At 40.7% G+C, this 230686-nt stretch carries 237 protein-coding genes, 1 tRNA gene, 3 CRISPR repeat arrays, 1 riboswitch and 1 other annotated feature (1 of these 243 cut by a window edge); of the genes, 204 read left to right on the forward strand and 34 right to left on the reverse strand.

The annotated features are described in order from the left end of the window. From dnaA to IGI44_RS00070, 14 genes are all read left to right on the forward strand, one after another. A partial coding sequence (gene dnaA / locus IGI44_RS00005) for a chromosomal replication initiator protein DnaA (RefSeq protein WP_438785725.1) occupies positions 1–1326 on the forward strand: 1326 nt, incomplete at its 5' end. Positions 1327–1573: 247 nt separating this feature from the next. Beyond that, the gene (gene dnaN / locus IGI44_RS00010) at positions 1574–2704 is read left to right on the forward strand and encodes a DNA polymerase III subunit beta (protein ID WP_438785726.1); all 1131 of its coding nucleotides are present in this window, start codon (positions 1574–1576) and stop codon (positions 2702–2704) included. Between the two features lie 235 nt (positions 2705–2939). Next, positions 2940–3182, forward strand: coding sequence for a S4 domain-containing protein YaaA (gene yaaA / locus IGI44_RS00015; RefSeq protein WP_010747417.1), 243 nt, complete (start codon positions 2940–2942; stop codon positions 3180–3182). Then, the gene (recF, locus tag IGI44_RS00020; RefSeq protein ID WP_438785727.1) at positions 3169–4287 is read left to right on the forward strand and encodes a DNA replication/repair protein RecF; all 1119 of its coding nucleotides are present in this window, start codon (positions 3169–3171) and stop codon (positions 4285–4287) included. Before yaaA ends, recF begins: the two co-directional genes overlap by 14 nt. Further along, positions 4288–6237: a DNA topoisomerase (ATP-hydrolyzing) subunit B gene (gene gyrB / locus IGI44_RS00025; RefSeq protein ID WP_438785728.1), complete on the forward strand. Its 1950-nt coding sequence runs from the start codon at positions 4288–4290 to the stop codon at positions 6235–6237. 14 nt (positions 6238–6251) lie between these two features. After that, positions 6252–8756, forward strand: coding sequence for a DNA gyrase subunit A (gyrA, locus tag IGI44_RS00030; RefSeq protein WP_438785729.1), 2505 nt, complete (start codon positions 6252–6254; stop codon positions 8754–8756). Positions 8757–8937: 181 nt separating this feature from the next. Next, positions 8938–9240, forward strand: a complete 303-nt coding sequence (rpsF, locus tag IGI44_RS00035) for a 30S ribosomal protein S6 (RefSeq protein ID WP_010742561.1) — start codon at positions 8938–8940, stop codon at positions 9238–9240. A gap of 44 nt (positions 9241–9284) precedes the next feature. Then, complete coding sequence (gene ssb / locus IGI44_RS00040) at positions 9285–9797, forward strand: single-stranded DNA-binding protein (protein ID WP_438785730.1); 513 nt, start codon at positions 9285–9287, stop codon at positions 9795–9797. 23 nt (positions 9798–9820) lie between these two features. Continuing rightward, positions 9821–10054 carry a 30S ribosomal protein S18 gene (gene rpsR / locus IGI44_RS00045; RefSeq protein ID WP_010742563.1) on the forward strand — a complete coding sequence of 78 codons (234 nt, stop codon included), beginning with the start codon at positions 9821–9823 and terminating at the stop codon, positions 10052–10054. 182 nt (positions 10055–10236) lie between these two features. Then, positions 10237–12201 carry a DHH family phosphoesterase gene (locus IGI44_RS00050; protein WP_438785731.1) on the forward strand — a complete coding sequence of 655 codons (1965 nt, stop codon included), beginning with the start codon at positions 10237–10239 and terminating at the stop codon, positions 12199–12201. After that, positions 12198–12650, forward strand: a complete 453-nt coding sequence (gene rplI, locus IGI44_RS00055) for a 50S ribosomal protein L9 (protein ID WP_438785732.1) — start codon at positions 12198–12200, stop codon at positions 12648–12650. Before IGI44_RS00050 ends, rplI begins: the two co-directional genes overlap by 4 nt. A 127-nt stretch (positions 12651–12777) precedes the next feature. Further along, complete coding sequence (gene dnaB, locus IGI44_RS00060) at positions 12778–14139, forward strand: replicative DNA helicase (RefSeq protein WP_016179294.1); 1362 nt, start codon at positions 12778–12780, stop codon at positions 14137–14139. A 232-nt stretch (positions 14140–14371) separates the two neighbouring features. After that, a complete protein-coding gene (locus IGI44_RS00065; RefSeq protein WP_438785733.1) occupies positions 14372–15664 on the forward strand; it encodes an adenylosuccinate synthase in 1293 nt (430 codons plus the stop codon). A 74-nt stretch (positions 15665–15738) separates the two neighbouring features. Then, on the forward strand, positions 15739–16605 hold the full coding sequence (locus tag IGI44_RS00070) for a DegV family protein (protein ID WP_438785734.1): 867 nt from the start codon (positions 15739–15741) through the stop codon (positions 16603–16605). 194 nt (positions 16606–16799) lie between these two features. Here the strand turns inward: IGI44_RS00070 and IGI44_RS00075 are convergent, their stop codons facing one another. Continuing rightward, positions 16800–17693 (reverse strand): LysR family transcriptional regulator, encoded by an 894-nt coding sequence (locus tag IGI44_RS00075; RefSeq protein WP_438785735.1) that lies wholly within the window; start codon positions 17691–17693, stop codon positions 16800–16802. A gap of 123 nt (positions 17694–17816) precedes the next feature. Here IGI44_RS00075 and IGI44_RS00080 point away from each other — a divergent pair, with 123 nt between their 5' ends. Both IGI44_RS00080 and IGI44_RS00085 read left to right on the forward strand, forming a co-directional pair. Further along, on the forward strand, positions 17817–19457 hold the full coding sequence (locus IGI44_RS00080; RefSeq protein WP_438785736.1) for a malolactic enzyme: 1641 nt from the start codon (positions 17817–17819) through the stop codon (positions 19455–19457). A gap of 99 nt (positions 19458–19556) precedes the next feature. Continuing rightward, positions 19557–20522 (forward strand): AEC family transporter, encoded by a 966-nt coding sequence (locus tag IGI44_RS00085; protein ID WP_438785737.1) that lies wholly within the window; start codon positions 19557–19559, stop codon positions 20520–20522. 49 nt (positions 20523–20571) lie between these two features. On the opposite strand, the gene IGI44_RS00090 is transcribed toward IGI44_RS00085, so the two are convergent. Further along, positions 20572–22191, reverse strand: coding sequence for an ABC-F family ATP-binding cassette domain-containing protein (locus tag IGI44_RS00090; RefSeq protein ID WP_438785738.1), 1620 nt, complete (start codon positions 22189–22191; stop codon positions 20572–20574). Between the two features lie 139 nt (positions 22192–22330). Here IGI44_RS00090 and IGI44_RS00095 point away from each other — a divergent pair, with 139 nt between their 5' ends. Further along, a complete protein-coding gene (locus IGI44_RS00095; protein WP_438785739.1) occupies positions 22331–22708 on the forward strand; it encodes a PTS sugar transporter subunit IIA in 378 nt (125 codons plus the stop codon). Positions 22709–22748: 40 nt separating this feature from the next. On the opposite strand, the gene spxB is transcribed toward IGI44_RS00095, so the two are convergent. After that, on the reverse strand, positions 22749–24470 hold the full coding sequence (gene spxB / locus IGI44_RS00100) for a pyruvate oxidase (protein WP_438785740.1): 1722 nt from the start codon (positions 24468–24470) through the stop codon (positions 22749–22751). A gap of 274 nt (positions 24471–24744) precedes the next feature. Between spxB and IGI44_RS00105 the strand changes: the two genes are divergently transcribed. Further along, positions 24745–25563, forward strand: a complete 819-nt coding sequence (locus tag IGI44_RS00105) for a ZIP family metal transporter (protein ID WP_438785741.1) — start codon at positions 24745–24747, stop codon at positions 25561–25563. Between the two features lie 44 nt (positions 25564–25607). Here IGI44_RS00105 and IGI44_RS00110 read toward each other — a convergent pair whose 3' ends face one another. Further along, positions 25608–25805 carry a hypothetical protein gene (locus IGI44_RS00110; protein ID WP_438785742.1) on the reverse strand — a complete coding sequence of 66 codons (198 nt, stop codon included), beginning with the start codon at positions 25803–25805 and terminating at the stop codon, positions 25608–25610. 159 nt (positions 25806–25964) lie between these two features. Between IGI44_RS00110 and IGI44_RS00115 the strand changes: the two genes are divergently transcribed. The 25 genes from IGI44_RS00115 to IGI44_RS00235 all read left to right on the forward strand — a co-directional run bounded on the left by IGI44_RS00115 (position 25965) and on the right by IGI44_RS00235 (position 49999). After that, entirely contained in the window at positions 25965–26537 is a 573-nt protein-coding gene (locus IGI44_RS00115) for a TMEM175 family protein (protein WP_438785743.1), read from the forward strand. Positions 26538–26676: 139 nt separating this feature from the next. Beyond that, positions 26677–27354 carry an HAD family hydrolase gene (locus IGI44_RS00120; protein WP_438785744.1) on the forward strand — a complete coding sequence of 226 codons (678 nt, stop codon included), beginning with the start codon at positions 26677–26679 and terminating at the stop codon, positions 27352–27354. Then, positions 27347–27754, forward strand: coding sequence for a DUF4809 family protein (locus tag IGI44_RS00125; RefSeq protein WP_438785745.1), 408 nt, complete (start codon positions 27347–27349; stop codon positions 27752–27754). Before IGI44_RS00120 ends, IGI44_RS00125 begins: the two co-directional genes overlap by 8 nt. Before the next feature lie 246 nt (positions 27755–28000). After that, positions 28001–28369, forward strand: coding sequence for a hypothetical protein (locus tag IGI44_RS00130; protein ID WP_438785746.1), 369 nt, complete (start codon positions 28001–28003; stop codon positions 28367–28369). Between the two features lie 126 nt (positions 28370–28495). Beyond that, on the forward strand, positions 28496–29956 hold the full coding sequence (locus tag IGI44_RS00135; protein WP_438785747.1) for an aldehyde dehydrogenase family protein: 1461 nt from the start codon (positions 28496–28498) through the stop codon (positions 29954–29956). 396 nt (positions 29957–30352) lie between these two features. Next, on the forward strand, positions 30353–32428 hold the full coding sequence (locus IGI44_RS00140; RefSeq protein WP_438785748.1) for a BglG family transcription antiterminator: 2076 nt from the start codon (positions 30353–30355) through the stop codon (positions 32426–32428). Beyond that, on the forward strand, positions 32428–32901 hold the full coding sequence (locus IGI44_RS00145; protein ID WP_438785749.1) for a PTS sugar transporter subunit IIA: 474 nt from the start codon (positions 32428–32430) through the stop codon (positions 32899–32901). The genes IGI44_RS00140 and IGI44_RS00145 overlap by 1 nt, the downstream gene beginning before the upstream one ends. Positions 32902–32976: 75 nt before the next feature. Further along, a complete protein-coding gene (locus IGI44_RS00150) occupies positions 32977–33267 on the forward strand; it encodes a PTS sugar transporter subunit IIB (RefSeq protein ID WP_438785750.1) in 291 nt (96 codons plus the stop codon). 115 nt (positions 33268–33382) lie between these two features. Then, the gene (locus IGI44_RS00155; RefSeq protein WP_438785751.1) at positions 33383–34651 is read left to right on the forward strand and encodes a PTS galactitol transporter subunit IIC; all 1269 of its coding nucleotides are present in this window, start codon (positions 33383–33385) and stop codon (positions 34649–34651) included. 13 nt (positions 34652–34664) lie between these two features. Further along, positions 34665–35723, forward strand: coding sequence for a zinc-binding dehydrogenase (locus tag IGI44_RS00160; RefSeq protein ID WP_438785752.1), 1059 nt, complete (start codon positions 34665–34667; stop codon positions 35721–35723). Between the two features lie 394 nt (positions 35724–36117). After that, a complete protein-coding gene (locus IGI44_RS00165; RefSeq protein ID WP_438785753.1) occupies positions 36118–36918 on the forward strand; it encodes an SDR family oxidoreductase in 801 nt (266 codons plus the stop codon). A 19-nt stretch (positions 36919–36937) separates the two neighbouring features. Beyond that, positions 36938–38782: a BglG family transcription antiterminator gene (locus IGI44_RS00170; RefSeq protein ID WP_438785754.1), complete on the forward strand. Its 1845-nt coding sequence runs from the start codon at positions 36938–36940 to the stop codon at positions 38780–38782. A gap of 51 nt (positions 38783–38833) precedes the next feature. Then, positions 38834–39346, forward strand: a complete 513-nt coding sequence (locus tag IGI44_RS00175; RefSeq protein WP_438785755.1) for a transcriptional regulator GutM — start codon at positions 38834–38836, stop codon at positions 39344–39346. A 60-nt stretch (positions 39347–39406) separates the two neighbouring features. Further along, positions 39407–39967 (forward strand): PTS glucitol/sorbitol transporter subunit IIC, encoded by a 561-nt coding sequence (srlA, locus tag IGI44_RS00180; RefSeq protein WP_438785756.1) that lies wholly within the window; start codon positions 39407–39409, stop codon positions 39965–39967. Positions 39968–39987: 20 nt separating this feature from the next. After that, the gene (srlE, locus tag IGI44_RS00185) at positions 39988–40992 is read left to right on the forward strand and encodes a PTS glucitol/sorbitol transporter subunit IIB (RefSeq protein ID WP_438785757.1); all 1005 of its coding nucleotides are present in this window, start codon (positions 39988–39990) and stop codon (positions 40990–40992) included. A 21-nt stretch (positions 40993–41013) separates the two neighbouring features. After that, positions 41014–41367, forward strand: coding sequence for a PTS glucitol/sorbitol transporter subunit IIA (locus tag IGI44_RS00190; protein WP_438785758.1), 354 nt, complete (start codon positions 41014–41016; stop codon positions 41365–41367). A gap of 257 nt (positions 41368–41624) precedes the next feature. After that, entirely contained in the window at positions 41625–42851 is a 1227-nt protein-coding gene (gene mtnK, locus IGI44_RS00195) for an S-methyl-5-thioribose kinase (RefSeq protein WP_438788879.1), read from the forward strand. Position 42852: 1 nt separating this feature from the next. Then, entirely contained in the window at positions 42853–43908 is a 1056-nt protein-coding gene (locus IGI44_RS00200; RefSeq protein WP_438785759.1) for an S-methyl-5-thioribose-1-phosphate isomerase, read from the forward strand. Positions 43909–43945: 37 nt separating this feature from the next. Further along, positions 43946–44587 carry an L-fuculose-phosphate aldolase gene (locus IGI44_RS00205; RefSeq protein ID WP_438785760.1) on the forward strand — a complete coding sequence of 214 codons (642 nt, stop codon included), beginning with the start codon at positions 43946–43948 and terminating at the stop codon, positions 44585–44587. A gap of 525 nt (positions 44588–45112) precedes the next feature. Next, positions 45113–46363, forward strand: coding sequence for an NAD(P)H-dependent oxidoreductase (locus IGI44_RS00210; protein ID WP_438785761.1), 1251 nt, complete (start codon positions 45113–45115; stop codon positions 46361–46363). Positions 46364–46419: 56 nt separating this feature from the next. Beyond that, complete coding sequence (locus tag IGI44_RS00215; protein ID WP_438785762.1) at positions 46420–46797, forward strand: transcriptional regulator GutM; 378 nt, start codon at positions 46420–46422, stop codon at positions 46795–46797. Between the two features lie 18 nt (positions 46798–46815). Further along, on the forward strand, positions 46816–47349 hold the full coding sequence (gene srlA, locus IGI44_RS00220) for a PTS glucitol/sorbitol transporter subunit IIC (RefSeq protein WP_016179328.1): 534 nt from the start codon (positions 46816–46818) through the stop codon (positions 47347–47349). A 13-nt stretch (positions 47350–47362) separates the two neighbouring features. After that, on the forward strand, positions 47363–48427 hold the full coding sequence (gene srlE / locus IGI44_RS00225; RefSeq protein WP_438785763.1) for a PTS glucitol/sorbitol transporter subunit IIB: 1065 nt from the start codon (positions 47363–47365) through the stop codon (positions 48425–48427). 28 nt (positions 48428–48455) lie between these two features. Continuing rightward, positions 48456–48809 carry a PTS glucitol/sorbitol transporter subunit IIA gene (locus IGI44_RS00230; RefSeq protein ID WP_438785764.1) on the forward strand — a complete coding sequence of 118 codons (354 nt, stop codon included), beginning with the start codon at positions 48456–48458 and terminating at the stop codon, positions 48807–48809. Positions 48810–49033: 224 nt separating this feature from the next. After that, a complete protein-coding gene (locus IGI44_RS00235; RefSeq protein ID WP_438785765.1) occupies positions 49034–49999 on the forward strand; it encodes a sugar-binding transcriptional regulator in 966 nt (321 codons plus the stop codon). Between the two features lie 13 nt (positions 50000–50012). Here the strand turns inward: IGI44_RS00235 and IGI44_RS00240 are convergent, their stop codons facing one another. Continuing rightward, the gene (locus IGI44_RS00240) at positions 50013–50939 is read right to left on the reverse strand and encodes an alpha/beta hydrolase (RefSeq protein WP_438785766.1); all 927 of its coding nucleotides are present in this window, start codon (positions 50937–50939) and stop codon (positions 50013–50015) included. A gap of 271 nt (positions 50940–51210) precedes the next feature. On the opposite strand from IGI44_RS00240, the gene rbsR reads away from it, so the two are divergent. The 13 genes from rbsR to IGI44_RS00305 all read left to right on the forward strand — a co-directional run bounded on the left by rbsR (position 51211) and on the right by IGI44_RS00305 (position 61996). After that, the gene (gene rbsR, locus IGI44_RS00245; protein ID WP_438785767.1) at positions 51211–52203 is read left to right on the forward strand and encodes a ribose utilization transcriptional repressor RbsR; all 993 of its coding nucleotides are present in this window, start codon (positions 51211–51213) and stop codon (positions 52201–52203) included. Positions 52204–52311: 108 nt separating this feature from the next. Next, positions 52312–53217 (forward strand): ribokinase, encoded by a 906-nt coding sequence (gene rbsK, locus IGI44_RS00250; RefSeq protein ID WP_438785768.1) that lies wholly within the window; start codon positions 52312–52314, stop codon positions 53215–53217. A gap of 16 nt (positions 53218–53233) precedes the next feature. Beyond that, positions 53234–53629, forward strand: coding sequence for a D-ribose pyranase (gene rbsD, locus IGI44_RS00255; protein WP_216409358.1), 396 nt, complete (start codon positions 53234–53236; stop codon positions 53627–53629). 24 nt (positions 53630–53653) lie between these two features. Continuing rightward, positions 53654–54541, forward strand: a complete 888-nt coding sequence (rbsU, locus tag IGI44_RS00260) for a ribose/proton symporter RbsU (protein ID WP_438785769.1) — start codon at positions 53654–53656, stop codon at positions 54539–54541. A gap of 199 nt (positions 54542–54740) precedes the next feature. Continuing rightward, complete coding sequence (locus IGI44_RS00265; RefSeq protein WP_438785770.1) at positions 54741–55142, forward strand: hypothetical protein; 402 nt, start codon at positions 54741–54743, stop codon at positions 55140–55142. 60 nt (positions 55143–55202) lie between these two features. Beyond that, positions 55203–55505, forward strand: a complete 303-nt coding sequence (locus tag IGI44_RS00270) for a DUF5960 family protein (RefSeq protein ID WP_438785771.1) — start codon at positions 55203–55205, stop codon at positions 55503–55505. A 192-nt stretch (positions 55506–55697) separates the two neighbouring features. After that, positions 55698–56027 (forward strand): hypothetical protein, encoded by a 330-nt coding sequence (locus tag IGI44_RS00275; RefSeq protein WP_438785772.1) that lies wholly within the window; start codon positions 55698–55700, stop codon positions 56025–56027. 10 nt (positions 56028–56037) lie between these two features. Further along, complete coding sequence (locus IGI44_RS00280) at positions 56038–56352, forward strand: hypothetical protein (RefSeq protein ID WP_438785773.1); 315 nt, start codon at positions 56038–56040, stop codon at positions 56350–56352. A gap of 158 nt (positions 56353–56510) precedes the next feature. Continuing rightward, on the forward strand, positions 56511–56846 hold the full coding sequence (locus tag IGI44_RS00285) for a PTS lactose/cellobiose transporter subunit IIA (protein WP_438785774.1): 336 nt from the start codon (positions 56511–56513) through the stop codon (positions 56844–56846). Beyond that, a complete protein-coding gene (locus tag IGI44_RS00290; RefSeq protein WP_438785775.1) occupies positions 56839–58233 on the forward strand; it encodes a glycoside hydrolase family 1 protein in 1395 nt (464 codons plus the stop codon). The genes IGI44_RS00285 and IGI44_RS00290 overlap by 8 nt, the downstream gene beginning before the upstream one ends. Positions 58234–58444: 211 nt before the next feature. Next, positions 58445–58735, forward strand: coding sequence for a PTS sugar transporter subunit IIB (locus IGI44_RS00295; RefSeq protein ID WP_102872034.1), 291 nt, complete (start codon positions 58445–58447; stop codon positions 58733–58735). 6 nt (positions 58736–58741) lie between these two features. Beyond that, positions 58742–60046 carry a PTS sugar transporter subunit IIC gene (locus IGI44_RS00300; RefSeq protein WP_438785776.1) on the forward strand — a complete coding sequence of 435 codons (1305 nt, stop codon included), beginning with the start codon at positions 58742–58744 and terminating at the stop codon, positions 60044–60046. A gap of 93 nt (positions 60047–60139) precedes the next feature. Beyond that, positions 60140–61996, forward strand: a complete 1857-nt coding sequence (locus tag IGI44_RS00305; RefSeq protein ID WP_438785777.1) for a BglG family transcription antiterminator — start codon at positions 60140–60142, stop codon at positions 61994–61996. 52 nt (positions 61997–62048) lie between these two features. Here IGI44_RS00305 and IGI44_RS00310 read toward each other — a convergent pair whose 3' ends face one another. Beyond that, positions 62049–63212, reverse strand: coding sequence for a NupC/NupG family nucleoside CNT transporter (locus IGI44_RS00310; RefSeq protein ID WP_438788881.1), 1164 nt, complete (start codon positions 63210–63212; stop codon positions 62049–62051). Positions 63213–63436: 224 nt separating this feature from the next. Between IGI44_RS00310 and IGI44_RS00315 the strand changes: the two genes are divergently transcribed. The 9 genes from IGI44_RS00315 (at position 63437) to IGI44_RS00355 (ending at position 72700) form a co-directional block, all read left to right on the forward strand. Then, complete coding sequence (locus tag IGI44_RS00315) at positions 63437–64075, forward strand: GntR family transcriptional regulator (RefSeq protein WP_438785778.1); 639 nt, start codon at positions 63437–63439, stop codon at positions 64073–64075. A gap of 123 nt (positions 64076–64198) precedes the next feature. Beyond that, positions 64199–65398, forward strand: a complete 1200-nt coding sequence (locus tag IGI44_RS00320; protein WP_438785779.1) for a quaternary amine ABC transporter ATP-binding protein — start codon at positions 64199–64201, stop codon at positions 65396–65398. After that, complete coding sequence (locus IGI44_RS00325; protein ID WP_438785780.1) at positions 65391–67115, forward strand: ABC transporter permease/substrate binding protein; 1725 nt, start codon at positions 65391–65393, stop codon at positions 67113–67115. The genes IGI44_RS00320 and IGI44_RS00325 overlap by 8 nt, the downstream gene beginning before the upstream one ends. Before the next feature lie 275 nt (positions 67116–67390). Then, positions 67391–69334, forward strand: a complete 1944-nt coding sequence (locus tag IGI44_RS00330) for a BglG family transcription antiterminator (protein WP_438785781.1) — start codon at positions 67391–67393, stop codon at positions 69332–69334. Continuing rightward, complete coding sequence (locus tag IGI44_RS00335) at positions 69335–69808, forward strand: PTS sugar transporter subunit IIA (RefSeq protein ID WP_438785782.1); 474 nt, start codon at positions 69335–69337, stop codon at positions 69806–69808. Positions 69809–69821: 13 nt separating this feature from the next. Continuing rightward, a complete protein-coding gene (locus tag IGI44_RS00340; RefSeq protein ID WP_438785783.1) occupies positions 69822–70106 on the forward strand; it encodes a PTS sugar transporter subunit IIB in 285 nt (94 codons plus the stop codon). Positions 70107–70145: 39 nt separating this feature from the next. Beyond that, positions 70146–71519, forward strand: a complete 1374-nt coding sequence (locus IGI44_RS00345; RefSeq protein ID WP_216406355.1) for a PTS galactitol transporter subunit IIC — start codon at positions 70146–70148, stop codon at positions 71517–71519. Between the two features lie 27 nt (positions 71520–71546). Beyond that, complete coding sequence (locus tag IGI44_RS00350; protein ID WP_438785784.1) at positions 71547–72053, forward strand: hypothetical protein; 507 nt, start codon at positions 71547–71549, stop codon at positions 72051–72053. Beyond that, a complete protein-coding gene (locus IGI44_RS00355) occupies positions 72053–72700 on the forward strand; it encodes a class II aldolase/adducin family protein (RefSeq protein ID WP_438785785.1) in 648 nt (215 codons plus the stop codon). Before IGI44_RS00350 ends, IGI44_RS00355 begins: the two co-directional genes overlap by 1 nt. Before the next feature lie 151 nt (positions 72701–72851). Here IGI44_RS00355 and IGI44_RS00360 read toward each other — a convergent pair whose 3' ends face one another. Then, positions 72852–73883: a zinc-binding dehydrogenase gene (locus tag IGI44_RS00360; protein WP_438785786.1), complete on the reverse strand. Its 1032-nt coding sequence runs from the start codon at positions 73881–73883 to the stop codon at positions 72852–72854. 188 nt (positions 73884–74071) lie between these two features. Here IGI44_RS00360 and IGI44_RS00365 point away from each other — a divergent pair, with 188 nt between their 5' ends. The 11 genes from IGI44_RS00365 to lpdA all read left to right on the forward strand — a co-directional run bounded on the left by IGI44_RS00365 (position 74072) and on the right by lpdA (position 85584). Then, on the forward strand, positions 74072–76213 hold the full coding sequence (locus IGI44_RS00365) for a BglG family transcription antiterminator (protein WP_438785787.1): 2142 nt from the start codon (positions 74072–74074) through the stop codon (positions 76211–76213). Beyond that, a complete protein-coding gene (locus tag IGI44_RS00370) occupies positions 76206–76670 on the forward strand; it encodes a PTS sugar transporter subunit IIA (protein ID WP_438785788.1) in 465 nt (154 codons plus the stop codon). Before IGI44_RS00365 ends, IGI44_RS00370 begins: the two co-directional genes overlap by 8 nt. Before the next feature lie 21 nt (positions 76671–76691). Continuing rightward, positions 76692–78104, forward strand: a complete 1413-nt coding sequence (locus tag IGI44_RS00375) for a PTS galactitol transporter subunit IIC (protein WP_438785789.1) — start codon at positions 76692–76694, stop codon at positions 78102–78104. Beyond that, positions 78097–78375 (forward strand): PTS sugar transporter subunit IIB, encoded by a 279-nt coding sequence (locus IGI44_RS00380; RefSeq protein ID WP_016179363.1) that lies wholly within the window; start codon positions 78097–78099, stop codon positions 78373–78375. The genes IGI44_RS00375 and IGI44_RS00380 overlap by 8 nt, the downstream gene beginning before the upstream one ends. Positions 78376–78446: 71 nt before the next feature. Then, a complete protein-coding gene (locus IGI44_RS00385) occupies positions 78447–79184 on the forward strand; it encodes an SDR family NAD(P)-dependent oxidoreductase (protein ID WP_438785790.1) in 738 nt (245 codons plus the stop codon). 9 nt (positions 79185–79193) lie between these two features. Then, positions 79194–79466, forward strand: a complete 273-nt coding sequence (locus IGI44_RS00390) for a hypothetical protein (RefSeq protein WP_438785791.1) — start codon at positions 79194–79196, stop codon at positions 79464–79466. A gap of 510 nt (positions 79467–79976) precedes the next feature. Then, positions 79977–80933, forward strand: coding sequence for a sugar-binding transcriptional regulator (locus IGI44_RS00395; protein ID WP_438785792.1), 957 nt, complete (start codon positions 79977–79979; stop codon positions 80931–80933). Between the two features lie 17 nt (positions 80934–80950). Next, a complete protein-coding gene (locus tag IGI44_RS00400) occupies positions 80951–81955 on the forward strand; it encodes a thiamine pyrophosphate-dependent dehydrogenase E1 component subunit alpha (RefSeq protein WP_438785793.1) in 1005 nt (334 codons plus the stop codon). A 15-nt stretch (positions 81956–81970) separates the two neighbouring features. Beyond that, entirely contained in the window at positions 81971–82948 is a 978-nt protein-coding gene (locus IGI44_RS00405; protein WP_216406329.1) for an alpha-ketoacid dehydrogenase subunit beta, read from the forward strand. Between the two features lie 13 nt (positions 82949–82961). Continuing rightward, complete coding sequence (locus tag IGI44_RS00410) at positions 82962–84179, forward strand: dihydrolipoamide acetyltransferase family protein (protein WP_438785794.1); 1218 nt, start codon at positions 82962–82964, stop codon at positions 84177–84179. 13 nt (positions 84180–84192) lie between these two features. After that, on the forward strand, positions 84193–85584 hold the full coding sequence (gene lpdA, locus IGI44_RS00415; RefSeq protein ID WP_438785795.1) for a dihydrolipoyl dehydrogenase: 1392 nt from the start codon (positions 84193–84195) through the stop codon (positions 85582–85584). 42 nt (positions 85585–85626) lie between these two features. Here the strand turns inward: lpdA and proC are convergent, their stop codons facing one another. Then, entirely contained in the window at positions 85627–86439 is an 813-nt protein-coding gene (gene proC, locus IGI44_RS00420) for a pyrroline-5-carboxylate reductase (protein ID WP_438785796.1), read from the reverse strand. 196 nt (positions 86440–86635) lie between these two features. Between proC and IGI44_RS00425 the strand changes: the two genes are divergently transcribed. The 12 genes from IGI44_RS00425 (at position 86636) to IGI44_RS00480 (ending at position 96184) form a co-directional block, all read left to right on the forward strand. After that, a complete protein-coding gene (locus tag IGI44_RS00425; RefSeq protein ID WP_438785797.1) occupies positions 86636–87589 on the forward strand; it encodes a helix-turn-helix transcriptional regulator in 954 nt (317 codons plus the stop codon). After that, the gene (locus IGI44_RS00430; RefSeq protein WP_438785798.1) at positions 87589–87897 is read left to right on the forward strand and encodes a hypothetical protein; all 309 of its coding nucleotides are present in this window, start codon (positions 87589–87591) and stop codon (positions 87895–87897) included. The genes IGI44_RS00425 and IGI44_RS00430 overlap by 1 nt, the downstream gene beginning before the upstream one ends. Before the next feature lie 63 nt (positions 87898–87960). Further along, positions 87961–88311, forward strand: coding sequence for an iron chaperone (locus IGI44_RS00435; RefSeq protein ID WP_438785799.1), 351 nt, complete (start codon positions 87961–87963; stop codon positions 88309–88311). Next, a complete protein-coding gene (locus tag IGI44_RS00440) occupies positions 88304–88669 on the forward strand; it encodes a VOC family protein (RefSeq protein WP_438785800.1) in 366 nt (121 codons plus the stop codon). Before IGI44_RS00435 ends, IGI44_RS00440 begins: the two co-directional genes overlap by 8 nt. A gap of 190 nt (positions 88670–88859) precedes the next feature. Beyond that, the gene (locus IGI44_RS00445) at positions 88860–89750 is read left to right on the forward strand and encodes a sulfite exporter TauE/SafE family protein (RefSeq protein WP_438785801.1); all 891 of its coding nucleotides are present in this window, start codon (positions 88860–88862) and stop codon (positions 89748–89750) included. Between the two features lie 101 nt (positions 89751–89851). Further along, a complete protein-coding gene (locus IGI44_RS00450) occupies positions 89852–91408 on the forward strand; it encodes a hypothetical protein (protein WP_438785802.1) in 1557 nt (518 codons plus the stop codon). Positions 91409–91473: 65 nt separating this feature from the next. Next, positions 91474–91884 carry an NAD(+)--rifampin ADP-ribosyltransferase gene (gene arr, locus IGI44_RS00455; RefSeq protein WP_438785803.1) on the forward strand — a complete coding sequence of 137 codons (411 nt, stop codon included), beginning with the start codon at positions 91474–91476 and terminating at the stop codon, positions 91882–91884. A 125-nt stretch (positions 91885–92009) separates the two neighbouring features. Next, positions 92010–92660 (forward strand): HI_0552 family protein, encoded by a 651-nt coding sequence (locus IGI44_RS00460; protein ID WP_438785804.1) that lies wholly within the window; start codon positions 92010–92012, stop codon positions 92658–92660. A 119-nt stretch (positions 92661–92779) separates the two neighbouring features. Further along, entirely contained in the window at positions 92780–94690 is a 1911-nt protein-coding gene (locus IGI44_RS00465) for a heavy metal translocating P-type ATPase (protein WP_438785805.1), read from the forward strand. Between the two features lie 31 nt (positions 94691–94721). Further along, entirely contained in the window at positions 94722–94952 is a 231-nt protein-coding gene (locus IGI44_RS00470) for a heavy-metal-associated domain-containing protein (protein WP_438785806.1), read from the forward strand. 1 nt (position 94953) lies between these two features. Beyond that, positions 94954–95490, forward strand: coding sequence for a ferritin-like domain-containing protein (locus tag IGI44_RS00475; RefSeq protein ID WP_438785807.1), 537 nt, complete (start codon positions 94954–94956; stop codon positions 95488–95490). 34 nt (positions 95491–95524) lie between these two features. Further along, positions 95525–96184 (forward strand): Crp/Fnr family transcriptional regulator, encoded by a 660-nt coding sequence (locus IGI44_RS00480; protein WP_438785808.1) that lies wholly within the window; start codon positions 95525–95527, stop codon positions 96182–96184. A 389-nt stretch (positions 96185–96573) separates the two neighbouring features. Here the strand turns inward: IGI44_RS00480 and IGI44_RS00485 are convergent, their stop codons facing one another. The 5 genes from IGI44_RS00485 to IGI44_RS00505 all read right to left on the reverse strand — a co-directional run bounded on the left by IGI44_RS00485 (position 96574) and on the right by IGI44_RS00505 (position 100961). Next, positions 96574–97539 carry a siderophore ABC transporter substrate-binding protein gene (locus tag IGI44_RS00485; protein WP_438785809.1) on the reverse strand — a complete coding sequence of 322 codons (966 nt, stop codon included), beginning with the start codon at positions 97537–97539 and terminating at the stop codon, positions 96574–96576. A 52-nt stretch (positions 97540–97591) separates the two neighbouring features. Further along, on the reverse strand, positions 97592–98350 hold the full coding sequence (locus IGI44_RS00490) for an iron ABC transporter ATP-binding protein (protein WP_438785810.1): 759 nt from the start codon (positions 98348–98350) through the stop codon (positions 97592–97594). After that, positions 98347–99315 carry an iron chelate uptake ABC transporter family permease subunit gene (locus IGI44_RS00495; RefSeq protein WP_438785811.1) on the reverse strand — a complete coding sequence of 323 codons (969 nt, stop codon included), beginning with the start codon at positions 99313–99315 and terminating at the stop codon, positions 98347–98349. Before IGI44_RS00495 ends, IGI44_RS00490 begins: the two co-directional genes overlap by 4 nt. Continuing rightward, positions 99312–100259, reverse strand: coding sequence for an ABC transporter permease (locus IGI44_RS00500; RefSeq protein WP_438785812.1), 948 nt, complete (start codon positions 100257–100259; stop codon positions 99312–99314). Before IGI44_RS00500 ends, IGI44_RS00495 begins: the two co-directional genes overlap by 4 nt. Positions 100260–100595: 336 nt before the next feature. Next, positions 100596–100961, reverse strand: coding sequence for a MerR family transcriptional regulator (locus IGI44_RS00505; protein ID WP_438785813.1), 366 nt, complete (start codon positions 100959–100961; stop codon positions 100596–100598). Positions 100962–101163: 202 nt separating this feature from the next. Here IGI44_RS00505 and tnpB point away from each other — a divergent pair, with 202 nt between their 5' ends. The 4 genes from tnpB (at position 101164) to IGI44_RS00525 (ending at position 104956) form a co-directional block, all read left to right on the forward strand. Then, positions 101164–102303 (forward strand): IS200/IS605 family element RNA-guided endonuclease TnpB, encoded by a 1140-nt coding sequence (gene tnpB / locus IGI44_RS00510; protein ID WP_438785814.1) that lies wholly within the window; start codon positions 101164–101166, stop codon positions 102301–102303. 162 nt (positions 102304–102465) lie between these two features. Continuing rightward, positions 102466–102852: a carboxymuconolactone decarboxylase family protein gene (locus tag IGI44_RS00515; protein WP_438785815.1), complete on the forward strand. Its 387-nt coding sequence runs from the start codon at positions 102466–102468 to the stop codon at positions 102850–102852. A 102-nt stretch (positions 102853–102954) separates the two neighbouring features. After that, positions 102955–103722: an SDR family NAD(P)-dependent oxidoreductase gene (locus IGI44_RS00520; RefSeq protein WP_438785816.1), complete on the forward strand. Its 768-nt coding sequence runs from the start codon at positions 102955–102957 to the stop codon at positions 103720–103722. Positions 103723–103873: 151 nt separating this feature from the next. Further along, entirely contained in the window at positions 103874–104956 is a 1083-nt protein-coding gene (locus IGI44_RS00525; protein ID WP_438785817.1) for a zinc-ribbon domain-containing protein, read from the forward strand. 85 nt (positions 104957–105041) lie between these two features. Here the strand turns inward: IGI44_RS00525 and IGI44_RS00530 are convergent, their stop codons facing one another. Then, positions 105042–106046, reverse strand: a complete 1005-nt coding sequence (locus IGI44_RS00530) for a thermonuclease family protein (protein ID WP_438785818.1) — start codon at positions 106044–106046, stop codon at positions 105042–105044. A gap of 329 nt (positions 106047–106375) precedes the next feature. Between IGI44_RS00530 and IGI44_RS00535 the strand changes: the two genes are divergently transcribed. The 19 genes from IGI44_RS00535 (at position 106376) to IGI44_RS00625 (ending at position 129592) form a co-directional block, all read left to right on the forward strand. Further along, on the forward strand, positions 106376–106795 hold the full coding sequence (locus tag IGI44_RS00535) for a MarR family winged helix-turn-helix transcriptional regulator (protein ID WP_438785819.1): 420 nt from the start codon (positions 106376–106378) through the stop codon (positions 106793–106795). Positions 106796–106875: 80 nt separating this feature from the next. Next, positions 106876–108252 carry an MATE family efflux transporter gene (locus tag IGI44_RS00540; protein ID WP_438785820.1) on the forward strand — a complete coding sequence of 459 codons (1377 nt, stop codon included), beginning with the start codon at positions 106876–106878 and terminating at the stop codon, positions 108250–108252. 235 nt (positions 108253–108487) lie between these two features. Next, positions 108488–109564, forward strand: a complete 1077-nt coding sequence (locus IGI44_RS00545; protein WP_438785821.1) for a glycosyltransferase — start codon at positions 108488–108490, stop codon at positions 109562–109564. Positions 109565–109919: 355 nt separating this feature from the next. Further along, positions 109920–110665: a CRISPR direct-repeat array (repeat unit 29 nt; unit sequence ATCTGAATCTAAAAGAGTGGAATGTAAAT). Positions 110666–110854: 189 nt separating this feature from the next. Continuing rightward, complete coding sequence (locus IGI44_RS00550) at positions 110855–111988, forward strand: Fic family protein (protein ID WP_438785822.1); 1134 nt, start codon at positions 110855–110857, stop codon at positions 111986–111988. Between the two features lie 245 nt (positions 111989–112233). Next, positions 112234–112995 (forward strand): CRISPR-associated endoribonuclease Cas6, encoded by a 762-nt coding sequence (cas6, locus tag IGI44_RS00555; RefSeq protein ID WP_438785823.1) that lies wholly within the window; start codon positions 112234–112236, stop codon positions 112993–112995. Beyond that, on the forward strand, positions 112988–114673 hold the full coding sequence (gene cas8a1 / locus IGI44_RS00560; protein ID WP_438785824.1) for a type I-B CRISPR-associated protein Cas8b1/Cst1: 1686 nt from the start codon (positions 112988–112990) through the stop codon (positions 114671–114673). The genes cas6 and cas8a1 overlap by 8 nt, the downstream gene beginning before the upstream one ends. Continuing rightward, the gene (gene cas7i, locus IGI44_RS00565; RefSeq protein WP_438785825.1) at positions 114666–115553 is read left to right on the forward strand and encodes a type I-B CRISPR-associated protein Cas7/Cst2/DevR; all 888 of its coding nucleotides are present in this window, start codon (positions 114666–114668) and stop codon (positions 115551–115553) included. The genes cas8a1 and cas7i overlap by 8 nt, the downstream gene beginning before the upstream one ends. Next, positions 115540–116292: a CRISPR-associated protein Cas5 gene (gene cas5 / locus IGI44_RS00570; protein ID WP_438785826.1), complete on the forward strand. Its 753-nt coding sequence runs from the start codon at positions 115540–115542 to the stop codon at positions 116290–116292. Before cas7i ends, cas5 begins: the two co-directional genes overlap by 14 nt. A gap of 11 nt (positions 116293–116303) precedes the next feature. Further along, positions 116304–118583 carry a CRISPR-associated helicase Cas3' gene (cas3, locus tag IGI44_RS00575; protein WP_438785827.1) on the forward strand — a complete coding sequence of 760 codons (2280 nt, stop codon included), beginning with the start codon at positions 116304–116306 and terminating at the stop codon, positions 118581–118583. A 9-nt stretch (positions 118584–118592) separates the two neighbouring features. Further along, entirely contained in the window at positions 118593–119078 is a 486-nt protein-coding gene (gene cas4 / locus IGI44_RS00580; protein ID WP_438785828.1) for a CRISPR-associated protein Cas4, read from the forward strand. Between the two features lie 3 nt (positions 119079–119081). Further along, positions 119082–120080 carry a type I-B CRISPR-associated endonuclease Cas1b gene (gene cas1b, locus IGI44_RS00585; RefSeq protein WP_438785829.1) on the forward strand — a complete coding sequence of 333 codons (999 nt, stop codon included), beginning with the start codon at positions 119082–119084 and terminating at the stop codon, positions 120078–120080. A gap of 6 nt (positions 120081–120086) precedes the next feature. Continuing rightward, complete coding sequence (gene cas2, locus IGI44_RS00590) at positions 120087–120368, forward strand: CRISPR-associated endonuclease Cas2 (protein WP_438785830.1); 282 nt, start codon at positions 120087–120089, stop codon at positions 120366–120368. A gap of 186 nt (positions 120369–120554) precedes the next feature. Beyond that, positions 120555–123013: a CRISPR direct-repeat array (repeat unit 30 nt; unit sequence GTCTAAATCTAAAAATAGTGGAATGTAAAT). Between the two features lie 58 nt (positions 123014–123071). Next, on the forward strand, positions 123072–123551 hold the full coding sequence (locus tag IGI44_RS00595; protein WP_438785831.1) for a hypothetical protein: 480 nt from the start codon (positions 123072–123074) through the stop codon (positions 123549–123551). A gap of 10 nt (positions 123552–123561) precedes the next feature. Beyond that, on the forward strand, positions 123562–124386 hold the full coding sequence (locus IGI44_RS00600; protein ID WP_438785832.1) for an SWIM zinc finger family protein: 825 nt from the start codon (positions 123562–123564) through the stop codon (positions 124384–124386). 285 nt (positions 124387–124671) lie between these two features. Beyond that, positions 124672–125540: a CRISPR direct-repeat array (repeat unit 29 nt; unit sequence ATCAAAATCTAAAATAGTGGAATGTAAAT). A 252-nt stretch (positions 125541–125792) separates the two neighbouring features. After that, entirely contained in the window at positions 125793–126494 is a 702-nt protein-coding gene (locus IGI44_RS00605) for a response regulator transcription factor (protein WP_438785833.1), read from the forward strand. Positions 126495–126497: 3 nt separating this feature from the next. Further along, complete coding sequence (locus IGI44_RS00610; RefSeq protein ID WP_438785834.1) at positions 126498–127403, forward strand: ATP-binding protein; 906 nt, start codon at positions 126498–126500, stop codon at positions 127401–127403. Between the two features lie 78 nt (positions 127404–127481). Next, positions 127482–128402: an ABC transporter ATP-binding protein gene (locus IGI44_RS00615; protein ID WP_438785835.1), complete on the forward strand. Its 921-nt coding sequence runs from the start codon at positions 127482–127484 to the stop codon at positions 128400–128402. A gap of 1 nt (position 128403) precedes the next feature. Beyond that, the gene (locus IGI44_RS00620) at positions 128404–129120 is read left to right on the forward strand and encodes an ABC transporter permease (protein ID WP_438788883.1); all 717 of its coding nucleotides are present in this window, start codon (positions 128404–128406) and stop codon (positions 129118–129120) included. 88 nt (positions 129121–129208) lie between these two features. Further along, positions 129209–129592, forward strand: coding sequence for an MmcQ/YjbR family DNA-binding protein (locus tag IGI44_RS00625; protein ID WP_438785836.1), 384 nt, complete (start codon positions 129209–129211; stop codon positions 129590–129592). Positions 129593–129608: 16 nt separating this feature from the next. On the opposite strand, the gene IGI44_RS00630 is transcribed toward IGI44_RS00625, so the two are convergent. Then, positions 129609–129905, reverse strand: a complete 297-nt coding sequence (locus tag IGI44_RS00630; RefSeq protein WP_438785837.1) for a hypothetical protein — start codon at positions 129903–129905, stop codon at positions 129609–129611. Positions 129906–130086: 181 nt separating this feature from the next. On the opposite strand from IGI44_RS00630, the gene IGI44_RS00635 reads away from it, so the two are divergent. Both IGI44_RS00635 and IGI44_RS00640 read left to right on the forward strand, forming a co-directional pair. Further along, a complete protein-coding gene (locus tag IGI44_RS00635) occupies positions 130087–130926 on the forward strand; it encodes an aldo/keto reductase (protein ID WP_438785838.1) in 840 nt (279 codons plus the stop codon). 159 nt (positions 130927–131085) lie between these two features. Beyond that, entirely contained in the window at positions 131086–131400 is a 315-nt protein-coding gene (locus IGI44_RS00640; RefSeq protein ID WP_438785839.1) for a hypothetical protein, read from the forward strand. A 351-nt stretch (positions 131401–131751) separates the two neighbouring features. On the opposite strand, the gene IGI44_RS00645 is transcribed toward IGI44_RS00640, so the two are convergent. The 4 genes from IGI44_RS00645 to IGI44_RS00660 form a co-directional block, all read right to left on the reverse strand. Continuing rightward, positions 131752–132396, reverse strand: coding sequence for an ABC-2 transporter permease (locus IGI44_RS00645; protein ID WP_438785840.1), 645 nt, complete (start codon positions 132394–132396; stop codon positions 131752–131754). Then, complete coding sequence (locus IGI44_RS00650) at positions 132386–133135, reverse strand: ABC transporter ATP-binding protein (protein WP_438788885.1); 750 nt, start codon at positions 133133–133135, stop codon at positions 132386–132388. Before IGI44_RS00650 ends, IGI44_RS00645 begins: the two co-directional genes overlap by 11 nt. Continuing rightward, entirely contained in the window at positions 133132–133596 is a 465-nt protein-coding gene (locus tag IGI44_RS00655) for a helix-turn-helix domain-containing protein (RefSeq protein WP_438785841.1), read from the reverse strand. Before IGI44_RS00655 ends, IGI44_RS00650 begins: the two co-directional genes overlap by 4 nt. Positions 133597–133825: 229 nt before the next feature. Beyond that, positions 133826–134038: a zinc ribbon domain-containing protein gene (locus IGI44_RS00660; RefSeq protein ID WP_438785842.1), complete on the reverse strand. Its 213-nt coding sequence runs from the start codon at positions 134036–134038 to the stop codon at positions 133826–133828. Between the two features lie 268 nt (positions 134039–134306). On the opposite strand from IGI44_RS00660, the gene IGI44_RS00665 reads away from it, so the two are divergent. Together IGI44_RS00665 and IGI44_RS00670 are read left to right on the forward strand one after the other, a co-directional pair. Then, positions 134307–135602: a putative DNA modification/repair radical SAM protein gene (locus IGI44_RS00665; protein WP_438785843.1), complete on the forward strand. Its 1296-nt coding sequence runs from the start codon at positions 134307–134309 to the stop codon at positions 135600–135602. Positions 135603–135607: 5 nt separating this feature from the next. Continuing rightward, entirely contained in the window at positions 135608–136354 is a 747-nt protein-coding gene (locus IGI44_RS00670; protein ID WP_438785844.1) for a TIGR03915 family putative DNA repair protein, read from the forward strand. On the opposite strand, the gene IGI44_RS00675 is transcribed toward IGI44_RS00670, so the two are convergent. After that, positions 136344–136715 (reverse strand): TIGR02328 family protein, encoded by a 372-nt coding sequence (locus IGI44_RS00675; protein ID WP_438785845.1) that lies wholly within the window; start codon positions 136713–136715, stop codon positions 136344–136346. The genes IGI44_RS00670 and IGI44_RS00675 overlap by 11 nt on opposite strands. A 138-nt stretch (positions 136716–136853) precedes the next feature. Between IGI44_RS00675 and IGI44_RS00680 the strand changes: the two genes are divergently transcribed. From IGI44_RS00680 to IGI44_RS00740, 13 genes are all read left to right on the forward strand, one after another. Beyond that, positions 136854–137810: a cation diffusion facilitator family transporter gene (locus IGI44_RS00680; protein ID WP_438785846.1), complete on the forward strand. Its 957-nt coding sequence runs from the start codon at positions 136854–136856 to the stop codon at positions 137808–137810. Positions 137811–137988: 178 nt separating this feature from the next. Further along, complete coding sequence (locus IGI44_RS00685; protein ID WP_438785847.1) at positions 137989–139788, forward strand: glycerophosphoryl diester phosphodiesterase membrane domain-containing protein; 1800 nt, start codon at positions 137989–137991, stop codon at positions 139786–139788. Positions 139789–139897: 109 nt separating this feature from the next. Beyond that, on the forward strand, positions 139898–140404 hold the full coding sequence (locus tag IGI44_RS00690) for a dUTP diphosphatase (protein ID WP_438785848.1): 507 nt from the start codon (positions 139898–139900) through the stop codon (positions 140402–140404). 29 nt (positions 140405–140433) lie between these two features. Beyond that, positions 140434–141807, forward strand: a complete 1374-nt coding sequence (gene radA / locus IGI44_RS00695) for a DNA repair protein RadA (protein ID WP_438785849.1) — start codon at positions 140434–140436, stop codon at positions 141805–141807. 88 nt (positions 141808–141895) lie between these two features. Then, a complete protein-coding gene (locus IGI44_RS00700) occupies positions 141896–143050 on the forward strand; it encodes a PIN/TRAM domain-containing protein (protein ID WP_438785850.1) in 1155 nt (384 codons plus the stop codon). Between the two features lie 97 nt (positions 143051–143147). Continuing rightward, positions 143148–144605, forward strand: coding sequence for a glutamate--tRNA ligase (gene gltX, locus IGI44_RS00705; RefSeq protein ID WP_438785851.1), 1458 nt, complete (start codon positions 143148–143150; stop codon positions 144603–144605). Then, positions 144602–144803: a binding site (T-box leader), on the forward strand. Its footprint overlaps the gene before it by 4 nt. A gap of 238 nt (positions 144804–145041) precedes the next feature. After that, positions 145042–145575 carry a serine O-acetyltransferase EpsC gene (gene epsC / locus IGI44_RS00710; RefSeq protein WP_438785852.1) on the forward strand — a complete coding sequence of 178 codons (534 nt, stop codon included), beginning with the start codon at positions 145042–145044 and terminating at the stop codon, positions 145573–145575. Continuing rightward, on the forward strand, positions 145568–146977 hold the full coding sequence (gene cysS, locus IGI44_RS00715; protein ID WP_438785853.1) for a cysteine--tRNA ligase: 1410 nt from the start codon (positions 145568–145570) through the stop codon (positions 146975–146977). The genes epsC and cysS overlap by 8 nt, the downstream gene beginning before the upstream one ends. Beyond that, positions 146977–147375, forward strand: coding sequence for a Mini-ribonuclease 3 (locus IGI44_RS00720; protein ID WP_438785854.1), 399 nt, complete (start codon positions 146977–146979; stop codon positions 147373–147375). The genes cysS and IGI44_RS00720 overlap by 1 nt, the downstream gene beginning before the upstream one ends. Further along, positions 147365–148195, forward strand: a complete 831-nt coding sequence (gene rlmB, locus IGI44_RS00725) for a 23S rRNA (guanosine(2251)-2'-O)-methyltransferase RlmB (protein ID WP_438785855.1) — start codon at positions 147365–147367, stop codon at positions 148193–148195. The genes IGI44_RS00720 and rlmB overlap by 11 nt, the downstream gene beginning before the upstream one ends. Continuing rightward, positions 148195–148722 carry an NYN domain-containing protein gene (locus tag IGI44_RS00730; protein WP_438785856.1) on the forward strand — a complete coding sequence of 176 codons (528 nt, stop codon included), beginning with the start codon at positions 148195–148197 and terminating at the stop codon, positions 148720–148722. The genes rlmB and IGI44_RS00730 overlap by 1 nt, the downstream gene beginning before the upstream one ends. Before the next feature lie 70 nt (positions 148723–148792). Continuing rightward, the gene (locus IGI44_RS00735; protein WP_438785857.1) at positions 148793–149350 is read left to right on the forward strand and encodes a sigma-70 family RNA polymerase sigma factor; all 558 of its coding nucleotides are present in this window, start codon (positions 148793–148795) and stop codon (positions 149348–149350) included. A gap of 98 nt (positions 149351–149448) precedes the next feature. Then, positions 149449–149694 carry a Veg family protein gene (locus IGI44_RS00740; RefSeq protein WP_316405491.1) on the forward strand — a complete coding sequence of 82 codons (246 nt, stop codon included), beginning with the start codon at positions 149449–149451 and terminating at the stop codon, positions 149692–149694. Positions 149695–149722: 28 nt separating this feature from the next. Here IGI44_RS00740 and mscL read toward each other — a convergent pair whose 3' ends face one another. Then, the gene (mscL, locus tag IGI44_RS00745; protein WP_438785858.1) at positions 149723–150160 is read right to left on the reverse strand and encodes a large conductance mechanosensitive channel protein MscL; all 438 of its coding nucleotides are present in this window, start codon (positions 150158–150160) and stop codon (positions 149723–149725) included. Between the two features lie 369 nt (positions 150161–150529). On the opposite strand from mscL, the gene yfmF reads away from it, so the two are divergent. From yfmF to rny, 8 genes are all read left to right on the forward strand, one after another. Further along, positions 150530–151792, forward strand: coding sequence for an EF-P 5-aminopentanol modification-associated protein YfmF (yfmF, locus tag IGI44_RS00750; RefSeq protein WP_438785859.1), 1263 nt, complete (start codon positions 150530–150532; stop codon positions 151790–151792). After that, the gene (yfmH, locus tag IGI44_RS00755; RefSeq protein WP_438785860.1) at positions 151785–153077 is read left to right on the forward strand and encodes an EF-P 5-aminopentanol modification-associated protein YfmH; all 1293 of its coding nucleotides are present in this window, start codon (positions 151785–151787) and stop codon (positions 153075–153077) included. Before yfmF ends, yfmH begins: the two co-directional genes overlap by 8 nt. Positions 153078–153103: 26 nt before the next feature. Continuing rightward, complete coding sequence (gene ymfI / locus IGI44_RS00760) at positions 153104–153829, forward strand: elongation factor P 5-aminopentanone reductase (protein ID WP_438785861.1); 726 nt, start codon at positions 153104–153106, stop codon at positions 153827–153829. A gap of 139 nt (positions 153830–153968) precedes the next feature. Beyond that, positions 153969–154832, forward strand: coding sequence for a RodZ domain-containing protein (locus tag IGI44_RS00765; protein WP_438785862.1), 864 nt, complete (start codon positions 153969–153971; stop codon positions 154830–154832). 34 nt (positions 154833–154866) lie between these two features. Beyond that, positions 154867–155448: a CDP-diacylglycerol--glycerol-3-phosphate 3-phosphatidyltransferase gene (pgsA, locus tag IGI44_RS00770; protein ID WP_438785863.1), complete on the forward strand. Its 582-nt coding sequence runs from the start codon at positions 154867–154869 to the stop codon at positions 155446–155448. Positions 155449–155552: 104 nt separating this feature from the next. After that, positions 155553–156800: a competence/damage-inducible protein A gene (locus tag IGI44_RS00775; RefSeq protein ID WP_438785864.1), complete on the forward strand. Its 1248-nt coding sequence runs from the start codon at positions 155553–155555 to the stop codon at positions 156798–156800. A 125-nt stretch (positions 156801–156925) separates the two neighbouring features. Beyond that, the gene (recA, locus tag IGI44_RS00780) at positions 156926–157975 is read left to right on the forward strand and encodes a recombinase RecA (protein ID WP_438785865.1); all 1050 of its coding nucleotides are present in this window, start codon (positions 156926–156928) and stop codon (positions 157973–157975) included. A gap of 253 nt (positions 157976–158228) precedes the next feature. Next, the gene (gene rny / locus IGI44_RS00785; RefSeq protein ID WP_438785866.1) at positions 158229–159785 is read left to right on the forward strand and encodes a ribonuclease Y; all 1557 of its coding nucleotides are present in this window, start codon (positions 158229–158231) and stop codon (positions 159783–159785) included. 135 nt (positions 159786–159920) lie between these two features. Here rny and IGI44_RS00790 read toward each other — a convergent pair whose 3' ends face one another. Then, a complete protein-coding gene (locus tag IGI44_RS00790; protein ID WP_438785867.1) occupies positions 159921–160217 on the reverse strand; it encodes a bacteriocin immunity protein in 297 nt (98 codons plus the stop codon). Between the two features lie 372 nt (positions 160218–160589). Between IGI44_RS00790 and mprF the strand changes: the two genes are divergently transcribed. After that, on the forward strand, positions 160590–163151 hold the full coding sequence (mprF, locus tag IGI44_RS00795) for a bifunctional lysylphosphatidylglycerol flippase/synthetase MprF (protein ID WP_438785868.1): 2562 nt from the start codon (positions 160590–160592) through the stop codon (positions 163149–163151). A gap of 41 nt (positions 163152–163192) precedes the next feature. Here mprF and IGI44_RS00800 read toward each other — a convergent pair whose 3' ends face one another. Then, complete coding sequence (locus IGI44_RS00800; RefSeq protein WP_438785869.1) at positions 163193–163597, reverse strand: Hsp20/alpha crystallin family protein; 405 nt, start codon at positions 163595–163597, stop codon at positions 163193–163195. A 183-nt stretch (positions 163598–163780) separates the two neighbouring features. On the opposite strand from IGI44_RS00800, the gene ispE reads away from it, so the two are divergent. The 9 genes from ispE (at position 163781) to IGI44_RS00845 (ending at position 174587) form a co-directional block, all read left to right on the forward strand. After that, positions 163781–164632 (forward strand): 4-(cytidine 5'-diphospho)-2-C-methyl-D-erythritol kinase, encoded by an 852-nt coding sequence (ispE, locus tag IGI44_RS00805; RefSeq protein ID WP_438785870.1) that lies wholly within the window; start codon positions 163781–163783, stop codon positions 164630–164632. 344 nt (positions 164633–164976) lie between these two features. Beyond that, entirely contained in the window at positions 164977–165942 is a 966-nt protein-coding gene (locus IGI44_RS00810; RefSeq protein ID WP_438785871.1) for a metal ABC transporter substrate-binding protein, read from the forward strand. Positions 165943–165960: 18 nt separating this feature from the next. After that, positions 165961–166641, forward strand: coding sequence for a metal ABC transporter ATP-binding protein (locus IGI44_RS00815; RefSeq protein WP_438785872.1), 681 nt, complete (start codon positions 165961–165963; stop codon positions 166639–166641). Beyond that, positions 166614–167444: a metal ABC transporter permease gene (locus IGI44_RS00820; protein WP_438785873.1), complete on the forward strand. Its 831-nt coding sequence runs from the start codon at positions 166614–166616 to the stop codon at positions 167442–167444. The genes IGI44_RS00815 and IGI44_RS00820 overlap by 28 nt, the downstream gene beginning before the upstream one ends. A gap of 236 nt (positions 167445–167680) precedes the next feature. Further along, entirely contained in the window at positions 167681–168499 is an 819-nt protein-coding gene (gene purR / locus IGI44_RS00825) for a pur operon repressor (protein WP_438785874.1), read from the forward strand. Positions 168500–168860: 361 nt separating this feature from the next. Beyond that, on the forward strand, positions 168861–170228 hold the full coding sequence (glmU, locus tag IGI44_RS00830) for a bifunctional UDP-N-acetylglucosamine diphosphorylase/glucosamine-1-phosphate N-acetyltransferase GlmU (RefSeq protein WP_438785875.1): 1368 nt from the start codon (positions 168861–168863) through the stop codon (positions 170226–170228). A 96-nt stretch (positions 170229–170324) separates the two neighbouring features. Then, complete coding sequence (locus IGI44_RS00835) at positions 170325–171296, forward strand: ribose-phosphate diphosphokinase (RefSeq protein WP_010747250.1); 972 nt, start codon at positions 170325–170327, stop codon at positions 171294–171296. 140 nt (positions 171297–171436) lie between these two features. Further along, positions 171437–173863: a hypothetical protein gene (locus IGI44_RS00840; RefSeq protein ID WP_438785876.1), complete on the forward strand. Its 2427-nt coding sequence runs from the start codon at positions 171437–171439 to the stop codon at positions 173861–173863. A gap of 4 nt (positions 173864–173867) precedes the next feature. After that, positions 173868–174587 carry an ABC transporter ATP-binding protein gene (locus tag IGI44_RS00845; RefSeq protein WP_438785877.1) on the forward strand — a complete coding sequence of 240 codons (720 nt, stop codon included), beginning with the start codon at positions 173868–173870 and terminating at the stop codon, positions 174585–174587. A 1168-nt stretch (positions 174588–175755) separates the two neighbouring features. Here IGI44_RS00845 and IGI44_RS00850 read toward each other — a convergent pair. Further along, on the reverse strand, positions 175756–177258 hold the full coding sequence (locus IGI44_RS00850) for a helix-turn-helix domain-containing protein (RefSeq protein WP_438785878.1): 1503 nt from the start codon (positions 177256–177258) through the stop codon (positions 175756–175758). A 170-nt stretch (positions 177259–177428) separates the two neighbouring features. Here IGI44_RS00850 and IGI44_RS00855 point away from each other — a divergent pair, with 170 nt between their 5' ends. Then, complete coding sequence (locus IGI44_RS00855) at positions 177429–178034, forward strand: TMEM175 family protein (protein ID WP_438785879.1); 606 nt, start codon at positions 177429–177431, stop codon at positions 178032–178034. 17 nt (positions 178035–178051) lie between these two features. On the opposite strand, the gene IGI44_RS00860 is transcribed toward IGI44_RS00855, so the two are convergent. After that, positions 178052–178795, reverse strand: coding sequence for an amino acid ABC transporter ATP-binding protein (locus IGI44_RS00860; protein WP_438785880.1), 744 nt, complete (start codon positions 178793–178795; stop codon positions 178052–178054). Positions 178796–178812: 17 nt separating this feature from the next. After that, positions 178813–180411 (reverse strand): ABC transporter permease subunit, encoded by a 1599-nt coding sequence (locus IGI44_RS00865; protein ID WP_438785881.1) that lies wholly within the window; start codon positions 180409–180411, stop codon positions 178813–178815. Positions 180412–180535: 124 nt separating this feature from the next. Further along, positions 180536–180709: riboswitch (Lysine riboswitch) on the reverse strand. A gap of 334 nt (positions 180710–181043) precedes the next feature. Between IGI44_RS00865 and IGI44_RS00870 the strand changes: the two genes are divergently transcribed. The 3 genes from IGI44_RS00870 to IGI44_RS00880 are packed head-to-tail and all read left to right on the forward strand — an operon-like array spanning position 181044 to position 183160. After that, positions 181044–181742 (forward strand): NAD-dependent protein deacylase, encoded by a 699-nt coding sequence (locus tag IGI44_RS00870; protein ID WP_438785882.1) that lies wholly within the window; start codon positions 181044–181046, stop codon positions 181740–181742. 55 nt (positions 181743–181797) lie between these two features. Further along, positions 181798–182631, forward strand: coding sequence for a chorismate mutase (locus tag IGI44_RS00875; RefSeq protein ID WP_438785883.1), 834 nt, complete (start codon positions 181798–181800; stop codon positions 182629–182631). 1 nt (position 182632) lies between these two features. After that, a complete protein-coding gene (locus tag IGI44_RS00880) occupies positions 182633–183160 on the forward strand; it encodes a transcription repressor NadR (protein WP_438785884.1) in 528 nt (175 codons plus the stop codon). Between the two features lie 166 nt (positions 183161–183326). Here the strand turns inward: IGI44_RS00880 and def are convergent, their stop codons facing one another. Then, on the reverse strand, positions 183327–183890 hold the full coding sequence (def, locus tag IGI44_RS00885; protein ID WP_438785885.1) for a peptide deformylase: 564 nt from the start codon (positions 183888–183890) through the stop codon (positions 183327–183329). Positions 183891–184155: 265 nt separating this feature from the next. Here def and rpsO point away from each other — a divergent pair, with 265 nt between their 5' ends. The 4 genes from rpsO (at position 184156) to IGI44_RS00905 (ending at position 190012) form a co-directional block, all read left to right on the forward strand. Next, positions 184156–184425 carry a 30S ribosomal protein S15 gene (rpsO, locus tag IGI44_RS00890; RefSeq protein ID WP_088934178.1) on the forward strand — a complete coding sequence of 90 codons (270 nt, stop codon included), beginning with the start codon at positions 184156–184158 and terminating at the stop codon, positions 184423–184425. Positions 184426–184820: 395 nt separating this feature from the next. Beyond that, on the forward strand, positions 184821–186950 hold the full coding sequence (pnp, locus tag IGI44_RS00895; protein ID WP_438785886.1) for a polyribonucleotide nucleotidyltransferase: 2130 nt from the start codon (positions 184821–184823) through the stop codon (positions 186948–186950). 380 nt (positions 186951–187330) lie between these two features. Then, entirely contained in the window at positions 187331–189328 is a 1998-nt protein-coding gene (locus tag IGI44_RS00900; protein ID WP_438785887.1) for a KUP/HAK/KT family potassium transporter, read from the forward strand. Positions 189329–189478: 150 nt separating this feature from the next. After that, positions 189479–190012 carry a hypothetical protein gene (locus tag IGI44_RS00905; protein WP_438785888.1) on the forward strand — a complete coding sequence of 178 codons (534 nt, stop codon included), beginning with the start codon at positions 189479–189481 and terminating at the stop codon, positions 190010–190012. 3 nt (positions 190013–190015) lie between these two features. Here the strand turns inward: IGI44_RS00905 and IGI44_RS00910 are convergent, their stop codons facing one another. From IGI44_RS00910 to IGI44_RS00920, 3 genes are all read right to left on the reverse strand, one after another. After that, the gene (locus IGI44_RS00910) at positions 190016–191386 is read right to left on the reverse strand and encodes an MATE family efflux transporter (RefSeq protein WP_438785889.1); all 1371 of its coding nucleotides are present in this window, start codon (positions 191384–191386) and stop codon (positions 190016–190018) included. Between the two features lie 121 nt (positions 191387–191507). Continuing rightward, complete coding sequence (locus tag IGI44_RS00915) at positions 191508–191831, reverse strand: DUF960 domain-containing protein (protein ID WP_438785890.1); 324 nt, start codon at positions 191829–191831, stop codon at positions 191508–191510. Positions 191832–192035: 204 nt separating this feature from the next. Beyond that, positions 192036–192653, reverse strand: a complete 618-nt coding sequence (locus tag IGI44_RS00920; protein WP_438785891.1) for a 50S ribosomal protein L25/general stress protein Ctc — start codon at positions 192651–192653, stop codon at positions 192036–192038. A gap of 510 nt (positions 192654–193163) precedes the next feature. Here IGI44_RS00920 and IGI44_RS00925 point away from each other — a divergent pair. From IGI44_RS00925 to udk, 3 genes are all read left to right on the forward strand, one after another. Continuing rightward, positions 193164–193880: a 16S rRNA pseudouridine(516) synthase gene (locus IGI44_RS00925; RefSeq protein WP_438785892.1), complete on the forward strand. Its 717-nt coding sequence runs from the start codon at positions 193164–193166 to the stop codon at positions 193878–193880. Positions 193881–193891: 11 nt separating this feature from the next. Further along, entirely contained in the window at positions 193892–194578 is a 687-nt protein-coding gene (locus IGI44_RS00930) for a YjjG family noncanonical pyrimidine nucleotidase (protein WP_438785893.1), read from the forward strand. A 70-nt stretch (positions 194579–194648) separates the two neighbouring features. Then, positions 194649–195275 (forward strand): uridine kinase, encoded by a 627-nt coding sequence (gene udk / locus IGI44_RS00935; protein ID WP_438785894.1) that lies wholly within the window; start codon positions 194649–194651, stop codon positions 195273–195275. Between the two features lie 50 nt (positions 195276–195325). Here the strand turns inward: udk and IGI44_RS00940 are convergent. The 3 genes from IGI44_RS00940 to rpiA all read right to left on the reverse strand — a co-directional run bounded on the left by IGI44_RS00940 (position 195326) and on the right by rpiA (position 197009). Further along, a tRNA-Leu gene (locus IGI44_RS00940) sits at positions 195326–195409 on the reverse strand. A 105-nt stretch (positions 195410–195514) separates the two neighbouring features. After that, positions 195515–196201, reverse strand: a complete 687-nt coding sequence (locus IGI44_RS00945) for a 2,3-diphosphoglycerate-dependent phosphoglycerate mutase (RefSeq protein ID WP_438785895.1) — start codon at positions 196199–196201, stop codon at positions 195515–195517. Between the two features lie 127 nt (positions 196202–196328). Continuing rightward, entirely contained in the window at positions 196329–197009 is a 681-nt protein-coding gene (gene rpiA, locus IGI44_RS00950; RefSeq protein ID WP_438785896.1) for a ribose-5-phosphate isomerase RpiA, read from the reverse strand. A 412-nt stretch (positions 197010–197421) separates the two neighbouring features. Here rpiA and rpsL point away from each other — a divergent pair, with 412 nt between their 5' ends. From rpsL to truA, 41 genes are all read left to right on the forward strand, one after another. Further along, complete coding sequence (gene rpsL, locus IGI44_RS00955) at positions 197422–197835, forward strand: 30S ribosomal protein S12 (RefSeq protein WP_010742744.1); 414 nt, start codon at positions 197422–197424, stop codon at positions 197833–197835. Between the two features lie 44 nt (positions 197836–197879). Further along, entirely contained in the window at positions 197880–198350 is a 471-nt protein-coding gene (gene rpsG / locus IGI44_RS00960) for a 30S ribosomal protein S7 (protein WP_010782066.1), read from the forward strand. 79 nt (positions 198351–198429) lie between these two features. Next, positions 198430–200514, forward strand: a complete 2085-nt coding sequence (fusA, locus tag IGI44_RS00965; protein ID WP_438785897.1) for an elongation factor G — start codon at positions 198430–198432, stop codon at positions 200512–200514. A gap of 164 nt (positions 200515–200678) precedes the next feature. After that, positions 200679–201866 carry an elongation factor Tu gene (tuf, locus tag IGI44_RS00970; RefSeq protein WP_438785898.1) on the forward strand — a complete coding sequence of 396 codons (1188 nt, stop codon included), beginning with the start codon at positions 200679–200681 and terminating at the stop codon, positions 201864–201866. 168 nt (positions 201867–202034) lie between these two features. Then, positions 202035–203339: an IS91 family transposase gene (locus IGI44_RS00975; protein ID WP_438785899.1), complete on the forward strand. Its 1305-nt coding sequence runs from the start codon at positions 202035–202037 to the stop codon at positions 203337–203339. Between the two features lie 43 nt (positions 203340–203382). After that, complete coding sequence (locus IGI44_RS00980) at positions 203383–203517, forward strand: hypothetical protein (RefSeq protein ID WP_002302374.1); 135 nt, start codon at positions 203383–203385, stop codon at positions 203515–203517. Positions 203518–204142: 625 nt separating this feature from the next. Next, complete coding sequence (locus tag IGI44_RS00985) at positions 204143–204910, forward strand: type 1 glutamine amidotransferase domain-containing protein (RefSeq protein ID WP_438785900.1); 768 nt, start codon at positions 204143–204145, stop codon at positions 204908–204910. A 286-nt stretch (positions 204911–205196) separates the two neighbouring features. After that, positions 205197–205505, forward strand: coding sequence for a 30S ribosomal protein S10 (gene rpsJ, locus IGI44_RS00990; protein ID WP_010756438.1), 309 nt, complete (start codon positions 205197–205199; stop codon positions 205503–205505). A gap of 21 nt (positions 205506–205526) precedes the next feature. Continuing rightward, complete coding sequence (gene rplC / locus IGI44_RS00995) at positions 205527–206156, forward strand: 50S ribosomal protein L3 (protein ID WP_216406138.1); 630 nt, start codon at positions 205527–205529, stop codon at positions 206154–206156. Positions 206157–206184: 28 nt separating this feature from the next. Next, positions 206185–206808, forward strand: coding sequence for a 50S ribosomal protein L4 (rplD, locus tag IGI44_RS01000; protein ID WP_010782061.1), 624 nt, complete (start codon positions 206185–206187; stop codon positions 206806–206808). Further along, a complete protein-coding gene (locus IGI44_RS01005; RefSeq protein ID WP_048717840.1) occupies positions 206808–207095 on the forward strand; it encodes a 50S ribosomal protein L23 in 288 nt (95 codons plus the stop codon). Before rplD ends, IGI44_RS01005 begins: the two co-directional genes overlap by 1 nt. Before the next feature lie 39 nt (positions 207096–207134). Continuing rightward, positions 207135–207968: a 50S ribosomal protein L2 gene (gene rplB, locus IGI44_RS01010; RefSeq protein WP_438785901.1), complete on the forward strand. Its 834-nt coding sequence runs from the start codon at positions 207135–207137 to the stop codon at positions 207966–207968. Positions 207969–208010: 42 nt separating this feature from the next. Next, positions 208011–208289, forward strand: coding sequence for a 30S ribosomal protein S19 (gene rpsS / locus IGI44_RS01015; protein WP_016179475.1), 279 nt, complete (start codon positions 208011–208013; stop codon positions 208287–208289). A gap of 21 nt (positions 208290–208310) precedes the next feature. Then, the gene (gene rplV / locus IGI44_RS01020) at positions 208311–208658 is read left to right on the forward strand and encodes a 50S ribosomal protein L22 (RefSeq protein ID WP_010742755.1); all 348 of its coding nucleotides are present in this window, start codon (positions 208311–208313) and stop codon (positions 208656–208658) included. A gap of 13 nt (positions 208659–208671) precedes the next feature. After that, positions 208672–209328, forward strand: coding sequence for a 30S ribosomal protein S3 (gene rpsC / locus IGI44_RS01025; RefSeq protein ID WP_010747212.1), 657 nt, complete (start codon positions 208672–208674; stop codon positions 209326–209328). A 2-nt stretch (positions 209329–209330) separates the two neighbouring features. After that, on the forward strand, positions 209331–209765 hold the full coding sequence (gene rplP / locus IGI44_RS01030) for a 50S ribosomal protein L16 (RefSeq protein ID WP_010747211.1): 435 nt from the start codon (positions 209331–209333) through the stop codon (positions 209763–209765). Further along, the gene (gene rpmC, locus IGI44_RS01035) at positions 209755–209946 is read left to right on the forward strand and encodes a 50S ribosomal protein L29 (protein WP_010747210.1); all 192 of its coding nucleotides are present in this window, start codon (positions 209755–209757) and stop codon (positions 209944–209946) included. The genes rplP and rpmC overlap by 11 nt, the downstream gene beginning before the upstream one ends. A 21-nt stretch (positions 209947–209967) precedes the next feature. After that, positions 209968–210234, forward strand: coding sequence for a 30S ribosomal protein S17 (gene rpsQ / locus IGI44_RS01040; RefSeq protein ID WP_010742759.1), 267 nt, complete (start codon positions 209968–209970; stop codon positions 210232–210234). A gap of 55 nt (positions 210235–210289) precedes the next feature. Continuing rightward, positions 210290–210658: a 50S ribosomal protein L14 gene (gene rplN, locus IGI44_RS01045; protein WP_010742760.1), complete on the forward strand. Its 369-nt coding sequence runs from the start codon at positions 210290–210292 to the stop codon at positions 210656–210658. 35 nt (positions 210659–210693) lie between these two features. Further along, on the forward strand, positions 210694–211005 hold the full coding sequence (gene rplX, locus IGI44_RS01050) for a 50S ribosomal protein L24 (RefSeq protein WP_216406131.1): 312 nt from the start codon (positions 210694–210696) through the stop codon (positions 211003–211005). A 26-nt stretch (positions 211006–211031) separates the two neighbouring features. Next, positions 211032–211571, forward strand: coding sequence for a 50S ribosomal protein L5 (gene rplE, locus IGI44_RS01055; RefSeq protein ID WP_010742762.1), 540 nt, complete (start codon positions 211032–211034; stop codon positions 211569–211571). 17 nt (positions 211572–211588) lie between these two features. Continuing rightward, positions 211589–211774: a type Z 30S ribosomal protein S14 gene (locus IGI44_RS01060; RefSeq protein ID WP_028020384.1), complete on the forward strand. Its 186-nt coding sequence runs from the start codon at positions 211589–211591 to the stop codon at positions 211772–211774. A 32-nt stretch (positions 211775–211806) separates the two neighbouring features. Beyond that, a complete protein-coding gene (gene rpsH, locus IGI44_RS01065) occupies positions 211807–212205 on the forward strand; it encodes a 30S ribosomal protein S8 (RefSeq protein WP_010747206.1) in 399 nt (132 codons plus the stop codon). A 31-nt stretch (positions 212206–212236) separates the two neighbouring features. After that, positions 212237–212773, forward strand: a complete 537-nt coding sequence (gene rplF / locus IGI44_RS01070) for a 50S ribosomal protein L6 (protein ID WP_438785902.1) — start codon at positions 212237–212239, stop codon at positions 212771–212773. Between the two features lie 52 nt (positions 212774–212825). Next, a complete protein-coding gene (gene rplR, locus IGI44_RS01075; RefSeq protein WP_016179479.1) occupies positions 212826–213182 on the forward strand; it encodes a 50S ribosomal protein L18 in 357 nt (118 codons plus the stop codon). Positions 213183–213202: 20 nt separating this feature from the next. Beyond that, positions 213203–213703 (forward strand): 30S ribosomal protein S5, encoded by a 501-nt coding sequence (gene rpsE, locus IGI44_RS01080; protein WP_010747203.1) that lies wholly within the window; start codon positions 213203–213205, stop codon positions 213701–213703. Positions 213704–213717: 14 nt separating this feature from the next. After that, positions 213718–213897: a 50S ribosomal protein L30 gene (rpmD, locus tag IGI44_RS01085; RefSeq protein WP_010747202.1), complete on the forward strand. Its 180-nt coding sequence runs from the start codon at positions 213718–213720 to the stop codon at positions 213895–213897. Positions 213898–213941: 44 nt separating this feature from the next. Next, complete coding sequence (gene rplO / locus IGI44_RS01090; protein WP_010742768.1) at positions 213942–214382, forward strand: 50S ribosomal protein L15; 441 nt, start codon at positions 213942–213944, stop codon at positions 214380–214382. Continuing rightward, positions 214382–215683: a preprotein translocase subunit SecY gene (gene secY, locus IGI44_RS01095; RefSeq protein WP_438785903.1), complete on the forward strand. Its 1302-nt coding sequence runs from the start codon at positions 214382–214384 to the stop codon at positions 215681–215683. Before rplO ends, secY begins: the two co-directional genes overlap by 1 nt. 62 nt (positions 215684–215745) lie before the next feature. Next, a complete protein-coding gene (locus IGI44_RS01100; RefSeq protein ID WP_438785904.1) occupies positions 215746–216393 on the forward strand; it encodes an adenylate kinase in 648 nt (215 codons plus the stop codon). Between the two features lie 175 nt (positions 216394–216568). Continuing rightward, positions 216569–216787 carry a translation initiation factor IF-1 gene (gene infA / locus IGI44_RS01105; protein WP_010742771.1) on the forward strand — a complete coding sequence of 73 codons (219 nt, stop codon included), beginning with the start codon at positions 216569–216571 and terminating at the stop codon, positions 216785–216787. A 33-nt stretch (positions 216788–216820) separates the two neighbouring features. Continuing rightward, positions 216821–216937: a 50S ribosomal protein L36 gene (gene rpmJ, locus IGI44_RS01110; protein WP_010742772.1), complete on the forward strand. Its 117-nt coding sequence runs from the start codon at positions 216821–216823 to the stop codon at positions 216935–216937. Between the two features lie 18 nt (positions 216938–216955). After that, positions 216956–217321: a 30S ribosomal protein S13 gene (rpsM, locus tag IGI44_RS01115; RefSeq protein WP_438785905.1), complete on the forward strand. Its 366-nt coding sequence runs from the start codon at positions 216956–216958 to the stop codon at positions 217319–217321. Positions 217322–217345: 24 nt separating this feature from the next. After that, positions 217346–217735 carry a 30S ribosomal protein S11 gene (rpsK, locus tag IGI44_RS01120; RefSeq protein ID WP_016179483.1) on the forward strand — a complete coding sequence of 130 codons (390 nt, stop codon included), beginning with the start codon at positions 217346–217348 and terminating at the stop codon, positions 217733–217735. Between the two features lie 79 nt (positions 217736–217814). Then, on the forward strand, positions 217815–218753 hold the full coding sequence (locus IGI44_RS01125; RefSeq protein WP_010747196.1) for a DNA-directed RNA polymerase subunit alpha: 939 nt from the start codon (positions 217815–217817) through the stop codon (positions 218751–218753). A gap of 27 nt (positions 218754–218780) precedes the next feature. After that, complete coding sequence (gene rplQ / locus IGI44_RS01130; protein ID WP_010782044.1) at positions 218781–219161, forward strand: 50S ribosomal protein L17; 381 nt, start codon at positions 218781–218783, stop codon at positions 219159–219161. A 253-nt stretch (positions 219162–219414) separates the two neighbouring features. Beyond that, positions 219415–220251 (forward strand): energy-coupling factor ABC transporter ATP-binding protein, encoded by an 837-nt coding sequence (locus IGI44_RS01135; RefSeq protein WP_438785906.1) that lies wholly within the window; start codon positions 219415–219417, stop codon positions 220249–220251. Next, the gene (locus IGI44_RS01140; protein WP_438785907.1) at positions 220227–221096 is read left to right on the forward strand and encodes an energy-coupling factor ABC transporter ATP-binding protein; all 870 of its coding nucleotides are present in this window, start codon (positions 220227–220229) and stop codon (positions 221094–221096) included. The genes IGI44_RS01135 and IGI44_RS01140 overlap by 25 nt, the downstream gene beginning before the upstream one ends. After that, on the forward strand, positions 221086–221883 hold the full coding sequence (locus IGI44_RS01145; protein ID WP_438785908.1) for an energy-coupling factor transporter transmembrane component T family protein: 798 nt from the start codon (positions 221086–221088) through the stop codon (positions 221881–221883). The genes IGI44_RS01140 and IGI44_RS01145 overlap by 11 nt, the downstream gene beginning before the upstream one ends. Positions 221884–221985: 102 nt before the next feature. Continuing rightward, complete coding sequence (locus IGI44_RS01150) at positions 221986–222558, forward strand: DUF6434 domain-containing protein (protein WP_438785909.1); 573 nt, start codon at positions 221986–221988, stop codon at positions 222556–222558. Between the two features lie 97 nt (positions 222559–222655). Further along, the gene (truA, locus tag IGI44_RS01155; RefSeq protein ID WP_438785910.1) at positions 222656–223402 is read left to right on the forward strand and encodes a tRNA pseudouridine(38-40) synthase TruA; all 747 of its coding nucleotides are present in this window, start codon (positions 222656–222658) and stop codon (positions 223400–223402) included. 49 nt (positions 223403–223451) lie between these two features. Here the strand turns inward: truA and yeiL are convergent, their stop codons facing one another. Then, the gene (yeiL, locus tag IGI44_RS01160; protein WP_438785911.1) at positions 223452–224123 is read right to left on the reverse strand and encodes a transcriptional regulator YeiL; all 672 of its coding nucleotides are present in this window, start codon (positions 224121–224123) and stop codon (positions 223452–223454) included. A 101-nt stretch (positions 224124–224224) separates the two neighbouring features. On the opposite strand from yeiL, the gene rihB reads away from it, so the two are divergent. From rihB to IGI44_RS01190, 6 genes are all read left to right on the forward strand, one after another. Then, positions 224225–225178 carry a ribosylpyrimidine nucleosidase gene (rihB, locus tag IGI44_RS01165; protein ID WP_438785912.1) on the forward strand — a complete coding sequence of 318 codons (954 nt, stop codon included), beginning with the start codon at positions 224225–224227 and terminating at the stop codon, positions 225176–225178. Positions 225179–225300: 122 nt separating this feature from the next. Further along, positions 225301–226074, forward strand: a complete 774-nt coding sequence (locus IGI44_RS01170) for a ribokinase (protein WP_438785913.1) — start codon at positions 225301–225303, stop codon at positions 226072–226074. Between the two features lie 53 nt (positions 226075–226127). Then, the gene (locus IGI44_RS01175; RefSeq protein WP_438785914.1) at positions 226128–227210 is read left to right on the forward strand and encodes a BMP family lipoprotein; all 1083 of its coding nucleotides are present in this window, start codon (positions 226128–226130) and stop codon (positions 227208–227210) included. Between the two features lie 60 nt (positions 227211–227270). Further along, the gene (locus tag IGI44_RS01180) at positions 227271–228833 is read left to right on the forward strand and encodes an ABC transporter ATP-binding protein (protein ID WP_438785915.1); all 1563 of its coding nucleotides are present in this window, start codon (positions 227271–227273) and stop codon (positions 228831–228833) included. After that, positions 228826–229953, forward strand: coding sequence for an ABC transporter permease (locus IGI44_RS01185; RefSeq protein WP_438785916.1), 1128 nt, complete (start codon positions 228826–228828; stop codon positions 229951–229953). The genes IGI44_RS01180 and IGI44_RS01185 overlap by 8 nt, the downstream gene beginning before the upstream one ends. Continuing rightward, positions 229950–230686 carry the 5' portion of an ABC transporter permease gene (locus IGI44_RS01190; RefSeq protein ID WP_438785917.1) on the forward strand. Its footprint extends 217 nt past the window's final position, so only the first 737 of its 954 coding nucleotides appear in the window; the start codon lies at positions 229950–229952; its stop codon lies beyond the right edge, outside the window. Before IGI44_RS01185 ends, IGI44_RS01190 begins: the two co-directional genes overlap by 4 nt.

The raw sequence follows: 230686 nt of genomic DNA on the forward strand, positions 1-230686 counted from the left end.
TTGACCTCATTGGACAATTTCTGGCAGGAATTGAAGGACAGTTACAAAAATGACCTCAATCCTGCCAGTTATGATGCCTGGGTAGGCACAGCTAAACCCTTATCTTTAGCACATAATCAATTGACGATCGAAGTTACGAGTGATTTGCATAAGCGCTATTGGGAAAAACATTTAGCAGCAAAAATCGTTGAGATCGGTTTTAAAGTGACAGGGGATGAGATCATGCCGCTGTTTGTCACACCAGATGAAGCACCGCCCGTCAGTATTGTGGAAAAAGAAGAAACACCCAAAGTAGAGACAACAAAACGAGCAATGCTTAATCCCAAATATACATTTGATACCTTTGTAATCGGGAAAGGGAATCAGATGGCTCATGCGGCGGCTTTAGTTGTCGCTGAAGAACCTGGCTCAATCTATAATCCGCTTTTCTTTTATGGAGGAGTTGGTTTAGGTAAAACCCATTTGATGCACGCGATTGGCCATCAAATGCTAGCAATAAATCCGCAGGCGAAAGTTAAATATGTTTCTAGCGAGACATTCGCAAATGACTTTATCAATTCAATTAAGAACAAAACTTCGGAAGAATTTAGACAGGAATATCGTAAAGTGGATCTCTTATTAGTGGATGATATTCAGTTTTTTGCTGACAAAGAGGCTACTCAAGAAGAATTTTTCCATACCTTTGAGAACTTATATAATGATAATAAACAAATCGTTTTGACTAGCGATCGTCTACCAAATGAAATACCTAAGCTGCAAGAACGACTAGTTTCTCGCTTCGCTTGGGGTTTATCAGTTGATATTACACCGCCAGATCTAGAAACACGAACAGCTATTCTGCGAAAAAAAGCGCAAGCAGAAAATCTTGAAATTCCTGATGATACCTTAAGTTACATTGCTGGACAGATTGATTCTAATATCCGCGAACTAGAAGGTGCCTTGGTTCGGGTACAAGCTTTCGCCACAATGAACAGTGCTGATATCACAACGAGTATTGCCGCAGACGCTTTAAAAAGCCTGAAAGGAACCAGCAACTCGCAGCTTTCTATCAGCAAAATTCAAGATGAAGTCGCTAAGTTTTATCATATCCAAGTAAAAGACTTAAAAGGGAAGAAACGAGTTAAAACGATTGTTGTTCCGCGACAAATCGCTATGTATCTAGCTAGGGAAATGACTGAAAGTTCCTTACCAAAAATCGGTGCAGAATTTGGCGGGAAAGACCATACAACAGTCATTCATGCACACGAAAAAATCAGTCAATTAATGAAAAACGATAGCAGTATCCAACAAGAGATCGCAGAGATCAAAAATTTACTACTTGGTTAACTTGTGGAAAATAATAGAAAGTAACGCGTGTTTATCCACACCTTATCCACAAGTGGAAAACTTATTATTTCAAGCTTTAATCTACTTTTTCCACATGATCAACAGGGCCTACTACTTTTATTACTTAAATTATTAAATAAATAAATATCTTCAAGCTAATAAGTCTTTGATGCCGTAGCTAATTGAAAGCGATCATTAAGCATTATTACTTTCAATAAAACAATAAAAAGAAAAAAGGAGTTCCATTATGAAATTTACGATTAATCGTGCACGCTTTATTCAAGAATTACAAACTGTTCAACGGGCAATCTCTACTAAAACAACGATTCCGATCCTAACAGGGGTAAAGATTGAATTAAACAATGAGGGGCTAAATCTGACTGGTAGCAACGCAGATATCTCAATTGAAACTTTTTTGGCTGCTAATGATGAAAAAGCGGAGTTACAAATCATTGAAGCAGGTACAATTGTTTTACAGGCTCGCTTTTTCAGTGAAATTATTCGTCGTTTACCAGAAGTAACCTTTACACTGGAAGTTCAAGAAAATCATCAAGTATTGATTACCTCTGGAGCAGCTCACTTTACAGTTAATGGGTTAGATGCAGATAATTATCCTCATCTGCCAGTCGTCGAAGAACAAAATCAATTAAAACTACCTGTCCACCTGTTGACAAAATTAATTGGTGAGACTGTTTTCTCTGTATCTCAGCATGAAAGTCGTCCGATTTTAACAGGAGTTCACTTTACGATGTCTAACGGACAATTATTAGCAGTTGCGACAGACTCGCATCGTTTGAGTCAACGAATTGTGCCTGTGGAAAACGCAAATAAAGATTTTGATATCGTTATTCCAGGTAAAAGTTTAGTTGAATTATCTCGTTCATTGTCTGATGAAGAGGCTGAAGTTGAAATCAGTATTATGGAGAATCAAGTTTTATTCAAAACACCAACGATGTATTTCTACTCTCGTTTGTTGGAAGGAAACTATCCCGATACCAATCGTTTAATCCCAACAAGTTTCAACACTGAGATTACTTTTTCCGTTCCAACTTTTTTAGCAGCAATTGAACGTGCATCGTTACTTTCCCATGAAGGGCGTAACAATATTGTGCGTTTAGCAATTGCTGATAATTCAGTCATTCTTTACGGAAATTCACCAGAAATCGGTAAAGTAGAAGAAGAATTAGTTTACGAAAAAGTCAGTGGTGACCCACTTGAGATTTCGTTTAATCCTGATTACATGAAAGATGCTTTACGTGCTTTTGGTGATATGAGTATCAAGATTCAATTTATTTCAGCGATTCGTCCGTTTACTTTGGAACCTAGTGAAGGGGATGTCTCCTTTATTCAATTGATTACACCAGTACGAACAAACTAAAGAAAATTTATGGAGTTTCACAAATTTTTTGAAAAATATGAAAACATTTTGTAAAAGATAGAATTTCAGTAAAAGGTCTTAAAATCGATTTTAAGACCTTTTACTTTTTTTTGAGTGAATTAATTAAAACAGCTTAGAACTTCTTAAATCGAAAAATACAACGAGTTAATTTGTTTTATCTATAAAAAAAGGGTATAATAAAGAGGTGTTTCTAGCATGAAAATGAGGGATGAATGTGAAACAAAAAATTTTTTTAGAAACAGAGTTCATGACGCTTGGCCAGTTATTAAAAGAGATTAATTTAATCTCTAGTGGTGGACAAGCCAAGTGGTTTCTTGCAGAAGAAACAGTATTTGTAGATGGCGAGTTGGAAAACCGCCGCGGCCGAAAGCTCTATCCAGGAATGATGATCGAGATTCCTGAGGTAGGAACTTTTTTTATGGTCAAAAATAAGGAAGAACAAGATGCAGCTGAATAGGCTTGAGTTGAGAAATTACCGAAATTATCAAGAACTTGTCCTAGAATTTCCTAATCGATTGAATATTTTTTTAGGTGAAAATGCTCAAGGAAAGACGAATCTTCTAGAAAGTATCTATGTATTAGCTTTAACACGTAGTCATCGAACTAGTAGTGAGCAAGAACTAATTGGTTGGGAGGATGATTTCGCTCAAATAAAGGGTCGAATCCAACGCGGGACTAGTGAGTTGGAGTTAGAACTATTGCTGACAAAAAAAGGCCGTAAATCTAAAGTCAATCACATCGAACAAAAAAAATTGAGCAGCTACATCGGTCAATTGAATGTCATTTTGTTTGCGCCAGAGGATCTTTCTTTAGTAAAGGGAAGTCCTCAAACGAGACGGCGTTTTATCGATATGGAATTAGGGCAAATTAATCCGGTCTATCTCTATGATTTAGCACAATATCAGCAGACTTTAAAGCAGCGTAATCTCTATCTAAAACAATTATCTGAAAAGAAGCAAACAGATGAGATTTATCTCGATATTTTAACGGAACAGTTGGTAGATTTTGGTAGTAAGGTCTTAGCCAATCGTTTGCAGTTTGTTAAAAAGCTGGAGTATTGGTCTAATGATCTTCACGGTAAGATCACTAATCAAAAAGAAACCCTGGCGATCGAATATGATGCCAGTCTACCGCTAGAAAGTGAAGATGTTGAAAAAATTCGCAGTATTTTTCTGAAAGAACTACAGAAAAATCGCAAGCGGGAAATATTCAAAGGAAACACTTTTTTAGGTCCTCACCGGGATGATTTGATCTTTAAAGTTAATAAGCAAAATGTGCAGACTTATGGGTCACAGGGGCAACAACGAACGACTGCATTAAGTGTCAAATTAGCAGAGATTGATTTGATGAAGGAAGAAACAGGAGAATATCCGATTTTACTTTTAGACGATGTCATGAGCGAACTTGATGATAGCCGTCAGATTCATTTATTAGAGACGATTGAAAATAAGGTTCAGACGTTTTTGACGACAACGACGTTAAATCATGTTAAAGGTAAAATGACGGTCCATCCGGATATTTTTTATGTCCATCAAGGACAGATAGAAAGGAAAGAAACGTAGATGACAGAAGAGGAAAAGAGTTTACTAGAACGTGCTCAAGAGTACGATGCCAGTCAGATCCAGGTTTTAGAAGGGTTAGAAGCTGTTCGAAAACGTCCGGGAATGTATATTGGTTCAACTAGCACGGAAGGCTTGCACCACCTTGTTTGGGAAATCGTGGATAATTCCATTGATGAGGCTTTGGCAGGGTTTGCAACACATATCCATGTAGTGATCGAAGAAGATAATAGTATCACCGTTAGCGACGATGGACGCGGAATTCCTGTCGGGCTTCAAGCGAAAACAGGACGTCCAGCCGTTGAAACCGTCTTTACGATCCTGCATGCCGGCGGAAAGTTCGGCGGTGGCGGATACAAAGTATCTGGTGGACTTCACGGTGTAGGAGCTTCTGTTGTTAACGCTTTGTCTACAAGTTTAGATGTTCGTGTTTTCAAAGAAGGTAAAATTTATTTCCAGGATTATCGACGTGGTGCGGTAGTAGATGATCTAAAAGTAATTGGCGAGACAGAAAAGCATGGAACGACAGTTCATTTTATACCAGATCCTGAGATTTTTACTGAATCAACAACCTTCAATTTCGAAAAATTAGCAACACGTGTACGGGAATTGGCTTTCTTGAACCGTGGTCTGAAGCTATCAATTGAAGATAAAAGAGAAGAAAAACCAGTTCTACGAGAATATCATTACGAAGGCGGAATTAAAAGCTATGTCGAGCATTTAAACCACAATAAAGCAGTTATTTTTGATGAACCAGTCTTTGTAGAAGGCGAGCAACAGGATATTACTGTTGAGGTCGCTATGCAATATACAGATGGGTATCATACAAACATTTTGAGTTTTGCGAACAATATCCATACTTATGAAGGTGGGACCCATGAATTCGGGTTTAAGACAGCTTTGACTCGAGTGATCAATGACTACGCCCGCAAGCAAAAAATCATGAAAGACAACGATGAAAATCTTTCTGGCGAAGATGTCCGTGAAGGTTTAACTGCTGTTATCTCCATCAAACATCCAGAACCGCAGTTTGAAGGTCAAACTAAAACGAAATTAGGAAACTCTGAAGTACGTACGGTGACAGATCGTCTATTCTCAGAGAATTTTATGAAATTCTTGATGGAAAATCCTTCTGTGGGCCGTCGAATTGTAGAAAAAGGTATATTGGCTGCTAAGGCTCGCCTAGCTGCTAAGCGTGCACGTGAAGTCACGCGTCGCAAGGGTGCATTAGAAATCAGTAACTTGCCTGGTAAATTAGCCGATTGTTCAAGTAATGATCCTGAAAAATGCGAATTGTTCATCGTCGAAGGAGATTCGGCCGGTGGTTCAGCGAAACAAGGTCGAAATCGTGAGTTCCAAGCAATTTTGCCGATCCGCGGAAAAATTTTGAACGTGGAAAAAGCGTCAATGGATAAAATTTTAGCCAACGAAGAGATTCGTTCGCTATTTACCGCAATGGGGACAGGTTTTGGGGCTGATTTTGATGTAGCTAAAGCTCGATACCATAAATTAGTCATCATGACGGATGCCGACGTTGATGGCGCGCATATTCGGACGTTACTTTTGACTCTATTCTATAGATACATGCGCCCAATCGTAGAAGCTGGTTATGTGTATATTGCTCAACCACCATTGTATGGGATCAAGCAAGGAAAAAATATCACTTATATCCAGCCAGGTAAAAATGCGGAAGAAGAATTGGCTCAAAAAATGTCTGAATTACCAGCAACACCGAAACCAAATGTACAACGATATAAAGGGTTAGGTGAAATGGATGATCATCAATTGTGGGAAACTACAATGGATCCAGAAAATCGCTTAATGCTGCAGGTCAGTGTTGATGATGCGATTGAAGCCGATCAGGTCTTTGAAATGCTGATGGGGGATCGTGTAGAACCGCGTCGTGCGTTTATCGAAGAAAATGCGCATTATGTTAAAAACTTGGATATTTAGTGAGGAGGATCAATTTGGAAGATCGAAGAGAAAATATACAGGCCGTCAATCTAACCAGTGAAATGAAAGACTCCTTCATTGATTATGCGATGAGTGTTATTGTCGCACGGGCTTTACCAGATGTACGAGATGGGCTGAAACCAGTTCATCGTCGTATTCTATATGGAATGAACGAATTAGGAGTAACTCCAGATAAACCACATAAAAAATCGGCACGTATCGTTGGGGACGTAATGGGGAAATACCATCCTCACGGTGATAGTGCGATTTATGAATCAATGGTCCGGATGGCGCAAAGCTTCAGTTATCGCAATATGTTAGTAGATGGGCATGGAAACTTTGGTTCCGTTGATGGTGATGGTGCAGCGGCGATGCGTTACACCGAAGCCCGTCTAAGCAAAATTGCAATGGAAATGTTACGAGATATCAATAAAGACACTGTTGATTTCCAAGGAAACTATGATGACAGTGAACAAGAACCTGTAGTCTTACCAGCGCGCTTTCCAAACCTATTAGTCAATGGAGCAACAGGGATCGCCGTTGGAATGGCGACGAATATTCCGCCACATAATTTGAGAGAAGTAACCGCCGCAATTGAATTATTGATGGAAAACCCTGACGCTACGACACAAGAACTGATGGAGTGTGTACCAGGACCAGATTTCCCTACAGGTGGTTTGGTTATGGGAAAATCCGGTATTCGTCGTGCCTATGAGACTGGTAAGGGTTCAATTACTGTTCGAGCGAAGATTGAAATTGAGGAACAAAAGAACGGTAAGGAACGTGTCATTGTTACCGAGTTGCCGTACATGGTCAACAAAGCAAAATTAATTGAGCGAATTTCTGAATTGCACAGAGACAAACGAATCGAAGGGATCACTGATTTGCGAGATGAATCTTCTCGTGAAGGAATGCGGATTGTGATTGAAGTTCGTCGTGATGTCAGTGCTTCAGTCATTTTAAATAATTTATACAAGATGACGTCGTTGCAGACATCTTTCAGCTTCAATATGTTAGCTATTGAAAAAGGTGTTCCAAGAATTTTGAATTTGAAACAGATTTTGGAAAATTATATCGAGCATCAAAAAATTGTCATTACTCGTCGGACAATCTTTGATAAGAAAAAAGCGGAAGCACGTGCGCATATCTTAGAAGGTTTACGAATTGCATTGGATCATATCGATGAGATCATTGCTACGATTCGCAATTCTGCTTCAGATGATATTGCTAAAGCTACTTTGATTGAACGCTTTGAATTATCTGATCGACAAGCACAAGCGATCTTAGATATGCGTTTACGTCGTTTAACGGGCTTAGAACGCGAGAAAATTGAAAATGAGTATCAAGAGCTACTAAAAACAATTAGTGATTTAGAAGACATTCTAGCGCGTCCTGAGCGTGTGGAAGAAATTATCCGTACAGAATTAGCAGAGATCGCTACAAAATTTGGTGATGATCGTCGGACAGAATTACTAGTTGGTGAAGTTTTAAGTCTTGAAGATGAAGATTTGATCGAAGAAGAAGATGTTGTTATCACGCTGACAAATAATGGTTATATCAAGCGAGTAGCATCAACTGAATTCCGGGCACAGCGTCGTGGTGGACGAGGAGTACAAGGCATGGGTATTCACGATGATGATTTCGTGAAGACATTAATCTCTTGTTCAACTCATGATACATTACTGTTCTTCACAAACAGCGGTCGGGTCTATCGAGCGAAGGGCTACGAAGTTCCAGAATATGGACGGACAGCTAAGGGAATCCCGATTATTAATTTGCTGGGAATCGATTCAAGTGAAACGATCCAAGCTGTGATTTCTGTAAATGGACAGGCAGAAGACGGACATTTCTTATTCTTTGTTACGAAGCAGGGGACGGTCAAACGAACCACGGTTACTGCCTTTTCAAACATTCGTGCGAATGGCTTGATTGCGATTGGATTGCGTGAAGACGATGAGCTAGTGAACGTAATGTCGACTGAAGGCGACGAAACAATTATTATCGGGACTCATGATGGCTATTCTGTAACGTTTAAAGAAAAAGCAGTTCGTGATATGGGCAGAACAGCCAGCGGTGTACGTGGTATTCGCCTACGTGATGAAGACTACGTGATCGGTTCAGCAGTGCTGAAAGAAAATCAAGAAGTTCTAGTTCTCACTGAAAAAGGTTACGGTAAACGGACGAAGGCTTCTGAATATCCAATTAAAGGTCGCGGTGGTAAAGGGATCAAGACAGCAAATGTCAAAGAGAAAAATGGTCCTCTTGCCGGCTTGACTGTCGTGAACGGTGATGAAGACATTCTTTTGATCACTGACAAAGGTGTTATCATTCGCTTCAATGTCGGCAGTGTTTCACAAACAGGTCGCGCTACGTTAGGTGTACGTCTGATGAAAATGGAAGAAAATACGAAAGTCGTGACTATGGCAATCGTTGATAAAGAAGACGAAGAAGCGGAAGAGACTGAAACAAACGAAACAACAGAAACGTCTGAGGAAACACCAAAAGAAACAGAAGAATAAAATTTTTAAAGGCTGGGAGCAATCCCAGTCTTTTTTCGTAACTTAAAGTAAAGAAACATTTGATTTTTGCAGGATGATTATGTATAATGATTATTTGTGAGTAGTCTAGATAAAATTTAGATCGCTCTCCTTGCTCTTAATAAAATTAAGAGCCTTATAGTCCATAGGGAGGTGAAAATCAATGAGTCAAAACACGAAGTATGAAATCACATACATCATTCGTCCGAACATTGATGAAGAAGCAAAAACTGCTTTAGTAGAACGTTTCGATACAATCTTGAAAGATAATGGAGCAGAAATTATCGATTCAAAAGATTGGGAAAAACGCCGTTTCGCATACGAAATGAACGGATTCCGTGAAGGCATCTACCATATCGTCAATGCAACTGCACCAACAACAGCTAGTGCAGTTAACGAATTCGATCGTCTTGCAAAAATCAATGACGATATTATTCGTCACATGATCGTTAAGATTGAAGAATAATTGTTTCACGTGAAACAATTGACGAGAAGGGAGCTGGCTTTACTTTGATTAATAATGTTGTACTAGTTGGTCGTTTAACAAAGGATCCTGATTTACGCTATACAGCAAATGGGACAGGTGTTGCAACGTTTACCTTAGCGGTGAATCGTAATTTTACGAATCAAAGCGGGAATCGCGAAGCAGACTTTATCAATTGTGTAATCTGGCGGAAATCAGCAGAAACTTTAGCTAATTATGCGCGCAAAGGAACTCTTTTAGGTGTGACTGGCCGTATCCAAACAAGAAATTATGAAAATCAGCAAGGACAACGTGTCTATGTGACTGAAGTTGTTGCTGAAAATTTCCAATTACTGGAATCTCGTACTGCAAGTGAGCAACGTCAACAGAATCCAAGTTCTGGTGATGGTGATAACTTCCAAGGTGGGGGAAATAATTTTAACAACAATTATAATCAATCCTCTCAGTCAGCTAAGAACACTATGCCTGACTTCGATCGAGATTCAGATCCATTTAGTGGATCCTCAATCGACATTTCAGATGATGATTTACCATTCTAACAATTGAATAGGAGGGAAACGGAATGGCACAACAAAGAAGAGGTCGCAAACGTCGTAAAGTAGACTATATTGCTGCTAATCATATCGAGTACATCGATTATAAAGATATTGAATTACTTAAACGTTTCATCAGCGAACGTGGTAAAATTTTACCTCGTCGTGTAACTGGAACAAGCGCTAAAAACCAACGTAAATTAACGATCGCTATCAAACGCGCACGTATTATGGGCTTACTAGCATTTGTTTCTGAAGAATAAAATGTCATTTTAAAGAGACTTCACTTTTGAAGTCTCTTTTTTGTGTTTCACGTGAAACATTCAAGAGAGTCGCTTGCTAAGGAAGATTGTGATAAAATTACACTGTTAGACTGTTCATTTCTACTTGCTAGAATTTAGCATAAAAAGAGGATGGATAGGTAAAACGAATTAGGAGGTTCTAGATGAAAAGGAATTCTAGAATAAAATGGTCCTTTTTCTTACTCTGTTTACTACTGATTCAATTAGCTGCAATTTTCTTGTTGCCGTTCAACGTTTTAACAGCCATGATTGTTATATTAATTGATCTTTTGTTATGGTTTTATACAATTGCCTTGCGTAAACGGGTTGAAATTACAAATCAACAGAAAATCCAGGATGCGTCTCAACATGCTCAAGAGGCCTTAGCATATGTATCTGATGACATGCCAGTAGGAATCATTACTTGGGATAAAGACAATACCTTCACGTGGTCAAATCCGGCAATTACAGAGAAAATTCAGCAGTTAACAAAAGAAGATCAGCAAGATATGGTCAATGAATTGCTGCAGCGAGCTGAAAAGGGAAAGAGTATTTATAAGATAGGCAGTATTCTCTATCATTTTGATTTAAATCAAGAAAAACGAGTTGCTTATCTAATTGATATCACTAAGGAATACGCGCTAGAGAACAAAGAGAAACAGCAACAGGCTGTCGTTGGGATTCTTTCAGTAGATAATTATGACGATGTCATCGATCGTCGAGACGATAAGGAAATATCGAATCTAAATTCCTTCATTACAACGATCATTTCTGACTGGATGGATTCCTATCGGATTTTCTATAAACGAGTGAATGAAGAACGCTTCTTTCTTTTTGCTCGCTACGATGACTTAGAAAAAATGATTGAAAATAATTTTGACTTGTTAGAGCACATCCGTGTATCGGCTGAAAAACAGGATATGTTGATTACCGTCAGCATGGGAATTAGCTATGGGACAGAATCATTGGAGGTAATCGGTGATGAAGCCCAAAATAATTTGGATATTGCGTTGGTTCGCGGTGGCGATCAAGTAGTGGTTAAAAATGCTGCTGAGGGACATAAGCCGGTTTTTTATGGTGGAAATTCGGCTAGTGCAGCGAAGCGGACACGGGTACGCTCACGGGCAATGTCCACGGCTCTAAAGAATGTCTTCAATCAAACGGGGAATGTATTTGTGATGGGGCATCGGTTTCCAGACATGGATGCGATCGGATCTGCGTTTGGTGTTGCTTGTTTAGCTCGTTATCATGACAAGAAGGTCCGAATTGTCATCAATGAAGAGGAGACGATTCCGGATGTAGAACGTTGTTTGACAGAGATTCATAAAAATGGAGAGCTGGAGGACTTATTGATCTCACCAGATGCTGCTAAGAGACAACGCAAAGCTGGTGATCTGTTAGTTATGGTAGACTATCATCGTCCTTCTTTGTCAATTGATCAGGACCTGTATGAACAGTTTGAAAATATCGTGATCATTGATCATCATCGAAGAGGAGAAGAATTCCCTGAAAAATCTTTACTGACGTATATTGAATCTTCAGCCTCTTCCGCATCAGAATTGGTGACGGAACTCATTCAATTTGAGAGTAATGAACGACAAAGAATGAGCAAGATGGCAGCGACACTGTTGTTAGCTGGTATTACGGTGGATACAAAGAATTTTGCCGTTCGAACAACAGCCCGAACATTTGATGTCGCTAGTTATTTAAAGACTTGTGGAGCGGATGCTTCTTTAGTACAATATCTATTGAGTACCGATATCCAATCTTATTTGGAGATCAGTAAACTAGTAGGTGAAAGTGATTATGTCAGAGATGATATTGTTGTCGCTACTGGAACTGACGACCATGAGTATGATAGCGTAACGGCAGCCAAAACAGCCGATACCTTGTTATCAATGGTGGATATCAATGCTGCATTCGTAATTATCAAAAGAACTGATGGAGTGATTGCTATCAGTGCTAGAAGTTCCGGGACGGTTAATGTCCAAACGGTGATGGAAGCCTTAGGTGGCGGCGGGCATTTCACAAATGCTGCTACTCAATTACCGAATAGTACAATCGCTGAAGCGAAAGAGCAATTATTGGATGCCATTAATAAACAGTTAACGGAGGGGACAGAAGAATGAAAGTAATTTTTTTACAAGATGTTAAAGGTAAAGGAAAAAAGGGCGATATTAAGGAAGTCCCAACAGGTTACGCTCAAAACTATTTACTAAAGAATAAATTAGCGAAGGAAGCTACCAAAAGCAGTATCTCTGAATTAAGCGGACAAAAGAAAGCTCAAGATAAAAAGGCGGCAGAGGTTTTAGCTGAAGCCAAAAAATTAGCGGACTTTTTAGCAAAAGAAGAGACTGTCGTAGAGATCAAAGCTAAAGGCGGCGAAGACGGACGCTTGTTTGGTTCGATCCCTTCTAAGCAGATCGCTGAAGGCTTGAAGAAGCAATATGATCTGAAAATCGATAAACGAAAAATCGAATTGGAAAATCCAATTCGTACACTTGGCTACACGAAAGTTCCGGTAAAGCTTCATACAGAAGTTGAGGGTGTTATCAAAGTTCATGTAGTGGAAGAATAATCTATTTAAACGGAATAATTGCAAGAGAGTATGAGAGTTCTTGAAATTAAGAGAATCCTCATACTCTTTGTTGTATTTAGCAAGTAGATTTTGTAAAATAGATGGACGAAGAGGAGCGTAAACAGACATGAGCGAAATGTTACAAGATCGTGTGCCACCCCAAAGTATTGAAGCTGAACAAGCGACTTTAGGCTCTATTTTTTTGGAGACGGATGCTTTGATTACGGCCATGGAGTACATAGTTCCAGAGGACTTTTATCGTCGTGGACATCAATTGATTTTTCGTGCAATGATTCAACTTAACGATCGCAATGAAGCAATTGACGTGGTGACGGTCAAAGAGTTATTGGAGCAACAAAATCAGCTGGAAGATGCTGGTGGTTTAAGTTACTTATCTGAACTTGCTTTGAGCGTTCCGACAGCGGCTAACGTAGGCTATTATGCCAAAATCGTGGAAGAAAAGTCTTTATTGCGGAATCTGATTCAAACGGCTACGAACATTGTGACCGAGGGTTTTGAGCAAGGAGACGACGTACAGACGATTTTAGATGCTGCCGAGCGTAATATCATGGAAGTATCAGAACGACGCAATAAGAGCGGGTTTTTGACCATCAGTGAGGTCTTGAATACCGCGATTGAAAATATTGACCAGTTGGCTCGAAATGATGAAGAAATCACTGGGTTACCAACGGGCTATGCGGCACTGGATAAAATGACTGCTGGCCTGCAGGCGGAGGAACTAATTATCTTAGCAGCCCGTCCAGCGGTGGGGAAAACGGCTTTTGCGTTGAATATTGCCCAAAACGTGGGAACTAAGACCGATAAATCAGTTGCTATTTTTAGCTTGGAAATGGGTGCAGAATCCTTAGTAAATCGGATGCTATGTGCGGAAGGTTCGATCGAAGCGAGTCATCTAAGAACGGGTCAGTTGTCAGAAGAAGAATGGCAGAACTTGATCGTAGCAATGGGAAGTTTGTCGCGGGCCAATATTTTTATTGACGATACTCCCGGGATTAAAGTCTCTGAAATTCGAGCAAAGTGTCACAAATTGGCTAAGGAAAAAGGGAATCTTGGTTTAATCCTGATTGACTATCTGCAATTGATTGAAGGAACTGGACGAGAAAATCGGCAACAGGAAGTATCCGAAATTTCACGTCAATTGAAAAAGCTGGCAAAAGAATTAAAAGTACCAATCATAGCCTTGTCACAGCTTTCTCGTGGGGTTGAACAACGTCAGGATAAACGTCCGGTATTGAGTGATATCCGTGAATCAGGATCCATCGAACAAGATGCGGATATCGTTGCTTTCTTATATCGTGATGATTACTATGATCGTGAAGGTGAAGAAGAGGAAGAATCACTAGCCAACCGTAACGTGATCGAAGTAATTATTGAGAAAAACCGGAGCGGGGCACGAGGAACTGTAGAACTGCTCTTTATTAAGGAATACAATAAATTCTCTTCCTTATCACCAAGAGAAGACTTCTAGCGCAGACCCCAAACCTGCGCTTTTTTGTCAGTTTTTTTTCACGCTTTAGCGTGATTAGAAAAATGATATGCGTACGAATTTTAAATCGTTTTTTCTGATTATTCAAAATTAATGTTCGTGATTTACCTTGTTTTTATAATCTTTATATTTTAATATTCGAATTTTCATTGAAGTGCAGCGCTATTCTTGTTACAATGGTTCAGGATTAAATAAAATAAAATGAGGTGTTCAGATGTCATCTGTAGTAGTTGTAGGGACGCAGTGGGGCGATGAAGGTAAAGGAAAGATCACAGATTTTTTAAGTGAGAATGCGGAAGTCATTGCTCGTTACCAAGGTGGAGATAATGCAGGTCATACAATCAAATTTGACAATGAAACATATAAATTACACTTGATTCCTTCTGGGATTTTCTACAAAGAAAAAATCAGCGTTATTGGAAATGGTGTGGTCGTCAATCCGAAGTCATTGGTTACGGAGTTGGCGTACTTACATGAACGCGGCGTCACGACGGATAACTTACGTATCTCTGATCGCGCCCATGTCATCTTGCCATACCATATCAAGTTGGACCAATTGCAGGAAGATTCAAAGGGTGAAAATAAAATCGGTACGACCATCAAAGGGATCGGACCTGCTTACATGGATAAGGCAGCTCGTGTCGGTATTCGCGTGGCTGATTTATTGGATAAAGAAATTTTTGAAGAACGCTTGATGATCAACTTAGAAGAAAAGAATCGTCAATTCGTCAAAATGTTTGATGACGAGGCGATGAGCTTTGATGATATTTTTGAAGAGTATTATGAATATGGTCAACAAATTAAACAATACGTAACGGATACATCCGTGATCTTAAACGATGCGTTGGATCAAGGTAAACGTGTCCTGTTTGAAGGTGCGCAAGGTGTGATGCTGGATATTGATCAAGGGACTTATCCATTTGTTACCTCTTCTAATCCGGTTGCCGGCGGTGTCACGATCGGTAGCGGTGTTGGACCATCTAAGATCGATAAAGTCGTAGGAGTATGTAAAGCTTATACGTCACGCGTTGGTGATGGACCTTTCCCAACGGAACTATTTGATGAAGTAGGCGATCAGATCCGCGAAGTTGGTCGTGAATATGGAACAACAACTGGCCGTCCACGTCGGGTTGGCTGGTTTGACTCTGTGGTTATGCGTCACTCAAAACGTGTTTCAGGCATTACCAATCTTTCTTTGAACTCAATTGATGTTTTGAGCGGTTTGGAAACGGTCAAGATTTGTACAGCTTATGAGCTAGATGGAGAATTGATTTATCATTATCCAGCAAGCTTGAAGGAATTAAATCGCTGCAAACCAGTCTATGAAGAACTACCTGGTTGGAGTGAAGATATTACTGGTTGTCGGGATCTAGCAGACTTGCCAGAAAATGCTCGGAACTATGTTCGTCGTGTTTCAGAGTTGGTGGGTGTACGAATCTCTACTTTCTCTGTAGGACCAGACCGGACACAAACGAATATTATGGAAAGTGTTTGGGCGCAAATCTAACTTATTGTGAGACAAGCAACCAATTATCTAGTAAAATGGATTTACTATTAAGCGGGTGTTTGGAGGGTTTTAAAATGTATCAGATTCTGACAGATTCATGTTGCGATGTGCCTTATGAAATACTAGAAGAAAACAATGTGGATTTTATTTCAATGTATGTTTCGATAGATGGAACAGAGTTCGCTGATGACTTGGGCCGCAGTTTTAAAATCGCTGATTTTTATCAACGAATCAAAGATGGCGCAATGCCCACAACGTCACAGGTCAATGTTGGTCGTTATGTAGAATTTTTCCGCAGCTATGCGGAGAAAAATATTCCAATTTTATATATCTGCTTTTCTTCTGGAATGAGCGGTTCGTATCAAAGTGCGATGCAGGCTGTTGAGCTCTTAAAAGAAGACCTGCCAGATGCGGAAGTCTACGTAGTGGATTCTTTAGCGGCAAGTGGCGGTGAAGGTCTGATGGTCTATGAGGCTGCTCAGAAGCAACAAGCTGGAATGTCGCTAAAAGACTTGCATCAGTGGTTGGAAGAAAATAAGTTAACCTATCATCACTGGGTGACGGTTGATGATTTAAATCACTTACAACGTGGCGGACGCATCTCAAAAACCAGTGCTGCAATTGGTGGACTAATGAATATCAAGCCAATCATCACAGTGGATGTAGAAGGCAAGCTGCAAAATGTTGAAAAAATTCGTGGACGTAAAAAAGCGTTACAGCTAGTTGCGGATAAAATTAGTGCGGCAACGACAGATCCAGCGAATCAAACAATCTTTATTACAACCAGTGCTGACCAAGAAGGCGCAGAAGAAGTAAAACGGCATTTAGAAGAAAGTATTCAACCGAAAGAGGTTCGCATCTTTCCATTAGGGACAACAATCGCCAGTCATACGGGGCTTGGCTGTATCGCAGTCTTTACTCGCGGCGAAAAACGAACTTAAATTAATGAAAAACGAGGAAATCTATCAGATTTCCTCGTTTTTTTGCGTGTTATGCTTTTCCCAGTTTAATAAACATGAGTAGATAATCATTTCTTTTTGGGAATATAAAGGACAGGAAGTTTAGCAGAATCGTATGCGTACGAGACTCTCCAGAATTTTTACGTCAGAAAAATTGTCTCTTACTTGTGAGCTAGCTAATGTTCTCTTTGTTGACTGAAGTCACGGATTAATTCGATTAATTGCCCACGAATCGTCGAATCTAAAATTTGTTCCCGCTGAACCAATGAAATCATAAACGTTGGCTGTGGCTCATCAGTAATCGGGATCATCACTAAATGGTCGTCAGGAGAAACGGCTAGTTCAGCTAGAAAGCCGATACCAATCTGTTCGCGGATCATGCCTTTCAAGATATTTAAGTTGCTATTTTGATAGATGATTTGCGGTTCAAAATGCGCCTGCTGCGCCATCTTTTTAAAGGCAGTCGGATGGACATAATGCTCGTTCAATAGCACAAAAGGTTCGTCCTTCAGTTCAGAGAAAGCTATCTCTTTGCGTTTAGCTAAAGGGTGGTTCGGGCTGACAACGATCATAAATCTTTTTTCAATCAACAGTTCACTGGTCAATTCATCATCACGGATCGGCTGTATTGATCCTAATAAGGCAAGATCAATTTTCCCGCGGCGCAATAGTCCATAAAGATCCCGAGAACCGCCATCGACTAAGTGAATGTGCTGCATCAAATTATTTTTGAAAAGGTAGGAAGAGAGCTTTGGAAAATAAAAGTTTCCGATGATCGGTGGCAAGCCAAAATCTAAGGTTTCTTCCTTCAAGCGATCAATCTCGGTAACAGCGATCGTAATCTCTTTTAAAATATTTGAAATGTGACGAGATAAAATCAGCCCAGATTGGGTGATAATCAGTTGCTTGTGCGATTGGTCACGATAGACGAGTTCAGCTCCTAATTCATCTTCTAATCGTTTCACTGCGTAAGTAATGGTTGGTTGACTGACATGAAAGGCATTTGCAACCTTTGTGAAACTCTTTTCGCGCACTAAGCGTTGGAAATATTCTAGGTCTTTAAAGTTCATAATAATCTCCTCTTGTGAAATTAGACTATCATATAAATAAAATTTATCCTAAGCTTTTGTTTTGACTATAGTTCATCAAAGCGTGTATTGTCCTAACTGTAAACAACTAAGGGGGAAACACAAATGAGAGGAAACGAAATTTTAAATAACCCATTTTTAAATAAAGGAACGGCTTTTACAAAAGAAGAACGGAAACAATATGGCTTGACGGGTATGTTGCCATCTAAGGTTCAAACTTTGGAAGAACAAGCGGAACAAACGTACGGTCAATATCAAAGCAAAACCACAAATTTAGAAAAGCGTCTATTTTTGATGGAAATATTCAATACTAATCGGACTCTCTTCTATAAATTGATGGGTCAGCATGTTGTTGAGTTTATGCCGATCGTTTATGATCCAACCGTGGCTGATTCAATCGAACAATATAACGAATTGTTTGTTGAACCGCAAGATGCTGCTTTTTTATCAATTGATGATCCTGAAAGTATCAAGGATAGTTTGAAAAACGCTGCGAATGGTCGTGATATTCGCTTGATCGTAGTGACAGATGCAGAGGGAATCTTAGGAATTGGCGATTGGGGAGTGAACGGAGTAGATATCGCCATTGGCAAATTGATGGTCTACACTGCTGCGGCAGGGATCAATCCAGCCCAAGTGTTGCCTGTATCGATTGATGCGGGTACTAATAATCAAGAATTGTTAAGCGACCCAATGTATCTAGGGAACAAACATGAACGTGTTTATGGCGATAAATATTATGAAATGATTGATCAATTCGTAGAAGCGGTTGAAGAATTATTCCCTGAAGTATTGCTGCACTGGGAAGATTTTGGTCGTTCGAATGCCGCAACTATTTTGGAAAAATACCAAGATAAGATTACGACCTTCAATGATGATATTCAAGGGACAGGGATCGTTGTTTTAGCCGGTGTTTTAGGCGCTTTGAATATTTCGCAAGAGGAATTGACGAAACAAACAGTTATGACCTTTGGTGCTGGAACAGCTGGTGTTGGAATTGCCAACCAATTGTTAGATGAAATGAAACGTCAAGGGTTATCAGAAGAAGAAGCCCGTAAACATTTCTACATGGTAGACAAACAAGGGGTGCTATTTGAAGACACTGAGGACTTAACCTCTGGCCAAAAAGACTTTGTTCGTCAACGCAGCGAATTTTCAAATGCGGACGAATTAACGAATTTGACCGCAGCTGTTAAAGCCATTCATCCTACGATCATCATTGGGACTTCCACACAACCAGGAGCCTTTACTGAGGAAATCGTGCGAGAAATAGCAGCCAACACCGAACGGCCAATCATTTTTCCATTGTCTAATCCTACGAAATTAGCAGAAGCGACAGCTGAAGATCTAATTAAATGGACGGATGGTAAAGCGTTGATCGGGACAGGGATTCCAGCTGCTGACGTGAAGTACAACGGCGTGACGTATCAAATCGGTCAAGCAAATAATGCCTTGATGTATCCAGGTCTAGGTCTTGGTATCATTGCTTCTACCGCAACTCGCGTCAATGGCGAGATGTTGTCACAAGCGAGCCATGCTTTAGGTGGAATTGTTGATACAAGTAAACCAGGTGCAGCAGTATTGCCACCAGTTTCAAAATTAACGGAATTTTCTCAAACGATTGCTGAAGTTGTTGTGAAAAGTGTCGTAGATCAACAATTGAATAAAGAAGAAATTACAGATATCAAACAAGCAGTCGAAGAGATGAAATGGTACCCAGAATATCAACCGCTTGACATTGAATAAGTGAGTAATGAATAAGAGCTGTTCTGCGTGTTTCCCTTGAGTAGGAAATACGTGGGAGAGCAATAGATTGAATTTTAATAAGAGAAAGAAGGAAGAAAGATGATTTTCTTTCAATCGATCCAAAGTGTTTTAAGCATCATTATTATGATTGCATTAGGATATATATTGAAACGTCAAGGCTGGTTTGATGATAGTTTTGGCAAAAGTATTTCGTCATTGATTACGCGGGTGGCGTTGCCAGCGTCTATCTTTGTATCAGTATTAAAGAACTTAACTAAAGAAAGCTTGTTCCAACTATCCGGTAGTCTGATCTATCCTGTTGGAGCGGTCATTATTTCTTACATCTTAGCCTATGCGCTAGTTAAAATTTTGAAGATTCGGCCAGGGCGGCGCGGGATATTCATGAATGCTGTGGTGAATGCCAATACGATCTTCATTGGGTTGCCTTTGAATATCGCCTTGTTCGGTGAAAAGGCATTGCCATATTTCTTGGTATATTATGTGACGAACACCGTTTCAACTTGGGCCTTTGGGGTATTCTTGATCTCCAACGATGATCCAACCAAAGTCAAAGGTGAAAATAAAGCCAAATTGAACTGGAAGAAATTATTGCCACCGCCATTATTAGGCTTTATTGTAGCGATCGTCTTCCTACTGATAGGGATTCCTGTACCAAGCTTTATCAATGCAACGCTTGGCTATGTCGGCAGTATCGTTACTCCGCTGTCACTGCTGTACATCGGGATCGTTTTGTACGATGCTGGTTTGAAGAGTATCCGCTTTGATCGTGACACGGTCGTAGCATTACTGGGACGCTTTGTTTTAGCTCCTGCTGTATTAATCGGTTTGATCGCTCTCGGCTCAAATGTTTTTGGCGCCAGTCTAGCACCATTGTTGAAGCAAACCTTGATCGTGCAATCTGCAACACCAATGTTGGCAGTCTTGCCAATCTTAGCGAATGAAGCACACGGTGATGTTAAATATGCAACAAACCTAGTGACAACTAGTACCGTATTATTTGTGATCGTTGTTCCGATCCTGATGGAACTTGTTCAATTCATTTAATTTGCTTCCCCAATAGAAAAAGCATCCGCGATTTCGCGAATGCTTTTTTTTAATACAGGTGACTCAATTGTTTTTGTACTTCGGGATTTTCTAAGAATTCATCGTACGTTGTCTCTGCACGATCAACTACACCATTTTCGGAAATCGCAATAATGCGGTTCGCGATCGTTTGAATGAACTGATGGTCATGAGAGGCGAATAGAAGGGAACCTTTATACGCAATCAGACCTTCATTCAATGCTGAGATGGATTCTAAGTCTAGGTGATTGGTTGGATCATCCAAAACTAAAACGTTTGATTTTGACAGCATCAATTTCGATAGCATACAACGAACCTTTTCACCACCGGATAAGACATTGACAGGCTTCATCACTTCATCACCTGAGAATAGCATACGGCCTAGGAAGCTGCGTAAGAAGGTGTTATCGTCTTCTTCTTTGCTGGCGTATTGACGCAGCCAATCAAGGATCGGCATATTACTGTCGAATTCCTTCGTCGTATCTTTAGGTAAGTAAGCTTGGCTGGTTGTTACACCCCAACGAACCGTTCCTGTATCGGGTTCTAAGTCCCCCATGATCACTTTGAATAACGTTGTTGTGACTAAGTCGTTTTCAGCGATGAAGGCGACCTTATCGTCACGATTCAAGGTGAAAGAGATATTATCTAATATTTTTTTGCCATCGATTGTCACACTGACATTGTCGACTTGCAGCAAGTCATTGCCGATTTCCCGTTCTGGCTTGAACTGTACAAATGGGTAACGACGTGAAGAAGGCTGGATATCGTCTAAGGTGATCTTATCCAACATTTTCTTACGAGAAGTCGCTTGTTTTGATTTCGATGCGTTGGCGCTAAAACGAGCAATAAATTCTTGCAATTCTTTGATTTGTTCTTCTTTTTTCGCATTTTGTTGAGATTGTAATTTTGCGGCTAACTGGCTGGATTCTAGCCAGAAGTCGTAGTTTCCGACATACAATTTAATCTTCCCGAAATCTAGATCGGCCATATGAGTACACACTTTGTTCAAGAAGTGGCGGTCATGGGATACGACGATCACGGTATTATCAAAATTAATTAGAAATTCTTCTAACCAGTTGATTGATTGGATATCTAAGCCATTCGTTGGCTCATCTAGTAAAAGAACATCGGGTTTGCCGAAAAGTGATTGAGCTAATAGGACTTTGATTTTTTGTCCAGCCGTCAATTCGCTCATTTTTTGCTGATGCAATTCTTCTGGAATGTTTAGTCCTTGTAAGAGGACCGCGGCTTCGGGTTCGGCTTCCCAGCCATCTAGCTCAGCGAATTCGCCTTCAAGTTCTGCTGCACGAATACCGTCTTCGTCAGAAAAATCTTCCTTCATATAAACGGCGTCTTTTTCCTGCATGACTTGGTATAAACGTTCATGGCCCATAATAACTGTTTCAAGAACGGTATATTCTTCAAAATCAAAATGGTTCTGTTTTAATACAGCCATCCGTTCGTTCGGACCTAAAGTAACAGAGCCAGTAGAAGGCTGGATATCGCCTGCTAAAATCTTCAGAAAGGTTGATTTGCCGGCACCATTCGCGCCGATCAACCCGTAACAATTGCCGGGAGTGAATTTAATATTTACGTCATCAAAAAGTTTACGATCAGGAAACTGTAAACTAACGTCACTTACTGTAATCAATGATTTTCCTCGCTTTATCAGTATTGGCGCAAGGCCTCTTTGCATTATATCGGGGAACATCTGAAGTTTCAAGTCAACCGTTAAGAATTTACTTGGGATTTAAAATAGGATAGACTTGGCTGTGAAGGGATGTGTCAGTATGATCGGGATCATTATCGCGACCCACGACCATTTAGCGGACAGCCTGTTACAAACGGCTGAATCTATTTTGGGCGAACAGAGCTGTGTGGAAACATTAAATATTGAACCAGGAGCAACAGGACTACAAGAAAATATTGAAGAGTATGCCAAGGACTTATTGAAAAAAGTCGATGAACTGGTTTGGCTGGTAGATATGTTTGGGGGAACGCCATTTCGCTATGCCAGCTATTGTGTGATGGATGATTCGCGCCAGTCCTTAGTGACGGGAGTCAATTTGCCAATGGTTCTGCAGGCTTTAGTAAATCGAGAGTTGTCCGCAGCGGAATTGACAAAGCAATTAGAAATAGAAGCGAAACAAACGATTCGCAGAATGTAAAAAAAGGTAGTGCCCAAAATTTTGGGCACTACCTTTTTTACTATTTTAAGAGTTCACGTAGTGTTGGCATATTATGAACTTGATATTTTTCTTTAAAGGCATTGATTTGTTCGGCTGAGAATTTTTCTGGTTCTAATTCTAAGGCTTCCACTGGTAGTGGACGTTCGTCTTTGATTTTAACATCAATTACGACAGGTCGTTTGCTGGCTTTCGCAGCTGTAAAGGCTGGTTCTAATTGACTGTATTCAGTAATTGTGAAGCCGTCAGCACCAAGTGCTTCTCCAACTTTACCAAAATCTGCTCCTTCTAAGAAAACGCCGAATTTTTGTTGTTCAGTGTCTTCTTGTTCTGCTTCTATGAAACCAAAAGCATTATTTGAAAAGACCACGTTAATAATCGGTAAATTGTATTTTACTTGTGTGATGATATCTTGCATTTGCATGGCAAAGCCACCATCACCGCTGAAGGTAAAGACTTGTTTATCTGGATACGTCAATTGTGCAGCAATTCCGCCTGGAACCCCATTACCCATTGTGGCAAACCAACCAGAAGTCGTGAATTGTTGCTCCCCATTCATTTCCAAATGGCGAATCGCATTTAAGGTAACATTTCCGACATCAGCAACATAAACAGCATCTTTTTCAGCAATACGATTGACTTCTTTAAAAACCGGTTCTGCACGTAATGGTGTTGATTGATCATTATAGAAGCTCTTACGCCAAGCGTGCCAATTGCGGATATTTTCTTGATTGGCTTTCAACCACGCATCAGCAGGGCGGGCTGTTCCAAGTTCGACCCAACGGCGAAGTGCTGTTGCACCATCACCTAATACCGATTGGTCGACATTGTGGCGACGCCCAAATTTTGACGCGTCGATATCGACTTGGATAAATTTCGCAGCTGGATTGAAGAAATATCGGCCAAATGGGAAATCACTACCGACGAAAACAATTAAATCTGCATCAGCTAATGCTTCATTCGCTGGTTTGGTTGCGACACGAGCAGCAAAGCCTAGGAAGTTTTCGTATAAATCAGGAACGATTCCTTTGGCTAAGACAGCAGCAGCAACGGGCATTGAGAAATGCTCAGAGAAGGCTTTGATTGCATCAAAGCCGCCACGAACACCTTGACCAATATAAAGTACTGGTTGTTTTGCAGCCTCGATTAACGGTAGTGCTGCTTTCAAATCTGCTTCATCAGGTAAAACAACGCCTGTTTTATGATTTTTAGCGGTAGCAATCTCTACTTCTTCGATTTCTGCGAAGCCAAAATCAACGGGAATCGTCACAACGGCTACCCCTTTTTGTTGATACGCAGCCTTGATGGCTTCATCGATCACGTGAGGTAAGCTTTCCGGTGTCATAACTGTACGATTATAAACACTGACATCTGCGAACATTGGATTTTCATTTAATTCTTGGAAAGAATTGTAGTTCATAGCAGTAGAAGCTACTTGACCTAATAAAGCCAAAACAGGAACATGGTCCATTTGTGCGTCATAAAGACCGTTGATCAAATGACTAGCACCGGGACCGGCTGAACCAAAAACAGCACCTACTTTACCAGTCAATTTTGCATCGGCTGCCGCTGCTAGAGCACCAGCTTCTTCATGACGTACTTGGATATATTTTACAGTTTCGCGTTCATGATACAACGCATCCATTGTTGAGTTAAATGAACCGCCAGGAATCCCATAGATATGATCGATTCCCCAAGCTTCTAAAACGTTGACCATTGCCACACCGGCGTTAATTTTTGTCATCCTTTTTCACTCACTTTCTTTTTGTAAGTTTCCTACGTGAAAAGTATAACGCGTCTTAAAAAAACCAGCAAAGAAAGTGTCTTACGACAAGTTTACAGGGGCACCTAAAATATGATAGAGTGAATACGAATAAACGTTTTAAGGTTACCAGTTTGATTGGGTGATTTTATTGAGAATTAGTAATATTGAAATGAAACCGGGTACAGACAAATAGGAGATTAGGGTTTATTTTGTCTAAGGAGAGATAAATGAGTAAAAAAATAAGGAGGATCTTATGATCGAATGGCTATTGAGCCTAACAGCATGGCAGCAAGCTTTGGTTGGGACCCTGTTTACTTGGGGAATGACGGCATTAGGCGCCGCATTAGTTTTTTTCTTTAAAAATATCAATCGGAATGTTCTAAATTTAATGCTAGGCTTTGCATCTGGTGTAATGATTGCCGCCAGCTTTTGGTCATTACTAGATCCAGCAATCGCAGCAGCAGAAGAGAATGGTTCAATTCCATGGCTAGTGGTGAGTCTTGGATTTGGTCTTGGCGGATTGTTTCTTTACATCGCAGATAAAACGATTCCTCACATGCATTTTGGACCAAATAAAGAAAAAGAAGGTTTTCCCAGTCATTTGAAGCGAACAATTTTGTTGGTATTTTCTATTACTCTACATAATATTCCAGAAGGTTTAGCTGTCGGGGTCGCTTTTGGAGCAGCTAGTGAAGCAGCCAATCCAACTGCCGCAGTGTTAGCAGCGATATCTGTTTCGTTAGGGATAGGGATTCAGAATTTCCCAGAAGGAGCAGCTGTCTCGATTCCTTTACGACAAGAAGGCTTGAGTCGTACAAGATCATTTATTTATGGGCAAGCATCAGGCCTTGTTGAACCGATTGCCGCAGTAATTGGAGCACTTTTAGTAACCAGTGTCCAACCGTTGTTGCCGTATGCTCTTTCTTTTGCGGCCGGAGCTATGATCTATGTTGTAGTAGAAGAATTGATTCCTGAAGCCCAAGCAACAACAGATAGCAAACATCATTTCGGTGTCTTTGGTGCTATGCTAGGATTTATTATTATGATGATTTTAGACGTTGCCTTGGGATAAAATACAACCCCCTCGAAAGCTCAGCTTTCGAGGGGGTTGTAATCTTAATAGGTTCTACGTCCACGACGTTTGGTCAACCAAGTAACTAAGAAATAAGCAATCGCTAATGGAATGGCGATTCTAAAGAACAAGCCGATCAGGCCTGAAAGCAACGGACCAACAATACTTAAGATCAGACTAGCAACTAGGAAAAAGCCGACGACAGCTAAAATTCGTACAACCATAGGGTAATCTTTCATCATTTTAAATTCCTTCTTTCCATTTGTTTTAACTTAAACTTAGTTTAGCAAACTATTTTCTCACTTACGTCCAACTTAAGACGTATTTATTGGCAAACCAGTTGTTTTTTTGTTTAATAGGAGTCGAGCTAGCTATTTTAAGTTATGAATGGAGTTAAGAAAATGCCAAAGTCAAGAATTGAAGCATTTACGGATGCGGTTATCGCTATTATTATGACTCTCTTAGTATTGGAGCTGCATGAACCGGATGGACCTACTTGGTCAGCTTTTTTACATACGGAGCATAAATTCATCGTTTATCTAATCAGTTTTATCAGTTTGGCGATCTACTGGAACAATCATCATCATCTTTTTCAATTGGTTCGAAAAGTAGACGGATGGGTTTTATGGGCCAACAACTTTTTAATCTTGATGATGACTCTCTTTCCTTATGTGACAGCTTGGGTTGGAGATTACCCATTTTCTTGGGCACCGCAAGCATTGTATGGGTTAGTCACGCTAGGAACAGATTTTGCCTACTATTTATTGGTTAGAGCATTAGTAAGAGCGAATGGAAAAGATTCTAAAATTGGTCAATTATTTAGACACTATCCCAAGTTGTATCTATCGATTGCTTTAGCCATTATCGCATTAATTTTAGGAAAAGTGATTGCACCAATCGCAGTACTAGTAGTCAATGTTTTGATTTTATTGATGTGGTTCATCCCGGAAAAATCCATCGAAAAAACTTTGTAAAAGTGCAGCAGATGCTGTACTTTTTTCTTTATGGAAATTTGGCGACGAGCAAAAATGGTGGGATATTTTTTTCATAATTACTACACTCACTTCTCTATCTATGATAGAGTTTAAGCAAACGTTTTGATGGAGGATAAGGATGTTAGAAGCGATTATATTTGATATGGACGGTGTACTAGTAGATTCGGAATATACGTATTTCCAAAGTAAATCACAGATTTTAGAAGAAGCTGGACATCCAGTAGAAGAAAGCTATCATTTCCAGTTTATGGGCACTACTAGTGAATATATGTGGGAACAAATGAAGCAAGAATTTTCCCTGCCTTTATCAGTGCCGGAGTATGTTCAGGAAATGACCGCTTTACGACAAGCGATGATCAAACGAGATGGCGTTCGGGTGATCCCTCATGTCCAAGCTTTTGTGAAAAGACTTTCTGCAGCAGGGCTGAAGCTAGCGGTAGCATCTTCCTCGTCATTAACAGAAATCAAAGTAAATCTAGCGGAAATCGGACTATCTGAGTATTTTTCAGAAGTCGTCAGTACGGAAGAAGTGAAGCATTCAAAGCCTGCGCCAGATGTTTATTTGGCTGCGGCTGAGAGAATTGGTGTGGAGCCGGAAAATTGTTTAGGGATTGAGGATACTAAAAACGGTGCGGGTGCCGTTCATAATGCAGGAATGGTTTGTGTCGGTTTTGCGAATCCAGTGTTTCCGCCACAAGACCTAGCTGCTGCTGATAGAGTCGTATCTTCTTTTGCAGAACTAGATGGGGATTCACTAACTAAAATTTATCAGGAAGTGAGGGAATCGAATGCCTAGAGCAGCTATTTCCAGCAAAGCTTTTTTGATTGAAGGCGGCTGTAATGCTTGCGGAATGCAAAATACGGAGACGTTTACCATTCATTTTGAAGATCAACGATCTGCTGTGTTAGATCATTTTGATGTGCCTTCGCTCGTCCAAACGATTGCTCAAAAGAATGGTTGGCGCGAGACTGCGATTCCTGTTGGTATTGGTGAGGAAGAGATCGTCTTGAAGAGAGCAGATGCAGTTGTCAAACCAAGATTTCTTGGTGATCAAATTATCTATCAAGCAGGAGATCAGCGAATCCAAACAAAGCAACTGTTTGATGATAATAATGAATTATTTGAACAGGTAAACAATATTTTAGTCCAATTGTTTAAAATCGAACCTTATGAGATGAGAATAGCGGTTGATTAGATCCTAGAGAAATCTAGGATTTTTTTGACGCAAAGCTTTGTTATCATGAAGATAAGCTATAGGATAGTGAGGGAAAAAAATGAAACGAGGACTGATGATAGGACTAGGTTTGCTTTTGTTTGCAAGCTGTTCCGATCAAACAAAAGAAGAAATCAAGTAACAACAAATGATCCTGTGGAGGTCAGCAAGATTTTAAAAGAGGACCAGACAGAAAATTCACGAGAGAATTTTATTAACGAAACTTATTTGAAAGAATATTCAGTCAAAATCGATCCACAGCAGTCTTTGTCGACACTACTACTTAACTATTCTTGGTTCAATGGCTCTCAAATCTTAACCTTTGATCGCGAGCAGCAAATCACAGGCAGTCTATTTCAGGGTACCAAGGATAAGCGGATGGATAGTGATTACGCCATCTATGAGATTCTTGATGAAGCCACACTTAAGATTCATATCATTGGAAATTATGGTCCTAACGTTATCCAGGATTATACGTATACGGTTAATAGGAGTGAAAAAGCGCTCCAACTGGAGGACTCGACGATTAACCCGCCAGATCGTGAGACACTGCAACCAGTTAAAAAGTTGATCGAAGTGAACGAAACAAATGATTGATCATCAATCAAAATAGCGGATTTCCATCAGACGGATCGAAAAAAGGTCCGTCTTTTTTGAGCTGCATTTTTGCCTTTTCATGAAAACGTATTCTATGATGGAAGGATAATAAGAAAGGTGGATTATATGGAAAAACAGTTCGACAAACAATTTATTGGCGGAGAATGGAAACAAGGCAAGGACTCAGAGCATGTGAATGAGGATAAAAATCCCTACACGCAAGAGACGATCCTGAAGATCCAGGGGGCGAATACAGAGGATGTCGATGAAGCCTATCAAGCAGCTCAAAGAGCACAAAAAGAGTGGATAGATAAAACTCCTCAAGAACGAAGTGAGGTCGTGAAAAAAGCGGCTTTGCTAATGGAAGAGAAGCAAGCGGAGATTACAGAATGGCTGATCAAAGAAGGGGGAGCCACGAAAATCAAGGCTGGCCTCGAAGTCAGTTTGGCAAGAGGGATCACTGAAGAGGCGGCTAGTTTTCCGATGCGGCTAGAAGGCAAACTTTTACCTACGAATACCTCAGGAGAAGAAAGTTTTGTGACGCATAGACCTATTGGAGTAATTGGAATCATCAGTCCATGGAATTTTCCGTTTCACTTGACGATGCGTTCTCTAGCACCTGCCATTGCTGCAGGCAATGGCGTGGTGATTAAACCAGCCAGTGATAGTCCAGTAACCGGCGGACTCCTCCCAGCAAAGATTTTTGAAGAAGCTGGAGTTCCCAAGGGCTTGGTTAATGTAACCGTTGGCAGCGGTAGTGAAATCGGAGATTATTTTGTTGCTCATCCGATACCAGGGTTCATTTCCTTTACTGGCTCCACTCCTGTAGGGAAAAATATCGCGAGTCAAGCAATGAGCGGCAAAAAGATCAAACAGGTTGCATTAGAATTAGGGGGAAATTCCCCATTTATCGTACTTGATGATGCAGACATTGAAGAAGCCGCACACGCTTTGATCGTCAGCAAGTTCATGCATTCCGGACAAATCTGCATGGCAGCAAATCGGGCAATCGTGGTTGAGGCTGTATTTGATGAATTTGTTCATAAAGTAGTGGAACGAGTAAAAGAGTTGGTTTCCGGTGATCCATCTGATGAAAAGACGGTCGTAGGGCCAATCATCAATCAAAAACAGACGGATCAAATCCAAGAGATCATTCAGCAGGCGAAAGAAGCAGGAGCAACCTTCTTAGTGGAGGGTTCTATCAAAGGACAAGTCGTTGAGCCAGTTGTTTTAGTCTCCGAAGATCCTGCCTTAGAAATTTTCCATCAAGAAATCTTTGGACCAGTGCTGCCGATTCTGAAGGTGAAGGATACGGAAGCGGCAATCAATGCAGCGAATGATACAGAATATGGTTTGTCGAGCGCCTTATTTACCAAAGATTTAGACAAAGGGCGCGCGTTAGCAAATAGAATCGAAGCCGGAATGTGCCATATTAACGGACTGACTGTCGATGATCAGCCGAATGCTCCATTTGGCGGGGAGAAAAATTCTGGTATCGGACGTTTTAACGGTGAATGGGTATTAGAAGAATTTACTAGAGTTCAGTGGGTAACGACCAAAACAGGAAAAGGGCAGTTTCCATTTTAGACACTAAAGAAGAAAAATAATCAGCTAAAAGAGAAAGCACTGAAATGGAATTCATTCATTTCGGTGCTTTTTTTGCAATTAGTTAAACTACACGCGCTGTTTTATTAGCAAAATCAGTAAAGTCTAGCTTACATAAAAAACAGACAAATAATGAGACTCTTGATAAAATGAGAGATGAACAAGAGTACCAAGTTGCATAATAGGTAGTCAAAAACAGGAACGCAAGGATAGATTTTCGCTTTTGTATCAGCTTTTTCTATTTTTGCGGATCTTTTTTTGTGAAAAAAAGTATTTGTAAGCACCAAGTTGCATAAAGAACACCGAATTATTTGGGAACAAAGAAGATGGAAATGTAAGCGTTTTTCATTTAAATTGAAGATGTAAAGAGGGATGACAATGAATTTAGAAGAACGAACCAATCAGATTTTTGTTGAGTTAGTCAACAACCCGCAGATCACTAGTAAAGCATTGTGTGAGAAATTTGATTTAACACGTGGACAATTGAATTACGCGTTAAAGAAAATCAATGATTCTTTATTGGATGAAAAGCTGAGTGAGATTAAACGAACCAAAAATGGTCACTTTCTGATCGCAAATGAGATTCTTTCAAATTATAAGGGTGGTGATGAGCAGTTCGGGGAGTCGACAGAAAGCTACGTATTTTCAGGCAAAGAACGAGCAGCCATAATTGAATTGATGCTGTTAAGTAAAGAAGATTATCTTTCGTTGAATCATTTTATCGATGAGTTGAAAGTCAGCCGTAATACGGTGCTGCGAGATCTGAAGGAAGTTGATCATGAACTTCAACAACATGAACTGGCTTTGAAGTATACCCGTCAAAAGGGTTATTTCATTCAAGGAGACGAGTGGAATAAGCGGAATCTTCTATCAGATTTATTAAACAATTTAGCAGTTATGTATAACGGGATAAACGTCATCATGCAGTTTGCGAATCTCGATCCACAACAGATTGACGTGTTTCGTAAACGTGTAGAGCTAGTAGAAGAAGAATTGGAAGTTCAATTTACAGATGAACGATTAAAAACGTTGCCTTTACTGATTATCTTGATAATTCGACGCGCGCAAAAAGGCAAGTTGATTTCCTACAGTTTCAAAATTAATTATCGAGAGTTAGCAGATACGAAGGAATATTTAGCTGCAGATCGAGTCATTTGGGATGTTGACGGTCTAAGTGAAAATGAACGTGTCTATGTAACGATGCTGCTGTTAACCACAAATCTTTCGCGAGGCGATATTTTATCGGTGAAAGAGATCAACAAGATGAAGGCAGCTTTGGAGAAGGTTATTGCGAATTTTGAACGGATTGCCAGTGTTAGTTTAGAGGAAAAAGAAAAATTATTGGAGCGATTATTGGTCCATATGCGGCCAGCCTATTATCGAATCAAGTATCATTTGAACTTGCAGACTCGTTTTTATCAAGAAAATAAAGATGCAAATCTTTTTTCACTGTTTTACTTAGTCAAAGAAGCTAGCGGACCATTAGAAACGTACTTTGATCAACCTGTTCCAGATGCAGAATTGTTTTTCATCTCACTGTTTATTGGCAGCCACATCGTTGAAAGTTCAGAGATTGTTCATCCAGAAAATCGCAAACGAGCTATTATCGTGTGTCCAAATGGTATTTCGATTGCTGTGTTATTGGAAAATACATTAAAAAATTTGTTACCAGAAATTGATTTCATCACGTCGATGTCGGCGCGGGAATTTTATCGAACGGATTATGATGTGGACTTTATCTTTTCAGCAGTTCCATTAAAAACAGAGAAAAAAGTATTCGTTGTGAACAATTTCTTATCTGAGCAGGAAAAGCGGCAGTTAAGAGAGCGTGTCTTACGATCAACAGCGATCATCCAGACAGAGATCGTGACTCCTGAAAAAATCTTAGGGGTGGTAAAAAAACATGCAACGGTTTTGGATGAAGCCAGTTTATATGAAGAATTACTGAGTTTATTTGCACCAAAAGAGTCAAAAATATTGGAAAAGAAACGGCCGCATTTAATTGATCTACTTAAAGGAGAAACAATTCAGATATTCGAAGAGGAGATTAGTTGGTCTGAAGTGTTAGATGCTTTGGCAAGACCTTTGGAACAACAGCAGGTTATCACGCCAGCTTATATTCAGGCACTGAAGAAGGAGATGCCTATATTGCCAGCCTACACGGTTTTACGTCATAAGATCGCTTTGCCCCACACCGTAACAGAAGCAGGCGCGATTGGTGTTGGGATCAGCTTGGGGTTGGTAAAAAAAGGTATTTCCACGGAGGATGGCAGAACGATCCATACGGTCATTCTACTGGGCTCCAACGATAAAGAGGAGCACTTGGATCTGATTTTTGAAATGATGAGTTTGGCGGGTGCAGAGGAATTAACACAATTAGAAAAAGCAAAAACGAAGGATGAGATTCGAGAAGCGTTGATGCGTTTCAACGAGGAATATTGGAGGGCAAATTGATGGCAGAAACGACACTAAGTTCCTATGTGAAAGAACCATTAGTTTTCGCGCAAGAGAACTTTACGTCACAGGAGGAACTATTTGAACAGGTATATCAGAAAGCGTTCGATCTAGGCTGGGTACGAGAGGACTTTTTCGAACGGATCATGAAGCGGGAAAAGGAATTTCCAACGGGAATTCAATTAATGAGCTTTGGTGCGGCGATCCCGCATACAGATGCTGAATGTGTACGAGAGGAATTTGTTGCAGTGATTACGATGCAGGAGCCTGTTGCCTTTCATAGTATGGAAGACAATACTAAGCAGGTGAAAGCGCAAATTGTCTTTGTTTTAGGGTTGAATCAGCCTCATGCGCAGTTAGAAATGCTGCAATCGTTGATGGGGCTTTTACAAAATGAAACGGTTTTATCAGAACTATTGTTAGCCACTACTGAAAATGAGTTAGTGAGGACCATAAAAAAAAATCAGCTATAAAAAAAGAAGCTCGTTCTACCTTTTGCAGATAGGACAGGGCAAGTAGTCAAAAAACATTAAAAGGAGAAAATCATTATGAAAACAATTCGCGTATTAGTAGCATGTGGAGCAGGAATCGCAACATCAACGGTCGTTATGAAAAAAGTCGAGGATTTATTTGCCAGAAATAATCTGCCAGTGGAAATCACCCAAATCAAGATTGCGGAAGCGGCTGGAAAACAGGATGAAGCGGACATGCTGATCTCAACGACGATGCTTCCAACTCAATACAAAATTCCCGCGATTTCAGCTATGGCCTTTTTAACAGGGATCGGAACGGAAAAAGTTGAAAATCAAATTATCGAGGCAGCGAAAGAAATCCAATAACAGATCATTCATGTATATCCGTTCCGTGATTCACTGATTATTCGGCTTTAGAGGTTTCGCGGAATGATATATGTGTTGAGAAATAAGATCAAAACAAATTAGGAGGAATAAGTGAATGGATGGCTTAATGGATGTAGTACAGAGTATTTTAGGTGCGGGCCCGAGTGTCATGCTGCCGATCATTATTTTCATTGTTGGAATTATTTTTAGAGTTCCGGTAAAAAAAGCAATTATTTCAGGAATAACTGTGGGGATCGGAATGATCGGGATCAACTTGGTGATTACAGTATTGACTACAAACGTTGGTCCAGCAGCACAAGCGATGGTTGAACGGTTCGGTTTGAACCTGACGATCATTGATGCAGGCTGGCCAGCAGTCTCAGCCGGGACTTGGGCGCAACCAATCGCGGCTGTGATGATTCCAGTGATTTTGATCGTGAATTTAATTATGCTGGCATTAAATCGAACAAAAACGCTGAACATTGACATCTGGAACTACTGGCATGTTAGTTCTGTGGCAGCAACTGGTTATATTGTAACAAAAAGTTTTTTCTTTGGCATCCTGTGCGGAATTTTATTTACGATCATTATTCAAATTATCGCTGATAAGACTGCGCCGAAAGTTCAAGAATATTATGGTTTAGAGGGAATCAGCATCACAACGGGGTCAGCGCAAGGCTATGCGGTTTTGGCACTGCCGGTTGGCTGGTTAGTCGATAAGATTCCTGGTATCAATAAATTAGATGTTAAACCTGAAACGATCCAAAAACGTTTTGGTATTTTTGGCGAACCAATGATCATGGGGATCATCATCGGGATGTTCCTTGGTCTATTAGGAGGCTATGATTTCATCGGTATTCTGCAAATTGGAATGAACATGGGTGGTGTGATGTTCTTGATGCCGCGGATGGTAAAAATCCTGATGGAAGGCCTGATCCCGATTCAAGAGGGCGCGCAAAAATTATTGCAAAGCCGTTATGGTGACCGCGAAATTTATCTAGGAATGGACGCAGCGTTAGCGACAGGCTCACCGGCTGCTTTGTCTACTGGTCTTTTGATGGTACCGATCACCTTGTTCTTAGCGGTCATTTTACCAGGAAATCGTGTACTGCCGTTTGGTGACTTAGCGACAATCCCATTCTTCGCAGCCTTAGTAGTTCCTAGTCGTAAAGGGAACATTTTACACTCAGTGATTTCACTGACAGTTGTAATGGCGGCAGCGTTATTGATGGCAACGAACTTTGCACCAGTCATTACCGAAATGGCGCAAGGAATCGTGAAATTCCCTGAAGGTGCAGCAGAGATCACTAATCTGGATACTGGCGGAAACTTCTTAAAATGGATCTTCTTGAAATTCTCAGAATTAGTAGCAACAGTGATGTAGGAGGCTTATATAAATGAGTAAAACAATGAAGGGTGTTTCCAAACAAGCACCCGGTTATGACCAAATGGCATTTATCGATTTACCTGTACCAGAAGCAACAGATGACAAGGTCTTGATTAAAGTCGCTTATACAGGTATTTGTGGATCAGATATCCATACGTTTAAAGGTGAATACAAGAATCCCACTACCCCCGTCGTCCTAGGGCATGAGTTTTCTGGGCAGGTGGTTGAAGTCGGAGCCAATGTAACAAAAGTCAAAGTGGGCGATCGGGTAACCAGTGAGACGACCTTTTATGTCTGCGGCGAATGCGATTATTGCAAGGAAAAGCAGTATAATTTGTGTCCCCATCGAAAAGGAATTGGCACGCAGCAAAATGGTTCCATGGCGAATTATGTATTGGCAAGAGAAGAAAGTATTCATTTATTGCCGGATCAGCTAAGTTACGAAGGTGCGGCGATGAGCGAACCGCTAGCTTGTTGTGTCCACGCGATGTATCAAAAGAGTCACTTGGAATTAAAAGATACGATCATTATCATGGGCCCTGGACCAATCGGACTGTATCTTTTGCAGATTGCCAAGGAAATCGGCGCGTTTGTTATTATGACGGGGATCACAAAAGATGCTCATCGTTTAGCATTAGCAAAGAAACTTGGTGCGGATGTTATCGTTGATACGATGAAGGAAGATCTAGCGAAAGTCGTCAACGAAATCACGGATGGCTATGGCGTGGATAAGGTGTATGATGCCTCAGGAGCAGTTCCTGCTGTTAATGCCAGTCTGCCATTGATCCGCAAACAAGGACAATTTATCCAAGTCGGCTTGTTCGCCAATAAAATGGTGGATTTAGACACAGAATCAATCATCCAACGCGAGATCGAATACATCGGCAGCCGCTCACAAAATCCATACGATTGGCCGATCGCGATCCATTTACTAGCGAAAGGCGCAATCAATATCGACGAGATGATCACAAAAAAATATCCGTTGACAGAATGGCGCGAAGCCTTTGATAAGGTGATGGAAGGTAATGAGATTAAGGTGATGATCGAGTCGAATCCAGGCGAGTTTTAAATTTATTTTTAATAGAAATTAATCCTCAAAATTTTAAGTGAATAAAAAAGTAAGTCGAACAACTCTGATCTATCTTCATTGGTAGAAACAGAGTTGTTCGGCTTTTTAGCAAGTTGAAATTTTTATTTTACTTTTTGTAGAACTCATTAGGTAAGACACTTTTTGTTAGTTGATCGTCTAGATAGATTAAAGAAATAGGAATTATCAAAAGGATAAAAATGTTTCACATGAAACTTAAAAGAATTTATTTATATCCAAACTAAGACGGTCAGGCTTCTTTTTCACTTTTCACAAATTAGTGCAGCTTTTTTTCTTTTGCTAAAAAAAAGAGCGTATTAATCAATTGCGCAAAGCGTTCTATACTTGGCGTGTAATTAAGAGGAGGGAATACAGCATGTCAGATTGGTTAGACGTCGCAGGTAAGAAAGTGGTTGTAACGGGAGGATCTTCGGGGATTGGTGCAAGCATTATTGATGAGTTGCTGGAGCAGGGAGTAATCATCGCAAACTTTGATCTTCAGCCCGGAAAGGTCGTTCATGAGAATCTTCATTATTTTCAGACAGATATTTCAGATCGGCAGCAGGTCGAGGAAAATGTTGAGAAGGTTATTGAAGAACTTGGGCAAATAGATGGTTTAGTCAATAACGCCGGAATCAATGTCCCACGCTTATTAGTGGATCAGGAAAATCCCCATGGTCAGTTTGAATTGTCGGATGACGTCTTTGATAAAATGCTGGCGATTAATCAAAAAGGGTTGTTTTTAATGACGCAAGCAGTCGCTCGAACGATGCTGGAAAGACATGAGGGAGTAATCATCAACATGTCATCAGAATGCGGCTTGGAAGGCTCAGAAGGACAGAGCCCATATGCTGCGACAAAAGCCGCTGTCAACAGCTTTACTCGATCATGGTCCAAGGAGTTGGGCAAGCAAGGAATTCGGGTGGTAGGAATCGCACCAGGAATCATGGAAGAGACAGGATTGCGCACGGAGGCTTATGACACAGCGTTAGCCTACACTCGAGGGATCACAGTTGAAGAGCTTCGTAAAAATTATGATAAAACCACGACGATCCCTTTAGGACGGAGTGGGAAGCTCAGTGAAGTTGCTGATTTAGTGTGCTATTATTTATCTGATCGGTCTAGCTATATTACTGGCGTTACAACCAACGTTGCTGGAGGAAAGACCCGAGGATAAAAGAAGGTGGGGTGATAAGATGGCATTAATCAATCGCTGGTATCAATTATTGCAGCATTTTATTACTCATGATCGTCTGAGTTTGAATGAACTGAAAAAAATAACTGATACAAGTGCACAAACCACCAAAAAAGCGATTCAACTATTGAATGACCAAATGGAACGAATCGCCTTGATTGAAGAGAAGGAAAATATTTACACCTTAAAAGTGATGGATGCTCAACAGTTCTCGGAGATTATGAATGGCAGTTTAAAACAACAAACGGACTTCAACTCTAGCACGAAACGAATGGCTGTTTTGATTGATTGCTTTATGAAGCAAGACGATTATGTGGTCATTGATGATTTGTCAGAGGTTTTAGGGGTCAGTCGTTCAACTGTCAATAAGGATTTGCGAAATCTAAAGCAGCTGATGGCCAGGTATCAAATTGCATTGATTGGTACACCTAATAAGGGCTTACGTATTTCTGGGGCTGAGTCCCAGCTGCGATTACTGTACCTACATCATGCCTATGATTACTTGGAGCAACCCACGTTAAGTACGGATTTGCTGCAGCGAATTGATGAAATCGCACTGAATAAGAGATTGGATTTCCGTACATTGGGATTATTGCAAAAGACGATTATCTTAACGATTCAACGTATTCAAGCAGGAAAGCCATTAACGCAAGCCGTTCCCTATTATGTTAATTATTTTTCAGACGATCAATTACTGGAAGAATTATTTGTTAGTTTGGCGACGGATTACAGCTTGACGCTTAGTAAATTTGATTTTGATTTTCTCTGTTTCCCATTAAATATTTTCAATAATAATTTGGTTTCTGAGGAGCAGGCGGACAATCAAGCGGTTAAGACCTTGTTTGGATATATGATGGATCAAATCAATGCAGCTGTGATTATCAATCTAGATCAGGAAGAATTATTCCGAAGCCTTCGGGCGCACTTCATGTTTTTGATTAATCGAATTATTTTTCAAGTCGAGACCTACGATATTTTTCGCGAAGAATTCAAGCAAAAGCATGCCTTTGCCCATGAATTAGCCGAAATAGGTATTGCAGCTTTAGCTGATTTTTTACAAAAACCAACTCAGCAAGCTGAACGTTCTTATTTAGCTATCTATTTTGAGTTAGCGTTAAAATCAGATACTCAGCCGAAGATGAAGGAGATTGCGGTGGTCTGCAATACTGGAAAAGGGACCGCCTTAATGATCAAGCGCCAGCTGACGACGGTTTTAGGACCGAATATTCGGATTGCTCATTATTCAGAGGAAGAGTATGAAACAAAGGATTTGGATCGCTATTTTGCGGTGTTCACAACCGTTCCCTTGAAGCAAACAAAAACAACGACAACCGTAATCAAGCTAACGGATTTATTCAACGAGAATTGGCTGTTAAGTGAATGGAAGCGGATCGTGGCTTCAAAAGCTGCAACCTTCGAGCATATCCGCTTTTTTTTCGAAGGCTTGAATCAACAGTCGGCTTATGAGGAGAATCTGGCAGGAATGTTGGAGAGACTACAACAGAAGCAATTGATCGATGATACCTTTAAAAACTACATTATGACGAAAGCGCAGGAAGAATCTGCCGTAATTGATAATGGAATCGCTTTCCCGCATGGGATCAATCGACGAAGCAAGGAAATTCTGGTGACTATTGGGAATTACCCAGAAGGGCGGTCACTCGAAGACATCGAACTGATTTTTTTAGTGGCAATTCCAGAAAACTTGACATTAGAAATGGAAGATGAGCTGCTGAGTTTTTACGACACGATTTTTGTCATTTCTTCCAACAAGCTGTTGCGCGAGAAAGTCAAACAAATAAATAGTAAAGAAGAATATCGGCAGTTACTGGTGAATGGTTACTAGTGAGTTTGGGGTGTGAAGAATACTTTCGCATCAGAAAGGAGCAGGTGTTTTATGAATATCTTTGTATTAGGGGCTATTGCAATTATTGCTTATATTCTTCAAATTTTCTTGGGGATGAGGCAGATCAAAAATTTCAACTCTGTGTATATTCGCATGAAACGAAAAGGAAAAGTCGCCATCGGCCGCCGTCCAGGAAGAATCGCTTCGGGAACGATTCTGCTATTGGGGGTTGATGAGACAGGAATGATTCAAGAAGCGGAAATGATGCAAGGGACTTCGATCTTGGCGCGCTTTAAACCGCGGCCGCAATTTACAGGTATTGATATTCATCAATTAACGGAGGCCTCCATTCTGCTAAAGGAAAATAAATTGACTCGTCAAGCGGCGGCGAACGCGCAGAAAATCTATTTAGAAGTTGAAAAAGGCAATCATCGAGAGGAAGCCCCAGTGTCACCGATCTTCAATATCGGGAATCAACTATCGTTAATGAAACATTCGATTAAAAATAAATTTACAACAAAGGAAGATCGGACTTCTTTTCGTAATTTTACTCAAGAAAAATAAGACAGTACAAAGCTTCAAAAAACGAATCAATCCAACAATATGAAAAAGGAGCGTTTACGAATGGATTATATTACAAAATTTGCGGAAGGCTTTATGAGTCTCTTCCAAACCGGTGCTGAAACCTTTATTAGCTGGATGACGGGAATTGTCCCAGTCGTTTTGATGCTGATGGTGGCAATGAACACCTTGATCGCCTTTTTAGGAGAAGAACGAGTGACGAAAGTTGCCAAAGTATCTTCTAGAAATCCGGTGACTCGCTATCTAGTTTTGCCTTTTGTCTCTGCTTTTATGCTAGGAAATCCGATGTCCTTTACCATGGCGCGCTTTTTACCAGAGTTTTATAAGCCAAGCTACTATGCCTCAAATGCGCAATTCTGTCATACCAGCAACGGTGTCTTCCCACATATTAATCCAGGCGAATTGTTTGTATGGATGGGGATTGCACAAGGAATTACGCAATTAGGACTGAACTCGATGGAGCTAGCGATCCGCTACATGTTCGTTGGATTAGTCATGAACTTTATTGGCGGCTGGACGACCGATTTTACTACCGCGCTTGTTTGTAAACAGCAGGGGATTCAATTAAGTAAAACCGTCGATGATGTCGCAGTGACAGAATAACGTTGAGGAGGAAATGAAAAATGGCTTATAATAGTATCAAAATTGTAAAAGGTTCAGGCGGTTACGGCGGACCTCTAGTGATCACCCCCACCGATGAAAAGCATAAATTTGTTTATGTGACTGGTGGCGGAGATAAACCGAGTATTGTTGATAAGATCGAAGAATTATCCGGAATGGAATCAGTTAATGGCTTCAAGACCTCGATACCGGACAATGAAATCGCTTTAGCGATCATTGATTGCGGTGGAACATTGCGCTGTGGGATTTATCCCAAAAAGAATATCCCTACAGTGAACATTGTACCGACTGGGAAAAGCGGGCCATTAGCCCAGTACATCCATGAGGAAATTTACGTGTCGGCTGTTGGTGACAATCAAATCATGTTGGCAGATGATGCTGAGGCGGCGAATAAACCGGCGTTTATCACTGAAGAAAAGCCGGAGCGTGAGTTTAAGTACTCTACGGATAAGAAAATTACGGAGCAAAAGGCCGAGCAAAAAAGTTTTATTGCTAGAATTGGTATGGGAGCTGGTAAAGTCGTGGCGACCTTTAACCAGTCGGCTCGTGAAGGCGTACAGACGATGATTAATACGGTTATTCCCTTCATGGCCTTTGTATCACTATTAATTGGGATCATTCAGGGGTCTGGTGTGGGAACTGTTTTTGCCAATTTGATGAAACCTTTGGCTGGAAATGTTATCGGCTTGATCATCATCGGTTTTATCTGTTCCTTGCCGTTTCTGTCACCCTTGTTAGGACCTGGAGCAGTAATCAGTCAAATCCTGGGGACCTTGATCGGTGTGGAAATCGGCAAAGGGAATATTCCGCCGCAGCTTGCTTTGCCCGCACTATTTGCGATCAATACACAAAATGCCTGCGATTTTATTCCCGTCGGTTTAGGTCTGGAGGAAGCTGAAGCGGAAACCGTTGAAGTAGGGGTACCGTCAGTCTTGTATTCACGCTTCTTAAATGGCGTTCCGCGAGTGGTTGTTGCGTGGTTAGCTAGTTTTGGATTATACAGTTAAAAATGTTTGGAGAGATGAAAGATGATTTTTGAGACGCAAGTAACCAATATTGGGCCGGAAGCAGAGATGTTCCAGCAGGAAAAAATGCTGATTTTTTTCGGGGATGATGCGCCGGAAACTTTAGCGGACTATTGTTATAACATCCAATTGACACCATCGACTGCTGAGATAACGGCAGGAATGACGTTTTCCTTCGATGATCAAGCATACAAGATTACGGCAGTCGGGGACGTGGTGAAGAAGAATCTAGATGATTTAGGGCATATCACCCTGCGTTTCGATGGATCAGAAACAGCGGAGCTTCCGGGGACGCTGTATGTGGAGGCCAAAGCCATGCCAACGATCACTGTTGGCACAAAGATTGCGATTAATTAAGAAATACCCATCTAAGAGTTGCATTTAACTAGTTTAAATGTACACTTTTAGATGGGTGTTTTTGTCAGTTTTTCTTCCTGCTTTAGCAGGTTAGAAAAATGATATGCGTACGAAAGTAAAATCATTTTTCACGTTTTCCGAAAAATGAATGCATCAACAATGAGCTAGCTGTCAGTTTTTCTTCCTGCTTTAGCAGGAAGAAAAAAGAATATAGCAATATGGAGTTAGCTGGGAAAATGAATGAACGAGGCGATAATATGAAGCTTACACCGAAGGAATCGGCAGTGTATCAAGAGCATTTTTTAATGGATAGCGAAACGGTCAAACGCTATGTCGTGGAAAGGTTGGGCGCTTTTCCCGCAGAGGCGCCAATCGAGGTAACGGAGATTGGCGACGGCAATATCAACTATGTTTTTCGAGTGGTGAATCAGACAACCAATGAAAGTTTGGTTATCAAGCAGGCGGATGTCCTGCTACGTTCTTCTGGTCGACCACTGGATATTGAACGGAATCGGATCGAAGCAGAGATTTTGCGACTACAAAATGAATTGGCACCGCAATTTGTGCCGCAGGTGTATTATTATGATCAGAAAATGTATGCTTTGACGATGGAGGATGTCTCGGCGTATCAAAATATGCGCTATGAATTGATCGAGAAGCATATTTTTCCTGCTTTTAGCGAAGAAATTGCGGAATATTTGGCCCGTACGCTACTGTTGACGAGTGATTTAGTCTTAGCCCGTGATGTGAAAAAGCAGCGAGTCAAAGCGTTTATCAATCCTGAGATGTGCGATATTAGCGAAGATTTGGTGTTTACTGAACCTTATAATGATTACAAGAAACGGAATATCGTGACAGCGGGCAACGAACGCTTCGTGGCAGAAAATCTATATGAAAATGAACCGTTGCAGGTAGAAGTCGCATTGCTGCGCAATAATTTTATGAATAATGCACAAGCATTATTACATGGCGACCTGCATACAGGATCGATTTTTATCAATCAAACAGGTTTGAAAGTGATCGACCCCGAGTTTGCCTTTTATGGACCAGCAGGATATGATATCGGCAATGTCTTGGCGCATCTTTATTTTCCAATGATCAAAAATTTGCTTGATCCGACGAGTGATCGAGAATTTCATCAGTGGAGTAAACAGATGATTAGAGAAGTGTATGATAAAGTTCAAGTAAAATTGGCTGAATATTATGATGAAGCGGTGACTTTTTCGTTATATCGCAATCATACTTTTAAAGATACGATGCTGCAAGGAATCATGGCAGATGCGGCAGGTTATGCTGGAACGGAAATTATTCGCCGTGTGGTAGGGGATTCGAAGGTCAAAGAATTGTCCTTAGTTTCAGCGGAGAAAAAAATCGCTGCTGAACGAATGTTACTAAAACTGGGCATCCAATTAATTATCAATCGTAAACACATTACCTGCGGCAATCAGTTGATTGACGGAATTACTGAACTAGAGGGTGAATAAATTGGAAAGACAAGATTATACGATGCCAACATTGCTGCAATATGAAAATGTTGCATGGTACGAGAATGGGAAAGTGCGTATTTTGGATCGGCGAATCTATCCGACGCGAGTAGAATTTGTGACGTGCGAGACGCATCAAGCAGTGGCGCAGGCAATCACGGATATGGTTACGCAAAGTGCTGGCCCATACACTGCGGCAGGCATGGGCATGGCATTAGCAGCTGAGGAAAGTAAGACGATGGAGCCAGAGGATCAAGTCGCTTATCTAAAAAAAGCTTCCCATACGATCGCCAATGCGCGTCCAACAACTGCGAACCGGATGACGCTGATCACAGAAAAATGTGTGAAGGTGGCAGAGCAGGCGTTGGAAAAAGGGGAAGATCCGACCGAAGCGATCAAGCAAAATACGATTGATTCTTTGAATCGCCGATATTACACGATGGATCAGGTGGCAAAATACTTGATTGAAAAAATTCCGGATAACGGGACTGTTTTGACTCAGTGCTTCGGCGAAACGATTATTGGCATGCTGCTGCGAGAAGCGATTGAACAGGGCAAAACACTGCGCTTCTATTGCGCAGAGACGCGTCCATATTTACAAGGTGCGCGACTGACAGCCAGTTGCTGTGCTGAAATGGGCTTTGACACCACCGTTGTTTCTGATAATATGATCGCCTATTTAATGGAACATGAAAAAATTGATCTATTTACTTCGGCGGCAGATACGATCGCTCAAGATGGATATATTGCTAATAAAGTCGGAACGTATCAAATTGCGATCTTGGCACAACGGTTTGGTATTCCTTACTTTGTTACGGGTATTCCAGATACGGATAAAGAAAGTCACGATAGCATCAAAATCGAGATGCGAAATCCTGAACAGGTGATGGAGTTGAATGGGATCAAGCATACTTTAGATGGCGTCAAAGCTATTTATCCATCCTTTGATATCACCCCGCCGGAATTAATCGGCGCAGTCGTGACAGATCGCGGAATTTTTTCTCCCTATGATCTGAAACGCTATTGCAAAGAACAGCCGGGAAATAATTTCTATTGATTGGATGTCAGTCCGAAATATGAATTAGGAGCAGAAAATGAAGCATTTAAAAGAACGCGAACAAATCGTTGAATACGGAAAAAAGCTTATCACTGAAAAATTGACTACTGGAACGGGTGGGAATATCAGCATTTATTTACCTGAAGAAAACGCAATGCTGATCAGTCCAAGCGGTATTCCTTATTTTGAAACAGAACCGGAAGACATTGTATTAATGGATCTTCACGGTAATGTATTGGAAGGCGATCGTAAACCATCAAGCGAGTATGATCTTCATAGTATTTTTTACGCGAATCGTTCAGACGTGCGCGCAGTCGTCCATACCCATTCAGAATACGCAACGACGTTTGCTTGCCTGCAGCAGGAAATTGAACCGTTGCATTATATTATTGGTTCTGTTGGTGAGAAAATTCGTTGCTGCGAATATAAAACCTTCGGCACGCGTGAATTAGCCGAAGAAGCCTTCAACTTTATTCATGAAGATAACGGTATTTTGTTAGGTAATCATGGTGTTTTGACCATTGGTTCTGATTTATCCAGCGCGTTTGGTGTCGCAAAAGATATTGAGTTCCTTGCGAAGCTCGATTATCGTGCTCGCTGTATTGGAACACCGAAACTACTAAATCAAGAACAAATGAAAGAAGTCCTAGAGAAGTTCGAAACCTATGGACAACAATAAGCAAACCGCTACTTTGACACGAGTCAGAGTAGCGGTTTTTGTTTTTCACATCAATAAATTAGAGGAAGATTAAATGCAAAAATTATTGTTTGATTATTCACAATTAAAACAGTCTGTGAAAAACTTTAATTGGTCTAATCTTTTTAAATAGCTGAGCTACTAGTCTACTTACTCCTTTATTTCTTAAATAGATTGTGAATAAACCTTCATGAATATACCTTTTTTTATTATATTTCTAAACTAGAAAAATTCATTCCATTCTTACATTAGTTATTTTAAGAATGTGTAATAATTACCGACTTATTTTTAAAATTATTTCAACATAATAGGAGGAAATTTTATGATACTGATATATCACGTTTTTTACGGTTGTTTTTACTTTTGTAACATATGTTCCAATTGATGGAAAATGATAGTTTGTGAAAAGAAAGCGTTGACATAGATTGCGCTGGTGTTATACTAAAAGTGATTTAAGGCATATGTCAAAAGCTTTGTCATATGTCAAAAAAGTATGGAGGGGTAACAATGACACTTTATGGGAAGCTTTTGGAAAGAGAAAGAAATGGCGCACCGATCAAAGTTGGGGTAATTGGTGCAGGTCAAATGGGTTTTGGGATGATTGCTCAGATTTCAACGATTCCAGGAATGGCAGTGACCGGGATCAGTGATATCAATAAGGAGGCCGCGCAACGTGCAGCGGATGCTTATAATGCAAGTGCAGAGAAAAAAGTGGATATCTTAGTCAGCTCAGATTTTAAAGAAATCATTCATTCAGACAAGGTAGAAGTTATTGTTGATGCGACAGGCGTCCCAGAAGTTGGTGCCCAAATTTCGCTGGAAACCTTATTAGCGAAAAAACACATTGTTCTGCTAAATGTGGAAGTGGATATCACGATCGGACCATTGATGAAGAAAATGTACGACGCAGCAGACCTAGTATACACAGGTTCTGATGGGGATGAGCCAGCTGCAACGACAGAATTGTTTGAATTCGCGAAAAGCATGGGAATGGAAGTTTTAGTTGCTGGTAAAGGGAAGAACAACAAGTTGAAGGTCGGTGCAAATCCAGATACTGCTCAAGCAGAGGCGGATTCTAAACAAATGTCTAGCCACATGTTGGCGGCTTTCCAAGATGGTACGAAGACGATGGCTGAAATGAACCTATTATCTAATGCGATCGGCTTTATTCCTGACAAAGTCGGAATGCATGGGATCAGCGGAGATGTCGATTCTGTCGTTAAGGATTTAGATTTGAAGGAAAACGGCGGTATCTTAGATAAATATGGTGTTGTTGAATATGTTGACGGCTTGGCGCCAGGCGTGTTCGTAATCGTTAAAGGTCAAAATGACGGTGCGCGTCATGAATTAAGCTATTTGATGAAGAAGGGCGATCGTGACCATCACATTCTCTACCGTCCATACCATTTAGCTAGTTTAGAAACACCGATCACGATTGCAAAAGCGGTCTTGAATCACGACCATGCCATTGTCCCGTTAGGCGCTCCGATTTCAGAAACTGTTGCGGTAGCGAAGAAAGATATCAAAGCGGGTGAAAAAATCGATGGCATCGGCGGTTATTGCGTACGCGGTGTGTTAGAAACTCACGCGGATCTGGTGAAAAACAACAATGTACCAATCGGTTTAGTTGGCGGCTCTTCTGTTGCGAAGCGCGACATTAAAGATGGAACGTTCCTAACCTATGATGATATTGAGATTGATGAATCAACGACGGTTTATCGTTTACGGAAACTTCAAGATTCAACGTTTGGTGATTAAGGCAAATTTAAAGCAGATGAGGATACCCTTGTCTGCTTTTGGAGAGGATGTAGCTTATGAGTGGCTTAGTAATTGTTTTGATCGTTTTGATGCTTAGTCAAAGCCTGTTAAGCATTGTTCAGGTGAAATATTATCAGCGGTTTATTAAGAAGATCACGACAGAACAAGCAGGCACGGAGTATGAGTTTTATACCGAGGTAGTGAAGGGAAAACTTTTACGAGCGATCGTTGCGGTAGTCGTGGATGCTGACGGAAAAGTTATTCAATGTTATGTCTGTAAAGGATTGACAATCTTTGCCCGTTTTAAAGAAGAGCATTCCTATAGGGGAACACAATTAGTTAATTACTGTAACGTCGCAAAAGAAAAGGGAGCTTCACAAACAGAGAAAGCATTATCGCAAATTTATACACGGAAATTGGAAGCGGTTACCTAAAAAGAGGAGGATTTTATAATGAAATATATCGAATGGGCAGGGAAAAACTTTATTGGTATGTTTGAAGCCGGCGGTGAACAGTTCATGGGTTACATGACTGGAATCGTCCCACTTTTGATTGTACTTTTAACATTTACTTATTCTGTTATTGCATTTATTGGTGAAGAACGTGTAGATAGAGCGATCCGCTATTGTTCGAAATACATGATTCTGCGTTATTCTTTAATGCCGATTTTGGCTGTTTTGATGTTAACGAATCCGATGGCCTATACCTTTGGGAAGTTTGTTAAAGAAGAAGAAAAACCAGCGTTCTACGATGCAGCTGTTTCTTTTGTCCATCCAGTTACCGGGTTGTTTCCGTATGCGAATGCCGGAGAGCTTTTTGTTTACTTAGGAATCGCCAATGGTGTAACGAAGGCCGGATTCAGTCAATCGAGTTTAGCTGTGCGTTACTTCCTAGTAGGGATCGTGGTTATTCTGATTCGCGGGATCGTAACAGAAAGACTAACGAAATTCATGATGGCTAGAGAAGCGAAGAAAGCGACTGCGTAAAGGAGGAATCGTAATGTACAAAACAGTATTTGTAAAACCTGGAAATAAAGGCTGGGGTGTTGGTCTGACATTAGTTCCATCGGAGCAAAAAAATAAAGTTGTTTCTGTTACAGGCGGCGGGATTCATCCGGTTGCGCAACAAATCGCTGATTTAACTGGTTGTGTGGCATGTGATGGGTTTAAAAATCAAATACCAGAAGATGAAACCTTATGTGCCGTGATTGACTGCGGCGGGACGGCTCGAATCGGTGTGTATCCGATGAAGCGGATTCCAACAGTCGATGTATTGCCATCATCACCATCAGGGCCACTGTCTAAACATATAACTGAAGATATTTTTGTTTCAGGAGTTCGCCCAGAAGATGTGTCTATTTTAGAAGAGGCAAATCTTGAAGATCGTCAAATGGCTGCGGTAAATCATGCCCATGCGCAGGATGCAGAATCGGCAGCAACTACTGAAAAAATCGTTACTGAAGGACGTGAGTCTGAAGAAGAGTTCAGAGAAAGATATTCAAAAATTAAAGAAGAGCATAAAGAAGAACAAGCGAAAAAAGACAGTTTCTTAGTTCGTTTCTCTCGTGGGATTGGCGGAGTTATGAGTACTTTCTATCAATCTGGTCGGGATGCGCTAGATATGTTACTGAAAAATATTATCCCATTCATGGCCTTTATTAGTATGATCGTCGGAATTATTAACTACACCGGTGTCGGCGATTGGTTGGCGAAAGTTCTTTCACCACTTGCAGGGTCCTTACCAGGAATGATTGCGTTGGCTTTAATCTGTAGTATTCCGATCTTGTCACCAATCTTAGGTCCAGGAGCGGTAATCTCACAGGTTATCGGGGTATTGATTGGTACGCAAATCGCTAATGGCTCAATTCCTGTCCAATACGCTTTACCGGCATTGTTCGCGATCAATGCACACGTAGGTTGTGACTTTATACCGGTAGGGTTATCATTAGGAGAAGCAAAACCGGAAACGGTAGCAATCGGGGTTCCCGCGATTTTATATGGTCGGATGTTGACTGGTTTTACTGCCGTGATCTTGGCATGGTTGGCTAGTTTCGGAATGTATTAAAAATTGTTTGAATGGAGCGAATGGATTAATGGTAAAAACCAAAATTATTGAAATTGGCAGTATGGTGCCAGCATTTGAGGAAGAACGCTTAGTTATTTTGTTTGGTCCTTCTGCAACCGCAGAATTAAGAGATATTTGTGTCATTCATGAATTTGAGGGCACACCCAAGGATGCATTAAAAGTCGGTGGAAAAATCAAATTTGGCGATCAAGAGTTTACGATCGAAGAAGTAGGGTCACAAGCGAATACAAATTTTGAAGAATTAGGACATATTTCAATTTATTTTCGTAATGCGATCGGAGAAATTCTGCCAGGAGCAATCATTGTTAGTCCAGGCGTTTTTCCAAGTTTTGAAGTCGGTGGCGTAATCGAGATTATTTAAACATAAGGTCGAGGGTGTGCCAAAACAGGTCAGCCTCGACCTTTTGAGTGTTTCATAAAAGGGCCGGACTTGGGAAAATGGTTCCTATGAAACGCCCGAAAGTTTTTAATGTGCGAGTCAAGTTTGATTCAAAGTATTTCTGTTAGGATTTTTGGACTTGCAGGGGGGTAAGATCAACCGTATAGTGGATAAGAGCAAAAGTTGTTCAGAGGATGTGATCGGAAATGGCTATAAAACAAAAACATAATCGTGACATCGTTAAAGTGGCCACAATGTATTACAAGAAGAATTTGAAGCAGTCAGAGATCGCGAAACATTTAGGAATCTCGCGTTCGTTAGTTTCAAAGTATTTGAATGATGCGAAAAATGAAGGTATCGTCGATATTTTTATTAAAAGTGAAAGTGCCTATTCCATCGAACTAGAACTGGCTTTAGAAGAAACTTTTGGGCTGAAAAATGCCGCAGTTTTGGATACCAGCAGCCTGCGGAAGGATGAGATCGAACGTTTATTAGTCCAAACAGCGATCACTGCTTTTAAAAAAGAAATTGCAAAAGCGCAAACGATTGGACTTTCCTGGGGGAAAATGCTGCGGGGGATCGTGGATGAGTATCCTTACGAGAACCATGCGGATGCGACAATTATTCCGTTGATCGGCGGATTGGGCTCAGAGCTGGTGGATGTTCATTCTAATCAACTGGCCTATGATTTGTCGAAAAAACTGCGGGCAAAATGTAAGTATTTGTATGCACCAGCGTTAGTCGATAATGCATTTATCAAAAAGAGTTTGATCGAAAATGAAGGCATCCGTGATGTCTTGGAAGCCGGGAAAAATGTTGATTTTGCAATTGTCGGGATCGCTAGTCCGTTTTCTAAAAACAATACGATGACGGAAATCGGTTATGTTGATCAGCAGGATATTGATGAGCTGGAAAAACTAGCGGTAATCGGAGATGTCAATTCGAAATTTATTGATCAAAATGGACAGGAAGTTGCCTGTGAGATCAATGAAAATGTCATCGGTCTCAGTGTTGACGATGTTCGTAAAATTTCGAATGTGGCCGTTGCCTGCTATGAGGAAAGTAAAAAGGAAGTGCTGTATGTGGGGACGAAAACAAAGATTTTTACCCATATTACAGTAACGGATAGCTTAGCGGAATACTTATTAGAGCGAGCAAAAAACGAGACTTGAACGTCTCGTTTTTTTATGGGACATATTTTTTCAGAAACGCGGTGACCTTTTGCTGATACATGGCTGGATCGCTGCTTAATGCCTCTGCATGCTTCGCTCCATGAACAACATATTTTTCTTTTGGTCCTTTCGTCGCTTGATAAACTTCGTCCAACATCGAATAAGGAACAAAATCGTCCTTGTCTCCGTGAATGAAGAGCATTGGGCGCGTATTCTTGTTCAACTGCTTGATAGTATCTGCCTCGCCGAAGAAGTAGCCAGCACGGATCTTTGTTACCATACTTGTAACTGGGATCAGTGGGAATGGCGGCAAATTAAACATCTGTTTCAATTGATAGCTTAATTCTCCATTGACGGAGCTGTAGCCACAATCTTCCACGATAGCTTTGACATTGTCTGGTAATTTTTCACCGCTAGTCATCATAACAGTGGCAGCTCCCATACTGACGCCATGAAGGACAACTTCTGAATGAGGATCTTGCTTGACGATACGATTGATCCATTGTAGATAGTCCTTTCGTTCCGGCCAGCCAAAACCGATATAATCGCCTTCGCTTCTGCCGTGACCGCGAGCATCCGGCATCAATACATTGTATCCGAGGTCATGATAGATTTTAGCATACTGCGGCATATCGGAAGCTTGCCCCATATAGCCATGGGCAATGATAACTGTTTTGTGCTGCTCTTTTTCAGCCGGTAGATAATAAGCAGACAGTTTCAACCCATCCGTTGAAGTCAGTTGCCAGTCTGTGCGATTATTTTTATTGTTAAACCAGTCCTCAGCGGCAATCAATTCCGCCGACTTTTTATCTGAACCCTCAGCTAAGAAATCTTTTTTTGCTGGAACTACCGCATAGGAATAAAAATAATTTCCAGCTGCGATCAGTACAATCACTAAGATTAGGACGATGCCTAAAATGATTTTCGTTAATTTGTTCATTTTTTTCCTCCTACCAATGCATCATAAGAAGTATAAGAAAATTTTCGACTCATAGCAAGTTCACAAACTGCCGTATTTACAGTGGGGAACATTCATGAGAAAATGTAGCAGAGTTTAGAGCAGGATGTCAGTTCTGCTTTTCCCAGCTAAAAAAGTACGAGCGATATACCTGAATTATTAAGCTTGAGCAGTTTAGCAGAATGATATACGGAGCGAAAAAAAAGTGATTTTTGAAAAGAATATCACCTTATTATGAGCGAGGAGTAATCAAATGAAAAACAAGAAAGTCACGATTAAAGACGTTGCGAAGCAATCTGGTGTCTCAATCGCAACGGTTTCCCAGATTTTAAATGGCAACGATCAAAAATTCAGTCCTAAAACGGTCGAAAAAGTACAGGCAGCTAAAACAGCACTGAATTATGAACCTGATTATTTTGCTCGCCGTATGATCATGAAAAAAAGTAAAACAATCGGTGTCTTGGTTCCTGATATCACTAATCCCTTTTTTAGCACCTTGGTGCGGGGCATCGAAGGTGTTTTATACCGTGAGAATTTTGTGACCATGTTGTGTAATGCGGATTTGGATACAAAAAAAGAAACGGATTATCTGGAAGAGCTGAGCCGTCGTGGAGTCGATGGTTATATCATCGCCAGCTCCGCGATTTCCAATCAAGCCATCAATGATTCCCTGCGGAAAAAGAATCTGCCTTATATCGTTTTGGATCAAAAGAAAGCGGAGGGCTTTAGTGATGCGGTCTTAACCGATGATTTTTACGGCGGAAAACTCGCAGGTGAACATCTAAGTCAGTTAGGTCATCGAAGAGTAGCGGTTGTCTTGCCGGAAGGTGCAACAGAAAACATCCAGACGCGGTTGACAGGCTTTCGCGAAATTTATCCGGATACTATCCTGATCCATGGCGAGTTGTCTAAAAATGGCGGACGCCAAGCGGCCAAAGAAATCATTAAGACAGAAGCAACTGCAATTTTTGCGATCAATGATGAATTGGCTTTTGGTCTTTATTTAGGTCTGGCTGATCTGGGGAAGAAAATTCCAGAAGATTACAGTGTCATCGGATACGATAATATCGATATGTGCGAATATGTGACGCCGCAGCTGACGACGATCGCGCAGCCAATCTATGAGTTAGGTCAAACAACGGCAGAATTGTTACTGGAAAGAATCGAAAAGCCTGAGAAGCATTGGGAAGAAAAGACCTTGCCGGTTCAACTAATTGAACGTTTTTCAGCAGCACACTTGAAATAGCTTTCAAGCTGTGCTATATTTTTGGTGTCGAATTAAAACGTTTTAATAAAACGTTTTAATTTCAAAACAAATGAATGAGTCTAACAAATAAGAAGTGGAGTGAATAAAATGAATACGATTACAGTTATTGGGAGTATCAATCTTGACCGTACAATTCGTGTAAAACAAATGCCAAAGCCTGGTGAAACGATGCATACGAAGGAAATTTTTTCTGCTGGCGGAGGCAAGGGCGCCAATCAAGCCGTTGCAGCAAAACGTTCTGAAGCAGTTACGAATTTTATCGGAGCAATCGGCAACGATGAAGCTGGCGAAATGATGCGGGAGCTTTTATCAGAAGAGGGCATCGAATTAGCTGGCGTACAAACCTTGGAAAAGCAAGCAACCGGGCAAGCGTACATCATCGTGGATGATCAGGGTGAAAACAGCATCATGATCCATTCGGGTGCCAATAATGCTTTCACACCAAAACAAGTTCAAGCGCATGCGGATCTAATCAAAGCCAGTGATTTTGTTGTTGCACAATTTGAAAGCACTTTAGAAAGCACGATCGAAGCCTTTACGATTGCTCGGGAGGCTGGGGTAAAAACGATTCTAAATCCGGCTCCAGCTTTAGAAAATGTTCCTGAGGAATTATTGAAGGTTACCGACATGATTATTCCAAATGAAACGGAAACTGAAATTTTAACGGGAATCAAAGTGACGGATGAAGCCAGCTTAAAAGCCGCAGCCGATCATTTGCATCAGCTAGGGATTGAAGCGGTGATCATTACTATCGGCAGCAAAGGCGCCTTTTATGATGTGCAAGATCGCAACGGCATCGTACCCGCATTCAAAGTCAATGCAGTGGATACAACAGCGGCCGGCGATACCTTCATTGGTGCGATGAGCAGTGTTTTAAAGAAGGATTTCAGCAACTTGGAGCAAGCGATCGAATACGGCAATCAAGCTTCTTCGCTAACCGTTCAACGCTTCGGTGCACAACCATCGATTCCCTACAAAAATGAATTAAAGTAATGAAAGGATCTTTAGCATGAAAAAAAGTAAAGTTATTAACTCAGATATTTCACGTGTGATCGCACAAATGGGTCACTTTGATCAATTAAGTATTGGCGATGCCGGTATGCCGGTTCCCATGACAACTGAAAAAATCGATTTAGCAGTCGATAACGGCATTCCAAGCTTTATGGATGTCTTGAACAATGTACTGGAAGAATTGGAAGTTCAACGTATTTATTTAGCCGAGGAAATCAAAACGGAAAATCCTGACATGTTGAAAAAAATTCAAGAACGTTTACCTGAAACCCCTGTGACATTTATTCCTCATAGTGAGATGAAGGCAGCGCTGCATGATAGCCATGCGTTTATTCGGACTGGTGAAATGACTCCTTATGCGAATATTTTATTGGAGAGCGGCGTCGTATTTTAAAAATTGTCACAAGGAGGAATAATCATGAATACAACAGCAATCTTAATCGGACTAGGACCGTTGCTTGGTTGGGGGCTTTACCCAACCATCGCATCAAAAATCGGCGGCCGTCCAGTGAATCAAATATTGGGCTCAACTTTAGGAACGTTGATTTTTGCCTTCGTTTTTGCATTCGTTAACGGAATAAGCTTTCCAACTGGAATGGATCTAGTCTTTTCGATCCTTTCAGGTGTTGGTTGGGCGATTGCTCAAATCATTACCTTTCAGTCCTTTACACTGATCGGCTCTTCACGGGCGATGCCGATCACAACGGCCTTTCAACTCTTAGGAGCATCATTATGGGGTGTTTTTGCATTAGGTGATTGGCCAGGAATGAACGCCAAATTATTAGGCGGTTTTGCTTTGATCCTGATTATCTTAGGTGCATGGATGACGGTTTGGACAGAAGAAAAAACACAGGAAAAAGCCAACGTCTTAAAGAAAGCAGTTCTCTTATTAGCCGTCGGTGAGATCGGCTACTGGGCTTATTCCGCTGCTCCGCAAGCAACGAATATTGATGGGATGCATGCATTTCTACCACAAGCGATCGGAATGCTTCTAGTTGCGCTTGTTTATTCAGTGATGTTAAGTGTGAAGGACAAAGAAAAATCAGCACTTACAGAAGCAGTATCCTATAAGCACATTTTTTCCGGTTTCTTTTTCGCCTTTGCGGCATTGACCTATTTGATCTCTGCACAACCGAATATGAATGGGTTAGCAACAGGGTTCATCTTGTCTCAAACGTCCGTTGTTTTAGCAACGTTGACGGGGATCTGGTTCTTAGGTCAAAAGAAAACCAAAAAAGAATTGACCGTTACGATCATTGGATTGGTACTGATCTTAGCTGCCGCTGCGATGACGGTAATGATTTAAAAAAATTTTTCAAATGGTGTAAAAAGTAGGTTGCAAGCTATGAAATTTTAGCTTACAGCCTATTTTTTTGCTAAATCTGGGTTCAAAAATATCTCACGAGATAAATAAAATAAGAAATTCTTATGCGAATGCTATAATCAAAAATGGAAGAAAGCACATCGATTCGTAAAAGATATGTGCGGCAGAAAGAAGGAAGAATATGAAGCTGACAGTCTCGTTAGATCTTTTAGAAAAAGAATTCTATTATGTTTCGCCGGTCAAGCCTGTATCGACTGTTCCGTTGATTTATGCGACTTTTTTAGCAGAAAAAGCTCAAGTGGCTTATACAACGGAGAATGAGGCGAAATTCGCGCGCAAGGTCGAACGTTCATTCAAAGCGGCTTTCCATGAGATTGTGGATGTAAATCGGGAGTATTCTGATGCGTTGGATCAGGATCGGCTATTAGCACCACAGGAGCATTTGACGAATCAAGCAAAATTGATTGATTCAGTAATTGCAGCAACCCAAAAATATCCAGAACTCCAGCTGATTCGCGTCGAGCTTGCAGGCAGTTGGCCGGTCTATCAAACAGAAGCCGGTCAATTAGATTTAGCAGAGTAAGCGTGTAACTTTAGCAAAGCAGCTAGAGATGTTACAGTTTAAATTGAAAGGGTGAAGAAAATGGAACTCACATATTTTGAAGGACAAGCAGTATTTTTAGAGGATTATCAGAAAGTTGCTAAGGCAGCAACGATTGATCAGCAACAAGTAATCGATGAGGTAATGGAACAATTGAACAAGCCAACACCGGATGATCAGCTTTATTACATTTTACCTGGTGATAAAACGGCTAATGGGCAAGCAGTCCGATTTCCCTTCCGGAAAGAATTGATCGCAATGGATGAAGATGCAACAGTTTCAACACAATTTTTCTATGAAGGATCACCATATGAATACGAAGTTTTAGAAGAAGAACAACGCTAATACGCAAGGCTTTCAAGTTTAAACGCTTGAAGGTCTTTTTTTGACTTGCTTTAAAAGTAGAAGCTGGTATGATAGATACAATATGGTTTGTTATTTTTTAGCAAGAATGGGAGGTGATGGTCTTGCATGATCGATTAGCAGCAGGGCTATTTCCTGCAAGCAATGAATTAAAACTGAAAGGGAGTTAATGAATTGTTTATTCTTGAAAAGAAAGCGGAACCAGCGCAACAAATATGGACACACATCAAACGTCACTATCAGGGGGAGAAAGTAGCGGTTGTTGGAGTGAAGAAGCAATTGCCACAGACCTTCTTACGAAACAAGCAGGTTATTTTTTATGAAAGTTTGACTGGATGCTCTTTGTTAGAAGAAGGAAAACGATTTTTAGAAAAATTTTCAAAAGATTATTCTGCTTTTGTTTTTTACTTAGATTGTCCAAAAGAAGTAGCAGAAAAGTTTATTGAAGCAGGGCGTTCTTTAGGTGTTAGAGTAACGGTTACAATGGAAGAAAAGGTAGCTTAAAAAGTCGCTTATGTGGAAAAAGGTCATTCGACAAGAGACAGTTCAACATACGATTTTACGAAGTGGCTTGCGACTTATGCATCAGCAGTCTTGGTATCAAAATAAGGAAAGAAAAGTATTGCTAGAATTATCTGAGCAACTGCAGCATGTGATGCAGTTACATTTAGAGACCGAAAATTTAGTCATAGGTGTCCCCGGCTTTGGAAAAGAAGTCACACTATTAGAAGTGGATGAATCAACATTTGTTCCGCATCATAAAATAGAACAAGTCGTTGAATCTGCCGAAGGATACTTCATTAAGTTAAAAGTAATAAAAACCATCTAAAAGTAGTCGCACAGCTGTGCGGCTCTTTTTTTAATGGAAATTATGCTAGTACGGATTTTGAAGAAAAGGAATTTCCACTTCAATGTGGAAAATAAAAAATTTAACTCGTTTAGAAAACGCTTTATAGTTGGATTATAGAAAACGAGGAGGGAGTTTACTTGGAAGAAGCACGAATGGGAACAGAAATGGATTCGATGGCCATCATTTTACATGCAGGCAATGCAAAAAGTGATTCCTACGAAGCGTTGCAGTCAGTAAAACAAGGAGATTTTAAAACTTTTGAAGAAAAATATCAATCAGCTAAAAGTGAAATTCGAATGGCACATAAGGCACATGCAGAGATGCTTCGCAGACTTTCAGCTGAAGAGCGCATGGATGAAGTAGATCTTTTACTAGTACACGCAGAAGGGCATTTAACATCAACGGATATCGCAGTGGACATGATTGGTGAATTTGGCGAGTTATATAAGTGGAAGGAGACTATTAATGGATAAAAATTTTTTGTGGGGCGGCGCAACAGCTTCTTATCAGTGTGAGGGTGCATGGGATGTAGATGGAAAGGTCGAATCAATGTGGGATCGCTATTTACATGAGAACGATTTGGAAAATGGCGATGTTGCCAGTGACCATTATCATCGTTTTGAAGAGGATATTCGGATGATGAAAGAAGGCGGACAGAATTCTTATCGCTTTTCACTTTCATGGCCACGTATCATTAAAAACAAAGAAGGTGAGATCAACGAAAAGGGCATCGCTTTCTATCAACGTTTACTAGATGCTTGTCATAAATACGATATCGAACCATTCGTGACGATCTATCATTGGGATCTTCCTCAGTATTGGGAAGAAGAAGGTGGCTGGCTGAATAATAAAGTGGCTTACGCTTTTGAGCATCTTGCAAAGGTTTGCTTCGAGCATTTTGGGGATAAGGTACGCAACTGGACAACCTTTAATGAACCGAAATGGTTTATTGCCAACGGCTATTTCATTGGAAATTATCCACCAGGTTTGCAGGATGTACAAAAGACAATGGTTGGAGCGTACAATGTGATGTTGGCTAGTGCGCTAGGCGTTAGGGCTTTTAAAGCAGGAAATTATCCTGGTCAGGTGGGGATCGTTCATAGCTATACACCAGTTAATGGGGTTGATGATACGATCGAAACAAGGGTCGCGATGCGCTATGCAGATAATTATTGCAATAACTGGATTTTAGACACGGCGGCTTTAGGTGAGTTCCCAATTGATCTAGTAGCTAAGCTGGCGGAAGATTACGATATCAGCTTCATGAAAACCGAAGAACTAAGGATCATCAAAGAAAATACCGTCGATTTTATCGGACTAAATTATTATGCACGCACATTAGTGAAACCTTATACCGGAGGCGAAACACAGTTGGTGTTCAATCATTCCGGGAAAAAAGGTGAGAGTAAGGTTGTTATTAAAGGTTGGTTTGAACAGGTGAAGGACCCTAACAGTGAATTTACTGCATGGGATACTGAAATCTATCCAAAAGGCTTACAGGATGGCTTGCTTGAAGCGTGGGATCGCTATCACTTGCCGATCTATGTGACTGAAAATGGTGTTGGCGTTAGAGAAGATGTGACCGTCGATCAAGTAAACGATGATTACCGAATTTCATTTATGAATGATCACATTAACGCTATTATGAATGCGATGGATCAAGGTGTGGATATTCGTGGCTACTATGCATGGGCATCGTTTGACTTATACTCATGGAAAAATGGTGTGGAGAAACGCTATGGCTTAGTTGCAGTTGATTTTGAAAAGGAACAAATCAGAAAACCAAAAGCTTCCTATTATTGGTTCAAGGACATCATTGAAAGCAATGGCGAGAAAATCCAAAGAAGAGCATTTGAATAGAATACGACTCTGGTAGAAAAAATAAATCCATTAATCTGAAAAAGGATGCCAGTCCAACTTTTCCCAGTCTGTTTAGCTAGTGATAAAAAATAGCATTAAAATCAACAAAAAGCTTGGAACAACATAGTTGGATGGTATACGGCATGAAAATCAGACTTATTTTTCTGGAAGAAAAATAAATCCATTAATCTGAATAAGGAGAGACGAGAAAATGAAAAAAATCATGTTGGTTTGTAACGCGGGAATGTCAACCGGGATGTTAGCGAAAAAAATTGAGGCAGCGTCAGATCATACTTTAGAGGTTAGTGCCTATAGTGAATCTGAATATCAAGATTTTCTAGAGGGTGTGGATCTTGTATTGATCGGTCCGCAAATTCGCTTCTTAAAACCGCAGATCGAAGCGGCGGTTGATGTGCCGGTTGAGGCGATCTCACCAATGAAATACGGAATCATGGATGGTAAAGGCGTGTATGAGGATATCAAGAAATTGATTGGAGGATAAGTAGTCATGGGATTTAGTACATTTAGCGATACGATGGATAAATACATCTCACCATTAGCAAATAAATTGAGTCAGCAACGCCATTTAAAGGCTACCCGAGATGCCTTTATGTCTATGCTGCCGATCACCTTGTTTGGATCGATTCCGATTATTTTGAATGCACCGCCAGTGACTGAAGATACGAAAAATGGTTTCCTGCTGGCTTGGGCAAGCTTTGCTGAGAAAAACGGCTTAGTTTTGAACTGGATCAGCGGTGTGACCTTGAGTGCCATGGCCTTGTTTATCTGTGTTGGGGTGACCTATTTCTTGTGTCGCCATTATAAAGAAGATGTGTTACGACCAATGATGTTTGCTCTAGTTGGTTTCCTAATGCTAGTATTGACGCCATTGAAAATGGGCTGGGACGGCAAAGAAGTTGAAATCAGCTTTTTGGATGGCCGAGGAATCTTGCTGTCACTCTTTGTGGCAATCGTTACAGTAGAAGGCTATCATTGGATGCGCAAAAGAAATATCGGACGGATCAAGATGCCAGATAGTGTTCCTGCGTCCCTTTCAGAGACGTTCGCTGCTTTGGTTCCTGGGCTGGTTTTAATGACGTTCTTTTCAGTGATCTTCATCATTTTCCATGCCTTCGATACGACAGCCGTTCAATTCTTGTATAATATTATGGCGCCGAGCTTCAAGGCTGCCGACAGCTTACCGTTTACGATCATCAGTGTCTTTTTGATTCATTTGTTCTGGTTCTTTGGTATTCACGATGCGGCCTTGGCCGGAATTTTAGGACCAATCCGCGATGGCAATCTATCGATTAATGCGGCGGAAAAAATGGCGGGTGCTGATCTAAGCAATATTTTCACGACACCTTTTTGGACTTATTTCGTCATTATCGGCGGTTCAGGTTCTGTGTTAGCCTTAGCCTTTTTAATGATGCGTTCGAAGTCTAAGCAGTTGAGTACGGTTGGAAAAATTGGTTTGATTCCTTCCTTCTTTGGTATTTCAGAACCAATGATTTTTGGGACGCCGTTAATGCTAAACCCGATTTTCTTCTTCCCGTTCATCTTTACTTCGGTCTTTAATGCGGTGGTTACCTATCTATGTATGTCGTGGGGGATCGTCGGAAAAACCTTCGCTGTCTTCTCTTGGCAGATGCCGTCACCAATCGGGGCATTTTTATCTACGATGGATTGGCGAGCAGTTGTTTTAGTATTGATTTTAATTGTTCTTGATGGGATCATGTACTATCCATTCTTGAAAGTCTACGAAAAAAATCTTGTTCAATTAGAAAAAGAGAGCGAGTCAGAATCAGCATGATGTTATAATAAAGCGTAGAGGGTTGAGCCCTCTATGCTTTTATTGGGGTATTTAATAAAGCAAAAGCCACTTATTTTACAGGAGGGATCCCTAGTGAATATTTCTCACAGGCAAGAAAAAATTCTAGAGAAATTGTCCCTAAATCAACAACCTTCTACTGCGGGTCAGCTGTCAAAAGAGCTGGGTGTTTCTTCAAAGACGATACGGAATGATATTCAACAACTAAACCAACTTTCGGAGCTGCCGCTTGTTCTTTCAAAGGCGGGATCGGGGTTCTTTTTAAATCCAGAGAACACCTTGTTTCAACAAGTAAAATTGGAAAAACAACCAGCGAATATTTCTTTTGAGTTGCTGGCACGTTTATTAGATCAAAAATCTTGTGATTTTTACGAATTAGCCGACGAGTTTTTTATCAGTGAGTCCACCCTTGATCGAATGGTTAGAGAATTGAATGGATTAATTGCCAAGAATGACCAGCGGCTTTTGATTAAGCGAAAGCAAAATCAATTATTTATCGAAGGCGATGAAGCTGCTAAACGTCGAATTTTTACGTTATTTTTAAATCAGGAAATTGAGACCAATAAATTGAGTTTAGACAATTATTCAGATTACTTTGAAGAAATTGATTTAGCGAAATTATCTAAAACGGTTGTTCAAGTCCATCAAGAAGAGGGCTTTGCCATCAATGATTTCTCGACGATTTCATTTATTTTGCATCTCGCGGTATTGTTAGAGCGAGTGAGCAAAAAAAGCTATTTGAATGCTTCTCAGAGCGTATTGGAAAAGAACCAGAGCTGGCTGTTGACGCTGGCGATGGTTAAACGCTTAGAGGAGAGCTTTGATGTTGAGATCCCAGAAAAAGAATATGCCTATATTTATCGTCTCTATTCTGGCTCGCTTGTTTCTGACGAGGATTTAGCTGATAAGGAGTTAAAAAAGGTTATTGAAAGCTTACTAGCCAGTATTGATTCGATTTTTTTGATTGATTTTACTCAAGACGAGAAAATCAATGACTACCTATTGACGCATGTTTCGGCTTTATACAAGCGTTCTGCCCATCAGCAATATTTAGTGAACCCATTATTGGATGAAATCAAAAGCAAGTTTCCTTTTGTGTATAACGTAAGTGTTTATGCGTCGGGATTTCTTCAAGAGAAGCTAGACATTCAATTTCCAGAAGACGAAGTGGCTTATCTTTCCTTGCACTTTCTTTCAGCTTTGGAAAATATTCGTGCCCATAAGAAAAAGCGGATTTTACTAGTCTCACCTTATGGTGTGGGAAATCAACGAGTTGTAAGGAATCAGTTGAATAAGATCCAAGACTTCGATATCGAGCTGTCTGTTGCCGAATCGATTTTTGCTGTGACAAGTGAAATAACAGAAGACAAGTCGATGATTTTAACAACGGAGCCTTTGGAGCTGAAAACAACCATTCCGATCTATCGTTATGAAGCCTTTTTGACAGAGGCTGATTTGGGAAAGATCCAGCAGATCTTGATCGCAGAAAATCAAACGCCCTCTGTTTTAGCGACATTTCTCAAGGAAGAGTTATTTTTCCCGCAAAAAGAGTTCACCAACAGAGAAGAAGTGATTCAATTTCTTTGTCAGGAATTATACCAAAAAGATTACTGTGAGAAGGATTATGTGGAAAAGGTCTTAAAGCGCGAGGCATTATCAAGTACGGCGTTTGGCGATTTTTACGCGCTGCCTCATGCCATCAAACGTGAAGCAAAGAAAAATGCGGTAGCGATCTGCTCATTGGCAAAACCGGTGCAGTGGAAGGAAAAGAAGGTTAAGCTGGTTTTGCTGTTAGCGCTTAAGGAGGAACGGGATAATTCCTTTGAACAGCTGTTTGAAGAGCTCGTACAGATGTTAAGCGATGCTTCTCAGGTGAAAAAACTGGCGAAGCAAACCACATTTCGAGATTTTATGGAGCTTTGCTCAAATTGACAAAAAACAACCGTCAAGCCCCATTTATGCTGGATCTTGACGGTTGTTTTAGTTAAAAGATCAAACCTGTAATAATAGCGCTCAGGAAACTGACCAGACTGGCACTTAGTAAGATTTTCAACCCATGTTTAGCAACTAAATTGCCTTTTTCTTCATTCAAGCCCTTCATGGCACCGGAAATGATTCCGATGGAGGAGAAGTTGGCGAAGGAAACTAAGAAAACAGAAATGATCGCTGTCGTACGAGGGGAGAAGTTCCAACTTCCTTTGGCTAATTCTGTCATGGCAACAAACTCATTTGTCACCAGTTTCGTGGCCATCAAACTCCCTGCATCGACTGCTTCATTCCAAGGAATCCCCGTAATGAACGCTAATGGAGCGAAGACATAACCTAAAATTTCTTGGAAGGTTAGACCAGTGATTTTGGCGAAGATGAAATTGATCATGGCGATCAACGCCACAAAACCGATCAGCATCGCTGCCACAGTGATCGCTACATGGAAGCCGTCCAAGATATATTCCCCCAACATTTGGAAAAAGGTCTGTTCCTTATCCTCTTCAATCACCAATTCGTCATCTGCCAATTGATAGGGGTTAATGATCGATGCGATGATGAAGCCGCCGAATAAATTCAACACAAGCGCAGTGATTACATAACGTGGCTGGATCAGCGCCATGTAGGACCCAACGATCGACATCGAAACCGTAGACATCGCCGAGATACTCATGGACGTCAAACGTTGTTCAGTCAAAGAAGGAAGTTCCTTTTTAATGGAAATAAAAACTTCTGATTGACCTAAAATCGCTGAAGCGATTCCGTTGTAGGATTCCAGTTTGCCCATGCCGTTGATTTTGCTAAGACCCAAACCGACTCCTTTCATAAAGAGCGGTAAAATCTTGATGTAACGCAAAATTCCGATGATTGCAGAAATGAAGACGATCGGCATCAAGACATTTAAGAAGAAAGGGAAACTGCCTTTGTTGGCGATTCCGCCAAAAACAAAATCAACCCCAGAGCCAGCAAACCGCAGGAGTGCATCAAACACACCAGCTAAACCACTAACAATCGTTGTTCCTACAGTTGTTCGCAATAAAATAAAACCTAGTAAAAACTGCAAAACCAGCATAATCACAATCGGGGAATAACGAATCTTTTTCCGATCACTGCTGATTATGAAACTTAATGCTAAAACAAGGACCAACCCAATAATACCCATGATAAAATGCAAAAAATCACTCCTAAATCAAAAAATAATCTGACACAGCTTAGCTTATTTTTAAAATTTTTGCGAAAGATACCCTCTTAAAAAAAGCCTCTATGAACAAATTCTAAAAACGAAAGCACTAACATCTTCATCTTTGAGTAATTCCGATGATTACAGCTTTTCCTAAAAAAATGTGCTATGCTTGGAAAGAATTCTGCAGAAAAAGAGGGATCGAGATGGAAGGGGAAAACAAGAAGCGTATCTTGCTGCCGCGTTATCAGCAAGTAGCAGTAGAAATCGCTGAACGAATCGCTGACCAGCGCTATCAGGTAGGGGAAAAAATTCATGCACGTTCAACGCTAGCTAGTAATTTTAACGTTTCTCCCGAGACGGCGCGTAAGGCGATCAATGTGTTGGTTGATCTTGGAATTATGGAAGTGCGGCATGGCAGCGGCGCATATGTCCTATCACGGGAAAAAGCCAAAGTCTATTTTGAAAAATATCAAGATGTTCAATCGGTTCAAGAAATAAAAAATGAGCTTCAAGAAAGTGTTGAGAAACAAAAAAAAGAACTGGAGCATGTGAGCCAACTATTGAATCAATTACTTGCTCAAACCAAGCGGGTTCATAATGTTGCCCCTTTCGTTCCTTATGAATTAACCTTAACTGATCAGGCGATTCATTTGGATAGTACGGTTAATGACTTAAATATTTGGCACGAGACTGGTGCTACGATTATCGCGATCCAACAAAAGGATGAATTACTGTTATCCCCCGGCCCATATGCGAAAATTTGTGCAGGTGATACGCTGTTTTTTGTTGGTGATGAGCTGGTATTGCAACGAATGCAGCATTTGTTTTATCCAGAAAAATAACTCAATCATGAAAGAAGGCCTGGACCTTCTTTTTTTGTTTACTGAAAATTTTCTGCATCTTCTTTGACAAAGTGACCACATGGTGTTAGTGTAGTATGGTCACTTTTTAAAGGAGGATATTTTTTGAGTAAAGTTAAGGTAGAACATCTGACTAAAATATTTGGTAAGAAGCAGCAACAAGCACTTGCGATGATTAAAGAGAACCGCGACAAGAATGAAATCGTGGCGCAAACAGGTGCAACGGTTGGTGTATATGACGCAAGTTTTGAAGTCGAAGAAGGAGAAATTTTTGTCATAATGGGACTTTCCGGCAGCGGAAAATCGACAATGATTCGTTTATTAAATCGACTGATCGATCCAACTTCTGGTGAGATCTATATCGATGGAGAAAATATTGCCCAAATGGACAAGGAAGCACTGCGGGAAGTGCGTCGCCATAAAATCAATATGGTCTTTCAAAATTTTGGCCTATTTCCTCATCGAACGATTTTAGAAAATACAGAATATGGCCTGGAAGTGCGAGGTGTGCCAAAAGCTGAACGCCAAGCATTGGCTGAACAAGCATTAGACAATTCGGGGTTATTGACCTTTAAGGCCCAATATCCAAATCAATTATCCGGTGGGATGCAACAGCGGGTCGGCTTGGCGCGGGCTTTAGCCAATGATCCAGAAATTTTATTGATGGATGAAGCCTTCTCAGCATTGGACCCATTGATTCGTCGGGAAATGCAGGATGAATTGTTGGATTTACAAGCCAACGTGCAAAAAACGATTATTTTTATCACCCACGATTTAAATGAAGCGTTACGGATTGGGGATCGGATTGCCTTGATGAAGGATGGTCAAATCATGCAGATCGGTACTGGAGAAGAAATTCTGACCCACCCCGCCAATCAATATGTTCGTGATTTTGTGGAAGACGTGGATCGCTCGAAGGTTCTCACGGCACAAAACATCATGGTGCCAGCTTTGACGACCAATATCGAAGTTGATGGCCCGAATGTTGCCTTGAACCGGATGCGTAAAGAAGAAGTCAGCATGCTGTTAGCTGTTGACCGCAAGCGTAAGTTGAAGGGCAGCTTAACAGCGGATAAGGCACGAGAAGCACGTAAAAATAATTTAGAGCTGAAAGAGGTCATTGATAAAAATGTCCGCCGCATACCGAAAGATATGCTGGTCACCGATATTTTCAATCTGATTTTTGATTCGCCGGCACCACTGGCTGTTGTTGAAGGCGACCGTTTAGTTGGCGTCGTTATTCGCGGTAGTGTGCTAGAGGCGTTAGCAGATACCGAAACAGAAGAGGAGGTTGCACATGCTTAATATCTTACAACAAGCCTTGCCTGTTGCAGATTGGGTCGAAGGCTTTACAGACTGGCTGACAGGAACCTTCGCGGGACTGTTCTCAGCCTTGCAGCATGCCGGACAATTTTTGATGGATGGGATGACTAATCTGTTGACGATGATTCCGCCGTTACTATTGATTCTCGTTTTGACAGTTGCCGCATTCTTCATCTCCAATAAGAAATGGGGACTGACGAGTTTTACATTGATCGGATTGCTCTTTATTTACAATCAAGGGTTATGGATTGATTTGATGAGTACCGTCACTTTAGTCCTTTTATCTAGTTTGTTATCCATTATCATTGGGGTACCATTAGGGATCTTGATGGCAAAAAACGAAACAGCGAAAAAGATCATTACACCAATTCTGGACTTTATGCAGACGATGCCTGGATTTGTGTATTTGATCCCAGCCGTTGCTTTCTTCGGGATTGGAATGGTTCCCGGAGTATTTGCTTCCGTGATTTTCGCTTTGCCGCCAACCGTACGTTTTACCAATTTAGGAATTCGTCAAATTCCCAAAGAGTTGGTGGAAGCTTCTGATTCATTTGGTGGAACTGCGAAACAAAAATTATTTAAATTGGAATTACCATTAGCCAAAAGTACAATTTTAGCAGGGATCAATCAAACAACGATGCTTGCTTTGTCCATGGTCGTGATCGCCTCTATGATCGGAGCTCCCGGTCTAGGTCGTGGCGTCTTGTCTGCCTTACAACGGGCGCAAGTTGGTAATGGGTTTGTGAATGGTCTGGCTTTAGTAATTCTGGCGATCATCATTGACCGCTTTACGCAAAACATCAATAAGCCAAAACAACAGGCGGCTGAAAAAATGCCGAAAACCAAAAAACGTAAAATTGGAATTGCGGCAGGTGTCGTAGCAGCAATTGTTCTGTTGGCTTCTTTTGGGTTCGGCGGAGCATCTAACGAAAACAAAGGTACGATCAATCTGACTTATGTGGAATGGGATACCGAAGTGGCTTCTACCCATGTTGTCGGGGAAGTTCTGAAAGAAATGGGCTACAACGTCAACATGACGCCATTAGATAATGCAATCATGTGGGAATCTGTCGCCAAAGGTGAATCTGATGCGATGGTGGCTGCTTGGCTGCCAAATACCCACAAGTCTCAATTTGCTCAATACAAAGATCAAGTCGATGATCTAGGCGTCAATTTGAAGGGTGCCAAAGTCGGGATCGTTGTTCCTGATTATATGGATATCAATTCGATTGAAGAGTTGAGCGATCAAGCCAATAAAACGATCACTGGGATCGAGCCTGGTGCCGGTGTAGTGAATGCAGCAGAAAATACGCTGAAGGCTTATCCGAACTTAGCCGATTGGAAGGTTTCTACCTCATCGTCAGGTGCGATGACCGTAGCACTTGGTCAAGCGATCAAGAAGAAGCAGCCAATCGTAATCACTGGGTGGTCACCACATTGGATGTTTGCGAAATACGGATTGAAATATTTAGAAGATCCGAAAAATGCGATGGGCAGTGCAGAATCGATCCATACAATGGCACGCAAGGGTTTGAAAGACGATCAGCCTGAAGCTTACAAAGTATTGGACAACTTCCATTGGGACCAAAAGGACATGGAGAGTGTCATGCTGGCAATCAATGAAGGCAAAGTTCCTTCACAAGCAGCTAAAGATTGGATCAAAGAGCACCAAAAAGAAGTCGATGAATGGAAAAAATAGTATGAAAAATTGCTGATCTTAGGGATCAGCAATTTTTTTGTCTAAAATATCTGCTAACTCGATGGGAAGAATTTCATAAATATTTTCAAAAGGGAATGATTCTTATTAATTAAAGTTTTCATCATTAATGATGAAAAAAGGATGTCTTTTAACTAAGCGAAAAATTTACTATGATGAATATAAGGGATGGTGAAGCTGTCAGTTTCTTTGTTTGCTATCTGTTTAAGCTGAAGGCGAGGGAATGGGTCCTTAAAAGTGTACAAGGAGGTGAGAAAATGGAAAAAAGTATGCGACGTCGCAATCAATTATTGTCCCTGCTCCTTTCTGAAACCGATTACAAAACAACCAATTATTTTAGTGAGAAGCTGGAGGTTTCTACTAGAACTATTTTGAATGATGTGAATTTTTTGAATCAGGAGCTAGTTAAAAAAGAGATCGAGATCGTAAAGGTACCACGGCATGGAATCAAGTTGGTGGGGACCAAAGGGACAGTCAGCCAAATCGGTGATCTGGCGATCGAAAATGATGGGGAGATTTATGATGTTTTAGGAAGAAGAGAAGCGATTTTTCGAGAATTATTTATGCATTCTGAGGGTCAGTTACTTGAAGAGCTGGAAAATACGTTTTTTATTTCCGATTCTACATTAAAGAAGGACTTGGATTATCTTCAGCGCTATCTCAGGCATTTTGATGTGAAAATTTCTCAAAATCGGCGAAATGTTTTGCTTATTGGTGCGGAACCCGATGTGCAACAAGCCTATCAAAACTTTTTGATGACTAAATTTCCAGATACTTTGTTGGTAAATAATGATGAGCTATTGCTTCAATTAGAGAATTATTTTCCACCGCCAAAGATTCAACTGGTCAAGGAGACCTTAGAAAAATTTTCAGACATGTTCTACAGCGATATTTCAAATAAATATTTTTCAGCAATTTTTCTTACTTTTTTATGTTTACTTACGCGTGCAGAGCAAGGCTGTCATATGACGATCGAAGAGAAGAAGAAAAACGAATTGGAGGATTTGGCACTTTATACTCAGACCTATGAAATCTGTGCCTTCATTTCTGCTAATAGTGCGATCGAACTTTGGTATCCTGACATTTATCATTTATCTGAAACGTTATACGCCATGAATATCAAGCCTTTTTACAAATCAAGCAAACAGTACAGCGACTGTTATCAAGAAGCAGTGGAAGAACTAATGGCGGATCTGGGCAATCTATTGAATATCGATTTTTCTGGTGATCAAGAATTGCACGAATCGTTGATGAGCCACATTGTCCCAATGATTTATCGTCTGCGTCGCAATATTCTCATCAAGAATCCTTTTATGGAGGAAATCAAAAACCGCTATTTATTGTTGTATTCAATGATGTGTTATGCCACTAGTAGTTTAGCTCAACGCTTTTCAATCGAGATAACGGGAGATGAGATATCTTTTTTAGTGATTTATTTCCAAGTGTCATTGGAACGGAAATATGGTGTGAGTTTCCGCAATATCTATGTCGTTCTTTCCCGCGGGTTGATTACCAGTGATTTGATCTATACAAAAATTCGCCGAATCATTCCCCACACCGACAAAGTGATCCAATTAACCACGAAGGAATTCGAACAGGTATCGTTGAATTCGCGTGATGTCGTAGTGACAACTGATTCAAATGTAAAGGCAAGGAATGTCGTGCACATTTCTCCTATGATCAAAGATGAGGAAATCAGTCGAATTGTCCATACCTACTATAAACGGTACCATGCAACGGCAAGGGAGAAATCGCAGGTGCAGCACCAGTGGATCAATCCCGAACTTGTTTTTCTGCGAAAACGGGTTGAGAACAAAGAAGAATGTTTAAATTTCATGATTCAAAAATATCAAGAGCTTGGAATCGCGAAAGAAAAATTTGGGGAGTCTGTTTGGGTTAGGGAAAAATTAGGTGATACTAGTTTTTCTGTCAGTGTAGCGATTCCCCATGCGGACCCAAGTGAGGTCAATCAAACATCGATTGGAATCATGACTTTAGATAAAAAGATCAACTGGGGAATCAATAACGTCAATGTCATTTTATTTTTTGCAATTTCAGATACGGATATTAATGCAGCGAAGAGTAAGATTACAGGATTGCTTGAATTCATCGAGAAGGAGGAGAATGTAGCGCAGTTGATTCAAGTGACAGATAAACAGACACTTTTGGAATTAGTGATGGGGGAAGGGAGTGCAATCTAGGTGGCTGACTTTTGGGATGAAATGTATCTAGATGAACATTTGGTAGATTTGGATATAGATGCGTCAGATAATTTTTCAGCTTTGGCGGCGTTGGCAGGTTGCCTTGAAAAAAATCAGTGTGTTAATAAAGAATTCAGTCAGGCAATTCAAGAGCGTGAAAAAGAATTTTCGACCGGCCTGCCGTTAGAACATATCGGGGTAGCGATCCCGCATACGGATTCGGAATATGTTTTCAAGCAATCGATGGCGATCGGTATTCTGAAGAATCCAGTGATGTTTGAAATGATGGGTTCGCCGGAGGTTTTAGTACCAGTAAAGATCATGTTTATGCTAGCAATCAAGGAGCCTAAAAAACAATTAGAATTTCTTCAAGCATTGATTGATATGTTTCAAGAAGATGAAAAGGTCTTAGCAATTATCCAAGCAAAAACGGCAGCGGAAGCCGTCAAAAAAATGAAGCAGAATTTAAATTAAGGACGTGGGAAAAATGAAAAATATTTTATTGGCATGCGGTTCAGGCATTGCGACATCGACAGCGGTAAATGGAAAAATTTCAAAGATTTTAGATGAGAATGGATACAAAGGAAAGTACAAGATTACGCAATGCAAGATTTCAGAAGCACCTAACAAGGCGTCAAACTATGATTTCTTGATTTCCACGACAGTGATACCAAAGGACCTGGACTGTGAATCTGTATCAGGTGTGTGCTTTTTAACGGGTGTTAATACAAAACCGACAATCGATCGAATCATTGAGTTGATGGAGATGTAAGCAACAGTCAAGAATAGGAAAAAAGAGGGGGAATAATCCATGGATGCTATCATCAAAGTGTTTCAATTTATTCAGGGGTTGGGTGTATCCGTTGTCATGCCAATTGTTATCTTCATTATTGGTTGCGCTTTCAGAACAGGTGTTGGGAAGAGTCTTCGGGCAGGTCTGACAGTCGGAGTAGGTTTTATTGGTTTGAATTTGGTCATCAACTCTTTATTAGGGACCAGTCTTTCACCGGCTGTACAAGCAATGGTTGATCGCTATGGTTTGAGTCTCTCGACAATTGATGTGGGGTGGCCGGCTTCTGCGGCGATCGCTATGGGATCCACAGTGGGATTGATCATCATTCCGTTGGGATTATTGGTAAATATTGTGATGCTGCTGACAAATACAACGCAAACGGTTGACGTAGATATTTGGGATTATTGGCATTTTGCATTTACAGGAGCTCTAGTGGCGATCATTACTGATACGTTATGGTTAGGAATCATTGCAGCAGTGGTGAACATGGTAATTATTATGGTTTTGGGAGACGTTACCGCTCCAGAGGTAGAAAAATCACTAGATCTGCCGGGTGTTTCATTGCCCCATGGCTTCACGACAGCCTATGCGCCGATCGCGATGGTCATCAATAAACTGATCGACATGATTCCAGGGGTAAGAGATATCAATATCAATATGGACACAGTTCAAAGAAGATTTGGTGTCTTTGGCGAACCGATCTTAGTGGGAACCTTCTTAGGAATCATTATTGGGATCATCGCAGGCTATGATGTGACACAGGTCTTGACTCTCGGGGTTTCATTAGGCGCTGTTTTAGTCTTGATTCCTAAGATGGCTGCGTTGTTAATGGAAGGCTTGATCCCAATTAGTGATGCCGCCAGCGACTTTATTCAAGGAAGATTCCAAAATCGCGGGAAAATTTATATCGGTTTAGATTCTGCTGTTGGTGTAGGACACCCCGTAACATTAGCAATTTCATTTATCTTGGTTCCATTATTGATTTTCTTGGCGGTGGTTTTACCAGGAAATACCGTGATGCCATTTGCTGATTTAGCAGTTATTCCATGGATGTTCGTATTAATCACACCAATCGTAAAAGAAAATGGGTTTAGAGGTCTAATCGTGGGATTAATCGTCTTAGTTTTCGGCTTGTGGATCGCTACCGATTTAGCACCGATGATTACGACGGCTGCGAACAATGTGAATTTCCAAATGCCAGAGGGTGCTTCGCAAATTTCATCTATCTGTGATGGTGCCAACCCATTGACTTGGGCCTTAGTCCGCTTAAATGGTCTGGGCTATATTGGTACCGGAGTTGGAGCAGTTATTGCAGCGGCGATGGCGATTTGGAACCGTAATCGGATCAAAAAAGAAGCCTCTCAACTTCATGATGGGGGAGAAGCTGCTTAATTCTTTTGTATGAAGGAGGAAGAACAAGTGAAACGGTTTGAGTATGATAAAACGTTATATTTTATCGATGTCCCTGTTACAGGAGTAGTCTCATTGATTGTTTTCCTCATTGCTCTTGCTTCAATTATCACTAATCGAATACCAGCATTGATGTTCTTAGTCGGCATTGTAGCTTTTTACAGCTTTTGGAACGCGCTTGTGGCAAAAGTAACGCCAAAGGAAGTCTATGTGGACGGCGATATGTTGACGTTACGTTCCTTTAACCGTAAAGATGCGTACAATTTGGCTCAGCTAAAAAGCTTTAAAATTCGCGAGTTTCCAACGGCTGGAAAAATGTTTTTACGGATGGATGGCGGCGGAATAGTGAAAGGGCGCTATTGGCTGAATACGAAAAATTACACTGACGGGCAGGAGCTGTTTCGATTATTACTGGATATGGAATATGAGAAACATCCGGAATCTTTGAAGGCACGTGCCAGAAGAGTGAACACAGCGTATAATACGCAAGTCAAAAAGAAAAAAGAGGCCAGCTGATGTTAGAAAAAGAGAAAGCAGAAATTATTGCAGCGGGAATCAAGTTGGATCGCTACGGACTGATTTCGTTGTCCGGCGGCAATGTGAGTCTGCGGGTCGATGAAGATACCTTATTGGTGACCCCTAGTGGGATGATGTATGAAGAAATGGTGCCAGACGATGTTTTGGTGCTGACGCTTGATGGAAATATCATTGAAGGAACGCGTCGGCCTAGTGTTGATACGATCGCGATTCGTTATATTTTTCAACAGATGCCTGCGGTCAATTCAGTGATCCATACACATCAACCTTACGCAACTGGGATTGGTCTAGTGGTGGACCGGATTGATTGCGATGTGACAACACTTGCTAACACCGCAAAAGGTCCAGTTAATGTAGCGCCCTATAGCTCGGCTGCTAGTATTGATATGGGCTATGCGGTAGTGGAGCATATCGGTGATCAATTGGCCGTTGTGCTGAAAAACCACGGCGTCGTGACAGTCGGCAAAAGCTTGAAGGAAGCCTTGTATGCTGCTGTCTATTTAGAGGAAGCTGCGAAAACATTGTCTATCGCGCATTCCTATGGCGGGAAAATCTCGAAGCTGAATGACGAGCAGATTCAAACGGCGGTTGAAGTCTTTAAAGACTATGGTCAGGTGAAGAGTTAAGGCATCAATTTTTGACAGGATAATTAGGATGTTAGATTGAACAAATTATCAGAAAACTTTTTTGTAAGCTGTCTGCCGAATTTCGGCAGACAGTTTTTGTATCAACCAAATCGCTACTTAATAAATAAGATAAGAAAAAAAATTGTTAGGATTACTCAGGCTTCAGCAGCACCTTCAATTCCTCCCCATTCATCGCTAATTTAAACGCTTCTTCCCATTGGTCTAAAGGCAGGATCTTGGTAATCAACGGAGAAAGATTCACGTTTGACGTTTCCAGCCATTCCAGTGATTTGTGCCATGAGCTGGGCTTTTGGGTCCGCGAGCCGATCAATTGAATCTCTTTATTTAATAGCAGACTCATGTCGATTGGCACAGGATTTTTTGCGAACAGTCCTTCTTGAATCACTGTTCCTTTTTTCTTAACGATTTCCAGCGCCTGCTGCAACGCTTGCGGGCTGCCAGAACATTCAAAGACTTGATCGAAGCCCAAATCATTGGTGGTTTTATTGACGAGGGCGGATAAATCTTCTGTCTGGCTGTCTATAGTGTGAAGGATGCCGAGCTCCTGAGCTTTTGCCAAACGATGGGTATCTTTTGTGATGCCGATAAGCGTAACTTCAGCCCCAAATGATTTTACAACTAACGCGAGTAAAACACCGATGGGTCCTGGGCCAAAGACTGCGATTTTTTCCGTTGCTTTGATCGTCGTTTTTTCCATTGCGGCATGAATGCAACAAGCGAGTGGCTCCAATAGTGCGGCGATTTCATCCGGCAGTGCGTCCGGCAGATGATGACAGCGGTCGGCTTTTGCTGAAACAAACGTTGCGAAACTTCCATTTACTTGTGTCCCCAGTCCTTTTCGCTGGCTGCAAAGATTGAATTCTTTGTTTAAGCAGTGTGGACAAATTTCACAAACTTCATAGGTTGTCTCACTGACTACTCGATCACCGATGGAGAAGTTTGTTACTTTATTTCCTTTTTCATAAACTATACCAATAAACTCATGGCCGAGTGTTAATGGTATTTTCTTGTTATATTCTCCTTTTAAAGCATGGATGTCTGATCCACAAATCCCACTATATACTACTTTAACTATAATTTCGTCACATTTAGGAGAAGGGGCGTCTATATTACATAATTCTACATGTCCAAAACCAGCTGATAATTTTCTTAATGCTTTCAATTTAACATCCTCCTTGACTGTTTGTTTGTTTGAAATTGTTATTAAAAAGAGTTCTATTATTTGTATGCCAAGCCTATCATAAAAGCTTAGCAGCCATCTATCACAATTCTTTTGAGAAATGAACAAAAAGGATTGGTCTTGTGAAATAATAGGAGGCAGATACAATTAAAGGTGTAGAGGTGATAGTGATGAACAGAAGAATCAATAAAATTTTATTGGATATTTTGCATGAAAAAGAAGACTCATTGGCGAATTATGCCAAGTTGTTCAATGTCTCCGAACAGACGATCCGCAACGACATTAAAGAGATCAACTTTCAATTGGAAAGCAATAATGGAAATAGAGCGATTTATTTGGAAGATGGATTTTTACAAATACCAAAGGAGGTTGATTTAAAGGAATTATTCAAAACGTATGCGTCTTTCCAACACTATCATTTAACTCTCGATGAAAGACGGACGATTCTAGCATTGCTTCTGGTCACCAGTCGTGATTATGTGACGACGTACTATCTCTCTGAATACCTCTTAGTTAGCCGCAACACATTAGTTAGCGATATTGAAGCGTTGAAAAAATGGTTTGTCAAAAATAATTTGGTCCTGCTTTCTCATATCGGAAAAGGCTACAAGGTGGCAGGGGCTGAGGTCGATATCCGCTCTGCGATGACTAAGTTAGTGATTTTTAATGGCTTGTTCGATTATGGCTATGACTACGCCATGGGTTGGGAGAATAATATTTTCCAAAACCTTTTGCTGGAAATTATTGATCCAGACACCCGCTATCAAGAAGTGAGCCAATTGTTAATGGAAGCAGAAAAAGAAGAACAACTGCAATTATCTGATTTTTCCTATCAAGAAGTGATCTGCTATTTAATTATTATGATTGAGCGCATTAAAGTGGACCATTTTATTGAAGCTTCTGATGTTATAGAGGATATCCGAGAGAGTTCAAAGTCCAGTTTTGCACAAACGATCTTGAAAAAGATTGAGGACTGTTTCGCTATCACCACAACTACTGGAGAACTGGATTATTTGATTTCTGTGCTGCGCAGGAAGAGTTACATCAAAAATAATGGACGTAAAATTAATTCAATCGAGATACAAATTTTAATCAATGAGTTCATCTTCAATTTAGCGAAAGAAATGGATATCAAGTATTACTTGAACAGTGATCTTTTTGACTTATTGGAAAATCATTTGAAGTTGATGATCTATCGGCTTTCCTTAAAGGACAGTATTGTCAATGTGCTGTTTGATGAGATTTATCAATCGTATCCAGAAATGTTTGAAATTGTTAAACGCAATTTGAGTAAAATCGAGGCTTATTTAGAAGTTGACATTCAGCAAAATGAGCTTTCTTTTATCGTCATGTATGTGATGGCTATCGTAGAAAACAGCAGTCATACGCAAACAAAAGGACAGATTCGCTTACGCATAGTGTGCAATTCCGGTAGTGGGACGGCTCAGTTGATTAAAGTGAAATTATTGTCAGCGTTCCCACAGATTGAGGTCGTTTCAGTAGACTCTTCTCATGTATTGCAAAAGATTCAGCCAGAGGACCAAGATTTGATTGTCACGACGGTTCCGCTACAGTTTGATCATTCTCCAGTTGTTCTTGTGAATCCCATTCTGACGGAACAAGATATTATCCGCATTCAAAAAGTTTTATATAAAATCAAGCCGCGTCACTTTATTGATCAAGAATATTTGATCACGAAGGAAGAAGCGATGATTGAAGACTTTTTACCAATCATTCAGAAGTATCTCGACGCTGGGGAGTATCAAAATTTTTTAGGTGATCTTGAAGCTTTCAATCAATTGAATGAACGGCTTTCAACAGAAACACAAGAAATTAGTCGATTAACATCGATTGTCACCCTTGATCGTATCCGATTGGATCAGACATGCAGTACGTGGCAAGAAGCGGTGACCAATGCGGGAGATCTGTTGTTAAGAGATGGGCTGATCACTCAAGAATATATTGAAGCGATGATTCAAATGGTGGTGGAATACGATTCTTATATCGTGATTTCACCGGGAGTGGCGATTCCCCATGCGGAGTTTTCACATGGTGCAAAGAAAATCGGTGCCAGTTTTGTTCGGTTGGCAGAGCCAGTTTCCTTTAATCATCAGAAAAATGATCCGGTAAAATATGTCATTGCTTTCTCTTTACCGGAGGGAGTCTCGATCGGCACTTGTTTGTACTATTTTACAGAGATTCTAGCAACAGAAAATTTCTTATCCGTGATGGATCAATGCCGATCGGAAGAAGCGGTCATGAACCAGTTAAGAAAATTAGAAGATAAAGTGATGGGGTTTCCTTATGAATAAACTACTGAGAAAAGAAAACCAAAAATTTTTGTATTATTCCTTCGATGAGGAGGAGCAAGAGGCGCTGCTGGCTAAAATGAGTGAAGTGTTGATTGAGGCGGGTTTCGTTCATGAGAGCTATCAAAAAGCCGTCATCGAACGGGAACGTGTTTTTCCTACTGGACTACCGACAAAAGGGATCAGTGTCGCAATCCCTCATACGGATTCGATCCACGTTAAAAAAGCGGGCTTTTTAGTGGGCGTATTAGAAAAACCGGTGACTTTTGAAATGATGGCCAGCAAGGATGTTTTTTTGGACGTTGAACTTATTTTTATGCTGGCTATCAAACAGCCGGAAGACCAATTAGTCATGCTGCAAAAGCTAATGTTGTTATGTCAGGACGAGCAAAACTTACAGTTACTTAAGGCAAAAGAGCAGGTTGTTGAGGTGGAGCAATTATTGAAAACCATTCAGTGATAAGAACAAGGAGGAGAAAAAATGTTAGATATGCTTAAGGCGGGAGTTAATTATATCTTGGATCTTGGTGCGGCTGCGATGCTGCCGATCATCCTGACCATTTTCGGTTTGATCTTAGGACAGAAACTAAGTAAGTCTTTTCGCGCAGGGTTGACGGTAGGGATTGGTTTTACCGGATTGAATCTAGTTATTGGTTTGTTGTCAGATTCCATCGGGAAATCCTCTCAGGCGATGATTGAACGTTTAGGGCTGCAATTGGATATTTTAGATGTTGGATGGCCGATTGGTGCAGCGATCACCTTTGCCACACCGATTGCAGTGATTTTGATTCCAGTTATCTTTATTTTTAATATTATTCTACTGCGTTTCAATCTGACCAAAACAATGGACGTGGATTTATGGAATTATTGGCACTTAATTTTTCCAGGGGCGATGATTTATTATGCGACAAACTCGATTTGGATCGCGATTGTTTGCTCCTTGATTAATACCTTCATTATTTTCAAACTAGCCGATTGGACAGCACCGGCGGTGGAGCATTTCTTCGGATTGCCGGGAATTTCGTTGCCTCATGGAGAGACGGTCAACTTTGCGCCCCTGACTTACGCGTTGAATCGTGTATGGGATAAAATTCCTGGCATCAACAAAATTGACATCAACGCGAAAAATCTAAAAGAACGTTTAGGGATTTTTGGGGAACCGATGATGATCGGATTGGTACTAGGTGTTGGTATGGGCTTGCTGGCAGGCTACTCTTCTCAAGAGATCATTCAACTAGGGGTGCAAACATCTGCGGTAATGATTTTGATGCCGAGAATGGTGGCTTTACTGATGGAAGGTTTGGCACCAATCGCGGAAGGTGCGAAAACCTTTATCCAAAAACGCTTCCCAGGAAAAGAGGTTTATATCGGGTTAGATGCGGCAGTTGTGACGGCTCACCCAGCGATTATTACCGTGGCATTATTAATGGTACCAATCACGATTTTGTTAGCGGCAGTTCTACCGTTCAATCGATTATTACCATTTGCTGATTTAGCGGTATTGCCATTTACTGTGATTTGGTCTGTGGCAGCTTCAAAGGGCAATATTTTTAGAGGCTTGCTGAATTCGATCGCATCGATTTGTATCGTCTTATTCATCGCGACGAATTTAGGCGCGTTGACAACGACCATGGCTCATGCGGTAGGTTTTGCCTTCCCAGAAGGAGCGACGATGATCTCAGGAATCGACATGAGCTCCCATATTACCTTATGGATTATGCTGAAATTGATTGATCCATCAAATTTGCCAGCCTTTATGGCAGGGGCCATCGCCCTAGTAATGTACGGTGCGCTATGGTTCTGGACGCGGAATGATATCAAAAAGCAATATGGAATCCCAACAGGAAAAGATGATCCAGACAATACAGTTAAAGGAGCCGAGATAAATGAATAAAAAACATATCCTAATCGCTTGTGGAACAGGTGTTGCCACATCAACAGTTGTATGCATGCGCGTAAAAGAAGAGTTGGAAAAAAACAATATCCCCGCAACGGTTGAACAATGCAAAGTAGCTGAGTTGCCGTCAAAGATCCATGGGGCTGATTTAGTCGTAACCACAACGGCCTATGAAAGTGACGATATTCCTGTGATTCGGGCTTTATCCTTTTTAACAGGTGTGGGGATCGAAGCAGATGTGCAAAAAATCGTCGATATTTTAAGCTGAAGCTGGCAACATCCGACAGAGCCATTCTTCTACAAATAAAACTAACACTAAAATGAAAAAGGAGCAGTCCTATGAAAGGTAAAGTTGCGGTAGTCACGGGAGCAGCTAAGGGAATTGGGAAGGCGATCGCGAGAAAATTTGCAGAAGCTGGGGCATATACAGTGATCTTGGACTTTGACCAAATCAGCGGGGAACAAACCGCGGCTGAATTTTCTCAAGCCTTCGCCGAGTCACGCTTTATTAAAACAGATGTTTCAGATCCAGATTCATTGCAGGTAGCAAGTGAGCAGGTTTGGGCGCACTTTCAGCGGATAGATGTTTTAGTGATCAATGCGGGGATCAGTTATTTGCATTCGATAAAGGAAATTTCGATCGAGGAGTGGCAGCGGGTGTTACGCATTAATTTGGATGGCTCCTTCTATACACTGAAGGCTTTTTATGAACATTTCTCAGACAATCAAGGGAAGATCATCTTCATTACCTCCGGTTCAGCTATCACTGGAACTGGTGGTGGTATGCACTATGCCTCTTCAAAAGCGGGGCAGCATGGCTTGATGCGCGCCGCGTCGAAAGAATTTGGGCCGCGGGGGATCAATGTGAATGCCATTGCGCCACGGGTGATTCAGACGGATATATTAGATACGCTTTATCCTGATGAGGCGAGTCGCGAGGAATTGCTGAAGAAGATTCCGATTCAGCGCATTGGTCAACCAGAAGACATCGCCAATCTGGCATTGTTTTTGGCAAGTCCTGAGAGTTCCTATATTCATGGACAGATTATTTTGGCAGACGGTGGTCGAACCTATTAAGGAGACAATATGAAAAATATTTTAGTTGTAACAGGTACCTCAGAAAATAAACGAAACTTTGCAGTCAATTATATTGAGTCCTTTATGAAGGACCAGGGAGTCGCAGTACGTGTTGAAGGAAAAAGTATTTACGATGTAACGGAAGTAACAGAAGAGACTTCTGCGATCGTAGCGATCGGTCAGCCGCAATTTACGACGACGATTCCGGTTATTGATGGCACGCCCTTCATTACAAAATTTAATATGGATGCCTGCTGTCAACAAGTACTTGAAAGCATTTAAGAGGCGTATTTTTGTTCTTTCATGATTAATGATGAAAAAAGGTTGTCTTTTAACTAGGATAGCTATCAATTATGATAAGGATGAGAAGGAGAGCTAGGACTTCCATAAGAGAAAAAGGCGTATGCTTACAGCGACTGACTTCTTAGAGAGTGAATGCTGATAATCAAAATGTAAGTCAGTTCTTAGTGTGTATTAGAAATAAGTCATAGTGAAAATCCTCCTTATTGGTCTGCAGTAATCCAATAATTTATGGTTTTCACTATGAATTTTTTTATCTGCTATCAGCTAAATGCTCGTATCAAGGAGTTTGTGAATAGCCGTAACATTTGTTACGGAAATCGCTTCGTTGGAACATTTTATAAAGATGGGCTTGTGAAGAAAAACATTTGTTGAAAGCGTTGACTCTTAGAGTAAAGGCTCTTATGATGACAGTGTGACATATGTTAAATATAGGAACATATGATAATAACTAGACGTTACTAAGAGAGATTCGCTTAGGAGGAAATAGAAATGAGTTATTCCGATGATGCACGACTATTGACGGAGATCGCTTCGATGTATTACGAAGAAGGAGCCAAGCAATCAGAGGTGGCAAAAAAATTCAATATCAGTCGCTCACTAGTCTCTAAGTATTTAGCGAAGGCGCGTTCCTTAGGATTGGTAGAAATTATTATACATGATGATCTGGTTCATCCTTATCGTTTGTTAGAGGAGAAGTTGATTGAGAAATTTGGGCTGACTGAGGTGATTTGTATCGCCCCGGCAGCAGCTGAAATGTTGAATAAACGAATTGGCATTGCGGCTGGAAAATATCTCTCTCGCATTTTAAAAGGAGACGAAACGATCGGTGTTTCTGCTGGGATGGTCGTTCATGAGGCGGCACAAAATTTCTTGCCGAAAAATCAAATGGAAAATATCCGTTTTATCCCATTAGTTGGTGGTTTAGGTCAAGAACATACCGCACTTCAGGCTAACGTGGTCTGCGAAATATTTGCCCGTAAGAGCGGCGGATCGGTATTGGAGCTGCATGCACCGATCACCGTGGATTCAGCTGAAGCGAAAAAGGTATTCATGGCACAGTCCTTTATCAAAAATGTTTTTGACAAAGGAAAAAAAGCAGATATTGCCTTAGTCGGGATCGGCGGGTTGCCTGCCTATTCCACGATGACCAAAGCGTATTTGCCGAATGAAGAGGTGCCCTTAAGAAAGGAATTATCTGCTGGGAATGTCTCAGGAGATATTTGTTACAACTTTATTGATGAGGAGGGCGAGCTTACAGATTGTACGTGGAATGATCGTGTGTTAGCGATCAGCTTGGCGGAATTGAAGCAGATTCCAAAGCGGATCGGTGTATCTGGCGGCAAGGAAAAAGTCAGCGGGATTCGCGCAGCGTTAAAAGGAAAGCTGGTCAATGTGTTGATCACCGATGAAGAGACAGCGAAAACGTTACTAGACGAAGATAAATAAAAAATGGAGGCGCATAAATGATGGCAGCAACGAAAAACATCTCGATTCCAAATCGCGCAGGTTTGACGGATGAAAACTTGGTAGAGCTTTATCGCACAATGTGGGAAATTCGTTTCTTTGACGAGAAAGTCGATCAGCTCTTTGCGAAGGGTCTGATCCACGGGACGACTCACTTAGCAGTAGGGCAGGAGGCAACAGCGGCAGGCAGCGGAGCGGTCTTGAGAAAAACAGACTGGATCACCGCCACTCACCGCGGGCATGGGCAAACGATCGCCAAAGGTACGAACATCAATGAAATGATGGCGGAATTATTCGGTCGGACGACTGGAACCAACAATGGGAAAGGTGGTTCGATGCATATTGCTGATTTGGATACAGGAAATCTTGGCGCAAATGGTATCGTGGGTGGCGGCTTCCCGATTGCGACGGGTGCGGCATTAACCTCAAAATTGAAAAAGAACGATACCGTTGCTTTGGCTTATGCGGGGGATGGTTCGACCAATGAAGGAAGCTTCCATGAATCCTTAAACTTGGCCTCAATTTGGGCATTACCTGTCGTCTTCTTCATTGAGAACAACCAGTACGGAATGAGTGGACCATTCAAAACGATGATGAATGTTGATCGTTTATCAGAACGGGCAAAAGCCTATGGTATTGAAGGTATTACAATAGAAGGAAATGACGTCATCGAAGTCATCAATACCACCTATGATGCGGTGGAAAAAGCGCGACGCGGCGAGGGACCAACCTTGATTGAAGCAATGACTTATCGTTGGAAGGGCCATTCGAAATCCGATGCTAAGAAATACCGCACGAAGGAAGAGGAAGAGGACTGGCGCAAGAATCACGACCCAATCAAGTTGGCGCGTGAAAAATTTGTAGCAGCAGGGATCTTTACTGAAGAAGAAGCAGAAGAAATTCGCCTAGCCGCGAAGCAAGCGATTGAAGATGCTGTGGCTTTTGCAGAAGAAAGCCCAATGCCGGCGATCGAAAGCATGTTTGAAGACGTTTATTCGGATTAGAAGGAGGAGCAAAAGATGAGAGAAATCACTTACGCGGAAGCAGTCAGAGAAGCAATGTCTGAAGCGATGCGGGAAGATCAAGATATTTTCATGCTAGGCGAAGACATCGGTGTTTATGGTGGCGCTTTCGGGGTCAGCCGCGGCATGGTGGAAGAATTTGGTGAGGAGCGAGTACGTTCGACACCAATCTCTGAATCAGTGATTGCAGGTGCGGCTGTTGGTTCGGCAATGACCGGGATGCGTCCGATTTTTGAGATTCAGTTTTCAGATTTTATTACGATTGCCTTGGATCAGATCGTCAATCAGGCGGCAAAGATTCGTTACATGTATGGCGGAAAAGCTCGGATTCCACTAGTGATGCGTACGCCTGGCGGTTCAGGAACAGGTGCGGCCGCGCAGCACTCGCAAAGCTTGGAAAACTGGACAGCGCATGTACCGGGCCTAAAGGTCATTCAACCAGCGACTGCCTATGACGCAAAGGGGTTATTGCATGCGGCGATCGAAGACAATAATCCGGTGATGTTCTATGAACATAAGCTGTGCTACCGAACGAGTTCTGATGTACCAGAAGGCAAATACACGATTCCGATCGGTGTAGCGGACATTAAACGTGAAGGCTCCGACATTTCCGTTGTAGCAACAGGCATCATGGTACACAAAGCCTTAGAAGCCGCTGATATTTTAGCAGAAGAAGGCATCCAAATAGAAGTGGTTGATCCACGGACATTGGTACCGTTAGATAAACAAACGATCATCGACTCAGTAGTTAAGACCGGGAAAGCCGTTGTCGTGACGGAAGCTGTGAAGCGCAGTGGATTCAGTGCGGAATTAGCCAGTGTGATCGCGGAAGAAGAGTGTTTTGATTTCTTAGATGCGCCGATCATTCGTTTAGCCGGCAAAGAAATTCCGATGCCGTATCATCCAGAGCTTGAGAAAAAAGCAGTACCGCAAGTAGAAGATATTGTTGACGCTTGTCGTGGATTAATGGCATAGGGGGGACTGGAAAATGGCGAATGAAGTATTGATGCCGAAGTTAAGTTCCACAATGGATGTCGGAACGATCACGACTTGGCTGAAAAATGAAGGCGATTCCGTGGAAATCGGGGAAGCGATTTTTGAAGTGATGACCGATAAAATCGCGATCGAAGTGGAAGCTTATGATGAAGGGGTTTTACTCAAAAAATATATCGGCGACGGGGAGAGTGCACCAGTGAACTCTGTGATCGCCTACATCGGTGAAGCCGGGGAAGACGTTCCCGCAGAAATGCCAAGCGGTGAAGCCGAAGCGGCAGTTGAAGAGGAAGCTGAAAAGGCTGCCGAAGCGGTGGCGGAACCAGTAAATGAAACCGCCGTTGCAACGACTAAGGTTCGAGCAACACCGGCCGCGCGTCGGATCGCACGAGAAAAGGGCATTGATCTGCAAAAGGTTCAGGGGTCTGGTCCGAAAGGGCGAATTCAAGCAATGGACGTGAAGGAATATCAAGAACCAGCGACAGCTACAACACCAAAAGCAGCAGCGACAGAAAGCGAGCTGATTCCTTGGAGCGGTATGCGTAAAGCGATTGCAGACAAGATGTCAGAGAGCAAACAGACGATTCCGCATGTCACGATGAATGCCGAAGTGGATTTAACTAAAGTAATCGAACTGAGGAAGCAATTATTGCCAATGGTAGAGGAACGTACCGATCAACGACTGTCCTTCTTGGAAATCATTGCAAAAGCTGCGATGGTCGCATTGAAAGCGTATCCTGAATTCAATGCTCATGCCTATGAGGACGGGATCAAACAATTTGATCAGGTCAATCTGGGCGTTGCAGTGGCCGTGGACGCAGGATTAGTAGTGCCGGTCGTAGAGCAAGCCAGTCAAATGGGCTTGAGCGATCTGACGGCAGCGGTCAAGGCTGTGACGAAGAAAGCTCGTGAAGGACAATTGATGCCAGCGGAAATGAGCGGTGGAACCTTTACGATCAGTTCGTTAGGTCGCAGTAAGGTACAAACCTTTAACCCAATCATCAACTTGCCAGAAGTGGCGATTTTAGGTGTTGGTGGAAGCTACGAGAAGCTTGTCGTTGAAGATACGCCAGAAGGACCACAGGTAGCAACGATCACAGCGTTGAATCTTTGTCTGTCCTTTGACCATCGAGTAGCAGACGGCGCACCAGCCGCAGCATTCTTAAGTATGATTGTTGAGTTGTTAGAAAATCCAATGAGCTTGTTGCTATAGGGGGCTTGCAAATATGACGAAAAAAACAGATACAGTCGTGATTGGCGCAGGACCTGGTGGGTACGTAGCAGCCATTCGGGCGGCACAATTAGGACAAAAGGTGACGGTAGTAGAAGCAGAGCATATTGGCGGTGTGTGTTTGAATGTCGGATGTATTCCTTCGAAGGCCCTGATCACTGCAGGTCATCGCTATCAAGAAGCACAGCATTCTGATTTTCTAGGCTTGAGTGTCAAGGAAGCGCAGCTGGACTTTACGAAGACACAGCAGTGGAAGGATCAGCAGGTCGTGAAGACACTGACCTCTGGTGTTGGCATGCTATTAAAGAAAAACGGTGCCGATGTGATTATGGGGCGGGCGCAATTTACTGGTCCACAAAGTATGACGATCGCTACGAAAAATGGCGAAGAAAAACTGGAATTCAAACACGCAATCGTGGCAACTGGTAGTCGTCCAATCGAAATTCCCGGCTTTACGTTTGCCGATCGGGTGCTGGATTCCACTGGCGGATTGAACCTAAAAGAGATTCCGAAGAAACTGATCATTATCGGCGGCGGGATCGTCGGATCGGAGCTTGGCGGCGCCTATCGCAATCTGGGCTCGGAAGTCACGATCATTGAAGGCAGTCCGAATATAGTCCCGAATTTTGAAAGTGATATTTCTGAGTTAGTTGCGAAACGTTTCAAACAAAATGGCGTAGAAGTCTTTACAAATGCGAAAGCTAAAAAAGCTGTTGAAACGGCAAATGGTGTGGCAGTAGAATTTGAAGTCAAAGGCAAAACGCAAACGATCGAAGCAGACTACGTGATGGTAACAGTTGGCCGCAGACCGAATACCGAAAATCTAGGGCTAGACAAAGCTGGAGTCAAATTAACGGAGAGAAATTTGGTCAAGGTGGATGAACAATACCGAACGTCGCAAAAAAATATTTTTGCTATTGGTGATATTGTTGAGGGCTTAGCGTTAGCCCATAAAGCCAGCTATGAAGCGAAGGTCGCGGCAGAAGTCATCCGCGGGAAAAATGTTGCCAAAGATTATCGGGCGATTCCAGCAATCTGCTTCACCGATCCCGAAGTGGCGACTGTGGGATACACGTTGGCAGAGGCTAAAGCAGAAGGAATTAAAGCCAAGACAGCGAACTTCCCGATGCAGGCAAATGGTCGGGCGTTATCCTTAAATGCGATGGAAGGCTTTGTCCGTCTGGTCTTTGAAGCCGAAACAGAGTTGGTCTTAGGTGCTCAGATCGTCGGTGTCAATGCGAGTGATCTAGTGGCTGAGATCACCTTAGCGATTGAATCTTATTTAACCTTGGAAGATATTTCACTAACGATCCATGGGCATCCGACACTATCTGAGATGGTGATGGACGCCTGCGAAGTCGGGCTGGGAATGCCGATTCATATGTAAAAGAAAAGTTATGCCATTTTTCTTCGGCATAACTTTTTTTTGCTATTTTTTCCCTAACTCTTCATCTTTGCGAATCGTAGCATCAATGCCTTTAATCACTGTCGAGATAAAGGCATTGTCCTCTAATTCGACGATTCCCGCTACCGTCGTTCCACCCGGCGAGCTGACACGGTCGATCAGTGTCCAAGGATTTTCCTGACTGTGGGCCAAGGTTTCAGCGCTGCCTAAAACGGCTTGGGTCGCCATTTCCAAAGCGATGTCCTTTGGCAGGCCATTTTTTACTGCGGCCCGGGCAATGGAATCGATGAATAAGAAGGTATAGGCTGGCGAGCTTCCGGCGATTGCTGTGAAGATGGAGAAATATTTTTCTTCCAACGCCCATGCTTTACCGACGGCCTGAAACAAATCAATGATCGCTGCAACATCTTCTTTCGTCGCATTCGGATTTCCGCATACAGCTGCGGCACCTTCACCGACCATCGCGTTCATATTCGGCATCACTCGAACGATTCGGATCGGCTGATCGGTTTCAAACACCTCGTAGATGGCTTCCGTGCTCGTTCCGGCAGCGATAGAGACGATCAATGGATCGTTTTTAAGAATGGCCTCTTTCGCTTCTAACAATACGCCTTTTATGACATTCGGTTTGACTGCCAAAATCAGCGTATCGACTGTTTGGATGACTTCTTGTGGATCGTTCAATGCGTGAGCGCCAACTTTTTCAGCAAAGGCTTGTACCTTTTCTGTTGAAATATCATATAAGTAAAGATCCTCTGGCTTGCTGAAGCCCTTTTGAACGATGCCTTCAACGATCGCAGATGCCATATTACCGGCACCAATAAAACCAATTTTCATAGTAAAATCTCCTTTTCTAATAGTAATGAGGGAATATCTCTCCTTCAACTACGATGTGACACATATAAAGTGTTTGAATCAAATGTCTAAATTTCACATTCGTGGTACAATCAATAAAGAAATTATAAGCTTTAGCGCGCTTGTTTGAAATAGTGTAGATAAAGAAGAAAGTGTTTGATTCTAAGGTGGTGGAGAAATGGATGTATCGGTAGCACAGTATGCCAGTTTTTATCAATTTTTGAAAACATTGGATTGCTACCTTGGTTATGAGGAGCAAATGCTGGCTGAGGTCCAACGTTTTGCGGAGAATCCGCAACGAGAAATTGCGGCCTTTGTGACGAAAGAGACGAGTGAGCAGATCGCAGTTCCGACTGATTTTATTCGCATGCTGTATGTGATGAAGGGGACGGTATCGTTTAAAATCGATGAAGAAGAAAAGCAGTTGAATACGGGCGGACTGATCATAGCGAATGGTGCTGCACAGCTTTCTTATCGCGGAGAGCTGGAAGCTGAGGTGATTGCTTTTTATTTCAAACCGAGCTATTTTACGGAATCGCTATTGGGTCAGTTTTTTGAAGAGCCTTTGCTGTATCGTTTTTTTGTAGAAGCGTTGAGTGATGAATTTATTTGCATTTCCCGTTTTTTGGTTTATGATTTTGCGGAAGCGACCGATGTGCATTTTTACGCTCTGCTGCTGTTAAAGCAAGTCGTCAAAATGGCTTATTTCAATAATAAAGTGACTAAATCGGCGTTTGTTCTGTTGATCGTCGAAATTAGTCAAGCCGCACCGGAGCGATTGATCGCAAAGGACAGTGTTGTCTCGAATGGGCAACTGACGGAGGAAATATTGGCATACATCGATGCTCGCTTGGAGCAGGTGACCTTAGAGGAGGTTGCCGGCAAATTCCATTTTCATCCCAATTATTTATCCAGCATGCTGAAGGAAAAAACGGGACACTCCTTTACGGAGATTGTTTTATTGCGAAGAATCGACCGCTGTAAAAGTTATTTGGAGCAAACGGATCTGACTATCCAAACGATCGTCGAAGGATTGGGTTATAAGGACAAAGCCTTTTTCTATAAACGCTTTAAGCAGGTTGAAGGCGTCACCCCGCGTCAGTACCGAAAAATGCGAAAGGAAGAAAACTAATGTATGAAGAACTTTTTGACGACGTTCATTTGACCGTCGTAGAACAGCCGATTGAATGGGTAGAAAATCTGCCGCTTTATCGCGGACATATCAAGGAACTGCCTTTTATTACCGGGGAAGGACCTTCGAAAAAGGCGATGTACCGCCAGTTAGCAGAACAATATCAGGAATATGCGGTCTTGAACCAGGCTGAAGATAAAGAGGAAGAAATGACTTCATCCTTATTAACACCGGAGCAGTTATTGAAATACTATGATGGCGAGACCTTCGACGGCTTTTCTTTAGGCGATTTATTGAAGGACGAGTAAAGCAAGTTTGTATACCTTTTCAACGTTTTCCGCTAGACTAAAAAGAAAAAAGGGCGTGAAGCGATGTCACCGATTGAAGAATACATCCACGATGCTGAAAAAGCTCAGCAACCAATGCTGAAAGAAATTTATCAACTTATCAAGGAAATGGTTCCGGCAGAAGCGACTGAAAAAATCTCTTACGGGATGCCGACGTTTTACTTAACGGAAAATTTGGTTCACTTTGGAGCCATGAAGAAGCATCTTGGTTTTTATCCAACACCTAGCGCGATGACAGCCTTCGAGGAACAGTTGAAGGACTATAAAACCTCAAAAGGGGCTTTGCAGATTCCCTATACGGAAGAGCTGCCGCGGGAGTTAATTACTGAGATGGTTCGTTTCCGTCTCAAGGAAGTGGTGGAGAAAAATGCTTAAGGCAATCGAGATCATGTTGTATGTCAATGATGTCGCGGGAGCCGCGGCTTTTTGGCAGGAAGGATTAGACGGGAAAATTATTTCGCAGCAAACGATGCCGGACGACTCTCTACAGGTAACGGTAGAATTATTTGAGTCAGTGCATCTGGTTTTGTTTGATCGTAAATTTATTGAAGAGGTTTCGCCGGAAGTCGTTGATAATGTTCCTTCGTTACTGCTGAAGGTGACCGACTTAGACAGCTATCATGAGCGGCTGCAAAAGCTTAGCCCGAACGTGAATCCGCTGATGGAGCAAGGCGGAAAACGGCTATTTAATTTCGCTGATCCGGAAAATAATTATTTTGTATTGAGTGAGTGACCTTCAAGCGATTGAAGGTTATTTTTTTGGCTTCAAACGGTTTTAATTGCCACGTCGTTGAATCATTGGATGTTTATGGGACGAATATCATCAAACTGTTATTTAATTTAAGTCAAAATTCTTGTGAATTGTTGTATTATCTTAAGAGGAAAAAGAGCTTTCATTGATTATTTTTTAGAGGAGAGTATTTATGGTACAAATTTTGTTGGGACTGTTAGGCGTCCTATTGGTTTACTATCTTTTTTATTTTGTTCGCGATTTGATCGCTGCACGGGGAAATTGGGGCGGCGGAAACTTCCTTGTTTCTGGTGTGATTGGTTTTATTACTGACGCGATGGATACGTTAGGGATCGGAAGCTTCGCGCCAACGACGATGCTGTTGGAAACAACGAAGCAATTGGACAATGACCGCCAATTACCGGGAACATTGAACGTTTCTCACACAGTTCCAGTTATTATTGAAGCATTTATTTTTATTACAGTTGTCAAAGTAGCACCGTTGACCTTATTTTCATTAGTTCTCGCAGCAATCGTCGGTTCGTATGTTGGTTCTAAAACCGTCAGCAAGCTGCCTGAGAAAAAAGTGCAGTTTTATATGGGGATTGCCTTGATTATCACTGCGGCCTTGATGGCTTTGAAACAATTAGGTCTACTTGATTTATTAGGAACAGGCAATCATTTGACCAGCTTGACTGGGATCAAATTAATCATCGGTATTGTCGGAAACTTCATTTTAGGTGCGTTAATGACGATTGGTGTTGGCTTATACGCACCATGTATGGCGATGGTTTATATGCTTGGCTTGAGTCCACTAGTTGCTTTTCCTATCATGATGGCCTCTTGTGCTGGTTTGATGCCGGTTGCCGGAACAAACTTTATTAAATCAGGTGATTATTCACGCAAGGTCAGCCTTGGCATTACGATCGGCGGAATCATTGGAGTGATTGTTGCCACGCGTTTTGTTACAGGTTTAAATATGAACGTATTGACCTGGGTCGTGATCGCAGTAGTGCTTTATTCGGGCTTCACTTACATCCGTAAAGGAATGCACGAAGTTGCAGTTGGTTTGAAGAAGTCTTAGAGAGAAATCTCTAGGGCTTTTTTTAAATTCACTGAAACTAGCTATTCAGCCGATGCTTTTTGGCGGATAATAACAAAAAGAATGTACGGATAGGAGACAGGATGGATCAAGAATTATTAATCATTGAATTGCTTTCTGCGGCAGAGCCGATATACAAGCGAGCAAAAGAAAATCGCCAAAAAAATCTGGTGTCTGCCTTTTTATTTTTAATAGTTGCAAGTGTGCTGTTTTTTGGGATTGGCAGCTTTGTCTATCAACAGTTAGAAATGCGTGTACGCTCGATCGACAGCGGCTATTGGGTACGGGGATTTTATCATTTCTCCCTCGTGCTGGGACTGCTTAGTGTGCTTGCAGTGGTGTTCTTTTTCATGGTAAATACGATTCAAGGAATCACGCTGCGCCGTTCGTTCCAACGATTTTTGGAACGACAGGTGAAAAAAGCCGCGAAATACCCGGTCGTCTATCAAGATCAGGAGGCTTATTACTTAGCGGAAGAAAAGCGAAAACCCGTGATTCGTTTATTAAAAACAGAATGTATTGAATTAACGACGACCTTCGACGGCGCGACGATCTATTTGGGCAATTATCAAGAGTTTTGGGGCTTTTCTACCGTTCAATTATTTGTGATCACTGAAGAAGCAGAGCGACTGCCAATGACCTTTCCAAAAGCACAGGAAGTAAATCAGAAATGGGTACTTCTGATGATCAGCCTGCTTTTTCTAGGAGCAGCCGGGGTATTTACGTATGATGGGCTGAATCGTCATCAAAATCTTTATGGTGGTCACTCAGAACCAGCGAAGTCCACAGTATCAAGCGAAGCCGCACCACTTTCGAGCGATGATCTGATAGTCCAGCAGGGAACGGCACCAGAAAAGCGGACGAATCAGGCCAATCAATTGGATTTGAATAATGAAACCCATGAGCTATATATGACGACCGATAGTGGAAGTACTTGGTCATTTGTACCGCTGAAACCAGAATGGATGCGCTCTGGCAGCTATTTGTTAACTAGCGGCGAGATTCCGCTGGGCTATTGGATGGATAAAACCTATAATATTGCGCCAGATTTTTCTTGGTTTATTTATTCGGATAACGAAAAAGAGTTGTCTTTCTTATCTTCCCACGATCAAGGCAAGACATGGCAAAAATCCCTCGTCTCAGAAAATGCTCAGAGGATTCGTTATCGCAAGGCGCAGTTTTTCGCTGATGGCAGCGGTGTACTGGTTTATTCCAATGCTTCACCAGAGGTCTCTTCGGAAGGATTAGAAATCTTCCAAACGAATGATTTTGGCAAAACGTGGTCTAGAAGCAATGGGACAACCATTAATCAACCGGTTCAAAATGTTAGCTTTGTCAATCCGACGCTGGGCTTTGTTTCTACTCGGGAGAACCTATACTACACCAATAATAGCGGCAGCTCCTTCAAAGAAGCGGTCGTGACGATTCCCGCGGATTATCAGACCGGTGGATTGGATCTTTTCCAAACCCCCAACGAGGTGACACAGGTCAGTACCAATCAACTAGAAACGAAATTCTATTTATTAAAAAAGGCGGGAATTGATCAGGGGAAAATGTTTGCGTGCCTGTATCGTTCTTCTGATAATGGCGAGACGTGGCAATTTGCCCAACAGCTATCGGAAGTAAAGCCGACTGAATAAGTTTACACACCAAGTTTTTCTTGCTATACTGCTCGGTTACAGAAAAAAGACGATGGAGTGATTCGATGGAAGCTAGATTGGATAAAGGACCGTTTTACCATGGAACAAAAGCTGATTTACAGGTTGGAGATTTACTAGAGGCTGGAAAAAAATCAAACTATGGCAAACAAGTGAAGGCCAATTTTGTTTATTTCTCTGCGACGCTGGAGGCAGCGATCTGGGGAGCCGAACTGGCCTTAGGTGACAGCCCGCAGCGAATCTATCAAGTGGAGCCAACTGGAGATTTTGAGGATGATCCGAATGTAACGGATAAGAAATTTCCTGGGAATCCCACCCGTTCTTATCGTACTCGTCAGCCGATAAAAATCATCGACGAGGTAACAGAATGGACTGGACATTCTGAGGAGCAGCTGCAAACAATGCTGGCTCATGTAGAAAAAATGAAGCAGCAAGGCATCGAAGCCATTAACGACTAGTTGATTTACTAATTTAACGACACTTTCTCAAATTGGGAAGGTGTCTTTTTTATCAATGGATTTTATTTGAATAAAAGTCTCTGAATGGTTAGAATAAGGACGATTTAGTGAAGAGAGGCGAAGTCATGGAAGTAACAATTGATGATCTGGATCTGTTTGATCATGAATTTTTTGCCTTCAAGCAATTGAAGGAACGGTATACAGTCGAAGAGGTCGAAGAAATAAAGCGCCAGTACAAAGACCATTGGCAAAAATGGAAAAGACTGCAACAGACAGTGGCAAGCACATTGCCGGAGTCATTTCATATGGAAAAACCTAAAATCGAAAGCTGGACCAACGGCTGGAATTTACGGAATCATTTTTGGAGTGCATATCGTGATCCAAATCATCCGCATCAGAATGCCTGTTTGGCTGTTTTGTTAAATAAAAAGCAGTTTCAAGTGTATTTGATGTTTCAGCACTATAAAAGTGATGAACGGAGCGGAAGTTTAGCAGCGTATAATCAATTGCTGACAACGTTAGGACAATGGAGTAAAGGGATAGATATCAAGGATTACTATATTTGGCCGCAAGTCGAACATGAGTTGGATGACCATCTGCCTTTGTCAGCGTTTCTATCTGACGATATGCAACCAGAGAAACTGATGCGTGCGATGCAGGGACGCACCTTCCAATTGGGAAAATTATTCTTTAAAACGACAACCATCCCGAATATCGTCGAGACGACGGCTCAGGCTTTGGAGGAATTGGCTCCATTGTATTTTGCATTAACTTAATAGTACAAGGTCGATCGCTGGTTATTGCGGTCGATCTTTTTTTATTTTCTTGATACTCATCAATTATTTCTTACAGTGATCTTTGTAAACTAATAGTGAAAAGAAGAGGAGTGAGAAAAATGATGTATCAGAAAAAAATAGTCGCACACAAAAAAGCAATTACGTTCGTCAGTGGTTTCTTTATTGCAGCAGCAATTGCTGCGAAAGTTCTGTTTCATCAAGTGGCGGTCTACGATATCGGAATGGCGCTTGCATCGATTTTGGGGGCAGCGCCAATCGCGATTCAAGCATATCAAGCAGCGAAGGTGAAGGTTGTCAGTATTGATTTGTTAGTCACCATTGCGGTGGTGGGGGCATTCATTATTGGCGAATACAACGAATCAGCGATCGTGACCTTTCTGTTTTTGCTAGGCCATTTACTTGAGCAAAAAACGTTAGAGCGTACGCGTTCAGCCATTCAAAAACTAGTAAAGCTGGCTCCTGCGACAGCTTGGAAGCTGGTAGGAAATGATGCACAAGAAGTTGCTATTGAAGAAGTGGCGGTCGGGGATCGTCTGTTAGTCAAAACTGGGGCACAGGTCCCGGTGGATGGACTGGTGATGGAAGGGACGGGCTATCTTAATGAAGCGAATATTACCGGTGAATCCAGCCCTGTCTTCAAAGAAAATGCGGATCAGGTATTTGCCGGAACAATCTTGGAAAACGGCACCCTTAAAATCGAAGCTCGTCGGGTAGGTGAAGAGACAACGTTTGGGAAAATTATCGAACTGGTGGAAGAAGCACAAGACAGCAAATCGCTGGCAGAACGCTTTATTGATCGCTTTGCCAAGTATTACACTCCGCTTATTTTAGTTTTAGCTGCGATCGTCGGAATACTGACACGAGATGTTCGTTTAGCAATCACAATCCTGGTTCTTGGCTGTCCAGGAGCATTGATTATCGGAGTACCAGTATCTAATGTCGCCGGAATCGGGAATGGTGCGAAGCATGGTATTTTGATCAAGGGCAGTGAAGTAATGAATACATTTAGCCGCGTGGATACGATGGTTTTTGATAAGACCGGAACTTTGACCAATGGAAAACCTAGTGTGGCTTTTACAAAGGCTTATGGTCATCAAGCCCATGATTATTTAAGCTTGGCGGCCGCCATCGAAAGTGAATCTGATCATCCACTAGGCAAGGCAATTGTTGCGTATGTAAAGGACAAGGCAAAAATAGCAGAGATCAAAGTGACGAATACAGTGGTTTTAAAGGGTAAAGGAATGAGCGCAACAGCCGATGGTGTTCAGTTAATGATCGGGAACAAGGCGTTAATGCAGGAGCAGAGAATTTCGCTTCCGACTGTCGTGGAGGCTGATGTGAAGCAATTACAGATGCAAGGGAATTCAATTGTTTTCGTAGCGGCAGAAAATCAAGTAGTACAAGTGATCGGGATCAAAGATCAACTTCGTTCAGGAGTCGCGGAGACACTCGATGGGCTAAAGCAAAAGGGCATTCAGCGGCTGATTATGTTGTCAGGTGATAATCAAACGACAGCTGAAATCGTTGGGAAAGAATTGGCCTTATCTGAAATCCATGGAGAACTGCTGCCTGAAGAAAAATCAGCTTTTATCCGTCAATTGCAAGAAGAAGGAGCGGTTGTTGCCTTTGTTGGCGATGGGATCAATGACAGTCCTTCGATTGCATTAGCCGATATCGGCATTGCCATGGGCGGCGGAACAGATGTGGCGGTGGAAACCTCAGATGTCGTATTGATTCAATCGAAATTTGAAAATCTAGTCCATGCGTATCGGCTGACGAAAAAGACGGTATTGAATATGAAGGAGAATATCGCGATTGCGATCGGGACGGTTTTGTTTTTATTAGTAGGTTTGATTTTTGGTTATGTCTATATGGCTAGCGGGATGTTTTTCCATGAACTAAGTATCTTAGTCGTCATCCTCAACGGAATGCGTTTGCTTTCTTATCACACAAAAAGTTCAAAACTTGATAGAAATCAATTTGTTCTGCGACAGGACTCAGTAGAATAGGGGTATCAATAGAAATGAGGAGGAAACAACCATGAAACGAGTCATTATTCAATTAGGCACCTTAACGTGTCCATCATGTATGCAAAAAATCGAGCATGCGGTAGGTCAGCAAAATGGGGTTGATAGGGTAAAAGTTCTATTTAACGCTAGCAAAGTCAAGGCAGATATTCAGTCTGAGCAGACGAGTCCAGCGGCTTTGAAAAAAGTTATTGAAGATTTAGGGTACGAAGTAGAAGCAATGAAAGTAAAGGAGCTAGCATGAAATGAATGCAGAAGAAAGGTATCAAGCAGAACAAGTGAAAAATGAAGCGGATCACCATACACCCACAGCTGGTGCGATGATCAGTCATATTTTATCCAATTTATTTATCCATCGCGTAAAATTGCGCCAAACCAATTACTATTTGAAAGGCGCAGCGCGTGGTTTTGCTGAACCTAGACTAAAAACGATGATCGAAGAAGCGGATCAGTTGTTTGACGAATTGAGCCGCTTGGTATTAGATGAAGGAGAGCTTATTCCCACGACGTTAGAGGAATTTACGAACTATGCCATGATCAAAGAAAGCGGTCAGTTGAAATATGAAGAGGCGGAGGCCATCCTTAATGAGCTGGTCGCTGATCTGTCTACTCAAAATTTATTTATTACTCGCGGAATCGTGTTGGCAGAAAAGGAAGGGAAATTCGGTTTAGCTGAATTTCTGAAAAAGCTTTATACTTGGATCAAGCACCAATTGTTGATTTGGCAGCGTTATTTAGGAAATGACGTGAACGAGGAAATTGAAGAAGATGAAGACGAATAGCTGATAGTCATCATACAAACTGAGGAGGGTCTCCATGCATCAAGAACATCTATGTGTATCTTTAGTCCCATTGTTTAATCATCTTGAGCTAGCGGATCAAAAAAAGATTCATGCACTGGTCAAGCATCGGGTCGTTGATAAAGGGGAACAGGTCTTTACACCAGATGGAGAAGAACAGCTGGTCATTGTGGCTCGCGGAAATATAAAAGTGTATCAGCTTTCACCAAATGGTAAGGAGCAAGTTCTGCGTGTGGTAGCGCCTGGCGGCTACGAAGGTGAAAATCAATTGTTTGGTGTGCAAAATGAGGTGTTGTTCGGAGAAGCTTTGGAACCTACGGAAGTTTGTATTCTGAAAAAACAAGATTTTTCTAAATTGTTACTGGACTATCCGCAATTAAGCCTGAAGCTGTTAGAGATCAATGCGGCAAAAATGGTCAAAACTGAGCAGCAGACGCAGTTCTTGATGATGGAAAAAGTAGAAGAGCGTCTAGCGACTTATCTATTGGATTTGGCAAAGGTTGCGGAAGCTGAGACATTCACGTTACCAATGAAAATGAAGGAATTGGCTTTGTTCTTAGGAACGACGCCAGAAACACTTTCTAGGAAATTTAAACGATTAGAAAAGCTGCAGCTGATCCACCGTGAAAAACGGCGAATCGTTTTGCTAGATAAAGATGGATTGGAAGATCTGTAATCAGGTCCTACAGCTAATGAAAAAAGCCTTGATTCGTTCAATCAAGGCTTTTCGCGCACTATAAGGAACGTATAAAATTTTCACATGAAATAAATCGCTATACAATAGGTTTATCCATGTCCGGCTTCACGAACTAGCTTTTCTACGCAAGCTACGCATACAGTTGCTGCTAAATTCCATTAAGCCGAACTAGCATATCGACAATAAGCAAAAATATTTCGAAATTTGAGAAGCACCGAGTAGGTACCAATCAACATCAGTTCTCTTCGATCGCTGTGTTTCTTGGCAATTTAGAAATAGTTTGGTCTTATTGCTGAGACACAGCGACTACTTGCAGAGCTGATGTGGAACAGTACCTACCTGGTGCTCAAAAGCTGAGCGAGTTCTGATTATTCAAATGCTTTGTTGACATCCTCAAGCATCATTTTAACGGATTCTAACCCGCCGCCGCTTAGGTACCAAACATCTGGCTGTAATGAAATGACTTTTTTGTCTTTGCCGGCAGTTGTTTGAGCGACTAGTTCGTTGTCAGCAACAGCATTGTTGCTGTCATCGCCACCAATTGCTTTTGTCCGATCAACGACAAACAGTACATCTGGATTTTTGTCTAGGACATATTCATAAGAGACGCTTTGACCATGTGTAGAGGCTTTGATGGCATCGTCGGCTTCTGTAAAGCCGAAGGTATCGTAAACAATCCCGAAGCGTGAATCTTTTCCATAGGTAGACAATTGTCCTTCGTTAACAAGTACGGTTAAGGCTTTATCCTTGCTCTCTGCTGCTTTGTCTTTGGTTTCTTTGATGCTGGTTTCAAGCGCGTTCAATTGCTTTTTAGCGGCTTTTTCTTTACCGAAGATTTGTCCCAAGGTTTCAACATTTTGCTTGATGGAATTCCAGGTATCGGAGGTGTCGACTGCTAGATACATGGTTGGGGCAATTTCCTTCAATTGATCGAGAAAATCACTTTGACGACCAGAAATAATGATCAAATCTGGTTTCATTTGATTGATTTTTTCTAAATCCGGTTCTTTAATGCCGCCAGCGGATTCTACCTTTTTATAGTCCTCTAAGTAAGCGGGCAGGTTGTCCGTTGCCGCGCCTATGACTTTATCGCCTACACCTAATGCATCCAAGGTATCCAAAGAGCCATTATCGAAAACGACTACCTTTTTAGGATTCTTCGGTACGGTCACTTTTCCATTAGAATCATTAACCTCGAGGGTTTCCGCTTTGGTTGTACTGCTTGTGGCGGCCTTTCCCGTCGAATCGCTGCTTGCCTCATTATTTGTCGAACCGCAGCCGACCAAGCCTACACCAAGTAATACCATAGATAAGCCAACAAGATATTTTTTCATTTCTGTATCCTCCTAATTTATATTAAAGCCTTTTTAAGGCTAATTACTGATTTTAATTGAAATACATACAAAAGCGTTTGCCGTCTAATTCGCAGATTTTTATTTCCATTTCGTATAAGGTATTCAGTACCCGGGGCTGGATCATTTCCTCCATCGTCCCATGGGCAAAAATTTCACCGTTTTTCATCGCAACGATCTCATCGGCGTAAGTCGCCGCAAAGTTAATATCGTGAATCACTAACAGTATGGTTTTATGCTCTTCTTCAACCAAGCGCCGCAAGGTCTTCATTAGCTGGACGGAGTGGTTCATATCTAGATTATTCAACGGCTCATCCAACAGAATATAATCGGTATCCTGCGCTAAGATCATCGCAATATAGGCCCGCTGCAATTGACCGCCAGATAACGTATCGATCATCTCATCAGCCATTTCGACCAATCCGAGCTTTTCTAAGGCATAATCAATCAAGTCTTGATCTTCACTAGTCAGCCGGCCTTTTGAATAGGGGAAGCGGCCAAAACTGACAAGCTCACGAACCGTGATTCGCAGATTAACACCGTTGCTTTGCTTTAGGATCGATAATTTCTGCGACAGCTCATTGGAGCGCCACGCCTTGACCTCATTGTGATCAAGATAGATTTGCCCAGCATCGATTGAGATCAAACGGCTGATCATAGATAATAAGGTACTTTTACCAGCGCCGTTTGGTCCGATAAAGGCCGTCAGTTTTTCTTCCTCGATCGGCAAGCAGACTTCGGTTATCACCTTTTTCGCACCGTAATTTTTTGATACATCCTTTAGATCGATCATCGTTGTCGTCTCCTTTCATAAATGATTTTCCAAATAAAGTACAGGCCGCCGATGAATTGGGTTACCACACTTACGGTCGTTTTTAATTGAAAAACCTGCTCGACTAAAAACTGACTCCCAACTAAAAAGATGATCCCCAGTAAAATCGTGGTAGGGAATAAATAGCTGTGACGATAGGTTGGCATAAGTTGATAACTGATATTTGCAACAATAAACCCTAAAAAGGTGATCGGCCCGACTAATGCGGTTGCCGTTCCGGTTAAGAGACTGACTAAAAATAGAACCAAAATCTGAAACTTATTTAGTGATATCCCAAGATTCGTTGCTTGGTCGCCTCCTAAATGCAGGACATCCAAATAGCGATTGACCGCCATTAGGATGCTAGAGCCTAGCAGGATGATTCCGGCTGCCAAACTTAAATGGGTCGTATTGATATTGCCGAAGCTGGCAAACAGTCGGCCTTGCAGCAAATCGTACTCATTCGGGTCCATCATTACCTGTAAGAAATTACTCGTACTGCTGAATAAGGTACCGAAGATCATCCCCAGCATCAGCAGAATAAACAGATTGTTTTGCTGCCGCTTCAACAGAACGTTAGCCAAAAGCAGACTTAATAACGCCATTAAAAGAATGCTGATCAAAAAGGTCGAGGTCTGTTCCTGTGACAGCATGTTGACACCGCCTAAAAAGAAGAACAGCAGTGTTTGAATCAGCACATATAAGGAATCCAACCCTAAAATATTCGGTGTTAAAAAATGATTTTGGGTCAGGGTTTGAAAGCTGACGGTCGCCATTCCCGTCGCAAGTGCAACAAGCAAAAAGGCGGCAACTTTTTTACCGCGCAGCATCCAAGCAAATTGGAAATTGCCGTAAGTATTATAAGTCAAATAGAGTCCGCATAAAATTAGTGCGAGGATCGTGAGCCCAATCAGCAGCAGCTCTTTTTTAGGTAGAGAAAGTTTCACGTGCGTTTCCTCCTCACCAATAAGTAGATAAAGATCAAGCTACCTAAAATCCCGACAGTCAAACTGACCGGCACTTCATAAGGTGGGATGACAATTCGGGAAAGAATGTCACAGGCCATTAAAAAGAGACTGCCGCTTAATGCGGTAAGCCATAGATTCTTCTTTACATGATCACCATAAATCAGAGAAACAATATTTGGTACAATCACGCCGAGAAAAGGAACGGTACCTACCATGATCAAGACCAAGCCGCTGGCGGCAGCAACTAGCCCGATCCCAAGTGTTTGGATCAGCCGATAATTGACTCCCAGATTGATGGCAACATCTTCGCCTAAGCCGACAATTGTGAAGTAATAGGCAAATAGATAAATAATAAAAAATAGCGGAATCGTTAGATAGAGCAGCTCATAGCTTCCTTTTGCGACTAAAGAAAAATTTCCCTGCAGCCAAGAGGACATATTTTGGATCAATTGAAACTGGTAAGCAAAAAAAGTTGCGACCGACCCAACAATATTTCCAAACATCACCCCTAATAGAGGCAGGAAAATGGGATCTTTTGTTGGAAGCAGCCGGCTTAACCCTAAGAAAACCATTGTGCCAAGAAAAGCAAAAACAAAGGCAGCCAACGTCCGGATGGTGGTCGAGGCGTTAGGTAAAAAGAGCATAACAACTAAGATCCCTAATCGGGCACTGTCCATAGTACCGGCAGTAGTCGGTGAAACGAATTTATTTTGTGTAAGCTGCTGCATGATCAGTCCGCAAATACTCATTGTTGCGCCCGCTAAAATTAAGCTGACAGTCCGCGGGATACGAGTGGTAGCAAGGATTAGCCATTGTTCTGAATTTCCTTGAAATAAAGCTTGCAGCATCAAATCTTTTACGCCAATAAACAGAGAGAGAGCGCTTAACAATAATAAGACAAGAAGAATTCCTATTTTTTTCAATCACTCACCCCTTTTAATAATTGATAATGATTCTCATTCTCTCTAATTGTAAAGTTTAGGTGAAAAGGAACACAAATGCAAGTTGTTTTTATAAATGCTATTTTTTAAAGTGAGTTGGTATGCCTATAGGAAGTATTTTGAAGAGAATGAAGGGGAGGGGCTAAGACACTAGCTGAAATGAGACTTCCAAACAAAAAAGACTGAGGAATGATTCTCAGCCTTTTAGTAATTTTCTAAAGGTTATCAGGATCGCGCTTTTAGGGGCGATAATAGGTGGCAGGTATGAATGGCTGTGGTTTATTTGCTGGCGATTTTGAAACTATAGTTTCTAGCAGATTATTGCTCTCTATCAGCGAGCATTTGCTTATAGGTCGTCTGCTTTGTTTCTAAAAAGGCTAAATGGTCATCGATTTTTCGTCTTTCTGACAATAGCCGTTTTTTTTGGGTCGCCAAAAGCTTCATACGTTTTTCGATCGTCTGGTTCCCTTGGCTGCGCAGTTCTGAATATTTTTTGATCGTCTCTAGCGCCATTCCGGTTTGTTTTAAGCGCTGAATGAAGCGGAGCCATTCAATGTCTGCTTCGCTGTATTCACGATAGCCGCTTTTATTTTTAGCAGGAGCGCTGATTCCCAGCTCCTCATAATAGCGCAGGGTGGGGATACTAAAGCCAGTTATCTTGGCAACTTCACTAATTTTGTACATCGAAATTCTCCTTCTTTGTCCAGTTTTTTTATGAATTAGCCGAGAACACTCGCGACTTTAGTCGTGCAGATGAATCGGCTTCGGTCGTGGCATAGCTTTAGCTATGTTAAACGACCGACATATTCAAATTTAGCGTATACCTATGTTAAAATCATGGAAGCGGATTCAATGTAAAAAATTTCGACAGATTGAGGTGAATACCATGCTGCGACACAAAGCCTACAAATTTAGAATCTACCCCAACGCCGACCAAGAGGTTTTGATTATTAAAACGATTGGATGTGTTCGTTTTGTCTATAACCATTTCTTGGCTCTTTGGAACGAAGTATATTCTAAAAATGGCAAAGGGTTGACCTATAATTCTTGCTCTGCCATGTTGCCTCAGATGAAAAAGAATGAAGCAACGAGTTGGCTAAAGGAAGTCGATAGCATTGCGCTTCAATCCTCGATCAAAAATCTTTCTGATTCCTTTTCCCGTTTTTTTAAGAAACAAACGAACCGACCGCGAGTCAAAAGTAAAAAGAAGCCCGTTCAAAGTTATACGACGAAAAATGTGAATAATAGTATTACGATTATTGAGAATGTCATCAAATTACCGAAGTTAGGACTTATTAAATTTGCGAAAAGTCGAGAACTCAATGGACGGATTTTAAACGCAACCATTCGGAAAAATCCAAGTGGAAAATTTTTTGTCTCAATCCTTTGTGAAGAAGAAATCCCAGAATTGCCTGAAACGGACTTAGAAATCGGAATTGATTTAGGCATCACTGATTTTGCGATTCTTTCTAATGGTCAAAAAATCGATAATAATCGATTCACGTCCAAAATGGAGGAGAAATTCAAACGGGAACAACGAAAATTATCTCGCCGAGCATTAAACGCAAAAAAAGCAGGAAAAGAACTATTTGAAGCGAAAAACTATCAAAAGCAAAAGAAAAAAGTCGCTCGATTGCACGAAAAAGTAATCAATCAACGCACGGACTTTCTGAATAAGTTGAGTACAGAGATTATCAAAAATCACGATATTATCTGTATCGAAGACTTAAGTACGAAATGTATGTTGAAAAATCATAAGCTAGCTAAAAGTATTGCGGATGTCTCTTGGTCTAGTTTTGTAAGTAAATTACAGTACAAAGCTGAATGGTATGGACGCGAGATCATCAAAGTAGATAAATGGTTTCCGTCCAGTCAGCTTTGTTCAAAATGTGGACACAAGGACGGCAAGAAGTCACTCGAAATTAGAGAATGGACTTGTCCTGCTTGTCATGCGCATCATGATCGCGACATCAATGCTAGTAAAAATATTTTGGCTGAAGGATTACGATTACAAACATTGGCCTAAATAAACTCAAGAACCGTAGGAACTACGGGGATAGCTTGGTCAATAAGAGACACCGCTGCGGGCAAAGAAATCCGTTCGCAAGTCTGCTCCATTCCCAAGAATCTCGTGAATTTAGTCATGAGAGGTTCAAAGTACTTTACCATAAAGGAGGCAGGAACTGCTATGAGTGATAAAAGATTGGAACAAGGAATCAAAAATTTGAAGGAAATCGATGGGGAAGCTGGGGAACGGGTGATTGAGAGTCTCGAAACGATTGCACCAGAGGTAGGTCGTTATATTTTGGAGTTTGCCTTTGGCGATATCTACAACAGTGATACCTTATCTTTCCGTGAACGGGAGATCGTCACAATCACTAGTTTGCTAACCCAAGGAGATACGAAAAGTCAATTAATGGTTCATATCAATGGCTCGTTGAATGTCGGCCTCACAGAAGAGGAAATCATTGAGATCTTTACCCACTGCATTCCGTATGTGGGATTTCCCCGAGTTTTAAATGCAATCACAAGCGCTAAAGAAGTTTTTGCATCTAGAAATCGCACTTTATCATAAGCGGGAGCAGTGTTTTTTCACAAACTATTGACATTCCCCTATCAACTTAGGTACCGTTAGGATAGTAACGATGAATGCGTTATCAAAAGGGAGGAATGTTTTATGTTTGATTTGAATGGAAAAGTTGCTGTAGTTACTGGTGCAAGCAGCGGGTTAGGTCGTGACGCAGCGATTGCGTACGCAGAAGCTGGGGCTGATTTAGTTTTGTTAGCTAGACGTCTGGAGCGTTTAGAGGAGCTAGCAGAAGAGATCAAGAAAATGGGACGCGATGTTTTAGCGATCAAAATGGATGTTACGGATGAAGAAAATGTCAAAGCGGGTATTCAGCAAGCGTACGACCACTTTGGTCATTTAGACATTCTGTTGAACAATGCGGGAATCGCAGTCCGTGGTGGGGTAGATTCCTTGACCGTTGAAGATTTCGATAAATCAATGGACGTGAACGTCAAAGGAATCTTCTTAGTCAGCAAATACGTTGTTAAGCACATGATCGAAAATAACTACGGCAAGATCGTCAATGTAGCATCAATCAATGCGGTGATGGCTGACAAGGCTGATGTCTTTATTCGTCATTCCTACAATGCCAGTAAAGCAGCAGTTATCGGGCTTACTAAAGGGATGGCAGCCAGCTACGGAAAGCATAATATTACCACCAATGCTGTTGGACCAGGATTATTTGAATCCGAGATGACGGAAGATACCTTGTTTAAGTCGGATGACTTCTTGACCATGTACAATACGATGAATCCGATGAGTCGTCCAGGAAAACATGGTGAATTGAATGGGACGATCCTTTATTTTTCAAGCGAAGCATCCAGTTATACCAATGGTCAGTTCATCATTGTTGATGGCGGAACATCAATCGTTTAAGTGAAATACTAGTACTTTCTCAACATGAGAGAGTACTTTTTTTGTATCAGTGTGAAGTTTTATTAAATAAACCCTCTTCTCAGACTATTTTTGCTACAATTAATAGGCACCGATTGATTAAGAATGATACTGAGAGAACCGGAGGAGACACATGAAGAATTGTCCTAATTGCGCTCACGAAAATTTAGCGGATGCACGCTTTTGCGAAGAATGTGGACGACCGTTTGCTACGATTGAAAATAACAATGAAGACAATCGTTTTTGTTTTAATTGTGGGGAAGCGATTCAACCAACCGAAGATTTCTGTTCCAATTGCGGTCAGCGGCTAAAAGCATTCGACAATCCAACGAGTAAAATAAAAAAAGCCTTGTCTGAGAATCGAAAAATAGCTGTCCGCGGCTTTATTTTGGCGGCTGTATTTTTGATAAGCGGTCTCCTATTTGGTCGTTACTACTATAGTTATCCGCAGCAGTTAAATCGCTTAGCACAGACCTTTAAAACGCAAGATCCTGAGAAAATTGCCTCAGTAGTTACCTCAGAAGATCCTGATTATACAGTCTCCGTTGCCGAGCTCACGAAATTTATTAGCTATTATCAAGAGAGCGACCATAAAGCTGACTTCGCGGATTTTCTGACGGATTTAAAAAATGATCCGGGACGATTAGAAGATTTTTCGCTCCATCAAAAGGGGCGCTACCTAGGAATATTTCCTCGCTATCAATTAGTGATTCACCCCGTGTATTTGACCGTCACAGCGGATCAGTCAAATCTACAGCTGTTGCTAGATGATAAAAAGTTAGCGACAGTTAAGAGCCGTAATTATCAAACAACTTGGGGGCCGCTAACACCAGGAAGCTATCAAGTAAAAGGAAAACTAGGCAACGAACAGTCTGTTTCCACCCAAGATTTAGTGCGCTATCATAATCCTGATTTTGAGTCAGACAGCCATGTCGCTATTAGTCTGCACAAGATTTCTTTCAAAGTCCTCTCAATTAATGATGGTGCAACGGTTTTATTGGATGATAAAAAGGTCGCCACCATTCAAAACGGACAGGCAGAGATCAAGGATGTGATCTGGCATCAAGGAATGGAGATCCGCTTGACCTTTAAAGAAGGACAGCAGCAAGTGAAGAGCGATCCCTACCAAATTACTGCTGGCAACTATTTGGCTGATGCGTACGATGCGAATAGTCACGAATCAGAAATCAGAATAAATATTGATCAAGCGCAATAAAAGCTTGCTATGGGTTTTGAGGTATTTGATAGCTGAGAATACAGAGAAGCGGAATGCCAAACACTTGGCATTCCGCTTTTTTTGATCAGTAGCATTTAGCGCAGGCGGTTAATCCGCGTGCTTGTGCCTCTTCTAAGGTAGCTGGCGAGTAGGTGCCATTGCCGCATTTATGGGTGTGGTATTTACTGCCTGTTGGAGTGACATAAACGGTTTGTCCTTGAGCCGGTTCTGCTGCCTGCTGGGCTTGGGCTGCTTGCTGAGCTTGTGCAGCAGCTTCCGCTTGTGCCTGTGCTGCTGCCGCTTCTTGAGCAAGTCGCTGTTCTTCGGCTTTTTTTGCGGCCTCGGCTTCGTCAGCGATTCGTTTCTCTTCGGCTTTTTTAGCAGCTTCCGCTTGTTCCGCTGCGCGTTTTTCCTCGGCTTCTTTTGCTGCTTGCTCTTTTCGTTGCTGTTCTTCTTCCGCATATTTAGCAGCTAGTGCTTCTACACGAGCTTTTTTATATTCGTCCGCTACTGTTTGATTGTAGCCTTTGTCAGCCTGTGCGTAGTTTTCAATACTCCAAATGTTTTGCTTTTGTTCTTGAGCCTGCTGTTGCGCTTTTTTGATTTTTTTTAAATACTTCGTGTTTTTACCTTTGGTGCTGTGAACCACTCCCAACCCTTCGCTGGCAAGCGTTTCTTGAACGAGTTTACCGTCAGCCCAGACATACACCAGTTCTCTTTTTTTACTATCAAGCTTCTTGCCTTTGTCGTACTCGATCTGGATTTTTTTCGCATTTTTAAGTAATTCTTTTGTCCGATCATGGGCTTCTTTGGCGTAAGGATTGTCTTTTTTTAGGTTAGGTGTATCAATCAGTAAGTATTTTGCTGTAACGTTTTTACCATTTTTCAGTTTGAACCGTGTTGTATCGCCGTCAATATATTTTTTGACGGTAACGGTGACCTTCTTGTTGGCCGTTCGCTTGATCGACACCTTTTTTTCGGTTTTTGTTTTAGCGGCTTCTACTTGATACTGTGGAACCGGTGTAGAAAATAAAAAACTAACTAATAGTGCAAAAGTAACTCCAAGCTTGATCCCAATCTGCTTTTTCATCTTTCTTTCCTCCTGCTATCTATAGTTTAAAAATAATAATTCAAGAATATGTGTATAGTTAAATGATACTATATTTAGTTCTTTAAGGAAGTGATAAAACAAATAAAGTGATTATTTAATGAGGTTTAATTAAATAATAAAATGTGAAAGATATTTTTAACTGATGAAATACGCGTCACAGACTATGAATATCCGCTGAAAGTAGAAGGTAATTAATTCGCACTCTAATTGTTAGGATTCGAATGTTTTTGGTTGACATTCTTTTTAGCAGCGTGTATATTCTTTTCGAACAGTTAGATATCTAATTATTCTGCAAAGGAGGAATTCTTTTGGATAGATTGGTCGTTTCAAATTTACTGCGCTCGATTATGAATAAATCGCGTGAATCGATGGAACAACGTGTCAAAGATATGGGTATCAGCTCGCAGCAAGGGCGAATGATCTCTTACATCGCGCATAATGAAGACAAGGGATTAATTCAAAAAGACCTGGCGGAAGTATTTCAACGCCGTGGAGCTAGCATCACGAGTATGTTACAGGGGTTAGAGAAAAAAGGGTATATCGAACGACGAATACCAGAGAACAATGAGCGACAAAAGAATATTTATGTTTTACCGAAAGGGAAAGCCTTGATCGATGAAACGAACGCGGCTTTTTATGCTGCCGAACAAGAATTAGTTCATGCCTTGAATGATGAAGAAGTTCAACAATTAACAGAACTATTGAGAAAAATCGATCGTAGCCTTTAAATGCCAAGCAGTAGTTGTCTGCTTGCATGCGAATAGTTAGAAATCTAACAATTATAAATCTAATAAAAGAAGGAATTAACATGGAAGAATTTGAAGTGAATGAATCAAATATTTATTACTTAAAAGAAAGTCCAATTCGTAAAGCGATTGCCCACTTATCCATTCCAATGATGGTGGGAATCTCAGCGACAACGATCTACAATTTGATCAATGCGTACTTTATTGGTTTGATCCACGATACGAATATGATGTCCGCGATTACCTTGGCAATGCCCATTACGATTATTTTAATGGCTGTGGGGAATATGTTTGGAGTTGGAGGGGGAAGCTTTATCACACGGCTGTTAGGTAGTGGAGATACACAAAAGGGCAGGAAGGTTGCGGGGTATTCTTTTTACTCAAGTATTATTCTCGGTCTGCTGATCGGTATTGTCGCGATTGTCTTTATGAATCCATTTGTTCATTTGCTCGGTGCGGATGGTCAAACGATGCTTTATACCAAACAATATGCAACCATTCTATTTGCCGGTGGCGCCGCGTTTATCCTGAATTTCGCTTTGGAACAATTGGTACGTTCTGAGGGTGCATCAAAAGAATCCATGTATGGCATGTTTATCAGTGTTGCCGTCAGTATTGTTCTGGATGCCTTGCTGATTTTAGTCTTTAACCTGCATGTGATTGGTGCAGGAATCTCGATTGTGATCGCAAATCTTGCATCAACAACCTATTATATATGGTTTTTGGAGAATAAAAGTGAATCATTGAAGGGCTTCTTAAAGCATTTCAAGCTCTCACTCAAGGATCAATTAGAAGTCTATAAAATCGGTGTTTCTGAACTGTTCAAATCAGCATTTATGATTGTCACAACTTTATTATTGAATAATTTTTCTGTTCAATATGGAGACAATGTTGTTGCCAGCTTTGGTATCGCCGTTCGCATTACACAATTGCCAGAATTTTTGACGATGGGGCTATTTCTAGGTGCGATGCCGCTATTCGCCTACAGTTTTTCTGCCCATAATACGAAACGCTTAAAAGAATCGTTGAAAGAAGTTTCATTATGGATCGGAGGAATCTCCATTTTCTTTGCACTGATTGTTTACCTATTTCGGGTACCTGTGTTGGGATTATTTACTAGCGACCCACATGTGATCCAAGTTGGTTTAACGATCTTGGCTGCGCAATTGGTTTCCTCAGTATTTAATGGCTTTTCTGGTCTGTTTACCGGTATCTTCCAGGCATCTGGCTACGGCGTTCAGACGGGCGTGATGTCAACGATCCAAGGCACCTTTTTTATTCCAGTTGTTTTGCTATTGCATCACTTCTACGGATTGGATGGTTTGATCTGGTCAATGACAATTACAGAAGGTATTGCCTTTGTTGCTGGTGTAATTATGATGATTCCTTATTTGAATAAATTAAGTAAAAATGAGCTCCCAGCTTTGCAAGAACAATAAGAAGAGTAATCAAAGAAAAAGTTCAAATTTCTTTAATAAATTTGAGCTTTTTTTTGTTGATTGAACACCTTGGTATCACTACGTTGTTGTCTTGAATTTGTCATTTTTATTTTTTGAATTAAAAAGGTTGGGTTATTTATTGCTGAAATGAAGCCGCCGTTGCGATATTATTTAGAGTGAATAAAAAAGTTTCTGTTATAAATAAAAATACATACTTGTTAGGGAGGAAAAATTGATGTCAACACAACCTTGGGCACTATCTCAGCTCCAGCTTTTTGTCACAAAACGGGAAAGATTAGAAAAAGCAATAATGAAAGCGTACACGGATTCACAGGATGCGGATACGGTTATTCAATATGTTGTTGCTGTCCTTATCAGAAATGCCTTGTGTATCTCGGATTTTTCACTGATGTGTCAGGAGTTAGTCCGAGAAATCCTACTAGTTGCTGAGCCGACGGACGTGTTGCGCAAATTTGCCCCGTTATTCCGTGATTTCTTTGATAGTGAAAAAGAATGGGAACAAGTGACTAAGCGTTTATATAAAAAGACAAAAGAATATCATCGCTACAATAATCGTGTGAGTGATTGTAAGAAATATTTATTCGCAAAAACAACCCCCATTGATGAATTAAATGGTCAACAATACAAACTAGTCTCAACCTTTGAGGATGCGATTGGCAAGATTCATACGTGGAGTCTGCGAGATGCCGATAAGAATGCTTCGGCGATGAAAATTGATGCCGTATTAGAGCTATTGAGCTCATTAACGATTTTTGAAAAAGAAGGCGTTCGCCGGTTCGTGAAGCTGGAAAACTCTGAAATTGACAATTGCACGCGCCACATCAAAATTCGTAAAGGCGAAATTGTGGAGGAGTCTGCCCAAATTTCGGCGAGTCAGACTGAAGCAGCGGAACCCAGTTTTGATTTCAGCACGATGAGTGAAGAAGAAAGACTCCAACTGGTCAACCTGTTGTTACCAGAGGGCGTTGTTTTGGCTGATACTCGGAGGGAAGGTGTTAGAAACGAGGAGACAAAAGAGCGTTCTATTAGTGAAGAACTCGGTGTGCCCGAAAAATCCATTGCTTCGACACAAGAAATAGAGACTGATAGCGGAGCGATAACTACCCTAGCAAAAGAAGCCGCGGAAGCTATTGCAGCAAAAGCGAAACCAGGGAATCCGCAATCAATCTACAAGAAACCTAAGAGTGAGAAACAGAAAGAACAAGAACACAAAGATGAATTGTTAAGGGAAGCCAATAAAGGAAAACCCAACGGCAAGAAAAAAGACCGCAAACGTAAACGAAGAAAATAACCCGCTTTGTTTTGAAATTTTTCGCTGGATCAAGAAAAAAGGTGCTGCTGTGTACCTTTATTTGCTGTGACAAGAGGTTAGTCAGAGGAAATGGGAATATTTTGTTATAGCTGAACAACCATAATTATTACTAGTATCGACTAGACGATTTTTAATGGACGCTGGCTTTTTGGTCATCTGTCGACCGTTGAAAGCCGAAAAAACCTGTAGTTACGACAGCACTACTAAATCGTTGAAATAATAAGATGATTGACTGAGACTGCTGTTATATTTGCTGAGGGGTGGCAAGACAAAGCTGAGATCGACAGAATGGCTCTGTTAAGACCTAGTGGGAACAGGTATAATTTAAGACGGGATCTGAATCTAAAAGAGTGGAATGTAAATGAAGTATTCAAAACTCTCTTTCCTGATTGTTTGGAGATCTGAATCTAAAAGAGTGGAATGTAAATACTATATTTTGTCGGATCAGTAGAATCAGCAGCGGTATCTGAATCTAAAAGAGTGGAATGTAAATGAAGGTTATGAAAAGTATTTCATTACGAAAGATCAAATCTGAATCTAAAAGAGTGGAATGTAAATTTATCCGGCGTAAGGACTTTTAGCCGCTGCCATAGGATCTGAATCTAAAAGAGTGGAATGTAAATATGGTTATTCAAATCACAAGGGCTAATTGAGTTTATATCTGAATCTAAAAGAGTGGAATGTAAATGCACTCCTGAGCCTCCAAAACCACAACAGAAGTTCGATCTGAATCTAAAAGAGTGGAATGTAAATGAAAATGAAGACCTATTCGCCTACGTTTTTGACGTTAATCTGAATCTAAAAGAGTGGAATGTAAATCAAAGTAATGCCTCCACCAATGCGTTATCGATCTGATCTGAATCTAAAAGAGTGGAATGTAAATAAGGAAAAAGCGGTGTTCGAGTTGTTGCTGAGTACTATCTGAATCTAAAAGAGTGGAATGTAAATACAGTTGAAAACAAAGCAGAGAAATTCATTCAACTGGATTTGAATCTAAAAGAGTGGAATGTAAATCTTGGATGCGTGAGCCGTCAAATACGCATTCGACATCATCTGAATCTAAAAGAGTGGAATGTAAATATGGATGAAAGATCGGAAAGATGAATTCGAAAAGTATCTGCATCTAAAATAGTGGACCAAAAAATATATGGAAATCCTTTCTATCTCAATGACATAAAAAAGAATCTATATTCGAAAATCTATTTGATCATTTGTGTTGATTTTGATCAAATAGAATGAGATGATAAAGACTCAGTGAGGAGGGATAGAATGAGTGCGATTAAAGGATTAGAGCCATTACCACCGAAGGTTACAGTTGTTCAGGCGTTACAATTATATAAAAAAGTAGCAATAATAAAATCATCTATTGGAAAATTGAATTCTGAGTTAGGACATTCTATGGTGAACTCTCAGTTAATTCAAATGCTTACTCTTAAAGAATCTGTGCAATCAACTAGGATAGAAGGAACACAAGTGACTTTTGCAGATATGATTGAAGATGCAACGAAAAAGAATAAGAGTAATGAAGTGGTAGAAGTTGATAACTACATGGAGGCACTTTCTGAGGGGATTGAGTTGATCCAAGCGGGGGTTCCTATATCTTCAAGATTGATTAAACAACTGCATAAAGTTTTAATGGGAAAAAATACTCGCGGAACAACTTCTTCATCTGGAGAATATCGTTCTATTCAAAATTTTCTCGGTCCGACAAATAGTATAGAAGACGCCGTTTATATCCCGATAGGTGCTAATGAAATCGGAGACTACATGACAAATCTTGAGTATTTCATCAATGCGGAAAAGCATCAGTCTTTTGAAAAACAAATCGATCCTGATTTTGAAGTTCTGCTAGACGAAACTTCAGATCCATTAATTAAAACAGCGATTATGCACGCGCAATTTGAATCTATTCATCCTTTTTTAGATGGAAATGGTCGAATGGGGCGGATTCTTATCGTGTTAAGCACGATGCAAGATGGTTTGATTGATAAACCGGTCTTTTTTGTTAGTGAAGAATTAGAGAAAGAACGTTTGAGGTACTATAACCTGTTGAATGGCGTACGAGGTAAGAATCCAGATTGGTTTTCTTGGATCGAATTTTTCTTAGATGCTTGTCAAAGAATGGCTACTAGTTTGCTGAACAGATTGGAGAGTATTAATGAGCTTGCAACCAGCGGGGCGAAAAGGATCAATAGCGATAGAAATGTAATCAATCAGATATGGGTAATGACCTTTTTAAAACCTTATTTGACAGTTAGCGAAGTTGCTAAACATTTGGATATAGCTGTCTCTACTGCTAGAAGAGATTTAAATACGTTAGTCGAGCTTAAACTGATCGATGTCGACAACAGTAAAAGAAAAAATAAAGTCTATGTAAATTATGATTTGCTACGGCTTTTATAAAAATTGCTCGTCATATAATTTTTATGCGCTTCTTTGTTGAAAGAAGCGTATTTTTTTATGAAGGAGGAACCCAATTCAAATAATGATAAAATTTTAAAGTGAAAGATCAGCCTGTTAAGAAGTGAAAATAACGATAAGAATATATTTTGAGTGTTTATCATTATTAATGTGACATTTTAAATAATAAGCGAATATGATAACATATTTATGTAAGAGTTTTTATAACAAGATAGGGAGGTAAAACGATGCGTTTCAAAATCAATTTAGAAGTTCAATCATCAAATGAAGAAATCGAAATACCTATTAAATATCAATCAATGTTCTTATCATTATTAAAACGCGGGTTAGAAAATGTTGCACCTGAAGTATACAAAGAACTATATGAAAAGAATAAAGAAAAATTATTTTCGCAGGCAATAATCTTTAAAGGTGCTATGTTTGAAAAGGAGAAAATAATTCTTAAAACACCTTCGATTACTTATTTATTCTCAACACCTAAAGCCGATTTAGCGATGGCTGTGTATAATGCTTTTATTTATTTGAAAGAAATGAAAGCGATTCCTTTTTCCGGCGAAATAAAATTAAGAGTGAAATCAGTGTCAACGATCTATCAAGAGACCATTACAGAGAAGCAGGTTGTATTTCAAGCAGTGTCTCCTATATTAGCGAGAGATCATAATCGCGAAACCAGAAAAGATTGGTTTTTAGATTTTTCTGATAAAAAGTATGAATCTGTTTTAAAGCAAAATCTGATCAATCGGTTGGTTCCAGAGATGGGGCAGGGAATTAGCTACGACATAAACAATTTAAAAATTAAGCCATTGAAGATGAAAAAGACCGTAACGAAGGCTTATGAAAAATTTTATCAAGGAGCCATTGGGACGATTGAGTTGACCGGAGAACCGTATCTATTAAATGTGATTCGAGATGTTGGACTAGGATCGAAGACCGGATTATATTTCGGCTATTTGAATCAGGTAAAACAGGGTGGTGATAGTAATGGATAGTATAGAGAAAGAGGATACCTTAGAATTTCGCTTAAATTCTTGGATGGAAAATGCGGCGATTTGTGGCTTGGTCAATATTCTTGAGGAAGATGAAGATAAGGTCGAGATAAAACCTCAAAGTATTGTAGTTAAAAAAGAAGTATTTAAAAATTTTGAAGAAGACTATTTTACTTATTTTGCGAAACAGTACGAGAAATTATCTTCATTGACGAAAGTGTTGGCTTATGAAGACGAGATGACTCGTCATCAACGAGAAGATTTTACCCATTTTGATCAAAAAGCATATGAACGGCTGCATAAATATCTTGCGGATCTGAAGCGCTATGGGGAGAGTAACAGTTATCTTGCGGTATATCCGTTGATTGATTCGTCAATCGATATCGTTTCGCTAATCAAAAAAGCAAAAGTCGATAAATTGAAAAAGGGCGAGCTTGAACAAAATCATATAGAAATAATTGATCGAGTAAAAAGTATTTACGAGTTATTAATGGAGATTTTTGCATACTATCATCAGGAGGATGTACAGCGATATCTAGCGGCTAAAATCCAGATCTATTCGGTTATCAATAATGGCTACAATGATGTCTCTTTTTTGAATCGACAAGAAAGCAAAGGCGACTTTTTTGAGAAGTATCATGAGTATTTTGTGGAATCAATGTTCACCTATTTAGAAGACAGTCACGAAAAGGACAAATTATCTTGTACTAATTGTGGACGATCGATAAAGAAGGGCGACATTTCATATAGCTTTATCAATCAAGCAGGCTATGATGCGAATCGAAAACAAAGTAACGCCTGGTCATTTACGAATGATTTATTTATGTGTCCCGTGTGTCGATTGCTTTATACGTGTATTCCTGCTGGTTTTACGTATGTGTATAATCAAGGATTATTCGTGAATGACAATCACTCAGTACGAACATTGATTGATGTAAATAAAGGGATTCGTTTGAATGTGCTGAGTCTGAACAAAACCGAAGTGAAGGCGATTGATACGTATGCTGCATTGATTCGTACGTTACAGGATTCGATGAATCAGCAGCATCACCGTGAATTGCAGGATATTCAAGTTGTCCGTTACGAAAACGAGCGCTATTACTTCAATCTTTTGCCAAAGCATATATTAAAAACGATTGATCAATCAAAAGACAAATTACCAGAATTATTCAATGCTGGTTATGTTTTAAACGGTGACTATCAAAGTCTTTATCGGGAGATCATTACTCGATTAATGAATAATACAAATCTATTTTCACTGATTTATCAAATATTGCGAGCCAAGGGTACTGGTGGACAAGTCTATGCGAATACCTATCACATTATGAAAATGATTGAGATCAATCAAAACTTTTTAAAGGAGCTGATTCAAATGGAGAAACTAGAAAAGGATGAACTAGAAAAAATTCGTCGCGATGGCTACTTCTTGAAAAAAGAATATGCGAATAAGAACAAAGCCGATTCAATTGGACTTCGATTATTAAATGCTTTGAAGGCTAATAATAAAGATGCCTTTATGGATATTTTGTTAAACAGCTATATGTACTTAAATAAGTTGGTGCCCAAATATTTTACAGATATCTTCTTAGATGATGAACGTTTCAAAATCATTGGATATAGTTTTGTAGCAGGAATTATTGGAGAAGCTCATACTACTGAAGGAGGAAATGACAATGAGTAAAGGGTTAACGATGACAATGATTTTTCTAGCAGAGAGTGCGAACTACGGAGAATCTTTAGGAAATGTTGCGACATTGAAAAAAATTACACGAGGCAAGGGTGAACAATATACGTATATCTCTCGTCAAGCGATTCGTTATAACATTGTCGAGCAGTTAGGTGAGCCCTTAGCTTCATTGAGTGCAGAAGGCAGTGGGACAAAGCAAGTCATTCAATTTGATCAACATGCAACGATTGATAAATATCCAGAGGTTGATTTATTTGGCTATATGAAAACGGCAAAAGGCGACAATGCTTTAACGCGCTCTGCGAAAGTTCGTTTGTCGAACGCTGTATCGCTTGAAACATATAAAGGTGATACCGATTTTCTAACAAACATGGGCTTAGCTAAACGCTTAAGAGAAAATGGGAATGAAAAAGCAATGAACTCGATCGCGCAATCAGAAATTCATCGCTCTTTCTATCGTTATACGGTAACAGTTGATTTGGATGAAATTGGGATTGATCGCAATGTGGATATAGAATTATCCAATGAAGAAAAAAGTCGCCGTGTTCAAAAATTATTGGATACGATTCAATATTTATACCGCGATATTCGTGGTCGTCGGGAAAATTTACAGCCGTTATTTGTTGTAGGTGGGGTTTATGAACGGAAAAATCCGCTATTTGAAAATGTAGTAGATGTTCATCAGAATAAGGTGGATGTTGAAAAAATTGAGGGAGTCCTTACTGATGCGCTTCGGCAAGATACGTTTGTAGGTGTGGTGAAGGATGCTTTTGAGAATACTGCAGAAATTCAGGAAGTGTTGCAAGGACAAAAAATCCCGCAAGTTTTTGAAAGCTTGAAACAGAAAGTAGCGGATTACTATGAAAGGGATTAAGCTAATCGTCCATCAAGACATGGTCAATTATCGCCGTCCGACAAGTTTTCAGCTACGTGAAACGTATCCATTGCCGCCGTTATCGACTGTTATTGGCATGGTGCATAATTTATGCGGATACCAGCACTATGAACCAATGAAGGTTAGTATCCAGGGTAATTATTTTTCCAAAACCAATGATTTATATACGCGATATGAGTTTAAGAATGGAATGAAATTCGAAAAGGCTCGTCATCAGCTGAAGGTGAATGAATTTGGTGTTAGTCGAGGAATCGGCTACACAGAATTGTTGGTGGATGTGCATTTGATTTTGCATATCGTGCCAGATGACCAAGAAAAGGTCGAGGAAATCTATCAGTTTCTAAAATATCCAGCAGAGTTTCCTTCTTTAGGTCGGCGAGAAGATTTGGCGAATTTTGAGAAGGTTTCGATTGTGGAGATTGAAGAAAAAGAAGTGGAAGAAGATATCGAATTTCGCGATCAGTGGAGTGCCTATATGCCTGTGAAAAAAGTAGCTGAAGGAACTATTTCATTGGATGCTGACGGTACATTATCATCCGGCACCCGGTTCATTTTACCGAAAGTTTATGAGCTTTATAATTTTGGGACAAAAAACAAGCCGAAATTCAAAAGAAATTGGATCGAGCGAAAAGAAGTCGTGTATTCAAGTGTTTTCACGGTCGTTGAAGAAGAAAGTATTGATGTAGACGAAGAAGGAGATATTGTATTTTTATTATAATAGGAGGAACTATGAACGATCAATTTTGGGCAAAATCAACGGGAGAGACCATTGTTCACCACACGAAGCAACTATTAAGAGCCTATGATCGACTAAAAGACTATTATCCGGAGATTCCTGTGAATTGGAATCTCCTTCGTCTTATTTGCCAATATCATGATCTAGGCAAAATGAACCATTTATTTCAAGAAAAGATGCGAGATGGTGTAAATAAAAAAGACGGGGAGATCCCACATGCCTTGCTCAGTATTGCCTTTTTTCCAATCAAACAATTAAAAGAAATCTATTCTAAAGATGACTTGAGGGCTGCTACCTACGCAATTGCATTACATCATGAACGGGATTTTTCTCAGATAGAAATGGATCAATACAAGCATGAAGTAGCCTTATTGGCAGAACCGGTAGAAAGTTTCTTGTTTAATGAGATAGAGTTAGATAAACCGACTATCATTAAGCGACCATCTGTTTCATATTATCGCCTTCTACACAAATTAGCCAGCAACGATGAATGTTTTAAAGAGTATGTCATGTTAAAAGGCTTACTAAACCGAATCGACTATGCCGCCAGTGGAGACTATCAAATCGAATATCCAGCAAATTTTCTAAATAAAAATATGCCAAAAGTTCGAGAATCATGGCGGAAAAAGCATTCTGATCCAACGATTGATTGGAATGAGATGCAAAAATACGTTCAAGCCCATCAAGACGAGAATCTAGTGCTTATCGGACAGACTGGCTTGGGTAAAACAGAAGCTGGATTGCTGTGGATCGGTGATAACAAAGGTTTCTTTACCTTGCCATTACGCACGGCGATCAATGCTATTTATGACCGGATTCGAAAAGATATTACAGATAAGGAAGAATATAAAGAGCAAGTTGGAATTTTGCATTCGGATAGTTTGGCTGTTTTATTAGCGGAACAAGAGAAGAATAAGGAAGTAGAATTGGATAAATTGGAAAGCTATCTCACTGAAACGCGCGGCTGGTCGTTACCACTGACTGTTACGACATTGGATCAAACGTTTGACTTTGTTTATCATTATGCGGGATTTGAACAAAAGCTGGCGACATTTGCCTATTCCAAGGTAGTGATCGATGAGATTCAAATGTATTCACCGGATTTATTGGCCTATCTGATTAAAGGGCTGAAAGAGATTCAAGATTTTGGCGGGAAATTTCTTGTGATGACTGCTACCTTACCACCATATTTATTAGATCTTTTTGAAAAAAGAGGGCTGAAATGGAAAAAGAATTCTCCTCGTTTCTTGGATCAAAAATTATCAGAACGTCACAATGTGCAAATTTTGGAAGAAGGAATCTCTGCAGAGGCAGTTGCTGAGCTGTATCAGTCAGGAAAATTGTTAGTGATCTGTAATACCGTTCGAAAAGCGAAGGAAATCTACAAAGAATTGTCGGAATTGATAGTTGGAGTAGATATCCATTTGATTCACAGCCAATTTATTCGTAAAGATCGGCAGGATAAGGAAAAAAAGATTCAAAAATTTGCAAAGTCTAACAAAGAAGGTATTTGGGTAGCGACGCAAGTAGTAGAGGCATCTTTAGATATTGATTTTGATTTGTTGATTACAGAATTATCCGAATTAAATGGGCTTTTCCAAAGAATGGGGCGCTGTTATCGGAAACGACCGTTACTAAACCGTGAGCAGCCGAATGTCTATGTGTTTGATGGCGGTGGTCAGGTGACGAGTGGAATCAGCTCCAGTGAACAAGCAGTGGTACATTATCAGATATTTGAGTTGTCCAAGTTGGCGTTACGGAATAAAGGCTCTGGTATTTATAACGAATTAGACAAAATGAATATGATCGAACAAACGTATACGACAGAAAATATGAAGCAAACAGCCTATTACGAAAGAGTAGACACGATGTTGAATTGGTTGTCGGCGATCGAGGATGACGGGAAGAGTGCAGCTGAAGTACGGAAGCTTTTCCGAAATATCCAAAGTCGAAATATCATTCCAGAGAATGTTTATGATGATAATAAAAATAAAATAAATGAGTACATGGAGATTCTATCTTTATCTTCTAAGGAGATAGTAAGTAAGAAAGATAAGGAAAATCCAAGAATATACAGGCAGAAAATCAAATCAAAGTTAGAAAATTACATGATGTCGATCCCAGAGTGGTTGTTTAGGAATTGCCTTAAAGAAAATCAAGTCCGCTGTGAGCAGATCGGTCGTTACGATCAAGTCTTTTTTGTTAACGGAATTTATGAGAGTGATGTTGGTTTCCAAGTGTTGAAGGGTGAGAAAGAAGACAACTTCGGTTAGGTGACAACAATGAAGATTACTGGAAATATGATCAATTACTTTTTCGTGTGTGAAAGAAAATTGTGGTTATTCGCTCATGGACTGCAATATGAAGAAGAGAATGAGAATGTTCAACTGGGAAAATTATTGGATACTGGTACTTACAAAGATAAACGTAAACAAATCATGCTGGATGGAACGATCAATATTGATTTTCTTGAAGATTGGAAGGTCCTACATGAAGTCAAAAAATCACGAGCCATTGAACCTGCTGCAGTCTGGCAATTGAGGTATTACTTGTACTATTTGCAAAAGAAAGGTGTTTCTGTAGAAAAAGGCTATATTGATTATCCGAAACTCAGAGAACGCATAGAAGTTACCTTGAATGAGGAAGAAACCAAAGAATTGGAGGGAATTATTGAATCAATTGAAGCAATAATCACTCAAGAGGATTCACCAAAAGTCGAAAAGAAGATTTGTACAAAATGCGCGTATTATGACTATTGTTTTATCTAGGAGGTGGAGAAAATCGAAAGCTACTATTTATATTCCAGCGGAACATTAAGTCGCAAGGATAATGTTATTCGGATGGAGACAGCAGATGGTCGAAAAAAAGATTTAAAAATTGAGATGACACGAGACATCTATTTATTTGGCGAAGTGACGACCAATACGAAATGTTTAAACTATCTTTCTGAAATGAAAATACCTGTGCATTTTTTTAACTACTACGGATATTATACTGGAACGTTTTATCCTCGAGAGAAGAACGTATCTGGGAAGCTCCTTGTTCAGCAAGTATATCATTCTGCGGAAGAAGAAAAGCGCATCATTTTGGCAAGAAAGTTTGTTGACGGGGCAACGGCGAACTGTTTACGCAATTTACAGTATTATCGACGCCGAGGCAAGGAAGTCGAAAGACAGATAACGGAGATTGAAGCTGTTAGGAAAAGAATTCCTCGCACAAATGAAGTTGAGGAACTGATGGGGTTAGAAGGAAATATACATCAAATCTACTATAGTGCTTGGGAAACTATCTTCAATGATGAAATTGAATTTAAGCAAAGGGTGCGCCGTCCACCAGATAATATGGTGAACACGTTGATTTCCTATTTGAATATGTTGACTTATAGTGCGTGTTTATCAGAAATCTATGTTAGTCAACTCAACCCAACAATCAGCTTTCTTCATAGTAATTCTGAACGAAGATTTTCTCTATCTTTGGACATTGCTGAGATTTTTAAGCCATTAATTGTTGATCGATTGATTTTCTCTTTGATCAATAAAAAAATAATTACTGAAAAAGATTTTGAAAATGGCTCGAATGGAAATTATTTAAAACAGACTGGGCAACAAAAAGTCTTACGTCAATTTGACGAACGATTGAATAAAACGATTCGTCATCGAGAGCTTAAAAGAAATGTTTCCTATCGAAAATTAATGCGTTTAGAGTGTTACAAATTGATTAAACATTTGATGAGTGATAAAGAGTATGAACCTTTTAAAATTTGGTGGTGAAAAATAATGTATGTCATTCTTGTTTACGATATTTCTTTAGAAGAAAAAGGCGCACGTGTCTTAAATCGCGTATTTAAAATCTGCAAAAAGTATTTAAGTCATGTGCAAAAATCTGTTTTTGAAGGAGAAATCACACCTGCAAAGTTAAAGAAGTTAGAACAAGAGTTAAAAGAATATATCCGTGAAGACCTAGATTCAATCTTGATTTTCAAAAATTCCAATAAAAAATGGTTGAAGAAAGAATACATTGGCATTGACGGTACGGAATTAGTTTCGAATTTCTTTTAGATTTCAAATCTGTCGATGTGAGGTGCCCTAAAAATCCCCTAGTTACGACAGATAATGAAAAATGCGAGAAATAAAAGGTTATTTCTGGTATTCAATGTTATTTAAGTCAGAAAAGGAAAGCGTATTTTCGAGATCGACAGAAATGGGTTCAAGAAGCCTGTTGTTTCAATGTATACTAATCACGGAGTCTAAATCTAAAAATAGTGGAATGTAAATATTATTTTCTTCTCAAAGCTTTCGATCTTAATTATTGTCTAAATCTAAAAATAGTGGAATGTAAATGAAGAAGAACCGCCGATATTACTGTCTGTTTCCCGTCTAAATCTAAAAATAGTGGAATGTAAATCACCACCACCAGCGCCTTTTTCGAGGTTCTCCCTGTCTAAATCTAAAAATAGTGGAATGTAAATATGATTATTTGTTAAGTGTAGAAAATGACCTTGTTCGTCTAAATCTAAAAATAGTGGAATGTAAATACTGTCTATTTCATTTATTTGTTTTCTAGTCATCAGTCTAAATCTAAAAATAGTGGAATGTAAATAAAGCATAGCAAATTTAGAGAGCGTTTCTGCTCTCTGTCTAAATCTAAAAATAGTGGAATGTAAATTCAGTAAATACTTTGTATTGACTCAACTTTACACAGTCTAAATCTAAAAATAGTGGAATGTAAATTCTGGAAGCTTTTTTTCGTCTATTTCATCTTCTAGTCTAAATCTAAAAATAGTGGAATGTAAATAGCTTCTAGTTCGGTGTAGTTCATTGACAGGACATCGTCTAAATCTAAAAATAGTGGAATGTAAATCTCTGATACACTCGCGGTTTCAGTACTTATTTTCAGTCTAAATCTAAAAATAGTGGAATGCAAATTCCGAAAAATAAGCTCGGTAATAGTTGAATCTCATTGTCTAAATCTAAAAATAGTGGAATGTAAATACACAAACGCCCGCGCCAAATTGCCGTAGCATTGTTTGTCTAAATCTAAAAATAGTGGAATGTAAATCTTCTAATCTCTTTCTGTTACAAAAAGCATCCATGTCTAAATCTAAAAATAGTGGAATGTAAATCTATATTTCAATATCAAACAGGACGGATGGTAAAACGTCTAAATCTAAAAATAGTGGAATGTAAATTCATAATGATCACCTCAAATTGTCTTTATGCTTTTGTCTAAATCTAAAAATAGTGGAATGTAAATGGAGTTGAACAAGGTGAAGTCGCGATCGTAGCTATAGTCTAAATCTAAAAATAGTGGAATGTAAATAAAAATTCTTACTGCTTCTTTATCCTGTTCCGTTAGGTCTAAATCTAAAAATAGTGGAATGTAAATTGTTGCTTACAGTCTTTTGAGGACTGACCTTTTGATTGTCTAAATCTAAAAATAGTGGAATGTAAATAACTTTTGGATGGACTTAGATACAGGAGAAGCTGAGGTCTAAATCTAAAAATAGTGGAATGTAAATAAAATAAAACGACCACATCTTTGACAATGGCCGCCTTGTCTAAATCTAAAAATAGTGGAATGTAAATATCATTTGTGGGCTTCACGGAGAAGGTACGGCAATGGTCTAAATCTAAAAATAGTGGAATGTAAATCCGAAAAACATTGATCAGATCGTCAAAGAAGGGAACGTCTAAATCTAAAAATAGTGGAATGTAAATTTCAACGAGATATGCCCCGCCGTTTGCAGTTGTTTGGTCTAAATCTAAAAATAGTGGAATGTAAATCCTGAAGGGATGCTGATGAGTCAAGCACCGTGGTGGGTCTAAATCTAAAAATAGTGGAATGTAAATGGCCTTATTATCCCTTCAGAAAACTCGGGGATAGTGTCTAAATCTAAAAATAGTGGAATGTAAATAGTACAGAGGTAGCTTTACAATATGGATTGAATTTGTCTAAATCTAAAAATAGTGGAATGTAAATGTCCAATAGGGTCCTCATAAAAAAGCGTGTTTCCTGTCTAAATCTAAAAATAGTGGAATGTAAATAATGCTATTAATGAAGTCGGAGAAAAATGTTTTGAGGTCTAAATCTAAAAATAGTGGAATGTAAATTCGGGTGAGTGGTTCTTTACTTATGGTCAACCACCAGTCTAAATCTAAAAATAGTGGAATGTAAATTTCAAAGCTGACAAAGCATATCCGATTTCCTATTACAGTCTAAATCTAAAAATAGTGGAATGTAAATGCATTCCAGTTCCCGTACCTAGCTCAATCAGTTTATGTCTAAATCTAAAAATAGTGGAATGTAAATGGTACTTAGGTGGTATATCAAGCACGGGTCGCTAGGTCTAGATCTAAAAATAGTGGAATGTAAATTTTCATCCGTGGTGCCGCACGATCGCAGTTGCTGTTGTCTAAATCTAAAAATAGTGGAATGTAAATTCGAGAACTATCTCTGGTGCCCTAAGGTTGATCGTTGTCTAAATCTAAAAATAGTGGAATGTAAATATGATTGGAACACTACCTCCAAATAAGTAATTCATAGTCTAAATCTAAAAATAGTGGAATGTAAATGAGTACAAAGAACTACATCAGATTTTCGGTCAAGGGTCAAAATCTAAAAATAATGGAATGTAAATGGGAACTTCGCCATCACTTTTTCGGCGACATCTACAGTCTAAATCTAAAAATACTGGAGTACTAATTGCATAAAGTAAGCTTAAAGATTATCGGAGCTAATCTGAATACTGCGAGGAAGAAAACATGAAAGTATATACGGTTCAACAAAGAGATTTTTTATCATATTCTGACTCACAGGGCTTTATTTTACCTCAAAGAGATCCAGAAAATTCTATTTTTACAGATGACGAAGAAGGAGCCAATTGTTTGTGGGCTCTAGAATGGATGAAAGGACAATTTGAAAAACGTATGATTATTCCTTTAGATCGCGATCTGATTTGGGTGTGGCCGGATATTCAGGCGTATCTATATGACAGAAATAATCTTGATTTTTCACGGCATGCATTGTTTACCTTTGAAATTCCTGCGAGCTCCTATAAAAAAGATATTTTATGGTCGGATTTCTTTAGATGGCATGAAGTTTTGAATCGTTTGTGGGAAGGGAAAAAAGACGAAAGCGAAAGATATGAAGAAATTTTCCAGTTAAAGAAACACGAACAAGCTGGAAGAGTACAAGGAACCACAACACGATTGCATAAGGACTGGATCAAGCGAATAACCTAGGAGGCATATTATGGCGAGATGGGAAAGATTATTTAAACCACATATTTTGGAAAGAGGATATGAGTATTTCTTAGAAGATCGGATCGTTGATTTTTGGCTAAAGGATAATTTGATAGAAGCATCCGTTGCTGGGACAGAGGACTATCAGGTTGTGATTGAAGAAATTGGTTATGATTTTCCTAGGCTTTATTGTGATTGCCCGTTTGCGGATGCGAATAATAACTGCAAGCATATGGCGGCTGTTTTATATGAATATGAAGATCGGAAAGCAGATGAACGTTGGGATGAGGAAACAGGGGTGTCGGAACAAGTTGAAAAAATGGTAATGAATGTAGATGAAGGAGTCGTCCGTGAGTTCTTAATTGAGCTCTTATGGAAGGATAAAAGCTTAGCTCATCGTTTTGCTCGACTAATCTCGCCTCATATTACCGATAAAGACATACAACAATTAAACCATAAAATCGATAAAATTATTCAGCAACATGCTGGCTATGAAAATTACCTTGAGTACCATCAAATAGAAAACTTTGTTTCTGACTTAATAGAATTTATCAACGAAGAAATTACACCTGTCATAGAGAAAGAGGCACATCTTGCTGCTTTTCAATTGATAAATCACATTGTTCTAAAAGTTAGGGAAGTGGATATGGATGATTTTGAAGGAGAGCTATTTGAACTGTCTGCGGAGTGTCGGTACACCTGGGAATCAATTCTTAATAAAGCGACTAACCAAGAACAAGAAGAGATGCATTCTTGGTTTAAATCACAGCTAGCTCATGGTAAGTACTATTTTGGTTATGGAGAAATCGAACAAATTTGTGAGGATCACTTTTAAAAGTAAAGTTTATTTTCAAATGCATAATTACAAGAAACTTTCTAAGTAAGAATAATGAGGTACAACTTTATCAATTGTGTAAAAGACCTGTTCGAGTGGCAGCAAATCTGTCGACCTAATAAAGATTAAAATACCTGTAGTTACGACAGCAACTAATAACTATTGAAATAAACGGTTTTTTGCTCAAAGGGACTGTTATGTTTACTAAGTAACAGCAACGAAAGGTAGAGGTCGACAGAAATATGCTATTAGAGCATTGCGACATAAAGTATAATTGTAGGTGGGATCAAAATCTAAAATAGTGGAATGTAAATTTGCTAACTACTTTGAATTGGATGAAGAGTTTTATTATCAAAATCTAAAATAGTGGAATGTAAATTGCGTCGTTGAAGCGAAACACATGTCGCTGGTCCAATCAAAATCTAAAATAGTGGAATGTAAATTGGGCTAACATAAGTTGCGCGATTCCTTCCGCCTAATCAAAATCTAAAATAGTGGAATGTAAATAGAGCTATATCGTCAAACAATTCTTTAGGCATTTTTATCAAAATCTAAAATAGTGGAATGTAAATTTCGGATACTTCTTTTTCAATGATTGTTAGTCTTAATCAAAATCTAAAATAGTGGAATGTAAATTGAAGATAGGCGCCTTGTTCGCTTCAGTTGGTAGGAATCAAAATCTAAAATAGTGGAATGTAAATATTAAACATGGAACCACATAAATTCATGAATACAGATCAAAATCTAAAATAGTGGAATGTAAATACAGAAGAACAGCTGGAAAGATTTGCAGGAGGACACATCAAAATCTAAAATAGTGGAATGTAAATGAAGGATACCAAATTGACAATACGAAACACAAATTTATCAAAATCTAAAATAGTGGAATGTAAATAAAATACATACTAACAACCGATTACGTGGGTCAAAATCAAAATCTAAAATAGTGGAATGTAAATTAAATGCTTCGCCCATTTTAACTCATCCTCTCTTTTATCAAAATCTAAAATAGTGGAATGTAAATAAATCCCATAGTTGTTTTTCTAGCTCAGGAAAGGAGATCAAAATCTAAAATAGTGGAATGTAAATTCAACACATTTATATCCAATAATTCGAAAACTTGTCATCAAAATCTAAAATAATGGAATGCAAATTCAGTAAGAACTCGCTTGTCATACCAGTCGCGGTCAATCCAAATCCAAAACAACGAAATATAATTTTTTCCATCCCTAGTACCATACGATCGTTATCCACTCATCGTAACGTTTCTAACACACTTTCCAAAATCGGAAGGTGTGTTTATTTTTTCGTCATTTATCTCAAAACTCCGCAACTTTCATCCGAAACGGGTGTGTTATTTGCTAGAATTAATAATAGAATAATTATTTTTCACGAGGAGAAAGCGGATGCAAGAAAAAATCAGGGTATTGGTCATTGATGATGATCAGGAGCTTTGTTCGATTATTGAGCGTTATTTGAAAAATGCGGATTATGAGGCGCAGTTTGCACACACGGGTGCTGGCGGACTGAAAATGGCGTTGGCGGGGGATTACCAGCTGATTGTATTGGATATTATGCTGCCGCAAATTGACGGGATGAGTATTTTAACGGAGCTTCGTAAGCAAAGTGTCGTGCCGGTTTTGATGCTGACAGCCAAGAATGAGGAATCGGACAAGCTTCGCGGGCTGCAATTGGGGGCGGATGATTATTTGACGAAGCCTTTTAGTATGGCGGAGTTGATGGCGCGGGTGGATTCGCTGGTTCGACGCTATACGAAATTCAATCAAACGGCTGGCGCTGAAAAGGTGCTGAAGCTAACGCATGTATCGCTTGATTGGCAAACGCGAATGGTCTTATTAAATGGGAAACCGTTGGAGTTAACGAGTAAAGAGTTTGAGCTTTTATATTTTTTGGCGGCGCATAAGGGACAGATTTTTACGAAGCGGCAAATTTATCAGCAGGTTTGGGGGGAGGAATACGCGTTTGATGACAATAATATCATGTCCTTCATCAGCAAACTGCGGAAGAAAATTGAACCGGATGCCGCGCGGCCGTTCTTTATTCAAACGGTTCGCGGTGTGGGCTACCGATTTAATCAGGAGGGATAGAAGATGTTGCTGTTGAGTATTAGTTGTTTATGTTTAGCTATCATTTGTCTATATCTGATTGCGAAAATGCGGAAAAATAAACGTCAAATTGATCAGGCGATGACTGTTTTAGAGGATATCGGTGAAGGGAACCTTGATCGGAAAATAGTTGTGGATGAAGGCTCGGAGGTGGCGGTACTCTGTTTTCGGTTAAATGAGATTGTTTCAGAAATGAAGCGGCAGCTTAGCCAGCTTCAGGTTTCGGAGAATGAATATCGGAAGCTGATCACCAGTCTATCTCATGATGTTCGAACTCCATTGGCGTCATTGATTGGTTATTTAGAGGCGATCAATGATGGCTTGGTGACTAAAGAAGAGCAGCGGGATTATTTGCTTTCCTCTCAGGCCAAGGCATTTGAATTAGAAAGCTATATTGATACGCTTTTTGAATGGGTTAAGCTGGAATCTGGTGAGCGTCGCTATCAGTTTGAGCGGCTCGACGTTTGCGAATTGCTGCGGGAGATTATCAGTGAATGGATTCCCCGAATGGAACCGCAATTTAGTTACGATGTTCAGATTCCAGAAGAAGAGCTTCACTGTCTGATTGACGAACTCGCGTTTCGACGAATCATCGATAATTTATTAGAAAATTGCTTGAAACACAGTCAAGGAACAACTATTACGATTAAGCTTTCGGAACAGAAGGAGCAGGTATGGGTGGAGGTTGCGGATAATGGTCAAGGAATCTCTGCACGGAATTTACCTCGAATTTTTGACCGTTTATACAAAGGGGATGAAGCTCGCGGTTCGAAAGGCAATGGCTTGGGACTGGCGATCGTTCAAGAATTAGTTGCAGCGCATCATGGAGAAATCAATGCCAGCAGTCAACTAGGTGAGGGCACAGTATTTTGTCTGATGCTGCCTAAATAAACCAGAAAAAAACAAGGGTTCGGCAAGGTTATGACAAGGTAGCGCTGCTAAGCTAGAAGTATAGAAAGGATGGTCGTAATGGAAAAATTTATTGTAAAAACCACCGCGTTGTCAAAGCGTTATAACGATCAACCCGTGGTCAAAGATGTATCGATGACCATTCCCAAAGGCAAAATCTATGGGCTTTTGGGACGAAATGGTGCGGGTAAAACGACGATCATGAAAATACTGTTAGGTTTAGCGAGCGCAAGTTCAGGCGAGGTCAGATTGTTCGGCCAAGCGCCAGACAAATACCCGGAAGTGTATTCACGGATTGGGAATATTATTGAGACACCGAGTTTTTATCCTTATTTATCTGGTCCCGAAAATTTAAGTGTTTTTTCTAAGTTGAAGGGTCAGGTACAAAAAAACAGTGTTGCGAAAGCATTAGAGCTGGTAGATCTGAGCCATGCTGAGCACAAACGTTTCGCCAATTATTCCTTAGGGATGAAGCAGCGTTTGGGAATCGCCAATGCATTGATGAACGATCCTGAGTTATTGATTTTGGATGAACCTACTAATGGCTTGGACCCAATTGGAATCGTCGAAATTCGTAAACTGTTGAAGGAGTTAACAGAAATTAAAGGAAAGACGATTCTGATTTCTAGTCATCAGTTGTCAGAGATCGAACAAATCGCCGATATCATCGGTATCTTGCACGAAGGTGAACTGCTGGAAGAATGCGACATGAATCAAATTGCCCAACACAATCAGCGCTTTATCAGTATCACGGTATCGGATAGCCATCAAGCAACCCGATTATTGGAAGAAAACTTGCAGTTAACCAATTATCAAGTCGATGAAAGTGGTACGATCAAAATTTTTGATTTCACCTATGAACCGCAAGAAATCAATTTACTATTTGGAAAAAGTGGGATTGAGGTTTCAAGCCTGTTTATCGGCTCTGGTAATTTAGAAGAACACTTTCGCGAAATTACGGGAGGTGTTGGCATTGCTTAATGTGATTTCAGCTGAATGGATGAAGCTTAGACGTAACAGAATCTTTACCGTATGCTCTTTACTAACGCTATTTTCATCCGGTTTTATGGTGTTTAAGGATCTAGTCATTGTTGAGCGACCACCAGAAACTTATCAGATGTGGTTGATGGGGATCTATATGGTTGTGGGGATGATGTTATCAATTATGAGTGGTTTTATTATTACGTTTTTAATGCAGCGAGAATATGAGGATCGAACGATCAATAATGTATTAACTGCACCAACCTCTAGAGGCCGCTTCCTTTTAGGAAAAGTAAGCATTTGGTTTATCTGGTACATTCTTACGCTCGTAGGGGTTGTTATCATCTATACGATTGGCGGTTGGCTGATCTATCCTGAAACTTTTGGCTTCACTGGAGCGAAGACACTCGTCCTAACGCTTTTAAAATACTGCTTGTTGAGCTTTGTTGCCACACTTCCGTTACTAACTGTCAGTGTTGTACAGCGAAAATTATTTTATCCAACAATTATGGTCGCTTTGGCTTTTACTGGAATTGAAATGTTCGCAATGAATATGCCTTTCAAAATAGCGCGGATCATTCCGTGGTCCGCAGTGGTTGTCCAAAGCTTAGTCGAGCTGCCGTTGAAGGATGATCTAGTAACTTTGGGGAGTATTTTTTTGACCGGAATCGTTGGTGTTATAGCGGCTTATTGGCTATTTAAGAAACAGGATCTGTAGAAAATAGTTTCTTATATACAGACAGTGTTTGAAAACGCTATACTAGATAAATAGAAAAGTAATTTAGCTCACTATCTAAGGAGGAGTTATGGAGAAGTCAGAAATACAGCAGCGCATCGAAACCTTTAAGGCCTTCGGTGAAACGCTTAAGGGTGCAAAGGTTTATTTTCGCGAAGATTGGGAAGTTCTTTATTTTGATTTGCAAGGGAAGATGTTTGGAATGATGAGCGATCAGGCGGATGAGGATGCGATTATCACGTTGAAAAATCTACCTGTAAAAAATGAGGAACTACGGGAGATATACGCCGGTACTGTGATTCCGGGGTATTACACGAATAAAAATCATTGGAACTCGATCAAATTGGCTAGTGAAGAACTAGATGATGAGGCCATCAAGCAATTGATTGAAATTTCCTATCAATTGGTGTACCAGAAGCTGACGAAAAAACAAAAAGCGGAAATTGAAGCTTAAAAAATGGCGCTGCGAACTACGCAGCGTCATTTTCATTGTTCGCTTTCTCAGACCAATGCAAGGCCAAATAATAGCCAGTAATACCCATACCAATCACAAAGCACGCGGCATCGAAGCTATTGATGTCTGGCTTGAAGAGTGCATAAAGGATTACGACTACTAGCCAATTTACGATTCCCCATAACACATTTGTCGAAGCGGAAGCCGGTTTTTTCCAAGGAACAGCCCATTTTTCAGCAGTAATTCCTTTAACAAAATGTGGAACGCCGTTTGCAAATAGCATACCCAAAACGATACAAATAATCGAATCCATTGTAATTATCTCCTTCTAACGTGTTCATTCTGTAGTATACCTCTTTCGGTATCATTTTTCTTCCTACTTTAAAAAAAATTATCGTTAGCTGAGCAGAGGATTTAACAGCAAAGAGAACTTGATGTTATGGTAGAAATGAACAACGTAAGGAAACACGAAAATAAAAAGGAGGAATTTACTGATGAAAGCACCATTAATTACTATGAATGATGGTCATCAACTACCAGCAGTTGGCTTAGGCACGTATCAGATTCGTGGAGGAGAAGGACTTGATCAAGTCTTGACGGCTATCCAGGATGGGTATCGCTTGTTGGATACCTCTACGAATTATGATAGTGAAGGGATCGTGGGTGAAGCGATTCGCCGTTCTGGGATTCCTCGTTCTGAATTCTTTGTAACGACGAAATTGCCTGGTAAGTATCATCACTATGAGGATGCATTGATGATGATTCAAGAATCCCTGTTCCGAATGGGCTTGGATTATTTTGATTTGTATTTGATCCATTGGCCACTGCCAAAACGCGGGTTATATGTGGAAGCGTGGAAAGCGATGGTAACGGCGCAAAAATTAGGCTTGATCCGCTCGATTGGGGTATCGAATTTTGAACCCGAGCATTTAGATAAGATCATTAGTGAAACCGGTGTGACACCGGCGGTCAATCAAATTGAGATCCATCCTTATTGGGTACAGGAACGAATGGTAAAAGCGGATAAGGATCGAGGAATCATTACTGAGGCGTGGAGTCCTCTTGGACGCGGCAGTGATGCACTGAAGGAAGCGGTAATCACAGAATTAGCTGAAAAATATGGAAAAACGCCAGCTCAAATCATTTTGCGATGGCATGCGCAACGCGGGATCGTACCAATTCCTAAATCACGTAATTTGCAACACCAACGCGAAAATTTAGCTATTTTTGATTTTGAATTGACGCAAACAGAAATTGAACGCATCAACCTGTTGGAAAAAGCTGATGGACGGATTGAGGGGCAAGATCCAAACGAATACGAAGAGTTTGACTAAAGCACCGTGTTGATTTGGACATTAATTATAATATGAAGGTAACTAGGTTCCCCATCGCCTTTCCCCCTAAAAGTTTATTCTATAAACAATTAATTTTTCATTCAAAAACGTTTTCAACTGTGGCATACTGGAAAGTAGAGGAGCTGCAAGGAGGGCGTAATGAAAAAAGTAATAGCACTGGTGGGGGTATTGGCAGTCGCATTTCTATTTTTCTGGTTCACTCAAAAAGAGGAAGCAGAACAGACCGCGACAACGACGGATTTCTCGCAGACGGAGCAGGTTGAGCCTAGCGAGGATTTTTTTACCAATCGTGACTTAAACGAGTTAGAGATGGTGACGTATCCACGTCACAAGGAATTGATGGAGGATCTGACTGGCGAGGGGAAACTAGTTAGAAAGTCAACACAAAAAGATTTTGTCGGAGCAAAAGCCAACGGCGATGGTCTCTCATGGACCGCTTATTTCGAGAAGTAAAAACGTTTTGATCACTAGCTGATCAAAACGTTTTTTTGTCAGTCGTGCTTTTCCCAGTTTTAACTGCGTGTAATTATCTATGTTAGAAATGGCAGATAATTTTGGTTGGGAATGTTTAGCACGATGATAGGCGTACGAAAATGATTATCCTTAATTCGAGTTAGCTGCGAGTTATGCTTTTTGCAGTATTTCGTTTTTGACCTGAATTTATGGCATTTCTACAATCTATCGATCCAGATGTTTAGCATAATCGTATGCGTAATGAGAATAGCAACAACTTTTTCGATTTTTGAAAAAGTTGTTACATAAAAACGAAGTAGCTGTGCCTCCAAACAATAACATTTATGAAGCTTATAGATTCACCTGACTAAATCGTCGAACGGAAATTTTATACGTAGCCCACATGGCAACGGCATAAATAAGGATGCCAATTCCTAAGATCGGAAGTTGTTGCATTTGGCCCTTAAGAGTTACTGAATCCAGCCAAGTAAGTCCAGGAAAATGCACAAGACATTCTACGATTATCGCCAGAAAAGTTGCTGGAAATAATCCCTTTAGAAAAGAGGTCCCAACCTTATAAACGGTTTTAAAATAAGAGGTTAGAAAGATGAAATTAAAGCAAGCGAAAATCATTAAGCCAAAGCCGTAAAAGGCAACATTTGCTTCGATTCCTACTGGATTAGGCTGTGAAACCAGCTGTAAGCGCAGAAAGGCAAATGGGATAGAAATCAGGATCGTCAACATTTGCGAGACGAGTAGAACCAGCCATTTTCCTAAAACGACCTCTGATTTTTTTAATGGTAGCAAGCTAGAGTAATAAATATCATTGGTTTCTCGTGTGTACATCAGATTCACAAAGTTTCCGATCAAGCTAAAGAGAAAGATCATCGTGTATGGATATGCCGGAATCAGCAACAGCGGCCCCATCAAGGTAAAGATTATCAAGTTGGGATGGGCGGCTAAGCGAGTTTCTTTATATAGTAAATTAGAAATCATATTGTTTCCCCTCCATTCGCACCATAATATCTTCTAAGCTGAGAGCTTCTGTTTCACCAGGGTGCTTCAAATATTGGAAATAATCGACAAATTCTTTTTTTGGCGCGTCTTTGATCAATTCACCGTCTTTGATATAGATGATTGCATCCGCACATTTTTCCAAATCTGATGTGATATGCGTCGAGAAAAGAATACTTTTATCGCCGTTTTTAACGATTTGTTGGAAAATCTCGATCAGGTCATCCCGTGATACTGGGTCAAGGCCGCTAGTGGGTTCATCAAAAATAAACAGTTTGGCTTGATGTGAAAGCGCCAAGGCAATCAAATATTTGACCTTCATCCCAGCTGAAAGCTCTTTAACCTTCTTATTTGGGTCCAAAGAAAAGAGCTTTAAATAGCGGTGATAAGCGGTTTCATCCCAATCGGCATAAAATCGTTTGGTGACTGTCGTGATATCCTTGATTTTCTTTTCTTTATAAAAATCAATCCCGCCTAAAACAACACCGGTTTTTTGTTTAGAGGAAAGCTCATTTTCCAGAAACAGCTTCTCAAACATCATAACTTTTCCATGATCCACGGGAATTAAGTTTAGTAAAGCTTTTAAAATAGTTGTCTTTCCAGCACCATTGACGCCAATCAAGCCGATGATCTTGCCCTCTGGCACTTGAAAGCTGACATTTTTCAATGAGAATGTCGGATAATTTTTAGTGAGTTCTGTAACTTCTAGTAAGTTCATCAGGATTCCTCCTTTTGATCAAAAATATTCTCCATTAGATTTCCTGTCATCCGCATGAAGGTTTCGCTATCAATCAAGGCAATGCCAGCAGAGGCGGGATTGGTATCTCCCAGAACAACCAAACTATCACCGGTTTCGATATTGAGCAGATCACGTGCTTTTTTAGGTAAGACAATCTGTCCGCGGGCCCCAACTGGAACGATTCCAAAAATGTGTTTGCCTGCGGGGCCGATCGGAATCCCTTCTGTTTCTTCATTATGACGAACCAAGTCAGTTAAGGTTACGTCGTAGAGACTAGCTAAGGCATCACATTTGATGACGTCAGGTAAGGAATCGCCATTCTCCCATTTAGCGACGGCTTGCCGTGAGACACCTAATCTTTCTGCCACATACTCCAACGACCAATTATTTCGATTTCTTAATGATCGCAAATTGTTAGCGATCGGATTATTCTGATTATTCATACTTTTCATCCTCCTTGATTACACTTTAGCTTACTTAAAAAGAAAATAGAACCAACTATCGTTAACGAATTTGGTTATGTTTAGTTACAGATAAAAATTTGAACAGTGCTTTTTGATTAGGAATCTAAGCCTTGAAAGGGGTTTGGAGTAGGGAGAAAAGAGGTTGAAGATTTACATTCCACTATAATAGAATGCAAACAAAAAAACGGCAATCGCCGTTTTTTTTTGTTTAGCTTCCCATCAGGAAGTCAAGAATATTCCAGCCATCAGAGGTTTCTCCGCGGTAAAGTTCCGTGAAGCCACATTGCTTGCAGCTGATCGTGATAAATTTTTTATTTTGAACATCGAAAATTTTTGAGAAATTTCCGCCAGTTGCTTGAAACTGGTCAGAAGTATAATGTTGACACCCACATTTATCACAAACAAATTGTTTCCTTTCCATCTCTTTTCCACTCCTTTTTCATTTTCAAGCCGAATACAATCTAGCTGTGTATGTCTCAATCCTTGATACTTTTGATACACCCACTTTTGGTATCTGCAATTTTATAAATTGCAAAAAGCTAGGCTTGTATTCTCTTTGATAGTTAAAATTATACCAAATTCATCGCGGTCTTCCTCCGTCTTTAGGAGTATCTATTTCAATTATCTTTGACAAACGCCGTTTTATTTGGTTAAATAAGAACATACGTTCGTATCGAGAGGGTGTTTTTATGGAGCTAGAAAGAAAAATTGAAATTTTAGCGGAATCTGCGAAGTATGATGTTTCTTGCTCCAGCAGTGGCGTGGAAAATAACACACGAACGGGGACAGTCGGCAGTACTCAACTTTCTGGTATTTGTCATTCGTTCACACCCGATGGGCGCTGTGTATCGTTATTGAAGCTGTTATTTACCAACGCCTGTATTTTTGATTGCCATTACTGCATCAATCGCAAATCCAACGCGATCCCGCGAGCGACCTTTACGCCGCAGGAAGTGGCGGACTTAACAATGGATTTCTACATGCGTAATTATATTGAGGGCTTGTTCTTGAGTTCAGCAATTATCAAAAATCCGGACTACACTTGCGAACTTTTGATCAAAACCTTGAAAATTTTGCGTGAGGAAAAAGGCTTTCGCGGGTACATCCACGTCAAGGCAATTCCCGGGGCGGATGAGAAATTGATCGAGGAATTGGGTTTTCTGGCGGATCGAATGAGCGTCAATGTCGAATTACCTTCCCGCGAAAGTCTGAAATTACTGGCTCCGGATAAAGATCCGTTTGACCTATATAAGCCTATGAAGCAAATCACAACGGTAAAAAAAGAACAGGAATTTTTACCAGCGGTTCGACGAGGGCCTAGCTTTGTACCTGCTGGACAGTCCACTCAGATGATTATCGGAGCTAGTCCTGAGAGTGATCGTTCGATCGTGAAGATTTCGGAGAATCTATATCAAAAGTATCAGTTGAAGCGGGTGTATTATTCAGCGTATATTCCGGTTAATCAGGATAATCTTCTACCAGCAGTTACGACAGAACCGCCATTGTTGCGGGAACATCGCTTGTATCAAGCAGATTGGCTGCTGCGGTATTACAAATTTACGGCCGATGAGATCTTGTCGGAGGACAAACCGAATTTTAATCTTTATCTCGATCCAAAAGCCAATTGGGCAGTTCAGAATTATCAACGTTTCCCCGTCGATGTACAGACTGCATCCTATGATCAATTGTTGCGAGTGCCGGGGATCGGACCAAAAAGCGCGCAAAATATTGTAAAAGCACGCAAGTATTATCGGTTGCATTTAACGGATTTAAAAAAATTAGGGATCGTGATCAAGCGGGCGCAATATTTTATTGCTTGTAACCATGAGACACCAGCCGGATTGATCAAGGACCCAGAGTGGATCATTACGTCATTAATTTCCTCAAAACAGTACGAGGTGTTAAAAAAACACAACACCCAATCAACCAGTGAACAATTGTCATTATTTGATGTTGAGCGCTTTGAACATGCGAAAAGTAGGTGAGTAGGATGCGGGAATCAACGGAGCACTGGGAGTATGACGGAAGTTTTTTAGGGTTTATGACCGTCGTGGATCGCAGCTTTCGGGAAAAACAATTTCCGACGCTGATTTTATCGCCGGAAACTGCGGTAGAAAGTCTATTTTTAGCAGAGTGGGTCGCTACCGATCCCGTCCGCGGAGAAAAAATCTACCGTCGTTTGCGCCAAAAGCTACGACCGGAAAACTTTCTTTTTATTCAAAATGGGTTTTATTCAACTCTTGAAGGTAAGGAGCGTTATTTACTGGACGCGATTGAGATCGCTTTGCAGACAAGAGATTTATTAGAGAATCATCTGGGGCATCCTTCCATCTTAGCATTACGAAAAAGTATTCGTACGATGCTCGGTGAGAATCATGCCTTGCAAGGTTTTGTCCGGTTTGAATATGTTGGCGATGTATTATTCAGTAAAATAAATCCGAAGCATTATGTAATGCCCTATCTATGTCCACATTTTTCGGAGCGTTATCCGCAGGAAAAAATCATGATCTATGATGAGACGCACGAGCTGTTGGGTATCATCGATCATGGCGCTATTCATTTGATGGAAAACACCAGCTGTCCGGAATTTGACGAAGCAAGTAATGAACAGGAGATTCGTCAGCAATGGAAAACCTTTCTGCGAGCAGTCACGATCGATGAGCGCGCAAATTATGTGGCTCAACGGAATCATCTGCCTTTGCGTTTTCGCGGCAACATGACCGAGTTCAAGGCTTAGGAAGAACAATGCCTTTTTGCGCCAGATTAAGTAAGCATTCTTCTAAATAAGCGTTGTTGTGTTCAGGATACAATGGTTGTGTGATGGGTAATGGCTGGATTCTATCCAGTCGTGGCAGATTTTTTCCGCGGTACAGCGGATCGTACCATAGCGGATCGGGCGTGTATCCCCGCTGCTTCATTTCAGCCAGAACCAAAAGATGAAACTGGAACAATTTATAGTAAGGGTGAGTGAAGACGTAATCTACGGTAGCGTGCTTCTTTCCCCAGCCTTTTCCCCGTAGTGCAGCCACTTCACGATGTTGTCCAAGTAACTGTTGCCTAGGAAGCAGTGGAATCAACGCTTCATGCCAAAGACGCATCTCTTTTCCTCCATTCTTCTTCAATTGGATTTTTTCATAAATCATAGGGCTTGACGAATGTTTTGCTTGAGAGGCTTTGCTTTTATGATTTTTCTATTCTGATTTATAATAGGAAGCATTAGGAAGCGAGTGAATTACATGGAAGAGAAAAAAACGCAAGGATCGATGGCGGTCTTGGCGGCATTACTGGCGAATGTGCTGGTAGCGGTCAGTAAGTTCATCGGTTACATGCTTAGCGGCAGTGCCGCAATGATGAATGAAAGTATCCACAGCGTCGTGGATTGCAGCAATCAAATCTTGTTATTATTTGGTGATCGCCGGGCAGCTCGTGGTCAAAGTGACTTGCACCAATTCGGAGAAGGCCGAGCAAAATATTTTTTTAGTACTATTGTAGCAACGATGCTGTTTTTTGGTGGTGGCGCGCTGGGCATTTGGGAAGCGGTAGAGAAATTATTCCATCCTAGCCATGAAGTGGCGAATCCATTAATCGTATTAGGCATCTTGGCTTTCGGTATCTTAGTGGAAGGCAGTTCATTACGCGTGGCAATCAAGGAAATTCGTGAGCTAAATACTGAGAAGCTGCCGCTGTTTAAATTTCTGCACGAAAGTCGTCACAGTGAAATTTTGATTATTTTCACGGAAGATTTTTGTGCGGTCATCGGTTTGGTTTTGGCTATCATCGGGACGTTGTTGACGATGGTTACTGGGAATCCGATGTTTGATGCCTTGAGTGGGTTGCTGATCGGGATGATGCTATTATTTGCTTCAATCTTTTTAGCTCGGGAGTTTTACAGCTTAATTATCGGAGAAAGCGTCTCTAAAAATGACTTAATGAAAATTCAAAATGCCTTCAAGCGTGATGAGGTAAAAAAAGTAATCGACATCAAGACCGTGCATTTAGGACCTACGGAAGTGATGATTGCTGCGAAAATAGATATTGCAGACTCCTATGAAGGTGTCAGCTATGATGTGGTAAATCAAATCGAGCGAGTAATCCGCAAAGGCCTGCCAGACAAGAAGGCCTATATTTATATCGAGACCGACGAGTTTGATCCGGACTATGATCGGAAACGCCAAACCCAATCGGACACATGACCTGTGCCCGATTGTTCTACTTCCTGCTTTAGCCGGTTGGTAGAATGGTGTGCGTAACGAAAATTAGAAGCATTTTTGGTTGGTTAAAGCCAAGATTATTATCTCAAAACGAGTTAACTAGTAACTTACTATCGCTCATTCAATTGCCCTACATCTGTTAGATAGAGGAGGAAATCAGATGTCTTCACTGCGCTTCTTTTTTACTTATTCACGTGAATTTCTCCGTCATTGGGGAAGCTACATTCTTTTAATTGTTGGAACGAATATCGCTTTAGAAATGATAGTAATTCCAATTGTTCAATTTTTGATCGCATTCATTTTAAAGCAGGGAAATATTCCTTATGTGTCCAATACAAATATTTTGACGATCTTAACCAAGCATCCCGCTGTATTAGGTGCTTTACTGTTGCTTTTAGCGTTGGTCTTAACCTTGGTTTTTCTGCAATTTACTTTCCAACTGTTTGGAATCAAAAGTATTCAAACAAAAGAAAATCGGTCGCTTTGGGATTTATTTAAGCAATCGCTTTACCAGATGCGGCATTTGCGTCCAGAGACCTTCTTTTTCTTTCTTTTCTATTTTGTATTGATCTTGCCTTTTGCGAACGCAATTTTCCGAACCCCGTTATTAAGCAAAGTGACGATTCCGGTGTTTATTTTGGAAGCGTTGAGTGAAAATCCGTTGTTTTTAGGAATATTGACAATTGCTTCAATTGCCGTATCTTATATTGGAATTCGGTTATTATTCGTGCTGCCGTTGATGATTTTTTCGGATGATTCACCGAAAGCCGCTATTGCTAAAAGCTTAGAGCTAACGCATCATCGGTTTTGGCACTACGCATGGCGAATCTTCTTTTTAACTGGGATTTTATCTTTAGTCTCGTATGTTGGCTATGGGATAAGTTATGGTCTTCAAGTAGGCTTGGATTTGCTGCCGAAGCCGTTTCCTGCAATCGGTGCTATGCTGACTTTATCAAGTATCCAATTGTTTAGCCAATTGATGCTGGCATGGGCCGCAGTTTTATACTTTAGTGTGTTGGTTCAAAAATTTTATCCTTTAGTAATCAGTGGCGAACGTCCTTTGAGATTAGTTCGACCAAGTTTATGGACGCGGATTGCCGCAGTAATTTTATGTATTTTTTTAGGTGGGACGACCTTACTCAGCAATGTTCTTTATCTAACAGGACTGGAGGATTCGATTCCATTAACGATCTCCCATCGCGGAGTAGATAACGGAAATGGCGTTCAAAATACCATTCCGGCGATGGCAGCGACGATTAAAGAAAAGCCTGATTACATTGAAATGGATATTCAGGAAACAAAAGATCGTCAATTTGTTGTATTTCACGATAAAAACCTAAGAAAGCTGACCGGGCGAGATAAGACCACCCATGAATTGACGCTGAGTGAGATTCAAGAGCTGCAAGCTGTTGAAAATGGTCATGTAGCCCCTATCGCAAGTTTTGATGATTATTTGGCTTTTGCTAATGACCATCATCAAAAACTACTGATCGAGATCAAAACGAGTTCAGCCGATTCCAAAGAGATGGTGAGACATTTCATCGAGAAATATCAAGCAACAATTTTAGCCAATCATCATCGTATCCATTCTTTGGACTATCAAGTGGTAGCAGAGATAAAGGAGAAGGCACCAAAGTTGTATGTCAGTTATGTCTTGCCTTATAATTTAGTATTCCCACAAACGCCGATGAATGCTTATACAATGGAGGAAACAACATTAACCAGTGATTTTGTTCGTCGTGCCCACGAAGAAGACAAAGATGTTTACGCTTGGACAGTGAATGACGCAGATTCTATGGATCGAATGATTTCTCTAAATGTTAACGGCATTGTAACGGATGATCTTAAAACGTTACAAGATCAAATTAAGGTCTATGAAGATAATCCTTCCTATGCGAAGCGAATTGAGATGTACATCAATCGCTTACCGACACTGGATCAACGAATCAGCGAGAATTAGGAAAGAGCGAAAAAAATTCATTAAATTTCCATAGAGTTTTCGTAAAAGATTTTCGAACAGTTGCCTGCTCTATGGTAGAATAGCTATATATTTCACAAAGGAGCTCAACATGAAAAAACGAGGTTTTGAAGTTACAACAGTGTATCAAGATAAAGCAATCAATTTGCCAAAACGAGCAACAAAAAATGCGGCAGGATATGATTTTGAAGCTGCAGAGGATATCGTGATCCCGGCAGTTTGGAAACAAATCATTCAACATTTTACTAAAAATTCAGAGGTATCTGAAAAGGTCGTTAAACCCGTTTTGGTACCAACTGGAATCAAAGCGTATATGGGGCATGACGAATATTTGCAATTAGCGAATCGGTCAAGCAACCCGCTGAAGCGTTTTTTAACGTTAAGTAACGGTGTAGGCGTGATCGATAGTGATTATTATAATAACCCGGATAATGAAGGGCATATTATGTTCCAATTTTCAAATTTTGGGTTGACGGATGTTCACATCAAAAAAGGCGAACGAATCGGTCAAGGGATCTTCCTGCCGTTTCTTAAAGCTGATAATGATGAAGCAGGAGCTGAAAGAACCGGCGGTTTTGGTTCTTCAGACAAACAATAAAATTTTAATCAACGAGTGAGGCGAAGGTTTTGGCGAAAAAATCCAAGACACAATTTATCTGCCAAGAATGCGGCTACGTTTCGCCGAAGTATTTAGGGCGTTGTCCTAATTGCGGCAACTGGAACACGATGGTGGAAGAAATTGAACAAAATCATCCTGAGGATCGCCGCAATCGCGTAAGTTTGACAGGCGAACGTGCGCAACCGACCAAACTAAAAGATGTCGTTTTCAAAAAGGAAACGCGGATTCAAACGGAGTTAGCAGAGTTGAATCGGGTTTTAGGCGGCGGTGTGGTGCCGGGTTCGTTGGTACTGATTGGTGGGGACCCTGGTATTGGGAAATCAACGTTGCTTTTACAAGTCTCGCATCAACTTGCGGCGACTGGCGGAAATGTTTTATATGTTTCCGGAGAAGAAAGTGCGCAGCAAATCAAATTGCGGGCGGAACGACTAGGTTCTAGTGAGACGGATTTCTATTTGTACGCTGAAACAGATATGGGGGAGATCAGTCGGACGATTGAAAATCTGAAACCAGATTATGTCATCATCGACTCAATCCAGACCATGACTCAGCCTGATATTACCAGTGTGGCCGGATCGGTCAGTCAGGTCCGTGAAACAACCGCGGAGCTATTGAAATTGGCAAAAACCAATGGTATCGCTATCTTTATCGTCGGGCATGTGACGAAAGAAGGCAATATCGCCGGTCCTCGGATGTTGGAACACATGGTAGATACCGTGCTGTATTTTGAAGGCGAAAAACATCACAGCTTCCGAATTTTACGGGCGGTAAAAAACCGCTTTGGTTCTACTAATGAAATCGGAATTTTCGAGATGCGAGAGAGTGGTTTAGTGGAAGTTGCTAATCCTTCTCAGGTTTTCTTAGAGGAACGCTTGGAAGGTGCAACTGGATCAGCGATCGTTGTCGCAATGGAAGGCAGTCGACCGATTTTGGTTGAAGTACAGGCATTAGTAACACCCACAGTCTTCGGGAATGCGAAACGAACGACGACCGGCTTAGATTTCAATCGTGTCTCTTTGATCATGGCGGTCTTAGAAAAGCGTGCTGGCTTGCTTTTACAAAATCAAGATGCGTACTTAAAGGCAGCAGGCGGCGTAAAATTAAACGAACCCGCCATTGATTTGGCGGTGGCTGTAGCGATTGCTTCTAGCTATAAGGAAAATGGTACGGAAGCGACAGAGTGTTTTATCGGTGAAATTGGATTGACGGGTGAGATTCGTCGAGTCAATAGTATCGAGCAGCGTGTCAAAGAAGCGAGCAAATTAGGCTTTAAAAAAATCTATTTGCCAAAAAACAATATGGGCGATTGGAAACCACCAAAGGGAATTGAATTGATCCCAGTGGCGACTTTAGGCGAAACATTAAGAAAAGTATTTCGGTAATACGAGGCAGTGCCGGAGTTTTTCCGGCACACTCTTTATTAAAAGGTTTTTATCTTAAAAATTGTATATAGAACTTAGGAGGGATGGCATGCAGAAACGTGTGTTGACAGTAATCATTCTGATTGTTGGAATTAGTTTAGGAGTCACTTTCCTACCAACAGCATGGACAGCAATTGGTAATGCAGATAACATGTGGTTGAATAATTCACTTACGAATGGCCTGATTGGTGCAATTATTTTTTATATTATTTCTTTGGCTATCGTAGAACCAATCACAATTGGAGTAAAAAGAATTGAGAAACAATTAAACGAGCTTAGCTTAACGTATATCTTATTTGGAGTGATCGGTGCGATCTTAGGATTGACTTTGGGATTGATCGGAACAACTCCGTTGTACCAGATTCCGATTCCTTTCATTAATAGCGCATTACCGATTTTAATCATGTTGCTATTGGGATATTTAGGCTTCCGAATGGGAACGACCCGAATCGATGAGTTGAAAAAATTCTTTGGCGGGCGTAATAAGAAGGCAGAAACAAATGAGGGTGAAGTGCTTGAACGCAAGGCAGACGATCATTTTCATAAGTATAAAATCTTGGATACTAGTGTGATTATCGATGGTCGGATCTATGATATTGCCAAGACTGGCTTTTTAGAAGGCGTCTTGATGATTCCGAATTTTGTCTTGTATGAATTGCAGTATATCGCTGATTCTGGAGATAGCTTGAAACGAGTGCGCGGAAGACGCGGACTGGATATCTTGAATGCTTTGCAAAAAGAGGAAGGCATCGCCGTTGAAATGTATGATGGCGATTTTGAAGACATCAGCGAAGTCGATAGCAAATTGATCAAGCTGGCTAAATTGTTGGATGGGGTCATCGTAACGAATGATTACAATCTAAACAAAGTTTCAGAGTTTCAAAATGTTGCCGTATTAAATATCAACGCCTTAGCGAATGCAGTGAAACCAGTGGTTATCCCTGGTGAAAACATGAATGTTTTAGTCGTAAAAGCCGGAACAGAGCGGCAGCAAGGGGTTGCTTATTTAGATGACGGAACGATGGTCGTCGTAGAAGATGGGCAGCACTATATGAACGAACACATTGAAGTCGTTGTTACCAGCGCCTTACAAACCGCTGCTGGCCGAATGATTTTTGCTAAACCAGCGCATTCAAGTCGCAACATTAAAGATGATTCACCTGATAAGAAGTTGGATTATACGAATGAGAAAGCAGCAAAATAACGGTACAGCTTTACTAAACAATGGATTGATTGTACAATTTGTGTTGAGTAGCAAATGTGTTTTATTTGCTAAATAAGCGGGAAAGAGGAACCTTTATATGTCGAAAATTCGTGTGCGCTACGCACCAAGTCCAACCGGACACTTACACATCGGAAATGCCCGAACAGCCTTGTTCAATTATCTATTTGCTCGCCACAATGATGGAGAATTCATCATTCGTATCGAGGACACTGATTTAAAACGAAACATCGAAGGTGGCGAAAAAAGCCAGCTCGAGAACTTGGCTTGGCTAGGAATCGACTGGGATGAGTCGCCTGAAAATCCTGGGAAATATGGTCCTTATCGCCAATCAGAGAGACGCGAGATCTATCAGCCATTAATTGATCAATTATTGATGAGCAACTTAGCTTATAAATGTTATTGTACCTCTGAAGAGCTAGAGGCTGAACGAGAAGCACAACGCGCACGTGGCGAAATGCCGCATTATTCAGGCAAATGTGCCAATCTAACACCAGAGGAACAAGCAGAAAAAGAAGCACAAGGCCTTGAGCCAGTTATTCGCTTCCGTGTGCCTCGTAATACCAGCTTTACGTTTGACGATATGGTCAAAGGCGAGATCAGTTTTGAATCTGATAACGTCGGCGGCGATTTCATCATCCAAAAACGTGATGGTATGCCAACATATAACTTTGCAGTTGCGGTAGATGATCATCTAATGAAGATTACGCATGTATTACGCGGTGACGATCATATTGCCAATACACCAAAACAATTGATGATCTATGATGCTTTTGGTTGGCCGCGTCCAACATTTGGTCATATGACCTTGATTATCAACAGTGAAACAGGTAAAAAACTAAGTAAACGGGATGAAAGTATCCTGCAATTTATCGAACAATATCGCGAACTAGGTTATTTGCCAGAAGCGATGTTCAACTTTATCGCTCTGCTTGGCTGGTCGCCAGTTGGTGAAGATGAGATCTTCCCGCAAGATGAATTGATTAAGATTTTCGATACTGAACGCTTAAGCAAATCACCAGCGGCATTTGATCAAAAGAAATTAGAATGGGTCAACAACCATTACATCAAAGCAATGGATTTGGATAAATTAACCGAGTTATGCTTGCCATATTTAATCAAGGCTGGTAAAGTCGAAGAAAATCCAACACCTGAACGCAAGGATTGGGTAAAACGAGTAGTCAGCTTGTATCAACCGCAAATGAGCTATGCTGCGGAAATTACCGAAGTTTCAAGCTTGTTCTTCCAAGATCATCTTGAGCTAGACGATGCTGCTAAAGAAGTATTAGCTGGCGAAGGCGTTTCGACTGTATTGACCGCCTTTAAAGCACAACTGGAAGCAATGGAAACCGTTGATGCAGCAGGTGTTTTAGCTGCAATCAAGGCTGTTCAAAAGGAAACTGGAATCAAAGGAAAAAACCTATGGATGCCAATTCGTGTCGCAGTCAGCGGTGTGACTCATGGACCAGAATTGCCTGAAACAGTTGAAATTTTAGGCAAAGAAAAAGCCTTAGCACATTTAGATCAAGTAATGTAAACACAACGAAGAGAAGAAGTAGTAAGCGGCGATTTTTCAGAGAGACTGCGGATGGTGGAAGCAGTCAGGTCAACGCGTATGAAATGCATCTCCGAGTGGCCTTGGCGATACGTAGCTAAGGACGTCTGACAGACGTTACCTGTTTCGAGGCAGATAGCTCTGCAAACAAAAGTGGGACCACGTTAAAGCGTCTTTTGAGGAAACTCAAAAGACGCTTTTTTGCAGTTTTGTGTTGTGCAAGGGTTAAATAAGGATTTTTAACTAAACTAAAAGATGCGTAGTTTAGCGGAATTGTATGCGAAACGACGATAAGATCATTTTTTTGGTTTTTGGAAAAATGAGTTCTTTAATTGGAGATAGCTTAATAGCAGGAAATTGGAAATGTGTTGAATGTTTTATGGGTAAAGGTCTAAAAACAGAAAAGGGGTTGAGGTAAATGGGATGGTGGCAAGAAGCAATCGCAGCAGCGAAGAAAAATGATCCGGCAGTTAGGACGGGCCTAGAGGTTGTGCTGACATATCCAGGTGTTCATGCATTGTTTTTCCATAAGTTTTCACACTTTCTCTATCGGCATCAATGGTTTTTGTTGGCACGGATTCATTCGCAATTTTGGCGTTTCTTGACGGGCATTGAGATTCATCCTGGTGCTAAGATCGCTCCGGGGGTTTTTATTGATCATGGAATGGGTGTGGTGATTGGTGAAACGGCCGAAGTCGAGCGGGATGTTGTGCTGTTTCATGGCGTGACACTAGGCGGAACGGGAAAAGACACTGGAAAACGGCATCCAACGGTACGTCAAGGCGCTTTTATCTCAGCAAATGCTCAAATTTTGGGGCCAATTGAAATTGGTGCTGGAAGTAAGATTGGCGCAGGCGCTGTCGTATTAAAGGATATACCGGCTGATGCGACCGCAGTAGGCGTACCAGCAAAAGTCGCAAGATTACATGGAAAGAAGGTTCAACATGATTAAAATACACAACACACTAACACGAGAAAAAGAGGTTTTTAAACCAATTGAGGAAAATAAAGTCCGAATGTATGTCTGCGGACCAACTGTTTATAACTACATTCATATTGGGAATGCCCGTAGTACGATTGCATTTGATGTCATTCGTCGCTATTTTGAATATCGCGGGTATGAAGTGAACTATGTATCGAACTTTACCGACGTTGATGACAAAATCATCAAAGCAGCGAAAGAGCTCTCCATCACGGCTCCTGAGGTGGCGGATCGTTTTATCGCCGCTTTTGAAGAAGATACGGCTGCATTAAACGTAAAGCCGGCGACTTTGCATCCACGAGTGATTAATCATATTCCCGATATTTTAACGTTTATCGAAGCTCTGATTGAAAAAGGCTACGCTTATGAAGCAGAAGGCGACGTTTATTATCGTACGCGTAAATTTGAGCACTATGGTGAATTGAGTGACCAATCAATTGATGAATTAGAGGTTGGAGCAAGCCAACGGACTGGCGCTGAGCAGGCAATTAAGGAAGATCCATTGGATTTTGCCTTATGGAAAAGCGCCAAGCCGGATGAAATTTCTTGGGAATCCCCTTGGGGTGCGGGACGTCCTGGCTGGCATATCGAATGCTCGGTGATGGCCACTAAACATTTAGGTGATACGATTGATATCCATGGCGGCGGACAAGATTTAGAATTTCCGCACCATGAAAATGAAATTGCCCAAAGTGAAGCCAAAACAGGGCAACGTTTTGCGAACTATTGGATGCACAATGGCTATGTAACCATTGGGGAAGACGATGCGAAAATGAGCAAGTCACTAGGAAACTTTGTAACGGTTCACGACTTAGTGAAAGAGATTGATCCCCAAATCTTACGTTTCTTTATGGCAACGACACAATATCGCCGTCCAATTCGTTACAGTGAAACGACCATGAAGGATGCACAAGCAAATCTGCAAAAATTGCGTACAGCTTTTGAGAATGCGACTTTCCGTCAAGCAACTGCGGAAGCAGCATTGACTGATGATCCAGAGAAATTGGCGGCGCTCCAAACATTGAAGGATCGTTTCATCGAAGAGATGGACGATGACTTTAATGCAGCAAATGGAATCACGGTTGTGTATGAATTGGCTAAATGGCTGAACAATTACAGTGAACAAGAAAAAGTTTCATCAGTGGTTTTAGCTGCAGCGTTAGAAGAATTCACCAAAATGTTGACTGTCTTTGGGATTGAATTCCAAGCTGCTGGCTTATTAGATGAAGAAATTGATCAATTGATCGAGGAACGTAATCAAGCCCGCAAAGACAAAGATTTTGCCCGCAGTGATGAGATTCGTGACCAGTTGAAAGAACAAGGAATTATTTTAGAAGACACCCCGCAAGGCGTCCGTTGGAGACGAGCATAATGACAGACTATAAACAATTAAATGCACTGGCGTTAGCGTATGTTGGTGATGCAATCTATGAAACTTACGTACGGGATTATTTAGTTCGCGAAGGACAGACGCGCCCGAATAAACTACACCATATGGCAACACACTATGTTTCCGCTAAAGCGCAAGCAATGTTGATCCAAAAAATGCTGGATGATGGTATGCTGACAGAAGAAGAGCAAGGAATTTATCGGCGTGGCAGAAATGCGAAAAGTTACACTTCTGCTAAAAATACCGACATCATGACCTACCGGATGTCTACAGGATTCGAGGCACTGATGGGTTATCTACATTTATTGGAACGAAAAGAGCGATTAGAAGAATTAATTGCGTGGTGTTTAGAGAAAGCGGGCGAAACGAATGAAGGATAAAAAACAATATCGAGGAAACGATCGACGAAATCAGCGGAAAAATGATCGGACGAAAGACCGCCGTAAAGAATTTGAGACGGTTGAACCGGAAGAGAATAACTTTGTTTTTGGGCATCATGCCAGTGTGGAAGCACTTCAAGCAGGTCGTGGGAACAAACTATTTATGCAAGAGGACGCTCACGGGGATAAGATCGATCAGTTGAAAAGCTTAGCGAAAGAACAGGCGGTCCCAGTAAAATGGGTGCCTAAACAGAAACTGGATACATTAAGTGACGGTGGTGTGCATCAAGGGATTGTTTTAGGAATCACCCCTTATGAATATTTAACCTTAGAGGACTTATTAACAAAAATATCCTCAGAGGAGGCACCGTTCTTACTGATTTTAGATAGTTTAGAAGATCCTCATAATTTTGGCTCGATTCTACGGACAGCCGACGCAAGTGGGGTGTCTGGCGTGATCATTCCAAAACATCGATCTGTAGGAATTACACCAGTCGTGACGAAAGCATCAACGGGGGCAGTGGAATATGTGCCGATTGCTCGAGTGACAAATTTAGCTCAAAGTATCAAACAGCTAAAAGATGCAGGCTATTGGATCTTTGGAACGGACATGGCAGGCACCGATTATCGTCAATGGAGGGTAGCAGGTCCGATTGCTTTGATTATCGGTAATGAAGGCAAAGGGATGAGCGCTGGTTTGAAAAAGGAAGTCGATGAGATGTTGACGATCCCTATGACAGGTCACGTGCAGAGCTTGAATGCGGGGGTTGCTGCTGGACTATTGATGTATGAGGTCTTCCGAAAGCGAAGTGAGCTGTAATGAAAAAACAATTGTTGATCGTTGACGGCTATAACATGATTGGTGCGTGGCCTGAACTGACTACCTTGAAAAACCAAGAACGCTTAGAAGAAGCGCGTGAGGCCTTGCTATTTCGTTTGTCAAACTATGCAAAGTATCAAGGGTTGGAAACAATTGTTGTTTTTGATGCGCAATTTGTTCCAGGAATTACCCAAAGCTATCAAAAGTACCAGCTGACTGTTGTCTTTACAAAAGAGGACGAAACAGCCGATAGTTATATTGAACGCATCGCAGGGGAACTGAATGACCGGTTAACTCAGGTCACAGTGGCGACAAGCGACCTTGCCGAACAATGGACGATTTTTTCACAGGGAGCCTTGCGCACCTCCGCGCGTGAATTGTATAAGTCCGTCCAACAGACCGAGGCGCTAATAACGGGGGATACACAAGATACGCATTTTAAAAATTTTCGCCGTAATTCTCCTTGGAATAATGAACAATTGCAGAAATTGTCCCAAAAACTGGACGAATTAAGCCAAAAAAAATAAATTGATTGTCGACACTCCTCTCGGATTGGTAAAGCGTGTATGCTTTTACTTGTTGAGAGGGGTGTAAAAAATGGAAGAACCAACGTGTTATGAAAAAATTGATGGTGCTGCTTTTGAAGAAATGTTTAGTCAATACTTGCCAATTGTTTATAGTATGCAATCTCGTTACTCGATTCGTGATTTTGATTTTGATGACTGGCTGCAGGAAGGGCGAATCGCGCTGAATGATGCCCTGCAAAGCTATCGCAAAGGACGTGGAACCACATTTGGTCTGTACTATAAGATGGTTTTTGAAAATCGAATTCGCTCTCTTTTGCGTCGTCAACAAGCAAAAAAACGCTTGTCCCAGCGGCAAGCGGTATCCATGGAGAAAGTCGGTCTGGAGTCTTTTGATGAACATTTTCAATATCATGAGTACATGGATGAGAATCTTTATATTAGCGAAATGCTATTGGCAGGAGAAATTGCGCTTTCTCCTTTAGAAAATCTTTCTTTGTACTATTATTTAAAGGGAGAAGAGCCCACCATGATCGCCCAGCTTCTGAATGAATCGGAAAAGGCGGTCCGTAATGCGTTGAATCGGACGAAAAACAAATTAAAGAAGAAAATGTATAATCAGGATAAATAATCCAGTTTACTTTAGATAGAAAGTTGCATATTTTTTTATCTTATGATAACATTGAAAAGTTTTAGATTTGTGCTATAATATATCTTGAGGTGAACTGTATGCCAACAACTTTAGCGTCTATCAAGAAAAACTTGGAAGACCGTATTGGTGCTCCTATTATGCTTGTAGCTCAGACGGGACGCAAGCGTCAAACACAACGTAAGGGAATCTTGACCGAGACTTATCCTTCCGTATTTGTGGTTGATTTGGACCCAGAAGAAAATTCTTTCGAACGTGTTTCATACAGCTATTCCGATGTATTGACTCGCACAGTAGAGATCGAATTTTTATCAGAAGCAATTTAAAAACCATGGAGCACACGCTCCATGGTTTTTATTTGTCTTCGAAGGTCTTTTGTGCAGCTTTATTCTGTTCCACTAAGAGGTCACGAATATCTGCTAAGTACTCTTCGGCTGTTGGAACGGGTACCGCTTCTTCTTCTTCCTCTTTAACAACAGAATTTTTAGCTCTGTTTGCTGCCTTAACAATCAAGAATAAAACAAAACCAGTAATAATGAACGTAATCAAGGCACTGATCACATCGCCAAATGCAAATTTTACACCTTTAACTGGTTCCCAATCTAGGACAGACATCGCTTCATTCAAGTCTTTTCCTTTAGTAAACAATGAAACAATTAATCCAACCAACGGGGTGATCAATCCGTTTACGATGTTTGTTACGATTGCAGTGAAGGCAGTACCAATTACAACACCTACAGCAAGATCAATCACATTGCCTCTCATCAAGAATTCTTTAAACTCTTTAAACATATGGGTCTTCCTCCTATTAGTAAGCGGTATACCATCCAACGTCTTACTATCGCTATACGCTTTTATAAAATGATTTTTTTTGGCTATGTGCCGTTTTTGAAGTCGGCAAAGTCGGATGAGGCTTCTCTTCTTAATTTTAGTATAGCGAAAGAAGAAAAAAATTTGAAATAAAACAGACTATCCGCTAGTGCCCATTTCGATTCTTAGGGGGTGCCTGTGCTATAATTAGCTTTAGTGAAATGACAAAAGAATCCCCTTCTGATTTTTGCATAAGCAAGTGAGAAGGGTTCTTTAGTTGGAAAATGTACGGCTTGAAAGTACGTTTATTTTTCCAAAAAATAATAGATGAATTTAAAAAGGAGCTTTGTGATGATCGAACTTAAAAGAGGCGTGCGTCTGCACGTCATCACAACCAAGAAATATAAAACCATTCAAATCTACGGGCGCTTTACCACCCGATTAACCAAAGAAATCATGACTAAACGTGCTCTTTTGGCGAATTTATTGGAAACCAATTCGTTGCGTTACCCTGATCAAACCAAATTAAGCGGACAATTGGCCGAGCTTTATGGCGCTAGCTTTGGGTTGAATGTTGGACGCAAAGGGAATCTGCATTGGCTGGATATTGGTTTAGGTGTTGTTAATGGAAAGTATGTGGATGATCCGAAATTGTTCCCAGCTGCAATGGATTTTCTGCGAGAAATTTTATTCTTTCCCAATATTCGTGACGGGAAATTTGATGAGCAGACTTTCCAGTTAGAAAAAGAAAATCTGCAAAGCTATATGGAGACCTTACAGGAAGACAAGCAAACGATGGCTTCTTTAAAGATCAAAGAAACCTATTTTACAGATGAAGCACAAAAATTACCAAGTTTCGGTACGGTGTCTGATTTACAACTTGAAACGAACGAAGGATTGGCAGCTTATTATCAAGAGATGATTACGCAGGATCAAGTGGATTTGTTTGTGATCGGGGATGTAGAGGAAGCAGAGATGTCGGAGCTGTTCAAAGAGCTGCCTTTTGCTGATCGCGAAGAAAGCTTCCCAGCAATTTATTATTATCAAGGTAGCGACAATGTGATCCGCGAGCAGCAAGTGCAAGAAAAAGTGACACAAGGGAAATTAAACCTGGCATATGCGACGGATGTCTATTATGAGGATCGGGACCGCTTTGCCCTGTTAGTTTTTAATGGCTTGTTCGGAGGCTTCCCGCACTCTAAATTATTTATGAATGTAAGGGAAAAAGCGAGCTTAGCTTACTATGCTTCAAGCTCTTTCGATACTTTTCGGGGATATCTACAGGTACAAACGGGAATTAACAGCAGCAATCGTGAGAAAGTGTTGCGTTTAATTGAAGAACAGTTATTAGAGCTGCAGGCAGGTAACTTCACCGACTTGGCTTTCCAGCAAACAAAAGCAATGTTGAAAAATCATTACTTACTGGGGTTGGATAGCATGCAAAATGCGATCGAGACGACTTACTTGGCGCAATGGCTGCCGCAAAGTAAACTAACAGACGAAGAATGGTTGCGGCGTTTAGCGGCGGTGACACCAAAAGATGTACAGAAAGTCGCAAAAAAAATTCGTCTACAAGCGATCTTCTTTTTAGATGGAGGACAACAAAATGGATAAAGTGGCCTATCAAAAAATCAACGAAACCTTATACAAAGAGATCTTACCGAATGGCTTAACGGTTTATTTGTTGCCAAAAGCCGGGTATCACAAGACCTATGGGTTATTTAGTACAAATTATGGTTCAATCGACAATGAATTTATTCCTCGTGGCGGAACAGAGTACATTAAAGTGCCTGATGGCATTGCTCACTTTTTAGAGCATAAGATGTTTGAAAAAGAAGATGGCGATGTGTTTCAAAAATTTGGGGAGCAGGGAGCATCAGCGAATGCCTTTACCAGCTTTACCCGCACGAGTTATCTATTTTCAACGACCGATCAATTAGAATTGAATTTAGCGACCTTATTGGACTTTGTTCAAGCACCGTATTTTACTGAAGAATCCGTACAAAAGGAGCAGGGGATTATCGGTCAAGAAATTCAAATGTACCAAGATGATCCAAGCTGGCAGCAGTTTTTTGCGATTCTGAAAAATATGTATCCAAAACATCCGCTGCATATCGATATCGCAGGAACGATCGATTCAATCGCTGAGATCACAGCGGAGGATCTGTATACGTGCTACAATACGTTCTACCATCCAAGCAATATGACGTTGTTCGTTGTAGGAAACTTGGAGCCGAAAGCCTTGATGAGCTTCATTCGTGAAAATCAAGCTAAGAAAACGTTCGAGGCTCCAGAACCGATTCAACGACGCTTCCCGCAAGAATCATCTGATGAGATCATTAAGCTCAGTGAAGAAAAAATGCCGATTACAATCCCGAAAGCAATTGTAGGAATTAAGGGATTGGCTGAATTGCCAAAAGATGACAAAGAACGTCTGATCTTTAAAGTTTCGATGGATCTATTGTTTCAAATGTTAGTAGGGAACACCTCGCAAAATTATTTGCGTCTGTACAATGACGGGATATTAGACGACAGCTTTGGCTACGAATTCTCAATGGATCGCAGCTTCTACTTTGCGGATTTTGGCGGCGATAGTGAAAAACCGCAAATGCTGGCAGACCGTTTGACGGAGATCTTATTGCACTTTGATAGCGATCCAGAAGTTAATGAAAAAAATCTGTCACTATTGAAGAAAAAAATGCTAGGAAAATATTTCCAATCCTTAAACTCATTAGAGTATGTTGCCAATCAATTTACGCAATCATTATATGGGGAATGGACGCTATTTGATATGCCTGAAATCATTCAAGAAATCGAATTAACAGATGTTTTATCTGCAGGCAAATTGTTTATCCAAGAAGAATCTTTCACGCGATTTTATATGGAAAAGCAACAGTAAACGATTCATACAAAAGGAGGGGTAACATGCCTTATGCGTTAGTGATGGGGGCAAGCGGGGATATTGGTCAAGCTGTTTGCGAAAAACTAGCTGGGCAAGGCTGGTCCCTCTACTGCCACTATAATCAGCAAAAAGAAAAAGTTTTAAGTTTCGTTTCAGACTTACAGAAACGTTATCCTCAGCAAGATTTTTTTATGGTATCCTTAGACATGTTGAAGGAAGCAGAAGTTCCAAGCTTTCTTGAGCAATTGTTTCAAGTAGACGGTATTGTTTTTGCCTCAGGTTTTACATTTTACGAGTTGTTGCCAGAGACCAAAGCGGATCAAATGGACGCCCTATGGCAAGTTCATTTAAAAACCCCTTTGCTTTTGCTGCAAGGTTTGCAGGAAAAGATGGCAAAAAATGGGCATGGACGTGTCGTGTTTATCGGATCGGTCTATGGACATCGCGGAAGTAGTATGGAGACCGTCTACAGTGCGGTAAAAGGTGCACAAGAAGCATTTGCGAAAGCTTATGCAAAAGAAGTCGCAACTTTAGGTATTACTGTCAATGTCGTAGCACCCGGTGCTGTTCAAACGAAAATGAATGACAATTGGGATACGCAAGAGCTGACGAGGTTGAAGTCAGAAATCCCTTTAGGACGATTGGCTGATCCCAAAGAAGTCGCTGAAGCCTGCAAGTATTTATTTTCAAAAGAAGCTAGCTATACCACAGGCATTGTATTGCCTGTCGCGGGCGGCTGGATGGAATAGGAACGATAATGATTTCAACATCAGCATACCAGTTTCTATCTGCTTCGGCAGATTCAGAAGATGGATAGCCGTGATGAAAATCTGAGATTATCTTCTTGAAGAAAAATTTCACTAATATGAATTAGGAGTAGAGAACCAAGTGGCTAGTATTAATATTGGAGAAACATTACGCAAAGCCCGGATCGATAAAAAAATTAGTTTAGATGAACTGCAGCAGCGCACGAAAATCCAAAAGCGATACTTGCTGGCGATTGAAGAAAATGATTTTCATGAATTGCCTAGTGATTATTATTTGCGGACATTTATTCGACAATACGCTGATGAGGTAAAACTGGACGGCGATCATTTAATTGATGTGCTGGATGGTAAGGATCGTCCGCTGCCGAGTTATCCTGAACTAGAAACGGTTGAGGGATTGAGAAAAAATAAGCACGTTGAAAATCCAACGCGTGCACGTTTTAAGGCGACATTGCCAATGATTCTGTTGGGATTGGTAGCCTTGGCAATTATTTCGGTGGTAGGCTATATGACTTGGCTGGATCACCAAGAGACTGCAATTATTCCAGAAAATAGTTCTGTTCAAGTTGAACGTTCAGATGTCTCTTCATCAGTGGCAGAAAAGGTGTCGTCTTCACAACCGAAACCGGTGGAATCCTCGAAGGCGCCAGAAAAACCTAAAATGACCTTAGCGATGGAGAATAACACGACCAATGCGGCAACAATGAAGGTTGATCACGCGGAAAAACCATTAAAAATCAGTTTTACTGGTACCGAACGAGTTTGGGTCGGTGTTCAAGTCAATGGTGCGTTAACGTACCAAAAGACGTTAGAGAAGGGCGAATCGGAAACGACCGAACTGCCTGCTGATACTGCTCAAGCAGTGATTACTGTCGGAATGGCCAAATATGCGGAGGTCAAAATCAACGACCAGGCCCTCGATTTCCAACCTGGAGATTCGTTGTTGCAAAAAAATATAACACTGAATATTGCCTACGCGTCATAGGGCCGTGTTTAAATTGAATTAGGAGGAATTCATAATGAATTTACCAAATAAACTGACTGTCATTCGGATCTTTATGATCCCGGTGTTTATGATCGTTGTCTTAGCTCCATGGGATTGGGGGACACTGCAGATTGGAAATACTAGTTTAGCAGTGACACAACTGGTGGGAGCGATCATTTTCGCGATAGCCAGTTATACCGATCATCTCGATGGGAAGATTGCTCGTCGTGATGGCCTGGTGACCAACTTTGGAAAGTTTGCAGATCCGTTAGCGGATAAAATGCTTGTGATGACAGCGTTTATTATTTTAGTAGAGCAAGGCAAAGCACCTTCTTGGGTGATTGCTGTTATTGTCTGTCGCGAGTTAGCGGTGACAGGACTACGCCTATTGATCGTCGAACAAGGCGGCGGTGTAATGGCGGCTGCGATGCCAGGTAAAATCAAGACTGCCACGCAAATGGTCGGAATCGTGCTACTGTATTTAAACAATGTACCCTTTAACTTTATCGGTATTCCGATGGATCAAATCATGTTGTATGTCTGCTTATTCTTTACGGTTTATTCAGGATACGACTACTTTGCTAAAAACACTGCCATTTTTAAAGGATCCATGTAAGAAAATCAAAAAAACGATCATAACGGTATGAAAATCTATCGTTCTGATCGTTTTTTCTGTTATAGTTGAGGAAAATTGCGTATGTTAAGAAAGAAGAGGAATAAATGAAAGCAGAAATTATTGCTGTGGGCACCGAGCTCTTATTGGGACAAGTTGTGAATACTAACGCAACCTTTTTATCGGAAAAATTAGCGGATATGGGGATCGAAGTCTATTTTCACACCGTTGTTGGGGATAACCCTCAGCGTTTAGAAGAATTGCTGCAATTGGCAGATACCCGCAGTGAATTGATCATTTTATGCGGCGGCTTGGGACCAACAGATGATGATTTGACGAAAAATGTTTTAGCCGATCATGTGGGAGTTCCCCTTGTGCAAAATCAAGCTGGCTTAGAAGCACTAAACAGCTTTTTCGCACAGCGTCAAAGCACAATGACACCAAACAACTTGCGTCAAATCGAAACGCTTCAGGATGGCATTCCGTTGCCCAACCGCACGGGTCTAGCGATTGGCTGTCTGTATAAGGCTGAAAAAAATAACTATATTTTATTGCCTGGTCCCCCAAGTGAATTGAAGCCAATGTTTCTAGAACAAGCTCGTCCGTTATTAGAAAAAGAATTCCCAACAACCGAAAAGCTCACTTCGCGGGTGTTGCGCTTCTTCGGAATTGGAGAATCAAAACTGGTGACTGACTTAGCAGAGATGATCGAACAGCAATCCAATCCGACGATTGCACCTTATGCGAAACCGAACGAGGTAACCTTGCGAATCACAGCGAAAACAGAGGATGAAATTTCAGCCAATGCCTTACTGGATCAGACAGAAGCGGAAATCCTGGCGAAAGTTGGCGAGTTTTTCTACGGTTACGGCGAAGAAAACAGCTTGGTAGAAGTTGTGGTGGATTTGTTAAAAGAACAGCAGCTGAGCATCACAGCAGCGGAAAGCTTGACCGCCGGTGAATTTCAAGCAACATTAGGAACGATTCCTGGCGTCTCTGAGGTCTTTCCAGGAGGCTTCGTCACATATTCTAAGGAAACAAAGGCCAGCTTCTTAGGCATCGATCCAGCGCTTCTAGATCGTGTCGGTGTTGTCAGCGAAGAATGTGCAAAAGAAATGGCAGAAGCGGCTCTACGTTTAGCTCAGACAGATTTTGCTTTGTCTTTCACAGGGGTAGCGGGACCTGACGAGCTGGAAGGTAAACCAAAAGGAACGGTTTTTATTGCGTTGGCACAAAAGAATGGTGAGACGCTGATCAGTGAAAATCATTTTACTCGGGATCGCTCGTATGTCCGCCATAGCTCTGTCATGAAGGGCTTAGACATGGTGCGTCGTGCAATTCTAAACAAAAATTAAAAATGCGAATGTTTGTTCGTTTTTTGCTTGCTTTTTTGATTTCAAACCGATAAACTAGGGATATTGAAAAAGCAATAATGATGTGGAAAGCATATTGATTATAAGAATTAGAGGAGGATCAGCTATTGGCTAATGATCGCAAGGCAGCTTTAGATGCTGCAATGAAAAAGATTGAAAAGAATTACGGTAAAGGTTCGATCATGAAATTAGGAGAAAAGGTCGATCAACAAATTTCGACAATTCCAAGCGGCTCTTTGGCATTGGATGTTGCGCTAGGTGTTGGCGGATACCCTCGTGGACGAATTATCGAAGTTTACGGTCCAGAAAGTTCTGGTAAAACAACCGTAGCATTGCATGCCATCGCAGAAGTTCAAAAACATGGCGGTACAGCTGCTTTTATCGATGCTGAGCACGCACTAGACCCTCAATACGCGCAACGTTTAGGGGTTAACATCGATGAGTTGCTGCTGTCCCAACCGGATACTGGTGAACAAGGCTTGGAAATTGCAGATGCCTTGGTTTCAAGTGGCGCAGTTGATATTATCGTTATCGACTCTGTGGCAGCCTTAGTTCCACGTGCCGAAATCGATGGTGAAATGGGTGACGCCCACGTTGGGTTGCAAGCCCGTTTAATGTCACAAGCATTGCGTAAACTTTCAGGCTCGATCAACAAAACAAAGACGATCGCTGTTTTCATCAACCAAATTCGTGAAAAAGTCGGTGTTATGTTTGGTAATCCTGAAACAACGCCTGGTGGACGTGCATTGAAATTCTACGCGACTGTTCGTTTAGAAGTTCGTCGTGCGGAGCAATTGAAAAACGGCACGGATATCGTTGGTAACCGTACGAAGATCAAAGTGGTGAAAAACAAAGTTGCTCCTCCATTTAAAGTAGCTGAAGTCGATATTATGTATGGCTTTGGGATTTCACAAGAAGGCGAATTGCTAGATATGGCTGTGGAACAAGACATCATCGATAAGAGCGGTGCTTGGTATGGCTATAAAGAAGACCGAATCGGTCAAGGACGCGAAAACGCCAAGAAATACCTAGCCGACCATCCAGAAATGATGGCGGAAGTAGCAACGCGTGTGCGTGCAGCATACGGTATTGGTGAAGAAGGCGACGTGACTGATGCTGACGAGGCAGGTCAAGAAGAGTTGCCGTTAGATGAATAAAAAACAGAACAACACTAATGACAAGGTACGTTTACCGAGTCATTAGTGTTGTTTTGCAGTCTTATTTATAGCGAATCAAAGCGCTTTATTGCTGAGTCTGCCAAAAGAGAAATAAAGTTGACACGCTATCAGACAAACATTAGAATAAAGTTGTGTGACAAACACACATATGCAAGTAGGCATATTGATAATTTGACATTCGTTTATCAAAAAACTACAGATAGGTAAATAAGATAGTACGGAGGTGGATTTAATGTTAGTTCCTATTCTCCTCGCTATCATCGGTTTAATTGTCGGTCTTGGTTTGGGTTTCATGGTCGCAAAAGCACGCCATGAAAAAGAAATTGATGGGGCACAAAACACAGCTAGAGGAATCATTACGCATGCAAATAAAGAAGCGGAGACCTTAAAGAAAGAAGCTTTGTTGGAAGCCAAGGAAGAAAACCAGCAGTATCGCGCACAAGTTGAAAGTGAGTTGAAAGAAAGCAGACAAGAATTAAAATCGCAAGAAAATCGCTTGCTTCAAAGAGAACAGACTTTAGATCGTAAAGATGATTCTTTAGAGAAGCGTGAGCACTCACTGGAAGAAAAAGAAACAAAGATCAGTGCTAGACAGCAATTAATTGACGAGCGAGAAAAAGATGTAGAACAACTGATTAATGAACAACAAACAAAATTGGAACAGGTTGCTTCTTTAACGAGAGATGAAGCGAAAGAAGTAATTATGAAGACGACGGAAGAGGAATTGAACCATGAGTTAACAGTCATGGTCAAGGAATCTGAACAACGTGCCAAAGAAGAAGCCGATCGCAAAGCGAAAAATCTATTGGCGATGGCGATTCAACGTTGTGGTGCCGATGCTGTTTCTGAAACGACTGTTTCGGTCGTTACTTTGCCAAATGATGAGATGAAAGGTCGCATTATCGGACGTGAAGGCCGTAATATTCGGACATTGGAAACATTGACTGGAATCGATTTAATCATCGATGACACACCAGAAGCAGTCGTTCTATCCGGCTTTGATCCAATCAGACGGGAAATTGCCCGAATGACGTTAGAAAAATTGATTCAAGACGGTCGAATTCATCCGGCTCGGATTGAAGAAATGGTCGAAAAATCTCGCAAAGAAATGGATGAACGCATTCGCGAATACGGGGAACAAGCAGCCTTTGAAGTTGGTGCTCATACCTTACATCCAGACTTAATCAAGATTTTAGGTCGTTTGCATTTCCGGACCAGCTATGGTCAAAACGTGTTGAATCACTCAATTGAAGTAGCCAAACTAACCGGCGTATTAGCCGCAGAGCTTGGTGAAAATGTTCAATTAGCGCAACGCGCAGGCTTACTGCATGATATCGGTAAAGCGTTAGACCATGAGATTGAAGGGTCACACGTCGAGATCGGCGCAGAGCTTGCTGCTAAATACCGTGAGAATCCAGTCGTAATCAATGCGATCGCTTCTCACCATGGTGATACCGAAGCAACTTCAGTTATCTCTGTTCTGGTGGCTGCTGCCGATGCAGTATCTGCTGCTAGACCAGGTGCACGGAGCGAATCATTAGAAAACTATATTCGTCGTTTAGAAAACTTAGAAAATATTTCAAACAGTTTTGACGGTGTAGAATCAAGCTTTGCTGTTCAGGCTGGACGTGAAGTACGTGTCATGGTCAAACCAGAAGAAATTTCTGATTTAGATTCTGTTCGTTTAGTTCGCGATATTCGTCGCAGAATTGAGGATGAATTGGATTATCCAGGACACATTAAAGTGGTCGTTATTCGTGAGACACGAGCAACGGATTATGCGAAATAATTAAAAGACTTAAAAAAATAAGAGTTCAATCTTCTATAAAAAGATTGAACTCTTATTTCTTTTCCGATCATAGCGAATGTTTCAGTCTGAATATGGGAAGAATGATGCGTTAAATGCCGTTAGGTAAAAAAATGGTTAATAGCCATAGCGGATGCTTGATAGGTCGGCTAATTGTTTCAATTTATGCGATTGTTCATCAGTCAAGTTTAGCCCCTCTTTTTTTAGGCTGCGGGAGATTTCTAAATTCATTCGACTTAAAATAAAAGGAACTGAACGTTCTTTTTTTCTTAATTCTGTTTGAGAAGTAAGAAGTACTTTTGTTAGTGCTTGGCAGTTTGGGTCATTCGCTAAGTCTTTCAGTAATTCTGAAATAATTGCTTGTGCTTGATCGCCGCGGTCTTTTCCTCCAGCAAACCAGGGGATTTTTGGCATGACATTTCACTCCTTCTTTTCCTACTCAAAGATAACTTCGAAGGTTTTGCCTAATCTGTTGACTAGGAGTATGATCACAAGATACGCCAACAGTGAAATTTTTTCCAGTATTTACCGATTTAGTAATCTACAAGCGGAGAATAACAAAATCATTGATACAAAGTTTTCAAAGTCCTTAAGCATTGGAGAATTTATTCCGAAGTGTAAATTCCATTAGATGGTCCTCATTGTTTTTAGCGTTCAAATTTCTACGGCTAAAGAAGAGGCTAAATGATTTATTAAAAAATAAACAACCGTTTTTTAAAAGGATAGCTTCAAAACAAGAATTCATTTAAAATAGAGTACAAGAAAAGAAAGAATGGGAGAAGAAGGATGACGACAATTAGTCGCTGGTTCAAACGGCACGCCACCTTGCTTAAAATCATCTTCTTTGGGATTGTTTTATTTTTCGTTGCGAATCAAGTGAAGAATATCGCCCATGGGATGAGCTGGCAAACCGTTTGGCAAACGATCAAAGAACAAGATCAAGTTGCCTTATTAAGTATGTTGGGAATCGGCCTTTGTGGTGTTCTTCCCATGCTGTTATATGATCATGTGGCAATTACCATACTTGAAGCGGGCGGACGTCCGCGGATGAATTTTAGAGAATGGCTGGTTTCAGCTTGGACCACGAACACGATCAACAATTTAGCCGGTTTTGGCGGTGTGGTGGGTGTGAGTTTACGCTCGAGTTTTTATGGTAAGGGTTTGGAAAAGAAAAAGGTTCTAGCTGTGATCTCGAAGATCGCGATCTTTATGCTGGCGGGACTGTCGATTATGGCATTCATCACGTCTTTGGATTTAATCTTTTTTCGAACACAGAATCCATTTGTGCGTTATCGTTTTTGGTTGCTAGCAGGTGGAGCCTTTGCGCCGCTTTTATTTATTTTTGTGTATAGTCGTCGCCGCACGATTTTTAAAGAGTTTCGTTTGAAACAAATTTTTGAATTGTATCTGGCATCATTGGGACAATGGTTGGGTGCTCTGATAGTCTTTTTAATGGTTGGTTACTTGATGGGCGTGAAATTGAATATTGGTGATATTTATCCGATGTTTGTGATTGCGACTGGTCTAGGGATGCTGACGATGGTACCCGGCGGTGCCGGAACGTTTGATGTTATGATGATCTTGGGTTTAGGTCACCTGGGATTGAATCAGAGCACCGCGGTTGTTTGGATTTTATTTTATCGGATATTTTATTATTTGCTCCCTTTTATTACCGGAATCGTGATCTTCTTGACCAATACCAGTGTCAAAATGAATCGCTACTTTGACAATTTACCGCGGGTGCTTTCGCAAAAAGCCGCACACGTGATTATGGTCAGTGCTGTTTATTTTGCAGGGATCATGATGATTTTATTATCTACACTGACGAATTTATCGAATATTAGTCGTTTATTCCAAGTACTATTACCGTTTTCCTTTGATTTTCTGGATCAGACATTGAACCTCTTGATTGGCTTCTTGCTTTTGGGCTTTGCCCGTGGCATCTCGCAAAAGGTAAAACGAGCCTTCTGGCCAACGATCTTATTATTGATTTTTGGTATCGTTAATACGGTGGCACGAACGGCATCAGTTCGGTTGATCGTCGTTTATGTGGTAATTTTACTGATCGTTTGGATGTCACGGCGCGAGTTTTATCGGGAACGCTTTGTTTATTCTTGGGGCGCCTTGGTCTTTGATGGCATTTTATTTGGGTTGCTTTTCATTTTCTATGCCGTGGCAGGTTACCATAGTGGTCAGATTTGGAGTACGGAACGGTTATCAACGAAATACTTCGCCTTCCCGTCAGAGGAGATTTGGTTCTCCGGCCTCATTGGTTTGATCTTGTCAATTTTGTGCTTAGCAATCCTTTACCAATATTTGACTCAAAGCCATACGAAGCTTGGTGCTGCTTGGGACGAAAAACGTTTCAACTATTTGATTAATCGTTATGGCGGGACACCCGCTAGTCATTATCTGCGTGCTTCAGGCTATCATTATTTCTATTATCAAGAAAATGGCAACGATCAAATCGTCTTTGGTTTTCAGACTAGAGCCAATAAATGTTTTGTTTTAGGCGATCCTGTAGGCAATCCTGAAAAATGGCAGGCGGCGACTTTTGCTTTTATGGAGCATGTGGACAAGCTAGGCTATCAGTTAGCCTTTTATAAAATATCAGAAGAGTATGTGCTGCTCCTGCATGATCTGGGTTTTCACTTTGACAAGATTGGTGAGACAGGGGTCACAGACTTTACTCGTCACAAGCATGATGTGTTCTCGGATCGTTTTGAATTTAAACGTTTGACGAATGAAGGATATCAATTTATTTATTTTGAAAAACTGCCAGACGAGGTTTTTGATGAGCTAGAGGAAATCTCAGATGAATGGTTGAACGGTGAAAAGGAAAAATGTTTCTCGGTAGGCCGTTTTGATCGAGCCTATATTAAAACGAGTAATGTAGGTATTGCTCGTGATCCGCAAAATCGGATCGTTGGATTTATCACTGAACAGCCGATCAATCAGGAAAAAGCGTCGTTTGATCTTCTGCGTTTTCGAAATGATGTTCCCAATGAGCTGCCCACTTTTCTAAAGCTGCATCTGATGGATGAGTTGAAACGTCAAGGGTATCGGGAAGTGTACCAAGGGATGGCGCCATTAGCAAAAGTTGGTGAAACATCCTTTGCCTTTTTAGGTGAACGAATTATGAACTTGATCTATAAATATGGTCATTCGATTTACGCGTTCCAACAAGTGGCAGAAGAAAAGACGGTTTATGTCGATCGCTGGCGACCAAGGTATTTTGCTTACATGAAGAACAGCAGCTTCTTATTCTCCGCTTTGCAATTGCTGTATTTGATTGGCCGCGGGAAGAATAAAGGTGTGACTATTTCAGAAGAAATGATTGAAGTATAAAAGACGAGCCGCAATGGCTCGTCTTTTTCGTTTATCCAAAGCTAATCGATCGTAATCGCTTTGCCTTTCTTTTCTTCAAAATCTGTCCGAGGAAGCGTTAATGTCAGCACACCGTTTTCAAATTTCGCGCTGATCTTTTCTTCGTCCACATTTTTCACTACAAATTGGCGATGGTAGGCACTGCTGGAACGTTCTCTGCGAACAAAGCGACCATCATCCTTCACTTCATTTTCACTTGTGTGTTCTGCGTCAATCGAAAGAATCTCATTCGTATAGTTCACGGAAATTTCTGATTTTTCAAAGCCTGGTAAGTCAGCCTTGATCTCATAGTGATCGTCCATATCGCGAATGTCGACGCTCATTTTTCGGTCATCCCAAAACGTATTCATCAGCTTGCCAACCAATTCTTCTCCATCTAACCAATTATTTTTTGGCAGTAGATTCATAAAGCATTCCTCCTAATTCGTCATTGTTTCTTCCACACCTGCAACATTGTTCTTTCTTTCATGGTAAAGCCTTAGGTGGAATTATTCAACTAATTTAGGGTGCCTATGCTAGAATGAATTATCTATACATTTGTTATGGGCTATGATAGAATCGTCTAGTGAAAAATTTGAACGGGTGAGAAAATGGAAATTATGGAGAAAGCCCCAGCGAAAATCAATTTGGGCCTCGATATTTTAGGCAAACGACCAGATGGCTTACATGAGTTGGCGATGGTTATGGCCAGCATCGATTTAGCGGATCGTTTGTATTTGGAAGAGATTCCGGAAAATAAAATCATCATTGAGACCAATAAGGCTTTTTTACCCACCGATAAAAAGAATCATGTTTATGAAGCGCTGGAATTAGTCAAGGAGCGCTTTGATATAAAACAGGGCTTGCGGGTTAAAATTCATAAAGAAATTCCAGTTGCGGCCGGTTTAGGCGGCGGCTCGACGGATTCGGCCGCGGCTTTACGTGCAGTCAATCGTTTATGGGATTTGGGCTTATCGATCGAAGAATTAGCGAGCTTAGGGGCTGAGGTTGGTTCGGATGTTCCCTATTGTGTTTACGGTCAAACGTCATTAGTTGAAGGCTTTGGAGAAAAGGTGACCCCGATTGCCCCCATGCCGCAGTGTTGGGTAGTAGTGGTTAAACCGCGGATGAGTGTTTCCACACGCACAATTTTTGCTAAGATTGTGATGGAGGATTTATACCATCCTGACATTCAAGCACTGGTCTCAGCGATCGAAGAAAATGATTACCAGAAGATGACCGAAAACTTAGGCAATTCGATGGAAGTTGTGACGATCAAAAAGCATCCCATCATCCAACAACTGAAAGATCGCATGCTGAAATATGGCGCCGATGCTGCAATGATGAGCGGCAGTGGTCCGACTGTCTATGCGCTGTGCCACAAATACTCACGCGCGAAGCATGTATTCAATGCGTTGAAGGGTTTCTGCGATGAGGTATATTTAGTACGGACATTGAAGTAGAAAAAGCACTTTTCCCAGTTGCGGAAAGGTGTTTTTTGTCGGAGTCACTTTCATAGCTTTTCGCGGTTAATATCTACCTAATGAGTCTTCTTTAGTCATTCAAGGATACTATAATGGTCTCATGGTTGTTGCAAAGAGAACAAAGGGATGGATAAAATAACATGAAATAGAGAATTAATCGGATACAGGTTCTTCTCTTCATATGAATACCAAGTCATTTATATTACGGTTTATCGGTCTTATTTCGATACAAATCGTAATTTTTACGTTTTGTGTTGACGGATAGAAAAACATCTGTTAAATTAATCTTTGTCTTAAAACGAGAAGAGAAGGTGTTTAGCTAGATGAAGATCCAAAAAGGGCTACTTTTAATAGGAACTGTGTTACTATCTGTTTTGCTGACTGCTTGTGGCGGATCAGAAAAAAAGGAAGCATCATCGGATGATCAGATTAAGGTGATGACGACGTTCTACCCAATGTATGAATTCACTAAACAAGTGGTGGGAGATAAAGGCGAGGTGGAATTGCTGATTCCTGCTGGGACTGAACCCCATGATTTTGAACCCTCTGCCAAGGACTTGGCAAAAATTTCTGATTCGGATGTGTTTGTGTACAATAGCCCAGAGCTAGAGACGTGGACAGATAATTTAACGGATACGATTGATACGAAAAAAACAGCGATCATTCAAGCTTCTAAAGATATCAAATTAATGGAAGGCGCCGATCACGATCACGAAGAAGCACACGATCATGATGAAAAAGAGCATGAGGAACATGGACACTCCCATGATTTAGATCCCCATGTTTGGTTAGATCCAGCTTTGGCAATCAAAGAAGTCGAAACAATCCGGGATCAATTAAGCAAAAAATATCCAGAGGACAAAACAGCGTTTGAAAAAAATGCCGCAGAGTATATTAAGGAATTAAAAACATTAGACGAAGAGTATCAAACAGCATTTAAAGACGCGAAAAATAAAACCTTTGTGACGCAGCATGCGGCTTTTGGCTATTTAGCTAATCAGTATGGCTTAACGCAAGAAGCGATTGCGGGAATTTCGCCTGACCAAGAGCCGTCGCCAAGTCGTTTGAGCGAACTGAAGCACTATGTTGATGATCATCAAGTAAAGGTCATTTATTTTGAAGAAAATGCCTCTTCAAAAGTTGCTGAAACCTTATCTAAAGAAACTGGTGTGAAATTGGAAGTTTTGAATCCGCTAGAAAGTTTGACAGATAAGCAAATCAAAGATGGAGAAAATTATCTTTCTGTGATGCGTGAGAATTTAACTGCATTGAAGGAAAGTATTCATTAGTAAAAGGAGCGAAAAAAAATGTCGTATATCGAGGTGGAAGACCTCTCATTCTATTATGACAACGAACCCGTATTAGAAAACGTGTCCTATCACGTAGACCCTGGTGAGTTTGTCATTTTGACTGGAGAAAATGGTGCCGCAAAATCGACATTGATCAAAGCGACATTAGGGCTATTAAAGCCAAGCAGCGGAAAAGTTATGATCGCAAAGAAAAATGCCGCAGGGAAAAAATTAAGCATTGGCTATATTCCACAGCAGGTGGCCTCCTTCAACGCCGGCTTTCCCAGCACTGTTTTAGAGTTGGTGGAGTCTGGCCGCTACCCTCAAGGAAAGTGGTTCAAGAAGCTATCTGACCGCGACCATGAGCACGTGCAAAAAGCGTTGGAGTCAGTGGATATGTGGAACATGCGTCATAAGAAGGTTGGCGAATTATCTGGCGGTCAAAAGCAGCGGATCAGTTTAGCGCGGTTATTTGCCAAAGATCCGGATCTGTTTATCTTGGATGAGCCAACGACTGGAATGGATGAAAAATCCCGTAATGATTTTTATAATCTGTTGCGGCATAGTGCCCATGTGCACGGCAAGAGTATCTTAATGATCACCCACGATCACGAGGATACGAAAAAATATATTGATCGCCACATTCGACTGGTGCGAAAGGAGAACTCAAAATGGCGTTGCTTTCATATGAATTCATGAGACGGGCCTTCCTAGCCGCGATTTTTATTGCAGGGATCGCACCGATGCTGGGCGTCTTTCTTGTCATTCGCCGTCAATCATTGATGGCAGACACTTTGTCCCACGTCTCGCTAGCAGGGGTTGCGTTAGGGTTCTTCTTGAATTTAAATCCAACAGGTACGACACTGTTAGTTGTGGTCGTTGCTGCGATTATCATGGAGTATTTGCAAAATATGTACAGTTCTTATTCAGAAATTTCCATCGCCATTTTAATGGCCGCCGGATTAGCCATCGCCTTGGTCTTAATGAGTTTGGCACCGGGAAATTCGGCAGTTAGTATCCAATCGTATCTATTTGGTTCGATTGTAACGATTACTTGGCAGCAGGTTATTTTTTTAGGGATTCTCTTCGTTTTAGTTGGTGTTCTATTCTTACTATTTAAACGACCTATGTATGTGTTGACCTTTGATGAAGATATCGCAGCTGTTGATGGGTTGCCTGTCCGCATGATGTCGATGATTTTTAATGTGGTGACGGGAGTAGCTATCGCAATTATGATTCCAATTGCTGGGGCCTTACTAATCTCAGCCATCATGGTACTGCCGGCGGCGATCGGTATGCGAGTAGGGAAAAGTTTTAACATCGTGATTCTAGTTAGTGTACTTGTCGGCTTTATCGGAATGATCGGTGGACTGACCGGATCTTACTATTTAGACACTCCTTCTGGTGCAACGATTACTCTGGGCTTCATTTTATTGTTCTTAGTAATCAACGGAATCCGTCAGTTGCGGATTTTCCTTCAACGAAAACAGTTACAAAATTAGAGGAAAGCGAAGGCTTTTCCTCTTTTTTTGCGAAATAATTAATAAATACCGAACTTTTTTACTTTAAAACAAGAAAATGCTCGAATTTTATTGGCTAAACCCTTATAATGGGAAACGATAAATCAGAATAGGCTGTCAGCTCTTTTCTTCCATGCAAGCAGAGAGAGGATATGCGTGTGGTATCATAAAATTTTCATCAGGAAAAAATACATTAAATTCAAATTGGAGTGAATTACGTGAAAGTGCGTCGAAGTGAACGATTAATCGACATGACACAATATTTGTTGGATCATCCACATGATCTGATCCCATTGACTTTTTTTGCGGCTCGCTATGGCTCAGCAAAATCTTCTATCAGTGAAGACTTGGCGATTGTAAAGAAAACCTTCAAGGAACGGGGGACTGGATTCTTAGAAACGATTCCCGGAGCTGCTGGTGGGGTTGTCTTTACACCGAGTATTACTGATGCAGATGCACAAGAATATATTGAATCTTTGGCGGAACGTTTGTCGGAAGAGGATCGTTTATTGCCAGGCGGCTATGTGTATTTATCTGATATGTTGGGTCAGCCTGACTTATTACGTAAAGTTGGTCGGATTATTGCGGCACAATATTTAGATAAAAAAGTGGATGCTGTCATGACGGTGGCAACGAAAGGCGTACCGATCGCTCAAGCAGTTTCGTATTATTTGAACGCGCCATTTGTCATTGTTCGTCGTGATTCAAAAATAACCGAGGGTTCAACAGTTAGTGTGAACTATGTTTCGGGTTCATCTGAACGGATTGAAAAAATGGAGCTGTCAAAACGCAGTCTGAAGCGCGGTTCAAAAGTTTTAATCGTGGACGATTTCATGAAGGGCGGCGGAACCGTTAACGGTATGAAGAGCCTGATCGAAGAATTTGAAGCAGAGCTTGTAGGAATCACTGTATTTGCTGAATCTAAATTTAAGGGCGAACGTGCCATTGACGATTACAATTCCTTATTATTTGTACAGGATGTTGATACCAGTACAAAAACGATTAGTGTCGTACCAGGTAATTGCTTCAATAAATAGCGGACTAAAAAGCTAGGTTTTTACGACTCTTTTCAAATTCTTTTTTTGGGGAGAGTCTAATGAGCTAGCCTTTTTTACGTCTGGCTAGTAAAATGGATAACGGAATTTAAAATATAAATGATAGAGTTAAAACGAAATAGGATGTCAGATCTACTTTGTATTTTTAATATAATTAGTAGAATGATATACGGAATGAACATCAGGGATAATTTTTTTAAAAAATTATTTCATTAACATGAATGAGGATGTCAGTTCCACTTCGCACTTTTAGTATACTAGTGGAATGATATACGTGTTGAGGAACAAACTCATTTTTTCTCGAAAAAATGAATACATTAAAACGAAATAGGAGTGACTTCTTTTGGAAAATCGTTATGCGATTATTTTAGCTGCGGGTAAGGGAACCCGTATGAAATCAAAATTATACAAAGTCTTACATCCGGTTGCTGGAAAGCCGATGGTAGAACACATTATCGAACGTGTTGTTGAAACACAGCCGACGGATATCGTGACGATCGTTGGACATGGCGCAGAAATGGTCAAAGAACAATTAGGCGATCGCAGCCAATATGCACTGCAAGCGGAGCAGCTTGGAACGGGGCATGCGGTGATGCAAGCTGCAGAGTTCTTGAAAGGGAAACAAGGAACAACGTTGGTTATCAGTGGGGATACTCCGCTGCTTACAACACAAACGTTGAACAATTTATTTGATTACCATCAAGGAAAAAAAGCCAGTGCGACGATCTTGACTGCTCATGCAGAAGATCCAACAGGCTATGGCCGAATCTTACGCGACCATGTAGGGATTGTAGAAAAGATCGTTGAACAAAAAGACGCGACACCAGAAGAAGCCCGCACACAAGAAATCAATACAGGAACCTATTGTTTTGATAACGAACAGTTATTTGCGGCGCTAGAAAAAATCGGCACTAACAATGCACAGGGTGAATACTATTTAACGGATATCGTTGAAATTTTGAAAAATGATGGTCAAACTGTTGCGGCTTACCAAACAGAGGATTTTGAAGAATCCTTGGGCGTGAATGACCGTATCGCTTTGGCTAATGCGAATGAAATCATGCGTCGTCGAATCAATCGCCAACACATGGTCAACGGAGTAACCTTCATTGATCCATCAACGACGTATATTGATTCAGGCATTGAAATTGGCTCGGATACAATTATTGAACCAGGTGTGCAAATTCAAGGAAATACAGTGATTGGTTCCGATTGTATTATCGGTGCGCACTCAAAAATTGTCGATAGTACGATTGAAGACAATGTAGAGATTAAATCATCAGTTATTGAAGAAGCCATCGTGCGGAAAAATGCCGACGTTGGTCCTCACGCACACTTGCGTCCGAAGGCAGATATTGGTGAAAATGCTCATATCGGGAATTACGTAGAAATCAAGAAAGCGACAATCGGAGAAAATACTAAAGTGGGGCACTTAACCTATGTTGGAGATGCGACACTTGGAAAAGATATCAATGTTGGTTGTGGTGTTGTTTTTGTTAATTACGATGGTAAGAATAAACATCACACGAATGTGGGGGATCATGTTTTCATTGGTTCTGGCACAAACATTATTGCTCCTGTCAATATTGCTGATAACAGTGCGACTGCAGCAGGGTCGACGATTACTGACGACATCGCTGAAGGCGATATGGCAATCGCTCGTGCTCGTCAAGTTAACAAAGCAGGTTATGCGAGTCGTTTGCCATTTTAAGGGAAATCTCTTGATTTCTTAAATGGAAATGACTAGTATTTTATTTGAAATGGTATATAATCGGTAGCGTATGTTAAAAAGAAAGTGGAGGTCCCCATGTCGAAACATTATTTTGATCCAAGATTGAAAATTTTTGCTTTGAATTCAAATCGTCCCCTAGCTGAGAAAATTGCTGAAGAAGTTGGTGTTGAATTAGGAAAAAGTTCGGTTACCCAATTTAGTGATGGCGAAATTCAAGTAAACATTGAAGAAAGTATTCGTGGCTGTCATGTCTATGTCGTTCAGTCAACAAGTAGTCCGGTAAATGATAATCTGATGGAACTTTTGATTATGATCGATGCCTTGAAGCGTGCGAGTGCAAAAACAATCAACGTCGTAATGCCTTATTACGGTTATGCCCGTCAGGATCGTAAAGCACGTGCACGGGAACCAATTACTGCTAAACTTGTTGCAAACATGATCGAAAAAGCTGGTGCAACACGTCTATTGACTTTAGATCTCCATGCGTCTCAAATCCAAGGCTTCTTTGATATTCCTGTGGATCACTTAATGGGTGCGCCATTGATTGCCGATTACTTCTTAGAAAAAGAAATTTGCGGTGACGATGTCGTGGTTGTTTCACCTGACCATGGTGGGGTAACGCGTGCGCGTAAATTAGCCGAATTCTTGAAAGCACCAATCGCAATTATCGACAAACGCCGTCCGAAAGCAAATGTTGCAGAAGTCATGAATATCATTGGTAAAGTCGATGGCAAAACATGTGTCATCATCGATGACATGATCGATACTGCCGGTACAATCACTTTAGCTGCGAATGCGCTAAAAGAAGCTGGTGCGAAACAAGTCTACGCTTCATGTACACATCCTGTTTTATCAGGTCCAGCAATGCAACGGATTCAAGATTCAGCGATCGAGCATTTAGTTGTTACGGATTCTATCTACTTGTCTGATGAACGCAAAATCGATAAGATCGATGAAATCAGTGTTGGCGAGTTAATGGGTGATGCAATTAAACGAATCCATGAAAACAAACCGGTTAGTCCATTGTTTGAAACACATAAAAAATAAGTTTATTTACGAGGTACTCCATGATGGAGTACCTTTTTTTGCGTAAAATTTAGTAGATCAAAGAAATTTGAACAAACGCTTCCACTGTTGATTCCTTCTGATATGATAATAAGTAGAAGAAGGGGAATGAGGATGGAATCATGCAAAAAAGAATGAATCGTATTTCTATGACAGCAGGTTATGGAATGCTATTAATTGGGCTCTTTTTAAAAATAGTTGGAGGCATCAATCAACGGTTTAGTTTAGTTGAAGCGTGGGTTCGCAGTTTAATCAGCGGAAACTTTCTACATTTCTGGCAATCAGAATTTTCTGCGGGAATCGGTGTCATGGTAGGAACAGGTGCTTTTATGCTGTTGCTGTTTCTTTATGTACTGGACAGCCTATTACTCACCGGACATCGGCAAGTCCCTTTTTTACAATCTGCCAAGGCAGCTTGGCTTTATTTCACTATGTTCTTTTATTTTATTTTCATTCAGTTTTACTCGAGTAGTATTTGGTTAGTCTCGCTTCTTATTGTAGGCGCGTTGGAATTTCTGTTGAATCGATATTTAGACGACAAGATCGAACGCGATCAGAACTATGCCGCATCGCAAAAAATTGAGAAGGAATACAATGAAGACCGAAAACGACGCTTGGCTTTTCCAGGAAAATACCCTCCAGCGTTTCATCAGGTTATTCGTAAAAATTTTCGCTTTTATCGTAAAAATTATCTTTTACTGATTCTTGCGAATGCCTTAGTTTTCTTCGCCCTAATGCTTCTTTTTTTCACCTATCGTGAATTTAGCGATACTCATACCCAGAATACGATTTTTGATAAGACAGGACTCTTGCGTATTCTTATCGAGTCTGGCGGCGTACTGCTATTGCTGCTTCTGTTGTTTCTCTCTTTTATGGATAGCCTGTACATTGATTTTAAAGCGAAGCATATGGAACTATTCATTCAGCTGGGGATTCGCAAACGGACGTTTCTTACAATGCTGATCGAAGAGTTTAGCTTTTGCGCTTTAGCAGGGGTTTTGTTTGGAGGGATTCCTGGTGTGCTGATTGCTAGAGAATTTGCTAGCTTTGGTTGGGCAATAGTACTGTATGCAGGGTTAGTGATCTTAGGGATGGCCTTTCATCAGGAGAAAATTCTACGTTTGATTCAATTTAGACCGCGGGTACAAACAAAACCAGACCAGCCAAACAAGCGCTTAACCCCGTTATTTCTATTTATTGGTGTGCTGGCGCTAGCTATCACCTTTTGGTGGTTCCATCGGCGGAAATCAGCGGAAACGTTGTTAGTAATTAGTACATTGGTTATTGCTTTGTGGGGACTGTTTCTCGGGATTGGCGGCTTTTATGTAAAACGTAATCGTGGGAAAATAGCTCTTCTGCTTTCTCGCAATGATTTATTTTACCGTTTCCACAAAAGTATCAATGTCTTGATGTTGGCGACACTTTTGCACACGTTGGTAGTAGGCTTCTTTTTGCCTCGCTTGATTACTTTTCAACAAACCGCTGTGTGTAACTTGTTTCCGTATGAAGTGGTCGCCAAGGTCAAACCGCCAGAGGTTCAACAAGTTGAAAAAAGCGTGACTCAAGAACAGGCCCTGTGGAAAAGCTATCCCTTCTTTCCGGTAACTTCGGTTGATGGCGACCCGGAATGGGAAGTTTATGGCACGGTTCGACCCGTTATGTTTATTCAGGGTCAGCATATTGGAATATCTGAAACGACTTATCAACAATTGCGTCAGGCCAATGGGTTAAATCCACAACCTTTGCAGCTGAAAAAAGGTCAGTGGCATGTAGTTTATCAACAGGCGATCAGTATCCGTGGACAACCCATCGATTGGGACCCGCAAAGTGTACGACCACGCTTGCGAATCGGTACCCCTTTGGAAAGTTACAATACGCTGGATGTCGATTTGATTTTTCCGATGCGGCAAATTAAAAGCCAAGAACGGTTGATACTAACGGGAATGTTTCAACGTGGGTTGCAGGAGAATATTTTGGTATTTGCAGATGAAGAGTTTGCGTCAATAGCAAAAAAAGAATCACCGAATCAATTATTCTTGATTAATGGAAATAAAAAAGCGGCTCGGAGCTTAAATTTTTTAAAGCAAAAATATGCGGATGACAAGCGCTGGGATGACACAATCGAACCTATCTATGAAAAAACACAGCAAAAAAATAATGTCCTTACTGAGAACTATCTGCAAGTACTGCTCTTGCTCTTTACTATAATTACCTGTAGCTTTATGAATGCCGGAATCTTGGTGGCTAAATTCGAAAGTGAGCAGGCACGTTTGATCAATCGGCGAAGACTTTTAGATCAATTAGGGATGCGGCAGAAAGAACAGCGGAGTGTTTTGAGGTGCCAGGTTGGTTTATTCACAGGCGTACCGCTAGTTGTTGGTTTACTAGTGGGAGTTGGTATTATCAGTATTATGGGAAGACTGCGCTTCTTTTCGACGTCTGAATGGCTACAATTTGTGCGGCTCTTTTTAATGGATTATGGGCTTTACTTATTCATTTGGGGAATGATTGCCGGCTTGATCTATCGTAGAATTGAAAAGTGGAGGTAAGCAAATGAAGCCAATTATCAACGCGAAGGCTATTACTAAAAACTATGGTCAACAAGAAGTATTAAAGGGAATCGACCTGTTGATCGAACCTGGCGATTTTACCTGTATCATGGGTCGTTCCGGTTGTGGAAAAACTACTTTGTTGAAGATAGTAGGTTTGATGCATCCACCGACCACTGGTGACGTCTTTTTTGAGGAGCGATTGACGCATAAACTTTTTCCTGATGAACTATCCGATATTCGCAGAAGAAAGATCGGTTTTGTCTTTCAGGATTTCAATTTAATGGAAAGTATTTCTGTGCGAGAAAATATTCTTTTGCCGGCAATCTTAGATAAACAAGACACAGAAAAGGCAGAAGAACGAATGCAGCCGTTTTTCCAGATATTGCGGATTGAACACTTATTGGAAAAGCTTCCTCATGAATTGTCGGTTGGAGAAAAACAACGAGCGGCGATTTGTCGAGCATTGATGAATCAACCAGAAATTATTTTAGCCGATGAACCAACGGGGAATTTAGACAGCAATGCGGGTGCGGAAGTAATCAAAATTTTTCAGCAAATCAATCGAGAATTAGGAATCACGATCGTTATGATCACTCATGATAGTAAAGTTGCCCAAGCGGCCAAAGAGGTCATCTTCTTGAAGGATGGGCAAATCTATGACCGGCTAACCAATAGCGCTGGGTCAGAAGCCTTGATCGCGGAAAAAATGTTAGAAGTTTAATCGAAAACGTAAAAAGAGCGTACCGATATCAAATCGGACGCTCTTTGTGTATTTAAAAGTACGTTATCCACACCCTATTGTCCTATGTCTTAAAAAAAAGGAGCTCATCGGTGGGTGGCCGATGAGCAAAGGAGTTAAAAAATGAAAAAGTGTTAGGGTTGTTTGTTGGTATGCTTATATAATAGCAGCGAGTTGTGAATTATTTATGAATGAAGCTTGGCAGAAGATTAAAAAAAGTAGGGTGAAATAAAGTCGAGTCGATGACAGACGATTACTTCTGAAAGTCGCTAATTGATCTCCATAGGAAAATAGTCAGGGATTTTTATCAATCATCTGATTGGTGAACGTCCATCTCAAGTTGAGCGCAAAAAAAGGGCTCATCGGTGGGTGGCCGATGAGCAAAGGAGTTAAAAAATGAAAAAGTGTTAGGGTTGTTTGTTGGTATGCTTATATAATAGCAACGAGTTGTGAATTATTTATGAACGAAGCTTGGCAGAAGATCAAAAAAAGTAGGTCGAAATAAAGTTGTGAATAACCAAAGGTGGTTAAATGATTGTTCGTATATTCGTAAGAAAGAAGTGTTCTTATTTTCATCGCGGGTTCCTCGAGCTTTTTTTTAACATTCAATTGAAGAAAAAAAGAGCTCATCGGTGGGTGGCCGATGAGCAAAGGAGTTAAAAAATGAAAAAGTGTTAGGGTTGTTTGTTGGTATACATATATAATAGCAACGATATGTGAAAAAAGTGTGAACGATGAATGTTTGAAAATTAAAAATTTTATAAAGGAATTGAATATTAATTAACGCAGTAAAAATATTATAATTTATTTTCAAAAAAAGAGCTCGTCGGTGGGTGGCCGACGAGCAAAGGAGTTAAAAAATGAAAAAGTGTTAGGGTTGTTTGTTGGTATGCTTATATAATAGCAACTAGATATGAATAAAATATGATGAAAGACTAGCGAAACCATTAATTTTATAAAAAATAAAGTTCACTAAAACTTATATACTCTCACATGGATATTTTAAAATTGAGTAAAATCTCTAACTTATATTCAGTGAATGAGTTGTTATATTTTCTTAACCCAATAATTTAATGAAGTAAAAAATAAAAGGGAAGTCAACAGCGGAACAAAAACTGTTGGCTTCTCTTTTAAGAGTGCATATAGAAATTTATTCATACACTCGATTTTTCTTATCGTAAATATTACGCAATTCGATGTATAAAGGGACGAGTTCATTTTTTGTATATGGGAAATCCAATTGGAACAATTGAATATTTGGTTTTTCCTTTTTTATTAATGAGGAAGAGCTGATAATCAAATCATAATCATCCTTCAACGATACATCGTAAGGCTCAGCATCAATAAAGCGCAGGTCCTCAAGGAAACGATATAGATCCCGCACGAAGATCGCATTGTGCTCTAATGCAACACCAACTTTAAGGTTGTGAGCGTAAGGAAATTGATTAAAGTAAGGCAATAATAGTCGCTTAAAGGCACGCGTAATCATTGGATGAATCGAACTAATAAACCCAAAGGTTGGATTTTCTTTTGTCAATTGCATGAAATTTTGAATATTTTGGAATAAAATATATTCGCCTCTAGTTTGCTTGGCATTTGGATCCAAAACCAATTCAATCATACTAGGGAACGGCTGACGGAAAATGAAGTAACCAAAGGTGATATTCAACATGTTTGAAACTACTAATGGGTCATCCATTATTTCAGGCCGATCAGGGAAAAGTGCCTTTTTGGCAAAGTTTCGAAATTCAGTTACAAAATCATTCACTGGATTTGGTCGTGTATCAAAATCATGAATTGTTTGTTTCATACTTTGATCATCACGGATCGTATAGAAGGGTGAATAATGAGCCAAGAAATAAATGAAACTTGTCTCGCCCTTTAATTGGCGAGTTGTCATCGGTACATCTACTAAATCGCGTAAGGAAGTGAAGTCATAATAAGGATTATCCTTCATCAAGAAATTGTATCGCGGATCATATTTGGTAAATTTCTTGTTCTTTACTCGAACCATATTAATGCTGGTAAACAATTTGATTTCTTGGGTACCAAAGTAGGTTCGTGATAATGGAAAATAATCTTTATAGGTATCAACAATGTTCATTAATTGCTGTTGATCGACATTTACTGGGCATTCGATTCCACGAGTGCCAAGCCACAAAAGATCAAATAGGGCTAAACGAATTAAACGTTCATCGCCGGACATACCGGCTTCTGTATATGTAAAGCGGATATTAAAGCGTTTCAAGTGTTTCTTTAATTTATCGATCTTGCGGGAGACTGTGGAACGACTCACAAAATACTTTTCGCAAAATTGCTCGATTGTTGGATTTTCTTCATTTAAAAAGTATAGGATAAACTGGAAAGGTACAGCTTGCTGCAATAAATGGTACCGATATTCATCAATTGTGGCATTGAGATTTTCTAGATTCAGCTTTCCGGCACGCATCATGATTGTTTCGTGACTCGGACGAATTTCTGCTAATTCTTGATCTATCTCATTTAATTCGATGACACTTTGTTGATAATTTAAATCTAAATCTTCTGACAATTGACTGATCGCAAGAATTTTTTTGGTAGATTGGTTTAAATATTTAAAGATATTAAAACGTAAGAGGAGCGACGCATCAAACATAAGTTCCTCATATAACATCTGTTTTCCTCCTTTATTAAATCCGATCATTAATCTGAATTTTTTTAAGCATATTTCTTCTATATTGTACTTTATTTACCAAAACCTGTCAGTTATTAACTAGTAAAAAGTGAGTAATATTATACAGGGAAAAACAATTTTCATGCTATTCTAAGAAAGAAGGTGAAAAAATGACAAAGTCGCGTTTAGAAGCATTTACGGATGGTGTCGTTGCGATCGTTCTAACCGTTTTGGTTTTAAATATTCAGATACCAGACGCGCCATCACTGGCTTCATTATTGAGTATAACGAATACCTTGTTTGCGTATATCGTTAGTTTCATTTTTGTTGCCGTGATCTGGGTGAATCATCATCGGATGATGCAGATGGCTGAAAAAATAAATTACCGTGTCATTTGGGCAAATATTTTTTGGTTATTTTGGCTAACTTTGTGCCCAGCAGTAACTAGTTGGGTAGGTCGTAATCCTGACCACTTTTGGCCGGAATTTTTGTATGTAGCGGTTTTTACGATGTGGAGCTTTTCGTATGGTGTATTGTCGAAGCAATTGATTCGAGCCAATGATTCTAACAGTCATGTGACAATCGTTTTGAAACGGGATCAGCGAAGCAAACTATCGATGTTAATCAATTTAGCTGTTTTAGCGGGTGTTTTTATTTTTCCGCCATTGGGAATCTTCGGACGTTTTTTGGTTTCCGGAATTTGGATCGTTTCCTATCGTAAGGCAGATGAGTATTATCAAAAGGTCATTGGACATAAAAAAAGCGGCAGAAGCTGAAAACTTCTGCCGCTTTTTTATACTTGCGGATGTAACACACGATGCAGGAATTCTTTGGTACGCGCCTCTTTTGGATTGCCGAAGATGTCTTCAGGGGCGCCCTGTTCAGCGATCACTCCCTGATCCATAAAGATGACGCGATCAGAAACTTCTTTGGCAAAGGCCATTTCATGAGTGACAATGACCATCGTCAAGCCGCTTTCTGCTAATTTTTTCATAATCTGTAAAACATCCCCGACCATTTCTGGATCAAGGGCAGAAGTTGGTTCGTCGAAGAGCATGACTTCCGGATTCATTGATAAAGCACGGGCAATTGCAACTCGTTGTTTTTGACCACCAGACAGTTGCGCAGGTTTTGCATCGACAAATCGATCCATGCCTACTTTTTCTAAGTTTTCCAATGCGATTTTTTTGGCTTCTTCTTCTTTGCGTCCTAGAACTGTCACTTGACCACTCATACAATTTTGTAAAACATTCATATTATTGAAGAGATTGAAAGACTGGAACACCATTCCTAGGTGGGTTCGGTATTTTGGTAAATTGTATCCTGGAGCTAGAACATTTTCTCCTTGATACATGATTTTTCCGTCCGTTGGTGTTTCGAGTAAATTGATGCAACGCAGGAAAGTCGATTTACCGGAGCCAGACGCGCCGATAATGGTCACGACTTCGCCTTTGTTGACATTCATGCTGATATCTTTTAAGACGAGATTGTCGCCGAAGCTTTTTTTCAAATGTTCAATTTCAATGATACTGCTCATAATGATCCTCCTTTAAACTATTTATCTTCGCCAACGGCTACATCAACATCATCTAAACGGACATAGGCTGAAGGGCCATCCATTTTCTTCTCAACTACTCGTAAAATACGAGTCGCTGTGAAGGTCAATACGAAGTAGATTACACAAATGATGAAGTAGGTCTGGAAGAACATGTAATTTGTTCCAGCAGCAGACTTCCCTTGGAAGAACAATTCAGAAACAGAAATGATACTTAAAACAGAGGTATCTTTGATATTGATGACTAATTCATTCCCAGTCGCTGGTAAAATATTGCGTAGTACCTGCGGTAAGACTACTTTGCGCATCGTTTGTCCATGTGTCATTCCGATGGCGTGTGCCGCTTCAAACTGACCTTGATCGACAGCGTAGATTCCACCACGAACGATTTCTGACATGTAAGCACCGGTGTTGATTGAAACGATAAACAAAGCAGCAGCCGTCCGATTTAAGTCAATTCCAAAGGCCATGGCGATTCCGTAGTAGATTACGGCTGATTGAACGATCATTGGTGTGCCACGGAAAATTTCGATGTAGGCGTTTAGTAACCAGCCGAAAACTTTCTGCAAGCCGCGTTTTGCGGAGTTATCTGATTCAGGAATGGTCCGGAAGACCCCGATTAGCAAACCGATCAAGGTTCCAACGGTTGTACCCACAATCGCAAGTAACAAGGTCATTCCTGTTCCACGTAAAAACATCGATCCGTTTTGCTTTAAGATACGAACAAATACATTTTCTTTTTTCCCAGAGTCGCTTTGTGTTTCATCGGTAGCAGGCTGATCTTTGATGGCCTGATCCATGATTTGTACTCGTTCATCCTGCGGGATACTCGATAGAATCTGATTGACCTGCGCCATATTTGAGTCGCCTTTGCGCATACCTACTGATACTTGAACATCTTCAGGATTTGTTTGGAACCCATTTGCTTTGTCAAATTCCACCATTTTCAGGTCAGGGTTGACACTTTCAGCAGTGACCCCTTCAGGTCGTTCACTGACATACCCATCGATTGTTCCTGATTCCAACGCAACACGCATAGCGGGGAAGTTATCCATGGCTTCCTGTTTGTTCACGTCGGGAATCTGAGGAATGACATCATAGTGGAATGTACTTAGCTGGGCAGTGATTTTTGCACCAGCAAAATCTTTGATTGACGTGGCTTTGGCATATTTCGTGTCTTTTCGTGTGACGATAACTAACTGTGATTCGTAATAAGGGTCCGAAAAGTCGACTTCTTTACGGCGCTCAGCCGTTGGCGACATACCGGCGATGATTGCATCGATTTTTCCTGATTGCAGGGCTGGCAAAAGACCATCCCATTCCGTTTTGACAATGACTAATTTACGATTCATTTTATCGGCGATTTTTTTCGCCATTTGTACGTCGTAACCGCCGGCATAAGCTTTATCGCCTTGAATCTGCACAGCGCCATTCCGATCATCCTTTTGTGTCCAGTTGAAAGGAGCATAGCCAGCTTCCATACCGACCCGTAATTCTCCTTCAGGTGTCTTTTCATCTGCTTGAGTGACTAACGGGGTACCCAGAAATGAAATAAATAATGCGATAAGTGCGATAACTGAAAATTTTCTTCTATTCATAATTTCTCCCTTTCTTGAAATTACGAGATTGGGTAGGGCTGTCTTTGAAAATCTGCAACAAAAAAAGCCGCCGATTTGTGTATAAGGCCGCTTGCAGATAATAAGAAGATGATGTTCCCTCTCACAAAAACATAGCGCAACTTAGCATCACTGCTAAGACAGTCCGCAAGTTATTCGCTTGCGTCCCAACATACAAAACAAAGAGAATTCTGTATATTTCGGCGAAACTTCCTAGTCCTATTTCAACGTGTCTCTGCACTCCATAGGGTTAATAAGGTTCGCGACCTCTACCTCATTGTTCTGAGGCATCTCGTATTCAGTTATTATGTTTCACAGTCTAAAGGCTGGAAATGAAAATGTCAATGGAAATCATTTGGAACGAACAAAAAAGTTGAGCAATTTTTTTAATTTATCTAGATTAATTTGTTCAGGGAGACAAAAAAATTCAATAAAGGATATTTTTTCGAATAAAGAGACAATTTTTTTCTTTTTGATAAAAGGTTCATGTTTCCTCTACGAATAAAGAAATACTGGAGAAGAGATACAATAGTCTCAAGAGTGAACGCGACGATAAGCGAGGGCTTTTTATTTTTCTTTATATTTATACTATACTGATTTTTGAGGTGATGAAAATGGAAATCACAGTGGATCAAGCGGTAAAAAGGCTTCAACAAAGCGCAAAGATAACATTTTTAACAGGCGCGGGGGTTTCCACGCCTTCTGGAGTACCGGATTATCGTTCATTGCAGGGTGTATATCATGGACTTGAAGCACCGGAGTATCTACTAAGCAAGGAATGTTTAGTTCGTGAACCGGAAAAGTTTTATCAATTTGTTAAACACTTATACCATGAAGACGCACGTCCCAATAGTATTCATCGAAAGATGGCACAGATGGAGAATACGAAGGATGTCTGGGTGGTCTCACAAAATATTGACGGATTGCATGCGGCTGCGGGAAGCCAACATTTAGTGAATTTTCATGGATCGCTTTATGCTTGCTATTGTCGTAAGTGCCAGCAGCCAGTGGCGTGGCAGGACTATTTGCAAAGTGATCGCCATAAAGAGTGTGGCGGTCAACTTCGTCCGAAGATTGTCTTGTACGGTGAAGGCTTTGAAGAGGCTGTGATTCAACAGGCGATTGAGGCAGTGAAAAATGCTGAGCTTATAGTGATTGTTGGGACAAGCTTTCAAGTTCATCCGTTTTGTGATTTAATTTATGAAAAAAGCAAAGACGCCAAAGTGTTAGTAATCAATCAAACCCCCATCCAATTAGCAGGCGAGTACTATTTCGTGCAGACAAATGGAACGGCGGTTTTTGAAAAAGTATAGTGCTTTTGTGTACTATCGGACAACGTCCATTGACGATCAATGAGGAGGGAACTGTGTGGAGTTAACGGAAAAAGAAAAGATGATTGCTGGTAAATTGTATTTTGCAGGCGATCCTGAATTAGTCGCAGATCGAAAAGAGGCACGTCTAAAATTACGGGCAATCAATCAAGAAACAGATAAGGAAAAACGCGAAATATATGTCAAGCAAACATTTGGCGGGACTAAGAATCATGTCTATGTAGAACCGACAATCTCTTTTGATTACGGCTATAACATTTTTGTGGGAGAGAATTTCTATTGCAATTTCCACAATGTCTTTTTAGATATTTGTCCGATTACGATTGGCGATAACTGTATGTTTGGGCCTAGTGTTCAATTATATACGGCTAGTCATCCGCTAGAGCCTGGAAAGCGCAATAGCGGGCAAGAATTTGGTAAGCCAATTACGATCGGCAATAATGTTTGGATCGGTGGTTCGGCCGTAGTAACACCTGGAGTAACTCTAGGGGACAATGTGGTTGTAGCAGCAGGAGCTGTGGTAACGAAGTCTTTTCCAGACAATGTCGTGGTTGGTGGAAATCCTGCGCGGATTCTAAAAACAATCGAAGAGGAAAATAGTACGGATGCATTGACCAATGCACGAAAAAAAATTGATCGGATCGATCAGGAAATTGTGACATTATTAGAAAAGCGGATGTCAGCTGTCAGTGAAGTAACTGCCTATAAAGCGAAAAACCAAAAAGCTGTATTAGACACAAATCGTGAGGAGGCAGTTTTGGAGAAAGTCGCAAACTTAGTAAAGGATGAGAATTATCGCGAGACGATTGTTGAAACGTTTAAAGACATTATGAAGCAATCACGAAACTATCAAGAAGGGCGGTTGAAATAGCATGATCGATGGCGAGAGACGCAAAGCCGAGATTTTAGAAGCACTTCAGCAAGCTGAGAAGCCCATCAGCGCAACGAGTTTTGCGAAAGAGTTTGGGGTGAGTCGTCAAATCGTAGTCGGCGATGTCGCCTTATTAAGAGCAGCGGGAGAAAACATCATTGCTACTGCACGAGGTTATTTGTTGGAGCGGGAATCAGAAAAATTAATCAGTAAAATCGCTGTCCAGCATTCTCCTGAACAGACAGCAGAAGAGTTGCATACAATTGTGGCACACGGTGGCGAAATCGTTGACGTCGTGGTTGAGCACCCGTTATATGGAGAATTGGTCGGAGGATTACATTTAACAACGCATCAAGAGGTGGATGCTTTCGTTGCAGAAGCTGAACGACTAAAAGTCACGCTTTTATCTGAATTGACGGCAGGTATTCATCTACATACTATTGCCTATGGTACTTTAGAGGATCTGACCGAAATCAAACAAGCCCTTTCAGAAAAAGGTATTTTATATGAAGAAAGCCGTCACGCATAAACGTGACGGCTTTTGTCAGTCGAACTTTTTACAGGTACCTACTATGTGAGACTAATTTAACGGTTTAAGTTCTTTAAAAGAAACAAGTTGTTTAGTTCGATGATACGTGTAGTGAGAAAAGCATTCATTTTTCATCGGAAAATGAACACCTTAAACGAACTAGCTGTTATTCGATTACCAAAACACCATCTTTTAGACGCAATGGATTTTGCTCATCAATGTGGTCATAGAACATGATTCCATTGATATGATCAATCTCATGCTGGACGACAATCGCATTGTAATTTTTTAGTCGAATTTTGTGCTTTTCGCCTTCTGCATCAAAATAAGAAACAGTGATGCGAGCAGCACGAACGACGTAGCCAGGTACTTCGCGATCAACTGACAGACAGCCTTCGCCTTCACCTAAGCAGGCTTCTTGAACCGAGTGGCTCAAAATTTTAGGATTATACATCACAGTGCTAATGCCATTTTCTGGTTTTTCAGGATCGACACTAGGAACATGCACGGCAATGATCCGTTTTGAGATATCTAATTGGGGCGCGGCTAAGCCAACACCGCCACGTAGGTTTAATTCTTCTGCTTTTACAGGATCTTGGCTATTTTTAAGAAATTGCAGCATTTCTTTTCCAAGCGCCACATCTTCAGCAGTTGGAGGAATCGGGACTTCTTTAGCAACTGCCCGTAAGGTCGGATGGCCTTCCCGAATAATATCATCCATTGTGATCATTAAAAAATCTCCTCTCAAGACATGATTTCATCACGTTAGTTTAACACAAAAAGTAAGTAAGGTAAAAAAACTGTTTTTCTAACTATCGTTCTTTAAAAAATTGTAATGATTCTAAAAGTCGCCTTTAAATTGCTATACAGCTTGATTTTTTAATACAAATCGAGTAAAGTGTTAGAGTGTGCACAGCGCACCACCTATCACTTGGTTGGGCGATTCACCAACGCTCTACTCAGTCGTAGGAAGAAAAAAGGAAGAGGTGAAAACCATGGCATTATCAAAAGAACGTAAAAACGAAATCATCAATGAATTTGCTCGCCATGAAGGAGATACTGGTTCTCCAGAAGTACAAATCGCTGTATTGACGGAAGAAATCAATCAACTAAATGAGCACGCACGTGTCCACAAAAAAGACCACCATTCATATCGCGGTCTAATGAAAAAAGTTGGTCATCGTCGTAACTTGTTAGCTTACTTACGTAAGAACGAAGTACAACGTTACCGTGAATTAATCCAACGTCTAGGACTACGTCGTTAATTCGTACTACTATTAAAAGTGAGGTTCCTAGGAATCTCACTTTTTTTGACAGTTAGGCTTTTCGCAGTAGCGAAAGGTTGAGTTCTAGCCATTGTTTTATGCACTGTATTGAACAGGCAGTTTAGCCTAATGTTATGCGTACGAAAATCAACTGAATTTTTACGTTAGAAAAATTCATACAGTAGTAATGAGCTAGCTGCTAATTAAACTTTCCCCAGTTTGTAAAGTTTGATTATAGTAAATTTAGCAGAGACAATCCTGAGCTTGACTCAGAAAAAATAAAAAACCTTTGATTAGCGTGTTGTCACTCTACTAACCAAATGCAAGAAGCGAAGCTTTTCGCTATTTCCATTTGTTTAGTAGCGTCGCACTGGTCAAAGGGCAAAGGAGAAGTTATGTCAGAAAAACAAGTTTTCAAAACCACTTGGGGCGGACGCCCTCTGCAAGTTGAAATCGGTCAACTTGCCAAACAAGCCAATGGCGCAGTTTTAGTTCGTTATGGTGACACAGTCGTATTGAGTGCAGCAGTTGCCTCAAAAGAAGCGAAAGATTTCGACTTTTTCCCATTAACGATCAACTATGAAGAAAAAATGTATGCGGTAGGTAAAATTCCAGGCGGCTTCATCAAGCGTGAAGGACGTCCAAGTACTGAAGCGACACTAACTGCTCGTTTGATCGACCGTCCGATTCGTCCGATGTTTGCGGAAGGGTTCCGTAATGAAGTTCAAGTAACGAACTTCGTCATGAGTGTTGAACAAGATTGCTCACCTGCAATGGCAGCGATGTTTGGTTCTTCATTGGCGTTAGCAATTTCTGATATTCCATTTGACGGACCAATCGCAGGTGTTGATGTGGGTCGTGTAAATGGTGAATACGTGTTGAACCCAACTGTAGAACAACACGAAGCTTCAGATATTGATTTAACCGTTGCTGGTACGAATCAAGCCATTAACATGGTAGAATCTGGTGCAAAAGAAGTATCAGAAGAAGATATGTTAGGTGCTTTGCTATTCGGTTTTGACGCAATCAAAGAAATGGTTGCTTTCCAATCTGAAATCGTTGCGGCGGTCGGCAAAGAAAAAATGGAAGTTTCTTTATTACAAGTCGATGCAGACTTGAAAAAAGAAATTTTCGATGGCTATTATCAAACCATGAAAACAGCTGTAATGACCATGGACAAGTTGGCGCGTGAAGACGAGATTGAAAAGGTCAAAGAAACCGTTAAAGAAGTCTATGCTGAAAAATTTGCCAATGTTGAAACAGAAGACTTGGTTCAAATTACTAAAGAAGTTAAACAAATCGCTGAGGATCTTGAAAAAGATGTGGTTCGCGAATTGATTACTATTGATAAAATTCGTCCTGATGGTCGGAAATTAGACGAAATCCGTCCACTGGCTGCTGAAACAGGTATTTTACCACGCGTTCACGGTTCTGGTTTATTTACACGGGGACAAACGCAAGCTCTATCTGCTTGTACTTTAGCTCCTTTAGGCGAACATCAAATTATTGATGGTTTAGGATCTGTTGAAAGCAAACGATTCATCCATCATTATAATTTCCCGCAATTCTCTGTTGGATCAACTGGACGTGCAGGTTCACCTGGTCGTCGCGAAATCGGTCACGGAGCATTAGGCGAACGTGCATTGGCACAAATCATCCCAAGTGAAGAAGATTTCCCTTATACAATTCGTTTAGTAGCGGAAGTATTGGAATCAAATGGTTCTTCTTCTCAAGCAAGTATCTGTGCGGGTACGTTGGCATTGATGGACGCTGGTGTGCCAATTAAAGCACCAGTAGCTGGGATTGCTATGGGTCTTGTATCTGATGGCGAAAACTATACGATTTTGACAGATATCCAAGGTCTTGAAGACCACCTTGGCGACATGGACTTTAAAGTTGCCGGAACAAAAGATGGTATCACTGCATTGCAAATGGATATTAAAATCCAAGGAATCACTGAACAAATCCTTTCTGAGGCGTTGACTCAAGCGAAACAAGCGCGGATGGAAATTTTAGAGGTCTTAACGGATACACTTGCTGCACCACGGGAAGAATTAAGCCCGTACGCACCGAAGATTGAAATGATCCAAATCGATCCAGATAAGATCAAAACAGTTATCGGTAAAGGCGGCGATACAATCAACGGAATCATTGATGAAACCGGCGTTAAGATTGATATCGATCAAGACGGTAACGTAAGTATTGCTTCTTCGGATGCGGACATGATCAAAAAAGCAATTAAGATCATCGAAGAGTTGACAAAAGAAGTCAAAGTTGGCGAAGTATACTTAGGAAAAGTCGTTCGAATTGAAAAATTCGGTGCTTTCGTGAACTTGATTAAGGGTAAAGATGCTTTAGTTCACATTTCACAACTTGCGAATGAACGTGTGAATAAGGTGGAAGATGTCTTGAAATTAGGAGACGAAGTACTTGTTAAAGTGACGGAAATTGATCGTCAAGGACGTGTAAATGCTTCTCGTAAAGCCTTATTGAAGGAAGAAGAAAGCAAAAAAGCAGAAAAATAGTGTGACCATTGAGGTTATTCTTTGACATTTCTCTCTGGAAACAGGATAATACGGATAAGTTTTAGGGGAGTAGCGACATAGAGCATGCTCTATGCTTTTAGATCAACAACTAGTGCGCAGCGCTGGTCTAAGAGATAATTTGCCAGACCTAAACAATAGTGAGAGCTGTTGTTTAGGTCTTTTTTTGTCAATTCTGGTTTTTACTGTTTAAAACGAGTAATTACTAAACAAACTTTACTAAATATTGAGACATTCATAATTTTAGAGAAGTCACAGGCGTTCATGGAAAAATTTACCTACGAATAGCAAAACCAATCTAAAACTTTTTAAATAGATTATTAATACCGATTCAGCGAGTGGCTGTAACAGGAGTGTGCGAAATGGAAAAAAAGAAAGATCATATCAAAAAGCTTTCAACAGCGGGCTTACTGATTGCGATGGGCGTCGTATACGGCGATATCGGAACGAGTCCTTTATATGTAATGAAAGCTATCCTAGAAGAAAACGGGGGACTAAGCACCGTGACTAAGGATTTTGTCCTTGGTGCAGTATCCTTAGTTTTTTGGACTGTTATGCTTCTAACTACAGTCAAATATGTATTGATTGCCTTAAGGGCCGACAATCACGGTGAGGGCGGGATTTTCTCCTTGTATACGTTAGTGCGTAAGGGCGGAAAATATTTAATCGTCCCTGCTATGATTGGTGGGGCTGCTTTGCTGGCCGATGGTGTGTTGACACCTGCTGTAACGGTAACAACAGCAATCGAAGGGCTGCGAGGGATTCCCGATTTTTATCAAAAGTTTGGGAATAATCAAAATATTATTGTAATTATTACGTTAGTCATTCTGCTTTTTTTGTTTTTGATTCAACGATTTGGAACGGATTTTGTCGGTAAAGCTTTTGGGCCGGTCATGTTTCTATGGTTCACGTTTTTGGGTCTAATGGGTATTTTGAATATTCCGTATGATTTTAGTGTAATTAAAGCCTTGAATCCATATTATGCGATCCACTTATTGTTCAATCCTGACAATAAGATGGGGATATTTATTTTAGGTAGTATTTTCTTGGCGACCACAGGTGCGGAAGCTTTATATTCTGACATGGGACACGTTGGAAAGAAAAATATCCACTTTAGTTGGCCGTACGTCTTGCTTTGTTTAATGCTAAACTATGCGGGGCAAGCAGCATGGATTTTACATGCACAAGGTAATGCTTCAATTGAAGCAATTGAAAATTTAAATCCTTTTTTCCAAATTTTACCTGACGGGTGGATGATTTTTGGTGTTGTGTTTGCGACAATCGCCGCGATTATTGCTTCGCAGGCGTTGATTTCTGGATCGTTCACACTAGTGTCTGAGGCGATTAAACTGAAACTGTTGCCTCGAATGCGAATTATTTATCCCGGGAAAAGTATCGGACAAATGTACATTCCGGCGATCAATATGATTTTATGGGCGGCATGTTCAGCGATCGTTTTGACTTTCCGCACTTCTAGCCACATGGAGGCGGCTTATGGTCTGTCAATCACGGTAACAATGCTGATGACGACGTTCTTGCTTTATCATTATCTATTGCAAAATGGCACATCCCGAATCTTAGCTAGCTTGATGCTGATTTTCTTTGGTATATTGGAGGGTTTCTTCTTTATATCAAGTGTCACCAAGTTTTTCCATGGTGGTTTCGTGGCGGTGATCATGGCACTGCTGATATTAAGTGTGATGTATATCTGGCATCGCAGTAATCGAGTTCAGGAAAATGCCAGCCAAGATGTTTATTTCAAAGATTATTTGCCGCAATTACAGGAACTCCATGACGATGATAAGATTCCTTATTATCAAACCAATGTTGTTTTTCTAGTCCCTCGATTAGAAGGAGACGCAATTCCACAACAGTTCATTTACTCTATTTTGGATAAACGATTAAAACGAGCAAAAGTTTATTGGTTCGTGAATGTTGAGGTTACCGATGAACCCTATACAGAAGAATACAGTATTGATATGATGGGGACGGATTTTATTGTTAAAGTCAAATTATATTTGGGCTTCCGGATTGCGCAGGACGTAAACGTGTATCTACGTCAAGTGATTCACGATTTGATGAAACAAGGCCGTTTGCCTAAACAACCACAGCATTATTCCTTGACCCCAGGCCGTCAAGTAGGAGACTTTCGTTTTGTGATGATTCAGGAAGAATTATCGAATATGACCAGAATTGATAAATGGGATCGTCAGGTCATGCAAGCACGTTTGGCAATCAAACGTCATACAGTAACTCCTGAACGTTGGTTTGGAATTGAATACAGTGAGGTTACTTATGAAACAGTGCCGTTGATTCTCGGTGAAACCAGAAAAACCTGGCTGAAGGAACGAAAAGTTTAATAACTCTATTAGAGCTGGCTATTTAAGTTTTTACCCAAAATATTTATTGAAACAGAGAGCTTTTGACTAGAATAGTAGTCAAAAGCTCTTTTCTTTTCATTTGAAATAAGTTAAATTAAGATTAAAATAAAATGAATGGGAGGCTGCGGTATGGAACTGACGATTTCAGGTTTGCGCGAGAAACTTCAAGAAGCGGATGAAAAACAATTAAATGAATTGATCTGTCAGATATACAAACATTCGGAGGTTGCTCAACAAATCGTTGATTCACGTTTCTTGGGGGATGATTATGGAATGCGCCTGGCAGAAACGACCAAAAAAAAATTAGAACATGCCTTTTTTCCGCATGATAAAGTCGACCGTTCATTGGTTCAGGCTAAAGATTTGTTGCGGCAATTTCGTAGAAGCTGTCAAAATCAACGAGCATTGATTGAGGTAGAATTGTATTTCGTTGAATGTGGATTGGACTTTATTGGTATTTTTGGAGAATCAGATGAGGAACTTAAGGAAATGTTGATTACGAATTATGCTTCAGCAATCGCGAGGATTCTAGAAGATGATTCACAAATTTATTTCCATATTTATTTTGCCAGATGCAACCAGCTCATTGATGCAGCGCGAGGATTCGCATCAGAATTCTCTGAAGACATGCTGGATGTGTATCGCCAATTAGCAAAAAAGTGAGGCCTAGGCCTCACTTTTTATTTCTAGTTGTGGGTTTTGTTCTTGGTCTAATTTTCTTAGGTGGCGCATAGCCTTAAAGTAGGAAGCCAACAAGACAGCGGTTGATCCCATCCAAGCCAACGGCGAAGCAAACGCCGCTCCGGCAAATCCAAAGGAGTGCGTCAAAATAATCGCAGCGAAGGAACGCATAACAAGTTCCATAATCCCGGCAATCGTCGGGATTTTTGCTTGACCTAACCCTTGTAAGGTATAACGAAGGATGAACAATATCGCTAACACCCAATATAACGAACCATTGATAACGAAATAGGTTTGTGTTAGTTGAAACACATGAACTTCGCTAGGATTGACGAAAAGAGCAACGAAGTAATGTCCACATGTGATTACTAAAATACCGACAAAAATACTAAATACCCCACTCATCATCAGACATTGCTTCACACCAAGTAAAATTCGTCCATATTCTTTCGCTCCAAAGTTTTGAGCGGTAAAAGTTGCCATCGTGATTCCAAACGACATCATCGGTAAAATTGCAAGTTGATCAATTCGACTTGCAGTCGTCTGTGCAGCAACAACATCAGTTCCCAACGTATTCAATGCAGATTGTAAGATGACAGCACCAATTGCTATAATTGACGATTGAAATCCGATAGGCAAGGCAGAATTCAGGTGGATGCGCAACTCTTCTTTATTAAGAGAAAAATGCTTGCGGCTGATTTGCAGCAGTGGAATTTTTCTTCTAATAAACCAAACGCACATTAAGCTTGCGGCAACTTGTGCAATGACTGTTGCAAACCCTGCACCAGCGACACCCATATGAAAATAAATAATAAAGACTAGATCTAAAACGACATTAATGACAACTGCAAAGGCTAAGAAAAACAATGGCGTGCGGCTATCGCCTAATGCTCGTACCATATTTGATAAAAGATTAAACGCCATTGATGCAAAGATCCCGCCTAAAAGGATTGAAATGAATTCCTGTGCTTGATCCAATAATTCTGGAGGTGTCTGCATCAGCAAGAGCAATGGGCGTAAGAACAATAAACTTAACGTGGTCAAAATTACTGTTACACCAAGACTGATGATAATTGAAGTAGCGAAGCTTTTTCGTACACCTTGAGCATCTTTGGCACCGAAGCGCTGAGCGGTAATAATAGAGAGCCCCGATGTTAATCCTTGTGCAAAACCAATGATCAAAAAACTCACACTGCTAGTAGCTCCGACTGCGGCCAAAGCATCTTTTCCTAATGTTTGTCCAACTACGATCATGTCGACCATGCTATAAAATTGTTGAAAAACATTTCCTACAAACAAAGGCAAGGCGAATAAAATAATCAGCTTTGCCGGATTTCCTCGAGTTAACTCTTTCATCTTTTTCCCGCTTTCTAATAAAATTTTCTGATTGATATTACCACAAAATTTTCTGAAAGCAAGTGTCTTGGGCAAAAAGTTAAGAAAAAAAGACAACCCTTAAGAAAGGTTGTCTCAGAAATTAACGTTGACGAATCTCATTTGGTAAAAGAATCGTTTGACGGCTTCCGTCATCATAGGCATAAACTTCTTGTGGGAAGTCGTTTGAATAGCCAAATGGAAGATCAATGCCCATCTCGACGCTACTGCCTTCTTGAGAAAAGTGCATTGTAACACGACCGTCATTATTGATTAGATCAAAACTTAAGATATTGTCTAATGGGATCAAGCCCTTTAAGTCTAGGTCAATGATATACCAGATACTATCAATCAGCTCGCCTGGCAAGCTGGATACCACACCGACAGAGGCATAACGACTTTTTTTAGAATCAAATGTTTCAAACATAGATTTTCCTCCTTTAGTTGGAATCACTTACTTAAAGTACGAGTAAGCCTTGTAGTGACTTATTGTAATTCTTTTTCGCAGAAAAGACCACTCATAGCGCTTGATCTATAAGAAAAAGTAAATATTTTGTCGTGTTGAAGGGAAAGGCCCTTTTTTGCATAAAAAGAGAGTACCGCTTAAAAGCGGTACTCTCTTGCTCAATTATTATTCTTCGGTTGATTCACCGATTACTTCTGGTTCAGCACCTTCAGCAGCTGTATCTTCTTCAGGAAGTTCTTGCGCTTCTTGGACAGAAGCGATTTGTTCTTCTGCATCAGTTACGATTGTGTAGTCTTCATTTTTAGGAAGATCACCAACAGAGATGGATTGACCAATTTCTAATCCAGAGATATCGACATCGATGCCTTCTGGTAATTTTTCTGGTGTTGCGGAAACAGTTGCTGTGTATAGCGTTTGAGTTAATACACCGCCAGCTTTCACACCAACAGATTCACCAACTAGATTGATTTCTGTTTCAGCTTCGGTTTCTTCTGACAAGTTCACAGATACTAATTCGATATGTGTCAAACGATGTGTGAAGGTGTCGAATTGTGTGTCGCGTAATAGCGTGTTTACTTTTTTTCCACCGATTTCAAGAGTGAATACAGTGTTTGCTCCATTTTCACGTAGCAATGCTGAAAACTCACGTTCGTCGATGGAGATAGGTGTACTTTCAACCTTGTAGCCATTAACGACTGCAGGAACTTTTCCTTCGTGACGTAATTTGTTGCGAATGGAACGGGGACGAGTTGCTCTTTCTTCTACTTTCAATGATACTGCCATAACCAAATTCCTCCTTAAAATGTGACTGTCTGTGGTTTATCAGACAGGTTTTATTTAAGTGACGGGTTATTCTCAGCACAATGGCTTTGCGAAAAAACGCAAAAAGACAGTCGTATACACAACTGTCCAAAAAAAGTCTACGTTCAACTTTCTCTACCAGGTCGTAACGCTGTGTATGAGAAACCTTTGACACCTGAGTGTCGATTCACTTAATCATACGAATCTCTGACTCGTATAATTAAATTCTAGGGCTTATCTAATCAAAATGCAAGTATTAACTCTGTTGACAATGTAAAGCGGAATTATTTTTGGCTGCCAATAGCGTAGCGAGCACGTTATTGGCAGATACAAGAGTTTAAATGAGCATGCAGAATTTAATAGATAATTTACAATTAGAAGTATTCCTAGCGTTTTAACTTCAAAAAATGAAAGATCAAGGCTGAGCTTGAGCGTTTTGTCTTTTTATTGAAATTCGGTATAATGAGTCCGATAGATTGAAGGAGTTTCATCATGCGATTAGACAAAGTGATTGAGCAAGATCTGAAGACGACACGAAAAGAAATGAAACGTTTATTTCTAATGAAAAAGGTTTTAGTCGATGGAACAATAGAATTGAATCCACAACGAAATGTCGATAGTCAGATTCATGAGATTCAGGTAAATGGAAAGAAGCTGCAAACGAATCACGTGTATTACTTGTTGAATAAACCAGCAGGTGTTGTAACTGCGAAAAAAGACAGCAAGTTTCAAACAGCAACCGAACTGGTAAAAGAGGAAGAACGCCCAGCTGATTTATATCCAGTTGGACGTTTAGACCGCGACACAACAGGGTTATTGTTCTTAACTAATAATGGGCAACTAGGGTACGACCTTCTGCAGCCAGCTGCAAAAGTCATAAAGACCTATAGGGCTACAATCAATGAAGCCGTGACGCTTGAGGATGTGAAGGCTTTTGAAAAAGGGATTGTTTTCAACGGAGGGGTACGTTGTCAGCCAGCGTATTTAGAGATAGTGCATTCAGAGCCCGACAACTCAGAAGTTTTGCTGATGATTAAAGAAGGAAAGTTTCACCAAGTCAAAAAAATGTTTTTGGCTTGCGGGAAAAAAGTAACGCGTTTAACACGTCTAGCGATGGGACCATTAAAGTTACCAGAAGATTTAGCAGAGGGAGAATATCGTTCACTGACACTTGCTGAGCTGCAACAATTAAAATCATATTTTAGATAGAAGGTTTGAAGATGGGATACGAAACAATTTTATTTGATATTGATGATACGTTGCTGGATTTTAAAGCAGCAGAAGAACAGGCGTTAAGCTGGCTGTTTCAAGATATGGGTGTAGAGCCATCCTTAACAGTAAAAAATCATTACAAAAAAATGAATCAGGCTTTTTGGCGTGATCATGAAGCGGGACTACTTTCTCGTCAAGAATTGCTTGATAACCGATTTCGTTTATTTTTTGAGCAATACGAACGAGAAGTGGATGGACCAGAAACAGAGGCACGCTACCGCCACTATTTGAATCAGGGACATCAATTGATAGCGGATAGTTTGGAAGTGGTAGAAAACCTGAGTTACAAAAAGGATCTTTACGTAGTGACTAATGGAGTATCCGCTACACAACACCAACGTTTAACAAAATCTGGCTTAGCGCCCTATTTCAAGAAATTCTTTATTTCTGAGGAGATGGGTGTTCACAAACCAATGAAAGAATTCTTCGATATCGTATTTAGGGAGATTCCAAAGCTGGAGAAAGAAAAAACGGTGATTATCGGCGATTCTTTAACATCAGATATTAAAGGTGGCCAAATCGCTGGGATTGATACGATCTGGATGAACCCTTCTGGAAATGAAGCGAAGGAAATCAAACCAACCTTCCAGATTAAAAAACTAACCGACCTCTATCAGATTTTGGAAGATTTTTAAGTTTTTTATAGCATTTTGTTCATGTTTCGCTATAATAGGACTAATGAAAAACGAAAGAGGTTTTACTTGCATGAAAAACAAGCCGATCATTATTGGTGTAACGGGCGGTTCAGGAAGTGGAAAAACAAGTGTCAGCCGCGCGATCTACAATCGGTTTCCCGATCATTCGATCATGATGCTGGAGCATGATTCTTATTACAAAGACCAAAGCGGTATCAGCTTTGAAGAACGATTAAAAACGAACTATGACCATCCGTTTGCGTTTGATACGGATTTATTAATCGAACATTTAAAGGATTTAATAGAATATCAATCGGTGGAAGTGCCGATCTATGATTATGTAGCTCATACACGCAGTGATGAGGTTTATGTCCAAGAACCAAAGGAAGTCATTATATTAGAAGGAATTCTAATATTAGAGGATGAACGTTTACGTGATATGATGGATATCAAGATTTATGTCGATACGGATGACGATATACGAATTATTCGTCGGATCAAGCGGGATATGAACGAACGCGGTCGAACCTTGGAATCGGTAATCGATCAATATCTGACAGTGGTAAAACCGATGTATCATCAATTCATCGAGCCAACTAAACGTTATGCAGATATCATCGTACCAGAGGGTGGCGAAAATCACGTAGCGATTGATTTGATTGCAACTAAAGTAGCAAGTTTTTTGAATCATGAGTAAAAGAGCAAGACAGAAATTTTTCTGTCTTGCTCTTTTAGCGTATCTTGTTATGCGGCCGAGAAGACTCGAACTTCCACGGTATTGCTACCACTAGCGCCTGAAGCTAGCGCGTCTGCCAATTCCGCCACGACCGCAATTAAAGTACCTTTTCATTTTAGCACAAAAATTAAAATGCGCCATAATAATACTGATCATAATAAAAAATCCCGACTCATTATAGAGAGTCGGGAGAAAATTAATTATAAATAGTATTTTTTAGCAACGGTTAAATCATCGTTTAAGTCATAAACAAGTGGTTGACCTGTTGGGATTTCTAAGTCCATGATGTCTTCGTCAGAAATACCTTCGATGTGTTTAGCTAATGCACGTAAAGAGTTACCATGTGCAGCAACCAAAACAGTTTTTCCGTCTTTCAAAGCAGGAGCGATTTCGTCTTGCCAGAAAGGTAATGCGCGTTCCAAAGTAACTTTCAAGTTTTCGCCACCAGGGATATCGCGAGGGTCTAACATTGCGTAACGACGATCTTGAGCTGCAGAACCTTCGTCAGTTGCTTCCATTAATGGAGGCAATACATCGTATGAACGACGCCAAATATGAACTTGTTCATCACCATATTTTTCAGCAGTTTCTTTTTTGTTCAAGCCTTGTAATTTACCATAATGACGTTCGTTTAAGCGCCAAGATTTTACAGTTGGTACCCAAAGTTGGTCAGATTCTTCAAGAATATAGTTACAAGTTTTGATCGCACGAGTTAAAACAGATGTGTAAGCTACATCAAATTCAATTCCTGCTTCTTTGATTTTACGGCCGCCTTCTTTTGCTTCTTCGACACCTTCTGGAGCCAAATCAACGTCTGCCCAGCCTGTAAATTGGTTCAATTTGTTCCATTCACTTAAGCCGTGACGAGAAAAAACTAATTTTGGCATAACATTCTCTCCTTTTGAAATTTCTGAAATTTTCAATTCCTGATTCATTGTACAATGTTTCTGCCGTGATTTCCATTAAATTGAGTGTGTTTTTTATCAAAACACAAGCTTTAAAGGGATTTTTTTACTAAATCTTTGGAACTTCCAAGATTTTAGGACCTTCGGGTGTGCCAACGATTACACGTGAAATCATGTCAATGAACAATCCATGCTCTACAACTCCGACACACGTATCCAGTTCTGCGGCTAAAGCGTGAGGATCGTCGATGACTTCTAAATGAAGATCAATGATGTAATGACCACCATCTGTAGTTAGCAGTTCGTTAGTATCCGTCGTCCGCCACGTTGGTTTGTATCCCTTTGATTCAAACAGGCGAAAGACATTATGACTGCCAAATGGGACGACTTCAACGGGTAATGGAAAGTTCCCTAGTTTACTGACCATTTTACTCTCATCAACAATCCAGATGCAGTCCTTTGAATACGTTGCAACGACTTTTTCGAAAAGAAGGGCAGCGCCGCCACCTTTGATTCCTTGAAAATCATCGCTGATTTCATCTGCGCCATCAATCGTAAGATCTACCGATTCTACATCATCAATGGCCTTTAATGGAATACCTAATTCCTTTGCTTGTTCCTCTGTCTTAGAAGAAGTAACAACGCCTGTGATCTTTAAACCTTCTTCATTTACACGGCGTCCAAGTTCCTTCACTAAATAGTAGGCTGTCGATCCAGTTCCTAATCCAACAGTCATTCCATCTTTGACAAATTTTGCTGCTTCGATCCCAACTAACTCTTTCAAATTCATTGAAAAATCCCACCTTTTGCTTAGTTACGTCCATTGTAATCGCAATAAAAGAAAAAAGATAGCCTTTTAAGTAAAAAAGACCAAAAAAGTGAAGGCGTTTTATTTACCGCTGTATCGGGAAACGAGAAGAATGTTCTGCGGAATAAATTTTTTCTTATTATAGGCGATGTTGGCAGGGGAAAAGTTCCCTTTAAGAAAGATGAAAAAAACTCTAAATAGTTTGTTGACAGCTAAAATCAATCATGGTATGCTATCAAAGGTGCTTTGTGAACAGGTCTCTCGACTGAGACGTGCTGACTGTGTCGAAGTACGCTTGATAGAGAATGCAGGGATGCATTATTTTTTATCGCTGAAAAAGAACCACCAGGATGTGTGGTACTAGAAAGCGGATCGAGGAAGGAGGAAACAAGGAATGCCTACAATTAATCAATTAGTACGTAAACCTCGTAAATCAAAGGTGGAAAAATCAAATTCACCAGCATTGAACAAAGGATATAACAGCTTTAAAAAAGCTCAAACAAACGTGAACTCACCACAAAAACGTGGAGTTTGTACACGTGTGGGGACTATGACACCTAAGAAACCCAACTCAGCATTGCGTAAATATGCTCGTGTTCGTTTGTCAAACTTGATCGAAGTAACAGCTTATATTCCAGGTATCGGCCATAACCTACAAGAACATAGTGTTGTTCTATTACGTGGTGGTCGTGTAAAAGACTTACCAGGGGTACGTTACCATATCGTTCGTGGCGCACTAGATACTGCCGGTGTTAACGATCGTAAACAAAGCCGTTCTAAATACGGTACTAAAAAACCTAAAGCTTAATCAAACGAATAGATAAGACATATTTTCGGAAGGAGGAGTTACGTATGACTCGTAAAGGAACGATTGCAAAACGTGATGTTTTGCCAGATCCTATGTATAACTCTAAGTTAGTAACTCGTTTAATCAACCGTGTAATGGTTGACGGCAAACGTGGTACTGCTTCAAATATCGTATACAATGCTTTTAGCACTATTAAAGAATCAACAGGAAATGATCCATTGGAAGTTTTTGAACAAGCAATGGAAAATATTATGCCTGTATTAGAAGTTAAAGCTCGCCGTGTTGGGGGTTCTAACTATCAAGTACCCGTTGAAGTACGTCCAGAACGTCGTACTACTTTAGGTCTTCGTTGGGTTGTAAACTACGCTCGTTTGCGTGGGGAACATACAATGGAAGAACGCTTGGCAAAAGAAATCATGGATGCTGCTAACAATACTGGAGCTTCTGTGAAAAAACGCGAAGATACACACAAAATGGCGGAAGCCAACCGTGCATTTGCTCATTATCGTTGGTAAGATTTTTTCTGCTGACGAAGGTCAACAGATGTCTGGCCAAACAACATTTATTTAATATAAGAGAGGAGCAAACAAAGAAATGGCAAGAGAATTTTCTCTAGATAATACTCGTAATATCGGGATCATGGCTCACGTTGACGCTGGTAAAACAACAACAACAGAGCGTGTCTTATACTACACTGGTAAAATCCATAAAATTGGAGAAACCCACGAAGGCGCTTCTCAAATGGACTGGATGGAACAAGAACAAGAACGTGGTATCACGATCACCTCTGCTGCTACTACAGCGCAATGGAAAGGTCACCGCGTAAACATCATTGATACCCCAGGACACGTGGACTTCACAATCGAAGTTCAACGTTCATTACGTGTACTTGACGGTGCAGTAACTGTGTTGGACTCACAATCAGGTGTAGAACCACAAACAGAAACTGTTTGGCGTCAAGCAACAGAATACGGCGTTCCACGTATTGTATTCTGTAACAAAATGGACAAAATCGGTGCGGACTTCCTTTACTCAGTAAGCACTTTACATGATCGTTTGCAAGCGAATGCTCATCCAATCCAATTACCAATTGGTGCGGAAGATGATTTCACTGGAATCATTGACTTAGTCAAAATGAAAGCTGAAATTTACACAAACGATTTAGGTACGGAAATTCAAGAAACTGAAATTCCTGCTGAATATCAAGAACAAGCTGAAGAATGGCGTGAAAAATTAGTTGAAGCAGTTGCTGATACTGATGAAGACCTAATGATGAAATTCTTGGAAGGTGAAGAAATCACTGAAGAAGAATTGAAAGCAGGTATCCGTAACGCAACTCTAGCAGTAGACTTCTACCCAGTACTATGTGGTTCAGCCTTCAAGAATAAAGGTGTTCAATTGATGTTGGATGCAGTCATTGACTATCTTCCAGCGCCAACTGATGTACCTGCAATCAAAGGTTTCAACCCTAAAACTGATGAAGAAACTGAACGTCCAGCTGACGATTCAGCACCATTCTCATCATTAGCGTTTAAAGTAATGACTGACCCATTCGTAGGTCGTCTAACTTTCTTCCGTGTTTACTCAGGTGTGTTAAACTCTGGTTCATACGTGTTGAATGCTTCTAAAGGCAAACGCGAACGTATCGGACGTATCCTACAAATGCATGCGAACACTCGTAAAGAAATCGAAACGGTTTATTCAGGTGATATCGCTGCCGCTGTTGGTTTGAAAGATACAACAACTGGGGATACTTTATGTGATGAAAAATCACCAGTTATCCTTGAATCAATCGAATTCCCTGATCCAGTTATCGAAGTCGCTGTTGAACCTAAATCAAAAGCTGACCAAGATAAAATGGGTGTTGCTTTACAAAAACTTGCTGAAGAAGATCCTTCATTCCGCGTTGAAACAAACGTTGAAACTGGCGAAACAGTTATCGCTGGTATGGGAGAACTTCACTTGGACGTATTGGTTGACCGTATGCGTCGTGAGTTTAAAGTAGATGCTAACGTTGGTGCACCTCAAGTATCTTATCGTGAAACATTCCGTGCTGCTACTAATGCAGAAGGTAAGTTTGTACGTCAGTCTGGTGGTAAAGGTCAATACGGTCACGTATGGATCGAATTTACACCAAACGAAGAAGGTGCCGGCTTCGAATTCGAAAACGCGATTGTCGGTGGTGTGGTTCCTCGTGAATACATCCCTGCAGTTGAAAAAGGATTAGAAGATGCTATGGCAAACGGTGTATTAGCTGGCTATCCATTAGTTGACATCAAAGCGAAGCTTTACGATGGTTCATACCATGATGTCGATTCAAATGAAACGGCCTTCCGTGTAGCTGCGTCTATGGCGCTCCGTGCTGCTGCGAAGAAAGCTAGTCCATCAATCCTTGAACCAATGATGAAAGTTACAATTACTGTTCCAGAAGATTACTTAGGTGATGTTATGGGTCACGTAACTGCTCGTCGTGGACGTGTTGAAGGTATGGAAGCGCATGGTAACTCACAAATCGTTAACGCTATTGTGCCGTTGGCTGAAATGTTCGGTTACGCTACAACGCTTCGTTCTTCTACTCAAGGACGCGGAACATTTATGATGGTCTTTGACCACTATGAAGATGTACCGAAATCAGTTCAAGAAGAAATCATTAAGAAAAACGGCGGTAAAGCTGAATAATTCTTAAAAGTCAATTGTTTTTTGACGGCTTTTTCTAAAAGAACTGTATTTTTAACAACGTTTCATGTAAAATAATTAACTGATGATATGGGCTCGCATCGCTTATGTGGTGCGGACCTATCAGATAAAAAACTAAACTCATTTACTTAGGAGGAACATTTTAAATGGCTAAAGAAAAATTTGACCGTTCAAAACCCCATGTTAACATTGGTACTATCGGACACGTTGACCATGGTAAAACTACTTTAACTGCTGCAATTACAACTGTACTTGCTAAACAAGGCGGAGCGGAAGCTATGGACTACGCTCAAATCGACGGAGCTCCTGAAGAACGCGAACGCGGAATCACTATCAATACAGCTCACGTTGAGTATGAAACTGAAAACCGTCACTACGCTCACGTTGACTGCCCAGGACACGCGGACTACGTTAAAAACATGATCACTGGTGCTGCTCAAATGGACGGAGCTATCTTAGTAGTATCTGCTGCTGATGGCCCTATGCCTCAAACTCGCGAACACATCTTGTTATCTCGTAACGTTGGTGTTCCTTACATCGTTGTATTCTTAAACAAAATGGATATGGTTGATGATGAAGAATTACTTGAATTAGTTGAAATGGAAGTTCGTGACTTATTGTCTGAATACGACTTCCCAGGCGACGACACTCCAGTTATCGCAGGTTCAGCTTTGAAAGCTTTAGAAGGCGACGCTTCATACGAAGAAAAAATCTTAGAATTAATGGCTGCTGTTGATGAATACATCCCAACACCAGTTCGTGATACTGACAAACCATTCATGATGCCAGTCGAAGACGTATTCTCAATCACTGGTCGTGGTACTGTTGCAACTGGTCGTGTTGAACGTGGACAAGTTCGCGTTGGTGACGAAGTTGAAATCGTAGGTATTGCTGAAGAAACTGCTAAAACAACTGTAACAGGTGTTGAAATGTTCCGTAAATTGTTAGACTACGCTGAAGCAGGCGATAACATCGGTGCATTACTTCGTGGTGTTGCACGTGAAGATATCCAACGTGGACAAGTATTGGCTAAACCAGCTTCAATCACTCCACATACAAAATTCTCTGCAGAAGTTTACGTTTTAACTAAAGAAGAAGGTGGACGTCATACTCCATTCTTCACTAACTACCGTCCTCAGTTCTACTTCCGTACAACTGACGTAACTGGTGTAGTTGATCTACCAGAAGGTACTGAAATGGTAATGCCTGGTGATAACGTAACTATGGAAGTTGAATTAATCCACCCAATCGCGATCGAAGACGGAACTCGTTTCTCAATTCGTGAAGGCGGACGTACTGTTGGTTCAGGTGTTGTAACAACAATCAAAGCTTAATCAACTTTAACGATTAGATTTTTATGCTCGGACGTAAAAGAGTCATCGGCTTGCCGGTGACTCTTTTTTTGACATTAAAGGGAGTATAACATTTTAAGCGGTCAAAGGATTGATACATCAATCTTTTGACCGCTTTTCATCTGGTCTTTTTCCTATTAAACTAGAGACATGAAACCCAATATTTTACACGCCATTTTCTTTGATGAATATCAGAACTGGGAGAAGTTCAATCAAAGGTACACGAGAAGGATTCGATCCGTTGTGAAAAGAGAAGTGAAGAAGTTTCGCGATTGTGGCGACCTTAAAAAAGGTTACCGCCTATTTGTCTGTGAAGGATGCCATGATGTAAAGAAAGTTGCTTTTCGCTGTAAAGGGAAATTTTGTCCAACTTGTGCAACAGGGGAAAGTCAACGGTGGGCAGAGGTTGCGGCGAATGATCTGTTTACAGTGACACATCGGCACGTCATCTTCACGATCGATGAAGGTTTACGTGAGATTTTTCTGAAGGAGAAGTATCGTAGGGAGCTTTTAAAAGGATTAATGGACGAAGCTGCACGGATACTATTAGATTTTTTTAGAAAACACCATATACAAGCTGGGGTTGTGGCAACACTCCACACCTTCGGTTCTCAGCTAGAATACAATCCGCATGTTCATTTAGTCGTCACCATGGGTGGACTGACGAAGGATGGAAAATGGAAGGACTATGACTATTTTCCGTTCGCAATGTTGAGGAAATATTGGCAGAATGCGGTCCTAAAGCTTATTCGAAGAACCTTATCCCAATGGGATAAGGCACGAGTCCAGCCGCTTTTACAAGCGGCGTACACGAAAAATGCAGAGGGCTTTTACGTGCATGCACCCAAAAGGAGCCGAACTTCTCTCAAAAAAATATTAGAATATATCAGTCGTTATATGAAACGTGGTCCCATTGCTTTAAATCGTATCCTTTTGTACGATGGGAAAATAGTGATGTTTCAGTATCACGATAAACGAACTAACACGGATAAGATAAAGACGATGTCGGCAGAGGAATTTATTGGTGCACTGATTCGTCATATTCCAGAGAACCAGTTCAAAACAATTCGTAGATACGGCATTTATAGTCGGCGGATCAAGACAATCATGAAAAAAGTAGTAAGTAATTACCAGAAAGAGATTCAACGAATGCTTGTGAATGTGAAGAAAGCACTTAAACCAAAATCATGGTGTGAACGAATAGCCGAAGAATTCGGAGTAAATCCATTGGAATGTACTAGATGTGGCGAATATTATGAATTTAGTGGAGTTAGTGTGTCTAAAAATGGACGACTTGTAGTGAAATATGCGAAGAATAAAGAATCGGAACGATTCATGCGAGAGGAGAATAAAAAAATTGGGGAAGAAGCATCGAAACGTAAGTATGAAAAAGAAAAAGAAGCAGCTTTTAAAAGCCTTCGATTCCAATGGAGTGGTTCATTACATTTGTCTTGAATGTGGGATAAAGGAAAAAATTCCAAAGGAAGTGGTTCAATTTTTGGATGCAGGAGATGTTGCATTTGATCCTGAGAACGCTCCGCAATTTGATTGCGAAAAATGCGGTGGAGAGATGTATCCAGAATATTATAAGAACGTACTTGGATACGAATTTAGAATCAGTGATCGACAATAAAATGATTCATCTAAACAAAAAGTCCTCAGGAGCGGTTTTCTCCTGAGGTTTTCTTATACATAAAGGGAGTATAAAATTTTCACATAAATAAATCGCTTTACAGCAGGAATATCCATGTCCGGCTTCACGAACTAGCTTTATCGGCAATAAGCAAAAATATTTCGAAATTTGAGAAACAATTTAGAAATATTTTGGTCTTATTGCTCAAAAGCTGTGCGAGTTCGCGAAGCCTTTCTTATGTTTAAAGGGAGTAGAAAATCTTCATGTGAATAAATCGCTTTACAGCAGGGATATCCGTGTTCGGAGTCACGAATGGGCTTTTCTAGGCAAGCTGCGCATACAGTTACGACAATAAGCGAAAATGATTCAAAAATTGAGAAGCGTTGAGTAGGTACCGATCAATATTCGTTCTCTACGATCACTGTATTTCTTAGCAACTTAGAAACGTTTTGGTCTTATTGGTGAGAAAAAAGCGATCGCTAGCAGAGCTGAAGTGAAACAGTATCTGTCTGATGTACAAAAGCTAGGCGAGTCCGCGAAGTCGTTCTCGTCTTAAATGCAATTAGTTTCTCTCGTTGCGAAATTTTAGTAATATAGCATCAAGGAATTTCAAGGGGGAAGAAAAATGATTATTATCCCACTGCCTCATTATGGCTTTGATCCTACAGAAGCAGCTGTGCCATGGCGTTATCTAAAAAAACAAGATGTAGAGATTGTCTTTGCGACACCAGATGGTCAAGTAGCGTCGGCTGACAGCCGTTTGCTTACTGGAAAAGGGTTTGGACTATTTAAAAGAGTGTTGATGGCAGAAACAAGCGCACGTGACAATTATCAAGAGATGATTTCAAGCGATTCTTTTAAAAATCCTATTACTTATTCAGAAATCGAGGTTACTGACTACGATGGAATTCTATTGCCAGGTGGTCATGATAAAGGGATGAAGCCGTACTTAGAATCTGTGATTCTACAGAAAAAAGTTGCAGAGTTTTTTTCGGCAAAGAAATTAATAGGCGCGATCTGCCATGGGACTGTTTTAGTGGCACGTTCTGCTGATCTCAAAACAGGGAAATCGGTTATCTATGATTATCAAACGACTGCTTTGCTTAAACGTCAAGAAATGAGTGCCTATTACCTTACCGCTTTGTGGTTGAAAGATTACTATCGAACGTATCCTTTAGCGGTTGAAGATGAAGTGAAATCAGTCTTGCGTGACCCGCGCCAATTTAAGTCAGGGCGTTTCACTATGCGTCGTGATTCGTTAAGTGATAATGAGCCTGCATTTGTAGTGCAAGATCGCAATTATATTTCGGCTCGTTGGCCAGGTGATGCGCATACATTCGCCGAGGAATTTTATAGAAGTTTGGAGAAAAAGAATAAACCTTCCATTATATAATAGAAGGTTTATTCTTTTTTCTTTTAAAGGAAGGATTTTTATTTTCAGAAAATAAAATAGAAAAGTAAAATTTTCCTAGAAAATCCTTGCAATCATAGGCCCCGTGTAATATAATCATAAAGGTGCTGTTTGCAGAAGTGCGAATGACACTGGGGGGTTCGTTTTAGAATCCGCCGGCTTTGAAACGAGAGGTTGCGACACGCCCGGACGCTTTGCCACGAACGAGCGTGACGGAGATTTTCGTGGAGCTATGTCTACTTTTAAAATAGGCGAAGGAGGGAACAAGATGGCAAAACAAAAAATTCGTATCCGTTTAAAAGCGTATGAACATGGTATTTTAGATCAATCAGCGGATAAAATCGTGGAAACTGCAAAAAGAACTGGAGCTAGCGTGTCTGGCCCAATTCCATTACCAACTGAACGCAGTCTTTACACTGTAATCCGTGCGACTCATAAATACAAAGATTCACGCGAACAATTCGAAATGCGTACTCACAAACGTCTAATCGACATTGTGAACCCAACACCGAAGACAGTTGATGCTTTAATGAAGCTTGACTTACCATCAGGTGTGAATATTGAAATCAAACTATAATAAGAAGATGGAGGTGTAATCATGACCAAAGGAATCTTAGGGAAAAAAGTGGGAATGACTCAAATCTTCACTGAATCTGGCGAACTTATTCCAGTTACTGTAATCGAAGCTACTCCAAACGTTGTTTTACAAGTGAAAACAATGGAAAACGATGGTTACGAAGCTGTTCAATTAGGCTACCAAGATATGCGTGAAGTTTTGTCTAACAAACCTGCGAAAGGTCATGTTGCAAAAGCAAACACGGCTCCTAAGCGCTTCATTCGAGAATTCAAAGATGTTGAGCTAGGAGACTATGAAGTAGGTAAAGAAGTGAAAGTTGATACTTTCCAAGCTGGAGACATCATTGATGTTACCGGAACGACTAAAGGTAAAGGATTCCAAGGCGTTATCAAACGTCACGGACAAAGCCGCGGCCCAATGGCTCACGGTTCTCGTTATCACCGTCGTCCTGGATCTATGGGTCCTGTTGCACCAAACCGTGTATTTAAAAATAAAAAACTTGCTGGCCGTATGGGTGGCAACCGCGTAACAATTCAAAATCTTGAAGTTGTTCGCGTTGACGCTGACCGCAACGTTATCTTAGTAAAAGGAAATGTTCCTGGAGCTAAAAAATCATTAATCACTATCAAATCAGCTGTGAAAGCTAAATAATTAGTTAGAGGAAAGGAGGAACTAAGGAATGCCAACTGTAGCATTATTCAAACAAGATGGAACTCAAAACGGTGACATCACTTTAAATGAAGAAATCTTCGGAATTGAACCAAATGAAAGTGTTGTTTACGATGCAATCGTTATGCAACGCGCTTCATTGAGACAAGGAACACACGCTGTGAAAAATCGTAGCGCAGTTCGTGGCGGTGGTCGCAAACCATGGCGTCAAAAAGGAACTGGACGTGCTCGTCAAGGTTCTATCCGCTCACCACAATGGCGTGGAGGTGGCGTTGTCTTCGGACCTACACCACGTTCATACAGCTACAAACTTCCTAAAAAAGTTCGTCGCTTAGCAATTAAATCTGTTTTATCAGAAAAAGTTGCTGAAAATAATTTGGTTGCTGTTGATGCTTTAAGCTTTGACGCACCTAAAACAAAAGAATTTAAACAAGTTTTAACTAGCTTGTCTATTGATTCTAAAGTATTGGTTGTATTGGAAACAGAAAACGAAGTTGCAGGCTTAGCTGCTCGTAACTTATCAAACGTAACTGTTACTACTTCAGACAACGTTACTGTATTAGATGTAGTCGCTAATGACAAAATCTTAGCAACGCAAACTGCTCTTACTCAAATTGAGGAGGTGCTTGCATAATGAACTTACTAGACGTAATTAAACGCCCAGTGATCACTGAAAAATCTATGTTAGACATGGATGAAAAGAAATACACTTTCGAAGTGGACACTCGCGCAAACAAAACTTTGGTCAAACAAGCGGTTGAAGCTGCTTTCGACGTTAAAGTTAAAAATGTAAACATTATGAATGCTAAACCAAAAGCAAAACGTATGGGTAAATACCAAGGCTTCACTAAAAAACGTCGCAAAGCTGTTGTGACTTTAACTGAAGATTCAAAAGAAATCCAAATTTTTGACGCTGAATAAGCGTTAAAAAATCACTAGTAAATAGGAGGGAAACTAGACGTGGCGATTAAAAAGTACAAACCTACCTCAAATGGTCGTCGTAATATGACAAGTTCTGATTTCGCTGAAATCACTACTTCAACGCCTGAAAAGACGTTATTACAACCATTGAAAAACAACGCCGGTCGTAACAACAACGGTCGCATCACTGTACGTCATCAAGGTGGCGGACATAAACGTCAATACCGTGTTATCGACTTCAAACGTAATAAAGATAACGTGGTTGCTACAGTTCAAACGATCGAATACGATCCAAACCGCTCAGCAAACATTGCATTAGTTCATTATACAGACGGAGTGAAAGCTTACATCTTAGCCCCTAAAGGCTTGGAAGTTGGCATGACTATCGTATCTGGACCAGATGCAGATATCAAAATCGGAAATGCATTACCACTTGAAAATATTCCAGTTGGTACTGTAATCCACAACATTGAAATGAAACCTGGTAAAGGCGGACAATTGATCCGTTCTGCTGGTACAAGTGCTCAAGTACTTGGTAAAGAAGGAAAATACGTATTAGTACGTTTAAACTCTGGCGAAGTTCGTATGATCTTAGCTACTTGCCGTGCGACTATCGGTTCTGTTGGTAACGAACAACACGAATTGATCAACATCGGTAAAGCTGGACGTTCTCGTTGGATGCGTAAACGCCCAACTGTACGTGGTAGCGTAATGAACCCTAACGATCACCCACACGGTGGTGGTGAAGGTAAAGCTCCAGTCGGACGTAAAGCTCCAGTATCTCCATGGGGACAACCTGCATTGGGTTACAAAACTCGTAACAAGAAAGCTGCATCAGACAAGCTTATTGTTCGTCGTCGTAAGACTAAATAAAATCATTGACTATGTGTCGCATATTTTGAGAGGAGGTACACCATGGGTCGTAGTTTGAAAAAAGGACCTTTCGCTGATGATCATTTGATGAAAAAGATCGAAGCACAACAAGGTGTTGAAAAGAAAAAAGTTATTAAAACTTGGTCTCGTCGCTCAACAATTTTTCCTAACTTTGTAGGATTTACAATTGCTGTTTATGACGGACGCAAACATGTACCAGTTTACATCCAAGAAGACATGGTAGGACATAAATTAGGTGAATTTGCACCATCAAGAACTTATCGTGGACATGCCGCCGACGATAAGAAAACAAGACGTTAATTTTGAGGGGAGGATATTAACATGGCAGAACAAATTACATCAGCTAAGGCAACTGCGAAAACAGTTCGCACTTCTCCTCGTAAAGCACGTTTAGTAATCGATCTTATTAGAGGAAAAAGCGTAGCAGAAGCAATTTCAATTTTGAAATTCACACCAAACAAATCTGCAGGAATCATTGAAAAAGTGATGATGTCAGCAGTTGCTAACGCAGAAAACAACTTTGACTTAGATGTTGAAAATTTGGTAGTTTCTGAAGCATTTGTTAACGAAGGACCAACAATGAAACGTTTCCGTCCACGTGCAAAAGGTTCAGCTTCACCAATCAATAAACGTACAAGTCATATTACCGTTGTGGTATCAGAAAAATAAGGAGGGATAATCAGTGGGTCAAAAAGTAAATCCTATTGGAATGCGTGTAGGCATCATCCGTGAGTGGGATGCTAAATGGTATGCTGAAAAAGAGTATGCTGAATTTTTACACGAAGATTTGAGAATCCGTAAGTTCATCGCAACGAAACTTGCTGATGCCGCTGTGTCAACTGTTGAAATCGAACGCGCTGCAAACCGCGTAAACATTTCAATCCACACAGCTAAGCCTGGTATGGTTATCGGTAAAGGCGGATCTGAAGTTGAGAGCCTAAGAAAAGAATTAAATAAATTAACTGGTAAACGAGTTCACATCAACATCGTTGAAATCAAAAAACCAGATTTAGATGCAAAATTAGTCGGAGAAGGAATCGCACGTCAATTAGAAAACCGTGTTGCTTTCCGTCGTGCACAAAAACAAGCGATCCAACGCACTATGCGGTCAGGCGCTAAAGGAATCAAAACTCAAGTATCTGGTCGTTTGAATGGTGCGGATATCGCTCGTTCAGAAGGATACTCTGAAGGAACAGTTCCTCTTCATACGTTGCGTGCCGATATCGATTACGCATGGGAAGAAGCAGATACAACATACGGAAAACTAGGAGTTAAAGTGTGGATTTATCGTGGAGAAATTCTTCCTACAAAGAAAAACACTGAGAAAGGAGGGAAATAATCATGTTAGTACCTAAACGTGTAAAACACCGTCGTGAATTCCGCGGTAAAATGCGTGGGGAAGCTAAAGGTGGTAAAGAAATCGCATTTGGAGAATACGGCTTACAAGCTGTTGATTCACATTGGATCACTAACCGCCAAATCGAAGCTGCCCGTATTGCAATGACTCGTTACATGAAACGTGGTGGGAAAGTATGGATTAAAATTTTCCCTCACAAATCTTATACTGCCAAAGCAATTGGTGTACGTATGGGATCTGGTAAAGGTGCTCCTGAAGGCTGGGTTTCACCAGTTAAACGCGGCAAGATCATGTTTGAAATCGCTGGCGTTCCTGAAGAAGTTGCTCGTGAAGCATTACGTCTTGCTTCTCACAAATTACCAATGAAGACTAAGATCGTAAAACGTGAGGAAATGGGTGGTGAATCGAATGAAGGTTAAAGAAATCAGAGAATTAACCACTGCCGAAATGCTAGATCAAGAAAAACAATTAAAAGAAGAATTGTTCAATCTTAGATTCCAATTAGCAACAGGTCAATTAGAAAACACTGCACGTATTAAAGAAGTACGTAAATCGATTGCACGCATCAAAACTGTGTTGCGTGAACAAGCTGACAAATAGTGGAAGGAGGCCATTTCCAGTATGACTGAAGAAAGAAATCAACGTAAAGTTTATCAAGGACGCGTGGTATCTGACAAAATGGACAAAACGATCACTGTTGTCGTTGAAACCAAAAAGAACCATCCAATCTACGGTAAACGTATGAAATATTCTAAAAAATACAAAGCTCACGATGAAAACAATGAAGCAAAAATTGGCGATATCGTGAAAATCATGGAAACTCGTCCATTATCAGCTACCAAACGTTTCCGTCTGGTTGAAATCGTTGAAAAAGCAGTGATTATCTAATCACACGAGATTTTCCTATATAGATGTTTTTTAAATCTGAAAGGAGGATACACAAGTGATCCAAGCAGAAAGCCGTTTAAAAATCGCGGACAACTCAGGCGCCCGTGAAATTTTAACTATTAAAGTTCTTGGCGGATCTGGTCGCAAAACTGCAAATATCGGTGATGTGATTGTTGCTACGGTTAAACAAGCAACGCCAGGTGGTGTTGTCAAAAAAGGTGACGTGGTTAAAGCCGTTATCGTTCGAACTAAATCAGGCGCTCGTCGTACTGACGGTTCTTATATCAAATTTGATGAAAATGCAGCTGTTATCATTCGTGATGACAAGAGCCCAAGAGGAACACGTATCTTCGGACCTGTCGCTCGTGAATTACGCGAAGGCAACTTCATGAAGATCGTTTCATTGGCACCGGAAGTATTATAATCGAAAGATTCAACCAAAGGAGGTGCGCAACAGTAATGTTCGTTAAAAAAGGCGATAAAGTAAAAGTTATCTCTGGTAAAGACAGAAATAAAGAAGGCGTAGTATTAGAAGCCCTTCCTAAAAAAGATAAAGTCGTTGTTGAAGGCGTCAATGTCGTGAAAAAACATAAAAAAGCCTCTCAAGATGCCCCTCAAGGCGGAATCGTTGAGGTGGAAGCACCAATTCATGCATCTAATGTTATGGTGATCGACCCTTCAAATGGAGAAGCGACACGCGTTGGCTACAAAGTGGTTGACGGTAAAAAAGTCCGCGTTTCTAAAAAAACCGGCGAAGCTCTAGATAAATAATTAAACAAGGAAGGAGGATCTTATAGATGAACCGCCTAAAAGAAAAATTTGTAAGTGAAATTACACCATCTTTGATGGAAAAATTTAACTATGATTCAGTTATGGAAGTTCCTAAAGTTGAGAAAATTGTCATCAACATGGGTGTTGGTGATGCGGTATCAAATGCAAAAAACTTAGACAAAGCCGTTGAAGAATTAGCATTGATCTCTGGTCAAAAACCAATTATCACTAAAGCTAAAAAATCAATCGCTGGTTTCCGTTTACGTGAAGGAATGCCTATCGGTGCGAAAGTAACACTACGTGGAGAAAGAATGTATGAATTCTTAGACAAATTAGTGTCTGTATCACTTCCACGTGTACGTGACTTCCACGGAGTAAGCAAAAAATCCTTTGATGGCCGTGGTAACTTTACTTTGGGTGTTAAAGAACAATTGATCTTCCCTGAAGTAGATTATGATTTAGTTGATAAAGTCCGCGGTATGGATATCGTTGTTGTTACAACTGCGAAAACAGACGAAGAATCTCGCGAATTATTAACACAACTTGGAATGCCATTCCAAAAATAATCAAGGAGGCGAAAAAATTGGCTAAAAAATCAATGATTGCTAAAAACAAACGCCCTGCAAAACATTCAACGCAAGAATATACACGCTGCGAACGTTGCGGACGTCCACATTCAGTTTATCGTAAATTTCATCTTTGCCGTATTTGCTTCCGCGAACTTGCCTACAAAGGTCAAATTCCCGGCGTGAAGAAAGCTAGCTGGTAAAATAAACTCGCATAAAGGAGGTAAACAGTTCAATGGTCATGACAGATCCAATTGCAGATTTTCTAACTCGTATTCGTAATGCCAACATGGTAAAACACGATTCAGTAGAAGTACCTGCTTCAAAAATCAAACGTGACATCGCAGAAATCCTTAAACGTGAAGGTTTCGTACGTGATGTTGAATATATCGAAGATGACAAACAAGGCATGATCCGTGTGTTCCTTAAATACGGTAAAAATGACGAACGTGTTATCACGAACTTAAAACGTATCTCTAAACCAGGCTTGCGTGCTTATGTCAAAGCTGACGAAGTACCAAAAGTATTAAATGGTTTAGGTATCGCAATCATCTCTACTTCAGAAGGTTTAGTAACTGACAAAGAAGCTAGAGGTAAAAACGTTGGCGGCGAAGTGCTAGCTTACGTTTGGTAAGATCAAACAATCCATGAGGAGGTGTCTTTAAGTGAGCCGTATTGGTAATAAAGTTGTCGTTTTACCTGCAGGAGTTGAAGTAACTCAAAACGGAAACGATGTAACTGTTAAAGGACCTAAAGGTGAATTAACTCGTACTTTTTCTTCTGATATCAAAATGAACATCGAAGGAAACGAAGTAACATTCACACGTCCAGATGACAGCAAAGAAATGAAAACAATCCACGGAACAACTCGTGCAAACTTCAATAACATGGTTGTTGGTGTTTCAGAAGGGTTCCAAAAAGCATTAGAATTAATCGGGGTTGGGTACCGTGCACAATTACAAGGGTCAAAACTTGTATTGAATGTTGGTTACTCACATCCAGTTGAGATGGTAGCTCCAGAAGGCGTTACAATCGAAGTTCCTTCTAACACTCAAGTAGTTGTTAAAGGATCAAATAAAGAAGTAGTAGGCGAATTAGCTGCGAAAATCCGCGGAACTCGTCCTCCAGAACCTTACAAAGGCAAAGGTATCCGTTATGTTGGCGAATACGTACGTCGTAAAGAAGGTAAAACTGGTAAATAGTAGGTTGAACCTACACGCGGCTTAGGCCAGCTTAATTAAAGAGGTGACAATTGTGATTACAAAACCAGACAAGAATAAAACACGCCAAAAACGCCACATGCGCGTTCGCGGAAAAATCTCTGGTACTGCTGAGTGCCCACGCTTGAACGTTTTTCGTTCTAACAAAAACATCTACGCTCAAATTATTGATGACGTAGCGGGTGTGACGCTAGCAAGTGCCTCTGCCTTGGATAAAGAAATTTCAGGTGGAACAAAAACTGAACAAGCACAAGCTGTTGGGAAATTAGTAGCAGAACGTGCTTCAGAAAAAGGTATTAAGAAAGTAGTCTTTGACCGTGGTGGATACCTTTACCATGGCCGTGTAGCAGCTTTAGCTGAAGCAGCTCGCGAAAATGGACTAGAATTTTAGGAGAAGGAGGAACACCATTCATGGTTTATATCGATCCAAAACATTTGGAATTAGAAGACCGCGTTGTAGCGATCAACCGTGTTACTAAAGTTGTTAAAGGTGGACGTCGTCTACGTTTCGCAGCACTAGTTGTTGTCGGTGACAAAAACGGTCACGTAGGCTTTGGTACCGGTAAAGCTCAAGAAGTACCTGAAGCAATTCGTAAAGCAATCGAAGACGCTAAGAAAAACCTAGTCGAAGTACCAATGGTAGGAACTACGCTTCCTCATGAAGTTATTGGTGTATTCGGCGGCGGACGTATCTTAATGAAACCAGCCGTTGAAGGTTCTGGAGTTGCCGCTGGTGGACCAGTTCGTGCCGTCTTGGAATTAGCTGGGGTTGCCGATGTAACTTCTAAATCTTTAGGTTCAAACACACCAATCAACGTTGTTCGCGCGACTGTTGAAGGCTTAACTCAATTGAAAAAAGCAGAAGAAGTGGCGCAATTACGCGGCATCTCTGTTGAAAACTTAGCTAATTAAGGAGGACGAATGACATGGCTGAATTAAAAATTACTTTAAAACGCAGTATTATCGGACGTCCTCAAAACCAACGTGATACTGTTAAAGCGTTGGGTCTTAAAAAAATGAACAGCACAGTTGTTAAACCTGCCAATGATGCAATCAAAGGCATGGTTAACACAGTGTCTCATTTAGTGGACGTAGAAGAAGTTTAAGAAAACAATGATGATGATTAAAATCTAAGGAGGTGCCCAATATAATGAAACTTCATGAATTACAACCTGCCGAAGGTTCACGTAAAGTTCGCAACCGCGTTGGACGTGGTACTTCATCAGGTAACGGAAAAACATCTGGACGTGGTCAAAAAGGTCAAAAGGCTCGTTCAGGCGGCGGTGTACGTTTAGGTTTTGAAGGTGGTCAAACTCCTTTATTCCGTCGTTTACCAAAACGCGGATTTACTAACGTGAATCGTAAAGAATACGCTGTAATCAATTTAGATGTCTTAAATCGTTTTGAAGATGGAACTGAAGTAACACCAGTTGCTTTAGTCGAAGCTGGAATCGTGAAAAACGAAAAAGCTGGAATCAAAGTTTTAGGAAACGGATCATTAGATAAAAAACTAACCGTTAAAGCAGCAAAATTCTCTAAACATGCTCAAGAAACAATTGAAGCTGCTGGTGGTTCAATCGAGGTGATTTAATGTTCAAACTTTTAAAGGACTCATTCAAAGTTCAGAACATCCGATCACGGATCTTGTTTACCGTCTTAGTGCTGTTAGTTTTCCGTCTAGGTGCACAAATCACTGTGCCGGGAGTTGACGCACACGGACTGCAAGGTTTGAGTGAAATGCCATTTTTCAGAATGTTGAATATGGTCAGCGGCTCAGCCATGCAAAACTTCTCGATCTTCTCAATGGGGGTTTCTCCATACATCACTGCTTCAATCGTTATTCAATTGTTGCAGATGGACATCATTCCTAAATTTGTTGAATGGTCAAAACAAGGTGAAGTTGGTCGTAAAAAGTTAAACCAAGCAACACGCTATTTAACTTTAGTCTTGGCTTTCATCCAGTCTGTAAGTATTACAGCTGGGTTTGACTATTTTGCACAATTTGGATTTGTTCCAAACCGCAACGTTCAAACGTTTGTGACAATTGGTGTTATTCTGACCGCAGGTACAATGTTTGTTACATGGTTGGGAGAACAGATCACTGAAAAAGGTATCGGTAACGGAGTATCAATGATCATCTTTGCGGGAATCATTTCACGATTACCACAAAGCATCAAAGATATTTATGACGATTATTTCGTGAACATCGATTCTAGTGATCTTTGGAAGTCAGTTATTTTTATTGTAATTTTACTTATCGCGATTGTGTTGATTGTTGTTTTTGTAACGTACTTTCAACAAGCGGAAAGAAAAATTCCAATTCAATATACAAAACAAGTTGTTGGGGCACCGACAAGCAGTTATTTGCCTTTAAAAGTGAATGCTGCCGGAGTTATTCCAGTTATCTTTGCCAGTTCATTCATTGCTACGCCAAATGCGGTGTTGCAAGCTTTGGCTAGTAAGTATAGCGCGGAAGGCTGGTATGATATTTTAACGAAGCTATTTAGTTATAATACTGTTCCTGGTGCTGCAATCTATACTGTTCTGATTGTTTCCTTCACTTTCTTCTATGCATTTGTTCAGGTTAATCCTGAAAAATTAGCAGAGAACTTACAGAAACAGGGAAGTTATATTCCTCGTGTAAGACCAGGTAAAGGGACAGAAGAATATGTTTCTGCAATTTTGATGCGTTTGAGTGTGGTTGGCGCTATCTTCTTAGGGTTGATCGCTTTGATTCCTATTATCGCGCAAATGGTTTGGAACTTGCCTCAATCAATTGGTTTAGGTGGTACCAGTCTTTTGATCGTCGTTGGGGTCGCGCTAGAAACTGCGAAACAATTAGAAGGACTCATGTTGAAACGACGTTATGTCGGATTCATGGATGAAGAGTAGATTCGTGTGTTGAGGGTTTTCCTCAACGCCGTTCTCGCTTCGAATATTTAGGAGGGAAAGCAATGAACCTGATCTTAATGGGGCTGCCAGGGGCAGGAAAAGGAACACAAGCAGAAAGAATTGTTGCAACGTACAATATTCCGCATATCAGCACGGGGGATATGTTCCGAGAAGCAATCAAAAACGAGACAACACTCGGATTGAAAGCAAAATCATATATGGATGCAGGGGATTTGGTCCCAGATGAAGTTACTAACGGTATCGTGAAGGAACGCTTAGCACAAAAGGACACGGATAAAGGGTTCTTGTTAGACGGTTTCCCTCGTACTTTAGATCAAGCCAAAGCATTAGCTGAAATGTTAACGGACTTGAACAAAAAGATTGATGCTGTGATTGAAATTCAAGTAGCAGAAGAAGTGTTAGTTGAACGTTTGGCAGGACGCTTCATGTGCCGCAATTGTGGTGCGACTTATCATAAAATCTTCAACCCTACTAAAGTAGAAGGAACTTGCGATCGTTGCGGCGGTCATGAGTTTTACCAACGTGAAGATGATAAGCCTGAAACAGTTAAAAATCGGTTGTCTGTGAACATTAAAAACAGCGAACCAATTTTAGCTTACTATAATGAAGAAGGTTTGTTATATCCAGTTGATGGAGATCGTGAAATTGATGCCGTATTTGCGGATGTAGAAAAGATTATCGAAAAATAATTTTGCCTGCCGACTTGAGATGCAGTTTATCTTGCCAAGTTCGATGTTTTATGATAGAATTTGTCAGTCCGACTTCTAGCTTTTTAGAAGTTTAACTTTAGAATTACGGTGGGAACTGCAGTTTCCGCCATTTTATCGTGTGAAAATGCGAAACAACTACAAGGAGGTACTCTGCGTGGCAAAAGAAGATATGATTGAAATCGAAGGAACAGTCGTCGAAACTTTGCCGAATGCAATGTTTAAAGTCGAATTGGAAAACGGACACGAAGTTCTTGCACACGTATCTGGTAAAATCCGGATGTATTATATTCGAATCTTACCTGGAGATAAGGTAACAGTTGAACTTTCTCCATATGATTTGAGCCGTGGTCGCATTACCTATCGCTTTAAGTAAGTTGTACTCCGTAAAACTTCAGGAGGTATAATCATGAAAGTAAGACCATCAGTAAAACCAATGTGTGAACATTGTAAAGTAATTCGTCGTAATGGACGCGTTATGGTGATTTGCCCAGCAAACCCAAAACATAAACAACGTCAAGGATAATTGGAGGTGTAATTAAGTATGGCTCGTATTGCAGGAGTAGATATTCCTCGTGATAAACGCGTGGTAATTTCACTTACTTATATTTACGGTATCGGAAATACTACAGCGAAACAAATTTTAGCCAGTGCAGGCGTTTCTGAAGATGTTCGTGTACGCGACTTAACAAACGAACAAACAGACGCTATCCGTGCTGAAGTTGATAAATTAAAAGTTGAAGGCGATCTTCGTCGTGAAACTAACTTGAACATCAAACGTTTGATGGAAATCGGTTCATACCGTGGAATTCGTCATCGTCGTGGCTTGCCTACACGTGGACAAAACACTAAGAACAATGCTCGTACTCGTAAAGGCCCAGCTCGCGCTATTGCCGGCAAGAAAAAATAATTAGTGAAGGAGGTATAAATCTTCATGGTAGCAAAGAAAGTCAATCGTAAACGTCGTGTGAAGAAGAATATTGAAACAGGTATTGCTCATATTCATTCGACTTTCAATAATACAATCGTCATGATCACTGATGCTAGCGGTAACGCTGTCGCATGGTCATCTGCAGGTTCATTAGGCTTCAAAGGTAGTAAAAAATCAACTCCTTTCGCTGCTCAAATGGCTGCTGAAACTGCAACAAAAGCTGCAATGGAACATGGATTGAAAAGTGTTGAAGTAACTGTTAAAGGACCTGGTTCTGGTCGTGAAGCAGCGATTCGTTCATTGCAAGCAACTGGTTTAGAAGTAACTGCAATTCGTGACGTGACTCCAGTACCTCATAATGGATGCCGCCCTCCAAAACGCCGTCGTGTTTAATGAGTGCCCAACTCTATGAGTTTTACAGGAACGTCATTGAACAAGACACTTTTCGTTTTGAAAGGGGTAAAAGACAAGAATGATTGAATTCGAAAAACCAAGAATCACAAAAATTGATGAAGACAGAGATTATGGCAAGTTCGTTGTTGAACCTTTGGAAAGAGGTTATGGAACTACTTTAGGTAATTCTCTACGTCGTATTCTACTTTCTTCTTTACCGGGCGCGGCCATTACCAATATTCAAATCGATGGGGTGTTACACGAATTTTCAACCATCAAAGGTGTAAGAGAAGACGTTGTACAAATCATCTTGAATATCAAAGGTTTAGCGTTGAAATTATTTGCGGAAGAAGAAAAAACCCTTGAGATCGATATTACTGGACCAGCTACGGTAACTGCCGGCGATATTATCGTTGACAGCGACGTTGAAATCTTGAATAAAGATATGTACATTTGTACTGTTGCTGAAGGTGCGACATTCCATGCTCGCCTAACAGTAAAACCTGGTCGAGGCTATGTTCAAGCAGACGAAAATAAAAAGGAAGATATGCCAATCGGTGTCCTTCCAGTCGATTCTATCTATACACCAGTACGTAAAGTAAACTATCAAGTTGAAAATACTCGTGTTGGTCGTCGTGATGACTTCGATAAATTAACGATGGAAATTTGGACTGACGGATCGATCATTGCTCAAGAAGCATTGAGTCTTGCAGCGAAAATTTTAACAGAGCATTTAGATATTTTTGTAAATCTTACTGATGAAGCAAAAAATGCTGAAATCATGGTAGAAAAAGAAGAAACACAAAAAGAAAAAATGTTGGAAATGACCATCGAAGAACTAGACTTGTCTGTACGTTCGTACAATTGCTTGAAACGTGCCGGAATTAATACGGTTCAAGAATTAACGAATAAGTCTGAGCCTGAAATGATCAAAGTACGTAATTTAGGACGTAAATCACTTGAAGAAGTGAAAGCTAAATTGCATGATCTTGGTTTAGGACTACGTAAAGACGATTAATATTGTTGACAAAGGAGGGAAACCTACGTGAGTTATCGTAAATTAGGACGCACATCTAGCCAACGTAAAGCGATGTTGCGTGACTTAACAACTGACTTAATTATCAACGAACGTATCGTTACGACTGAAGCTCGTGCGAAAGAAGTTCGTTCAACTGCTGAAAAGATGATTACTTTAGGAAAACGCGGGGATCTTCATGCACGTCGCCAAGCTGCAAGCTTTGTACGTAATGAAGTCGCTGATGTTCGTGAAGAAAACGAAGCTGTTGTTGTTGAATCTGCATTACAAAAATTATTCAACGATATCGCTCCTCGTTACGCTGAACGTCAAGGTGGATACACTCGTATCTTGAAAACTGAACCTCGTCGCGGCGACAACGCCCCTATGGTCGTTTTAGAACTTGTATAATAATCACTCTTCACTTTATAGATGATTCTTTTAGAGTGTTATGATGTTGGAGATTTTCTCCGAGTCTAGCTCAGCGCCGCTTCCCAGAATGTCTGGGAAGCTGGCACTCATCATAAAGTGTTTTTTTATACCCAAAAACACTGTCAAGACAGATCGGTATACAAAAGCATTTTATTGAGTATCAAGGATTGATAAAGTGAAGCTTTTTTGCTAGTCTTAGTACATATTTGCAAAGAAGCGGAAAGGTGTAACCATGAAGCCAATTATTGAAATCAATCAAATTGAATTTAGTTATCAAGAAGAAACGATTCCTGCTTTAAGGAATGTTAGTTTTTCGATTAAAAAGGGCGAATGGATCGCGATTGTCGGTCATAACGGATCGGGAAAGTCAACGTTGGCAAAAGCAATCAACGGTCTTCATTTGCCACAAAAAGGAACCGTCACTGTTGGTGGCATGGAATTATCTGAGGAATCCGTCTGGGATATTCGCCGAATGGTAGGAATGGTTTTTCAAAATCCGGACAATCAATTTGTTGGGGCGACAGTCGAGGATGATGTAGCTTTTGGTTTGGAAAATCAAGGGATCGAACGAAGTGAAATGCAGCTACGTGTTCAAGATGCTCTGGAAAAAGTTAAGATGCAGGATTTTGCGACGCGTGAGCCTGCTCGTCTATCAGGTGGGCAAAAGCAACGAGTGGCCATCGCTGGGGTGGTTGCCTTACGTCCAGACATTATTATTTTGGATGAAGCGACAAGCATGCTAGATCCTGAAGGTCGTGACGATGTGATTGCAACGATTCGTAAGATCAAAGAAGAAAGTGATTTAACGGTTATTTCCATCACTCATGATATTGATGAAGCAGCTAGTGCAAATCGGATCTTAGTGATGAGAGAGGGTGAATTATATCAAGAAGGAACACCAGATGAAATTTTTTCTGCTGGACCTGAATTGGTATCCTTAGGGTTGGATTTGCCGTTTCCCGAGAAATTAAAATCGGCATTAAAAGCTCGCGGAGTTAATGTGCCGACGAACTATTTAGATGAAGAAGGGATGATTGATTGGTTATGGACATCCGTTTTGAAAAAGTAAGTTACGTTTATCAACCAAATACGCCCTTTGAACAACGAGCGCTTTATGATATTGATTTAACTATTAAAGAAGGTTCTTATACTGCATTAGTCGGTCATACAGGCAGTGGAAAGTCGACTTTGTTACAACATCTAAATGCTCTATTGAAACCAACTGATGGTCAAGTCATTATTGGCGATCGAAAGATTACTCCTGAGACGGACAATAAGAATCTAAAGCCCGTTCGAAAAAAAGTTGGAATTGTTTTCCAATTTCCAGAGGCTCAGCTATTTGAAGAAACCGTTGCAAAAGACATTGCTTTTGGTCCAAAAAATTTCGGTGTTGGTGAGGAAGAGGCGCTGGCTTTAGCAAAAGAAAACTTAAAATTAGTCGGATTAGATGAAGAATATCTTGAACGTTCACCATTCGAGCTTTCTGGAGGGCAAATGCGCCGTGTAGCGATCGCTGGGGTTCTTGCTATGGAGCCAGAGGTATTAGTCTTAGATGAGCCGACAGCAGGGCTAGATCCGCTTGGACGTAAAGAAATGATGGAGATGTTTTGGCAGCTGCATCAGAAAAAAAATATAACAATCGTCTTGGTCACTCATTTAATGGATGACGTGGCTAACTTTGCTGATTATGTTTATGTTTTAGAAAAAGGGCATGTGGTGAAACATGGTGCCCCTCAGTCGGTATTTGATGATGTCGACTGGTTGAAAGAAAAACAACTAGGAGTCCCCCAAGCAACCGGTTTTGCGGAAAAAATGCAAGATCGTGGTGCAGCTTTTGAAAAATTGCCCTTGACAGAAAATGAATTGGCGGACTGGATCGTAAAAAAAGCAGGAGGTCCTGCTCATGATGAATAAGTTAATTTTTGGGCGGTTTATCCCAGGTGATTCGTTGATTCATCGCTTGGATCCGCGAGCGAAGTTAGTTGCTAGCTTTTATTTTATCGGCATTATCTTCTTGGCAAACAATTGGCAAAGTTACTTATTTTTAGGCGCTTTTACCATGTTTGCTGTAGCGTTATCCAAAATTAATTTGAATTTTTTTCTGAAAGGTGTTAGACCGCTAATCTGGTTGATCATCTTTACAGTCGCATTGCAAATGCTGTTTACCCGTGGCGGTACCTTATATTGGTCATGGGGTGTGTTTAGTCTTTCTTCTTATGGAATCCAAAACGGATTATTCATCTTCTGTCGATTCGTTTTAATTATTTTTATGTCGACGTTGTTGACATTAACGACACCGCCGTTATCAATGTCTGATGCGATTGAATCCTTATTGAATCCGTTAAAAAAACTTCATTTACCAGTACATGAGATTGCTTTAATGTTATCCATTGCTTTGCGATTTGTACCGACGTTGATGGATGAAACGGAAAAAATTATGAATGCACAACGCGCACGCGGAGTTGACTTTAATGATGGAAATCTGATTCAAAAGGTGAAAGCAATTGTACCATTATTGATTCCTTTGTTTGTCAGCAGCTTTAATCGAGCGGAGGACTTGGCAACTGCGATGGAAGCTCGTGGGTATCGTGGTGGTGAAGGACGTAGTAAGTATCGCAAATTGAAGTGGGCATCACGTGATACAATCGTCCTTATTGTTTTTGCTGTTGCTACAGTTATTTTAATCTTTTTACGAAGTTAAGCTTGGATAAATCCAGGCTTTTTTATTTGATTAAAAACTATTTAATTCGATAGGTAATTCTTTATGGTAGGATTAACGAAAGAAACAAATGGAGGAGAAAAAATGACTGAAGAACGTCCAAAACTGCAAGTTGATTTAAATCCAGCCGTCTTTCGTAAGTATTATTACTTAAAAGAAGAATTACAGATTTTCTGTCAGGAACAAGGATTGTCCAAATCGGGAAGTAAAGCTGAACTAAATGATCGGATTGAACATTTTTTGCTGACAGGAGAAGCATTAGCAAAACCGAAGAAAGTTAAAAAGATAGCTCGTACCGACCGTTTGACACCAGAAAGCTTAATCGAGGAGAATATTGTTTTTTCCGAAGTTCATCGTGCTTTTTTTAAGCAAGAACTAGGAAAGTCCTTTACTTTTAAAGTCTCTTTTCAAAATTGGTTGAAAGCAAATAGTGGAAAAACCTATCGTGAGGCGATCGCTATCTATCCTGAAATTGCGGCAAAGAAATCGCTAAAAATTGATGCACAATTTGAATACAATACGTATATTCGCGATTTCTTCGCGGAGAATCGAGGAAGCTCCTTGCAAGATGCTATTACTTGTTGGAAGTATAAAAAAGCTCTTCCAGGTAGGAATAACTATCAGACTGAAGATTTATGCGCGTTGGATTTCGAATAAAAAGCTGTTATAATGACTCCGGCAGAAGTCAGTTTGGAGACAGTTTTGTCGTTTGATTCGACAAGCGGCTTCATTAATAAGAAATAGGAGAAAAAGCATGGTCAGATACAAGGCAGTGATTGCTTATGATGGGACAAATTTTAATGGGTTTCAACGACAGCCGAATGGGCGAACGGTACAGGAGGAAGTCGAAAAGACGCTGCAAAAAATGAATAATGGTCAACCGGTGACAATTTTTGGTTCCGGACGAACAGATGCTGGAGTCCATGCAATCGGACAAGTGATTCATTTTGATTATCCGCAGGAACGACCGTTGGAGCGGATGCGGTTCGCATTAGATACCCAGACGCCTGAAGATATCGCGGTTTCTTCCGTAGAAATTGCAGCGGACGATTTTCATGCGCGGTATCATGTCGTCGAGAAGACGTACCATTTCAACGTTCAAATAGCTAAGCCGCGAAGTCCTTTTCGCCGTTATTATGCGGCTTATTACCCTTATCCATTAGACTTAGATTTGATTCGTCGGGCGTTGCCAGATTTACTAGGTACGCATGATTTCACCTCTTTTTGTGCGACAGGTGGTTCGATCGAGGATAAGGTCCGGACGATCTATCAAGCGGATTTGGTTGTGAATGAGGATGAGACGGAATTGACCTTTATTTTTAGAGGGAATGGTTTTCTGTATAAGATGATTCGGATATTAGTCGGAACCCTACTAAAAATTGGGAATGGGCGTATCCCAGCGGAGAGTATTCCAGCGATCATTGAAGCAAAGGATCGTAATGCCGCTGGACCAACTGCTCATCCAGAAGGCTTGTATTTAGCCGAAGTAAAATATGAATAGCAAAAAAGCATCCAATAACAATCACAAGTGATTGTTGCTGGATGCTTTTTTAGGCTTTTACTTCAGCGGCGAGTTGGGTCAACTTATGAACGTCTAGAATAAGGTACCCCTTTTTTATTTTTTTCAGGTAGCCATCCTCCACAAACTGTGCAATCACGAAAAGGAGATGACGATAAGAAACACCTAAATATTCAGCGACTTGAGTGTGTTTCTCACGGTAGGTCCCTTCGTTTTGTGTTAAAAGAATAAAGGCCGCTAAACGTTGTGAAAGCGGAAAGCCCTGATTTTGAGTTGAAGCTTTGATATTTCGATAATTTTTATGAGCAAAGTAGATGCAGAGCTTTTGGAGAAAGAGCGCATCCTCTAGTAATCGTTTCTGACAGTCTTGTCTCGATAAGGCTAAGCACCAACAGTCCTCGATTGCTTGGACACTAAAGGCAGTTTGGTTTTCATCAACGAGCTCCATCTCACCAATAAAACAAGGTGGGGAAAAGAAATCAATCAGAGCGACTTTTCCATTGGCTAAGGTGTCGTATAATTTGGCTTTGCCCTTCACTAAGTAGAATAAATGCGTAGGCTGGTGATCTTCCTTGACGATGTAGCTGTTGGCCGGAAAGAAAAATAATTGCGTATCTAAACTGACATCGAAGGAAAACTGATCAAGGTAGTCAGATGATCGAATGAATTGTTGTTTTAATTTTTCATTTTGCAACTTCTTCATTTTTTCTACCTCCTTATGTGAGAATTCTCATATTTATCATAAGCAGGAACTTACTATAATGCAAATAGATAAAGGAAATTAATTTTTTAGGGGGCTATAAAATGGAGAAACGGAAAATTATTTTAGATTGCGATCCGGGGCATGATGATGCGATTACGATGTTGATGGCAGCAGCACATCCGAAAATTGATTTGTTAGGGATCACTATTGTAGCAGGAAATCAAACGCTAGACAAAACAGTGGTGAATGGATTGAATGTCTGTCAATTGCTGGGGATTGATGCGAAAGTCTATGCAGGGATGCCAAAACCGCTGGTGCGGGAACAAGTAGTAGCTGATAACGTTCACGGGGAATCTGGTTTGGATGGTCCTGTTTTTGGTCCATTACATCGGCAAGTAGAAGAAACACATGCGGTTAAATATATCATTGATACGTTGTTGGCGAGCGATGGGGATATCACACTTGTTCCGGTTGGTCCGTTAACCAATATTGCGGTGGCGATGCGAATGGAGCCTTTGATCATTCCAAAAATCAAAGAAATTGTTTTGATGGGCGGTGCTTATGGAACAGGGAACTTCACACCATCTGCTGAATTTAACATTTTTGCCGATCCAGAGGCCGCCCATGTCGTCTTTAGTTCGGGTGCACCGATTGTTATGATGGGGCTTGATCTAACACATCAAACAATTTGTACAGAAGATATTATCGAACGTATGGAAGGCGTTGGGAATGTCGCAGGGAAACTATTTGGTGACATTATGCGCTTCACGTTGAAAAGCCAATTTGAATGCTTCGGGTTAGCTGCGGGTCCTCTGCATGATGCTACATGTGTGGGTTATCTGATTTCTCCTGAGATATTTGAAACACAGGAAATGTATGTCGAAATCGATATCAATCGCGGACCTTGCTATGGTCGGACCGTTTGTGATGAGCTTTATGTGTTAGGTCAGCCGTCGAATGCCAAAGTAGGTAAGAAGATCAATGCGGAGCATTTTTGGGATCTGGTTGAAGAGTGTATCCGAATGTATTCAGATGTTTATGCAGAAGCAAAATAGATAGATGAAACCAGAGAGAGGCGACTTATTTAAAAATTGAGATCAGTTGTTTCTCTTTGAAAGTTTTGTAAACGGTTTAAAAATGAGATGTGTGAATGCATACGAACGAGGAGTGAGTTTAAATGAAAGTCGTTGTTGTTGGAAGTATTAATTTGGATTTAGTTGTTCAAGCAGACCGTTTTCCTAAGATTGGCGAGACGATGATTGGTTGTGTCGGTGAAGATGCTTATGGTGAGATTGTCTTAAAAAATTTTCAAGAGAATATGGTCGATACGTCATGCATTAAAAAGGTTGCTGAACCAACGGGTGTTGCCTACATCACCATCGCAGAAAATGATAATTCGATCATTCTCGTGCAAGGGGCGAACGCGTGTGTTGATCGTTCATTGATTGATAAGTATCAGGCACAAATTTTAGCTGCCGATATTGTGATCACGCAATGTGAAATTCCAATCGAAACGATCAGATACCTAATTGATTTTTGTGCGGAGAATAACGTGTGTTTGGTATTAAACCCAGCACCAACTCCAGAAATCGCGCCTGAATATTTAGCTAAAGTAACATTTTTAACACCGAATGAGATTGAGATCAATCAATTGTTTCAGCAGGATGCTCAGACTGTTTTACGAGAGTATCCCAATCAGATCATTATGACGTATGGTTCGAAAGGTGTTCGGTATCATGATGGAGAAAAATTAATGGAGGTCCCAAGCTATAAGGTGCCCGTGATTGATACGACTGGAGCTGGAGATACTTTTAATGCAGCATTTGCAGTGGCGTATGCGAAGGATCAAGAATTGGAGACGGCGATCACATTTGCTAATCTTGCTGCCAGTAAGACTGTTCAAGGGCTAGGAGCGCAAAGTGCGATGCCAAGAATTGAAGAGCTGGTTTAACGATAAAAGTGCGCAATAAAGTAAGCGTTAACAAAAAATAGGAGGGTTTCAAAATGAAAAACACAAAACTTTTTTCTTTAGGTGTTGTTGCAATGGCAGCTTTAATGATGATCAGCGGGTGCAGTGGCGGAAATAAGAGCAGTGCAACAGGGAAAAAGGATAGCGATCATAGTGTTGTGATGGTTACGGATGTCAGCGGGGTAGATGATAAATCCTTCAACCAATCTGCTTGGGAAGGATTGCAGAAGTGGGGAAAAGAGCAGAAGTTCAAACGCGGGGTCGGCGGGTATGACTATATTCAATCCAATGAGATTGCCCAGTTCGCCTCTAACATTGACACGGCTGTATCGAATGGCTTCAAAACGGTCTTCGGGATCGGGTACCTTTTAGCGGATTCGATCGAAGCAGCAGCGGGGCAAAATTCTGAAACGAATTTTGTCATTATTGATACGGTGATCGAAGGAAAGGATAATGTTGTTTCGGCGACCTTTAGAGATAACGAAGTCGGTTATCTCGCTGGCGTCTCAGCTGCTTATACGACCAAAACCAATAAGGTTGGATTTATTGGCGGAGAAGAGGGCAAAGTCATTGACCGTTATGAAGCTGGATTTACCAAAGGTGTAAAAGATACCGCGAAAAAATTGAACAAAGATATTTCGGTAGATGTGAAGTATGCGGCTTCCTTCGGGGATCCGGCTAAAGGGAAAGCTTTAGCGGCGAATATTTATCAAAATGGTGCAGATATTATTTATCAAGCGGCTGGTGGGACTGGAGCAGGGGTATTCTCAGAAGCAAAAGCGTTGAATCAGGATAAAAACGAAGCAGACAAAGTTTGGGTGCTTGGTGTGGATCGTGATCAACAAGAAGAAGGCGGCTATAAATCAAAAGATGGGAAAGAAAGTAATTTCTGTTTAGCTTCAACCATCAAATCGGTTGGCGTGGTTGTGCAGGATATCTCAACTCGGGCGCTGGAGGATAAATTCCCAGGCGGAAAACACTTATCTTTTGGGTTGAAAGATGGCGGCGTGGAGATGACAGACGGCTATTTGAGTGATGAAGCAAAGGCGGCAGTAAAAGATGCCAAGGAACAAATTATTGCTGGTGATGTAAAGGTTCCGGAAACACCGGAAGATTAGACTGATCGTGCCCGCTGATATTGGCGGGCACTCTTTGAACAGGAGAGGTGTGAATTAAAAATGACAGAGGAGCAATATGTCATTGAGATGCGGAGTATCACTAAGCAATTTGGTGATTTCAAAGCGAATGACGAGATCAATCTGAAAATTCGTAAAGGCGAGATTCATGCTTTATTAGGAGAAAATGGGGCAGGTAAATCAACACTGATGAACGTGTTGTCAGGGTTATTGCAGCCGACTTCTGGAGAGATATACATGGATGGCCAAGCAGTCAAAATCACGAGTCCTACTAGAGCGAACCAGCTGGGAATCGGTATGGTCCATCAGCATTTTATGCTGGTCGATGCGTTTACGGTCACGGAAAATATTATTTTAGGCAGTGAAATCAGCACTAACGGTATGCTGGATACGCAAAAAGCTAAGGAAGAAATCACTCGTTTGTCCAATGATTATGGCTTGCAGGTCGATCCAGATGCATATATTCGAGATATATCCGTCGGGATGCAGCAACGGGTAGAGATTTTGAAAACGTTGTATCGCGGTGCAAATGTTTTGATCTTTGATGAACCAACAGCCGTATTGACACCGCAGGAAATTGACGAGCTGATCGAGATCATGGCGACATTAGTCAAAGAAGGAAAATCGATCATTTTGATTACTCATAAACTGGATGAGATCAAAAAGGTAGCGGATCGTTGTTCAGTTATTCGAAGGGGACACTACATCGGAACCGTTGATGTGGAGGATGTTAGTTCGCAGGAGTTGGCGGATATGATGGTCGGTCGTTCCGTTTCTTTTAAAACAGACAAACAGGCGGCAAAATTCGGCGATGTCGTTCTGTCGATCAAAGATCTAGTTGTGAAAGAAAGCCGCGGACTTGATGCAGTGAAAAATTTAAGCCTGGAGGTTCATCGCGGAGAAGTGTTAGGAATCGCCGGTATTGATGGCAACGGACAATCAGAATTGATCCAAGCATTGACTGGATTGCGTAAGATCGAAAGCGGCACTATCACCATCAATGGTAAAGATGCGACCAATAATAAACCACGGGAAATCACCGAGATTGGTGTGGGGCATGTACCAGAGGATCGGCATAAATACGGTTTAGTTTTACCTTTGCCTTTGTCCGAAAATATCGCGCTGCAATTGTATTATCAAGAGCCATTCAGTCAAAAAGGTATTTTAAATTTTAATGAAATTCAACAATACGCTAAGCGTTTGATCAAAGAATACGATGTACGGACGACAAGCGAACAGGCGCCAGCAGCTTCTCTATCTGGCGGGAATCAGCAAAAAGCGATCATTGCCCGGGAAGTTGATCGTGATCCAGAACTATTGATTGTCGCTCAGCCAACGCGCGGTCTGGATGTCGGGGCGATCGAATATATTCATAAGCGTTTGGTAGAGCAGCGAGATAAAAATAAGGGTGTTCTGCTGGTGAGCTTTGAGTTAGATGAAATCCTAAATGTTTCTGATCGTATTGCCGTTATCCATGCAGGTGAGATCGTCGGGATCGTGGATCCAAAAGAAACGTCGGAAAATGAATTGGGCTTATTGATGGCTGGCTATAGCTTGGATGATGCGCGAAAAGAGTTAGTAAAGGTTGGTGAAACAAATGAATGATCGTTCAGCACAGATCAGAAATGCTTTGGTTCCGATTATTTCAGTGATTCTAGGCTTTTTGCTTGGCGGACTATTGATGTTAGTAACAGGATATAACCCGATCATGGGGTATCAAGCGATGTTCCGCTCGGCGTTTCAAAGCAGTATCTCAGTCGGTGAAATATTAGTTGGTGCAGGTCCTTTGATTTTTACAGCTTTAGGCTTTTCGGTAGCGAATTCCGCGGGGTTCTTTAACGTTGGACTATCTGGGCAAGCTTTGTGCGGCTGGGTAGCAAGTATTTGGGTGGCGCTGAGCATGCCGACAGCGCCAAAATTAGTCGTTGTACCACTAGCAATTATTACAGGAGCGTTGGCAGGTGCTGCAGCGGCGGCGATCCCAGGGCTGCTACGGGCCTATTTCGGAACGAGCGAAGTAATCGTCACCATCATGATGAATTATGTATTGTTGTATACGGCCAATCATCTGGTGAACAATGTCATGTCACCGGAGATCATCTCCAATAAGGGCGTGACGAAAATAGTAGGAGCCAACGGCTTGTTGCGAGAACCGTGGTTGACCAATCTTTTTGGCGGGTCACGGGTCAATCTGGGATTTGTTTTGGCTCTGATTTTTTTAGGTTTGGTTTGGTTTTTGATGAAACGAACGACTTTAGGATTTGAGATCCGATCTGTCGGGATCAATCCATTCGCTTCTGAATATGCCGGAATGAGCAGTAAACGCACGATCGTGATCTCGATGATTATTTCTGGACTGCTAGCAGGATTAGGGGGCGTGGTTCAAGGGTTAGGCACTTTTGGGAATTATTTTGTCCAGGGTTCTTCTATCAGTATTGGATTTGATGGGATGGCAGTCTCGTTATTAGGAAATGGTGGTTCAGTCGGGATTCTTTTGTCGGCCTTGTTATTCAGTATTTTGAAGCTTGGTGGACAGGGAATGCAGTTTGCTGGTGTTCCGAGTGAACTAGCAAATAGTGTTATCCCGCTGATCATTTTCTTCGTGGGAATCAATTATGTGGTTCGCGTTGCTTTGACAAAAGTTCGCGTGGCAAAAAAAGCAGAAGAAAAGAGCGAAGAGGTAAAAATGCATACGTTAAAGCAAGAAGGAGTTGATTTGGAATGAACATTCAATTGTTAGGCTCGCTGATTTCCCAAACACTCGTTTATTCTGCCCCGCTGATTTTGACGGCACTAGGTGGTGTGTTCTCAGAACGCAGCGGCATTGTCAATGTCGGTCTAGAAGGAATTATGGTGACCGGTGCGTTTAGTTCAGTTATTTTTAATTTAAGTTTTGCGAACCACTTTGGAGCATTTACTCCTTGGTTAGGGGTATTAGTTGGAGGAATCATCGGATTATTATTTTCGTTGCTGCATGCTGTGGCGACGATAAATTTTCGAGCGGATCATGTAATCAGCGGAACCGTGATGAACCTATTAGCTCCTCCGTTGACGATTTTTCTTATCAAGGTAATGTATGGAAAAGGGCAAACCGATACGATCCAAGAGCAGTTTGGTTATTTCGATTTTCCTGGATTAAGTAAGATTCCGATTATTGGTGATTTATTCTTCAGTAAGACCAGCTTACCTGCTTATTTTGCGATTGTTGTCGCTTTAGCTGTTTGGTTCATTATTTATAAGACAAAATTCGGACTGCGTTTGCGTTCAGTCGGAGAGAATCCGCAGGCAGCCGATACTTTAGGAATCAACGTTTATGCGATGCGTTATGCAGGAGTAATGATTTCAGGCTTTCTTGGCGGTATGGGCGGTGCTGTATTTGCCCAATCAATCGCAGGCCGTTTCGCGATAACGACGATCGCAGGACAAGGATTCATTTCGCTGGCAGCGATGATCTTTGG

The sequence above is a fragment of the Enterococcus sp. DIV0756 genome (assembly GCF_051710745.1).
Lineage (GTDB): Bacteria > Bacillota > Bacilli > Lactobacillales > Enterococcaceae > Enterococcus_A.

Bases quoted from the DNA above. Each gene is read 5' to 3' on its own strand.
- IGI44_RS00120 (WP_438785744.1), top strand. From the start codon at position 26,677: ATGTTAGAAGCGATTATATTTGATATGGACGGTGTACTAGTAGATTCG.
- recF (WP_438785727.1), top strand. From the start codon at position 3,169: ATGCAGCTGAATAGGCTTGAGTTGAGAAATTACCGAAATTATCAAGAA.
- IGI44_RS00800 (WP_438785869.1), bottom strand. From the start codon at position 163,597: ATGAATCTACTGCCAAAAAATAATTGGTTAGATGGAGAAGAATTGGTT.
- IGI44_RS00405 (WP_216406329.1), top strand. From the start codon at position 81,971: ATGAGAGAAATCACTTACGCGGAAGCAGTCAGAGAAGCAATGTCTGAA.
- IGI44_RS00740 (WP_316405491.1), top strand. From the start codon at position 149,449: ATGCCAACAACTTTAGCGTCTATCAAGAAAAACTTGGAAGACCGTATT.
- IGI44_RS00380 (WP_016179363.1), top strand. From the start codon at position 78,097: ATGAATAAAAAACATATCCTAATCGCTTGTGGAACAGGTGTTGCCACA.
- IGI44_RS00985 (WP_438785900.1), top strand. From the start codon at position 204,143: ATGATTATTATCCCACTGCCTCATTATGGCTTTGATCCTACAGAAGCA.
- yfmF (WP_438785859.1), top strand. From the start codon at position 150,530: ATGATCGAACTTAAAAGAGGCGTGCGTCTGCACGTCATCACAACCAAG.
- IGI44_RS01005 (WP_048717840.1), top strand. From the start codon at position 206,808: ATGAACTTACTAGACGTAATTAAACGCCCAGTGATCACTGAAAAATCT.
- dnaB (WP_016179294.1), top strand. From the start codon at position 12,778: ATGAGCGAAATGTTACAAGATCGTGTGCCACCCCAAAGTATTGAAGCT.
- IGI44_RS00545 (WP_438785821.1), top strand. From the start codon at position 108,488: ATGTCAACACAACCTTGGGCACTATCTCAGCTCCAGCTTTTTGTCACA.
- cas7i (WP_438785825.1), top strand. From the start codon at position 114,666: ATGAGTAAAGGGTTAACGATGACAATGATTTTTCTAGCAGAGAGTGCG.
- gltX (WP_438785851.1), top strand. From the start codon at position 143,148: ATGTCGAAAATTCGTGTGCGCTACGCACCAAGTCCAACCGGACACTTA.
- IGI44_RS00975 (WP_438785899.1), top strand. From the start codon at position 202,035: ATGAAACCCAATATTTTACACGCCATTTTCTTTGATGAATATCAGAAC.
- epsC (WP_438785852.1), top strand. From the start codon at position 145,042: ATGGGATGGTGGCAAGAAGCAATCGCAGCAGCGAAGAAAAATGATCCG.
- IGI44_RS00150 (WP_438785750.1), top strand. From the start codon at position 32,977: ATGAAAACAATTCGCGTATTAGTAGCATGTGGAGCAGGAATCGCAACA.
- proC (WP_438785796.1), bottom strand. From the start codon at position 86,439: ATGAAAATTGGTTTTATTGGTGCCGGTAATATGGCATCTGCGATCGTT.
- IGI44_RS01185 (WP_438785916.1), top strand. From the start codon at position 228,826: ATGAATGATCGTTCAGCACAGATCAGAAATGCTTTGGTTCCGATTATT.
- IGI44_RS00205 (WP_438785760.1), top strand. From the start codon at position 43,946: ATGAAGCATTTAAAAGAACGCGAACAAATCGTTGAATACGGAAAAAAG.
- IGI44_RS00835 (WP_010747250.1), top strand. From the start codon at position 170,325: ATGTCGAAACATTATTTTGATCCAAGATTGAAAATTTTTGCTTTGAAT.
- cas3 (WP_438785827.1), top strand. From the start codon at position 116,304: ATGAACGATCAATTTTGGGCAAAATCAACGGGAGAGACCATTGTTCAC.
- arr (WP_438785803.1), top strand. From the start codon at position 91,474: ATGGAAGCTAGATTGGATAAAGGACCGTTTTACCATGGAACAAAAGCT.
- pgsA (WP_438785863.1), top strand. From the start codon at position 154,867: ATGAATTTACCAAATAAACTGACTGTCATTCGGATCTTTATGATCCCG.
- IGI44_RS00280 (WP_438785773.1), top strand. From the start codon at position 56,038: ATGTGGAAAAAGGTCATTCGACAAGAGACAGTTCAACATACGATTTTA.
- IGI44_RS00645 (WP_438785840.1), bottom strand. From the start codon at position 132,396: ATGATTTCTAATTTACTATATAAAGAAACTCGCTTAGCCGCCCATCCC.
- cas8a1 (WP_438785824.1), top strand. From the start codon at position 112,988: ATGGATAGTATAGAGAAAGAGGATACCTTAGAATTTCGCTTAAATTCT.
- lpdA (WP_438785795.1), top strand. From the start codon at position 84,193: ATGACGAAAAAAACAGATACAGTCGTGATTGGCGCAGGACCTGGTGGG.
- IGI44_RS00810 (WP_438785871.1), top strand. From the start codon at position 164,977: ATGAAGATCCAAAAAGGGCTACTTTTAATAGGAACTGTGTTACTATCT.
- rpsJ (WP_010756438.1), top strand. From the start codon at position 205,197: ATGGCAAAACAAAAAATTCGTATCCGTTTAAAAGCGTATGAACATGGT.
- srlA (WP_438785756.1), top strand. From the start codon at position 39,407: ATGGATTATATTACAAAATTTGCGGAAGGCTTTATGAGTCTCTTCCAA.
- IGI44_RS00660 (WP_438785842.1), bottom strand. From the start codon at position 134,038: ATGGAAAGGAAACAATTTGTTTGTGATAAATGTGGGTGTCAACATTAT.
- IGI44_RS00395 (WP_438785792.1), top strand. From the start codon at position 79,977: ATGAGTTATTCCGATGATGCACGACTATTGACGGAGATCGCTTCGATG.
- IGI44_RS00370 (WP_438785788.1), top strand. From the start codon at position 76,206: ATGAATAAACTACTGAGAAAAGAAAACCAAAAATTTTTGTATTATTCC.
- dnaN (WP_438785726.1), top strand. From the start codon at position 1,574: ATGAAATTTACGATTAATCGTGCACGCTTTATTCAAGAATTACAAACT.
- tnpB (WP_438785814.1), top strand. From the start codon at position 101,164: ATGCTGCGACACAAAGCCTACAAATTTAGAATCTACCCCAACGCCGAC.
- IGI44_RS00550 (WP_438785822.1), top strand. From the start codon at position 110,855: ATGAGTGCGATTAAAGGATTAGAGCCATTACCACCGAAGGTTACAGTT.
- IGI44_RS00720 (WP_438785854.1), top strand. From the start codon at position 146,977: ATGACAGACTATAAACAATTAAATGCACTGGCGTTAGCGTATGTTGGT.
- IGI44_RS00230 (WP_438785764.1), top strand. From the start codon at position 48,456: ATGGTAAAAACCAAAATTATTGAAATTGGCAGTATGGTGCCAGCATTT.
- rpsQ (WP_010742759.1), top strand. From the start codon at position 209,968: ATGACTGAAGAAAGAAATCAACGTAAAGTTTATCAAGGACGCGTGGTA.
- IGI44_RS00155 (WP_438785751.1), top strand. From the start codon at position 33,383: ATGGATGGCTTAATGGATGTAGTACAGAGTATTTTAGGTGCGGGCCCG.
- IGI44_RS00270 (WP_438785771.1), top strand. From the start codon at position 55,203: ATGGAACTCACATATTTTGAAGGACAAGCAGTATTTTTAGAGGATTAT.
- mtnK (WP_438788879.1), top strand. From the start codon at position 41,625: ATGAAGCTTACACCGAAGGAATCGGCAGTGTATCAAGAGCATTTTTTA.
- IGI44_RS00630 (WP_438785837.1), bottom strand. From the start codon at position 129,905: ATGGATTCGATTATTTGTATCGTTTTGGGTATGCTATTTGCAAACGGC.
- def (WP_438785885.1), bottom strand. From the start codon at position 183,890: ATGATCACAATGGATGATATTATTCGGGAAGGCCATCCGACCTTACGG.
- IGI44_RS00175 (WP_438785755.1), top strand. From the start codon at position 38,834: ATGAATATCTTTGTATTAGGGGCTATTGCAATTATTGCTTATATTCTT.
- IGI44_RS00450 (WP_438785802.1), top strand. From the start codon at position 89,852: ATGGATCAAGAATTATTAATCATTGAATTGCTTTCTGCGGCAGAGCCG.
- secY (WP_438785903.1), top strand. From the start codon at position 214,382: ATGTTCAAACTTTTAAAGGACTCATTCAAAGTTCAGAACATCCGATCA.
- IGI44_RS00490 (WP_438785810.1), bottom strand. From the start codon at position 98,350: ATGATCGATCTAAAGGATGTATCAAAAAATTACGGTGCGAAAAAGGTG.
- IGI44_RS00605 (WP_438785833.1), top strand. From the start codon at position 125,793: ATGCAAGAAAAAATCAGGGTATTGGTCATTGATGATGATCAGGAGCTT.
- ispE (WP_438785870.1), top strand. From the start codon at position 163,781: ATGGAAATTATGGAGAAAGCCCCAGCGAAAATCAATTTGGGCCTCGAT.
- IGI44_RS00635 (WP_438785838.1), top strand. From the start codon at position 130,087: ATGAAAGCACCATTAATTACTATGAATGATGGTCATCAACTACCAGCA.
- IGI44_RS01180 (WP_438785915.1), top strand. From the start codon at position 227,271: ATGACAGAGGAGCAATATGTCATTGAGATGCGGAGTATCACTAAGCAA.
- IGI44_RS00460 (WP_438785804.1), top strand. From the start codon at position 92,010: ATGGAAGTAACAATTGATGATCTGGATCTGTTTGATCATGAATTTTTT.
- IGI44_RS00110 (WP_438785742.1), bottom strand. From the start codon at position 25,805: ATGATGAAAGATTACCCTATGGTTGTACGAATTTTAGCTGTCGTCGGC.
- pnp (WP_438785886.1), top strand. From the start codon at position 184,821: ATGTCAGAAAAACAAGTTTTCAAAACCACTTGGGGCGGACGCCCTCTG.
- rpsF (WP_010742561.1), top strand. From the start codon at position 8,938: ATGAGTCAAAACACGAAGTATGAAATCACATACATCATTCGTCCGAAC.
- IGI44_RS00365 (WP_438785787.1), top strand. From the start codon at position 74,072: ATGAACAGAAGAATCAATAAAATTTTATTGGATATTTTGCATGAAAAA.
- IGI44_RS01125 (WP_010747196.1), top strand. From the start codon at position 217,815: ATGATTGAATTCGAAAAACCAAGAATCACAAAAATTGATGAAGACAGA.
- IGI44_RS00410 (WP_438785794.1), top strand. From the start codon at position 82,962: ATGGCGAATGAAGTATTGATGCCGAAGTTAAGTTCCACAATGGATGTC.
- rpsK (WP_016179483.1), top strand. From the start codon at position 217,346: ATGGTAGCAAAGAAAGTCAATCGTAAACGTCGTGTGAAGAAGAATATT.
- IGI44_RS00685 (WP_438785847.1), top strand. From the start codon at position 137,989: ATGTCTTCACTGCGCTTCTTTTTTACTTATTCACGTGAATTTCTCCGT.
- IGI44_RS00670 (WP_438785844.1), top strand. From the start codon at position 135,608: ATGCGGGAATCAACGGAGCACTGGGAGTATGACGGAAGTTTTTTAGGG.
- IGI44_RS00910 (WP_438785889.1), bottom strand. From the start codon at position 191,386: ATGAAAGAGTTAACTCGAGGAAATCCGGCAAAGCTGATTATTTTATTC.
- mprF (WP_438785868.1), top strand. From the start codon at position 160,590: ATGACGACAATTAGTCGCTGGTTCAAACGGCACGCCACCTTGCTTAAA.
- IGI44_RS00430 (WP_438785798.1), top strand. From the start codon at position 87,589: ATGTATGAAGAACTTTTTGACGACGTTCATTTGACCGTCGTAGAACAG.
- IGI44_RS00235 (WP_438785765.1), top strand. From the start codon at position 49,034: ATGGCTATAAAACAAAAACATAATCGTGACATCGTTAAAGTGGCCACA.
- IGI44_RS00390 (WP_438785791.1), top strand. From the start codon at position 79,194: ATGAAAAATATTTTAGTTGTAACAGGTACCTCAGAAAATAAACGAAAC.
- IGI44_RS00240 (WP_438785766.1), bottom strand. From the start codon at position 50,939: ATGAACAAATTAACGAAAATCATTTTAGGCATCGTCCTAATCTTAGTG.
- IGI44_RS00920 (WP_438785891.1), bottom strand. From the start codon at position 192,653: ATGGCAGTATCATTGAAAGTAGAAGAAAGAGCAACTCGTCCCCGTTCC.
- rplX (WP_216406131.1), top strand. From the start codon at position 210,694: ATGTTCGTTAAAAAAGGCGATAAAGTAAAAGTTATCTCTGGTAAAGAC.
- IGI44_RS00425 (WP_438785797.1), top strand. From the start codon at position 86,636: ATGGATGTATCGGTAGCACAGTATGCCAGTTTTTATCAATTTTTGAAA.
- rplP (WP_010747211.1), top strand. From the start codon at position 209,331: ATGTTAGTACCTAAACGTGTAAAACACCGTCGTGAATTCCGCGGTAAA.
- IGI44_RS00775 (WP_438785864.1), top strand. From the start codon at position 155,553: ATGAAAGCAGAAATTATTGCTGTGGGCACCGAGCTCTTATTGGGACAA.
- IGI44_RS00440 (WP_438785800.1), top strand. From the start codon at position 88,304: ATGCTTAAGGCAATCGAGATCATGTTGTATGTCAATGATGTCGCGGGA.
- cas2 (WP_438785830.1), top strand. From the start codon at position 120,087: ATGTATGTCATTCTTGTTTACGATATTTCTTTAGAAGAAAAAGGCGCA.
- IGI44_RS00735 (WP_438785857.1), top strand. From the start codon at position 148,793: ATGGAAGAACCAACGTGTTATGAAAAAATTGATGGTGCTGCTTTTGAA.
- IGI44_RS00355 (WP_438785785.1), top strand. From the start codon at position 72,053: ATGTTAGAAAAAGAGAAAGCAGAAATTATTGCAGCGGGAATCAAGTTG.
- mscL (WP_438785858.1), bottom strand. From the start codon at position 150,160: ATGTTTAAAGAGTTTAAAGAATTCTTGATGAGAGGCAATGTGATTGAT.
- IGI44_RS00325 (WP_438785780.1), top strand. From the start codon at position 65,391: ATGCTTAATATCTTACAACAAGCCTTGCCTGTTGCAGATTGGGTCGAA.
- IGI44_RS00170 (WP_438785754.1), top strand. From the start codon at position 36,938: ATGGCATTAATCAATCGCTGGTATCAATTATTGCAGCATTTTATTACT.
- rplI (WP_438785732.1), top strand. From the start codon at position 12,198: ATGAAAGTAATTTTTTTACAAGATGTTAAAGGTAAAGGAAAAAAGGGC.
- IGI44_RS00085 (WP_438785737.1), top strand. From the start codon at position 19,557: ATGATTTTCTTTCAATCGATCCAAAGTGTTTTAAGCATCATTATTATG.
- cysS (WP_438785853.1), top strand. From the start codon at position 145,568: ATGATTAAAATACACAACACACTAACACGAGAAAAAGAGGTTTTTAAA.
- IGI44_RS01175 (WP_438785914.1), top strand. From the start codon at position 226,128: ATGAAAAACACAAAACTTTTTTCTTTAGGTGTTGTTGCAATGGCAGCT.
- IGI44_RS00850 (WP_438785878.1), bottom strand. From the start codon at position 177,258: ATGTTATATGAGGAACTTATGTTTGATGCGTCGCTCCTCTTACGTTTT.
- IGI44_RS00480 (WP_438785808.1), top strand. From the start codon at position 95,525: ATGCATCAAGAACATCTATGTGTATCTTTAGTCCCATTGTTTAATCAT.
- cas5 (WP_438785826.1), top strand. From the start codon at position 115,540: ATGAAAGGGATTAAGCTAATCGTCCATCAAGACATGGTCAATTATCGC.
- IGI44_RS01100 (WP_438785904.1), top strand. From the start codon at position 215,746: ATGAACCTGATCTTAATGGGGCTGCCAGGGGCAGGAAAAGGAACACAA.
- IGI44_RS00820 (WP_438785873.1), top strand. From the start codon at position 166,614: ATGGCGTTGCTTTCATATGAATTCATGAGACGGGCCTTCCTAGCCGCG.
- IGI44_RS00095 (WP_438785739.1), top strand. From the start codon at position 22,331: ATGATCGGGATCATTATCGCGACCCACGACCATTTAGCGGACAGCCTG.
- IGI44_RS00160 (WP_438785752.1), top strand. From the start codon at position 34,665: ATGAGTAAAACAATGAAGGGTGTTTCCAAACAAGCACCCGGTTATGAC.
- IGI44_RS00675 (WP_438785845.1), bottom strand. From the start codon at position 136,715: ATGCGTCTTTGGCATGAAGCGTTGATTCCACTGCTTCCTAGGCAACAG.
- spxB (WP_438785740.1), bottom strand. From the start codon at position 24,470: ATGACAAAAATTAACGCCGGTGTGGCAATGGTCAACGTTTTAGAAGCT.
- truA (WP_438785910.1), top strand. From the start codon at position 222,656: ATGGTCAGATACAAGGCAGTGATTGCTTATGATGGGACAAATTTTAAT.
- IGI44_RS00140 (WP_438785748.1), top strand. From the start codon at position 30,353: ATGAATTTAGAAGAACGAACCAATCAGATTTTTGTTGAGTTAGTCAAC.
- rlmB (WP_438785855.1), top strand. From the start codon at position 147,365: ATGAAGGATAAAAAACAATATCGAGGAAACGATCGACGAAATCAGCGG.
- IGI44_RS00265 (WP_438785770.1), top strand. From the start codon at position 54,741: ATGAAGCTGACAGTCTCGTTAGATCTTTTAGAAAAAGAATTCTATTAT.
- rihB (WP_438785912.1), top strand. From the start codon at position 224,225: ATGGAGAAACGGAAAATTATTTTAGATTGCGATCCGGGGCATGATGAT.
- IGI44_RS00295 (WP_102872034.1), top strand. From the start codon at position 58,445: ATGAAAAAAATCATGTTGGTTTGTAACGCGGGAATGTCAACCGGGATG.
- rplD (WP_010782061.1), top strand. From the start codon at position 206,185: ATGCCAACTGTAGCATTATTCAAACAAGATGGAACTCAAAACGGTGAC.
- IGI44_RS01145 (WP_438785908.1), top strand. From the start codon at position 221,086: ATGATGAATAAGTTAATTTTTGGGCGGTTTATCCCAGGTGATTCGTTG.
- IGI44_RS00300 (WP_438785776.1), top strand. From the start codon at position 58,742: ATGGGATTTAGTACATTTAGCGATACGATGGATAAATACATCTCACCA.
- IGI44_RS00840 (WP_438785876.1), top strand. From the start codon at position 171,437: ATGCAAAAAAGAATGAATCGTATTTCTATGACAGCAGGTTATGGAATG.
- IGI44_RS00945 (WP_438785895.1), bottom strand. From the start codon at position 196,201: ATGCCAAAATTAGTTTTTTCTCGTCACGGCTTAAGTGAATGGAACAAA.
- IGI44_RS01150 (WP_438785909.1), top strand. From the start codon at position 221,986: ATGACTGAAGAACGTCCAAAACTGCAAGTTGATTTAAATCCAGCCGTC.
- rbsR (WP_438785767.1), top strand. From the start codon at position 51,211: ATGAAAAACAAGAAAGTCACGATTAAAGACGTTGCGAAGCAATCTGGT.
- IGI44_RS00310 (WP_438788881.1), bottom strand. From the start codon at position 63,212: ATGGGTATTATTGGGTTGGTCCTTGTTTTAGCATTAAGTTTCATAATC.
- cas6 (WP_438785823.1), top strand. From the start codon at position 112,234: ATGCGTTTCAAAATCAATTTAGAAGTTCAATCATCAAATGAAGAAATC.
- rpsM (WP_438785905.1), top strand. From the start codon at position 216,956: ATGGCTCGTATTGCAGGAGTAGATATTCCTCGTGATAAACGCGTGGTA.
- IGI44_RS00475 (WP_438785807.1), top strand. From the start codon at position 94,954: ATGAATGCAGAAGAAAGGTATCAAGCAGAACAAGTGAAAAATGAAGCG.
- IGI44_RS00855 (WP_438785879.1), top strand. From the start codon at position 177,429: ATGACAAAGTCGCGTTTAGAAGCATTTACGGATGGTGTCGTTGCGATC.
- IGI44_RS00215 (WP_438785762.1), top strand. From the start codon at position 46,420: ATGAGTGGCTTAGTAATTGTTTTGATCGTTTTGATGCTTAGTCAAAGC.
- fusA (WP_438785897.1), top strand. From the start codon at position 198,430: ATGGCAAGAGAATTTTCTCTAGATAATACTCGTAATATCGGGATCATG.
- IGI44_RS00865 (WP_438785881.1), bottom strand. From the start codon at position 180,411: ATGAATAGAAGAAAATTTTCAGTTATCGCACTTATCGCATTATTTATT.
- IGI44_RS00340 (WP_438785783.1), top strand. From the start codon at position 69,822: ATGAAAAATATTTTATTGGCATGCGGTTCAGGCATTGCGACATCGACA.
- IGI44_RS00105 (WP_438785741.1), top strand. From the start codon at position 24,745: ATGATCGAATGGCTATTGAGCCTAACAGCATGGCAGCAAGCTTTGGTT.
- rny (WP_438785866.1), top strand. From the start codon at position 158,229: ATGTTAGTTCCTATTCTCCTCGCTATCATCGGTTTAATTGTCGGTCTT.
- IGI44_RS00665 (WP_438785843.1), top strand. From the start codon at position 134,307: ATGGAGCTAGAAAGAAAAATTGAAATTTTAGCGGAATCTGCGAAGTAT.
- srlE (WP_438785763.1), top strand. From the start codon at position 47,363: ATGTACAAAACAGTATTTGTAAAACCTGGAAATAAAGGCTGGGGTGTT.
- IGI44_RS00790 (WP_438785867.1), bottom strand. From the start codon at position 160,217: ATGCCAAAAATCCCCTGGTTTGCTGGAGGAAAAGACCGCGGCGATCAA.
- IGI44_RS00610 (WP_438785834.1), top strand. From the start codon at position 126,498: ATGTTGCTGTTGAGTATTAGTTGTTTATGTTTAGCTATCATTTGTCTA.
- IGI44_RS00640 (WP_438785839.1), top strand. From the start codon at position 131,086: ATGAAAAAAGTAATAGCACTGGTGGGGGTATTGGCAGTCGCATTTCTA.
- IGI44_RS00625 (WP_438785836.1), top strand. From the start codon at position 129,209: ATGGAGAAGTCAGAAATACAGCAGCGCATCGAAACCTTTAAGGCCTTC.
- tuf (WP_438785898.1), top strand. From the start codon at position 200,679: ATGGCTAAAGAAAAATTTGACCGTTCAAAACCCCATGTTAACATTGGT.
- rpsL (WP_010742744.1), top strand. From the start codon at position 197,422: ATGCCTACAATTAATCAATTAGTACGTAAACCTCGTAAATCAAAGGTG.
- IGI44_RS00860 (WP_438785880.1), bottom strand. From the start codon at position 178,795: ATGAGCAGTATCATTGAAATTGAACATTTGAAAAAAAGCTTCGGCGAC.
- IGI44_RS00505 (WP_438785813.1), bottom strand. From the start codon at position 100,961: ATGTACAAAATTAGTGAAGTTGCCAAGATAACTGGCTTTAGTATCCCC.
- IGI44_RS00465 (WP_438785805.1), top strand. From the start codon at position 92,780: ATGATGTATCAGAAAAAAATAGTCGCACACAAAAAAGCAATTACGTTC.
- IGI44_RS00165 (WP_438785753.1), top strand. From the start codon at position 36,118: ATGTCAGATTGGTTAGACGTCGCAGGTAAGAAAGTGGTTGTAACGGGA.
- IGI44_RS00530 (WP_438785818.1), bottom strand. From the start codon at position 106,046: ATGAAAAAGCAGATTGGGATCAAGCTTGGAGTTACTTTTGCACTATTA.
- IGI44_RS00520 (WP_438785816.1), top strand. From the start codon at position 102,955: ATGTTTGATTTGAATGGAAAAGTTGCTGTAGTTACTGGTGCAAGCAGC.
- IGI44_RS00690 (WP_438785848.1), top strand. From the start codon at position 139,898: ATGAAAAAACGAGGTTTTGAAGTTACAACAGTGTATCAAGATAAAGCA.
- IGI44_RS00925 (WP_438785892.1), top strand. From the start codon at position 193,164: ATGCGATTAGACAAAGTGATTGAGCAAGATCTGAAGACGACACGAAAA.
- rbsU (WP_438785769.1), top strand. From the start codon at position 53,654: ATGAATACAACAGCAATCTTAATCGGACTAGGACCGTTGCTTGGTTGG.
- IGI44_RS00135 (WP_438785747.1), top strand. From the start codon at position 28,496: ATGGAAAAACAGTTCGACAAACAATTTATTGGCGGAGAATGGAAACAA.
- IGI44_RS00700 (WP_438785850.1), top strand. From the start codon at position 141,896: ATGCAGAAACGTGTGTTGACAGTAATCATTCTGATTGTTGGAATTAGT.
- srlE (WP_438785757.1), top strand. From the start codon at position 39,988: ATGGCTTATAATAGTATCAAAATTGTAAAAGGTTCAGGCGGTTACGGC.
- gyrB (WP_438785728.1), top strand. From the start codon at position 4,288: ATGACAGAAGAGGAAAAGAGTTTACTAGAACGTGCTCAAGAGTACGAT.
- IGI44_RS01170 (WP_438785913.1), top strand. From the start codon at position 225,301: ATGAAAGTCGTTGTTGTTGGAAGTATTAATTTGGATTTAGTTGTTCAA.
- srlA (WP_016179328.1), top strand. From the start codon at position 46,816: ATGAAATATATCGAATGGGCAGGGAAAAACTTTATTGGTATGTTTGAA.
- IGI44_RS00615 (WP_438785835.1), top strand. From the start codon at position 127,482: ATGGAAAAATTTATTGTAAAAACCACCGCGTTGTCAAAGCGTTATAAC.
- rpmJ (WP_010742772.1), top strand. From the start codon at position 216,821: ATGAAAGTAAGACCATCAGTAAAACCAATGTGTGAACATTGTAAAGTA.
- IGI44_RS00345 (WP_216406355.1), top strand. From the start codon at position 70,146: ATGGATGCTATCATCAAAGTGTTTCAATTTATTCAGGGGTTGGGTGTA.
- IGI44_RS00905 (WP_438785888.1), top strand. From the start codon at position 189,479: ATGGAACTGACGATTTCAGGTTTGCGCGAGAAACTTCAAGAAGCGGAT.
- IGI44_RS00515 (WP_438785815.1), top strand. From the start codon at position 102,466: ATGAGTGATAAAAGATTGGAACAAGGAATCAAAAATTTGAAGGAAATC.
- IGI44_RS00435 (WP_438785799.1), top strand. From the start codon at position 87,961: ATGTCACCGATTGAAGAATACATCCACGATGCTGAAAAAGCTCAGCAA.
- rpmC (WP_010747210.1), top strand. From the start codon at position 209,755: ATGAAGGTTAAAGAAATCAGAGAATTAACCACTGCCGAAATGCTAGAT.
- IGI44_RS00210 (WP_438785761.1), top strand. From the start codon at position 45,113: ATGACACTTTATGGGAAGCTTTTGGAAAGAGAAAGAAATGGCGCACCG.
- rpsE (WP_010747203.1), top strand. From the start codon at position 213,203: ATGGTTTATATCGATCCAAAACATTTGGAATTAGAAGACCGCGTTGTA.
- IGI44_RS00115 (WP_438785743.1), top strand. From the start codon at position 25,965: ATGCCAAAGTCAAGAATTGAAGCATTTACGGATGCGGTTATCGCTATT.
- IGI44_RS00730 (WP_438785856.1), top strand. From the start codon at position 148,195: ATGAAAAAACAATTGTTGATCGTTGACGGCTATAACATGATTGGTGCG.
- IGI44_RS00680 (WP_438785846.1), top strand. From the start codon at position 136,854: ATGGAAGAGAAAAAAACGCAAGGATCGATGGCGGTCTTGGCGGCATTA.
- rpsO (WP_088934178.1), top strand. From the start codon at position 184,156: ATGGCATTATCAAAAGAACGTAAAAACGAAATCATCAATGAATTTGCT.
- IGI44_RS00190 (WP_438785758.1), top strand. From the start codon at position 41,014: ATGATTTTTGAGACGCAAGTAACCAATATTGGGCCGGAAGCAGAGATG.
- yeiL (WP_438785911.1), bottom strand. From the start codon at position 224,123: ATGAAGAAGTTGCAAAATGAAAAATTAAAACAACAATTCATTCGATCA.
- rplC (WP_216406138.1), top strand. From the start codon at position 205,527: ATGACCAAAGGAATCTTAGGGAAAAAAGTGGGAATGACTCAAATCTTC.
- IGI44_RS01140 (WP_438785907.1), top strand. From the start codon at position 220,227: ATGGACATCCGTTTTGAAAAAGTAAGTTACGTTTATCAACCAAATACG.
- rpmD (WP_010747202.1), top strand. From the start codon at position 213,718: ATGGCTGAATTAAAAATTACTTTAAAACGCAGTATTATCGGACGTCCT.
- rbsD (WP_216409358.1), top strand. From the start codon at position 53,234: ATGAAAAAAAGTAAAGTTATTAACTCAGATATTTCACGTGTGATCGCA.
- IGI44_RS00145 (WP_438785749.1), top strand. From the start codon at position 32,428: ATGGCAGAAACGACACTAAGTTCCTATGTGAAAGAACCATTAGTTTTC.
- IGI44_RS00540 (WP_438785820.1), top strand. From the start codon at position 106,876: ATGGAAGAATTTGAAGTGAATGAATCAAATATTTATTACTTAAAAGAA.
- IGI44_RS00870 (WP_438785882.1), top strand. From the start codon at position 181,044: ATGGAAATCACAGTGGATCAAGCGGTAAAAAGGCTTCAACAAAGCGCA.
- rplV (WP_010742755.1), top strand. From the start codon at position 208,311: ATGGCAGAACAAATTACATCAGCTAAGGCAACTGCGAAAACAGTTCGC.
- IGI44_RS00655 (WP_438785841.1), bottom strand. From the start codon at position 133,596: ATGAATAATCAGAATAATCCGATCGCTAACAATTTGCGATCATTAAGA.
- cas4 (WP_438785828.1), top strand. From the start codon at position 118,593: ATGAAGATTACTGGAAATATGATCAATTACTTTTTCGTGTGTGAAAGA.
- IGI44_RS00880 (WP_438785884.1), top strand. From the start codon at position 182,633: ATGATCGATGGCGAGAGACGCAAAGCCGAGATTTTAGAAGCACTTCAG.
- rpsG (WP_010782066.1), top strand. From the start codon at position 197,880: ATGACTCGTAAAGGAACGATTGCAAAACGTGATGTTTTGCCAGATCCT.
- udk (WP_438785894.1), top strand. From the start codon at position 194,649: ATGAAAAACAAGCCGATCATTATTGGTGTAACGGGCGGTTCAGGAAGT.
- IGI44_RS00445 (WP_438785801.1), top strand. From the start codon at position 88,860: ATGGTACAAATTTTGTTGGGACTGTTAGGCGTCCTATTGGTTTACTAT.
- rpsR (WP_010742563.1), top strand. From the start codon at position 9,821: ATGGCACAACAAAGAAGAGGTCGCAAACGTCGTAAAGTAGACTATATT.
- IGI44_RS00125 (WP_438785745.1), top strand. From the start codon at position 27,347: ATGCCTAGAGCAGCTATTTCCAGCAAAGCTTTTTTGATTGAAGGCGGC.
- rbsK (WP_438785768.1), top strand. From the start codon at position 52,312: ATGAATACGATTACAGTTATTGGGAGTATCAATCTTGACCGTACAATT.
- rplE (WP_010742762.1), top strand. From the start codon at position 211,032: ATGAACCGCCTAAAAGAAAAATTTGTAAGTGAAATTACACCATCTTTG.
- IGI44_RS00330 (WP_438785781.1), top strand. From the start codon at position 67,391: ATGGAAAAAAGTATGCGACGTCGCAATCAATTATTGTCCCTGCTCCTT.
- IGI44_RS00525 (WP_438785817.1), top strand. From the start codon at position 103,874: ATGAAGAATTGTCCTAATTGCGCTCACGAAAATTTAGCGGATGCACGC.
- rplO (WP_010742768.1), top strand. From the start codon at position 213,942: ATGAAACTTCATGAATTACAACCTGCCGAAGGTTCACGTAAAGTTCGC.
- IGI44_RS00075 (WP_438785735.1), bottom strand. From the start codon at position 17,693: ATGAACTTTAAAGACCTAGAATATTTCCAACGCTTAGTGCGCGAAAAG.
- IGI44_RS00600 (WP_438785832.1), top strand. From the start codon at position 123,562: ATGGCGAGATGGGAAAGATTATTTAAACCACATATTTTGGAAAGAGGA.
- IGI44_RS00070 (WP_438785734.1), top strand. From the start codon at position 15,739: ATGTATCAGATTCTGACAGATTCATGTTGCGATGTGCCTTATGAAATA.
- IGI44_RS00050 (WP_438785731.1), top strand. From the start codon at position 10,237: ATGAAAAGGAATTCTAGAATAAAATGGTCCTTTTTCTTACTCTGTTTA.
- IGI44_RS00595 (WP_438785831.1), top strand. From the start codon at position 123,072: ATGAAAGTATATACGGTTCAACAAAGAGATTTTTTATCATATTCTGAC.
- IGI44_RS00375 (WP_438785789.1), top strand. From the start codon at position 76,692: ATGTTAGATATGCTTAAGGCGGGAGTTAATTATATCTTGGATCTTGGT.
- IGI44_RS00915 (WP_438785890.1), bottom strand. From the start codon at position 191,831: ATGTTTGAAACATTTGATTCTAAAAAAAGTCGTTATGCCTCTGTCGGT.
- IGI44_RS00065 (WP_438785733.1), top strand. From the start codon at position 14,372: ATGTCATCTGTAGTAGTTGTAGGGACGCAGTGGGGCGATGAAGGTAAA.
- IGI44_RS00290 (WP_438785775.1), top strand. From the start codon at position 56,839: ATGGATAAAAATTTTTTGTGGGGCGGCGCAACAGCTTCTTATCAGTGT.
- IGI44_RS00080 (WP_438785736.1), top strand. From the start codon at position 17,817: ATGAGAGGAAACGAAATTTTAAATAACCCATTTTTAAATAAAGGAACG.
- IGI44_RS00385 (WP_438785790.1), top strand. From the start codon at position 78,447: ATGAAAGGTAAAGTTGCGGTAGTCACGGGAGCAGCTAAGGGAATTGGG.
- rpsS (WP_016179475.1), top strand. From the start codon at position 208,011: ATGGGTCGTAGTTTGAAAAAAGGACCTTTCGCTGATGATCATTTGATG.
- IGI44_RS00930 (WP_438785893.1), top strand. From the start codon at position 193,892: ATGGGATACGAAACAATTTTATTTGATATTGATGATACGTTGCTGGAT.
- IGI44_RS00845 (WP_438785877.1), top strand. From the start codon at position 173,868: ATGAAGCCAATTATCAACGCGAAGGCTATTACTAAAAACTATGGTCAA.
- ymfI (WP_438785861.1), top strand. From the start codon at position 153,104: ATGCCTTATGCGTTAGTGATGGGGGCAAGCGGGGATATTGGTCAAGCT.
- rpsH (WP_010747206.1), top strand. From the start codon at position 211,807: ATGGTCATGACAGATCCAATTGCAGATTTTCTAACTCGTATTCGTAAT.
- IGI44_RS00900 (WP_438785887.1), top strand. From the start codon at position 187,331: ATGGAAAAAAAGAAAGATCATATCAAAAAGCTTTCAACAGCGGGCTTA.
- IGI44_RS01135 (WP_438785906.1), top strand. From the start codon at position 219,415: ATGAAGCCAATTATTGAAATCAATCAAATTGAATTTAGTTATCAAGAA.
- IGI44_RS00815 (WP_438785872.1), top strand. From the start codon at position 165,961: ATGTCGTATATCGAGGTGGAAGACCTCTCATTCTATTATGACAACGAA.
- IGI44_RS00400 (WP_438785793.1), top strand. From the start codon at position 80,951: ATGATGGCAGCAACGAAAAACATCTCGATTCCAAATCGCGCAGGTTTG.
- yfmH (WP_438785860.1), top strand. From the start codon at position 151,785: ATGGATAAAGTGGCCTATCAAAAAATCAACGAAACCTTATACAAAGAG.
- IGI44_RS00485 (WP_438785809.1), bottom strand. From the start codon at position 97,539: ATGAAAAAATATCTTGTTGGCTTATCTATGGTATTACTTGGTGTAGGC.
- rpiA (WP_438785896.1), bottom strand. From the start codon at position 197,009: ATGAATTTGAAAGAGTTAGTTGGGATCGAAGCAGCAAAATTTGTCAAA.
- IGI44_RS00470 (WP_438785806.1), top strand. From the start codon at position 94,722: ATGAAACGAGTCATTATTCAATTAGGCACCTTAACGTGTCCATCATGT.
- IGI44_RS00315 (WP_438785778.1), top strand. From the start codon at position 63,437: ATGGAAGGGGAAAACAAGAAGCGTATCTTGCTGCCGCGTTATCAGCAA.